Source organism: Streptomyces sp. NPDC051561 (genome assembly GCF_044454195.1).
GTDB lineage: Bacteria > Actinomycetota > Actinomycetes > Streptomycetales > Streptomycetaceae > Streptomyces.
This window is the reverse complement of record NZ_JBITDM010000005.1, coordinates 284,829-515,514: the sequence shown is the minus strand read 5'-3', so window position 1 is coordinate 515,514 and position 230,686 is coordinate 284,829. Positions and strand designations below refer to the sequence as shown.

Here is a 230,686-nt window from a genome sequence, read left to right as displayed (position 1 = left end):
CACCTCCTCGCGTACCGGATGCATCAGGACGGCCGTCGCGTCGTGGCGTTCGGCCTGCTCCACGGCGGCTTCGGTGTCGTGGATGTAGGCGATGTCCTCGGGGGCGTCCGGGATGCGCCAGAGGTGGGCGAGCAGGGTTTCGTGAAGGACGGACGCGTCCAGGGTGCGCCAGGCCGCGGGGCGGTCGGAACGGATCGTGCGGGAGAGCAGGTCCGGGTCCGGGCGGTCGAGCAGGTGGTACGTGCCGTCGCCGGCCAGCAGGAAGGCGTTGCCGTCGGCGGCGGCCTCGGCCAGGGCGGCCATCGCTTCCGTCAGGGGCACGCTCAGTCGGCGTACCCGGAAGGCATCACCCACCGCGGCCAGCGCCTCGGCCACCGGCAGCCGGTGCAGCAGGCGGTGGATGGCCCGGACCTGGAGGGGGTAGCGGGCGGTGTCGACCAGGAGGACGAGGCCGTAGTCCCAGGGTGTGGCGGCCGGGGCGTGCTCCTGCTTGAGGCGCAGATAGGTCGCCCAGCGGTGGTGGCCGTCGGCAATGAGCGCCTGGTGGTGGGAGAGGTCCGTGGTGATCGCGGAGACCTCCGCCGGGTCGGTGATCGACCACAGGCGGTGGTGGAAGCCGTCCTCGGTGGTGGTGGAGAGCAGCGGGGGACGGGTGAGAGTGCGCTCGACGGTGGTGGTGGTGCCGGTGGGACCCGTGGGGCTGCGGTAGGTGAGGAGGAGGGGCTCCAGGTTGGCGGCGGTGGCGCGCATCAGGGCGGCGCGGTCGTCGACGACGTGCGGCATGACGTCCTCGTGGGGGAGGACGATCCCTTCCTCGGGGGTGGAGAGGGCGAGGGCGCCGATGATGCCGCGCTGGAGGAGGCCGTTCCGGGACTGCTCGTAGAGGTAGAGGGCGGGCTCGTCGTCGGGGGCCAGGACGCCCTCGGCCAGCCAGCTGCGCAGAGTCTCCGCAGCCTGCTGGTGGCGGGCTGCGGCGGTGTCGGCCTGCGGGAGGATCAGACGGACGATGTTGTGCGGATCCGCGGATTCCAGGTGGAGCAGGCCGTCCGGGCGGACCACGACGTCGTACGGCGGAGAGGTCACGGCGGCGAGGCTGCCGACCTCTTCCGGGACATAGCGAAGCCCGCGGAGCGGGACCAGTCGCAGGCCGTGGTCCTCGTGCGGCCCAGGTGTGCTCATTGGTGCATCGTAAATGGGGTGGGGAGATGGGTGATGATCGGGGGAGAAGCCGCGAACCGAGGAGAATCGTCAATGAGCCACCAGCAGCAGAGCAGGACCTGTCCGGGCAGCAGCAAGGCGGTGCTGAGGGAGGCCTACGACACTGCGCTGCTGGACCTCGACGGGGTGGTCTACGCGGGCGGCGAGGCCATCGACCACGCGGTGCAGGCGCTCGGTGAGGCGCGGGACGCCGGGATGCACCTCGCGTACGTCACCAACAACGCGCTCCGGACGCCCGACGCGGTCGCCACCCATCTGACCGAGCTGGGGGTCCCCGCGGAGCGGGGCGACGTGATCACGTCGGCGCAGGCGGTGGCCCGTCTGATCGCCGATCAGGTCCCCGAAGGATCAAGGGTGTTGGTGATCGGTGGGGAGGGTCTGCGGGTCGCGCTGCGGGAGCGGGGGCTGGAGCCGGTGGACTCGGCGGAGGACTCGCCGGTCGCGGTGGCGCAGGGGTACGGAGGGCCGGACCTTCCGTGGAGCCGGTTCGCGGAGGCGTCGTACGCGATCAGGGCGGGGGTGCCGTGGTTCGCGTCGAACACGGACCTGACGATTCCGAGCGCGCGGGGGATCGCGCCCGGGAACGGTGCGGCGGTCGAGGTCGTACGGATCGCCACCGGGGCCGAGCCGCAGGTGGCGGGGAAGCCGTTGCCGCCGATGCACCGGGAAACGATTCTGCGCACCGGGGCCGAGCGGGCCCTGGTGGTGGGAGATCGGCTGGATACCGACATCGAAGGAGCGAACGGGGGCGGGGTGGACTCGCTGCTGGTGCTGACCGGCGTGACGGATGCGGCGCAACTGCTGGCGGCGGAGGCGAAGTACCGGCCGACGTATGTGGACGCGGATCTGCGGGGACTGCTGACCGGGCAGCCCGAAGTGGTCCGGATGGACGGGGCGTTCACGTGTGGGGGGTGGACGGCTTCGGTGCGGGGGGATGCGCTGGGGCTGGACGGCGAGGGGGAGCCGATGGACGCGCTGCGGGCGATGTGTGCGGCGGCGTGGACCGAGGCGGGAGACGGGGAGAGTGGGCTGGACGCGGGGGAGGCCTTGAAGAAGGCGGGCCTGGCGTAGCGGACGGGGCCGGTCGCCGCGTGGGCAACCGGCCCCGGTGGTCAAGGGCGCGAGGGGCTCAGAGCCTGTGTCTAAACCCCGGTCGGATCAGCGAACGTCGTCTGGTGCGTGCGATCGCAAGGCGCTGGAAGGTCCTCGCTGGGGTCTCCCCTGCTCGAACGAAGTTGAGAGCTCGGGGAAGGAGCTACTAGGGCATTTCGGCAACGCCGCGAGCGTGCGTGCCAGGCGGCGGGCGCCCGGCCGGGGTTTAGACACAGGCTCTCAGGGCCGTGGGGCGGTCAGGATCCTGCGGTGCCCGGGACAGTGAAGGCTCAGGGGCGGGGGGCTCAGGGGCGTGAGGGGCTCAGGGGCGTGAGGGGCTCAGGCCGCTTCTGCTTGGGCCATGAGCTGGTCCTCGCTGCTGCCCCGCCGCCAGTAGCCGGAGAAACGGATGGCCTTGCGGTCGAAGCCGCGCTCCTGGACCAGGTGGCGGCGCAGGGCGCGGACCACGGCGGATTCGCCCGCGATCCAGAGGTACGGGGCGGTGGCGGGATCCGGCAGCGAGGCCGCGCGGATCGTGTCCAGGAGCGGGGAGGAGCCGTCGCGGACCAGCCAGTTGATCTCCGCGTCCGCCTCGGTCGGGAGGTCCTGGCGGTCGGCCGCGTTCGCGGTCTCGATCCAGACCTCTGCGGTGGCGCCCGGGGGCAGCGCCGCCAGGATGCCGGCCAGCGCGGGAAGCGTGGACTCGTCGCCCGCGAGGACGTACGACATGGTGCCGGGCGGCGGCCGGAAGTCGTAGCCGCCGTTCTCCGGCCCGGTCGGGGCCATGGCGCAGAGCCGGTCGCCGGGGCGGGCCGACTTCGCCCACCGCGAGGCCGGCCCCTGGGCGCCCACGTGCAGCGCGAAGTCGACGATCAGCTCGTCGGGGTCCCGGTGCAGATCACGGGTGGTGTACGTCCGCATGATGCCGCGCACCTCGGGGGCGAGCGCGCACCACTCGGCGTACCAGCTCCCGTCCTCGCTCCTCGGGACGACCGGTGCGTCCTGACCGGGGTGCGGCAGGAACAGCTTGATCCGCTGGTCTCGGCCGGCCGAGCCCATCCGGTGCAGACCCTCGCCGCCGAGAGCGACCCGGAGCATGCTCGGCGAGAGCCGCTCGGTGCGCAGGACCTGGACGTCGAAGCAGTGGTAGGGGGCGTCGGCGGGCGGTGCTGCTTCGGCGACGGATACCGCGGTGACCGGGGCGGTGGCCGCGACGGTGACCGGAGCTGGGACGGGGGTGGTGGCGGTCGGCTGTGGTGTGGTCATCGGCGGCCTCTTCGGCTGATCGCGGGGGCGGCGGGGACCTCGGTGCGACCGGCAGAGCGTGCGTGTGACGGGCAGGCGGTGCGCGGGCGTGGCGAGGAGCGCCGTGGCGGGACGGCGTAGCTCTCCGTACGGGATTAATTGGAGGGTAGGCTAACCTAACCAGGTGTTGGTAGACAGTCCCCCCGAACAGAGCGTGGAGCCCGCCTCCGCTCCGTCCGTCTCCCGGTCCGTGAGACAGCGCAACGCGATGCGTGCCGCCGGACTGCTGGTCTCCCTGGGTGTCCTGGTGCTGGTGGTGCTGTTGAGCATTGCCGTGGGCGCCAAGACGCTGTCGCTGGGCGAGGTGTGGCACGGGCTCGCGCACTACTCGGGCGCGGGCGACGACGTGATCATCCGGGATGTACGGGTGCCCCGCACCCTCCTCGGCGTGCTCGCCGGAGCCGCGCTCGGTACGGCCGGGGCGGTGATGCAGGGCCTGACCCGCAATCCGCTGGCCGAGCCGGGACTCCTCGGGGTGAACGCGGGGGCGTCGGCCGCCGTCGTCTCCGCGATCAGCTTCCTCGGCGTGACCTCGCTCACCGGGTATGTGTGGTTCGCGTTCCTCGGGGCCGCGCTGGTGTCCGCGCTGGTCTATCTGCTGGGCGGCAGCCGGGGGGCGACGCCGGTCAGGCTGGCGCTCGCCGGAACGGCGGCCACCGCCGCGCTCTTCGGATATGTGAACGCCGTGCAGCTGCTCGACTCGGCGGCGCTGGAGCGGCTGCGGTTCTGGACCGTGGGGTCGCTGGCCTCCGCCGACATGGCGGTGGTGTCGAAGGTGTGGCCGTTCATCGTGGCGGGACTGGTGCTCGCGCTGCTGATCGCGCGGCCGCTCAACGCGATGGAGATGGGCGAGGACAGTGCGCGCTCGCTCGGTGTCCATCTGACCCGGACCCGGGTGCTCGCGATGGTCTGCGTGACGCTGCTGTGCGGCGCCGCGACCGCGGCCTGCGGGCCGATCGTCTTCGTCGGGCTGATGGTGCCGCACCTGGTGCGGGCCATCACCGGGCCCGACATGCGGTGGATCGTGCCGTACGCCGCCGTGCTCGCCCCCGTACTGCTGCTGGGCTCCGACGTGGTGGGCCGGGTCGTGTCGCGACCGTCGGAACTGCAGGTCGGGATCGTGACCGCGCTGATCGGCGGCCCGGTCTTCATCCACCTGGTGCGGCGTCGGCGGATGGGGCAGCTGTGAGTGTCGAGGACAAGGTGAAGAGCGAGGAGCGGACGCCGGTGCGGCGCACCGGGACCCGGACGGTACGGGCGGGGGGCGCTCTCTCGCTGCGGTTCGGACTGCGGCCGGTGGTCGCTTCGGTGGTTCTCGCGGTGGTGGCGCTGGCGGTGGCAGTGGTGCTCATCGGCAGTGGTGACTTCCCGATGACACCGGGAGAGGTCGTCTCGACGCTGCTCGGCAACGGGGTGCCCGCCCAGGAGTTCATCGTCTCGGACGTACGGCTGCCCAGGGTGCTGGCCGGGCTGCTGGTCGGGGCCGCGCTCGGGGTGTCCGGAGCGGTCTTCCAGTCGATCTCCCGCAATCCGCTCGGCAGCCCGGACGTGCTGGGCTTCGGGCAGGGGGCGACGGTCGGGGCGCTGCTCATGATCGTGCTGTTCCGGGGAAACAACTGGGCGGTCGCGGCGGGGGCGCTGGCCGGGTGTCTGGTCACCGGTGTGCTGGTCTATCTGCTGGCGTGGCAGCGGGGGGTGCACGGCTACCGGCTGGTGCTGGTGGGGATCGGCGCCGCCGCGATGCTGACCGCCGTGATGCAGTACCTGCTGACCAAGGCGGACCTGGTCGACGCCACGCGGGCGGTGCAGTGGATCACCGGCACGCTGGACGGGCAGGGCTGGGAACAGGTGGTGCCACTCGCGGTCATCTGCGCCGTGCTGATCCCGGTGGTGCTCGGGCACGGGCGGGCGCTGCGGATGATGGAGATGGGCGACGACTCGGCGTACGCGCTGGGGGTGCCGGTCGAGCGGACGCGGGTGGTGCTGATCCTGTGCGCCGTACTCCTCATGGGCGCGGCGACCTCGGCGGCCGGGCCGATCGCCTTCGTAGCTCTGAGCGCGCCCCAGCTCGCACGGCGGCTGACCCGGTCGCCGGGGCCGAACCTGTTCCCGGCGGCGCTGATGGGCGCGGGGCTCCTGGTCAGTGCGGACTGGGTGGCCCAGCAGGCGTTCGGCGAGCGGCAGTTGCCGGTCGGTGTGGTGACCGGAGTGGTCGGTGGCTGCTATCTGCTGTGGCTGCTGGTGACGGAGCGCAAGGCGGGACGGATATGAAGAGCGGCAAGAGCGCGAACGGCAGGAGTACGAACCCGATGTTCCAGCAGGCCAGGGAGTCCCGGCAGTCCGAGGACCAGCCCTCGCAGCCTTCCCGGCAGCGTCTCGTCGCGGAATCGGTGACCCTCGGATACGACGAGCGGGTCATCGCCGAAGACCTTTCGGTCGAGATCCCGGACCATTCCTTCACCGTCATCGTGGGCCCCAACGCCTGCGGAAAGTCGACACTGCTGCGCGCCCTGTCGCGGATGCTGAAGCCGTCGCAGGGGCGGGTGCTGCTCGACGGGAACGCCATCGGGTCGATGCCCGCGAAGAAGGTCGCCAGGACGCTCGGGCTGCTGCCCCAGTCGTCGGTGGCACCCGATGGGATCACCGTCGCGGACCTGGTGGCCCGGGGCCGCTACCCGCACCAGGGACTGCTGCGCCAGTGGTCGCCGCAGGACGAGCGGATCGTCGACGAGTCGATGGCCGCGACCGGTGTGGGCGAGCTCGCGGAACGGTACGTCGACGAGCTGTCCGGCGGTCAGCGCCAGCGCGTGTGGATCGCCATGGCGCTCGCCCAGCAGACCCCGCTGCTGCTCCTGGACGAGCCGACCACCTTCCTCGACATCCAGCACCAGATCGACGTACTGGACCTGTGCGCGGAGCTGCACGAGACGCAGGGGCGCACCCTGGTCGCCGTCCTGCACGACCTGAATCACGCGGCGCGCTACGCCACGCATCTGATCGCGATGCGGGACGGGAAGGTGGTCGCGGAGGGCACGCCCGAAGAGGTCGTCACGGCGGAGCTGGTGGAGCGGGTCTTCGGGCTCAAGTGCCAGGTCATCGCCGATCCGGAGACCGGGACACCGCTGGTGGTGCCGGCCGCGCGGAAGGCGCGGGTTTTGGTGGACTGGGCCGTGCGAGCGGCCGGGGACGCCACCGGGAGTGCTGCCGGGGATGTGGATGAGCGGGTGGCTAAAGCAGCTTCCTGAGGTGCAGGAGGTCGCGGAAACCGGCCTCCAGGCGCACCCGGCCCGACGCCCAGGCCTTCGCGAAGTTCAGCTCGCCGTTGACCATCGCGACCAGGTCGTCGCCGGTCATCGCCAGCCGGATCTGGGCGCGCTCGCGGGGCGGTCCCGGCCTGGTGTCCTCGACGGTGATCCGGCCGTCCGCGAGTCGGCCGGTGAAGGTCGCGTCGAGGTCCGTGATGTGGCAGCTGAGCGAGCGGTCGAACCCGTCGACGCTGCGCACGCCGTCGTGGTCGGAGCCGCTGAGATTGTCCGAAAGCTTGTCGAGTGCACCGCGGCACTCCTCCATGGTCGCCATCACCGCCGACGGTACCCCAGGGCAGGTGTCCGAACCCCGCCAGGTGCCCGCCGCCCGGCCGGGGCCCGGGTACGGGTTCGCGGCCTTCGCGGTAGCGTCATGACCATGGATGTCGAGGAATCAGCGGGCACCGGGACCGGCCCGGCCGGGGGCACGGCGGCGCAGGACATGGTGGCGTACGACCCGGCCGCGCCCGCGCCGCTCGGGGTGGTCCGGAGCACCACCGGGAACGCCGAGGTGGACGCCCGCCTGGAGCGGCTTGCCGACGTCGACCACCTCACGGCGGACGGACACATCGAGGTGTACGAGGATGTACACCGGGGGCTGCGTGAAACGCTCACCGCGCTCGACGCACGCCCGGGACCTCCGGCGCCCTCCGCTTCACCGATGACGACACCGACGGCCCCACCGGCGTCAGCGTCCTCCCCGTACGACCTCAGGAGCTGAACGAGAAGTGGCAGGAGTGGCACGCCGCCGCCTGGACGCCGAGCTGGTCCGCCGGAAGCTCGCACGCTCGCGGGAGCACGCGAGCCAGCTGATCGCCGCCGGCCGGGTCAAGGTCGCCGGGACGGTGGCGACCAAGGCCGCGACCCAGGTCGAGACGGCCGCCGCCCTGGTGGTGCTCAAGGACGACGACGACCCCGACTACGTCTCGCGCGGCGGCCACAAGCTGGCCGGGGCGCTGACCGCCTTCACCCCGCTCGGCCTCAAGGTCGAGGGGCGCCGGGCGCTGGACGCCGGAGCCTCCACCGGCGGCTTCACCGACGTACTGCTGCGGGCCGGGGTCGCGCACGTGGTGGCCGTGGACGTCGGGTACGGGCAGCTGGCGTGGTCGCTGCAGTCCGACGAGCGGGTCACCGTCAAGGACCGCACCAACGTCCGTGAGATGACCCTGGAGATGATCGACGGGGTGCCGGTCGACCTCGTCGTCGGCGATCTCTCGTTCATCCCTCTGGGGCTGGTTCTGCCCGCGCTGGCACGCTGCGCCGCCCCCGACGCCGACCTGGTGCTGATGGTCAAGCCGCAGTTCGAGGTCGGCAAGGAGCGCCTCGGCACCGGGGGAGTGGTGCGCAGCACCGAACTGCGCGCGGACGCGGTACGGAACGTGGCGCGACAGGCGTGGGGCCTCGGCCTGGGGGTGCAGGGTGTGACGGCCAGTCCGCTGCCCGGGCCCTCCGGAAATGTCGAGTACTTTCTGTGGCTCCGGGCGGGGGCACCCGAACTCGACCCGGCGGATGTTGACCGTGCAGTGGCGGAGGGGCCTCGTTGACAACGACAGGGACGACCACAGGAACGACCGCAGGCGGCGCCGTGCCGGGCAGGGAAACGGCACCCGCCGCCTCCCGGTGCCTCGATCCGGCCGCGGAACGCACCGTATTCCTCCTCGCCCACACCGGGCGCCCCGCTGCCATCCGCAGCGCCGAACTCGTCGTCGAGGGCCTCCTCAAGAGCGGCCTCGGCGTACGCCTCCTGGAGTCGGAGGCGGTGGACCTGCCGCTGCCCTTCTCGGTGGAGACGGTCGTGGAGGCGACCCCCGATGTGCTCGACGGCTGCGAGCTGCTGATCGTCCTCGGCGGCGACGGCACCCTTCTGCGCGGCGCCGACATCGCCCGTGCCTCCGGCGTCCCGATGCTGGGCGTCAACCTCGGCCGGGTCGGCTTCCTCGCCGAGGCCGAGCGCGACGACCTCGACAAGGTCGTGGACCGGGTCGTCAGCAGGTCGTACGAGGTCGAGGAGCGGATGACGCTCGACGTCCTGGTGCACGACAACGGTGTTGTGGTGCACCGCGACTGGGCGCTGAACGAGGCCGCGGTGCAGAAGGTCTCCCCGGAACGGATGCTGGAAGTCGTCCTGGAGATCGACGGCCGCCCGGTCACCGGCTTCGGCTGCGACGGCATCGTCTGCGCCACCCCGACCGGCTCCACCGCCTACGCCTTCTCCGCCGGCGGCCCCGTGGTCTGGCCCGAGGTGGAGGCGCTGCTGATGGTGCCGATCAGCGCACACGCCCTGTTCGCCAAACCGCTGGTGACCTCGCCGACCTCGGTGCTGGCCGTCGAGGTCCAGCCGCACACCCCCAACGGCGTCCTGTGGTGCGACGGCCGCCGCACCGTCGAACTCCCTTCCGGGGCAAGGGTGGAGGTCCGCCGGGGCGAGGTCCCCGTCAGGCTCGCCCGCTTGCACCACGCGTCCTTCACCGACCGTCTCGTCGCCAAATTCGCCCTCCCTGTCTCCGGGTGGCGCGGGGCACCGCACTGATCCCACGCCCGCCGAGTCTTCGTACGATCAACCGAACGACTGCCGTGTCACCCACTCTGCCCGTCTCCACCCGGTCGGCGCACTGAGGGCGACCGCAGGATTGGGCTGCGGTTTTCCGCAGGTTTCGGTGGCTTGGGGGTGTACGCCGGACGGGCGACGTCGCACACCTCCCCCGCGACCTCGTATGGTCGTGTCCGTGTTGGAGGAGATGCGGATACGGTCGCTCGGAGTCATCGACGACGCTGTCGTCGAGCTGTCACCCGGCTTCACGGCGGTGACCGGCGAGACCGGAGCGGGCAAGACCATGGTCGTCACCAGTCTCGGGCTGCTGCTCGGAGGCCGGGCCGACGCTGCCCTGGTACGGCTGGGAGCCAAGGCGGCGGTGGTGGAGGGGCGGATCACCGTGCGCCCCGGCGACCCCGCTGCCACGAGGGCGCAAGAGGCGGGTGCCGAACTGGACGACGGTGCGCTGCTCATCAGCAGGACGGTTTCTGCCGAGGGGCGTTCGCGCGCCCATCTCGGCGGGCGGTCCGTGCCGGTGGGGGTGCTCACCGAACTGGCGGACGACCTCGTCGCCGTACACGGGCAGACCGATCAGCAGGGGCTGCTGCGGCCGGCCAGGCAGCGACAGGCCCTCGACCGGTACGCAGGGGACGCGGTCGCCGCGCCGCACGCCAAGTACACGGTCGCGTACCGCCGTCTGAAGGCCGTCTCGGCCGAGCTGGAGACGATCACCACCCGGGCCCGCGAGCGCGCCCAGGAGGCCGACCTGCTGCGTTTCGGGCTGGAGGAGATCGGCGCCGTCGAACCCCTCGCGGGTGAGGACGTCGAGCTCGCCGCCGAGGCCGAGCGGCTCGGTCACGCCGAGGCGCTGGCCTCCGCCGCCGCCCTCGCGCACGCCGCGCTCGCCGGAAACCCCGAGGACCCGGAGGGCATCGACGCCAACACCCTGGTCGCGGGCGCCCAGCGGGCCGTGGACGCCGTCCGCGACCACGACCCCGCCCTCGGCGCCCTCGCCGAACGGATCGGCGAGATCGGCATCCTGCTCGGCGACGTCGCGGGCGAACTCGCCGGCTACGCCGACAACCTCGACGCCGACCCGCTGCGGCTCGCCGCAGTCGAGGAGCGCAGAGCCGCTCTCACCCAGCTCACCCGCAAGTACGGGCGGTACGAAGCGAGCACCGACGCGGTTCTCCTCTGGGCCCAGGAGGGCGTAGCCCGCCTCACCGAGCTGGACGGCGACGACGACCGGATCGGCGAACTGACCTCCGAGCGCGACGTGCTGCGCGAGGAACTGTCCGGACTCGCCCAGGCGCTGACCGACGCCCGCACCGAGGCCGCCGCGAGGTTCGCCGACGCGGTGACCGAGGAGCTGGCCTCGCTCGCCATGCCGCACGCCCGCGTCTCCATCGACATCCGCCAGAGCGAGGATCCCGAGCGGGGCATCGAGGTCGGCGGCAGGCTCGTCTCGTACAGCTCCTCGGGCGCCGACGAGGTTGAGCTGCTGCTCGCCCCGCACCCCGGCGCGCACCCCCGCCCCATCGGCAAGGGCGCGTCCGGCGGTGAGCTCTCCCGGGTGATGCTCGCGGTGGAGGTCGTCTTCGCCGGGTCCGACCCGGTCCCGACATACCTCTTCGACGAGGTCGACGCGGGAGTCGGCGGCAAGGCGGCAGTCGAGGTCGGGCGGCGGCTGGCGAAGCTGGCCAGGTCGGCGCAGGTGGTCGTGGTGACGCACCTGCCGCAGGTGGCTGCGTTCGCGGACCGTCAGCTGCTTGTCGAGAAGACCAACGACGGGTCTGTCACCAGGAGCGGGGTGACCGTGCTGGAGGGCGAGGACCGGGTGCGGGAGCTGTCGCGGATGCTGGCGGGTCAGGAGGACTCCCAGACGGCGCGGGCGCACGCGGAGGAACTGCTGGAGACGGCTCGGGCGGAGGTCTAGGCGGGGGTGGGCGGAGGGGCGGGGCGCCCCCCGCCCTCCCCAGAGACCCCGCACGCCGCCCTGTATAGGGTTCCGGCATGATCATCAAAGGGCGGACCGCCGCATTCCTGGGGGCGGTCGGCGCCACCCTCTGCGTACGGCAGGCGATGCGCCGCCGCCCGCCCGGCCAGGCCGCGCTGTGGGAGCGGAAGAACTTCGAGGGCGGCGTGGTCGATCTCCACGCCGGACCCGCCACCGCGCTGGGCACCGCCGCAGCCGTCGCCGCCTCGCCCGCGCTGCCCGGCCGGACGCGCGCCGCGGCCACCCTCGCCGTGCTCGCCGCCGGAGCCTGTGGGACGTACGACGACATGGCCGGCGAGAACGACCCCCGTCGCGGTTTCCGCGCCCACCTCGGCGCCCTGCGGCACGGCGAGATCACCAGCGGCACCGTCAAACTCCTGGGCATCGGCGCGGCGGGCCTGGCGGCCGGTGCGCTCCTCAAGGAGCGACCTGTCGACAAATTGCTCGCGGGCGTGGTCGTCGCCGGTACCGCGCATCTGGTGAATCTGGTGGATGTACGTCCGGGCAGGGCGGCCGGGACCGTCCTCGCGCTCGGCGCGCCCGGCGTCCTGAGGGGCGGGGCGGCCGGGGTGCTCGCCGCCGCGCCCGTGGGAGCCGTGGCGGCCGTGCTGGAGGAGGACCTCGGGCGGCGCACCATGCTCGGCGACACCGGGGCCCACGCACTCGGCGCCGGGATCGGGGCGGCGATCGCCACGGGGAACGGCCGCACCGGGCTGCTCCTGCACTCCGCCGCGCTGGTCGCCGCAGCGGCCTGCGGCGACCGGATCAGCCGTGTGGCGGGGGCATCCTGACACGGCCTCACTCGTGCGGGTGGTAGCGGGCATGAACTGACCTGACGGGGGCACTTGTGGTGCCGCGACCGGGCCGGAGGCTGGCATCCTGGGCGCCGGAACGGGCGAAGGTGCGGCGCGAGCACGGCAGCAATCGCAACGAAGTGCTCCGGATCGCGCGCCCGGACGCCCGGTCATCTGCTACAAGTGCCCTTTCCCCGTGCCGAGTTCCCCGCGACCGGTCATGCGCCAGTTCGCGTGCCGATACCCACCCAGGAGCACCCACCACCGTGAGCAGCACCCCACCCCCGCCGTACGGACAGTCGCAGCTGAGCGCCGTCCAAGTGCTCGGCGGTGGCAGTGCGGGCAGCAGCGCGCACGTCAGGTCGTTGACCGCAGGGCTCGTCGCGCGGGGGGTGCGGGTCACCGTCTGCGCCCCGGCCGAGCTGGAGAAGGCGTACGGATTCGCCGGGGCGGGCGCCGAGGTGGTGACCGTTCCGCGGCGCAGCGACCCGATGTCGGTGGCGGCGCTGCGCAGTGCGTGCGCGGGGGCGGACATCGTGCACGCGCACGGGCTGCACGCGGCGGTGCGGACGGCGTTCGCGCTCGGCGGGCAGGTGTCCCGGAGCAGGCCGGGAGCCGGCTCCGGCGGGCCCGCGGGAGGCCGGGTTCCGCTGGTCGTCACCTGGCACACGCGGGCGCACGCGGAGGGCGCGCGCAGTCATGTCGTACGGCTGATGGAACGGCGGGCGGCGCGGGCCGCCGCGGTGGTGCTCGGTACGTCTTCGGAGCTGGTCGACCGGGCGCGCAGCAGAGGGGCGCGCGATGCCCGCCTCGCGCCGGTCACGGTGCCCGCGGCCCGGCCGCCGGTGGAGTTCGTGGAGAGCAAGGCGCGGGCCGAACTGGGGGCGGTGGAGCGGCCGTTGGTGATGGCGGTCGGGAGCCTGGTCCCGTTCCGGGGGTACGACGTACTGCTCGACGCCGCACGCGTGTGGCGTGACCATGCCACGGCGCCGCTGCTCACCATCGCCGGTGAGGGGCGGGAGCGGGGTGCGCTGCAGCGGCGCATCGAGGCGGAGGACCTGCCGGTGCGGCTGCTGGGGCGGCGGGAGGACATCGCGGAGTTGCTGGCCGTGGCGGATGTGGCGGTGCTGCCGAGCCGGTGGGAGGCGCGGTCGGTGCTGGCGCAGGAGGCGTTGCGGGCCGGGGTGCCGTTGGTGGCCACGGCGGTGGGCGGGATTCCGGAACTGGTGGGGGATGCGGCGGAGTTCGTGCCGTACGGGGACGGGGAAGGGCTGGCCACGGCGGTGCTGGGGCTGTTGGGGGATGCGGGGCGGCGGGGGGAGCTGGCGGAGGCGGGGGTGCGGCAGGCGGCGACCTGGCCGACGGAGGACGAGACGGTGGCGCAGGTGCTGAGTGTGTACGACGAGTTGACGGGTCAGGGGTAGGGGCGCCGACCGGCGCGGTGGCCGCTGATCCACGCTCTCTTGCCCCGAGGTCGTCAGAGCCTGTGTCTAAACCCCGGCCGGGATGTAGACACAGGCTCTCAGGCGGCGTGGCGCCGGGCGCGCAGGGCAAGACTCAGGGCCAGCACCGTCTGCGGGTCGTCCAGGTCGGTGCCCAGGAGTTCGGAGATGCGGGCCAGACGGTTGTAGAGGGTCTGGCGGTTGAGGTGGAGCTCGCGGGCGGTCTCTGCCTTGCGGCCCGCGTGGGCGAGGTAGGTCTCCAGGGTGGGGAGGAGCGGGGGGCGGGAGGTGCGGTCGTGGTCGCGCAGGGGGCCGATGGCGCGGTCGACGAAGGCGGCCAGGTCGGGGTGGTCGCGCAGGCGCCAGAGGAGGAGGTCGATGTCCAGGCGGCGGGCGTCGTACCAGGGGCGGTCGTGCAGGCCCTGGGCCGCGGTGGCGGTTTCGGCGGCGTGGCGCAGGCTCGCGGAGGCGGCCGCCCAGTTGCCCGCGACGCCGACCACGACGACAGGGGGGTGCGCACCGGCCCGGCCGAGCCCGGCGCGTTCCACGCCCGCGCGCAGGGCCGCCGCGACCCGGTCCGCGACCGCCGTCCGCTCCGACTCCGTACGCAGGCCGAGCAGCAGGGGCACGCGGCCCTCCACGGGACGCACGCCCAACAGGACCGGCACCCCCACGGAGGCCAGCTCCTCCAGGACGGCCCGTGCGAGGACCGACCAGTTGCCCGAGGGGGACAGTTCGGCGGCCAGCCGCATGACGACCGGCAGGAGGGGGCCCTCGCCCGGCTTGAAGCCCAGGACACGGGCCTGGGCGGGGGCGTCCTCGGCCGAGATGCGGCCCTGGGCGAGGTCGGTGAGGAAGTCGCCGCGTCCGCGTGCGGCGAGTTCTTCCTCCTGGCGGGCCTGCATCAGTACGACGGCGAGGAGGCCGGCCGCACGTTCTGCGGCGATCCGGTGGACCGGGAGCAGGGGCGTCTCGACCCCGAGGAGGACGAGGCGGGCCCGGACCGAGCCGGCACCGTGGCCGCCGCCCGGGACGTCGACCACCGTCCCGTTCGCCGGCGGCCCCGACTCGCGCACCTCGCGCTGCCCACGCAGCCCCTCCCAGACCTGGAGCGGATCGGCGCCCGCGCTGTCACCCGCGGAGGGCCCGGCGGCGTAGAGCAGTGAGCCGTCGGCGGTCTCCAGGAAGACCGGGTTGGCCGCGAAGTCCGCCAGGATGCCGAGCACCTGCGGCACCCCGCCCCCGCCGAGCAGCGCCTCCGTGCAGCGACGGTGCACCTCCTCGGCCTGGCGCAGCAGGGTGTAGTGACCGTTGACGATCTCGGTGTGGACCTCTTCGGTGACGGAGACGAAGGGGACCTCGCGGTGCAGTTGCACGAGGGGGAGGCCGGCCGCGCGGGCGGTCTCGACCAGGGTGGAGGGCAGCCGGTTGAAGCGCGGGCCCAGCTCGACGACCAGGGCGGCGATACCCCGGTCCGCGAGCCTGCGGACGAAGGCGCGCTGCTCGGCGGGGCGGGTGCCCAGGCCGAGGCCGGTGGTCAGGAGGAGTTCGCCGCCCTTGAGCAGCGACGCGATGTTGGGGACCTCCCCGGCGTGCACCCAGCGCACCGTCCGGCTGAGCCGGTCGGCGCCCGCCACCACCTCCGGCAGTCCGCTGCGGAGTCCCGGCAGTTCAAGCGCCCTTTGCACGGTGATTCCGCCCTGCGTGTCCATGGATCGGGACGGTACCCGCAGGCATGTTCCCAGAACATCACCCGGCGGTTACGGGGAAGGTTCCCGGGCCCCGCGGCCCGACAACTCGTCGTGTTCGCAGGGGAATTGCACTACCCCCTGTCCGTTGTGGCGTACGTCACGTGCGCAGAGACTGCCCCCGCACCAGCAGAACGTGACAGGTCCACGATGAAAAGTGTCCGCCTGAGCACCTGAGCACAAGAGAAAAGAGCGCGGCATGGCCGACAGCACTGCCAGTGGTCCCTCCCGGGGAACCGCCCCGGAATCCTCCGCTCCTCCCGTGCAACGTCTCAAGGCGAACTCCGTCGGCCTCGTCGGAGTCGTCTTCATGGCGGTCGCCACCGCCGCCCCCATCACCGCGATGACCGGCAACCTCCCCATCGCCGTCGGCTTCGGCAACGGCACCGGAGCCCCGGCCGGCTACCTCTTCGCGACCCTCGTCCTGACCGTCTTCTCGGTCGGTTACGTCGCCATGGCCAAGCGGATCACCGCTGCCGGCGCCTTCTACGGCTACATCTCGCACGGCCTGGGCCGCATCGCCGGCATGGCCTCCGGGATGCTCGCCGTCCTCGCGTACGTCGTCTTCGAGGCGTCCATCGTCGGGATTTTCTCCTACTTCGCGCAGACCACGGTCAAGGACCAGCTCGGTCTCGACCTCCCCTGGATCGTGTACGCGGCACTGATGCTCGCGGTCACCGTGGTCCTCTCGTACTTCGACATCAATCTCACCGCCAGGGCGCTCGGTGTGATGCTGGTCGGCGAGATCGCCGTCCTCTTCGCGGTCGCCACTGCCGTCCTGATCGCGGGCGGCGGCCCCGACGGCATCCCCGTCGAGCCGATCAACCCGCTCAACGCCTTCACCGGTACCTCCGCCGGACTCGGCCTGTTCTTCGCCTTCTGGTCGTGGGTCGGCTTCGAGTCGACCGCGATGTACGGCGAGGAGTCCCGCAACCCCAAGAAGGTCATCCCGCGTGCCACCCTGATCTCGGTGATCGGCGTCGGCCTCTTCTACATCTACGTCTCCTGGATGACCATCGCCGGCAACGGCCTCGACGAGTCCGTCAAGGTCTCCGGCTCCACCAGCCCGCTCGACCTCTTCTTCGACCCGACCCGCCTCTTCATCGGCGGCTGGGCCGTCGACGCCTTCCAGTGGCTGCTGCTGACGGGGTCGTTCGCCTGCGGAATGGCCTTCCACCAGTGCGCCTCGCGCTATCTGTACGCCGTCGGGCGTGAGGGATTCCTGCACCCGGCGCTCGGCCGCACCCACGCCAGGCACGGGTCGCCGTACATCGCCTCGTACGTCCAGTCCGCGATCGCGGTCCTCCTGGTCGGCGCCTTCTGGGCGGCCGGCGAGGACCCGTACATCCACCTCTACACCCTCCTCGCCATCCTCGGCACGATGGCGATCCTGATCGTCCAGACCCTGTGCTCGTTCGCGGTGATCGGCTACTTCCGCAAGAACCACCCCGAGGACCGGCACTGGTTCAGGACCTTCACCGCACCGCTGATCGGCGGGATCGGCATGATCGCGGTGGTCGTGCTGCTGGTCGTGAACATGGAGACGGCCGCGGGGCCGGCGGCCGACTCGCTCTTCTTCAAGCTGATTCCGTGGATCGTCGGGGTGGTCTTCTTCGGCGGTCTCGCTCTCGGCTTCTACCTGCGAGCCAGGCGTCCCGACCGGTACGCGGTGATCGGCCGGATCGTCCTGGAGGACGCCACCGAGCGCGCCGACGACGACCCGGACGCTGCGGACTCCGACAGCCCGGCCTCGCGGACCACCACCGTCTGACCCGCCCCGGCGCGGCACTTGGGAGTGCCGCGCCGGTCTCGTACCGCTCGCTTGTCAGGTTCCCTTCACGCACGAGGAGTCCATGTGTCCCGTACCCATGCCATGCGCGCCCTGAAGCAACTCGCCGCCGAGCACTCCGCCGCCCGCCGGCTGAACCTGCCCCTCGCCGAGGTCCGCGGCGCCACCCGTCGCCAACTCCTCGCCCGCGCCGGTGCGCTGGGTCTCGGCGCCGCCCTCGCCGACCGGGCGCTGCCGGCCGCGGCAGCCACCCATGACGCCGCCGACAAGCCCGTACGCCCGTCGGCCGCCCCCAGGATCGCCGTCGTCGGCGCGGGCATCGCGGGCCTGACCGCCGCCCTCACCCTCAAGGACGCGGGCCTGGCCTGCACCGTCTACGAGGCCGACCCGGACCGGGTCGGCGGCCGGATGTGGACCCAGCGCACCCACTGGGGGACCGGGCAGATCTCCGAGATCGGCGGCGAGCTGATCGACACCAGCCACAAGAAGATCCTGGAGCTGTGCCGCCGCTTCGGCCTGCCGACCGAGGACTTCCTCGGCGGCGGTCCCAACGGCGCCGAGGAAGTCCTCTGGTTCAACGGCGCCTACTACCCGCGCGACCGGGCCGACGAGGACTTCAAGGCCGTCCACCAGGCGCTGCGCCGCGACCTCCAGGAGGCGGGCGAGGTGAAGTGGAACCGGACCACCCCGACCGGCACGGCCCTGGACAACATGTCCCTCCACGACTGGATCGAGTCCCGCGTCCCCGGCGGCCACACCTCCCCGCTCGGACGCTTCTTCGACGTCGCCTACAACGTCGAGTACGGGGCCGAGACCACCGAGCAGTCCGCCCTCGCGCTGGTCCTGCTGATGGGCTACCAGACCAATCCGGGCCACTTCAACATCTGGGGCCTGTCCAACGAGCGCTTCCACATCACCGGCGGCAACGACCAGCTCCCGCGCGCCATCGCCGCTGCCCTGCCCAGCGGCACCGTTCAGCACGGCAAGCAGCTCACCGCCGTACGCGCCAACGCCGACGGCACCCAGACCCTCACCTTCACCGACGCGGGCACCGTCACCACCGTCACCGCCGACCACACCCTGCTCTGCGTCCCGCTCCCGGTCCTCCAGCGCCTCGACCTCACCAGGGCCGGCTTCGACCCGCGCATGACCAACCTCGTCCGGGACGCCCGCATGGGCACCTGCACCAAGCTCAACATGCAGTTCGACGCCCGCCCCTGGCGCGGCACCGGCGCCTGGCCGGGCGTCTCGGCGGGCGACTGCTTCACCGACAGCGAGATACAGCAGACCTGGGACACCACCAAGATCCAGCCGGGCAGCGGCGGCATCCTCATCCAGTTCGGCAGCGGACGGGCGGCCAGGGCGCTGACCCCGGCCACCCCGTTCGCCACCGAATCTGATCCCTACGTACGCGACCTGGCGGCCCGCCGCGCCCGCGAGATCGACGCCTTCTTCCCCGGTACGTCGAAGAGCTGGACCGGCAGGGCCCAGCTCTCCGCCTGGCACCGCAGCCCGTACAGCCTCGGCGCGTACTCCTACTGGCCCGTCGGCTATCTGCACCGGTACGCGGGCTACGAGGGCACCCCGCAGGGAAACATCCACCTCGCCGGCGAGCACACCAGCTACGACTTCCAGGGATTCATGGAAGGCGGCGCGAGCGAAGGTGCCCGCGCCGCCCAGGAGGTGATCGGCAAACTCATCTAGCCGGCCAGGGGAGCCGACGGGCCAGTCAGCCCCCGTACGCCCCGCTCGCGGTCAGCCGCAGTGCCGTGTCGATCAGCGGCACGTGGCTGAAGGCCTGCGGGAAGTTGCCGACCTGGCGCTGCAGCTTGGAGTCCCACTCCTCGGCGAGCAGCCCCAGGTCGTTGCGGAGCGACAGCAGCTTCTCGAAGAGCTTGCGCGCCTCGTCGACCCGGCCGATCATCGCGAGGTCGTCGGCCATCCAGAACGAGCAGGCGAGGAAGGCGCCCTCGTCGCCCTCCAGGCCGTCCACGCCCGCGTTGTCGCCGTCGGTGGGGTAGCGCAGGATGAAGCCGTCAGGGGTGGACAGTTCGCGCTGGATCGCCTCGATGGTGCCGATCACGCGCTTGTCGTCGGGCGGCAGGAAGCCCATCTGCGGGATGAGCAGCAGCGACGCGTCCAGCTCCTGGGAGCCGTAGGACTGGGTGAAGGTGTTGCGCTCCGGGTCGTAGCCGTTCTCGCAGACGTCCCGGTGGATCTCCTCGCGCAGCTCGCGCCAGCGCTCCAGCGGGCCGTCCGCGTCGCCCGACTCGATCAGCTTGATCGTGCGGTCGACGGCCACCCAGGTCATCACCTTGGAGTGCACGAAGTGACGGCGCGGGCCGCGCACCTCCCAAATGCCCTCGTCGGGCTGGTTCCAGGCGCCCTCCAGGTAGCGGATCAGCTTGAGCTGGAGGAGGGAGGCGTAGTCGTTGCGCGCCAGGCCGGTCATGTGGGCCAGGTGGAGGGCCTCGGTGACCTCGCCGTAGACATCCAGCTGGAGCTGGTGGGCGGCGCCGTTGCCGACCCGTACCGGACCCGATTTCTCGTAGCCCGGCAGCCAGTCCAGCTCCGCCTCGCCGAGTTCCCGCTCGCCGGCGATCCCGTACATGATCTGGAGGTTCTCCGGGTCGCCCGCCACCGCCCGCAGCAGCCACTCGCGCCAGGCGCGGGCCTCCTCGCGGTAGCCGGTGCGCAGCAGCGAGGAGAGGGTGATGGCGGCGTCGCGCAGCCAGGTGTAGCGGTAGTCCCAGTTGCGGGAGCCGCCGATGTCCTCCGGGAGGGAGGTGGTCGGCGCGGCGACGATGCCGCCGGTCGGGGCGTACGTCAGCGCCTTGAGCGTGATCAGTGAGCGGACCACCGCCTCGCGGTAGGGGCCGTGGTATGTGCAGTGCTCCACCCACTCCCGCCAGAAGTCGGTGGTGAGGGTCAGCGCGCCCTCCGGGTCCGGCACCGGTGGCGCCTCCTTGTGCGAGGGCTGCCACTGGATGGTGAAGGCGAGCCGCTCACCGGGGGAGACGGTGAAGTCCGAGTGGGTGGTGAGGTCCTGGCCGTGGGTCTCCACGTCCGTGTCCAGCCACACCGAGTCGGGGCCCGCGACGGCTACCGTACGGTCGTCCACGCGGTGCACCCAGGGCACCACCCGGCCGTAACTGAAGCGCATCCGCAACGCCGAGTGCATCGGCACCCGGCCGCTGACGCCCTCCACGATTCTGGTGAGCTGCGGTGCGCCGTCGCGCGGCGGCATGAAGTCCGTCACCCGGACCGTGCCACGCGGGGTGTCCCACTCCTGTTCCAGGACGAGGGAGTCCCCACGGTATCGGCGGCGGGTGGCCGCGGGGGCCGCCTCGCCTTCCGGATAGGAGGGTCCGATCCGCCAGAAGCCGTGCTCCTCGGTACCGAGAAGTCCGGCGAAGACGGCATGGGAGTCGAAGCGGGGCAGGCACAGCCAGTCGACTGAGCCGTCCCGGCAGACCAGCGCCGCTGTCTGCATGTCTCCGATGAGTGCGTAGTCCTCGATGCGCCCGGCCACGTGCAATCTCCAGTCGAACGGCCACGTCCGCCCCCTTTTACGAGAAAAGGGGGCTTCTGGGGTCAGGGGATCTTCGACGACGAGCTTCAGGGACCGGGAGCGGGCGGGGATGATGCCTTCGCCGGCCGGCTCGCAGCGATGTGTCCGTGAAGGATACGTCGGTCGTCGGCGATCCGCGTGAGCTCTTCGCAACGCCGGTGGGCCGAATGGGTGAGGCGCACGTGACGTCTTGGTGAGGGAGCGGTGAAGGGAGCCGAACAGGCGGCCGTAACCCCACCGAAGTGGTGTGCGGGCCCGTGTGAGCGCGGTGACGGCAGATGGCCCGAAAGGTGTTGCGGAGAGTGTCCGAAAGTGGTTGTCAGTGGACGCCGGAAGCAGCCTCCCGCAGTCACTGTTACCCTGGTAGCCCGTGGCCGGGTGGCGCAAATCCCCCCGAACCGCAGCGACGGCACCCCCGGAAATCAGCCCCCGAGGGACGCCGGAAACGCATCCGAACTTCGCGACCACGGGAGCCCCCTCTTGGCCATGCAGCCCAAAGCCTCGACGACCAAGCACATCTTCGTCACCGGGGGTGTCGCCTCTTCCCTCGGCAAGGGTCTGACTGCCTCCAGCCTGGGTGCGCTCCTGAAGGCCCGCGGTCTCCGCGTCACCATGCAGAAGCTCGACCCGTACCTCAACGTCGACCCCGGCACGATGAACCCCTTCCAGCACGGCGAGGTGTTCGTCACCAACGACGGCGCCGAGACCGACCTGGACATCGGCCACTACGAGCGCTTCCTCGACGTCGACCTCGACGGCTCGGCCAACGTCACCACCGGCCAGGTCTACAACACCGTCATCGCCAAGGAGCGCCGCGGCGAGTACCTCGGTGACACCGTGCAGGTCATCCCGCACATCACCAACGAGATCAAGCACCGCATCCGCCGGATGGCCACCGACGACGTCGACGTGGTCATCACCGAGGTCGGCGGCACCGTCGGCGACATCGAGTCGCTGCCCTTCCTGGAGACCGTCCGCCAGGTCCGCCACGAGGTCGGCCGCGACAACGTCTTCGTGGTGCACATCTCGCTGCTCCCGTACATCGGCCCCTCGGGCGAGCTGAAGACCAAGCCGACCCAGCACTCGGTCGCCGCCCTGCGCAACATCGGCATCCAGCCCGACGCGATCGTGCTGCGCGCCGACCGCGAGGTCCCGGAGTCCATCAAGCGCAAGATCTCGCTGATGTGCGACGTCGACGAGGACGCCGTGGTGGCCTGCGTCGACGCCAAGTCGATCTACGACATCCCCAAGGTGCTGCACACCGAGGGCCTGGACGCGTACGTCGTCCGCAAGCTGGACCTGCCGTTCCGCGACGTGGACTGGACCGTCTGGGAGGACCTCCTGGAGCGCGTCCACAACCCCGACCACGAGGTCACAGTCGCGCTGGTCGGCAAGTACATCGACCTGCCCGACGCGTACCTCTCGGTCACCGAGGCCATCCGGGCCGGCGGCTTCGCCAACAAGGCCCGGGTCAAGGTCAAGTGGGTCACCTCCGACGACTGCAAGACCCAGGCCGAGGCGCAGAAGCAGCTCGGCGACGTCGACGCGATCTGCATCCCCGGCGGCTTCGGCGAGCGCGGCGTGACCGGCAAGGTCGGCGCCATCCAGTACGCCCGCGAGAACAAGGTCCCGCTGCTCGGCCTCTGCCTCGGCCTGCAGTGCATCGTCATCGAGGCGGCGCGCAACCTGGCCGGCATCGAGGACGCCAACTCCACCGAGTTCGACGCCGCCACCGCCCACCCGGTGATCTCCACCATGGAGGAGCAGCTGGCGTACGTCGAGGGCGCGGGCGACCTGGGCGGCACCATGCGCCTGGGCCTCTACCCGGCCAAGCTCGCCGAGGGCTCCATCGTGCGCGAGGTCTACGGCGACGAGCAGTACGTCGACGAGCGCCACCGCCACCGCTACGAGGTCAACAACGCCTACCGCAGCGAGCTGGAGCAGAAGGCCGGAATCCTCTTCTCCGGGACCTCCCCCGACAACAAGCTGGTCGAGTACGTCGAGTACCCGCGCGAGGTGCACCCCTACCTGGTCGCCACCCAGGCGCACCCGGAGCTGCGCTCGCGCCCGACCCGCCCGCACCCGCTCTTCGCCGGTCTGGTGAAGGCGGCAGTGGAGCGCCAGAGCAAGTAGGGACCCGGCCGGGCAACCGCCGGCCGCGCGTTACCGTTGCCGGGGTGAGGACCTTTTCAGGGTCCTCACCCCGGTTTCTTTGCGTTCAGGAGGAAGTGCGTGGCGATCAAGGACACCCCTCAGGAGTGGCAGGTCACCGAGTCGGTGACCCCGTTCGAGGGGGCCAAGACCAGCGTCCGGACCGATCGCGTGGTGATGCCTGACGGCTCCGTCGCGGGCCGCGACTACCAGGTGCACCCCGGCTCGGTGGCCGTCCTCGCCCTCGACGAGCAGGGCCGGGTGGCTGTCCTCAGCCAGTACCGGCACCCGGTGCGCCACAAGCTCTGGGAGATCCCGGCCGGACTCCTGGACGTACCCGGCGAGAACCCGCTGCACGCCGCCCAGCGCGAGCTCTACGAGGAGGCGCACATCAAGGCGGGGGACTGGCGGGTGCTCACCGACCTCTACACCTCGCCCGGCGGTTCCGACGAAGCGGTACGGATTTTCCTCGCCCGGGACCTCTCGGAGGCCGACGGCGAGCGCTTCGAGGTGTCCGAGGAGGAGGCCGACATGGAGCACGCCCGGGTGCCGCTCACGGAACTGGTGCGCGGGGTCCTCGCGGGCGAGCTGCACAACAACTGCCTGCTGACCGGGGTGCTGGCGCTGAGCGCGGCGCTGGCCGGTGACGGCCTGGACGTACTGCGGCCCGCGGAGGCGCCGTGGCCCGCGCGGCCGTTCTGAAATCGGCCCGCAGGTGCGCCGCCCCGAGTGGTGTCGGTCGTAAGAACTGCTGATCCGATCGGGGGACGTACCCGCCGCGCTCCACCCGATCCGTCGCAGAGCGTGAACTAGGCTCGAATCCCCGGCCGCAGTCGCGGCCGGGGATCGGTGCGCAGGTGGACGGGAGCGTGGCCCGTGACGGATCAGGCGGTGGGCATCAGCAGCGCGACGGCGGTCACCGCGACCCCCGTTGCGGCGGGCTCGGCAGCGGACTGGGCCACCGGTGAATTCATCGGCAGGAAAAGGGAGTTGAAGGAGCTGCGCGCCGACATCGCGCGCACCGGACTCGACACCCTGACCGGCCGCAAGGTGCCCCGGGCCCGGGTCCTGCTGATCGCGGGCCGCCCCGGCTCGGGACGCAGCACCCTGGCGGAGGAGCTGGCACGCTCCGTGGCCGCCGACTACCCGGCCGGCGCGCTGCGGGCCCGGCTGACCGCGCCGGGCGGCGAGCGGATCCCCACCGAGGAGACTGCCCGCGGCCTCCTCGCCGAACTGGGCATCACGGCTCCGCCCGGTGCCGACGCGGACACTCTCTCCGAGATGGTGCGCGAGGCACTCGCGGTGCGCAAGGTGCTGCTGGTGCTCGATGACGCGGCGGACGCGGAACAGGTCGACCCGCTGCTGCCCGACACCCCGGACTGCCTGGTGGTGGCCGTCGCCCAGGGGCCGCTGACCGGCATCGTCGACGTACGGCCGTGCACGCTCGGCGGTCTGGACACGGCGTCCTCGGTCGCCCTGCTCGCGCGGCTGACCGGGAAGGTGCGCATCACCGTCGACCCGACGGCGGCCGACGCGCTCGCCGAGGAGTGCGGGGGGCAGCCCGCGGCGCTGGTGCTGGTCGGCGGCTGGCTCGCGGCCCGGCCGAAGTCCTCCGTGGCGGATGTCACCAAACATCTGCTGGAGCTGCCGGAGGATCCCGGATCGCTGAGTTCCGGACCGCTGGGCCGGGCGCTGCGACTGGTGTACGGGTCGCTGCCGCAGCCCGCCGCGCGGATACTGCGACTGCTCGCTCTCGCCCCCGCCGGACTCGCCGACGCCCACACCGCCTCCGCGCTCGCCGGGTGCTCGGTCTCGGCCGCGCAGAGAACCCTCGACGACTTCGCGGTGCAGGGCCTGCTGCATCCGGCGGGGGAGCAGTACCAGGTGCCGGGGTGTCTGGCTCCACTGCTGCTGGCCCTGACGGAGGCTCAGGACCGGCCCGCGGAGCGGCAGTTGGCGCGGGCCCGGATGCTGGAGCGGACCGTACGTCAGCTCCAGTCCTGCCGGGCGGTCACCGAACCGGAGGGCTCCTCGGCGCGGAAGAAGCTCGCCGGACTGCCCCGGGCCCTGCGCTTCGCCGATGCGCGGGACGCCTCCGAGTGGCTCCTGGCGCGGCAGAGCGCACTGCTGGCCGCTGCCCGGATGGCGGTCGGGGACGGCGAACTGGACACCCTGGCGAGGCGGCTGGTCGCGGCGCTCGTACGGGCCCTGGTCGCGCACCGCACTGCCGAGGAGGCCGCCCCCGAGCTCTACGCGCTGCACGGACTGGTGCTCGACGTGGCCGAGCGCCGCGATCTGCACCGCGAGAAGGCCGCGGCCCTGCTCAACCTGGCCGATCTGGACGCGGGTACGGGACGTACCCAGGACGCTTTGACCCGGTACCGGGCGGCCCTGGACGCCGCCAGGACCGCCCAGGATCCGTACGCCATCGCCCGCGCGATGGAATCCGTGGGTGGGACGTATCAGGAAATGGGCGACTTCCCCCGCGCCTCCGACTGGTACGGGCGTGCGCTCGCCCAGCGGCTCGCGCGCGGTGAGGACGAGGACGGGGCGCGGCTGTACGGGCGGCTCGGCGCGGTGCACACCTATGCCGGGCGCTACGGCGAGGCGCTGCGCAACTGGCGGGCGGCGGCCTCCGGGCTGCGCCGGCTCGGTGATCTCCCCGGCCACGCAAGGGCGTTGAGCGAAATGGCGCGCGTCCAGGAGTACGCCGGGCGCCCCGAGGAGTCGCTGCGGACCTGTCACGAGGCGATCGAGTGGGCCAGGCAGGCGGACGAGGTGCGGCTGCAGGCCGCGCTGCGGCTGCGGCTGGCCGACACTCTCGACCGGCTCGGTGACCCCACGGCGGCCCGGCTGCAGCGGAGCGCGGCGGAGAGGCTAATGGAAGAAGAGGTTCCAGCCTACGAAATCCGTAGCACATCTGCGTGAGGTTGATGCTTTGTAAGGCTAGACAGCTGGAAATCCTTCATTAGACTGGCTCTGCCGCATCAAGCCGCGGTGCTCCCCAGGCGTGCCTTCCATGCCCGGGTATGTAAGGCATTGCCCCGTTTCATCCCACTGAATTCAAGGACCGTGATCGACGTGAAGGTCGGCATCCCCCGCGAGGTCAAGAACAACGAGTTCCGCGTGGCCATCACCCCGGCCGGCGTGCACGAGCTCGTGCGCCACGGCCACCAGGTCGTCATCGAGAAGGACGCCGGTCTCGGCTCCTCGATCACGGACGGCGAGTACGTCTCGGCCGGTGCGCGCATCCTCGACACCGCCGACGAGGTCTGGGCCACCGCCGACCTGCTGCTGAAGGTCAAGGAGCCGATCGCCGAGGAGTACCACCGCCTCCGCAAGGACCAGACGCTCTTCACCTACCTGCACCTCGCCGCTTCCCGCGAGTGCACGGACGCGCTCCTTGAGTCCGGCACCACCGCCATTGCGTACGAGACGGTGGAGACCGCCAACCGCGCGCTCCCGCTGCTCGCCCCGATGTCCGAGGTCGCGGGTCGCATCGCCCCGCAGGTCGGCGCCTACCACCTGATGCGCCAGGTCGGCGGCCGCGGCGTGCTCCCCGGCGGCGTCCCCGGCACGGCGGCCGGCCGGGCCGTGGTCATCGGCGGCGGTGTCTCCGGCTGGAACGCCACCCAGATCGCGGTGGGCATGGGCTTCCACGTCACCCTGCTCGACCGTGACATCAACAAGCTCCGCGAGGCGGACAAGGTCTTCGGCACCAAGGTGCAGACGATCGTCTCCAACGCCTTCGAACTGGAGAAGGCCGTCGTCGAGGCCGACCTCGTCATCGGCGCCGTGCTGATCCCCGGTGCGAAGGCGCCGAAGCTGGTCACCAACGAGCTCGTCGCCAAGATGAAGCCCGGAAGTGTACTTGTCGACATTGCAATTGATCAGGGCGGTTGCTTCGAGGACTCGCACCCCACCACGCACGCCGAGCCGACGTTCAACGTCCACGACTCGGTCTTCTACTGCGTGGCCAACATGCCGGGTGCCGTCCCCAACACCTCGACCTACGCGCTGACCAACGCCACGCTGCCGTACATCGTCGAGCTCGCGAACCGCGGCTGGGTCGAGGCGCTGCGTCGTGACCCGGCGCTCGCCAAGGGCCTCAACACCCATGACGGCCAGGTCGTTTACCGCGAGGTGGCCGAGGCGCACGACCTTCCGCACCTTGAGCTGAGCACCCTTCTCGGCTGACGCGTCAACAGGCGTCGTCAACATCACGTGCCCGGCCGGACCTTGCTGCGCGAGGTCCGGCCGGAGGCGTATCCGGTACTTTGCGACGCTCGCTCAACTCGTCGCGAACGTAACCCTTTAACCGTTTCGCACACCCGCGAAACGTGTCGGACGGACCCTGCCCAGGTAGCCGCGCACCCTTGACAGAGAGGTGTTCCGTTGCCGACACATCGACCCGGGTCCGGTGGATTGTGTTGCTGCGGAGCGGTGACACGCCATAGAGTCGGCGACCGTCGGCATAGTGCCACGCTGACCTATCGATAAGTTTCCTGGTCACGTCCCAAGGAGGTAAGACGACTTGTGAATGAGTCGACATTTACTCCCGGGGGTGGTCGATCGGGAACGCCTGCGCAGGGCCAGAGCACTACGGGGCTCGAAGCTGTCGGCTCGGTAGCGGTCCGCACCTTCGCCACCCATCAGCACATGACGACATCCCACCAGAGCATGGACGGCCTACACGTGAACGCCATGGCCGGCGACCAGAGTGGCGATAAGTCCACCACCGGCTTCGCCGACTTCGACGAAGTGCCCCAGGGCCACTTCTACGATCCCGACGCCGAGTACGAGCCCGACCCCGAGTACGCGGCCACCCTCGCCCCCGACGCTGCCCGTCAGCGCCGCGAGCGGATCGGCCCGACCGGACGGCCGCTGCCGTACTTCCCGATCCCCGGACCGCTGACCGATCACGGCCCGGCCAAGATCATCGCGATGTGCAACCAGAAGGGCGGGGTCGGCAAGACCACCTCGACCATCAACCTGGGTGCCGCGCTCGCCGAGTACGGACGCCGCGTCCTGCTCGTCGACTTCGACCCGCAGGGAGCACTCTCTGTCGGTCTCGGGGTGAACCCGATGGAGCTCGACCTCACGGTCTACAACCTGCTCATGGAGCGGGGCATGTCGGCCGACGAGGTGCTGCTGAAGACGGCGGTTCCGAACATGGACCTGCTGCCCAGCAACATCGACCTGTCGGCTGCCGAGGTGCAGCTGGTCAGCGAGGTCGCGCGGGAGTCGACGCTGCAACGGGCGCTCAAGCCGCTGATGAACGACTACGACTACATCGTGATCGACTGTCAGCCCTCGCTGGGCCTGCTCACCGTGAACGCCCTGACGGCCGCTCACAAGGTGATCGTGCCGCTGGAGTGCGAGTTCTTCGCACTGCGCGGTGTGGCCCTGCTGACCGAGACCATCGAGAAGGTCCAGGAGCGGCTCAACCCCGACCTGGAGCTCGACGGCATCCTGGCCACCATGTACGACTCGCGCACGGTGCACAGCCGTGAGGTCCTCGCGCGGGTGGTCGAGGCGTTCGACGAGCACGTGTACCACACGGTCATCGGCCGTACGGTGCGCTTCCCGGAGACCACGGTCGCCGGTGAACCCATCACCACGTACGCCTCGAACTCCGTCGGCGCCGCCGCCTACCGTCAGCTCGCCAGGGAGGTGCTCGCCCGGTGTCACGCCGAGTGAGTCTGCCGGGGGCCGACGAGCTGTTCCGTACGACCGGGGGGATGGGCCTTCAGGCCGCCAACCGGAGGTCCGGCACCAACGGCGAGGCGCCGAGGGTGCCGGCACCGGCGGGGGAACCCGCTCCGGACGCCGGCTCCGACGAGAGCGGTGAGGGCGCCGAGCACGGCGCCGCAGCCGACGGAGCCGGGCAGCAGCGGACCCGGGGAGCGGAAGGGGCCGCCCAGGCCGGTTCCGCGACCGCCGCCGCCAAGGCCGCCGCCAATCGGGCCCAGGAGGCCCCTGGGGCGGGCCGTGGCGCCGCGCAGAGCCCTGCCGGGAGTCAGCCCCGGCGCCGGGGCAGCAGGGGCGCCAACCGGCGGCCCAGCGGCCGTGAGCGGCACGACGAGAAGATCACCGTCTATGTCTCCGCCGAGGAGCTCATGGACCTGGAGCACGCGCGTCTCGTCCTGCGGGGCGAGCACGGACTGGCCGTCGACCGCGGGCGGATCGTCCGCGAGGCGGTCGCCGTCGTACTCGCCGATCTGGAGTCGCGGGGCGACGCGAGCATTCTGGTACGGCGGCTGCGGGGGCGTTGAGGATAGCCTCGCGGGGTTTGGTTGTGCCCCTTGTAGCTATGGACCCCCTTGATGCCGCCCACGCCGTCAGACGATTCACCCGGCCGCCCCTCGGGTCGGCGCCCACTGGGGCGCGGACCGGGGGCGGAGGTGTTTCCAGCCCCCGCCGCGCCTCTTCCCGGCCGTGCCCACGGGGCGGACCAGCCCGAGCCTGTTGCTCTTCCCGAGGTTGGTGAGGCTCCTGTCCCCGGTGGGCCTCCCGAGCCCGGTGACGGGCGGTTCACCGTGCGGCTGGCGAATTTCGAGGGGCCGTTCGACCTGCTGCTTCAGCTGATCTCCAAGCACAAGCTGGATGTGACGGAGGTGGCGCTGTCGAAGGTCACCGACGAGTTCATGGGGCACATCCGGGCGATGGGTCCGGACTGGGACCTGGACCAGACGACCGAGTTCCTGGTGGTGGCGGCGACGCTGCTGGACCTGAAGGCGGCCCGGCTGCTGCCCGCCGCCGAGGTGGAGGACGAGGCGGATCTGGCGCTGCTGGAGGCGCGGGACCTGCTCTTCGCGCGGCTGTTGCAGTACCGGGCGTACAAGAGGATCGCGGGGATCTTCGAGGAGCGCTGGGAGGCCGAGGGGCGGCGGTATCCGCGGACGGTGGGGCTGGAGGAGCGGCTGGCGGAGCTGCTGCCCGAGGTGGTGATCAGCATCGGGGCCGAGGGGTTCGCGAAGCTGGCGGTGAAGGCGATGCAGCCCAGGACGAAGCCCGAGGTGTACGTCGATCACATTCACGCGCCGCTGGTGTCCGTGCAGGAGCAGGCGGCGATCGTGGTGGGGCTGCTGCGGGAGCGCGGGGCGGCCGGTTTCCACGAGCTGGTGGGGGACGTCTCGGACACCCTGACGGTGGTGGCGCGCTTCCTGGCCCTGCTGGAGCTGTACCGGGAGAAGGCCGTCGCGCTCGACCAGGAGGAGGCGCTGGGCGAGCTGAGGGTGACCTGGACGGGCGGCGACTGCGGGAATTTCGTGGTGACCGGGGAATTCGATGCTGAGCACTCTGCGGTGGAGGAGAAGGAGTGAGTGAGCGGGAGCTGGACCTCAAGGGGGCGCTGGAGGCCGTGCTGATGGTGGTGGACGAGCCCGCCGGCGCCGTACATCTGGGAAAGGTCCTGGACCGTACGGAGCGGGAGGTGACGGACGCGCTGCGGGAGCTGGCCGACGAGTACACCGTGCAGGGGCGGGGATTCGAGCTGCGGCTGGTGGCGGGCGGCTGGCGGTTCTACTCGCGCTCGCGGTACGCGGAGGCGGTGGAGGCCTTCGTACTGGACGGACAGCAGTCGCGGCTCACCCAGGCGGCCCTGGAGACGCTGGCCGTCGTCGCGTACCGCCAGCCGGTGTCCCGGTCGCGGGTCTCGGCCGTACGGGGAGTGAACTGCGACGGGGTCATGCGGACCCTCCTCCAGCGGGGTCTGGTGGAGGAGGCGGGCACGGAACCCGAAACAGGTGCGATCCTGTACAGGACGACGAACTACTTTCTGGAGCGGATGGGCCTGCGAGGCCTGGACGAGCTCCCGGAGCTCGCTCCCTTCCTCCCAGAGGCGGACGCGATCGAGTCCGAGACGCAAGAGGGTGTGCCGTCGTTCGATCCGGACGCCCCGGACACCGACGCAGACGACGACAAGACGGATTTTTGATGCGAAGCAACGGCAGGAACAGCGGCAGCAGCGGCAACGACCGGAACCAGCGGGGTGGCGCGGGCAACGGACGCGGCCCGGCAGGCGGCGGGCGCGGCGGCGCGGGCGGCTCCGGCGGCGGACGGGGCGCGGGCTCCGGCTCGGGCTCGGCGGGCGGCGGTCGCGGCGGCTCCGGCGGCCGTGGTGCCTCCGGCGGCGGACGTGAGGGCTTCGGCGGCGGTCGCGGCGGTGCGTCCTCCGGTGGCGGCCGCTCCGGCGGCGGCCAGGGCTTCGGCGGCGGCCGGGGCACCTCCGGCGGCGGTCGCGGCGGCTCCGGTGGCGGCCAGGGCTTCGGCGGCGGGCGCGGTACGTCCGGCGGCGGGCGCGAGGGCGGCTACGACGGCGGACGTGACTCCCGCGACGACGAGCGCGACCAGCGCCCGAAGCGTCCCCGTCCCGAGGAGCGGCGTTACGACGTAGGCCCCTCCGCCACCCACGAGGGCCCCCGCAGTGGCCGCGGCGACTCCGCGCGCGGCGGCGCCAAGGGCGGCCCCAAGTCCCCGAAGACCCCGCAGAAGCCGGGCCGTCGCGGCAACTTCAACGCCGGTGCCTCCCGCCCGCGCGAGCTCGACGCCAAGATCGAGCAGCGCAACCGGGACCGCTACGCGGGCAAGCCCGACATCAAGGTCGCGAAGACCTTCCCGGGCGCCGAGGAGGAGGGCGAGCGTCTGCAGAAGATCCTCGCCCGCGCCGGTATGGGCTCGCGCCGTGCGTGCGAGGAGCTCATCGAGCAGTCGCGCGTCGAGGTCAACGGCCAGATCGTGGTCGAGCAGGGCATGCGGGTCGACCCGCACAAGGACGAGATCAAGGTCGACGGTCTGACCGTCGCCGCCCAGTCCCACCTGTTCTTCGCGCTGAACAAGCCGGCCGGTGTCGTCGCCACCATGGGTGACCCGGACGGCCGCCAGAACCTCAACGACTACGTGAACAACCGCGAGACGCGGCTGTTCCACGTCGGCCGTCTCGACACCGAGACCGAGGGCATCATCCTGCTCACCAACCACGGCGAGCTGGCCCACCGTCTCACCCACCCCAAGTACGGCGTGAAGAAGCAGTACCTGGCCGCCATCCAGGGCCCGCTGCCGCGCGACCTGGGCAAGCGTCTCAAGGACGGCATCGAGCTGGAGGACGGGTACGCCCGCGCCGACCACTTCCGCGTCGTCGAGAACACCGGCAAGAACTACCTGGTCGAGGTCACCCTCCACGAGGGCCGCAAGCACATCGTCCGCCGGATGCTGGCCGAGGCCGGCTTCCCGGTCGAGCGCCTGGTCCGCACGTCCTTCGGGCCGATCCCGCTGGGCGACCAGAAGTCCGGCTGGCTGCGCCGCCTCACCAACACCGAGGTCGGCATGCTGATGAAGGAGGTCGGCCTCTAGGCCGGTCCCGTTCGCTGCTCCGGCAGCCGCTCCGCAGCCCGTCGCACGCATGTCGTGCGGCGGGCTGTTCTGCGTGCGCGCGGCGTCGCAGGGACCTCTTGCGGCGATTTCCCACTCGCTTTATAGTCAACCTGACCATTAAGGAGGGCGGGGATGACGGCCATCGAGATCTCCGGCTGTCTCCTCGGCGTACTCAGCGTCTGGCTGCTCGCTCGCCTGAAGGTGGCCAACTGGCCGCTGGGACTGGTCGCCAACCTGCTGTTCGCGGTGGCCTTCTCCCGTGCCGGGCTCTACGCGGACGCGGGGCTCCAGATCGTCTTCACCGCCCTCGCCGGGTACGGCTGGTGGTCCTGGACCCACGGGGGTGGACCAGGACACGCGCTCCCGGTGCGGCACGTACGCCGCACCGAGGGTGTCCGGTCGGCCCTGGCGTGCGCGGTGATGACGGCCCTGCTGACCTGCGTACTGCTGCGCTTCACCGACTCCACGGTGCCGTTCTGGGACGCCGCTCTCACCACGATGTCGCTGCTGGCCCTTTGGGGGCAGGCCGGGAGGGTCCTGGAGTCCTGGTTGCTGTGGCTGGTCGCCGACGTCGTGCACGTACCGCTGTACGCGGCCAAGGGGCTCTGGCCGACGGCTCTGCTGTACGCCGTGCTGGCCGCGCTCTGCGTGGTCGGTCTGCGGGAGTGGCGGCAGGCCGTGCCCGTACCGGCCCGACCGGCCGCACCCGAGGTGCCGGCTGCACCGCCCGCACCGGAGGAGGAGGCACTCAAGTGACCGGTTCTGCGAGGCCCGAGGGGTACGACCCGCACGCCTTCGAGCCGTTCGCGGTCACCGCGGACCTGGCGGTCTTCACCGTCCGGGAGGGGCGGCTGAGGGTGCTGCTGGTACGGCGCGGACAGGAGCCGTACGCCGGGCAGTGGGCGCTGCCCGGCGGGTTCCTGCTCCCCGACGAGTCCGCCGAGCAGGCCGCGCTGCGTGAACTCGCCGAGGAGACGGGGCTGTCGCAGGACGTCGTCACCGGCCTCCACCTGGAGCAGCTGCGGACGTACAGCGACCCCGGCCGGGACCCCCGGATGCGGGTCGTCTCGGTGGCCTTCGCGGCGCTGCTGCCCGATCTGCCGGAGCCGCGTGGGGGCGGGGACGCGGTGGAGGCCCGGTGGGTGCCGGTGGAAGGGGAGCTGGGGCTCGCGTTCGACCACGGGCGGATCCTCGCGGACGCCCGGCGGCGGATCGGCGGCAAGTTGGAGTACACGGCGCTCGCGATGGCCTTCTGCCCGCCGGAGTTCACCCTCGGGGAGCTGCTGCGGGTGTACGAGACGGTGTGGGGCGTGACCCTGGACCGGCCCAACTTCCGGCGCAAGGTGCTGGCCGCGGAGGGGTTCGTGGAGCCGGTGGGAGGGGAGTTGCGGCGGACCGGCGGGCGGGGGAAGCCGGCGGCGCTCTACCGGGCGGGGGCGGCGAGTGTGCTGCATCCCCCGTTGCTGCGGCCGCCGTTGGCGCGGCCGTCCGAACGATCTGTCGAAAAGTCGACGAAGGGATTTTCCTGATGAGTGCGATACGTACGAAGCGGGCGGCCACCGGATCGCTGCTGGGGCTGGCCCTCGGGGATGCGCTCGGCTTTCCCACCGAGTTCAACGACGTGCCGTCGATCCTGGCGAAGTGCGGGCCCTGGCGGGAGATGGAGCTGCCGAAGAAGGCCTTTGTCTCCGACGACACCCAGATGACGCTGGCGCTCGGGCGGGGACTGCGGCGTGCGATGGCGCGGGGGCCGCTGGGCCCGCTGAGGTTCGAGCGGCCGGTGCGGGAGGAGTTCGTGGACTGGTACCACTCGCCGGAGAACAACCGTGCGCCGGGGCGGACCTGCATGGTGGCGTGCCGACTGCTCGACAGCGACCTTCCCTGGCAGCGGGCCTCGCAGATCGGCTCCAAGGGGTGCGGGGCGAACATGCGGGTGGCGCCGGTGGGGCTGGCGCCGGGGCTGGGGGAGAGCGAGCGGGCCGGGATCGCGCAGTTGCAGGCGGCGCTGACGCACGGTCATCCGACGGGGCTGGCGGCGAGTGACCTGACCGCGCGAGCAGTGTTCCTGCTGGCGCAGGGGGCGGAACCGGCGGGGCTGGTCGGCCAGTTGCGGTCGTACGCCCTGGAGAACCGGACGCGGTATCACGAGCGGTGGCTGGGGGACCTGTGGACCTACGCCGACGACGCGCTGCCGGCGGACTTCATCGCGCGGGGGTGGGACGAGTGTCTGGTGGTCCTGGAGGGGCTGGAGGCGGCGCTGCGGGATCCGGCGGTGTCGCCGGAGGTGGATCCGTGTCTGGTGACGGGGGAGGGGTGGGTCGCGGAGGAGGCGTTGGCGACGGCGCTGCTGTGCTTCCTGTGGTTCCCGCAGGAACCGCTGCTGGCGCTGCGCCGGGCGGCGTGCACGAGGGGCGACTCGGATTCGATCGCCTGCCTCGCGGGAGCGTTCGCGGGCGCTCATCTGGGGGCGGGGGCTTGGCCGGGGGAGTGGGTGGAGCGGGTGGAGTACCGGGGGGAGCTGGAGGGGTTGGGGGAGGAGTGGGACGGGGTGGAGCGGACGGGGTTGTAGGGAGGGGTGGTCAGGCGGGCCGGGATGGCGGGCCTGTTGGCGCAGTGGAGCTGGGTGGCCACCGTGCGGGCGAGGGCGGCGGCGACCCGGCTGCGAAGCTCGGGGGTGAAGCCGTCGAGGTTCTTGGCGTTGAGGCGCACCGAGAGTGGGATCTGCTCCTGTTGGGCGGAGTGTGAGCCGGTGACTTTGCAGGGGAAGGCGTAGCGGGAGTCGTCCTCGTGGAGCCACCAACCGGAGAGGACGTCGCCGCCTGCTGGGTGCCAGTCGTTCCGTAGCGTCGACAGCGGTGCTCCGAACCAGCCCACTTTCACTGTGAGGGAGTCCCGGGACGTGGTCGCGCCGAAGACGCAAGGTGTGATGTCGTGGGCGTAGTAGTCGTCTCCCGGACGCCACGAACGTCCTTCGGCCAGTAGAGCAGCGAGTAGCTTCTTCAGCGGAACGCCAGTGTTGGCGTACTCGACATCTCCACGGTGCATTGACCGCGTTACGGACTCCACGTAGCCCGTTCCCATGAGGGAGGCACAGATCCGTTGCCCGACGGGCGGATCGCTGCGAGGAGCGGAGCATGCCGTTGCGACGCATGCGACCACGAGGAGGGTGCCGTTAATTGAACGGATTCTGTTCATCGTTCCTCAACTGACCTGTCGGGCTGACTGCATCTTGGATCTGCCGAGTGCGTGCGACTCTTCGATTTCCCGGTGCAGCTCTCTGCGCTCCTCCTCGGACAGGCCGACTGCGTTTGCGTACCTGGAAACCGGATGCCACGTTCCCGCCGCACAGGAATCCTCGATCTCCTGCATCGACTTGAGGGCCTCGCCGTCGTTCTTGACCTCGTTGTCCTTGAGGTACTGCAACGTGTGGTTCCCGTACGCGGTGCCCACGGCACCCGCCCCGGCGTCCATCGCCAAGGGCACCGCAGTCGCCACGGCCACGCCTGCGGCAGGGCCGAGAATGAGCGTGCTGCCGATGCCCGCGACCGCTGCGGCCGCGCCCTCGACGGCGTACTTGCGCCACTCGCCCTTCTTCTCCTCGCTCAGGTTCGCCTGTTCCTCTGTGTCCTTGAAGTCGAGTTCGACCTGCGAGATCCGCGACTGGTCCAGAATTCCGTGCACCTTGGCGGCGTTGTGCGCGAAGGCCACACCAGAGCCATGGTCGTCCTCGAAGGAGGCCAGCGCGCTGGAGGTGTACACCTGCTGGGCCGCTGAAAGGATCTTGTATCCCTCTTCGCTTCCCGCGACCACGTTCATGAAGTTCCGTGCCTCGAACTCGCCGAAGTCCGTGCGCGGAGTTCCGCCCAGGCGGAAGAGCTCGCCCCTGCCCAGGTCGTCGCCTCCGTCGCCGAAGTTCAGCGTCGAATAGTTCAGGTCGTCGATGTATGCCGCTCCCATCCGCCCCAAGCTGTCCATCAGCGCACCCTGCGGCTCCACGTCCGACGTTGGGCTGTACAGGGTGATGACCTTCCTCATGATCGCGGCGGTCTCCGCGTCCCGGTGCAGTCCCAGGGCGGCGTTGTCCCACGGGTGCCCCGTCGTCGCCGCCTCCAGCGCGTGGCCCAGTGCGTCCGGGCCTCCGTCGTGGGAGTCCGTGTCGTGGTCCAGGGTGTCCGGGGGCCACTTGAAGTCGGGGGAGGTCAGGTCGTCCAGGTGGCGGCCTCCCTTGAAGAACTCCTTTGCGGCTTCGGGGCTGTGGCCCAGGCCCTCCAGGGCGCTGGTGAGGGGGTCGTAGCCGGCGCCGGTTCCGCCGGAGGGGTTGAAGCCGAAGTCGGGGTCGTCGTTGCGGTGGGGCCGGGTGTCCGTGAACATCCCGGGGTCCTCCTTGTGGAGGCGGAGGATGTCCTCGGCGAGGGGGTTCAGGAAGCGGGGGTCGTAGTTGCCGTGGCGGAGGAGGCCGCCCAGGACCTGGTAGCCGTAGGGGTTGTCCCGGGGGAGGTGGTCGAAGGCGAGGCGTTGGGTGCCCAGTTCGCGGAACTCCCCGGCCCAGGTGGCGGGAAGGTGGGCGGGGTTGTCGGGGTCCGTGGCGGAGGCTAGTGCCCGGCCCATGGCGCGTTGGAGTTCCTTGGCGAGTGCGAGGCGGGAGGGCTGGTCGCCCAGTGTGCTGTCGAGGGACATGCGGCCGTAGAAGTCCAGGGTCTGGCGGGGGCCGCCCAGGCCCTTGAAGAAGCTGGTGGAGAAGGCCGAGTCCTGGGCGTTGAACTTCAGGAGGGCGTTGAGCTCGGAGAACTGGGTGTCGGTCATCAGAGTGCCGACCTTGGCCAGTTCGAGGGCGCGTTCGCGCTGGGCGTCGTTGAGGGAGCCGTAGGCGCGGTGACCGAAGTTGGCGGTGTCCTCGCCGTGGGACGTGCGAAGGGCGCGGGCCACCGAGGCGTCGATCTCGGTCGCGTGAGCAGCCAGCAGGGAGAGCTGGTGGAGCAGCTCGCGGTCCGCGGAGGTACGGGGGTTGAGCGAGGGGAGCGGAACTCCGGCCGGGCCCTTCAGCGGAAGGCCCAGCTTCGGGCCCTCCACGTCGCGGAGGTGGCGTACCGACTTCTGGATGCGGGTGAGTTCCCGGTGGGCGTCCGTCAGGATCGCCGCGATGCTCGACGCCTCCGTCTCCGCGTCGTCGAACTCCTTTGTTGTTTTGCGGATGAAGTCACGGGTGACCGCCGCGTTGACGCCCTCCCAGCGGGCCCGCTCCGACTTGGCCAGGAGGCCGGAACGGGCTTGGGCGGCGAGGGACTTCAGGTGGGATGCGGTGCGTTTCCAGTCGGCGGCCGCATGGCCGAGCGGGGCGAGGTCGGCCTCGGCGACGTCCGTGGGCGTGAGGGGGCTCATGTGGGGGCGTCGACCTACTTGAAGTACTCGGAGAGGCGGGACACCGGGACCGGGGGTGCGGGCGCGGAGTCGATTCCGCGCAGGGCCGCCTTGATCTTGGCGTCGTCCTGGGCGTGGGTGGCCCTGGTGTGGTCGAGGTGGTTGGAGACGTGGGCGCAGGCCTGGAGGAGGGCGCTCAGCTGGGAGGTCCAGCGGGTGACGGTGGTCTCCAGGGCGGCGCCCATGGTGAAGTGGTGGCTCTTGAGGGCGGCGGCCGCCTGGGACGACGTACAGGAACCGGATTTTCCGGGGGCGGAGCCCGCGACGTTCGCGCGGTCGGTGAGCGCGCGGTGGAGTACGAACGCCTCGTGGCCGACCGCGCCGAGGTCGTCCTGGCGGGCCACCAGATCGGGGCGGCCGCCGCCGCTCCCGCTGCCGGACTTCAACCGTTCCCACTCGTCCCAGGCCACTGGCCGGTCCCTCCCCAGGTGTTTGCTACACGGGCTCCCCGTACACGAGGGCCGACCTGCGGCGCGTACGGATCAGGAAGTCTTCCACCCGGGCGCGGTCGGGGAGGGCGGGAAGCGGACTGCTGAATTCGGCTTCGGTGGCCTCGTTGACCAGACGGTGGAGACGGGACTCGATCTCCGGCCAGGGGACTTCGCCGCGTTTGACGTCGAGGAGACAGGCGCGGGCGTCGCCCACGTCGAGGGTCAATTCACCCGTACGGAGAAGGTCCCGGCAGGACATCACCAGACGCAGCAGGTGCATGGCGTGCTTCCAGCGGGGGGCGCCGTACCGGCGGACGTCGGCCTCGATCTTGCGGCGCTGGCTGTCGGCGTAGCCGACGAAGGTGGCGCGGGCCTGCCGGGTGAGGAACGCGGCGCGCAGGGAGAGGAGTTCGCGGCCGGTGTCGGTGACGGCGAGGGGGAGCGGGGAGTGCAGGACTTCGAGGATGTTGGGGTTGGCGCGCAGGGCGAGTTCGCAGAAGCGCTCCAGCTCCCAGGAGAACTGTTCGGGGGCGGGGCCGTCCAGGTGGGTGGGGGGCTTGTCGAAGTGCCAGAAGAGGGGAGTGGGGGCGAGGTAGACGCCCCGGATGTCCGTGTCGCTGTCCTCCGTCGCCAGGCCGAAGGCGCGGGAGCCCATGACGCAGGAGTAGAGGGTGTGGTCGCGGACGAGGTCGAGTGAGGAGGGGGGTGCTGAGGAAGGAGGTGCTGAGGGAGGGGGTGTCATACGGGGATTGTGGCTGGTCAGGTCAGGCGAATCGCGTTCTTTTCGACGGTGATGGCGCGCGGGGGCAGGGGCTGCGGGGCGGGCCCGCCCGCCACCGAGCCGTCGGCGGGGCGGAACTTGCTGCCGTGACAGGGGCAGTTGATGGTGCCGCCGGAGACGTCGGCGACCGTGCAGCCCTGGTGGGTGCAGACGGCGGAGAAAGCCTTGAAGCTGCCCGCCTCGGGCTGCGTGACGACCACCTTCTCGTCCTTGAAGACCTTGCCGCCGCCCACCGGGATCTCCGAAGTGGTGGCCAACGGGGCGGGCTTGGGCGGCTGTTGGCCGGAGGCGGCACCGGAGGACGCGGGTGGCGGAGCGGTGGATTCGGCGGGCGGCTCGTTGTCGCCGCCCGCGCCGCCCTCGTCGCCGTACTTGGTGCAGCCGGTGGCCAGGACGGCCGCCGTGCCGGCTGCCGCCGCGAGGACGGTGCGGCGGGTGGTGGGTGGGTGCATAGGGGTTTGGCTCCCTTGGAGAGGACGGAGGAGGTACGAGAGCGGTGAGGCGTCAGGTGGAGACGTCGAAGGTGCGGAAGAACCACAGTGCCGAGGTCAGCCAGACCACGGTGAGCACGGTGAAGAGCAGGCCGCCCACCACCGGCAGCAGCCAGCCGGGCAGCCGTTCCGCACGCAGCAGCAGCATCTTGGCGCTGAACGCCCCGAAGAAGAAGCAGCCCGCCAGAGAGTGCCACATCACCCGGCTGCCGAAGGTCTGGAAGCCGAGACCGTAGAGGCAGTGGACGGCGACCGGTACCGCGAGGAGGAAGGCGATGCGGCCGGACCAGCGGTGTGCGCTGGAGAGGGTGGGAGTGCCGCGGACGCCCGGCAGCTTCCCGTACATGGCCAGCGCCAGCAGGATCTGGGCGAGAGCGAAGACGAACGCCCCTGTCGCCAGCCAGGACTTCACCGCGCCCGTGCTGCTGAACCCGGCCAGGTTGAACGCCGTACCGGCCGGGTCGTGGATCTTGCCGTACGCCCCGAGGCCGACCGCCACCACCGCGGCCACCAGCGCAGGGACGAGCCAGCGGGCCGGGCCCGGGCGGGCGTGATTGCCGACCGGGGAGGGGAACGAGGCGGTGGGTGCGCTGGGATCGACGTTGCTCATCTCGGGGTCACTCCCTGGATGCTGCGCTCGGGTCGGCTGTGGGGCGGTTACGGGGCGACCGGGCGGGCCAGCAGCCGGGCGTCGTCGATGACCACGGCGCCGTTGGCCGGGTCGATGCTAGGAGCGGGGGACGGCTTGCCGGCGCGGTTGACGATGCCTACCTGGCGGCCGTCCTGGAGGACGATCCACCCGCCGTCGATCTGGGCGCCGCGCACTTGGGCGGTGGCGCGGTAGAGGCCGGAGGGTTTGGTGGCCCTGGCCGCGGTGAAGTTCTGCGGGCGGTCCGCGACCTCGACCTGGCCCTGGACCTTCCCGGCGCGGGTAGTGGCCTCCAGCTTGGCGCCGTTCTTCCCGGTCAGGGTCATGCTGCCGTCGTCCTCGACATTGCCCTTCAGCCAGGACTCGCGGGTGCGGCCGTCGCAGTAGTACGCCACCGCCTTGCCGTCCCTTACGGAGAGGGACACGGCGGCCGAGTCGTCGGCGGTACGCCCCGCGTAGACGCTCTCGGGGGCGGTGGCCGACGGCGAGGGAGCCGCGGTGGAAGGAGCGGAGGGTGGGGCGGTAGAGGGGGGTGGGGCGGAGGAGGCGCCAGGGGTAGCAGTGGCGCCCGGGTCCGAGGGGCTCGGGGGTGTGGAGGCGGCGGCGCCCCCTCCGTACCCCGAACTCTTGGTGCCCGTGGTCGCGTTGAGCGACAGCATGAAGACCGCCAGCAGGAGACCTGCGAGCAGTGTGTAGAGGGGACCTGAGCGTTTCATTGGGGGCCTCCCCGCGACACCGGGTAGGCGGTGCCGGACACACCATGCAAGCGGACCCCGGGCCCTGTCGTCCATAGCCAGGACATGCCGAACCGGCGGTCGCGGGGGGCGCGCGGGAGAATCGGACGGATCCCGCTGAGTCATGCCGAGTCCGTCTGAGTGGCAGCATGACCGCATCTGGGCGAGATTGAACGAGTCTGATGAGTCCGAGTCCGGACTCGACCTTCTCGAACGCATCTCGAAAGGCAGGACCATGGCGGGCAACGACCTCGGCAGTCTCCTCGGCGGCCTACTGGGCGGCGGAAACTCCGGTTCCGGCGGCGCCGGGAACATCCTCGGCTCGCTCCTCAGTGCCCTCGGCGGTGGCGGCCAGGCGGCCGGTGGCGGCGCGGCCGGCGGCCAGGGCGGCGGCAGCCCGCTCGACGGCATCATGGACATGCTCAAGAAGTCCGGCCTCGCCGAGCAGGCCGAGTCCTGGGTCGGCACCGGCGAGAACAAGGCGGTCAGCGGCGAGCAGGTCGCCCAGGCCCTCCCGGACGAGGCCCTCGCGCAGGTCGCCCAGGAGACCGGGGTGACCCCGCAGGAGGCCGCCGACCAGGTGGCACAGGCGCTCCCGCAGGCGGTCGACAAGCTGACCCCGGAGGGGTCGATGCCGCAGGCGACCTCGCTGGAGGACCTCATCCGGCAGCAGGGGCTCTGAGGGGCCCCTCCCGCACCCCCACCTCCAGCTCCTCCCCACGGCCCCGGCCGCCCGCGTTCGCGTACGCCCTGTCCTCGTACAGGTACGCGGTGCGGGCGGCCGGGGCCGTCGGCGCTGTGGCCTCCTACTAGGCTGAATCAGCCCCCTTCGAACCCACTCCTGCGCAAGGACCCCGCCCCGTGAGAACCGCACTCGTCATCGGCACCGGTCTGATCGGTACGTCCGCCGCCCTCGCCCTCGCGGCCCGGGGCGTCACCGTCCACCTCGCCGACCACGACCCGGACCGGGCGAGCACCGCCGCGGCGCTCGGCGCGGGGACCGACGCGGTGCCCGAGGACCGGGTCGACCTGGCGATCGTCGCCGTACCGCCTACGCATGTCGCGGCGACCCTGGCGGACGCGATGCGGCGTGGAGTGGCGCGCGGGTACATCGACGTGGCCAGTGTGAAGGGCGGACCGCGGCGCGAGCTGGAGGCGCTGGGCTGCGACCTCACCCCGTACATCGGGACGCATCCGATGGCGGGCAAGGAGAAGTCCGGGCCGCTGGCGGGTTCGGCGGACCTCTTCGAGGGGCGGCCGTGGGTGCTGACGCCGACCAGGGACAGTGACACCGAGGTGCTCAACCTGGCGCTGGAGCTGGTGGCGCTGTGCCGGGCGGTGCCGGTGGTGATGGACGCGGACGCCCACGACCGGGCGGTCGCCCTGGTCTCGCACACCCCGCAGCTGGTGTCGTCGATGGTGGCGGCGCGGCTGGAGGAGGCGGACGAGACGGCGGTACGCCTGTGTGGCCAGGGGATCCGGGACGTGACGCGGATCGCGGCGTCGGATCCGCGGATGTGGGTGGAGATCCTTTCGGCGAACCCGGGGCCGGTGGCGGACGTACTGGCCTCGGTCGCCTCCGACCTGGACGAGACGGTGTCCTCGCTGCGCGCGCTGCAGTCCGACGACGAGGAGAAGCGGCGGGGCGGGGCGGACGGGATCGAGTCCGTGCTGCGCAGGGGGAACGCGGGGCGGGTGCGGGTGCCGGGCAAGCACGGTTCGGCGTCGACGGTGTACGAGACCGTCGCCGTTCTGATCAGTGACCAGCCGGGGCAGCTCGCCAGGATCTTCGCCGACGCGGGGCAGGCGGGGGTCAATATCGAGGATGTGCGGATCGAGCACGCGACGGGGCAGCAGGCGGGGCTGGTGCAGTTGATGGTGGAGCCGGGGGCGGTGGATTCGCTGTCGCGGGCTCTGGTGGAGCGGGGCTGGGGGCTGCGGAAGTAACCGGCCCCTTCCGGGGCGGCCCCGCCGATCGGCCGGGCTGTGGCGGGCCGGAGGAGTCGCGGGACCGGGGGAGCCGCAGGGCCGGAGGAGTCGCGGGGCCGGGGGAGCCGCAGGGCCGGAGGAGCCGCGGGACCGGGGGAGCCGTGGGATCGGGGGCTGGCCGTCAAGGGTGTGGCATTCAGGCGGTACCGTAGATGGTTGGCAGTGATGCAGCCTGTCTCCCTCCGCCCGTGTACCAGGAAGGTGTCCGACACCGTGGAAAACGCCGCCCGGACCGCCCCGGCAGCAGTGATTGTCGCCATCGACGGCCCCTCCGGCACGGGCAAGTCCAGCACGTCCAAGGCCGTCGCCGCCAAGCTCGGCCTGAGCTACCTCGACACCGGCGCCCAGTACCGCGCGATCACCTGGTGGATGCTGACCAACGGGGTGGACGTGACGGACGCGGCAGCTGTGGCCACCGCTTCTGCCAAGCCCGCGATCGTCTCCGGCACCAACCCGTCCGCCCCGACCATCACGGTCGACGGCGTGGACGCCGCCGGACCGATCCGTACCCCCGAGGTCACCTCCAAGGTCAGCGCCGTCAGTGCCGTCCCGGAGGTCCGCACCCGGATCACCGAGCTCCAGCGTGAGATCGCCCGCGGCGCCGACGGCGGCATCGTGGTCGAGGGCCGGGACATCGGGACGACCGTTCTGCCGGACGCCGACCTCAAGGTCTTCCTCACCGCTTCCCCGGAGGCCCGCGCGGCCCGGCGCAGCGGCGAGACCAAGGGCGCCGATGTCGCCGCCACCAAGGAAGCCCTGATCAAGCGGGACGCAGCCGACTCCGGCCGGAAGACCTCCCCGCTGGCCAAGGCCGACGACGCGGTCGAGGTGGACACCACCGAACTGACCCTCGACCAGGTCATCGAGTGCGTCGTCACCCTGGTCGAGGAGAAGCGGGCCGGCAAGTGACCGAGAAGGACTCTCCCGGCGTCGCCACCCGCCGTGGCGCCGCCGTGGGCCGGGGCATCGGCATCGGCCTGATGTACGGCCTGTGGAAGCCCCGTGTGCTGGGCTCCTGGCGGGTGCCGGCCTCCGGGCCTGTCATCCTCGCCGTGAACCACGCGCACAACGTCGACGGTCCGATGGTGATGGGAACCGCACCCCGCCCGGTGCACTTCCTGATCAAGAAGGAGGCCTTCGTCGGCCCCCTCGACCCGTTCCTGCGGGGCATCGGCCAGCTGAAGGTCGACCGCTCCGGCGCCGACCGCGCCGCCGTCACCGACGCGCTGGGCGTGCTGCGCGACGGCGGCGTACTGGGGATCTTCCCCGAGGGCTCGCGGGGCGAGGGTGACTTCGCCTCGCTGCGCGCCGGGCTCGCGTACTTCGCCGTACGGTCGGGGGCGCCCATCGTCCCGGTCGCCGTGCTCGGCAGCACCGGGCGCAGGAGCCGGCTGATACGCGGGGTGCCTCCGCTGCGCGGCCGGGTCGACGTCGTCTTCGGCGACGCGTTCGACGCCGGTGACGGCAGTGGGCGGCGTACCAGAAAGGCCTTGGACGAGGCCACCGTGCGGATCCAGGAGCGGCTGGCCGCACACCTGGCCGGAGCCAGGCGGCTCACCGGCCGTTAGCGCCAGGCCTGCGGGTGGGCGAGACTTGAGTAGTGGGCCGCGGTGATCGCGGCTCATCGATGATGATTGAGGAACGGACTTCATGAACGACCAGATCCACTCCGGCGACGAGCACGGACCCGAGCAGGGCGCCTCGCACGGTGCGCTCGGTGACGCCGAGTACGCGGAGTTCATGGAGCTCGCCGCGCAGGAGGGCTTCGACGCGCAGGAAATCGCGGGAGCCCTCGACGAGGCGAACGCCGGTCCCCTTCCCGTGCTCGCCGTCGTCGGCCGCCCCAATGTGGGCAAGTCGACCCTGGTGAACCGCATCATCGGCCGCCGCGAGGCCGTCGTGCAGGACAAGCCCGGCGTCACCCGCGACCGCGTCTCCTACGAGGCCGAGTGGGCGGGCCGCCGCTTCAAGGTGATGGACACCGGCGGCTGGGAGCAGGACGTGCTGGGGCTCGACGCCTCGGTCGCCGCCCAGGCCGAGTACGCGATCCAGACCGCCGACGCTGTCGTCTTCGTGGTCGACTCGACGGTCGGTGCCACCGACACGGACGAGGCCGTCGTACGGCTGCTCCGCAAGGCCGGCAAGCCGGTCGTGCTGTGCGCCAACAAGGTCGACGGCCTGTCCGGCGAGGCCGACGCCACCGCGCTGTGGTCGCTCGGGCTCGGCGAGCCGCACCCGGTCTCCTCGCTGCACGGCCGCGGCACCGGCGACATGCTGGACGCCGTCCTGGAGGCGCTCCCGGACGCCCCCGAGCAGTCCTTCGCCAACGGCACCCCGCTGGGCGGCCCCCGCCGGATCGCCCTCATCGGCCGTCCGAACGTCGGCAAGTCCTCGCTGCTGAACAAGGTCGCGAAGGAGGACCGGGTCGTCGTCAACGAGCAGGCCGGGACCACCCGCGACCCGGTCGACGAGCTGATCCAGCTCGGTGGCGTCACCTGGAAGTTCATCGACACCGCCGGTATCCGCCGCCGCGTCCACCTCCAGGAGGGGGCCGACTACTACGCCTCGCTCCGCACGGCGGCCGCCGTGGAGAAGGCCGAGGTCGCCGTCGTACTGATCGACTCCAGCGAGTCCATCTCGGTGCAGGACCAGCGCATCATCACCATGGCCGTCGAGGCCGGCCGTGCCATGGTGATCGCCTTCAACAAGTGGGACACCCTCGACGAGGAGCGTCGCTACTACCTGGAGCGCGAGATCGAGACCGAGCTGGCCCAGGTCGCCTGGGCCCCGCGCGTCAACGTCTCCGCCCTCACCGGCCGCCACATGGAGAAGCTGGTTCCGGCGATCGAGACGGCCATCGAGGGCTGGGAGACGCGTGTCCCCACCGGCCGCCTCAACGCCTTCCTCGGCGAGCTGGTCGCCGCCCACCCGCACCCGGTCCGCGGCGGCAAGCAGCCCCGCATCCTGTTCGGGACGCAGGCAGGCGCCAAGCCGCCGCGGTTCGTGCTGTTCGCCTCGGGCTTCCTGGAGGCCGGCTACCGGCGCTTCGTGGAGCGCCGTCTGCGCGAGGAGTTCGGCTTCGAGGGAACACCGATCCACATCTCGGTACGGGTGCGCGAGAAGCGCGGCCGCAACAAGTAGGCAGCGGCCATGAAGAGGCCGCGGCCTCCAGCAGGCAGCGGCCAGTAGGTCAGTAACCCCTTCGGGGGCCGGGCGGCAGTGCGGCGGGAAGATGGTTCCCGGTGTGCTGCCGCCCTTGGCCGTGCTGGGTGTGCAGGTTCTGCCAGGGGCTGCTGTACGGAGCCGTGTGCGACTGCCCGTGGGGCTGGACGCCGTGGTGGTGAGGCATGCCCGGCGTCGTGCCGAAGGCCGTGAACCCGAGGTCCTCCTCGCCGGTCCGGTCGCCCGGCAGGGCCCGGAAGGATCTGCGGTACTCCGAGTAGAGCGCGTCGTAGATCGGCGTGAAGGTGGGGTGCGGGGCTTCCTGGGCCGGCCGCATGGCGGGGATCTGGCTCTGGTACGGGCGAGTGGGGTCGTATGAGTGCACGTACGTGCCAACGACCCCACTGCCCGTCGGATGCGGGTACCCGGAGGGCGGAACCGGCGCATCCGGGTCGATCCCGGGGCCTGTGGGGCCGGCCCCCTCAGGTGCCGGCCAGCGGCATCGTCGCGGCCACCAGCAGGCCGTTCGCCGCGGCCTTGTCGAGGGCGCCGCGCAGCAGGTCCTCGCGCGGCTGCTGGCCGATCACGCCCACCGGGGCGGCGAGCACCAGGATCTTCTGCGACTTGTTGGCGGCGGCCCGCCAGCCGTCGGTGACCTGGAGCGGACGGTGCGCCTGCCACCAGGCGGCCGGCCCCGCGCCCGCCGCGCCCGGCTGCAGTACGGCGTGCAGCTGGCCCGCGGCGAGCAGCACCGACCAGCCGGGCAGTGCGGCGGGCACCGACTTGAGGTCCGCGACCGGCTGGAAGCCCTGCTCGATCAGCAGCGGCAGGAACTCGTCGCCGTTGTCCGCGCCGGGACGGGCGATCGCCGCGGTCGGCTCCACCACGAGCGCGGGCCGCAGCTCGCCCTCGATCAGGACCAGGCCGCTGGTCACTCCGAGCACGGCCTGCTCGGGCGCGCCGGGGCCACCGGAACCGTCCTGACCGGCGGTGATGGAGCGGACCGCGCCCTGGAGCTGTTCCTCGGAGACCGGGACGACCTGGGAGGGGATGCAGGTGGCGTGGGCGAAGGCGAGCACGGCTGTCTCGTCGCCGACGAACAGGACGGTGCTGGTGGCCTCCGACCCCGAGTCGCCGGGGGTGCGGCAGGAGGTGCAGTCGTAACTGCCGGGGGCGTTCTCGCCGGCGAGCAGCCGGTCGGCTTCTACGTCGCCGATCTCGGCGCGGACGTCGTCGCTGACGTCGAGCATGCGCGACACGGGTGGCTCCTCGAACTGGATGCGGGCGCCGGGCGATTCCCGGAGCTTCAAGAAGACAACGGGTGATCTGTGGCCGGGGTCACGCGCGAGGGGGAACGGAATCGACTCATCCGGCGCGGACGGTGAACCGGCGGGCGGAACCGTTCACTCCCTGTCAACGCCTGCTGTGTGCACGGAAGTTGGCGTAGTGAGCTGGGTCACAGATCGCGAGACCGGCTGGTCGAAAAATGCTGATATCGAGCGAACAAAGGGGTGTCCGAAATTGGCTGTTACTTCAGGTAAGAGGTAACTGGCCTGGAATGACGCGGCATTGGTTGAAGCGGGGGCAGTCGGCTCATAGATTCCACCGCCGTGTGCATCGAGCACCGCTCGGACACGCCCACGACGGATTCGAACAGGCGCAGTCAGTGAGCTTCGTGCGCCGGGTCGACGGGCGGGGGCGGGATCGGGCCGGGGACGCCGGACGCGTCAACGGCCCTGCCCGCCCAGGGGGAGTCCGGGTCCTGCGAGAGGGAATCCATGTCCGCATGTTCCAGTGCGATACGCCGCGGCGGTCGTCGTGAGACCGCAGCGTTCGTCGGGGCCGCCCTGGTGGCCCCGCTTGCCCTGATCGCCGCCACCGGCCAGCCGGCCGCAGCGGCGGACCGTGGAGTGTGGGACCGCATCGCGCGCTGCGAGAGCGGTGGCAACTGGCACATCAACACCGGCAACGGCTACTACGGCGGACTCCAGTTCGCCGGCTCCACCTGGCGTGCGTACGGCGGTGGGAAGTACGCCCGCACCGCCGACCGCGCGAGCAAGGCCCAGCAGATCGCCGTCGCCACCAAGGTCCAGCGCGCCCAGGGCTGGGGCGCCTGGCCCAGCTGCTCGCGCCGGGCGGGTGCGGCGGGCGTGGCCCCCGCGATGTCCGCGCCCGCGGCATCGGGCAAGGCCGCCAGGCCCGCCCCCAAGCCGGTCAAGCCGGTCAAGCAGGTCAAGCAGGTCAAGCCGGCCAAGGCGGACCGGGTGATGCCGCGCGCCGACCGGGGTGCGGGCCGTGCACCGGCGGCCGGCGGCAGCTATGTGGTGCGGCGCGGGGACACCCTGGGGGGCATCGCACAGGCCCACCGGGTCGGCTGGCAGAAGCTGTACGCCGCCAACCGGGCCGTCGTGGGCGGCGATCCGGACCTCATCCTTCCGGGGATGCGGCTGAACCTCTGACCGGTCGTACGTGAGCGGTCGTACGTGAGCGGTCGGGCACGAGTAGCGGCGCGCGTGCGCGGGTGGCGTGAGGTGACGTCGCCCGCGTCGCACGCCACGAGGTGCGGCGCGCCAGCACGAGGGTCCCGCCCGGTCGCCCGACCGGGTGGGGCCCGGCCGCGTTCCGCGCGGCACGCGTGCCGGGGGGCCCGGCGGTGGTGGGGTGGGGCAGGTGTTGAAGCCTCGATTCCGTTTCCTGTCCTGTGCCGCACTCGGCGCGCTGCTCGCCCTCTCCCCGCTCTGCGGCGCGACCGCCGCCGCAGCCGCTCCCGTCGTCGAACCACCGCCGTCCGCAAGGGGCTTCGGGCCCCACAAGTGCCCTGCGAGCCAGTGGCCGTGGAGTTGCGTCGCGGAGTGCGAGAGCGACAACAACTGGGCGACCAACACCGGCAACGACTACTACGGCGGGCTCCAGTTCCAGCAGTCCACCTGGGAGGAGCACGGCGGCCTCGCCAAGGCCCCCCGGCCCGACCTGGCCAGCCGCACCGACCAGATCTCGGTTGCCCGGGAGGTGCTGACCACCCAGGGGTGGGGTGCCTGGCCGGACTGCTCCCGCAGGTACCGGCTCGGCGAGAGCCGCGTCCACATCGTGAAGGCGGGCGAGACGCTGGGGTCGATCGCCGCCAAGTACAAGGTCAAGGGCGGCTGGAAGGCCCTCTACGAGGCCAACAAGCACATGATCGGGCCTCGCCCCGACGGCCTCAACGTCGGTACCTGGCTGGTCATCCCGAAGGGCTCGGGGCCGGGCCGGGCGGGTGTGACGCCCCTGGAGGGGGCGGGTGCGGAGCGGTGGGGGCAGGCCGGTGCGGAGCCGTCCGAGCAGGCCGAGGCGGAGTCGTCCGAGCAGGCTGGTGCCGAGTCCGTGAGTGCTCTGTCGCTTCGCCTCTGAAGACGACCGTTCCCCGGCTCAGTTCGTGGACGAACACCGGGCCGGGGGCGGGCAGTGACGGCAGCAGTTGCTCCGCGAGGACGACGGCTGCCGTCGTGCTGAGTGCGGCCAGCAGGGCGTACGTACGGGCCGCGACGGCGGGGGACATGCCCAGGGTGGGCTCGTCGACCAGGATCACCCCGGCGCCCGGGGCCGCCGACAGTGCGCGGGACACGGCGAGCATTCGCTGCTCGCCGCCGGAGAGGGTGCCCGCGAGGCGGGACAGCAGGGGGCGCAGGGCGGGGTACGCGTCCAGTGCGACCGAAGTGCCTTCTGCCGTGGGTGAGTTGAGGGTCAGGTTCTCGGTGACCGTCAGGCCCGGGTACACCGCCTGCTGATCCGGTACGAAGCACAGGCCGCGCCGGGCCCTGGCGTGGGCGGGCAGCCGGGTGACGTCCTCGCCCCGCCACCGGACCCGGCCCGCACCGAGCGGGACCGTACCCGCGAGGGCGCGCAGCACGGACGTACGGCCGGAGCCGTTGCGCCCGAGGAGGACGGTGAGTGCGGCGGCCGGGACGGCGAGGTCGATCCCGTGCAGGGCCTCCAGGGGGCCGTACCGGACGTGGGCGGCGCGCAGTTCGATCTCGACGGTCATCGGCCCGGCCCTCCTGTCGTGAGCTGCCCGGCCACCATGGTGTGCACGGTGTCGGCGATGTCCGCGACGAGATCGAGGTCGTGCTCCACCACGAGTACGGCGGTGCCGTCGGCGGCGAGTGCGCCGAGCACCCGTGCGAGGGCGGCGGTCTCGGCGGCGTCCAGACCGGCGGCCGGCTCGTCCAGGAGCAGGGTGTGCGGTCCGCCCGCGAGGGCCCGGGCCAGCTCGACCCTGCGGAGGGTGCCGGTGGGCAGCCCGGCGGTCGGCCGGTGGCGTACCGCACCGTCCAGCGCGAGCAGCCGCAGTACGGGCTCGACGGCGGCACCGCCGCGCGTGCGCCGGTGCCCCTGCTCGGCCCCCAGCCGGACGTTCTCCTCGACGGTGAGCGACCCGAAGACGGCGAGCTGCTGGAAGGTCCTGGCCACCCCGAGCCGGGTCCGCGCGTGGGGGGAACGACGGGTGAGGTCCGCACCTGCGAGTTCGACCCGCCCCGCACCGGGCCGCAGCGTCCCGCACAGACAGTGGAAGAGGGTGCTCTTTCCGGCACCGTTCGCTCCGACGAGAGCAGTGATGCGGCCGTACGGGACGGTGAGATCGACGCCGTCGAGCACCGTGAAGTTGCCGTAGGCCAGCCGCACTCCGCATGCCCGGAGGGGCTCGGTGGGCCGGCCGGGGGTGCGGCCGGGGGGTGCGGTGGAGGGGCGGGGCGGGTGGAAGGCCGGGCGGGGAGGCAGGGTGCCGTGCACTTCTGCGGGAGTCGGCGTGGACACCCGAACGTCCGCTACCGGCAGCGGAGTTGGCGCCCGGGGCGGAAAGACTGCCTCCCGCAGCCGTCGTACCGCAGGCCGTAACAGGGCCAGCGACCCGATCAGTACCGCCGCCAGGCCCGTGGTCGTCCCCGCGTCCAGGGCCACCAGGAGGGCCGCCGCCACGCACGCGGTCAGCAGGCTGTCCGCGCCCAGGACCAGCACCGCGGCGAACCACAGCAGGCCGCGCACCGGGTCGAACGCCGTGGGGTCGAAGGCCCGCACGGACATCGAGAGGAGCCCACCGCCCAGTGCCGCCAGCGCGGCCCCCGCGACGAAGGCCAGCACCTTGAGCGAGGGCACCCGCACACCCGCCGCCGAGGCCCCCTCCTCGTGGTCGCGCAGGGCGGCCAGCGCCCGGCCGGAGCGTCCTCTGCGAAGCTGTGCGACCAGCAACAGGCAGGCCAGGAGCAGAGTCAACTCCAGTGCGTAGTACGCCCGGTCGGAGGTGAAGCCCGCAGGGCGGGACACGGTGAGACCGGCGGTGGCGTACGGCTGGTCGAGCACGAAGCGGCTCACCGCCACCCCGAAGGCGAGCGTCGTCAGCGCCAGCGCCAGCCCGTGCCGCCGGATCGCGGGCCACCCCGTGAGCAGCCCGAGCGGCGCGGTGAGGGCCACGGCGACGGCCAGGGCGGGGAGCTGCGGCAGCCCCCGGTCCGCGAGGACGGCGGTCAGCAGCGCGCCCAGACCGGCGTACGCCGCCTGCCCCAGCGAAATCTGCCCGCTCCGGCCGCTCACCACGACCAGGGACAGCAGGATCACCGCGAGCGCGGGCACCTGGAGCGCGATCCGCAGGTCGTCCCCGGCCAGGCCGAGCGGCAGGAGGAAGAGGACTGCGGCGATGAGGGGGAGGGGGCGGGGAGCGGCCAGTGCTTCACGGAGCCGTACCGGCAGGGGACGGAGAGCGGGGAGTCCGGCGGCCAGGGCGGCTCGCAGTCGTGCGGACGGCGGGGTCGGACCCGGGCGGCCCCGGTCGTCACCGGCCGGGCGTACCGCAGGAGCGTTCCCCACCGAGCCGGCCGGCCGCCCGGAAGCCGACCGTGAGCGGGGCGGCCCCAGGGGCCGGCGAGCAGCCCGGGTTCGCACCTGGACGGCTGCCGGGGCGACGGGCCGGCTCCACGACGGGGTTCCGGCGCCCTTCTGCGGAGCGGGCTGAGATCCGGCGCCTTCTCGTGGGGCCGGCTGGGCTCCGGTGCCTCCTCGTGGGAGGGGCCGGGTTCCCGCGCCCTCCCGTGCCGCAGCCGGAGCTCCCGCGCCTTCCCGGGCCCCCGGACCTCCGGCCCGCGCCCCCACCGCCCGGGCGGAACGCCCAAGGCCGCCGGGGCTCCGGGTCCGGGGCGGCTCGGCCGGCGCCGAGGGTGCCGCCGGTCCCGGAGCCGGGAAGAGGAGTGCCGCGGCCAGCAGTGCCACCACGAAGAGGTTGGCGCCCAGCGACTGGACGAGGGGGCCGGCCCAGCCCGTCGGGTGCAGGCGGGTCAACTGGGCCTGGGCGACGCCCAGCAGGAGGGCGGCGGCGATGGCGAGGGGGAGGCTGCGCATCCGGGCCAGGGCGGCCACCGCGATGACCTCCACCACCAGCAGCGGCAGACCGTACGGGTCGAGTCGTACGTAAGGGGCGAGCAGTACCCCGGTGAGGCCCGCCGTGAAGGTGCCGAACGCCCAGCCCACCGCCGCCACCCGGTCCGCGTCGATACCGCCCAGGACGGCGAGACGGCGGTTGTCGACCACCGCGCGCAGCTCCCGGCCGAGGCGGGTGCGGCGGGTGACGAGGCCGACGAGCGCGGCGAGCAGCAGGACGGCGGCGAGCGGCGGCCAGGGGGAGTCGCCGAAGAGTTCGGGTGCGTCCGCCCTCGCCCCCTCGCCCCACACCATCGCCGCCCCGCCGACCAGCAGCACGAACACCCCGATCGACGCCACCAGCGTGCGCGCCGGATCCGCGCCGAGCAGCGAGAGCGGGCGGAACACCGCACGGTCCAGGAGCAGCCCGAGCGCGGGCGCCACCAGGAGCAGGGTGACGGCCGCGGCCACCGGCAGCGGCCACCCCCACTCCACCGCCAGCTGCCGCAGCACATACGCGCAGAGCATCGCGACCGCACCGTGCCCGAGGTTCAGCACCCCGGTCGCGCGGTGCGTGACGACCAGCCCGATGCCGGACAGGGCGGCCGCGCTCCCGATCGCGAGACCGGCCAGGGTGAGGTCGTACGTCAGCGAGGACACCGGGTCAGCCCCCGGAGGTGGGGGCGGGGCCGGGGCCGTACCGCGACGGCGGAGCCGGGGGTTCCTCCGGTACGTGGGGTGCTGCCGGTACGCAGGGTTCTTCCGGTACGTGCGGTGCCGCCGGTACGTGCGGTGCTACCGGTACGTCCGTGGGCTCGCACACCGGGCAAGGTGCCAAGTCCCTTACGTCTGGGGCCGGTTCGGCCTCCGCCTTGCCGAGTACCAGCGGGCAGTCCGGGCGATGGGCCAGCGTCCCGCCGGGGAGTCGGAGCAGCGGCCCGTCGGAGGAGGGGAGCCGGTGGCCGGCCTCCTCCGCCTCGGCGAAGGGCGGTTCGGCGTCCAGCCACCCGCGGTCCGTCCATCCGCCGTCCCGCCATCCGCCGTCCCGCCCCCGCCCCGCCAGCAGTACCGCACCCGCCACGATCAGTGCCGCCCCCGGCAGCGTGCAGGACGCCAGGTAGGGGACCTGGCGGGCGGTGAACCGTTCGCCGGAGACCCCGTACCAGCCCAGTACACACAGCACCGCGCCACAGGCGACCGTGGCCAGTGCGATCCACCCGTACGGTGCTCTGCGCATCGCGTCCCCCAGCCCGAGACCTGCCCGCAACCTGCCGACCCCTGTCCAACGCGGACGATTCCTTGCACTATGCCCTGTGTGGGACCGACCCTGAAGGTGGTGGGCAGGATGCTCGTCGGCAGGAATCCCCGGAGTGGTGCGAGGGTTGCGGCGTGGACCTCCGCGGCAGTGCTGGTCCTCGGTGCGGGTGGCACCGCGTGTGGCGGGAGTGACGATCCACCGCCACCCGGGTCAACGCCCACCAGCGCGAGTGCGGCGCCGGGCGGCGGCATCGACCCCCAGCCCTCCGACTCCGCGTCCGCCAGCGGCCCCGCCGACGTGGTGGCGGCCAAGCGTCAGGTCGAGGACAACTGGGCCGCCTTCTTCAACCCCCGGCTCACCCTCGACGAGAAGGCGAACGTCCTGGAGAACGGGGTCACCATGCAGCCCGTACTCAAGGCCTTCAACGGCGACCAGCGCGGCGGCCAGACCTCCGCACGGGTCACCAATGTGCGCTTCAACTCCGCGACGCAGGCGACCGTGACGTACGACCTCCTGCTGAACGAGGTCCCGGTGCTGCCGAATTCCAAGGGCACCGCCGTCCTCCAGGACAGCAGGTGGAAGGTCTCCGTGAAAACCCTGTGCGCCCTGGTCAAGCTGAGTGGCAATGCCGCGGCCCCGGGCTGCTGACCGGCCCGTCCGACTGCTGCTGTACGCGGCCCTGCTGAGCCTCTGCGCCACCGCCTGCGGCAGCCGCGTCCCCGAGAGCGACTTCGAGCAGCCCCCGCCCACCGCCTCCCGCGCCGCCGCACCCCCGCTCCGTATCGGCATCATCGCCAGCGCCACCAGCCCCATCGGCGGCGACGCCTTCACCGGCCCCGGCGAGGGCGCCCGCGCCTACTTCGACGCGCTCAACGCCCGGGGCGGCATCGACGGCCGCCGGATCGAGGTGGAGACCTGCGACGACGGCGGCAGCGGCATCGGGAACAACGAGTGCGTGCACCAACTCATCGACGAGAAGGGGGTGCTGGCCCTGGTCGCCACCACCGCACTCGACTACGCGGGCGCCCCCCTGGTGTCCCGGGCCGGTGTCCCCGACATCGGCGGCCAGCCCATCGGCACCGCGTACGACACCTACCCCCACCTCTACGGCATCTACGGCAGCCTCGCCCCCCGCACCGGCGCCGGCGGAAGGCCCGGCTGGAACGGCACCCTCTACGGCGGCACCGAGGTCTACCGCTACTTCAAGCGCGAGCACGGCGCCCGCACCGCCGCCGTGGTCTCCTACAACCAGTCCTCCTCCGCCTCCTACGCCCGGATCACCGTTCAGGGCCTGCGCGCCGAGGGGTACACCGTGGTCGAGGAACAGGTCGACTTCGCGCTGCCCAACTTCCGCGCGGTGGCCGCCGATCTGAAGGAGCGGGACGCCGACCTGGTCTTCGACGCCCTGGACACGCACGGCAACGCCCAGCTGTGCAAGGCGATGGACGCCGTCGGCGCCGAGGTCACCGCCAAGGTCACCAACGTCCAGAACTGGTCGTCGACCGTCACCGAGGACTACGAAGACTCCCCGCGCTGCCGCAACGCCCTGTGGGTGACCGGCGGCAGCCACAACTTCGACGACAAGGACCATCCGCGGGTGCGGGAGTTCCGCACCGCCGTGCAGGGCAGCCTCCGGCGCGCGGGCGGCAACGAGAACGCGCTCTCCCAGTGGCAGCTCGAAGGGTGGGCGGCCGCGATGTGGTTCGACGACGCCGCACAGTCCTGCACCGGCGAGGGCGTCAGCCGCGAAGGCGTCACCCGCGCATGTGTCGAGCGCTTCCTCAACCGGAAGGAGCCCTACACCGCACGCGGCCTGCTGCTCCCCGTCCAGTACGCCCCGACCGCCGACCCGCCCGGGGAGCGCCGTACCTGCCTCTCGGTGGCCCGCTGGCAGGACGGCACCGGATGGGTGGCCCAGGGTGAGATGGATCGCACCTGCTTCACCGTCCCGCAACTGCCCTACCGGCCGTGACCCCCACGGAGGTGCACCAAAGCCCTGCGCCCCACCCGCACCCCCGAACGGACAAGTAGAGTCATTGTGCGAAGGAACGACGGCGGATGCCCGGATCGGGCCGCCCAGGCCCTGTCTGGACAGGACCTACGACCAGGGGGACTCACCGGCGAATGCACATCTCTTTTCTGCTCCACAACGCGTACGCCGTCGGCGGGACGATCCGCACCACGTTCAACCTCGCCCAGACCCTGGCCGAGCACCACGACGTGGAGATCACCTCCGTCTTCCGGCACAGCGACGAGCCCTCGATGAGCCCTCCGCCCGGTGTCCGCATCAGCCACCTCGTCGACCTCCGCAAGCAGCACGCCGGCTACGACGGCGACCTCCCCGACCACTCCAGGCCCGCCAGGATCTTCCCCGCCGGGGAGAGCCGCCACCACCAGTACAGCCGGCTCACCGACCAGCGGATCGGTGCCCATCTGCGGGACCTCAAGGCCGATGTGGTCGTCGGCACCCGGCCGGGCCTCAATGTGCACATCGCCCGCCAGGCCAGGCCCGACACCGTACGGATCGGCCAGGAGCACCTCACCCTGGACAGCCACCGCTTCCGGCTGCGCCGCGAACTGCGCTATCGGTACGCCCTGCTGGACGCGATCACCACCGTCACCGAGGCCGACGCCCGCGCCTACCGCAGCGGGCTGAAGCTCCCCGGCGTACGCATCGAGGCCATGGCCAACAGCATCCCGGCGGCGAAGCTCCCACCGGCCGACGGGAGCAGCAAGTGGGTCGTCGCCGCGGGCAGGCTCGCCCCCGGCAAGCGCTACGACCTGCTGGTCCGCGCCTTCGCCCAGGTCGTCGCCGCCCGCCCCGACTGGAAGCTGCGGATCTACGGCGGCGGCGAGAGCGCCCCCGCCCTGCGCGCCCTCATCAACGAGCTGCGGCTGCACAACCACGTCCTGCTGATGGGCATCGCCGACCCCCTCGAAGCGGAATGGCCCAAGGGGTCCATCGCCGCCGTCACCTCCGACCTCGAAGCCTTCGGCATGACCATCGTCGAGGCCATGCGCTGCGGGGTGCCCGTCGTCTCCACCGACTGCCCGCACGGACCCCGCGAGATCATCAGCGACGGCGTCGACGGCAGGCTGGTCCCGATGGGCGACGCGGACGCCGTCGCCCGCGCCCTGCTCGACCTCATCAACGACGACGGGCTGCGCGGTCGGATGGGCCGCGCAGCCTTGGCGAACTCCGCGCGCTTCGACCCCGGGGCGATCGCCGACAAGCACGCCGCGCTCTACGCCGACCTGGTCTCCCGCGGCACCAACAGCCGTACCCACAGCCCCCTGCGGGACACTCTCCACCGCGCGCCGCAACTGCTCATCGACGAAGCCTCCACCCTGCGCCGCAAGGTCCTCTCCACGCTCCGGAAAGGGCGTACCGCATGACCACCTCACCCTCCTCCCGGCCCGCCGAGGCCGAGGACGGCGCCCCGGCGGTGCCGCGCGCCGACTGCACCGCGGACTCCGCGGGCGGAGTCACCTTCGACGTGGCGGTGGCGGCGGCACCCGACGCCGCACTGGTGCTGCGCCGCAAGGGCCGGGGTGACGACGTGCGACTGCCGCTCACCCCGGTCTCGCAGGGGCGGCTGCGCGCCGTGCTGCCCAGCACCGTCGACCTGCCGGAGGGACGCTGGGAGGCGCATGTGTACGGGGCGGGGGGCGCCGACCTCACCGTCCGGCCCGGCATCCGTGACCTGCGCGCCCTGGTCGACCGCACCCCCGACCCGCGCACCGAGGCGGTCGCCGTCCGCATCCCGTACGCCACCGCGGACGGCAGCCTCGCCGTCCGCAGCTGGCGGCGCGCCCCGCACGCCGAGGCCGGCGACATCACCTTCGCCGCCGACGGCACCGACATGACCGTTGAGGGACTGCTGTACGGCGTGGAGCTCGACGGTGACGCCTTCATCGAGGCACGCCTGCGTGGTGACGGCGGCCGGATCCACCGCGAACCCGTCACCGGCGAGGAGCACTCCTTCGCCTTCACCCTGCCCTACGCACCGCTCGCCGAGGGCCGGGACGGCGCGGGCCGCGCCTGGGACCTGTGGCTGACGCCCCGCACCGGGGTGCCCGCGATACGGGTGGCCCGGCTGCTCGACGACGTCGCGGACAAACAGCCCGTCTTCAAGTACCCGGTGCTGCCGGTCGGCGAGGACGGCAAGACCGTCGCCTTCCCGTACTACACGCTCGACAACGACCTCACGGTGCAGGTCAGCACCCCCTGAGCGCGCAGGGGCACGTGCGCGCGCGCACTCGCGGACGGTAGCTGTCCGCAAGGGCTGGCAGACTCGCCGCATGTTGGAGACCTCGGCCCGGCTGCTGCGTCTGCTCTCGCTGCTCCAGGCACACCGCGAATGGACCGGACCCGATCTTGCGGGCCGCCTCGGCGTCACCCCGCGCACCGTGCGGCGCGACGTGGACCGGCTGCGTGAGCTGGGCTATCCCGTGCACGCCAGCCCCGGCACGGGTGGCGGCTACCAGTTGGGCGTGGGTGCCCAGTTGCCGCCGCTGCTGCTCGACGACGACGAGGCGGTGGCGGTCGCGGTGGGGCTGCGCAGCGCCGCGGGGCAGGGCATCGAGGGCATCGGCGAGACCTCGGTCCGCGCCCTCACCAAACTGGAACAGGTGCTTCCGGACCGGTTGCGCCGCCGGGTCGGCGCCCTCAACGCGTTCACCGTCCCGATGCTGCACGGCCGCCGGGGCGGCGCCGTCGACCCCGGCGTACTGACCGAACTCGCCACCGCCTGCCGCGACACCGAACGTCTGCGCTTCGAGTACCGCGACCACGCGGGCAACGCCACCCGCCGCACCGTCGAACCGCACCGCCTGGTGTGCACCGAGCGCCGCTGGTACCTGGTCGCCTGGGACCTCGACCGGGCCGGCTGGCGTACGTTCCGGGCCGACCGGATCACCCCCAGGCCCCCGCACGGGCCGCGCTTCACACCCCGTGAGGCGCCGGCCGAGGACCTGGCCGCCTATGTCTCCAAGGGTGTCTCCACGGCGGCGTACGCCTCGACTGCCGTACTGCGCCTGCACGTACCGCTGGAGCGGGCGCGCGAGGTGGTCGGCCCCAGCGACGGCGTACTGGAGGCGGAGAGTGAGCACAGCTGTCTGCTGCGCACCGGGGCGACCAGCCCGGACGTGATGGTCATTCACGTGCTGCTGATGGGCGTGGAGTTCGAGGTGGTGGAGCCGCCGGAGCTGAACGAGCGGATCAGGTCGGCCCGTGATCTCCTCGGACGCGCTCTGGATCGAGCGGAGCCGGCTCGACCTGGGACGCCTGCTGGAGCGCCGCGATCTCCGGGTGGCGCAGATCGAAGGCCGGAGACTCGGAACGGATCTTCGGCAGGGTGACGAAGTTGTGCCGGGGCGGCGGGCAGGAGGTCGCCCACTCCAGCGAACGCCCGTAGCCCCACGGGTCGTCCATGTCGACCTTCCTGCCGTACTTGGCCGTCTTCCAGACGTTGTAGAAGAACGGCAGCATCGACAGGCCCAGCAGGAAGGCGCCGATCGAGGAGAGCATGTTGAGCAGGGTGAACCCGTCGGCCGCCAGATAGTCGGCGACCCGGCGGGGCATCCCCTGCGCACCCAGCCAGTGCTGCACCAGGAACGTCAGGTGGAAGCCCACGAAGAGCGTCCAGAACTGGATCTTCCCCAGCCGCTCGTCCAGCATCTTGCCGGTGAACTTCGGCCACCAGAAGAAGAACCCGGCGAAGGTCGCGAAGACGACCGTCCCGAACACCACGTAGTGGAAGTGCGCGACCACGAAGTACGAGTCGGAGACATGGAAGTCCAGCGGCGGCGAGGCCAGCAGCACCCCGGTCAGCCCGCCGAACAGGAAGCTCACCAGGAACCCCACCGACCACAGCATCGGCGTCTCGAAGGACAGCGAGCCCTTGAGCATGGTGCCGGTCCAGTTGAAGAACTTCACTCCGGTCGGCACCGCGATCAGGAACGACATGAACGAGAAGAACGGCAGCAGCACCGCCCCCGTCGCGAACATGTGGTGCGCCCACACCACCAGCGAGAGCCCGGTGATGGCCATGGTGGCGCCGATCAGCATCACGTACCCGAAGACCGGCTTCCGGGAGAACACCGGGATGATCTCGGTGACGATGCCGAAGAACGGCAGCGCGATGATGTAGACCTCCGGATGCCCGAAGAACCAGAAGAGGTGCTGCCACAGCAGCGCACCTCCCCACTGGGCCTCGAAGACCATCGACCCGAAGCGCCGGTCCGCCTCCAGGACCAGCAGCGCCGCCGCGAGCACCGGGAACGCGACCAGCACCAGAATCGACGTGAACAGCACATTCCACGTGAAGATGGGCATCCGGAACATCGTCATCCCGGGCGCGCGCATCCCGATGATGGTGGTCAGGAAGTTCACCGCGCCGAGGATCGTGCCGAAGCCGGAGAGGGCGAGCCCCATGATCCACAGGTCGGCGCCGATGCCGGGGGAGCGGACCATGCTGTTCAGTGGCGCGTACGCGAACCAGCCGAAGTTCGCCGGGCCGCCCGGCACGATCAGCGAGCCGAGCACGATCAGCCCGCCGAAGAGGAACAGCCAGTACGAGAGCATGTTGAGCCGGGGGAACGCCACATCGGGCGAGCCGATCTGCAACGGCATGATCTCGTTGGCGAAGCCGGCGAAGGTCGGTGTCGCGAACAGCAGCAGCATGATCGTGCCGTGCAGGGTGAACGCCTGGTTGAACTCGTTGTTGGTCATCAGCTGAAGGCCAGGCCTGGCCAGCTCGGCCCGCATCATCAGCGCCATCAGCCCGGCGACCAGGAAGAAGCCGAACGCCGTGATCAGGTAGAGATGCCCGATCTTCTTGTGGTCGGTGGTGGTCAGCCAGTCCACGACCACCCGGCCCGGCCGGCGGTCCGCCGCGGGCTCCGCGGCAGCCGTCTCGACGGTCTGTGTGCCCATCGTGCCCCCTCGCAGTCCGCGCCCCGGGCCAACTGACACATGATGCGCGCGAGGACCCCCGATCCAACAGAGGGCGTACGGAACCGGATGTGCGTGCGAGGGGGCTTTGTCCGCGACGGGAGTGCCGAGTTGTGGCGGAATTGAGAATTCCGAATGAGCCGTACGCATTGTTTGCCGAGCGGTGCCGGACAGGTGTGCGGAGCTTGTGCGGAAAACGGCGAAGTTAATTCGGATCGTCGTGCGAGTTTGATAAATGCCGTACGGGAAACGGCATTTACCGGCAAAGGAAGCGCTCCATCGAGTGAAAGGGAGATCGGCAAACGGTTGTCGTGATCTTGTGACACAAGCGTGACCGGGAAGGTATCTGGCGCCTACGGTGGCTCCTATGGCACCTCTACCGACACCTCCCGCCCAGCCCGCCGACAACCCCGAGCGCTATGTCGGCCTGCCCGCCGCCGAGGCCGAGCGCACGGCCACCGCACACGGCTGGCAGACCGTCAGGACACTCCCGCCCGGCGCCATCATCACCATGGAATTCATGCAGGGCCGGCTCAACTTCGAGGCCAAGGACGACACCGTCACCCGCTGCTGGATCGGCTGAGTCCAGGGGCGCCCGAGGCGCCTTCGCGAGGGCACCGGACGCCTCCGCGAACGCCTTCGCGGTCGCTTGCAGGGATACGACGAGGGCCCGGCCCACTCCTTGAGGAGTGGGCCGGGCCCTCGCTGTGCGTATCGGCGCCCGTGCGCCCCGGGGCAGGGGTCAGCGCGCCGCCTGGGGCGAGTGCGCGCCGCCGCCGCGCGGCTGCGGGGGGCGCCTGCTGCCCGCCGGAGTGGCCGGAGCGCGCTCCGAGCGCACCGCGTGCGGGCGGGCCTGGAGCGGGGACGCGGACTGGAGGGTCGCCTGGTGTGCGGTGCGGGTGCCGGAGTACCGGCCGCCGCCCGTGCTCACGGTGCCGCGCGCCGGAGCGCCCTCGCCCGCGGTCGTACGTATCGAGGGAATGACCGTGGAGGCGCCGGCCGGCACCCCTGCTCCGGACGCGGCGGGGACGTAGGCCCCGCGTGCACGCCACCGCTCGCGGACCGCGAAGACGAAGGCCTCCGCCCGGGCGATCAGCGGCTCGAACCAGGGCAGTGCGAGCAGGATCAGCAGACCCGCGGCCCAGCCGAGCAGCACATCGCTCAGCCAGTGCGTCCCCAGATAGACCGTGGTCGCGCCGACACCCAGCGCGACCACCGCGGAAAGTACCGACAGCCAGCGTCTGGCCCGCGGGGTGGTCGCCAGATAGGCGAGGATGCCCCAGGTCACGACCGCGTTGGCGGTGTGTCCGGAGGGGAATATATCGCCGCCCGCGTAGAGCTCGGCGGAGCCGATCTGGGTCGCGTAGTGCGGGCCGAGACGGCCCAGGCCGATCTTCACCGCGCCCACCGTCAGATTCAGCAGCAGCAGCGCCGCGGCCAGGGCGAGCAGCGGGCGCAGGGTGTGCTGACGCCAGGAGCGCCAGCCCAGCCAGGCCGCGACCATCACCGCGGTCGGTCCGCGCTGGCCGAGCACCACGAAGTAGTCGAGGAAGGCATGCAGCTCGGGCCACTGCTCGTACGCCCGGAAGAGCATCACCTTCCAGTCGAGCAGGACGAGCCAGGACGAGACCAGGACGGCCCAGACGATGGCGAGGTAGAACGCCACCGTCGAGCCGAAGAGAACCTGACGGGTCCGGCTCATGCCGGGGATCTCTATCTTCGGCGGCTCCGGTTCCCGGTCCAGCCGGGCAAAGATTCGGTCGATACGCACCCAATCGACATTACAGCGGGTGAGTGACGGCCCCGACCGGTACGGCCTCTTTGTGATGACCATGTGATGTGGAGTGTGTCTCACCGTAGTGGTTATTCCCGGGCGTTCCGGAAATGCTGGGGACCTTGTGCCCTATTCAATGCGGCCCACTCCCGCGGCGCTTCTCCAATCCGCTGCATTTCAATGAACGGGTCCGTTAATCGGTGTTTGCCTCCCGGCGGCCCGCCGGACCCGGAGCCCGGAGGCGCCCCTGCCGGGAACCGGGCACGCCGCGTCCTGCGTGGTCCCGCGTGGTGCACGCCACACCGGCTCGGGCGATCCGGTGAGAGATGGGGCACGCGCCCTGGGGGTGAACTCGCGTACGCTGACGGCTCACTCGCCCGTCGATGCCGGGCCCACCAGGACGTATGACTCACATACGTGTCCAAGGGCCTACCGAGCGCGAGGATTTCACTGGGAGGTTGTGTACATGGCAGGGACAGCCACGGCCGGCAATGAGTCGACTGCGGGAGGTCCCTGGCGAGGGCTCCTCACAGGTCGCGGGGCGAACCGCTGGGTCGTCCTCGCGCTCCTCTGTGCGAGTCTCACGCTCGTCGCGCTCGACTCGACGATCCTGCACATCGCGGTCCCCTCGGTCACCGAGGACCTGCGCCCCGGCTCGGTGGAACTGCTCTGGATCGTCGACTCCTACCCCCTCATCTGTGCCTCGCTGCTGATCCTCTTCGGCACGCTCGGTGACCGGGTCGGCCGCCGCAGGATCCTGCTGCTCGGTTACGCGCTGTTCGGCATCGCCTCCGCCGCGGCAGCGCTCGCCGACACCCCGCAGGTCCTGATCGCGGCCCGCGCCCTGCTCGGCGTCGGCGGCGCGATGATCATGCCTGCCACGCTCTCCATCCTCCGCGCGGTCTTCCCCGACCGGCGCGAGCGCTCGATGGCCATCGGCATCTGGTCCGCGGTCACCGGAATCGGCGCCGCCGCGGGCCCGGTGGTCGGCGGCTTCCTGGTCGAGCACTACTGGTGGGGCTCCGTCTTCCTGATCAACATCCCGCTGATGATCGTGATCCTCCCGCTCGGCCGGCTGCTGCTGCCCGAATCGCGCGGCAGCGGCCAGGGCCCGTGGGACGTGGTCGGCGCGCTGATGGCCTCCGCCGGCGTGCTCGGTGTGGTGTACGGGGTCAAGCGGGCCGGCAGCGGCGATCCCGCGCTGTCCGCCCTCACGCTGGGCCCGCTGCTGGTCGGCCTGGTGCTGCTGGTGCTCTTCGTGCGCAGGCAGAAGCGCCGCGAGCATCCGCTGATCGACATGAAGCTGTTCTCCCGGGCCGCGTTCACCACCTCGGTGGGCTGCATCGTGCTCGGCATGCTGGCGCTGGTCGGCCTGGAACTGATCGCCGTCCAGTACCTCCAGCTGGTCCTCGACCTCACCCCGCTGGAAACCGGCATGCGACTGCTGCCGCTGACCTTCGCCGCGATGGTGGCGGGCGCGCTCGGCTCGTACGTCCTGCAAAGAGTCGGCCCGCGCGCCATGGTCGCCTTCGGCTTCACGCTCACCGCGGCCTCCGTCACGCTGCTGACGATGATGGGCCAGGAGGACAACCCGGGCCTGCTCGCCTTCGGCTTCGTCCTGCTCGGCTTCGGCCTCCAGGCCACCCTCTTCGGCAGTTACGAATCCATGCTCAGCGAAGCCCCGGCGGACGCGGCGGGCGGCGCCGCGGCCATCGGCGAGACCGCCTACCAGCTCGGCGCCGGCATGGGCATCGCGCTCCTGGGCAGCGTGATGAACGCGGCGTACGGCCCCGGCCTCAAGAACGTCGAAGGCGTCTCCCGGCTGCACAGCGCCGCGGCCTCCAACTCGCTCGGCGAGGCCTACGAGGTCGCCAGGGAACTCGGCGGCCAGGCGGGCGCGGCCCTGCGCGCCGCCGCCCGGGTCGCCTTCGTGCACGGACTGCACGTGACCCTGCTGACCAGTGCCGGCCTGCTGCTCATCGGCGCCGTGGCCGCGCTGAAGCTGCCGCGCCACATGGACACCTCGACGCCCGGGGAGGACTCGCCCGCCGGGGACGCGGCGGGCCCCGAGGACGAGGGGGACTCGGGTCGCAAGGCCCCCGCGCCCCGCAAGCCGGACCAGGAATCCGCGGCGCTCAAGAAGAGCGGCACACAGGCGCACCCGCCCGCACACCGCGAGCGCGCCGAGGCGTCGGCGGGCCTGGACCGCGGCTCCCGGGCCTGAGCCCGCCGGGCCGCCGAGCGCGGGTGGGCCCGGGCGGGGGAACCGGGGCTGCCGAGCGCGGGTGGGCCTGGACGGCGGCACCCAGGGCCCGTAACGTCGGCCGGGAGCTTTAACTACCACTGCTAGTTAATCTTCCGAGAGCCGCCGGAGGGCCCGCATGTCCGCACGTCCCGCGAAGCTTCCGCCGTTCGACCCCGCCGACCCGCTCGGCATCGACGACCTGCTCGGCCCCGAGGACCTGGCGATCCGCTCGACCGTCCGCGACTGGGCGTCGAGCCGGGTCCTGCCGCACATCGCCGACTGGTACGAGCGCGGCGAACTCCCCGGCATCCGCGAACTGGCCCGCGAACTGGGCTCGCTCGGCGCGCTCGGCATGTCCCTGACCGGGTACGGCTGCGCGGGCGCCACCGCCGTCCAGTACGGCCTGGCCTGCCTGGAGCTGGAGGCCGCCGACTCCGGCATCCGCTCCCTGGTCTCCGTACAGGGCTCACTGGCCATGTACGCGATCTGGCGCTTCGGCTCCGAGGGGCAGAAGCAGCGCTGGCTGCCGTCCATGGCGTCCGGCGAGACCATCGGCTGCTTCGGCCTCACCGAACCCGACCACGGCTCCGACCCGGCCGGCATGCGGACGTACGCCAAGAAGGACGGCACCGACTGGGTGCTCACCGGGCGCAAGATGTGGATCACCAACGGCTCGGTGGCCGGGGTCGCCGTCGTCTGGGCGCAGACCGACGAGGGCATCCGGGGCTTCGTCGTCCCGACCGGCAGTCCCGGCTTCTCTGCCCCGGAGATCCATCACAAGTGGTCGCTGCGCGCCTCGGTCACCAGCGAACTGGTGCTGGACGAGGTGCGGCTGCCCGCCGACGCCGTACTTCCGGACGTGGTGGGACTCAAGGGGCCGTTGAGCTGCCTGAGCCACGCGCGGTACGGAATCGTCTGGGGCTCGATGGGAGCGGCCCGCGCCTCCTTCGAGGCGGCGGTCGACTACGCGAAGACGCGCGAACAGTTCGGCAGGCCCATCGGCGGCTTCCAGCTCACCCAGGCCAAGCTCGCCGACATGGCCGTCGAACTCCACAAGGGCATCCTGCTCGCCCACCACCTGGGAACGCGCCTGGACGCCGGGAAGCTCCGTCCGGAGCAGGTCAGCTTCGGCAAGCTCAACAACGTCCGCGAGGCGATCGAGATCTGCCGTACCAGCCGGACGATTCTCGGTGCCAACGGGATCTCGCTGGAGTACCCCGTGATGCGTCACGCCACCAATCTGGAATCGGTGCTCACCTACGAGGGCACCGTGGAAATGCACCAACTGGTGCTGGGCAAGGCGCTCACCGGACTCGACGCGTTCCGGTGAGCGGCACCACACAGCACCCCTCCACTGACACCCTCAGCTCTGGTTGAAGAAGCCGCCGGTCTGACGGCCGGCGGCCTCGCCGCTCACGATGCTCGTGTCGGCGGGGGTCAGCAGGAAGACCCGGGTGGCCACGCGCTCGATGGAGCCGCGCAGACCGAAGGTCAGGCCGGCCGCGAAGTCGACGACGCGCTTGGCGTCCCCGGGTTCCATGGCCGTCAGGTTCACGATCACCGGGACGCCGTCCCGGAACAGTTCGCCGATGCCGCGCGCGTCACGGAAGCCGTCGGGAGAGACGGTCGCGATGCGGCGACCGGTGTCCTCGGCCTTCTCGGAGACGACACGGACCCGGGGGTCCGTGACCCAGGGCTCGGGTGTCTCGTTGTTCCCCTCGGCGTACTCGTCGTCGTAGTAGCGGTCGTCGTCGCTGTCCTCGACGAGTCCGAGCCAGGCACTTGCCTTGCGCACCGATCCCATGAACGCCTCCTCTCACCGCGGTCTGTTTGTGTTCCGCTCCCCCTATGGTCGTCCATCATGCGGATTGCGCGCCAAGTGGATAGTCGGCGCGCAGGGGTTTCGTGACGGTACTGGTGCAGAAGTTGTGGCGATTTCCTTGGGTTCTACCGTGGCGGGGGCCGCCGGGAGAGTGTAAATCGCACCATCGGGCCAGATGGGTGAGCGGGTGGTCGGACGGGTGAACATACGCCGTCTGTACGATGCCTGACGGACTGTTCAGTGGGCGGGTCATCGCAGTACGGGGGCACAGAATGTTCGGCATTGTCAGACCTTGCTCGCACCGGCTCGGGGAGAGCCTCAGGACCGAGTGGATGGCCCATCTCTGCGGGCTCTGCCTGGCACTTCGCAAGGATCACGGGCAGTTCTCACGCATCGTCACCAACTACGACGGCCTGATCGGTTCGGTTCTGACGGAGGCTCAGTCCGTGCGGTCCACCGACTGGCGCCGCACCGCGGGCCCGTGCCCGCTGCGCGCGATGCGCACCGCGCCGGTCGCGCAGGGTGAGGGCGCCAGGCTCGCCGCCGCGGTCTCGCTGGTGCTGGCCTCGGCGAAGATCCGGGACCACGTCGCCGACCGGGACGGCCTGTTGGCCCGTCGGCCGGTCGCCGTCGCCGCCCGCAGGCTCGCCACGAGCTGGGACAGGGCCGGAGCCAGGGCCGGAGCCTCGCTCGGTTTCGATACGGCGGTACTGGTGGACGCCGTCGACCGGCAGGGCGGCATCGAGTCCCTCGCGGGCATCGGCACCTCGCTCCTCTTCGTGACGGAGCCCACCGAGACCGCCACCGCGGCCGCCTTCGCACACACCGCCGTACTCGCGGGCAGGCCCGGCAACGCGGCCCCGCTGGCCGAGGCCGGAAAGCTCTTCGGGCGGCTCGCGCATCTGCTGGACGCCGTCGAGGACCAGGTGGCTGACGATGCGTCAGGGGCCTGGAATCCGCTGACCGCCACCGCGACCCCGCTCGCCGAGGCGCGGCGGCTCTGCGACGACGCGGTGCACGGGGTGCGGCTCGCGCTCAAGGACGTGGAGTTCGTGGACTCGCGGCTGGTGCACCGGCTGCTGGCGCACGAGCTGGAGGAGTCGGTGGACCGGGTGTTCGGCACGGGTGGGTGCGGGCACCGGCACGAGGGGCAGGCGCAGGCCTACGGGCCGCCGGCCGGGGGCGGGCAGCAGCCCGGGTATCCGGGGCAGGGCGGGCAGCAGGGGCAGGGCGGGTATCCGCAGGGCGGGCCGTACGGGGCCGGTGGCCCGTACGCCTCCAACAATCCGTACGGCGGTGGCGCCCCCGGCCCGTACGCCGGAGGGCCGGGGCAGAGTGTGCCGCCCGGCGGTGGCGGCGGCCACGGCGGTGGCGGTTTCGGCGGTGGTGGCGGTGACTTCCTCGGTGGTAAGCCGACGCCGCCGGAGCGGAAGGGGCCGCGCGGATTCTGGGCCGGGTGTGCGGTGGCGATCGGGCTGTGCTGCACCTGCAAGGTGTGCTGCGCGGACGAGTACGAGGGCGCCTGGTCGCGGAAGAAGCGCAAGGGCTGCTGCGACAACTGCGACTGCGGCAACTGTGACTGTGGCGGCTGCGACTGCAGCTGCTAGGGGTCGGCAGCTGCTAGGGGCCGGCGTCCGCACCCCGGCACTCATGACCCCGCGCTCCGGCCCCCGCTCGTGGGCGCCCGCTCTTGAACTTTGCGTGAACGGGGCTTCCGCGGTGCCGGGATTCGGGCGAATGTCCGACCCGTGTGGAAGGCTGGAGCGCATGACCAGCAGCAGCATGAGCAGCGACGCCAACCCGCGGGCCGACTGGGAGCGGTGGCACGCCCGGCGGGAGGAGACGGTGTCCTCGCCGTACGGACCGCTCTCCCTCTCCGGCACCCACTGGCTCGCCGACCACCCCGAGGGCCGTATCGACGGCGTGCCGGGGGAGTGGCGCCAGGACGGTGCGGAAGTGGTGCTGACCGCCGTGGCAGCGGACGGGATCGTCGTCGACGGGCAGCCGCTCGCCGGTGAGGTGCGACTCGGCGCCGACCGCGGGCCGATCCCCGAGTCACGGGTCGGCGCGGGGGAGCGGCGCCTCGTCGTGCTCAGCCGTGAGGGGCAGTGGGCGGTACGCGACTTCGACGCGCAGTCCCCGGCGCGGCGCGCGTTCGCGGGCATCGAGGCGGGGCCCTACGACCCGGACTGGGTGCTGCCGGGCCGCTTCGTGCCGTACGGAGAGAGCCGCACCATCCAGGTGGAGAACGCGGACGGGCGCGAGCGAGGGCTCGGGCTCGGCGGGGAGATCGTCTTCGCGCACGGCGGCGGTGAGCACTCGCTGCACGTCGCGGTCGAGGACGACGGATCGCTGTGGGCGGTCTTCGCCGACGCGGACAGCGGGAAGAGCAGCTACCGGTTCCGCTTCCTGCGGCCCGGCGTGCCGGACGCCGACGGGTCGGTGAGCGTGGACTTCAACCGGACGCTGCTGCCGCCGTGCGCCTTCGCCGACCACTTCATCTGCCCCTTCCCGCCGCCGGGCAACACCCTGCCGTTCGGCATCCCGGCGGGAGAGCTCAACAAGCAGGAGAAGTAAGGGGATCACGCCACCCGGGCCGGCTCGGAGAGGCCGCGTCCCACGCGTCACTGGAGCCCCGGTCGCCGCACAGGCACCGGGGCTTTCGCACGTCCCCTTCGTCTGCCGCCCTCCTCGCGGCCGCTCACGCTCCGGTACGCCCGGGCAAGGCTGAAACACGCCCTTGCGCCGGGGTGTGGGGGCCCGAATACTCCCGAGACAGCGCTTGTCAGGGGCACGCGGGCAGCCGGAAGAACCGGCCGGTACCTCGCGGGACCATGGCTGCGCCTCACGGGCCCCGGGAAAGACCCCACACCGCACCGGGCCCCCGATTCCCCTCGGGAGGAACGACAAGTGAGGAAAGAGCGCACCACCACACCGCGCGGCGGTATGGCGAGACGTGTCCGATTTTTGGCCGTGGCGGCAGGACTCGCCGCCACCGCCGCCCTCGCCGTACCGAACGCCCAGGCCCAACAGGCCGCCGCTTCTTCAGCGTTGAGCGCCAACCAGCTCGTCTCCGCCCAGGCCGCCGTCCTCGGCGCGGACGTGGCAGGCACCGCCTGGCACATCGACCAGGCCACCCGCACCCTCGTCGTCACCGCGGACAGCACCGTCTCCGGCGCCGAGATCGCCAAGATCCGGCAGGCCGCCGGTGACCAGGCGCGCGGGCTGCGCATCGAGCGCACCCCCGGCAAGTTCTCCAAGCTCCTGTCCGGCGGCGACGCCATCTACGCGCCCAGCTGGCGCTGTTCGCTCGGCTTCAACGTCCGCAAGGGCACCACGTACTACGCGCTGACCGCCGGTCACTGCACCGACGGCAACCCGGCCTGGTTCACCAACTCGGCCCGTACGACCCGGATCGGACCCACCACGGGCTCCAGCTTCCCGGTCAACGACTACGGCATCCTGCGCTACGACAACACCGCGATCGCCCACCCGGGCACCGTCGGCAGCGTCGACATCACCAGCGCCGCCAACGCCACCGTCGGTATGAGCGTCACCCGGCGCGGCTCCACCACCGGCATCCACAGCGGCACCGTCAACGGCCTGAACGCGACCGTCAACTACGGCGGCGGCGACGTGGTCTACGGCATGATCCGCACCAATGTGTGCGCCGAACCCGGCGACAGCGGTGGCCCGCTGTACTCCGGCAGCCGCGCGATCGGTCTCACCTCGGGCGGCAGCGGCAACTGCTCGTCCGGCGGTACGACCTTCTTCCAGCCCGTCACCGAGGCGCTGAGCGCGTACGGAGTCAGCATCTACTAGGGATCTGCCGGGGGACACTCGCCACCGGTGCTCCCCCAAGGTTCCACTCACTGCAGCCAGCAGCAGTCAGGCCCCCGTTCCGGACTCCTCCGGACGGGGGCCTGTCGACTGTCGGTCCCCGGGGTTACCTTCTTCTGGAGACATGTCCGGAGATGGTGGGAGTTCTGGGGCTCCAGGGGGCCGTGATGGTCGAGGAGTTGTTGACTGCGGGCGCGGCGGTCGCCGGTGCCGGGGTCGTGTACGTGATGGCGGCGGCCAGGGTGGTCAAGCAGTACGAGCGGGGGGTGGTCTTCCGCCTCGGGAAGCTCAGGGACGCGGTGCGCGGGCCGGGGTTCACCATGGTGGTGCCGTTCATCGACCGGCTCTCCAAGGTGAACATGCAGATCGTGACGCTGCCGGTGCCGGCGCAGGACGGCATCACACGGGACAACGTCACCGTCCGCGTCGACGCCGTCATCTACTTCAAGGTGGTCGACGCGGCGGACGCGCTGGTCCGGGTCGAGGACTACCGGTTCGCGGTGTCGCAGATGGCGCAGACGTCGCTGCGCTCCATCATCGGCAAGAGCAACCTGGACGATCTGCTGTCCAACCGCGAACAGCTCAACCAGGGCCTGGAGGTGATGATCGACAGCCCCGCGGTCGGGTGGGGCGTCCAGATCGACCGGGTCGAGATCAAGGACGTCTCCCTCCCGGAGACCATGAAGCGCTCGATGGCCCGCCAGGCGGAGGCCGACCGTGAACGCCGGGCCCGGATCATCAACGCCGACGCGGAACTCCAGGCGTCCAGGAAGCTGGCGGAGGCGGCCGGGGTGATGTCGGAGCAGCCGGCGGCGTTGCAGCTGAGGCTGTTGCAGACGGTGGTGGCGGTGGCGGCGGAGAAGAACTCGACGTTGGTGCTGCCGTTTCCGGTGGAACTGCTGAGGTTCTTGGAGAGGGCAGCGCCTTTGCCTCCGGCGGGGGGCGGGGACGTGCGGCGGGAGGAGCCTCCTCCTGTCACCTCGGGCGACTGAAGGGGTGGGCCGGGGCGGGGTGGGGTGCCACTCCGTGGGGGGCCGCCCCCTTGCCCGCCCGTTCCGCCGCCGGGGGCGGCCCCGCCGCCCAAGCGGGCAGGGTAGAGCGGGGAGGGGGCGGAATCGGACAGGCGTAGACCTTACGTTGGGGGGTTCGGTGGTTGCGGGGGGTGTTCGCGAATGTGACGCAGTGGGCACAGCGGCGGCACAGGAGCGGCATGTCAAGGGAAAGGGGGCGTGCGGTAGTTGTCGTGTGCGCGTCTGGAAGTCGACCTTGTGTGCCCCCGGTCCGGCTGTGAATAGTGGGGCCTCACCCGGGCCCACCCCCACATTTCCGGGTCCGGACCCCCCACAGGAGGTCACTTGTGAAGCACCGACGCATACCGAAGCGGCGCGCCGCAGCGGCAGGAGCCGCCGCAGTCGCCCTGGTCGCCACGGGCATCACCTTCCAGACTGCGAACGCGAGCGAAGGCAGCGCCCCCACGGTTGCCCTCAAGTCGCTGTCCGCTTCGGGTGCCACCCAGCTCGCCTCGACCCTGACCAAGCAGCTCGGCGGTGAGGCGGCCGGGTCCTACTACGACGCCAAGGCCAAGTCCCTCGTCGTCAACGTCACCGACAAGGCGGCCGCCGACACCGTCCGCGCTGCCGGCGGCCAGGCCAGAATCGTCGAGCACACGCTGGCCGAGCTGAAGTCCGCCCGTACGACCCTCAAGGGCAAGGCCACCATCCCCGGTACCTCCTGGGCGACCGACCCGGTCAGCAACAAGATCGTGGTGACGGCCGACCGCACGGTGAAGGGCGCCAGCCTCGCCAAGCTCACCGAGACCGTCAAGGCGCTCGGCTCCAAGGCTCAACTGAAGCATTCCAAGGGGGAGTTCAAGCCCCTGATCGCGGGCGGTGACGCCATTTACGGAGCCTCCGCACGCTGCTCGCTCGGCTTCAACGTGACCAAGGGCGGCGAACCCCACTTCCTCACCGCCGGTCACTGCACCGCCGACATCCAGAGCTGGTCGGACAAGCAGGGCGGCGCGGAGATCGGCAAGACCGCCGACTCCAACTTCCCCGGCAGCGACTACGGCCTGGTGAAGTACTCGGGCGACACCCCGCACCCCAGCGAGGTGAACCTTTACAACGGCAGCACCCAGGCAATCACCAAGGCGGGCGACGCCACCGTCGGCCAGAAGGTGCAGCGCAGCGGCTCCACCACTCAGGTCCACGACGGCGAGGTCACCGGCCTCGACGCCACCGTGAACTACGGCAACGGCCAGGTCGTCAACGGCCTCATCCAGACCACCGTCTGCGCCGAGCCCGGCGACAGCGGCGGCGCGCTCTTCGCGGGCGACACCGCACTGGGCCTGACCTCCGGCGGCAGCGGCGACTGCTCCGCCGGCGGCGAGACCTTCTTCCAGCCGGTCCCGGCCGCGCTCGCGGCGACGGGCACCGAGATCGGCTGACCCCGGGCCGAGCCCGGAGCCGAGTACGGGTGAAGCCCCGGCCCACCGCTGCGCGCGGTGGGCCGGGGCTTCGTACCGTTTTTGGAGCGGCGCGCGCTCAGCAGCGGCCCGCCGGGCGCTCCCGCGTCACCAGATCGGTGTGACCGGTGGTGCCGTCGATCCACACCACCCGGGTGCCGGTGTCGGCCGCCCCGCCGTACTGCTCGCCCCGGTTGCAGGAGACGCGCTGCGGGTTCTTGCCGTCGACGTCGCTCTGCACCAGCTTGGGCAGGTTGTCGTTGGCCCAGCCGCCGCCCGCCCTGGGCTTCCAGTACGCGTACGAGAGCGCCTGGTCGGTGGCGTCCAGCGTCCAGATGTACGAGTGGTCGGAGTCCTCGGGGACCACATCGGTCATCCCGGTGCCGTCGAGGTTCGCGCGGCGCAGGGTCTGCCGGTTGTCGTCCATGATGTCGTCGACCAGCCAGTACAGGTGCTTGCCGGTGATCACCGGGGACGAGATGCCGAGCATGCCGCCCTTGGCGGGCAGCAGGGTCTGCTTGCCGGTGGACAGGTCCAGGATCTCGGTGGAGATGTCCTGGTAGCCCTCCGCGTTGCGGAACAGCTTGGCGTAGGCGAGCTTGTCGCCGTGCAGCGTGGGCAGCGCGGTGGTGATGTCCGCGTCGCCGTTGTCGGCGAAGCGCGGGACGCGCTCGTTGCCGCGCAGGTACGCCACCCTGGGCTTGCGGTCCGCGTCGGCCTCCTGCCAGGTCACCGTGGTGCCGGAGACATGTACGGCGCCGGCCTGGCTCGCGGTGGTGCGCAGGCTGCGGACCGGCCCGCCCCTGACCGGGCGGGACAGTACCTCGGAGCCCTGCGGGCCGACCGCGACCCACACCACGGTGGTGCCGTCGGTGTCGGGGGAGACGTGGTAGCGCCCGTCGTTGGGGCTGATCCTCGTGCCCGGTCCCTTGCCGTCGGTACGGCCCGCGTACACCGAGTACGCCTCGCTGCCGTCGTCGTTGGACCGGGAGGCGGCCCACCAGCCGCCGCCCGCGCCCGCTTCCACGCCCCTGGTGTTGAGGTCGGTGGCGAGCGGGTCGGAGTCGACGCCGATGGCTTGCTCCCAGCCGGGCACGATGCCGTGCGCGGTGAACGCCCGTTCCACGGACCGCAGTTGACGCCCCTTGACGCCGAGGTCCTTGGCGGCGGCGACGGTCGCGTGCCGGGCGGCGGTGAAGCCGTCCAGCGGGGTGAGGTACTCGCTCAGCGCCTTGTAGACGATGCGGTCGGCGAGCTTGCCGCCCAGCTCCTCGCGGATGTCCCAGAAGGCGCCGCCCACGATGGTCGAGTTGAGGTGCACCCCGCCGTTGTCGTTGCCGTGGGTGACGCCGAGGAAGTCCTTGGACGTCGTACGGCCGTCGTTGAGGTCGCGCATCGCGCACTCGCGGGGCTTCAGCGTGCGGCAGAGGTTCTCGCCGATCAGTCCGGCGTCGCGGGCCGGGGTGCGGGAGTGGTCGACATCGATGGCGTTGCCGAAGTAGTCGGCGACCGCCTCGTTGAGGGCGCCGGACTGGCCGGTGTAGACGAGGTTCGCGGTGTGCTGGACCACACCGTGGGTCATCTCGTGGCCGACCACGTCCAGGTCGGCGGAGAGGGTCTTGAACTCCTCGTTGCCGCCGCCGTAGACCATCTTCTCGCCGTCCCAGAAGGCGTTGACGTACGGGAATCCGTACTCGGTCACGCCGACCAGCGAGTTGATGGCCATGCCGCGCCCGTCCAGGCTGTCGCGGCCGTGCTTCTTCTTGAAGTAGTCGTGGACCTCGCCGGCCGCCCAGTGCGCGTCGACCGCCCCCGAATCGGTGGCCGCCTTCCCGAACTTCTTGCTCTTCGAGGCGACCTCCCTGATCCCGGCGGGCCACTTCTCCGCCGCGTCACCGACGTCGACACCGGTGGCGTCCCAGGTGGTGAGGGCGTTCCTGGTGGTCTTCCAGGCGCGCGAGTAGTCCCTGAGGAGGTAGGCGCCGTCCTCCTCGGTGATCTCCAGCCCGACCTTCTTGCCGTCGAGCCTGACGCCCTTGCCGGTGGTGCCGGGGAACCTGGGCTTCGGCGGCTTCTTGCCGCGGGCCTGCTGGGCAGGGTCCTGCGGGCCGGGGGCGGGGGCCTGCCGGAGGGGCTGGGGGCCCTTCGGCCCGTACGGCGCCTGCGACTCCCCGTTCATCGTCCTGATGCCGGAGTACGACAGCACGGGGTGTCCCGCGCGGGCGTCGACGTACACCTCCTGCTTGACCGGCCGCTGGGCGAGGGGGTCGAAGCCGGTGACGGTGACGTGGTGGGCGAGCACGCCCCTGCCGCGCGGCAGGACGACCGGACCGCGCGCAGTCCCCTTCAGATCGGTGGACCCGGCCTTCGGCCCGCCCTTCGGGTGCTGCGGTACGAGGCGGGGGGCGCCGGGGCCGCCGAGGCTGCCGCGCACCGAGGCGACGGCCCGCTGGACGGCGGTGGCGGCCGGGACCTCGGCCTCGGTCGACACCTGGAGGCCGGTGAAGTACTTGCCCGCGGTGCCGGTGACGACGCGGTCGGCGCCCTGTCCGGTCATCCGGACCAGGTACTGGCCGCCGAAGACCTCGACGCCGCGGTGCTTCTGCTGGAAGCGGACCGTTTCGGCGTCGCCGTCGCGGACGGTGTCCTTCGGGGTGAGGTCGCGGGCCGGGTCGGCGATGGCGTAACGGCTCTTCTTGGCGGCGAGGTGGCCGCGGGCCGCGTCGGCCGGGCTGCCGGTGGCGGCGGCCGGTTCGGTGATGCCGGAGACCAGGGCCGGGGTGGCGGTGCCCTCGCCGGGGACGACGTCCACCGGGGGCTGCCGCGGGGGAGCGGCGGACGCGCTCGCGGGGAGCACCCCGGTCAGCAGGGCCGCCGCACCGATCAGCGCGGCGGCCCCGGATATCCGGGCGGAGGGTCTGTATCTGTTCACGGCGTTCCCAACTTCCCTGGTCGCTTGCCCTGTTCCTCGTTCATGCAAGGCGCTGCCGGGATGTTGATCAAGGAATAGGGCTGCCCAGTAGTGCGCGATGCCCACTAGTGGACAGGGGCTTGTGGCGGCCGCTCCGGTGTCGTACCGGCCGCTCCGCAAGACCTTGGTCGAAAACTTGTGAAAACATTCACAAAGTCTCAAGGGGCTTTGGTCCTGAGGTGTTGTGGCAGGTCAGAGCGGGTTCGGGGGAGGGGCCCATGGAATCGGAGGGACTTTATCCCTGCCTGTTGAGGGCGTTCGCCGATCATCGGGGCGGCCGGAGAGGGGTGGAATGGAGGCATCAGCGAAAAGGCCGCAGCGAAGGAGTACCTGTCATGCAGGCCCAGGAGATGGTTGACGGACTCGTCCAGGGGGCGCTCGACGCGCTCGCCGCGTTCGAGGAGCTCGATCAGGAACAGGTCGACCACATCGTCAAGAAGGCCTCCCTCGCCGCGCTGGCCGCGCACGGAGACCTCGCACAGCAGGCGGTCGACGAGACCGGCCGGGGAGTCTTTGAGGACAAGGCCGTCAAGAACCTCTTCGCCTGCGAGCACGTGACCAACTCGATGGCGGGCCTCAAGACCGTCGGTGTCGTCGGCCGCGACGAACTGAGCGGCATCACCGAGATCGCCGAACCGGTCGGCGTGGTCTGCGCGATGACCCCGGTCACCAACCCGACCTCGACCACCGTGTTCAAGGCGCTGATCGCGCTGAAGACCCGTAACCCCATCGTCTTCGCCTTCCACCCGTCCGCGCAGAACTGCTCGGCCGAGGCCGCCCGGATCGTCCGCGACGCCGCCGTCGCGGCGGGCGCACCGGCCGACTGCGTGCAGTGGATCGACGCACCCTCCATGGAGGCCACGGGACTCCTGATGAACCACGAGGGCGTCTCCACCATCCTGGCCACCGGCGGCAACGCCATGGTCAAGTCGGCCTACTCGTGCGGCAAGCCGGCCCTCGGCGTCGGCGCGGGCAACGTACCGGCGTACATCCCGCGCAGCGGAAAGCTGGAGCGCGCCGTCCACGACATCGTGCTGTCCAAGGCCTTCGACAACGGCATGATCTGCGCCTCCGAGCAGGCCGTCATCCTGGACAAGGAGATCTACGAGGCGGGCATCGCCGAGTTCGAGCGGCTGCACGCCCATGTGGTGAGTGCCGCCGAGAAGACCAAGCTGGAGGAGTTCGTCTTCGGTACGACGGCGTACGGAGCCAACTGCTCCGGGGCGAAGCTGAACGCGGCCGTCGTCGGCAGGTCCCCGCAGTGGATAGCCGAGCAGGCCGGATTCACGGTCCCGGAGAACACCTCGATCCTGATCGCCGAGTGCGCCGAGGTCGGTCCCGGTGAGCCGCTGACCCGCGAGAAGCTCTCCCCGATCCTGGCAGCCCTGAAGGCGGACTCGACCGAGCACGGTCTCCAGCTCTCCGCGCAGATGGTCGAGTTCGACGGTCTGGGCCACAGCGCCGCCATCCACACCGAGAACGAGGAGCTGGCCGAGGAGTTCGGCATGCGGGTCAAGGCGGTCCGGGTGATCGTCAACGCGCCCTCCACCTTCGGCGGCATCGGCGACGTCTACAACGCCTTCCTGCCCTCGCTGACGCTCGGCTGCGGCAGTTACGGCCACAACTCGGTCTCCAACAACGTGACCGCGGTCAACCTCCTCAACATCAAGCGGATCGGACGGCGCAACACCAACATGCAGTGGTTCAAGGTCCCGCCGAAGATCTACTTCGAGCGCAACTCCCTGCGCTACCTCGGCGAGATGGCCGGGCTGAAGCGGGTCACCCTCGTCACCGACAGGACGATGAGCGCGCTGGGCTTCGTGCAGCGGGTCACCGACATCCTCAACGGGCGCGAGGACCGGGTCGTCCTCCAGGTCATCGACACCGTCGAGCCCAACCCCGAGCTGGAGACGGTACGGGCCGGCGCGGCCATGATGCGGGAGTTCGAGCCGGACACGATCATCGCGCTCGGCGGCGGTTCACCGATGGACGCGGCGAAGATCATGTGGCTGATGTACGAGCGTCCCGAGGTGGAGTTCGCGGACACCAAGGAGAAGTTCTTCGACGTCCGCAAGCGCGCCTACAAGTTCCCGGCGCTGGGCGAGAAGGCGCAGCTGGTGGCCATCCCGACCACCTCCGGCACCGGCTCGGAGGTCACCCCGTTCGCGGTGATCTCGGACCCGGCCGCCGCCCAGAAGTACCCGCTCGCCGACTACGCGCTCACCCCGAACGTCGCCATCGTCGACCCGACACTGCCGATGCGGCTGCCCGCCAAGGTCACCGCCGACTCCGGCTTCGACGCCCTGACCCACGCCACCGAGGCGTATGTCTCGGTCTACGCCAACGACTACACCGACGGCCTGTGCCTCCAGGCCATCAAGCTGATCTTCGAGAACCTGGAGCGCTGCGTGGTCGACGGGGCGGGCGACCCCGAGGCCCGCGAGAAGATGCACAACGCGTCCACGGTGGCGGGCATGGCCTTCGCCAACGCCTTCCTCGGCCTGGTCCACGCCATGGCCCACACCCTGGGCAACACCTTCCACGTCGCCCACGGCCGCACCAACGCCCTCCTGCTCCCGCACGTCATCCGGCACAACGGGACCGTCGCCGCCAAGGCCACCCCGTGGCCCAAGGCCGAGACCTACCGCGCCCCGGAGCGCTTCCAGGAGATCGCCCGCGCGCTGGGCCTCCCGGCGGCCACCCCCGAGGAGGGCGTCGAATCCTACGCCCGCGCGGTGGAGGACCTCCGCACCCGCTGCGGAATCCCGGACTCCTTCCAGGCCGAGGGTGTCGACGAGGACGCCTTCCTGGCCGCCCTCCCGCAGCAGGCGCTGAACGCCTACGCCGACCAGTGCGCGCCCGCCAACCCGCGGATGCCGATGATCGACGACATGAAGACGCTGATGACGCGGGCCTACTACGGAAAGTGAGCCAGGAGGAGGCTCGTTGAGCCCCGAGGGGTTCCTCCGGAACCGAATCCCCCTGACGGACCGGCCGGGGCATCCATGCCCCGGCCGGTCCGTCAGCGTTTCGGCCAGTACCAGAGCGGCTCGTCCAGCGGGCCCTCCCGCCCCGCCACCGTCGTCTGCCCGAAGTCCTTGACCAGCTCGATCGTGGTGAGGTCGATCCGGGCCCGCCGGGTGCCCCGTTCCAGTGCGTCGGCGAGCGGGCGTGCGTGGGTGACCACCACCAGCTGGATGTTGCGGCTCGCGGTCAGGATCAGATCGGCGAGCGGGGCGAGGAGGTCCGGGTGGAGGCTGGTCTCCGGTTCATTGAGGACCAGGAGGGTGGGCGGGCGCGGGGTGAGGAGGGCAGCCACCCACAGGAGATAGCGGAGGGTGCCGTCGGAGAGTTCGGCGGCGCCCAGGGGGCGGAGCAGGCCGTGCTGGCGGAGTTCGAGCTGGAAGCGGCCGCCGTGGGAGGCGATGGAGACGCGGCTGCCCGGGAAGGCGGCGTCGATCGCCCGGTCCATCGCCGCGTGGTCGCCGATCTCGCGGATGGTCTGGAGGGCGGCGGCCAGGTCGGAGCCGTCGGCGCTCAGGACCGGGGTGCGGGTGCCGACCTGGGCGGCGCGGGCCGGGGCGTGGGAGTCGGTGCGGACGTGGTCGTAGAAGCGCCAGTCGCGGATGCGCTCGCGCAACAGCAGGAGATCGGGGGCGAGCTGGGGGTCCGCGAGTTCGCTGAGCATGCTGTCGTACGGGCGGACGGCGCCCTGGGAGCGGTGCCAGCCCCCGGACGCCGTACGTACCCTGACCGAGGGGCCGACACGCTCGGAGAGGAGGGCGGCGGGGCGCAGTACCGGGCCGGCCCAGGTGCACTCGCGTTTGATCTCCGGGTCGCCGCCGAACAGGGAGTGCGCGTCCGGGGGCTGCTGGCCGAAGTCGATCGCGTACCCGAACTCGTCGCCCGCGAAGCCCAGCCGGAGGTTCACCGGGTCCTGGCGGACCACCGCCTGCACCGGGTAGCGGCCCTCCCGTACGTCACGGCCGATCTTCTCGGGGCCCGCCCAGAGCGTGGAGTGCAGGCCGCCCTCGCGGGCCAGCGCCGCCACCGCACCGTTGCGCGAGGAGTCGGCCAGCAGGCGCAGCGCGCGGTAGAGGCTGGACTTCCCGGTGCCGTTCGCGCCGGTGACCACATTGACCCGGCCGAGTTCGACGACCAGCTTGCGCAGGGAACGGTAGTTCTCGACCGCGAGGGTGGTGATCATGGGTGCCTCACGCCTCCGGGTGTGCCTCGGGAGTCAGGAAGCGGCCCACCGGCAGCGCCCACCGCAGCAGCACCGGCCTCGCGCACCGGGAGAGAACGAACCCGCCGAACACCGGCATCAGGGGCCCTGCGGGGTCTGCGTCGCGCCGGGGCCCTCCGTGCCCTCCACCGCAGGCCTGCGCAGCGAGGACATGACCATGGTGACGACGGTGCCGATGATCGCCCAGATCGCCAGGACCTGGAGCGAGCCGGAGATCGCGTTGCCCTTGAAGTACGCGATGGAGCGTGCCGCCCAGGTGCCCGCACCCGGCGGCAGCATCGGGCCGATCGTCTGCCAGAACGGCGGCAGCATCGGCGCCGGGAACGCACCGCCCGCACTCGGATTGCCGCCGATCACCACGATCAGCACCGCGAGGCCGATACCGACGATGCCGGTCAGCGACTGGAGTGCCAGCGTCAGCGCACCGACCGCGAACACCACCAGCGCCCCCAGGCCCCACAGCGCCATCACACTGCCGGGCAGCGCCCCCAGGACCGGGCCGACGATGACCGCACCGCCCAGACCGCCCAGGATCGAGTAGAGCGCCATCGCGCCCAGCCGCAGGCCCGCCCGCTGCGGACTGGCCGCCCGTGAACCGGCGCTGATCGCCAGGATCGACGCGCACAGATAGCCGCCCACACACCAGCCGACCACCAGGTAGAAGGCCGACAGACCGTCGAAGTCCTGCGGTGAGGCGGGGGCCACGTCGACCGTCTTCACGGTGCGCTGCTGGCTCGCCTCGAACCTCTCGCTGAGCGTGCCCAGCGCCGTCGACAGCGCCGCACCGCCGCCGGAGGCCACCAGCAGCGTGTCCTGCTTGCCCGCCGGGTTGACCAGCAGTGCCCCGTCGATCTTCCGGTCCATGATCTGCTTTTGGGCCTCGGCCTCGGTCGTCACCTCGCGCGCGTCCAGCGGATCACCGGGCAGCCCGTTCAACTGCTCGACGAGCTGCTTGGACATCTGCGGCGGCGCCTGTCCGGGCACCACCACGCCGAACGCCACGTCCTTCGGCTTCGGATTGTGCAGCGCCCCCACGTACGAGGTGATGAACAGCAGCTGCAGCGCGAGGCAACCGATCACGAGCAGTGCGGCCCGTGGCGTGACGGCTTGCTTCAAATCAGAGGCGAGACTCATGCCCCCACGCTCCCGGTCCTTCCCCGCCGGGGCAGGCGGGGAAGGACCGAACGGGTGAGGAGCGTCGCCCGTCAGGTGCGTCGCGAGGGGGGGTACGTCCGTAACTCCCCTCCTGTGGCCTCCGTCCGCACCCTCCCAAGGGCTACGCCAGCAGTGCCTGCACCAGTGCCGCCTCCGCCACCCGCGTACTGCGCCCGTCCGTGACGACCGCCTCCCCGCCGACCAGCACGGTGTCCACGGTGCGGTTGCTCGCGCAGGTCAGCAGGGTCGCGCCCGGGTCACGTACCGGAAGGCAGGCGAAGTCGCGCTCGAAGCGGTGCAGCACCAGATCCGCGCGCATCCCCACGACGACTCCGGCCGGGACCTCCTCCAGGCCGAGGACGGTGTTGGCGCCGTTCGTCGCGATGTCCAGCATGTCCGGGAAGCCGAGCAGGTCGGCCCGGCGCCGCCCGGCCCGCTGGAGGTACGCGCCGATCCGCATCGCCTCCAGACCGTCCTGGGTGTCGTTGCTGGCCGCCCCGTCCACCCCGAGCCCGACCCGCAGCCCGGCCGCCAGCATGTCCGGGACCGGTGCGATGCCGCTGCCCAGGCGCATATTGCTCAGCGGGTTGTACGAGACGGCCACTCCGCGCCGGGCCAGCTCCGCCTGACCCGCGTCGTCCAGCGCCACGCAGTGCACGGCCAGCAGCCGCTCCCACAGGAAGTCCGCCCGCGCCAGGTACTCCACCGCCCCCACCCCCGCGTGCTCCCGGCACATCTCGTCGTCGGTGGTGGTCTCCAGCAGATGGATCGATACGGGAAGACCGCGCGCGTCCGCGAACTCCCGCACCGCGCGCATCCCTTCGGGGGTGAGGGAGCGGGGGTTGGGCACGGCGAGCCCCAGCGACACCCGGGTCCCGGCGGCGTCCGCGGCCAGCTTGTCGGTGTGGTCGAACACCTCGTCCAGGGGTTGCAGCAACCGGGGGTCGCTGCCCCACTTGCGGGTGCCGTCCGCGCGGTCGGCGACGCCCCGGCAGAGCACGGCGCGGATGCCGGTGTCGGTGAGGGCGCGCAGCACGGCGGCGTACACCTCGGCGTTCCGGTGCGGCCAGGCGTGCTCCACCAGGGTGGTGGTGCCGCTGCGGAGCGCCTCGACGGCCGCGGCGGCAGCGGCGGCGTACGCCTGCGCGGGGGTGAGGGCGACGGTCTCCTCGCCGACCTCCAGCAGCCAGGACAGCAGCGGCCGGCCCTCGCCGATGCCGCGCATCCGGGCCTGGTGGAGGTGGGTGTGGGTGTTCACCAGGCCGGGGATCAGATGGCCGTTGCTCGCGTCGAGGACGGTGTCCCGGCGTGCGGGGGAGGGGAGTTGACCGGTGGGAACGATCGCCGTGACCCGGCCGTTCCCCAGATGTACGTCGCGGGAGGAGAGCCACTCCCCGCCGCTCCACACCGTGACGTTCTCGATCAGCTCGACCAGCTCGTGCGAAAGGGGTGCCGTGCTCATCAGGTGGTGTCCTTGTCCGTGAGGCCCCTCGGTTCCTTGCGGTCCCTACGGCGGTTGAAAAGGAGGTTGAGGGCGAAGGCGAGCAGGCCCGTCGCGGCGATGCCGCTGTCCAGCACGGTGCGCAGATACGTCGGGAGCGGTGCGTAGAACTCCGGTGCGCCGACCGGGATCAGGCCCACCCCGAAAGCCAGCGCGACCGTCAGCAGATTGCGCCCGTCGCTCAGATCGGCGCGGCCCAGAATGCGCAGGCCCACGGCGCCGACCGTGCCGAACATGACGAGGGACACCCCGCCCAGTACCGGTCCCGGGACGGCCGCCACCGCCGCACCCAGCACCGGCACGAACGCTAGCAGCACCATCAACGCCCCCGACAGGGCCACGACATGACGGCTCACCACCCTCGTCACGCTCACCAGCCCCACGCTCTGCCCGAACGTCACGATCGGGAACGACCCCAGCGCCCCGGACACCACGGTCGCCGCCCCGTCCGCCCGCAGCGCCCGGGTCACCGTCGGAGCGTCGTCGCCACGCCCCACGATCTGCCCGACCGCCAGGGTGTCGCCCACCGACTCGACCATGTTCACCAACTGCACCACCAGCATCGCCACGATCGCCGGCACCACGAAGAGCGGCGCCCCGAAAGCGACCGGGTCGGGCAGCGCCGCCAGGTCCGCGTCCGCCACCGCCGACCCGTCGAACAGGCCCAGCGGCAGGGCGAGTACGGTCCCGGCCGCCAGCCCGATCAGTACCGAAAGCCGGGCCACCGCGGGCGGAGCCAGCCGTTCCACCAGCACCACGATCAGCACCGTCGCACCGGCGAGCGCCAGGCCCCCGGCCCCCGTACCGCCGGGCCCGTGACCCGTGATCAGCCCGGCCGCCGACGGCACCAGCGAGAACCCGATCACCGCGATGATGGTGCCGGTGACCAGCGGCGGGAACAGATGCAGGCACCTGCCGAACCACGGCGCGACCGCCAGGGTCACCAGACCGGACACCAGCGTCGCCCCGAACACGGCGGCGAGACCGTGCTCCTTGCCGATCAGTACGGCCGGGGTGATCGCCGTGAAGGTCGACCCCATCACGAGGGGGAGCCGCGCCCCGAACCACTTGAAGCCCAGACACTGGAGAAGCGTGGCGATGCCGCTGACCAGCAGGTTCGCGCTGATCAGCAGGCGTACCCGGTCCTCGGGGAGGTTCAGCGCGGTGCCCACCAGGAGGGGCATGGTGGCCATCCCGCTGTAGGCGATCAGCAGATGCTGGAGGCTCAGCGGGATCATGCGGTGCAGGGGCGGGCGTACGTCGACGGGGTGCGGGCCGGGCGGCGCCCCACCCGCAGGGGCGCCCTGGGGGACGCTCTCGTTCCGGGCCTTCCCTGACGATTCCGCTGGTGCGAGATCAGTGCCGGTCTCTGTGGCCGCAGCCATCGTTCCTCCCGGAAGCAGCACGGTGGAAGACGGCTGGTTAGCGCCGGGAGAGACCGGTCGCCCGTCGGCCGTTAGCAGCCATGACCGACGTGTCAGCGACGGTAGGGAGCCGGTGTTTCGGCCGCGTTGCGTCAGATTGCGTACAGGAAACGACCGTGCGGCGAAATGACGCAGGGGCCTTTCCCTTCCCCCGGAAGGGAAAGGCCCCTGCTACCGCTGGGGTCTAGCGGCCGTGACGCCCGCCCGTGGCGGCCTTGCGGCGGACCGAGCCGAACATCACCGCGGCACCGAGCGCCAGCACCGCGGCGCCGCCGACGGCGATGTACGGAGTGGTGCTGTCGCCACCGGTCTCGGCGAGGTTCTCCCCGGCAGGGGCCTGGGCAGGCGCCTGGCCCGCGCCCTGGGCGGCCGGAGCGTTGGCCTCCGGAGCGGCGGCCGGTGCCGGGGCGTCGGCCTGGGGGACGTCGGCCTTGGGCGCGCCGGCCTTCGGCTCGGCGTTCGTCGTGTGGTCGGCGTCGCCGTGACCCTTGTGCTCGACCGTCGACTTGTCGGTGCCCGCCGCGATGTCCTTCTCGGTGGGGGCGACCGCGGCCGGTGCGGTCGCACCGCCGGAGTCCTTGCCGAACACCACGTCGGAGCAGGTGTAGAACGCCTCCGGGCTGTCCGAGCGCTGCCACACGCTGTAGACGAGGTGGCGGCCGGACTTCTTCGGCAGGGTGCCGTCGAAGACGTAGTCACCGGCCTCCATCTTCGGGTCGGTGACCGAGGCGAAGGGCTTGGCCTCCAGGTCCGACCACTTCAGCGGCTTGGCCGGGTCGTAGGAGTCCTTGGTGATGTACAGGTCGAAGGAGCCCTTGTGCGGGGCGGTGCCCTTGTAGCGGAAGGTGTGCTTGCCCGCGGCGAGCTTGGACGAGGGCCAGTCGGCACGCGGCAGGTCCAGGCCCTTGTACTTGTCGTTGCCGGCGCTGCACAGCTTGCCGTCCGGGATGAGCGCCTTGTGGTTGCCCGCGGCGTTGGCGATGTTGACCGCGTTCCAGTCGTAGAACGCCTGGACGCCGCTGGCGGCCACGGCCGCCTTGCAGGCCGCCGACTTCGGGCTCTCCGGACCCTCCGCGTAGCAGGCCGAGACCCGGCTGACCGGGTCCGTCATGGAACCGTGCGCGGCGGCCGGCGAGGCGGCCAGACCGGTCAGGGCGAGCGGGGCGAGACCCAGGGCGGCGACGGTGGCGGCCTTGCGACGAGCGGTGGACATCGTGGCGAACTCCTTGGCAGGGGACGTTGTTGCGACCGGGGAGGAGGGGGCTACCTCCCTCGTCCGCAACAGCACGCTAGACCCCCGAAACCGCGAAACTCCCTGCTGGAGGCGGGTGATGAGGTTCTTTATGGTGTGCTTAAGGACCCACTCAGTGACGATTAAGAAGGCTGCCGGAGATCGTTTGGGAGGTGACTGCGAGTGACGGGACCGACGAGGAGTGCGGGGCCCGTAGAGCCCGAAGAGGAGGAGTGGCGGGACCGAGGCCTCAGGCCACCCACCGGTAGCGCCGCTCCGGTCGCCCCGTGCCTCCGTACCGCAAGGTCACCTCGGCCCGACCGGTCACCGTGAAGTACTCCAGGTAGCGCCGTGCGCTCACCCGGGACAGTGCCCCGCCCTGGGCGCACTCCGTCGCCGAGAGCCCCTCCGGGTGGGCCCGCAGCGTGCGCTCCACCAGCTCCGCGGTGTGCGCGGCCAGGCCCTTCGGCAGTTCCCGCGAGCCCGGTGGACGCGTCCCGAACAGCTGGTCCACGTCCTCCTGGCGCGCCTGACCGTGCAGGGCGAGGGCGTCGAACCGGGTCCGCAGCGCCGCCACATGCCGCAACTGCTCGCGCAGCGCCGCCTGGTGGAACGGCTTGATCAGATAGTGCAGCGCGCCGGCCCGCAGCGCCGCCCTGACGATCCCCGCATCGCGCGCCGCCGTGATGAACAGGACGTCCGCCGTCGGCCGCCCCGCGTCCAGCGCCTCCGCCACCCGCAGCTCACGCAGCACATCGAGCCCGTCCATGTCGGGCAGATATACGTCCAGCAGCACCAGGTCGGGCCGCAGCCGCTCGGCGGCCCGCAGTGCGTCGGCACCGCTGTGGGCAACCCCGACCACCGCAAATCCATCCATCGCGGACACGCAGCGGCTGTGCACCTTCGCCACCATGAAGTCGTCGTCCACGACCAGCACATTCGTCACCCGCCCACGCTAGGTGCGCGACCACAACGACCACAACGTCCGTTGGTTCCGGAACGGCGACAGCTGGTTAACGCACCGGCAACATGACCCCACCCCCCTTCCTTATCTCCTCAAGACATCACGACATCCGAAAGGCGGCGCCCGTGCGTTTGCGCACCCCCCTCGCCCTGGCCGGGGCAGCACTCCTGGTGTTCGTGGGGCCACCGCTGCTCACCACGGGCAGCGGCTCCGACACCGGCACCCAGATACCCGGCCTGCGCTTCATGGTCCCCAACACTCCGGGCGGCGGTTACGACATCACCGCCCGTACGGCTGCCAAGAACGCCGAAGACGCCTCGCTGACCTCCGGCATCGAGGTGTTCAACCTGCCGGGTGCGGGCGGCACCGTCGGGCTGGCCCGGCTGGCGAGCGACCACGGCAACGGCAAGACGGCCATGTCGATGGGCCTCGGTGTCGTCGGCGCCGTACACACCAACAAGTCGCCCAAGACGCTGGCCGACACCACTCCGATCGCGCGCCTCACCGAGGAGCAGGACATCGTGGTGGTCGCCAAGGACTCCCCGTACACCTCGCTCGAAGACCTGGTGAAGGCCTGGAAGGCCAACCCGGCGAAGGTCCCGGTCGGCGGCGGTTCCTCACCGGGCGGCCCCGACCACCTGGCGCCGATGCTGATGGCGCGGGCGGCCGGGATCAAGCCGAAGGACGTCAACTACATCCCGTTCGACGGCGGCGGCGAACTGCTCGCCTCCATCCTCGGCAACAAGGTGGCCTTCGGCGTCTCGGGCGTCGGCGAGTACCTGGACCAGATCAAGGCCGGTGAGCTGCGGCTGCTCGCGGTCACCGGAGCGAAGCGGGTGCCCGGCCTGGACGCCCCCACCCTGCGCGAGTCCGGCCTCGACACCGACTTCACCAACTGGCGCGGCATCGTCGCACCGCCCGGGCTCACCGACGCCGAACGCACCAAGCTGATCACCCTCTTCGAGAAGCTGCACGGCTCGAAGGAGTGGAAGGACTCGATGAAGAAGAACGGATGGGACGACGCCTTCCTCACGGGGGACCGCTTCGGCGAGTTCCTCGACAAGGAGGACAAGCGCGTGGACTCCGTACTGAAGGAGCTCGGGCTGTGAACTCCACCCCCGCCTCGGTGAACACCCCCGAGGCCTCCGAGTCCCCGGGCGGCGGCCGGGCGGCCTGGCTGCGCGAGCACTCCGAACTCGGCGTCAGCGCCCTCCTGCTGGTGATCGGCGCCCTGGTCCTCACCGACGCCCTGACCATGCACGTCGAGATCGCCCAGCGCGGCCCGGTCGGCCCCACCACCGTCCCGGTCATCGTCGGCGGGGCCCTCCTGCTGGTCGCCGTACTCCTCGCCGTCGACGTCCTGCGCGGCGGACGCGGCGAGGCCGAGGGCGGCGAGGACATCGACCTCTCCGAACCCAGTGACTGGCGTACGGTCCTGCTGCTCGCCGGGGTCTTCCTCGGCAACGCCGTCCTGATCGGCCCGCTCGGCTTCCCGGTCTCCGGCGCCCTGCTCTTCTGGGGCTCCGCGTACGCCCTCGGCAGCCGCCACCACGACCGCGACCCGCTGATCGCGGCCGGTCTCTCCCTCTTCACCTACTTCGTCTTCAACAACCTGCTGGGCGTTCCGCTGCCGGGCGGCCCGCTGATGGGAGTGCTGTAACCACCATGGACTCCCTCAACTCTCTGATGGACGGTTTCGGAACCGCCCTCACCCCGCTCAACCTGCTGTGGGCCGCTCTCGGTGTGCTGCTCGGCACCGCGATCGGCGTGCTGCCCGGCATCGGGCCCGCGATGGCCGTCGCGCTGCTCCTCCCGGTGACGTACGGACTCGAACCCACCGGCGCGTTCATCATGTTCGCGGGCATCTACTACGGCGCGATGTTCGGCGGCTCCACCACCTCCATCCTGCTCAACACCCCGGGTGAGAGCGCCGCGGTGGTCGCCGCGATGGAAGGCCACCCGATGGCCAAGGCGGGACGCGGGGCGCAAGCCCTCGCCGCCGCCGCCATCGGCCACTTCGCGGGCGGCATGATCGGCACCGTCCTGCTGGTCGCCCTCGCACCCGCCGTCGCCGCGCTCGCCGTCGACATCGGCGCACCCGACTACTTCGCGATCATGGTGCTCGCCTTCATCGCGGTCACCTCCGTCCTCGGCTCCTCCCGCATCCGCGGCCTGGCCTCCCTCCTGATCGGTCTCACCATCGGTCTGGTCGGCCTCGACCAGATGACCGGCCAGTCCCGCCTCACCTTCGGCTCGCTCGAACTCGCCGACGGCGTGGACGTGGTGATCGTCGCGGTCGGCCTCTTCGCCATCGGCGAGGCGCTCTGGGTCGCCGCCCACCTGCGCCGCGGCGGCGCGGAAGCCATCCCGGTCGGCCGTCCCTGGCTGGGCAGGTCGGACGTCAAGCGCACCTGGAAGTCCTGGCTGCGCGGTCCGCTGATCGGCTTCCCGTTCGGCGCCATCCCGGCCGGCGGTGCCGAAATCCCCACCTTCCTCTCCTACGTCACCGAGAAGCGGCTCTCCAAGCACAAGGACGAGTTCGGCAAGGGCGCCATCGAGGGCGTCGCGGGCCCGGAGTCGGCAGCCTCGGCCTCCGCCGCCGGAACCCTGGTCTCCATGCTCACCCTCGGCCTGCCCACCACCGCCGTCGCCGCCGTCATGCTGGCCGCCTTCCAGCAGTACGGAATCCAGCCCGGCCCGCTCCTCTTCGAGCGCGAACCCGAGCTGGTCTGGGGCCTGATCGCCTCCCTCTTCGTCGGCATGGTCCTGCTCCTCGCCCTCAACCTCCCGCTCGCCCCGCTCTGGGCGAAGCTGCTGCGCATTCCCCGCCCCTACCTCTACGCGGGCATCCTCTTCTTCGCCTCCGTCGGCGCGTACGCGGTCGGCGGCGAGGCACTGGACCTGGTGGTGCTGCTGATCATCGGCCTGCTCGGCTTCGGCATGCGGAGGTACGGGCTCCCGGTGCTGCCCGCCGTGATCGGAGTCATCCTCGGCCCGGCCGCCGAACAGCAGCTGCGGCGTGCCCTCCAGATCAGTGACGGCAGCGTGTCGGGCCTGGTCAACACGCCCTTCTCGATCGCCGTCTACGTGATCGTCGCGCTCCTCCTCACCTGGCCGCTGCTGAAGAAGCTGCCCCTCCTGCGGCGCGGAGCGGCGTCGTAACGTAGGTCGCACGAACGAGCCGGACATCCGCCCCGCCACCCCCGACGACATCCCCGCTGTGAAAGCCGTGACCGATGCGGCCTACCGGCACTGCATCGCACGACAGGCCGCGAGCCCGTCCCGATGCCGGCCGATCACGGGGAGAACGTCGCGGCGGGGCGGGTGTTCGTCGTCGGCGACCCGGTGCACGGCGTGGCGGGCAGGGGGCCGATTGTCAGTGCCGGATGCCACCATCGGGGCATGAACAGCGAAGACCGTTGGGGCGCGGGCCCCGCGCGGCACACCGAGGTGGTCGACGTCCACCTGATCCTGCGCCGGGGCGAGGAGGTCCTGCTCGCCCGCCGGTCGAACACGGGTTACGCCGACGGCCTGTTGCACGCCCCGTCGGGCCACGTCGAGGACGGCGAGGACGTAAGGCAGGCAGTCATCCGCGAGGCCGCCGAGGAAATCGGCGTCACGCTCAGCCCCGACGACCTCACCGTCGCCCTGGTCATGCAGCACCGAGGCCCCGGCGGCCGCCCTCGCACCGGCTGGTTCTTCGAAGCGGCCCACGACGCCGGAGCACCCCCCTCCAACCGAGAACCCGACAAGTGTTCCGGCCTGAGCTGGCACCCGCTCTCCGCCCTCCCCGACGACATGGTTGCCTACTGCCGCGCCGGCCTCGACGCCTACCGCGCGGGCGAACGCTTCGTCCTGCACTGGCACGAGGACGGCGACCCGATCGCGTACCGGGAGGGGGCGGCCCGGCGGAAGGTGGCGTTGCCGGAGTCTACGCACCCATACCTGGAAGACCGTCACGGATACGAGGTGGAGCTTGTGGCGGAAGGGCCGTGAGCGGGGAACGGGTGTGCGGTTGGATGGGGGGATGAGGCATCCGAGCGGGGAGAGAGTTGTGAGTCGGAGCAGTGGTGTGAGACGTGGGGTGCGGGCGCTGCCTGTGGTGGTGCTGCTTCCGTTGGTGCTGGTGGCCTGTGGCACCGAGAAGGCGGGGAGCCCGGGCAGCGGCGGCGGGGGAGGCAGCAGCAGCGGGGGGAAGGCGGCCGTCGACTCTGCCGAGTTGAAGCAGCGGGCGGGGGAGTCCGCGCTGGAGCATGTGTATGTGACCGAGATACCCGGCTTCACGCTTGCGCGGCAGTCGGTGGGCGTGATCGGGGACGACGGCTTCTCCGGGACGTATGTGTCGCAGACCGGCGGGCAGGTGCAACTCGCCGTGGATCGGGGGAAGTTGCCGGACGGCGGGTGCGACGGCTGTGTGAAGGACGGGGCGCACTGGTACAGCGCCACGGGGGGCGAGAAGCGGTACCAGTGGGCCGAGGGCGGTCATGTGGTGCGGCTCACCGCGACGGGCGAGGTCGACCGGGACACCCTCAGGGCCGCCGCCGGGAAGACCCATCCGGCGAGTGCCGAGGAGATGGACGAGGTGCTGCCCGAGGCGCGGTCGCAGGGTGGGGCGGTCGTCGAGCGGGGAGACCTGCCACCGGTGGGCGACGGGGCTCCCCGCAATGACGTGGGGGCCAGCGGCTGAGCGCCCGTGTCCGGGGTTCAGGCTCGGGCGCCGGCCAGCAGGCTGGTGAAGTCCGGGGTGCGGGCGGCGAGTTCGAGGGCGTCCAGGGTGCGGGAGGCCTCGGCGGCCGCCTCCGGGTCGCGCTCGGCGAGGCCGCTCTCCGCGAACTCGTCCTCGTCCAGGCGCAGCACCGTGGACCCGTCCGCCGAGCGCCACAGGTCGAGGTCCAGGTCCTCGACCTCCACCGTGCCGTCCGCGTGCACCACCGCGGGCCGGGCCACGTCGCAGTACCAGCCCTTGAGGGTGCCGTCCCCGGAGCGGACCTCCTTCACCGCGTACCAGCGGTCGCGCCAGTAGTGCTCGGTGAAGACGTCGCCCGGAGCGAACTGCACGAAGCCGAAGTCCTTGACGGTGTCCCTGGCCCAGTCGGCGCGCACGGTGAGGTGTGTGCCGTCGTCGGAGAGGAGGGTGGCGGGGTAGCGGATCTTGGTGCGGCCGGCCTTGGTGAGGGCTATTTCCACGAGGGTGCTTTCTGCGGGGTGGGTGGAGTGAGCGGGTTGCGTGGGACGGGGGGTCGCCGAGGCCGCGGGGGTGGTGTCAGGTGAGGTCACGGACGTACTCCACATAGGTGCCGCAGGGCTCGTAGCCGAACCAGGTGTTGACCGCGAGCATGGGGCGGTTGATTTCGTCGTTGCTGGTGAAAGCCTCCCGGACGCCCGCCGCCCGGGCGCGTCCCAGCGAGTCCACCTTCGCGATCTTCGCCAGGCCGAGGCCGCGGAACTCCTTGCACACCCCGGTCATGCCCGAGACGTACCGGGTCAGCCCGTCGGTGTGGGCCAGGGTGAACGCGGCGACCCGGCCCTCCTCAGTGAGCACCAGGGTGGTGAGCGCACGGTCGAGGAGGGGGTCGTCCCAGACGGTGTTCAGCCAGTCCTGGTAGTCGTCGAGGACGGTCTGGGTCGACCCGGGCTCGTCCAGGGTGACCTCGGCGTCGGTCTCGAACAGCGGGCGCGGGTCGTTGCCCGGGCCGGCGGCTGTACGCAGGACGAAACCGGCGGGCAGCGCGGGGGGTTCGGGCAGCGGGCCCGCCGTCAGGTCCAGGCGCTGGTAGCGCAGCGAGTGGGCGGAGGTGTAGCCGTACTTCGTGGCGAAGAGGCCGTCGGAGGGCTCGCTCGCCCAGGCGTGCACGGTCTTCGCGCCCTGCGCCGTCAGATACGCCTCGGCCTTGCGCAGCAGCGTCGAACCGATCCCGCGACGCCGGTACTCCGGATGCACCTGCGGCGCACCGAAGGCGTGCCCCGGCTCGGCACTCTCGTACTGGAGCCCCGCGTGGAGGGCGCCGACGACCTGCCCGCCCGCCTCGTCCTCCGCGATCAGCACACGGGACCTTCCGGCCGGGTTGGCGGTGGCGATACCGACGGAGACGGCCTCGGCGGTGATCACCATGAACGGGGTGGTGAGGCCGCGCAGCACGGCGATGGACTCGGCGTCGGAAGAACCGGGACGGTAGTCGCGATAGATCACGGTCATGAGGTGCGACGGTACGCAGTCCCGTGCCGTGGATGCCTCCGATTTTCCGGTGGAGGCCGGCGCGGGCCCCGTGGCGCGGACCGCTGCGCGGCGGCCGGGGCGTGCGCCGCTTCGTTTCCGTCATGCGCGAGACTTGGGAGGTGACCTCGCAGAAGCAGATTCTGAAGATCGTCGTGGACTTCGACGATGCCGTGGCTCCCTACGAGCAGCTTCGGGTGCAGGTGTCGGAACAGGCCCGTTCCGGGAGGCTGCCGGTCGGCTACAAGCTGCCGACGGTACGGGGGCTGGCAGCGGACCTGGAACTGGCCGCCAACACCGTCGCCAAGGCCTACCGGGCGCTGGAGTCGGACGGCGTGATCGAGACCCGCGGGCGGAACGGCACCTTCATCGCGGCCGCCGGAGACGCGGCGGAGCGTGAGGCCGCCGCGGCCGCCCAGGCCTTCGCCGAGCGCACCAAACGCCTGGGGCTCAGCCAGCAAGCTGCCCTGGAAGCAGCCCAGGCGGCCGTCCGTGCCGCATACACACGCTGACCCCACCACGCCCGCCCACCCCGGGGCGCGGAGAACTGCGCGAGCAACCCACCCCCACCCGCAACCCACCCCCACCCGCAGCCAACCCCCAGCCCCGCGCAGCGATTTCGGGAAGGGGCGGGGCGGGGCGGGGAGGAGCAACGCGCCGCAGGCAACGCCGCCCACCCACCGGCCCACCACCCCTGCCCACCCCCCCCCGCACCCGCCTACAGGTACAGCCCCGCATCCGCCGCCTTCCCCCGAGCTTCCGGCACCGAAGCCGGCGACACCCCCCGCCGCAGCGCGAACAGCTCCGCCAGGGTCGCGCCGTCCCGCCCCACCCCCTCCTCCGTGCCCAGCCAGTCCACCGCCTCGCGCCGGGTCAGAGCGCCCACCTCGATCCTGGCCAGGCACCTCCCGGGACGTACCACCGCAGGATGCAGCCGCTCCAGGTCCTCGTTGGTGGTGACGCCCACCAGCACATTGCGCCCCTGGCCCAGCAGCCCGTCCGTCAGATTCAGCAGCCGCGACAGCGCCTGCCCCGCCGTGTGCTTCGCCTCGCCCCGGATCAGCTCGTCGCAGTCCTCCAGCAACAGCAGCCGCCACCGGGCCTTCCCCGCCGGACCCTCGTCCTCGCCGATCGCGATGTCCATCAGGTAGCCGACGTCGTTGAACAGCCGCTCCGGGTCCAGCACGCAGTCCACCTGGCACCAGTCCCGCCACTGCCGCGCCAAGGTGCGCAGCGCCGAGGTCTTCCCCGTTCCCGGCGGCCCGTGCAGCAGCAGCAGCCGTCCCGAGATGTCGTCCGGGGTGACCTTCATCAGCCCGTCCATCGCCCCGGCCACCGGCGCCGTGTAGTTGGCGCGCACCTCCTCCCAGGTACCGGCCGAGATCTGCCGGGTCGTACGGTGCGGACCGCGCCTGGGGGAGACGTACCAGAAGCCCATGGTCACGGCCTCGGGCTGGGGTTCGGGTTCGTCCTGGGCGCCGTCGGTGGCCTCGCCGAGCACCTTCTGGGCCAGCTCGGGGGAGGTCGCGGTGACGGTGACGTCCGCGCCCCGGTTCCAGCGCGAGACCAGCAGCGTCCACCCGTCGCCCTCCGCCAGCATCGCGCTGCGGTCGTCGTCCTTGGCCGCGCGCAGCACGCGCGCCCCGTCGGGCAGCAGCGCGGCCCCCGCCCGCACCCGGTCCACCGACGAACTGTGCGCGTACGGCTGCTCGCCGGTCGCGAACCGGCCCAGGAACAGCGCGTCCACCACGTCCGACGGCGAGTCGGAGTCATCGACGTTCAGTCGCAGCGGAAGCGCCGCCTCAAGGCGTACGGCATCCGCGGACGCCGCCGACCCAGCGCAGGACGCGGGTCGAGCCGAAGACGTGGAAGCCACTGGCTGAGCCGAGGACGCGGACCCACTGTTCGCAGACATGCCGGACATGATCCGGCACCCGGCCGCCCCGCGCACGGTCTTTTCCTCCGCGACCGGCCGCCCCGCGCATGGTCTTTTCCCTCGCGACGCAACCCCTGTCGGCCGGATCCCGGCACGCCCCCTCCCAATCCCAACTCCCGCCAGTACTCTAAAAAGTGATGGGACGTCATGGGTGGGACACGGGGGCCAGGCGATGGCGCTTCGGTGCGCTGATCGGCGTGGGCATGGTCGCGCTGGCGCTCGTGCTGACCATGTGCAGCGCCTGGCCGGGTGCCGACGGCAAGGGTGACAGCGGGGGTACGTCCACGGACGGCGCCCGCGTCCACGGCACCCCGCCGCCCGCCGCCCCCGGTAAGCCGAAACCGGAACTGGGCTGGGGCTTCACCCACACCCAGTTCAGTGCCGACGCGGGTGGTGCGACCGCCCGGGGCAAGGCCGAGAAGCTGCTCTCCGACGCCAAGCTGCCGCAGATCCAGCACCTCATGGGCTGGGGCTCCAACAACCCCGAACCCTCCCCGGGCCGCTACCAGTTCGGCGAGATGGACAGCCGCATCGACCTGATCCGCAAGTCCGGCGGCACCCCGGTCGTCACCCTGTGCTGCGCCCCCGACTGGATGAAGGGCGGCAGGTCCGGCGCCGCCAACACCGACTGGAGCAAGCAGGCCCTGGAGACCGCCCCGAGCCCCGAGCACTACGCTGACTTCGCCAGGCTCGCCGGGGTGGTCGCCAAGCGCTACCCGGACGTCAAGCACTTCATCGTCTGGAACGAGTTCAAGGGCTTCTTCGACGACGGCGCCAAGCGCTGGAACTACGAGGGCTACACCCAGCTCTACAACCTGGTGTACGCCGAGTTGAAGAAGGCGGGCAGGGACATCCTGGTCGGCGGCCCCTATCTCGTCATGGACAGCTACGAGCCCCGCGCCCAGGAGTACGCCTCCGCGGTCAAGGGCCCCTGGGGCAGCATCGACCAGCGCTCTCTCGACGCCTTCACCTACTGGAACGAGAACAAGGCGGGCGCGGACTTCGCCGTCGTCGACGGCTCCAGTTACACCCGCGACGACGAGCTGCTCCCCGACCCGTTCCGGGCCACCGAGAAGCTCACCGCCGTCAGCAAGTGGGTGCGCCGGCAGACCGGCGGCAGACTGCCGCTGTGGTGGGCCGAGTACTACGTCGAACCGGGCGACGACAGGGACGAACGCGACGACTGGAGCGAACCCCGCCGCGCCGCCGTCCAGGCCACCGGAATGATCGCCCTCGTCGAGGGCGGCACCGGCACCGCCTTCTACTGGAACCCGCAGAACGAGGGTGCCAAGTGCGCGGGCTGCCTCTGGACCTCCACCCAACTCGACAACGGTGGAGAAGAGTTGAGCATGATGAAGCTGATCTCCCGGTTCGCGAAGGAGTTCCCGCCCGGCACACGCCACGACGCGACGGTGACCGTCGCCGCTGACGACGTACCCCATGTGCGGATCCTCGCCAGCGAGAAGACCGTCCTCGTGGTGAACACCCTCGACCGTGCGATCCGGGCCAAGGTCGACGGCCAGGACTTCCCGATGAATCCCTACGAGGTGCGCTGGCTCGAACGGCGCTGATCCGGGCCGCCCCCCATGCGTGGCCGTCCCCGGCCGGAGCTTCGTACCCCCGGCCGGAGCCTTCTGCCGCCGACCGGAACTACGTGCCGCCGATCCCCGCCAGCGACACCATCCGGATCACCAGCGCCGCTACCAGCACGGCGAGGAGCGGCAGCGCGAACCAGTAGGTCGACTGCATCCACCGGAGCTTCTTCACCCCCTCCGGCCGCGCCACCCGCACCACCTCCCGTGCCGCCAGCAGCAGGATCAGCGCCACCGCAGCCAGCGCCCCGACCACCGACCACGGCGTCCAGGTCACCTGCGGCCCGATCGGCCCCGGATCCGCCTTGGCGACGGGGCCCTCCGGCTGCTTGCTCAGCGAGTAGAGCGTCACATCGGGGTTGGCCAGCACCTTCCTCAGCTCCGGTCGGGCGTCCAGGTTCTGGAGCAGGCGCTTCTCCCAGGTGGGGGAGTAGCCCGAGTCCATCTGGAGGTAGACCACCTGACTGCGGTTGATCATCAGGTACGAGTTCGGGCCCGCGTCCTTGAGCGACTTGACCAGCGAGGCGACCAGGACCGGGTCGCGCGGTGCCTGGGTCGGCTCGTACTGGACCTTCTCCATGTCCTTGGCGCCCCACGGCATCGCGGGCGTCACGTTCTCGATGACGTCGTTGCTCATCCACAGCAGCCGGGCCGTCGGCTCGTCGTGCGCGTACACGTACTCCATGGCGGCGACCTCGCCCGCCCTGATCCGCTCGAAGGCCTCGTTGCCCCAGCGGGCCACCAGGAACCCGCCCATCAGGACGAGCCCGGCCATCAGCACGGCCAGCGGGGCCAGGCTGGTGCGGTCCGCGTCGCGTTCGGCGGCGGTGGCTCCGGTACGGGGGAAGAAGGCGAGTCCGGCGAGCAGCGCGGCGCCCGGAGCTGCGAACATGAAGACGCGCAGGGCCATTTCCCCGCCGTAGCTCTGCATGCCGAGACCGAGGAACGGGATGAAGGCCAGCACCAGCAGGGAGCGCTCGCTGTAGCCCGCGAAGCGGCGGCGGGAGAAGCCCCAGCAGGCCAGTGCCATCACACCACCGGCCATCGCCACCCGGACGTAGAGGACCAGGGTGTGGGTGGAGCTGCCGCCCTCGATGCGGCCCGCGACGGACGAGGAGACGTTGTCGCTCAACCCGCCGATCCCGCCGAAGAGTTCGTCGAAGTGTCCCGACCAGTACGGCTCGGCGAAGAAGCCGATCCAGACCGCGACCAGCACGGCGAACAGGATCGGCAGTCCGCGCAGCGTGGAGCGCCGGACCACCACCAGTACGCCGACCACACCGAGCATCACGAACGGGGTGAGCTGGTGCGCCGGGACCGTCCCCGCGAACAGGGCGATCAGCACCACCAGCAGCATCGCCTTCTCGCGCCGTCCGGCCGGCCGCACCTCCGCCTCGCCGGGCCGCCGCTTCGTCCAGATGACCCGGGGCTCGCGGAACCACACCAGCAGGATCGCCACGAAGGCGAGGTAGAGGAGATAGGTGTAGCCCTGCGGCGAGAAGTAGTCCTGGCCGACCCAGCCGCTCAGTACGAAGAACCAGGCCCCCGACCACTTCGCCCGCCAGCTCGCCCGCAGTGACTTCATCAGGAGGAACAGCGGTGCCAGGTAGAGGAGTTGCATGGTCAGCGGCCACCAGCGGATGACCTCCGACATGTCGGAGATCCCACAGGCCTCCGCGACGAAGGTGGCCGCCGCGAAGAACCCGGGCCAGCTCCAGCGGGCGTCCAGGTCCGGCACCGAGGAGCCGGTGCGGTCGATGTAGTCCATGAAGCCCAGGTGCTGCCAGGCTGTCGCGAACCGCGGCGCCGCCTCCAGGAGCGCGGGCAGCGCGTGCAGGGAGACGACGGTGGCGAGCAGGGCGACGGCCAGCAGCTTGGTCCTCGGCCGCTCCAGCCACAGCAGCGACGCGAAGGACACGGCGAGCAGCGCCGCTCCCACCAGGGTGGCCAGGGGCAGTACGGAGATCAGTCCGAGCCCGCCCATCCGGTCCAGGTCGGCCTCTTTGAGGCTCTGCACCGGCAGCCAGTAGAGCAGCAGAGCGGCCGGCAGCAGGCCGCCGAGGAGGAGTTCGGGGAGGTGACCGCGGACGAAGGTGCGCAGGCGGTGAAAGGCCGGGGGAGCGGTGCCGGTCCTGGCGGGGTCGGGGCCGGCCGATCCCGCACTGGCCGATCCCGCGTCGGCCGGTTCCGCACCGGCCGGCTTCGGGGCCGCGGGCCCGACGGCCGGGGGCGCGGGCTTCGCGCTCGCCTCGGTCGAGGGCAGCGCCGCCGGTGTCGACGCGGTGGACGCGGTCGGAGCCCCGGAAGTGGGTGGCGCCTGCGAAGTGGCCGGCGTCGCCGAAGTGGAAGGCGTATCCGAAGTGCTCCGTGGCGCAACGGACGTGGCGCAGCGCTCCGAGGCCTGCGCCGGCGGCGGGACACGCAGTGCCCAGGTCGGCCGGTGCTCCCCCTCGCCCTCCTCCTTCTTCATGCCAGGTACGACTCCGGAGGAGCCCCGGGGGATGTACAGACCACCTGCCGGAGATTCCGGACCGATCCGCACGTCCGGCCTGCGCTCCTGATGGTCGAAGTCGGCGGCCGTCCCCAGCGGCAGCGGCGCCCTGCCTCCCGGCGTCGGTCCGCCGCCCCCGGCGGGAGCATCCGGTGCCTCCGCCGGCGCCCTGCGCACCACCCCGTACAGCTTGAAGGCCGCGATCGCGGCGATCACCGCGAGGCTGGAGATCTCCGCGACGCCCGCACCGGTGAGCCCCATCCGAGGCAGCAGCAGCAGCGTCAGCCCGAGCACCAGCACGCACAGCACGCCCTGGAGGTAGGCGAGTCCACCGGTTCGGCTCCGGGCGCGCAGCACCGCGAAGTACACCTCTATCACCACCCGCAGCAGCGCCCCGACGGCGAACCAGCGCAGCAGCGGGGTCGCCGCCTCCGCGTACCCCTCGCCGAAGACACGCAGGATGTACGGAGCCCCGACGAACAGCACCGCCCCCACCGGCAGCATCAGCTTGGCCATCTTCTTCAGCGCGGCCCGGGTGTTGCGGGCCAGCGAGGCCGGGTCGTGCGCCCCCTCGACGGTGAGCGAGGCACCCATGTTGATGGCGAGCAGATTGACCGTGCCGCCGATGGTGGTGGTGATGTAGAAGTACGCGTTGTCGGCCGAGCCGACCTGCGAGGCGACGATCACCGGCACCGCGTAGACCACGGCCAGCGAGAACAGCGAACCGGTGTAGTCACCGGCCAGGAACCGCCCCATCTGCCGCGTCGTCGGCGGCTCCGCCAGACCCTCGGTGGCCAGCACATGCCGGGGCACCAGCTTGCGGAACACCAGGATCCCCAGCGGAATCACCGACACCGCGATCGCCGCCACCCACGAGACGAAGACACCCGCCGTCGGGATCGACGTCGCGATCAGTATCAGGAGCAGCAGCTTCACCCCCGAGAAGACGGTGTTGCCGACCGGTACCCAGAGCGCGCTGCGCAGCCCGGTCAGCACCCCGTCCTGGAGGGTGAGCAGCGACCACATCACCACGGCCAGGACGAAGCCCAGCCCGTTCAGCGGCCCGTGCAGGAACCGGTACGAGGGCCCCCAGAGGTCCAGCGTCAGCAGGAAGATCCCCGCCGCCACCGCCACCACCAGCGAACTTCCCGCATAGGTACGGAACACCAGGCGCCCGGTACGCCGCCCGGAGACCGGGATGAACCGCGCCAGTGCCCCGGTGAGGGTGAGCGCGGTCAGCCCGGCGAGCAGCTTCATCGCGGCGATCGCCGCCGACCCCTGGCCGACCGCCTCCGGTGTGTAGTACCGGGCCGCGACCAGCCAGAAGCTCAGACCGAGAAGGGCGCTGACCCCCGTATTGAGCATCAGCGCGTAGGCGTTGCGGAAGAGCGGGCTGCTGCCCTCCGCGCCGCCCGTCAGCCGGAGGACCGGGAGCCGCAACCTGCGCCCCTGCGGGGGCTTCTCGGTCACTGCCTCCCCGGTCACGGCCCTGTTCTCCCCGGTGTCGTTCCCGGCCTGAGCGGTGGTCGTGTCAGACACGGCTGGCGGCTGCCTCTCGTGCGTGGCGGACGGCCGACCGGGATCTGCGGACCACCGCGTATCCCCGGGTGAGGATGCGCTCCCTGGCGACGTCGCGGTAGGTGGCGGTGCCCGACACCAGGCGGCCGAACTGCTCGATGCCGGTGCCGCGTTGCACGGTGATCCGGCGCAGCGCGAACGGCCCCTGGCGGGGTGCGGCGAGCGCGTTGTTGACCGCGAGGGCCTGGGCGTACCCGGCGGCGTGCACCGCCCGCCTGACCCGGCGGCTGGAGTAGCCGTACGGGTAGGCGAACGAGACCGGGGCGCCCGCGAGCTCGTCGGCGACGATCTCCCGGCAGCGCAGCACCTCGAACCGCAGCCGTTCGTCGTCGAGCTGGTCGAGCTGCGGATGGGTGTGGCTGTGCCCGCCGATCTCCGCCCCCGCGTCGGCCAGTTGGCGCACCTGGTCCCAGTCGAGCATCGTGTCCGGGGCGCCGGGACCCTCGTAACGGCCGCGCAGCCAGCCCGTCGAGACGAACAGGCTGGAGCGGAAGCCGTACTTGACGAGGGAGGGCAGCGCGTGGCGGTGCACGCCCTCGTACCCGTCGTCGAAGGTGATCAGCACCGGCTTCGACGGCAGCACACGGCGGCCGCCGCGCCACGCCGCCCCCAGCTCCCCGGTGGTGACCGGTGTGAAGCCCTCCGCGTCGAGCAGCGCCAGCTGCTCGGCGAAGGCCTCCGGCGATACGGAGAGTCCGTACGCCGCCTTCGCCGGGCGGTGCCCGACGGCGTGGTACATCAGGATCGGCACCGGCGCCCTGCCACCCGGACCGGCCCCGCTCGCCGTCACGCCCGTACCTCTGCCGCTGCTCATGCGTGCGCCCCCTCGCGTCCCTCGCTCTCCCCGGCCGCCCCCGCCGCCGGGCCCTGCGCGACGGGTGTGATCGGCGCGACCGAGAACCTGCCGCCTCCCCTGCGGGCCCGGACGCTGCCCAGTACGTACCCGCCCGCCGCGGCCACCACTCCGGACACGATGGCCCCCGCACGCCCCGCCCCACCGGGCCTGCCCAGCGCCGCGTCCCGTAACCCGCGCAGCACCCCCGCGGGCAGCACCCGGCTCGTGTAACGGCGCTCGGACTCAAGTCCCTTGCCCGCACCGACACTTCGGGCCACCAGCGCCTTGGACAGGCCCTCCGCGTACGTACGGGAGCGGAAATAGCCGTACCTCTCCCTGCCCGGGGGGACCTTGTGGTGGATCACCGCCCGGTCGTCGATCAGCAGCACCGCGCCCGGCAGCGCCTGCCCGAGCCGGATGCACAGCTCGGTCTCCTCGCAGCCCAGCGGGCGTTTGCCGTCGTCCCGGCCGATTCCGGTGGCGAATCCGCCCGCCGCGTCGAAGGCCGTCCTGCGGAAGGACGCGTTGCCGCCGAGCACATTGCGGACCCGCACCAGGCCCGGGGGGATGCCCCGGTAGGTACAGCCGACGACCCAGTCGAACTCGTCGGGGAACCAGTCGGGCCGCCGCCCCGACGACCAGGCGGGCACGGTGCGCCCGCCGACCGCCATCACCCGGGGGTCGCTGTACCCGGCGGCGAAGTGCAGCAGCCAGTCCCGTTCGGCCACCGCGTCGTCGTCGAGGAAGGCGACGATCTCGCCGCGGGCGGCCGCGATGCCGGTGTTGCGGCCCGCGGAGAGACCGCGGGGGCCCGCGTTGGCGAGCACCCGCACCTCGTCCGCGGCCCCGGGCTCCTTGAACTCCCGCTCCAGGCGCTCCAGCAGCCCCGCATTGTGGTCCACGACCAGCAGCGTCTCCGCCGCCGGCCGGGACTGCGCGCGCACCGAGGAGACCGCCGCGAGGATGTCCTCCCAGCGGTCCTCGGTGTACACGCAGATCACCACGGTGATGCCGAGCGGTCCGGACGCATCGGCGTCGAGCGGGGACCGCCCTGTCAAGACACCTCTCCCCGGCCGATGATCCGGCGCGGAGCCACCGCGGGCAGCGGCAGGTTCCTGCGGCCGTGCCGCTTGCCGCGCTCCTTGAGGATCACCCGCAGGACCCGCAGCCCGTCGCGGACGGCACTGAGGTTGCTCATGCCGTGGATGCGTTCGAACTCGTGGCTGGGAATCTCCTGCACTCTGAGGCCCGCCTTGACGACCCGGATGTTCATCAGGGTCTCCACCTCGAAGCCGGTGCAGTCGAGGTCGATCTTGTCCAGGCAGTGCCGCCAGAAGGCGTTGTAGCCGTAGCAGAGGTCGGTGTAGCGGGCGCCGAACTTGGCGTTGACGACCGAGCACAGCACCCAGTTGCCCAGCTTGCGGACCGGGGTCATGTCGTCGGTGCCGCCACCGTTCGCGAACCGGGAGCCCTTCGCGAAGTCGGCGCCGGAGACCAGCGCGGAGACATAGGAGACGATCTCCTGGCCGTCGGCCGAACCGTCCGCGTCGACCATCACGATGATGTCGCCGGTGCAGGCGGCGAAACCGGTGATCAGGGCGTCGCCCTTCCCCTTTCCGGTCTGCCGGACCACTTTCACGTCCGGCCACAGATCACGGGCCACCTGGACCGTGTTGTCGGTGGAATTGCCGTCCACCAGGACGACTTCGTGAATCCAGTCCGGCAACGACTTGAAGACGTACGGAAGGTTCTCCGCCTCATTCATGGCGGGGATCACCACACTCACGGGCACGGTGATCGCGAGATGCGAAGAGATGGGCCGGTACTTCAGGCTCTTCTTGATCGCGCTGCTGCGGCTGTTGCCGTTGGTGGACGGTTCGCTGAGCGGATCCTGGCCGGGTACCGCGGGTCGGAGAAATGAGCTCATGAGTCTTTTCCCTCTCCACCGGTGGACCGCCCGCCCCCGGGCGGTCCGGATGAGTTTCCGGTTCGAAAGGGGGGTTTCACCCGGGCCGTGACGGAATTGCACCCCGCGACGGAAAACACTCCGTGACGGAATAACCCTCCGTACCGCTCGGGTGAGCTGGCTATTGCTCTGCGCGGAACGTGCCGCGGCACATCTCCAACGGACAGATCTGTGGCCGGCGAGCACGGCACCCCCCTACCGCGCTCCCGCTCCGGACACCATCGCGACGCTTGAGCCCTCCCCTAGAGCCGCTTTGCATGATGGGCCATTGCGGGTGGATGTACGACGGTATTGATGATTGGGACCTTATGGCAAGACCTGGAACGAAGCCTCGCGTTTTTGTGACTTTGGCCTTACTTCGCCCCCTGGTCACGGAATCGTCCTGATCGGATTTCCCCGATCCGTTTGAGCAGCTTGTCGGCCGGTTCGAACAATTCCGGCCGTCCGACCACCGCATTCCGTAGCGCCCGCACCGGAGTGCGGTGTGCCCGGTGACCGAATGCCACGGGATGACGTCGCATCACCCACCCCTCGGACACCAGGATTTCCCTGGTCTTGAGGGAGTCCTTGTACTCTTTCTGGCCGCGCCCCAGATCGACGTAGGCGATCCCCTCGGATGCGGCGGATTCTGCGATCTTGAGTTGCATCAGCAACCCCGGTGAATATTTCGCGAACTCCGGGTCGTACGCCGGGAACCAATTCGCGATGATCCGCTCCGAGCGCGGACCGAAGTGCGCCGCGATCGGCCGGCCGTCCGCGTACAGCACCGAGAGCAGCCCCGTGAAGGAGTCGCTGCGGGTGTGGAACAACTGCTCGACCAGGTGGACGATCCAGGCCTGGGCGAAGCGGTCGCTGCGTCCGGTCCTGCGGTACTGCGCGGACTTCCACCGCATCAGCGTCCGCAGCATCCGGGGGTCGCGCTCGTCGTGGACGTAACGCACCTCGCCGACCTGGCGCGCGAGCCGGCGCTCCTTGGCGAGGGTGCTCTTGAGGAACTTCGGCGCGTGCTCCCGCAGATGGGCGAGGTACGCGTCGTGGCCGTCGAGGGTGTCGATCACGGGGGAGGGGAATCGACCGGTCGCGCCCGCCCCGAACGCGTCCTGCCCCTGCGCCAGATGATCGAACTCCCACACCGCGAGCCCGCAGGCCCGCAGTAATTCCTGCGCGTCCCAGGTGAAGCCGGGTCTGTGCACGATGCCCTGGCTGTCCGAGACGCCCAGTCCCAGTGCCCGGCCCACGCCGGTGGTGGATCTCTGGTACGCGAAGAACGCCGCGGCTTCGCCGCCCTCCCGTGCGACCGCGATCCGCACCCCGCGCCGGCACCGGCCGAGCGCCAGCGCGAACTCCGGCGAGAGGAACGGATTCGCCAGCTCCGGCGAACCGTGCAGATGCGCCTTGGACTGCATCGCCGTCCAGGCCGCCCGGTCCGCGGCGCTGAGCTCACCGGGCCGGTACACAGTGATGTCCACGTCAGGGTGCCAGCCTTCTCGCCGTACGGCCGCCCGGACGGCGTACCAGTGTGAGCAGGAAGAGGAGGGCGCTGATCCCGGCGACGGCCGCGATCCCGCCCCTGATCGACCAGAGGTGCAGGGCCAGCATCGACTGCGCCACCAGAAGGTTAGTTGCGAGTGCTGCTGCTGTGGACGCCACCGCCCGGCCCAGCGGTTCCAGGGTGCGCAGCCACCACGCCACGGCCGCGCCGGGGGCCACCACCATGAAGACGACGGTGAAGGGTGCGCGCAGCGGCGACGACGCGTCGGTGAACGCCAGGTACGCGCCCGCCGCGGAGACGACCAGAGCCGCCCCGGCGGTGGAAGGAAGCAGGTCGCGGCCCCGTAAGCGGAATCTGTCGCCCGCCGGTTCGTCTGCTGATGTCTTGTCACTGATGGTCTGCATTGGCGACTTTGCCCCCCGACGCGCCGGATGCCGGGCTTCAATGTCGCGCAGCGCGCGGACCCCCGTCAAGGATGCGAAGAGAGTGTGTGGAAGATCCGGGCCGAATGTCCTTGGCGTGGACACTACCGGCGGGTCACTTGGGCTGGTACCAAATGTGAGGCGGTCCGCTCACCGTGATGCGGCTGCTAAGGGAGGTTCCATGAAACTGACCCGTTTTACGACCTTCTCCTCCGCCTTCCTGCTCGCCGGAGCCCTCGCCCTCACCGGGGCCGGCGCCGCGCAAGCAGCCCAACAGGCCCAGGGCGTCGACTATGTGGCCCTCGGCGACTCGTACTCCTCAGGTGTCGGAGCCGGCAGCTACGACAGCGGCAGCGGAAACTGCAAGCGCAGCACCAAGGCCTACCCCGCCCTGTGGGCCGCCAAGTCGTCACCCACAAGCTTTGCCTTCGCCGCGTGCAGCGGCGCTCGTACGGGTGATGTCATCAGCGGCCAGCTGAGCAGGCTCAGCGCGGCCACCGACCTCGTCAGCATCACTGTCGGTGGCAACGACGCGGGCTTCGCCGACGTCATGACCACCTGCGTCCTCCAGGGCGAGTCCGCCTGCATCACCCGCGTCAACAAGGCCCGGTCGTACGTCGACAGCACCCTGCCCGGGCAGCTCGACTCGGTCTACAACGGCATCAGAGCGAAGTCCCCCTCGGCCCGCGTGGTCGTCCTCGGCTACCCCCGCTTCTACAAGATCGGAGGATCCTGCGCGGTCGGCCTCAGCGACAGGTCCCGCAGCGCCATCAACTCCGCCGCCGACTACCTCAACGCCGCGACCGCCAAGCGCGCCGCCGACCACGGCTACGCCTTCGCCGATGTGGCCGGATCCTTCTCCGGCCACGAGATCTGTACCCCCTCCCCGTGGCTGCACAGCCTCAACTGGGGCAACATCGGCGAGTCCTACCACCCGACCGCTGCCGGGCAGTCGGGCGGCTATCTGCCGGTGATGAGCTCGCAGGCGTAAACCGCTGTTCCCGCAGGTCCGCTACGGCTGGTACGGCGTGGCCGGGGGCGAGGTGACCCCGCCCGTGGTGGTCGGGGTCTCCTTGTCGCAGGTCACTGAGAACGAGGCCGAGTTGGAGGTCACGGAGTGCGGGCTCCGGACCTTCAGCTGGACCGAGTCGTGCCAGGCCGCACCCGCCCGGTACGTCAGCTCGGTGTGGTTCACCTGCTGGTTGGTGGTCCCGTCCGGAAACTCCAGCGTCTTCCACTGGCCGTCCGAGGTCTCCCCGCTCCGCGTCGTCCACTGGTACTCGACCGTCTCCGGAGACCGGTCGATGGTGATCGTCGCGGAGAAGGCGGGCGCCTCCCCCTCGGGTGCGGGACACGGCCCCGAGTAACTGCCGCGCACCACATGGACACTCACCCGTACCTTCTGCTGCGGCGGCGGGGTGGTCTTCCCGCCGTCGCTCCCGGTGGTCCCGCCGGTGCTCGAACCACTACCGCCGGTGGAGCCCGTGGCGCCGGTTGATCCGGTGCCGGTGTCCCCGGTGGTACCGCCCTCGCTGCTGCCGGGGGTGGTCCTGCCGCCGGCGCTGGTGGTGCTGCCGGAGCTGTTGCCGCCGCTGCCGGAGTTGCCCTGGGTGGTGCCGCCGGACGTGTTGTTCCCCTCGTTGTCCCGCTTGTTCAGGACGTAGACCAGGGTGCCGACGCCGAGCAGCAGGGCCACGACCAGGACCGCGAGCAGGGCGTTGGCGCGCTTCGGCCCGGACTGCGGCCGGGTGGTCGTCGTGGACTGCCCGCCGACCGGGCCGAACGTCCCGCTGCCCGTCCCGCCGGCCACCCCGCCGGCCGGCATCGGCACCGGCGCGGGCCGGGGCGTCGGACGCGGGGTGGGCCTCGGCGTCGAGGCGGTGACCGTCGGGCTCGCGTGCGGCCCCGCACCTCCCGCTCCGGGGACCGTCCCGCCCGCCGCCACCACACGCAGCTGCCGCTCCGCCTCCGCCCCCGGCATCCGCTCCGCCGGATCCTTGCGCAGCAGCCCCTCGATCACCGGCCGCAGCGCCCCCGCCCTGGCCGGCGGCGGCAGTTCCTCGTCCACCACCGCCCGCAGCGTGGAGAGCGGGGTGTCCAGCCGGAACGGCGAACTCCCCTCCACCGCCGCGTACAGCAGCACCCCCAGCGACCACAGATCCGACTCCGGGCCCGGGGTGCGCCCCAGCGCCCGCTCCGGCGCGAGGAACTCCGGCGAGCCGATCAGCTCGCCCGTCATCGTCAGCGCGGACGTCCCCTCGACCATCGCGATGCCGAAGTCGGTCAGCACCACCCGCCCGTCGTTCCCGAGCAGTACGTTGCCGGGCTTCACGTCCCGGTGCAGCACCCCCGCCTCGTGCGCGGCCCGCAGCGCGGCGAGTACCTCCGCGCCGACGTGGGCCGCCCGCTGGGGAGTGAGGGTGCCCTCCGCGTCCAGTACGTCGGACAGGCTCAGCCCCCGTACCAGCTCCATGACGATCCACGGGCGGCCGTCCTCGGTCGCCACGTCGTACACCGTGACCACATTGCGGTGCGAGATCCTGGCCGCCGCCCACGCCTCCCGCTCCAGCCGGGCGTAGAGCCGCGACTGATCGGTGCCGCCGAGTCCGGCCGGCGCGCGTACTTCCTTGACGGCGACCTCGCGGCCCAGCACCTCGTCCCGGGCCCGCCAGACGACCCCCATGCCGCCCTGGCCCAACGGGGCCAAAAGGCGGTATCGGCCCGTCACCACCCGTCCCTCACCCGGCACTTCGCTCACAGGCGTCCATCCCCCGATCCGCGGCAGAGCGGCATCATGGTCGAAACCACTCCAAGTTAGCTCAACTCGCGGGTTCTGCCGCCTCCTTGAACGATTACGGTCCGTCAACCTCCGTCCGCCTGTGATGAATCCTGTGGGCGGGATACACGTGTGTCATGCCGGGGAGATAGGGTTAACCTGCCCGGTGACGGGTGCCCTCGTACGGGTGGGGAGTGACATGGAACAGATAACGGTGCGCAGCAGGCCTCGGGTGCCTGCCATCACATGCGGGAGCAGTGCGACCAGCTCGCGGCTCGACCGCCATCTCGCAGTGCTCGGCGGTCCCGCCCTGCCACAGCGTGATACGGCCGAGGCGACGATGCTGATGCGTGAACTGACCTCGCGTGAGGTGCCGCGCACGCGCAACACCAGCAGGAAGACGCGTATCTCGCGGGTCTCCCTGTTCGCACCGCTGAGGCGGTTGCAGCGGTCCCTTTTCGGGAGCCGCGGCTGAGACTGGCCGTCGGCCTTTGTCGTACGACCGCTGTGGTGTGAAGCGCCGCTTCGGCACCTGGTGAACTTCCCCCTGTCCATCCGTCATTCCCTGGACAGGGGCAGGCACCGGTGTGGGGCGGCGCTTCTTCGTGTCCGGGTGTCTTCGTGTCCGGGTGTCGCGTGTGACAGCGGGGTGTGTCAGAGCAGCGCGAACTGGCCGCCGGGGCCTTCCTCGTGGTGGTCGAGCACCGAGGCCGGGCGCCTGACCGCAGCGGGGACGGGCAGGACTCCCGCGGTCAGCAGGTCGTTACGGGTGAGCTGGTCGTACGAGTCCTGGGCCGGGCCGCCGCCGGCGGCCTCCGCGTACAGCGCCAGCACCGTCACCAGCTCCAGCAGCTCCGAGTTCCACTCCTGGGGCCACTCGCGGGGACGGACGCCCTCCAGAGGGCCGGACGGTTCCGCCGTGCGTTCCTCGAACCAGCGCTCCAGTACGCGGACACCCCCCACCTCGAAGTCCCAGGCCGCCGCCGGGACCGGTGAGATGCGGCCCGACGCGCCGAGCAGCAGCGCCGATTCCTCCCGGTCGTACGTCAGGGAGTCCGGCCGGGGCCCGACCGCCGCGCGGACGTAGGGGCGGCGGCCGCCCGGGAGGCGGGGGCGGTCGGCGCCGTGGGCGCCGCGCAGCAGGACGGTGAGGAGCCTGTGGCCCAACTCCACGCCCACCGACCACACCTGAAGGTCCCTGGGGAGCGGCACGAGGGATCCTCGGGGTGAGGGCCGGGCCGAGGCCAGGGCCCAGGCGAGCACGTCCTCGGGGGTGACCTCCCGGCCGTAGTGCTTGCCGAGGAAGCCGGACAGGCCGGGCGTCAGATTGGGTTCCTGGCCGTCCGGCCTGCGGTAGAGGGGGCGGATGCGGCCGGGGCGGCCCGCGGGGGAGCGGCCGTCGGGGAGCAGTGCGGAGGCGAGCAGGGCGGGGCCGGCCGCCCCGGGGACGTAACCCTGCTCGATCGCGAAGATCTGGTGGGCGGGGTCGGTGACCCGCCACAGTTCGGGGCGGGCGGTGTCGATCAGGCGGTGGTCGGGGATCAGCCACTGCTCGTCGAAGGGGCCGTGCAGGACCCGGACCGGGTCCGGGCAGCGGCCTGAGTCGGCGGCGGGCGTGCCCTCGCCCGCTCGCACGCAGCTGAGAGCCAGCGGAAGGGTGCCGGCGGTGCGCTGGCCGGGGAGGGCGGCGACGGAGGTGCGCGGGGTGCGCAGCCGGGTCGGCGAGAAGAGGGCGTCCCGGTCGGCCTCGTCGGCCTGTATCACCCTGTCCCAACGTGCCCGCAGCGAAGCCGGGTCGGGGCCCATGACCCAGCTGCGGCCCAGCCGCAGCGGCGCCACGGACCAGGGCATCAGGTCGTCCAGCAGGAGGGGCTGCGGCGTTTCGGCGACATCGCTCACGCACCGCATCGTAGGCGCTGGAGGTGACGGGGGCCGAGCCCGTCGTCCCCGCCCCGGCCGCCCCGTCGTCAGGTCGCCTCGACGGTCACCGTGAAGGAGAAGCGGTCGCCCCGGTAGCGGATGCGGGCCACGTCGACCACCCGGCCCTCCACGTCGTAGGTCACGCCCGTGTAGTGCAGGATCGGCGAGAGGAGGGGGACGTTGAGCAGCTCGGCCGTCTCCGGGTCGGCCAGGCGGGCCTCGATGGTGTCGGTGATGCGGCTGATGCGTACGCCGACCTCGTCGCGCAGCACCTTGGTCATCGGCCAGCGCTCCAGGTCACCGGCCCTGATCTGCTCGGCGATCTCCGGACGGACCGCGTTCTCCGCCCAGTTGGTGGGCTCGCCGCTCTCCGCGTCATGGCGCAGGCGGCGGTACGTCATGACCTTGGTGAGGTCCGGGAAGTGCTCGGCCAGCTCGCCGGGCACCGGTACCGGGCCGTGACCCAGCAGCGTGGTCGGCTCGCCCGACTGCTGGGCCACGATCGCGTCGATCGAGCCGAGGAGGCGGCGCGGGGCGCCCCGCCTGGCCCCCGGTTCGATGAAGGTGCCGCGCCGCCGGTGCCTGCTGATCAGGCCCTCAGCCTCCAGCTCCTTGAGTGCCTGGCGCATCGTCAGGACACTGACCCCGTAGTGCCCGGCCAGCTGCTCCTCGGTGGGCAGCCGGAGCGAGGCGTCCGGGGTGCGGCCCAGTATCGAGGCGCGCAGCGACTGGGAGACCTGATACCAGAGCGGGAGCTTCCGGTTCAGCACGAGGGAGTCGGGGGCGAAGGCGGTCACCTGGGGGTCTCCGTAAGAGCCGGGGAGTGGGAGCCTGTGACGGACGCAGGCTCCTACGGGCGGAAGTGGCGTTGCAGACCCTGCCACACACCGTCGTAGTCCGACTGAAGATGTCCGGCGGTCGCGGCCTGCTCGGTCGCCGTCACCGGCCAGCGGGTCTCGAACATGAAGGCGAGGCCGTCGTCGATCTTCTGCGGCTTCAGCTCGGCGGCACTCGCCCGGTCGAAGGTCTCCCGGTCGGGGCCGTGCGCCGACATCATGTTGTGCAGCGAGCCACCGCCCGGGACGAAGCCCTCCGCCTTGGCGTCGTACGCGCCCTCGATCAGGCCCATGTACTCGCTCATCACGTTCCGGTGGAAGTACGGCGGCCGGAAGGTGTCCTCGCCGACCAGCCAGCGCGGCGCGAAGACCACGAAGTCGACGCCGGCCAGCCCCGGGGTGTCCGAGGGGGAGGTGAGGACGGTGAAGATCGAGGGGTCCGGGTGGTCGTAGGAGAGCGAGCCGATGACATTGAAGCGGTGCAGGTCGTAGACGTAGGGGACGTGGTTGCCGTGCCAGGCGACGACGTCGAGCGGCGAGTGGTCGTACGTGGCGGACCAGAGGTTGCCGCAGAACTTGTTGACCACCTCGACCGGGCCCTCGACGTCCTCGAACGCGGCGACCGGGGCGCGGAAGTCCCGGGCGTTGGCGAGCCCGTTGGCGCCGATCGGGCCGAGGTCGGGGAGCTGGAAGGGGGCGCCGTAGTTCTCGCAGACGTAACCGCGGGCCGTGCCGTCGAGCAGGTCGACGCGGAAGCGGATGCCGCGGGGGATCAGGGCGACCTCGCCCGGCTCGGCGCGCAGCAGACCGAATTCGGTGCGGATGAGGAGTCCGCCGTGCTCGGGGACGATCAGGAGCTCGCCGTCGGAGTCGCTGAACACCCTCCCCCGGGTGCTCGGCTCCGCCCCCTCGGAGGAAACCCCGGACGACATGGGGGAGTTGGCGTGGTAGAGGTGGATCGCCATGCCGGTGCGCTGGGTGGCGTCGCCGTTGCCGCCGAGGGTCCAGAGGCCGGAGAGGAAGTCGGTGCCGGGGGCGGGCGTGGGCAGCGGGTTCCAGCGGAGGCGGTTGGGGTCGGGGACGGTCTCGGTGAAGGGGGCGCTGCGGAGGCCGCCGTTGTCCGTGCGGGTGAACGGCGGGTGTGCGGCGGAGGGGCGGACGCGGTACAGCCAGGAGCGGTGGTTGTGGGCGCGCGGCTCGGTGAAGGCGCTGCCGCTCAGCTGCTCCGCGTAGAGACCCAGCGGGGCGCGCTGGGGTGAGTTGCGCCCGTGCGGCAGGGCACCCGCAACGGCCTCCGAGCTGTGCTCATTGCCGAAGCCGGAGGAGTACACGAGGGCCTCCGCGGTCTTCCTGGCCTGCTCGATGCTGTGCCCGCTGCCGGTCATCATTCGCTCCCGATGTCACTGACGCAAGGAATCCTATGGACAACCTTAGGAATCAGGCGGCACGGCGTCAACGGGAGGCAGGTGCACGCGGAGACCGGAGGCCCCCCCCGGGGGGTGGCGCGCTTGGCCTCCGGGGCTTCGCGGTGCACGCTCCGGGAAATCACGGTGCGCGGGGGGATCCCAATAGATGAACAATGCTCTACTCTCACGCGCATGTCGTGGACACGCCGTTTTCGCACGTGCCTGGTCGGGCTCCTCGCCCTTGCCGCCGTTCTGCTCGCCGCGCCCGCCGCACAGGCGCACGAGGAGCGGCCCGTCACCTTCCCCGACGGGTCGGGGAGCGTCCCCGCGTACCGGGGTGGAGAACCGGACCTGATCGTCTGCAAGACCGACCGGGCGGACTTCGAACGCCGGATCGCCGGCTTCCCCCAGGCGCTGAAAACCCGTAACCGCGCCCTCTTCGACCGCTGCGCCACATCGGGGTTCCGGCATCTGCAACTGGCCGTCGACGCGGTCAGGAAACCGGGCATGAACATCGCGGTGCTGCCCGGTCTGTACGAGGAGGAGCCCTTCACCGCCGCACCGAGCGGGGCCTGCGCGCGGCTCAAGGCGCCCAAGTCCCAGCTCGGCTACCAGATCCTGTCGTTCGCACAGCAGAAGCAGTGCCCGAACAACCAGAACCTGGTGGCGATCCTCGGCAAGAAGGACCTCCAGATCGAGGGCACCGGCGCCGCCCGCGGCGATGTCGTCTTCGACGCCAAGTACCGCAAGCTCAACGCGATACGGGCGGACGAGAGCGACGGCGTCTACTTCAAGAACTTCACCGCGCAGCGCACCACCTTCAACTCGCTGTACGTCCTTGCGGGCGACGGCTTCGTCATCGACGACGTACTGACCCGCTGGAACGACGAGTACGGCTTCCTGACCTTCGCCAGCGACCACGGCCTCTACAAGAACTGTGAGTCCTACGGCAACGGCGACTCCGGCATCTACCCGGGCAGTGCCTCCGACATCAACAACGGTCGCGGCTACGACGTCCCGCGCTACTCCATCGAGATCACCGGCTGCCGCAGCCACCACAACATGGTCGGCTACTCGGGCACGGCGGGCGATTCCGTCTACGTCCACGACAACGAGTTCGACCACAACATGGGCGGCGCCTCGATGGACAGCGCCTTCCCCGGTCACCCCGGACTCCCGCAGAACCACGCCCGGTTCGAGCGCAACCTGATCCACGACAACAACGAGGACTACTACCCGTACGTCGCCGACGGCACCTGCGCCAAACCGCCCGCCGAGCGCGGCTACGAACGCGGAGTCGTCTGCCCGCAGATCTCCATGCCACCGGGCTCGGGCATCATCACGGCGGGCGGCAACTGGAACCGCTACGAGAACAACTGGGTGTACGGCCAGGAACGCGCCGGCTTCGTCCTCCACGCCGTCCCCGCCTTCATCCGGGGCGAGGACGCCTGGGCGAAGCAGACCGACACCTCGCACCACAACCGGTACGCCGGGAACATCCTCGGCAAGGACAAGGCGGGCAAGTCCCGCCCCAACCGCACCGATGTGTACTGGGACGGGCAGGGCGGCGGCAACTGCTGGGACACCGGCTCCGGTGCCAGCACCCCGCGTGCGCTGCCGGAGTGCGGGGCGAAGCCCGGCGACTTCTCCGGCGGCTCCGACCGGAAGGTCGGCGAACCGGTCAAGCTGGCCCAGCTGCTGGTCTGTGCCGACTACAGCGTGCAGGCGAAGCGGCTGCCGGCCGGGTGCGACTGGTACGGCGCCACCGGAATCGCCAGGGTCGAGACGCAGCTCGCGCTGGGGGTGGCAGCGGTGCTGGCGCTGGTCGGGGGAATGCTGTGGTGGCGCAGGCTGCGCCACCACCGGCTCGCAAGCGTGGCCACCGTGCTGGGCGCGGCCGGACTCGCACTGGATGTCGCGGGGTCCACCACGCCACTGACCTCGACGTACGTCCCCGCTCTGGCACTGCTGCTGATCGGTGTGTGGTGGACGGTCATCGGGCTCGCCCTGCGCGGGGAACGCCCGTGGCTGGGCTGGACCACGGTGGTCCTGGGCGCGCTCACCCTGCTCGACGCCTTCGACAAGGCGGTCGTGATGATCCCCTGGATACCGCTGGGCCCGGCGTGGATCCGCGGACTGCTGGCCGTGGTGTGGGTGCTCTGGGCGGTGGTCGCCGCGGCCAGGCACGACGTACAGCCCGAGCGGTCGGAGCGGGAAGCGGCCACCGAGACCACGGAGGTCCCCGCATGAGGCGCACCGCCACCGCCCTGCTCGCCCCGGCGCTCCTCGCAGCCGTCCTGTTGACCGGATGCGGTGAGGCGGCCACCACCCATCACAAGCCGGGCACCGGCCACGAGGTGGCCACCGGATCGGCCGGGCGCCTGCTGGACGCCAAGGACACCGACGGCCACCGGCTGCGGGAGGTCGCGGCGGCGGGGGCTCCCGAGGTCGGGCTGACCGTACGCCCCGACTCCGAGGACGGCTGGAACGTCCAACTCTCGCTCACACGCTTCCGGTTCACCCCGGACAGCACCGGTGGTGCGGCCCTGCCCGGCAGTGGCCACGCCCACCTCTACGTCGACGGACGCGAACTCGGCCGCCTCTACGGCCCCTGGTTCCACCTGCCGGGCAACGCGACACCCAGGAAGGGCACCGGGACGCTGACCGTGCGTCTGCACGCCGACGACCACACCGTGTGGGCGGTGCGGGGCAAACCGGTGCAGGGCACGGCACCACTCACCACGGCGGGACCCGGCACCCCCGCACCCGGTACCCCCGCACCCCCCGCCGCGTCCCCCAAGGCCGACCGGGCCGTGGACATCGCCATCGCGGACGGCAAGGTCGACCCCGCACCCGGCCGCGTCGAACTCAAGAAGGGGCAGCGCCTCGAACTCTCCGTCGTCAGCGACAAGGCCGACACCCTGCACATCCACGGCTACGACCGGAAGATGGAACTGCCCGCCGGGAAGCGGGTCACCTACTCCTTCGTCGCCGACCGCACCGGCCTCTTCGAGGTCGAGACCCACGGTTCCGACCTGCTGCTGACCCAACTCGCCGTGCGATGAGCGTTCTCGCACACGGCGTGGGCTCCCAGCACGACCTGCCCCTCTCGCCCTTCTACGCCTTCGCGGGCGCCTTCGCCGCGCTGCTGGTCTCCTTCCTCGCGCTCGGCCTGCTCTGGTCCACCTCCCGCTTCCGCGGCGACCGCGCGGGCCGCCCGATCCCCCTCGCACTGCAACGCCTCGCCGACGCCCCCGCCGCCCGCACCGCGCTGCGGGCACTCGGCGCGGCCGCCGCCCTGTTCGTACTCCTCCATCTCCTCCTGGGCCCCGACGACCCGGAGCGCAACCCCGCCCCCGGCGCGGTGCACGTCCTGCTCTGGGTCGGCCTGGTCCCCGCCTCCCTCCTCCTGGGCCCCGTCTGGCGCCTCCTCAACCCGCTGCGTACGGCGCACCTGCTGCTCTGCCGCGCCCTCGGCCGCGATCCCACGGCAGGCCGCCCGCTCCCGCCGCGCCTGGGCCTGTGGCCGGCCGCCGCCGGACTGCTCGCCTACACCTGGCTCGAACTCGCCTCCCCCGACTCCGCCTCGTCCGCCGCCCTGCTGACCTTCCTCGGCTGCTACGCCGTCGTCCACCTGGCCGGCGCCCTCCGGTACGGCACCCACTGGTTCGCCGACGCCGACGCCTTCGAGGCGTACTCCACCCTGCTCGCCCACCTCTCCCCGCTGGGCAGACGCCGCGACGGCCGTCTCGTACTGCGCTCCCCGTTCAACGGGCTCGACGCGATCCGGCAGCGCCCCGGCCTCGTCGCCGTGCTGTGCGTCCTGCTCGGCTCCACCGCCTACGACGGCTTCTCGGACGCCCCCTCCTGGATCACCACCGTCCAGACCTCCTCCCTGGGCCGCACCCCCACGGCCACCCTCGGACTGCTCGGCGCCATCGCCCTGGCCGCCGCGCTCTACTGCCTGTGCGCGGGAGCCACCCGGTGGATCTCGGGACCGGCCGCCGGACCCACCACCACAACCGCCCCCGCCCCCGCACGGCGCATCCCCCACCCCCTCACCGCTTTCGCGCACTCCCTCCTGCCGATCGCGCTCGGCTATCTCACCGCGCACTACTTCACGCTGCTGGTCACCGAAGGACCACGTACCTTCATGCTGGCACTCGGCACTGACAATCCGGTCGCTCCCGAACCGCCGCTGTCCCCGGGCGCCATCGCCGCACTCCAGGTCTCCGCCGTCGTCATCGGCCATGTGCTCGGCGTCGTCGCCGCCCACGACCGGTCCGTCCGGCTCTTCCCGCCCCACCGCGCCGTCGCAGGCCAACTCCCGCTGCTGGTGCTGATGATCGCTTACACCACCGGCGGCCTCAGCCTGCTGCTCGCCTGACTCTTCCCCGTCCGGTGGCGCCCCGCGGCCGATGCCCGCCCGCACGTTCCGCCCCACCGGCTCCCTCCGCGAACGAGCAGGGGGCGGCATCATGGAACCCGTGCCCACTGAGTCCTCCATCAGCCCAGAGCCCCCAGCCAACCCAGAGTCCCCAGCCAACCCAGAGTCCCCAGCCAACTCAGAGCTCCCGGCCGGCCGGACCGGCAGACCCGCGCTGCGCCGCGAGCCGGTGCAGCAGCGCAGCGCCGAGCGGCTCGCCCGGATACTCGACGCCTGCGCCGAACTCCTCGACGAGACCGGTTACGAGCAGCTGTCCACCCGCGCCGTGGCCACCCGCGCGGGCGTCCCCATCGGCTCCGTCTACCGCTTCTTCTCCAACAAGCGCGACCTGGCCGACGCGCTGGCGCAGCGCAATCTCGACACCTTCACCGAAGCCATCACCCGCCGCCTGGAGACGATCCCCGCAGCCGACTGGCGCGGCGCGGTCGACGCCGTACTGGACGAGTACCTGGTCATGAAGCGGACCCTGCCCGGCTTCGCCCTGGTCGAGTTCAGCGCTCCCGCATGGGCCGGTGAGCCCGACACCCGGGTGGCCGACCGCCTCATCGACCTGGTCCCCGCCCACCTCGGACGCACGGCCGACGCACGCCTGCACCGGATCTTCAATGTCGCGGTCGAGGCCGCCGACGCCGTGCTCCGACTCGCCTTCCAGAAGGACCCGTTGGGCGATCCGGAGATCATCATCGAGGCCCGTGCGCTGCTCCGCGCCTACCTCGCGGGCGTTCTGGACTGACTGCCCGCTTCCGGACCTCGCCGAAGTGCGTACCGGTCGGTATGCTCGGCTGCGCCCACGCGCCACCGACGCCGCCACGGGGAGAACCCATGTCCCTCACCTCCCGTACCGCCCTGCGCATCTGCCCGCTCTGCGAAGCCACTTGCGGCCTCACCCTCACTCTGGAGGGCACCCGCGTCACCGGCACCCGCGGTGACGCCGACGACATCTTCAGCCGGGGCTTCATCTGCCCCAAGGGTGCCGCCTTCGGCGAACTGGACGCCGACCCGGACCGCCTGACCGCCCCCCTCGTCCGCACCGACGGCAAACTCGTGGAGGCGACGTGGGGCGAAGCCTTCGACCTGATCGCCGCCCGGATCCGGCCGCTCGTGGAGGAGCACGGCGGCAGCGCGGTCGGGGTCGTCCTCGGCAACCCCAACGTCCACACCATGGCGGGCGCCCTCTACCCGCCCGCGCTGCTCGCCGCCCTCGGCACCCGCAACCTGTTCACCGCCAGCACCGTCGACCAGATGCCCAAGCACGTCTCCAGCGGACTGCTCTTCGGCGACCCCTTCGCGATCCCGGTCCCCGACCTGGACCGCACCGACCACCTGCTGCTGCTCGGCGCCAACCCCCTGGACTCCAACGGGAGTCTGTGCACCGCCCCCGACTTCCCCGGCAAGCTCAAGGCGCTCAAGGCGCGCGGCGGCACCCTCACCGTGGTCGACCCCCGCCGCACCCGTACGGCGAAACTCGCCGACCGGCACCTCGCGATCCGCCCCGGCGCGGACGCGGCCCTGCTCGCCGCCCTGGCCCAGGTCCTCTTCGAGGAGAAGCTGGTAGCACTGGGAGAGCTGGACGCGCAGGTGGAGGGAGTGGCCGAAGTCGCCGCCGCGGTGGCGGAGTTCACCCCCGAGGCGGTGGCCGGGGTCTGCGACGTACCGGCGGAGGAGATCCGTGCGGTGGCGCGCGAGCTGGCGGCCGCGCCGACGGCCGCGGTGTACGGGCGGGTCGGCAACTCCACCGTGGAGTTCGGGACGCTGGCCAACTGGCTCATCGACGTACTGAATGTGCTGACCGGAAACCTGGACCGGCCAGGAGGCGCACTCTTCCCGCTCTCCGCGACCTCCGGCAAGCCGCGAACGCCCGGCCCCGGCAGGGGATTTGACCTCGGCAGGTGGTCCAGCCGGGTCGGCGGTCACCCCGAGGCGAAGGGGGAGCTTCCGCTCGCCGCGCTCGCCGAGGAGATCGCCACCCCGGGCGAGGGACGGATCCGGGCGCTGATCTCCATCGCCGCCAACCCGGTCCTCTCCGCTCCGGACGGCGACCGGCTGGACGCGGCACTCGCCGACGACCTCGACTTCATGATCAGCGTCGACCCCTACCTCAACGAGACCTCCCGGCACGCGGATGTCGTGCTGCCGCCCCCGCCGCCCTCCCGCAGCGCCCACTTCGACTTCGCCTTCAACGGGTTCGCCGTCCGCGACCAGGTCCGCTACACGCCCGCCGCGATCCCGCTCGAAGCGGGCCGGATGGACGAGTGCGAGATCCACGCCAGGCTGGTCCTGGCGGTCGGCGGCATGCACGGCGCCGATCCCTCCGCCGTCGACGAATCGGTCATCGCCCGGACGCTGGCCAAGGCGGGCGCCCCGGCGGAACTGGCCGCTCAACTCACCGGGGAGAGCGGCCCGGAACGCCGCCTCGACCTGATGCTGCGGCTCGGCCCTTACGACGACCTGACCCTGGAGAAGCTGCGCGCCGCCCCGCACGGCATCGACCTCGGCCCTCTGAAGCCCAGGCTCGGCCAGGTCCTCAAGACCCGCAGCGGCCGCGTCGAACTGTTCCCCGCCCCCATCGCCGCCGACCTGCCGCGCCTGCGCCGGGCACTGGGGGAGCGGCGACGGGAGGGTTCGCTGGTGCTGGTGGGGCGCCGCCATCTGCGCTCCAACAACAGCTGGATGCACAACATCCCCGCCCTGAACGGCGGTTCGAACCGCTGCACGCTCCAGATCCACCCCGACGACGCGGCCAGGCTCGGCCTGACGGCGGGTGCCGACGCGCTTGTCACCGGAGACGGAGGGTCGGTGCGGGCACCGGTGGAGATCACCGAGGCGATACGCCGTGGAGTGGTCAGCCTGCCGCACGGGTGGGGCCACGACAGGCCGGGCACCCGGCTGGCGGTCGCGGCGCAGCGGCCGGGCGTCAACGTCAATCAACTCCTGGACGGAACCCGGCTGGATCCGCTGTCGGGGACCGCGGTGCTGAACGGGTTCCCGGTGGGGGTGGAGCGACCGGTTCCGTAGCTGCGGCGGCGGGGCGGAGCGGTCGGGGTGGATACGGCGGCAGGGCGGACCGGTTTCGTGGATACGGCGGCCGGTCAGCCGGCCGAACCACCGGTCAGCCCATCGCCCGGCCGGCCTCCTCGGCCAGACGTACTCCCGCCGGATAGGGGAGCGAGGCGGCCAGCCGGGCCGCCTCGGGAAGGCCCCGGCGCAGGGCGAGTTCGGCGCGGGCGGTGCGGACCTCGTGGCGGGCCTGCCGGTCGTTGCGGTCGGTTGCGGCGCGACGGGCACGTACCAGCAGGTCGGCGGCCTCGGGGATGGCACCCGTGCGCATCCGGACCCGGGCGAGCGCGGCCAGCGCGTACGGCATGCAGTACTCGCCCTCCGACTCGGCGCTGCGCACCGCCGTCTCGGCCAGTTCGCCGGCCTCCGCCAACTCCTCCATCAGGAGGTGGATCTCGGCGAGATTGGCCTGTTCGAAGGTGGCGGCCGTGGGGTCGCCGGACTGTTCCGCCAGGCGCAGGGCGCGGCGGCCGGTCTCGGTGGCCTCGCGCAGGCGGCCGCCCCGGCGGGCGTTCTCGCGCAGTACCGACAGGACGCGGGTGAGGAGGGTCGGGTCGCCGTATGCCTCGGCCGGGGCCAGCGCGCGGTCGGCGGCCTCGCGCGCCTGCGAGAAACGTCCCGCCAGGCCGAGGCAACTGGCCCGGCTGGCCAGGGAACGGACGACGAGGCCCTGCCTGGCCGGTCCTGCGACGCGCTTCGCCGCACTGTGTGCCAGGCGGGCGGCGTCCACACCGGCGTGGTACTCACCCTGGACGAAGAGGACCACCGAGCGGGCGATGTAGTGGGCGGCGGTCGGCTCGGCGGAGGCCCGGCCCGGGCGGTACGTCCGCAGTACGGCGAGGGCCGCCTCCGGGCCGCGGGTCTTGACCATGGTCTCGGCGAGCTGAGCTGCGGCCGGCACCTCGTCGTCGCGCTCACCACGCCGGCCGAACTCCTCGACGGCCGCCCGCAGCACCTCCTCGGCCTCCCAGAAGTGGCCCATCCGGCGCAGCACATGGCTGTGGGCGAGACGGGCCCGGGCGGCGACGAACCCGAGGTGGGCGACCAGATCGCGGTAGTAGCGGTCGGCGGTGTCATTGGCGTAGAGCCCGGCGGCACGTTCGGCGGCGCGTCGCAGATAGGCGGCGGCACGGGGGTCGTCGGCGCGGCCGAAGTGCGAGGCGAGGGCGTCCACGGCGTCGGGGCGGTGACGCAGCACCGCCTCGGCGAAGGCGGCGTGGAGCTGGCGCCGGCGGGTCGCGGTCAGCGCGCCGTAACACGTCAGCCGCACCAGCGGATGCCGGAAGGCGAGCCCCGGGACCGGACGCCCCCGCACCACCACCTGCCGCTCGACCACCAGCGCCGCACCGATCGCCTCCTCCAGAGCGGCGGTCGCCTCGGCTGCCCGTACCGGAGGATGCAGCCCGTTCTCGGCCACATCCAGCACCTCGGCCAGCGAGGCATCCCCACCCGCGGCAGCCAGCGCCTCCACAATCCGCCGGGCCGCCGCCCCCAGCCGGGCCAACCGCTCGGCAACCAACTCCCGCACCCCGGCCGGCGCCTCAACCCCCACCGACCCCACGGGCCCACCCGCCGCCCCCTCAGGCCCCCCAGAGGCACGAGCAAGCTCAATGCCGAACAACGGATTCCCCAACGAAAGCTCCCACACCCGGGCCGGATCGAACGGAAGCCCACCCCCGGACCCGGCGACGGATCCCGGGGAACCGAGGGATCCAGGGGCGCGGGGAACTGCGCGACCAGCCCCACCCGACCCGAGCAGCTCCCCCCGCCCACCACCCCCCACCGCATCCACGGCCACCGCCACACACGCCTCCCGCCCCAACCGCCCCAGCGCAACCTCCACAGCCAACCCCCTCTCGCACCAGGGAACCCAGCCCACTGCGCCGAGGATCCGAAGCCGGCATCCCCTCCCCGCGATACGTCACGAGAAACCGGGCCCCCGGCACACCGGAGCCCCGCACACCGGAGCCCCCAGCCCGAACCTCAGCCCCAACCCCAGCCCCCGCCTCCACCCCCACCCTCCGCGCCAAATGACTCAACAGCTGGAACGACCCCGCATCCGCCGCATGCAGATCATCCTGAACCACCCACACCGCACGCCCCCCGGCCGCCAGCCCACCCAGCAGCGCCCGCGCCGCGCGGAACAGCCGATCCCGCTCCTCCTCCGGACTCCACCCGGCAGCCTCACCCGCGACCCGCCCCAACGAAGGCAGCAACGCCGCCAGTTCCGGATACTCCGCCCCCGCCCTGGCCCTCTCGTCGGCCGGCCGCTCCGCCAGCCACCCGTCCAGCGCCTCGGCGAACGCCCCATACGGCGTGTGGCCCTCCGCATCGTGCCCGGCGCCCCACAGAACAACCGCGCCCTGCGCATACGCCCGACGCACCGCCTCCCCGGCGAGCCGGGTCTTGCCCAGCCCCGCCTCCCCGGCCAGCAACCGGACCGGAGGCCCCGCAGGGTCGAGCAGCCGGGCGACCTCCTCGTCCCGGCCGCGCAGCGGTGTCGGCGCTGGGGCACGGATCGCCGCAGGCAGCACCGGTGGCGGACCGGCGGTGCGCCGTGCCGCCCCGGCGAGCAGGGTGCGCGGGGCGTCCAGCGCGGCCAGGTGCAGCGCCTCTGTGCGGTCCGCCGGGCGCACCCCCAGTTGGGCGTCCAACGCGTCCCGGCACGCGTGGTACTGCCGTACCGCCAGCCGGTGCAGCCCCTGCGCCAGATACGCCTCGATGAGTACCTGGTGGGCCCGTTCGTCGGCGGGCGACGCGGCGAGGGCCAGCGAGGCGGTGTGCGCGGCCTGTTCGGGAGCGCCGTCCGCGAGCTGCGCCCGGGCCAGTGCGTGCCGTACCTCCTGGTGCAGCCCGGTGAGACGGGCGCGGCGCTCGGACGCTCCGCGTACCGGTCCTCGGGCAGCAACTCGCCCCGGAATCCGGCCAGGGCGGCGGTCAGGGCATCCGCCGAACCCTCCCCGAGCGCCGCCTCCGCCACCGCTTCCGTGTGGTCCGCGTCGATCCACACCGCTCGCGGATCGAGCCGCAGCAACCCGCCCTCTCCGCTGGTCAGGTAGGCGGACGCGGCCCTGGGCGCGAGCTCGGGTTCCAGGGCGCGGCGGGCGGCGTGCAGGGCGACCCGCATGCTGCCGAGCGCGGCGTGCGGGTCGGCGTCCGGCCAGCAGATGTCCATGGCCTGCTCGCGGTGCAACTGGTGGCCGGGCGATACCGCGAGGAGTTTCACGAGGGTACGGGCGCTGGGGCGCGGCCACTTCTCGGTCAGCGCGGGACCCCCGTCCCGTACCGCCTGGAACCCGCCGAAAAGGTGCAGACGCAGCAACGGTGGCCGTTGAGGGCCGACGTCGTACATCTGTGCTGTGCTCATGAGGGCAGCCACTGTAGCTTTGCGGCCCGGGTGCGACGGTGGCTTCCCCGGGGGCGCGAAGGGCGGGTCGATCGCGTCGCGTGCGGCGCGCCGGCCGGCCGGACGGAAGCCTTGTGCAGGCCGCCCCTGGCGCCGAAAAACTAACACCGCTAGTTTGGGGTTCGGACGACAACCGGACCGCGCGGGAGGAACACCATGGCGATGCAGGCGCAGAGCGGTATGTACATCGGGGGCGAGTGGCGGGCCCCCGTCGGCCAGGACACGATTCCCGTCGTGAACCCGGCCGACGAGCAGGTCATCGGCCATGTCCCGGCCGGTACGGCGGCGGACGTCGATGCCGCGGTGAGCGCCGCCAGGGACGCGTTCCCGGGCTGGGCGGCCACCCCGCAGGCCGAACGGGCCGCACTGATCGCCGCCCTGCGCGACGGCCTCGCGGCCCGCAAGGACGACATCGCGGCCACCGTCACCGCCGAACTCGGCGCCCCGCCCGCGCTCGCCGAGGCCGTGCACGCCGGACTGCCGATCGTGGTCGCGGGGACGTACGCGGAACTGGCGGCGACGTACCCCTTCGAGGAGCAGGTCGGCAACTCGACCGTCTACGCGGAGCCGGTCGGTGTGGTGGGCGCGATCACGCCCTGGAACTACCCGCTGCACCAGATCGTCGCCAAGGTGGCCCCCGCCCTCGCGGCGGGCTGCACGGTCGTCCTCAAGCCTGCCGAGGACACCCCGCTGACCGCGCAGCTCTTCGCCGAGGTGGTGCACCAAGCAGGCCTGCCTGCCGGGGTGTTCAACCTGGTCACCGGGCTCGGCCCGGTCGCGGGTCAGGCGCTCGCCGGACACGAGGGGGTCGACCTGGTGTCCTTCACCGGATCGACCGCCGTCGGCCGGCAGATCGGCGCGGTCGCGGGTGCGGCGGTCAAGCGGGTCGCGCTGGAGCTGGGCGGCAAGTCCGCCAACGTCATCCTGCCCGGGGCCGACCTGGCCAAGGCGGTCAATGTGGGCGTCGCCAACGTCATGTCCAACTCCGGCCAGACGTGCAGTGCGTGGACCCGGATGCTGGTCCACACCGACAGCTACGACGAGGCGGTGTCGCTCGCCACGGACGCGGTCGCCAAGTACGCGCCGGGGGAGCGGGTCGGGCCGCTGGTCAACGCCAAGCAGCAGGAGCGGGTACGCGGCTTCATCACCAAGGGCATCGAGGAGGGGGCCCGGGTGGTGGCCGGTGGCCCCGAAGCCCCTCTCGACCAGGGCTACTACGTCTCGCCGACCGTGTTCGCCGACGTCACCCCCGAGATGACCATCGCCCAGGAGGAGATCTTCGGGCCGGTCCTCTCGATCCTGCGGTACGAGGACGAGGCGGATGCGCTGCGGATCGCCAACGGGACGGTCTACGGGCTGGCGGGTGCGGTCTGGGCCGCCGACCGCGACACGGCAGCGGCCTTCGCCCGCCGCCTCGACACCGGACAGGTCGACATCAACGGCGGCCGGTTCAACCCGCTTGCCCCCTTCGGGGGTTACAAGCAGTCGGGGGTGGGACGCGAACTGGGCTCCCACGGCCTCTCCGAGTACCTCCAGACCAAATCCCTCCAGTTCTGACCCCACTCCTGGTAGCCCGCTCGGGTGGCGGGGCCGCGCCGCCCGCCCCGCCACACCCCCGAAGGAGCCCCGATGACCCGTGCCGCCATCCTCCGTGCCCCGAACACTCCCCTCGAAGTCACCGACATCGATCTGCCCGCCCCCGCCCTCGGCCAGGTCCGGATCCGGCTCGCCGCCGCCGGGGTCTGTCACTCGGACCTCTCCCTGACGAACGGGACCATGCGCGTCCCCCTCCCGGCCGTCCTCGGGCACGAGGGTGCGGGGACCGTCACCGCGGTCGGGGAAGAGGTCGGCCACCTCGCCGTCGGTGACGAAGTGGTCCTCAACTGGGCGCCGTCCTGCGGAAAGTGCCACGCCTGCGAGCTCGGCGAGGTGTGGCTCTGTGCCGACGCGCTCACCGGCGCCGGCGACGTCTACGCCCGTACCACCGCCGAAGGCACCGACCTGCACCCCGGCCTCAACGTCGCCGCCTTCGCCGAGGAGACCGTCGTCGCCGCCAAGTGCGTCCTGCCCGCCCCGCCCGGCATCCCCCTCACCGACGCCGCCCTCCTTGGCTGTGCCGTCCTCACCGGATACGGCGCGATCCACCACAGCGCCGAGGTCCGCGAGGGCGAGACCGTCGTCGTGTACGGGGTCGGCGGCGTGGGACTGGCCGCGATCCAGTCCGCCCGTATCGCCGGAGCCGGCCAGATCATCGCCGTCGACGTCTCCCCGGCCAAGGAGGAGCTGGCAACCGCCGCCGGTGCCACCGACTACCTGGTGGCCTCCGAAACCACCGCCAGGGAGGTCCGCAAGCTCACCGGCGGCCACGGCGCCGACGTCGCCGTCGAATGCGTGGGGCGCGCCGCCACCATCCGTACCGCCTGGGAATCCACCCGGCGCGGCGGCCGCACCACCGTCGTCGGCATCGGCGGCAAGGACCAGCAGGTCACCTTCAACGCGCTGGAGATCTTCCACTGGGGCCGCACCCTCACCGGCTGCGTCTACGGCAACAGCGACCCGGCCCGCGACCTCCCGGTCCTCGCCGAGCACATCCGCGCGGGCCGCCTCGACCTGGCGTCCATGGTGACCGAACACATCGCGCTGGACGGCATTGCGGCAGCCTTCGACAACATGCTCGCGGGCAAGGGCGGCCGGGCACTGGTGATCTTCCAGTGAGGAGGGGCTAGGCCTTCCCGGGCCGGGAAGCGGCGGGGGCGTCCCCGGCCCCCGCCGCGTCCGGTCCCGCCGCAGCCCCTCCCGCCACCGGCACCGCCGCCCGCCGCGTCCGCGACCGGGAGACCGCCACGCCCGCCAGGCACACCACACCGCCGAGCAGGGTGATCCACCCAGGTACCTCGTCGAGCAGCAGCCACGACATCAGCACCACGATCGCGGGCACCGCGTAGGTGGTCGCGCCCATCTTCCCGGCGGTGGTGCGCTTGAGCGCGTACGCCCAGGTGGTGAAGGCCAACGCGGTCGGGAAGACGCCCAGGTAGACCATGTTGAGCGTGGCCGGGAGCGGGGCGTGCGCCAGATCCTCGACGAGCCGGCCGGAGAACGGCAGGCACGCCAGCGCGCCGATCACACAGCCGTACGTCGTCGCCTGGAGCGGACTGGCGTGCGCCAGCGCGGGCTTCTGCGCGACCACGCCGATCGCGTAGGTCACGGCCGCCACCAGGCAGAGGATCACGCCGAGCAGCGAGGTACCGCCGCCGCCCGACATCGAGACGCCCACGATCGCCGCACCCGCGAAGGACACCGCCATACCGGCCAGCAGCCGGGGCGGCAGTCCTTCGCCCAGGAAGCGGCCGGCCAGCAGCGCCATCAGGATCGGGGCCACGTTCACCACCAGGGACGCCGTCCCCGCGTCGACCAACTGCTCGCCCCAGTTGAGGAGCACCGCGTACGCGCCGAACCACAGCAGGCCGGAAACGACGATGCCGGGCCAGGCGGCGCGCGGCGGCAGACCCTCGCGGCGTACCAGCAGGATCACCACCAGAACCAGCGATCCGGACAGCAGCCGGCCCAGCGCCAGCGCGCCCGGGGCGTACGACGCGCCCGCACTGCGGATCGAGACGAAGGCCGAGGCCCACAGGACGACGGTGACGGCGGCGGCGGTCAGGGCGAGTGGTTGGGAGCGTGACTCGGAAGGGGCCGCAGGCGCGGGGGAGTTGCTCATGCCGCGATGCTAGGGCATGAATACTTCGGCTTTCACCGAAGTGTGTCGGCATCGATGCCGAGCAGCCGGTGCAGCTCCCGCTCTCCCGCCTCGGTGACCTTCACCGCCCGCTCGCTTCCGATCCGTACGCACCACTTCTCCGCCAGTGCGACGCGGCACAGCTCGGCGCCCGCGACGCCCGCCAGATGGCGCTTGCGCTCCGTCCAGTCCAGGCACGAACTGACCATCGGGCGGCGCCCCTTGGCCTTCGGCAGGGGGATGCCGAGCGACCCGAACCAGTCCAGGCCGTCGTCGGTCAGGGTGAACCCGCTGCCCATCAGCAGCAGCCCGCGCCGTTCCATCGCGTCCGTGATCGCGATGCCGAGCCGCCCCGCGAGATGGTCGTAACAGGTACGCCCGCGCGCCATGGCGCTACTGGCGCTGGAGGCGCGCAGGGTGTGCGGGTTGTCGCGGCCGGGGAGGGCGTGGGCGGCGACGGACTCGACGAGCTGCGCGGTGGAACTGTCCGCCAGCCGTACGTACCGGTGGCGGCCCTGGCGCTCCTCGGCGAGCAGCCCCGCGGTGATGAGGCGGCCCAGATGCTCGCTCGCGGTGGATGCGGCGACGCCCGCCTGGCGGGCCAGTTCGCCGGCGGTCCAGGCGCGGCCGTCGAGAAGGGACAGCAGGAACACGGCCCGGGTCTCGTCGGCCATGAGCGCGGCGAAGGCGGCGAGCCGGGCGGCGGGCGGTGCGTGGGCGGTGTCGGGGGCGACGGTGGAGGAGGGCGGCATTCCCCCAGGGTGCCCTATGGACCCTTCGGTGCGGACCGAACTGTGCTGAATGCGCCGTGGTGGGCGGTGTGTTCGGGCCGCGCCTCGCCGTAGCCCGCCTTGCCGTAGCCCCCTGACTCGTACTGGCAGGCCAGCCCGTCCACCAGTGCCCGCAGCCCGGTGGTGAAGGCCCCCTCGTCCACCTTTTCCTGGTGGTCCGCGAGCAGGTGCGCCTGCCCGAGGTGTGGATAGTCGGCCGGGTCGTACGCCGTCTCGTCGTCCACGAAGCCGCGCGCGAACGAACCGAGCGCCGACCCGGTGACGAAGTACCGCATCAGGGCGCCGATGTACGTCGCCTGCGCGGGCGGCCAGCCGGCCCGCACCATCGCCCCGAACACCGCGTCCGCCACCTTCAGCCCGGCCGGCCGGCGGCCGGGGCCGCGCGCCAGGACCGGGACGATGTGCGGATGTTCGGTGAGCGCCGAACGGTAGGAGAGCGCCCAGTCCTGGAGCGCCACCCGCCAGTCGCGGGGGTCGCCCTCCTCGAACATCGACAGATCGACCTTGGCGGAGACCGCGTCCGCGACCGCCTCCAGGATCTCGTCCTTGTTGCGGAAGTGGTTGTAGAGGGAGGGGCCGCTGACCCCGAGCTCGGCCGCGAGCCGCCGGGTGGAGACCGCTTCCAGCCCCTCCGAGTCCACGAGCACGCTCGCCGTCTCGACGATGCGGTCTCTGTTCAGCAGGGGCTTGCGCGGTCGGGCCATGCGGCTCATAGTAGGGCCTGCACAGTAGAAACTAGCAGTGCTAATTTAATACCGAACCGCATGACAGCCGCCGGGCCGGCCGAACTGGCCGGCCGCATTGTCTCGACCTACGGGGTGGACCGCCGTGAACCTGGAACTCAGCGAGGAACAGACCGCCGTCCGGCAGCTCGCCCGCGACTTCGTCGTCCGCGAGATCACCCCGCACGTCATCGAGTGGGACCGCGCGGAGAACGTGGACCGGTCGATAGTGAAGAAGCTCGGCGCGCTCGGCTTCCTCGGCCTCACCATCCCCGAGGAGTACGGCGGCTCGGCCGGCGACCACCTCGCGTACTGCCTGGTCACCGAGGAACTCGGCCGCGGCGACTCCTCGGTGCGCGGCATCGTCTCCGTATCGCTCGGCCTGGTCGCCAAGACGATCGCCGCCTGGGGCGACGAGGAGCAGAAGCAGCGGTGGCTGCCGCGGCTCACCTCCGGCGAGGCGATCGGCTGCTTCGGCCTGACCGAGCCCGGCACCGGTTCGGACGCCGGAAACCTGACCACGCGGGCGGTGCGCGACGGCGCCGACTACGTCATCAACGGCACCAAGATGTTCATCACCAACGGCACGTGGGCCGATGTCGTGCTGCTCTTCGCCCGCTCCACCGACGCCCCCGGCCACAAGGGCGTCTCCGCCTTCCTGGTCCCCACCGACACCCCCGGCCTCACCCGCCGCACCATCCACGGCAAGCTCGGCCTGCGCGGCCAGGCCACCGCCGAACTGGTCCTTGAGGACGTCCGGGTGCCCGCCTCCGCGATGCTGGCCCCCGAGGGCAAGGGCTTCTCGGTCGCCATGTCCGCGCTGGCCAAGGGCCGGATGTCGGTCGCGGCCGGCTGTGTGGGCATCGCCCAGGCGGCACTGGACGCGGCACTCTCGTACGCGGGCGAGCGCGAGCAGTTCGGCAAGAAGATCGCCCAGCACCAGCTCGTCCAGGAGCTGATCACCGACATCGCGGTCGACGTGGACGCCGCACGCCTGCTCACCTGGCGGGTCGCCGACCTGATCGACCGGGGCGAACCCTTCGTCACCGAGGCCTCCAAGGCCAAGCTCTTCGCCTCCGAGGCGGCCGTGCGCGCGGCGAACAACGCCCTCCAGGTGTACGGCGGTTACGGCTACATCGACGAGTACCCGGCGGGCAAGCTGCTGCGCGACGCCCGTGTGATGACCCTCTACGAAGGCACCAGCCAGATCCAGAAGCTGGTCATCGGCCGCGCGCTGACGGGGGTCTCGGCATTCTGAGTGCGTCAGAGTCCGAGTGCGTCCCCCTCGTGCGTGAGCGCGTGAGCATGTGTGTGCGGGGCGGGGCCGACTGAGTACCTGCCTGAGTACGTGTACGGATACCGGCCGGTAGTGTTGTGCGTCACTCTGCCCGTATGAGCGATTCAACGGTCAAGCAGCAGAACACCGGGGCCTTCTACGGCCAGGCCGTGGCGTCCTTCGCCATCGCGCTGAGCGCCATGGTCGGCGGCATCGTCTACCTCGACGTCAGCGGCTGGATCCGGGCCTTCCTCGGCATCGGTCTCCTCTACCTCACCACCTCCGCCTTCACCCTCGCCAAGGTGATCCGCGACAAGCAGGAGGCCGGGCAGATCGTCAGCCGGGTCGACCAGGCCCGGCTGGAGAAGATCCTCGCCGAGCACGACCCCTTCCAGAAGCTGTGATCCCTTCCCCGCCCCGCTGTGCCCGCTGAGTGCCCACGCACGCTAAGCGCTTGCTCAGAGGTGCGGGGTATGGTGTTCGTCCTGCCGGAACCGGCACGGCGACACCGGCGAAGGGACCAGCGATGAGCACGGCGGAGGACACGTCCGAAGGCGCGGACGCCGCGAGCGGTGAGGACCTGGCCTGGAGCGAGGTTTCCCCCGAGGCCGCCAGGCGGCTGCTGGTCGCTGCCGTCGGCGCCTTCGCCGAGCGCGGCTACCACGCCACCACCACCCGCGACATCGCGGGCCGCGCGGGCATGAGCCCGGCCGCGCTCTACATCCACTACAAGACCAAGGAAGAACTGCTCCACCGGATCAGCCGCATCGGCCACGACAAGGCCCTGCGCATCCTGGAGACCGCCGCCGACGGCGACGGCAGCGCCGCCGAACGGCTCGCGGACGCCGTCACCACCTTCGTTCGGTGGCATGCCGCGCACCACACCACGGCGCGGGTCGTGCAGTACGAGCTGGACGCGCTCGGCGACGAGCACCGCGCCGAGATCGTGGAGCTGCGGCGCAGGAGCGACGCGGCGGTACGGCGCATCATCATCGACGGCGTACGGACGCGGGAGTTCGACGTGCCCGACGTCTCCGGCACCACGCTCGCCGTGCTGTCGCTCTGCATCGACGTGGCGCGCTGGTTCAACGTGGAGGGACGCCGGACACCCGACGAGGTCGGCGCGCTCTACGCCGACCTCGTCCTGCGGATGGTCGCGGCCGGCGTCCGGTGAGCCGGGGCGGGCTTGGAGCCCGTGTCTCAGAAGTAGTAGCGCGAGATCGACTCCGCCACGCACACCGGCTTGTCGCCGCCCTCGCGTTCGACCGTCACCTTCGCGGTGACCTGGACCCCACCGCCCGCCTCGGACACGTCCGTCAGCACGGCGGTGGCGCGCAGCCGCGAGCCGACCGGCACCGTGGCGGGGAAACGGACCTTGCCGGTCCCGTAGTTGATGCCCATCTTCATGCCCTCGACCCGCAGGATCTGCGGCACCAACGTGGGCAGCAGCGACAGCGTCAGGTAGCCGTGCGCGATCGTCGTCCCGAACGGCCCCTGGGCCGCCCGCTCCGGGTCCACATGGATCCACTGGTGGTCGCCGGTCGCGTCGGCGAAGAGATCGATCCGCTTCTGGTCGATCTCCAGCCACTCGCTGTACCCCAGCTGCTCGCCCACACCGTCGGTCAGCTCCTGTGCGGAGGTGTAGATCCTCGGCTCGGCCATCGTCCAGCTCCCTCAATCATGTGAATAAGCGTTTGCTCAGCATGGTTGGGGCCGTGTGTTCCTGTCAACGGACCACTACTAGGGTTCACTGAGTGCCGCAGATTCCAGAGAAGATTCACGAGCTCACCGTCGGACAGCTGTCCGCGCGCAGTGGTGCCGCCGTCTCCGCCCTGCACTTCTACGAGGCCAAGGGGCTGATCAGCAGCCGCCGGACCTCGGGCAACCAACGCCGTTACGAACGCGATGCGTTGAGGCGGGTCGCCTTCGTCAGGGCCGCGCAACGCGTCGGCATCCCGCTGGCCACCATCCGTGACGCGCTTGCCGAACTCCCCGAGGAGCGGACGCCCACCCGGGAGGACTGGGCCAGGCTCTCCGAGAACTGGCGGGCCGAACTCGACGCCCGCATCCAGCAGTTGGGCCGTCTGCGTGACCACCTCACCGACTGCATCGGCTGTGGCTGCCTCTCCCTGGACACCTGCGTCCTGTCCAACCCGGACGACCAGATCGGCGACCGAATCAGCGGTTCCCGCCTCATGGCCGAGAAAAAATCCTGACCCCACCACGCCGCCGCCCTCCCACTATGCCCCGCCCCTCGGGCGGCGGGGCCGTCCTCCCTGCATTACCCCCGCCCCCCGCCCCCGTCAGTCCGCTTGGGCGGCGGGGCCGCCCCCGGGGGCGGGCAAGGGGGCGGCCCCCGACGGAGTCGCACTCACCCGGTCCCGGCCCGCCCCGGTCCCGGTCACCCCGACACCCAGGCCGCCCGCACCTCCGTACCTCTACCCCCACCCCTCACTCAAACTCCGTCCCACCCTTCCGCGTCAGATACCCCGCGCTGACCGCCTTCGCCACCGCCCTCCCCCCAGTCACATAACTGTGCCGCTCCACAGCCGGCCGAATCACCACCCCCTCCCGAAGATGCAACCCCCGCCCCGACACCGTCTCCCGCCCCGACGCCAGCTCCAACACCCTCGACACGTCGTAAGGCCCCTCGTAAAGCCGCGGCACCAAAGGCAGTTCACCCCCCACCAGCTCCACGAACTCCGCCGCATCCAGCCACCGGACCCGCCCGTCCACCTCCACCGACACGTCGAAGGCCGCGTACCCCAGCCGCTCGGAGCGCCCGTCCGCGCCGTACGCCAGGTCCTGCACCCCCGCCCCGTACACCTCACCGAAGATCCCGATCCGGCGCGCCCCCAGCTTCTCGGCCAGCCGCGCGGCGACGGCCGGCACCCCGTGCCCGGTGACCGCGCGCCAGTACAGATTGCGCGGATCCTCCTTGAGCGCCAGGTTCTTCGCGCCGAACCCCTTCGAGGAGACGAACACCCGCTCCCCGTCCGGCAGATACGTCAACAGGCAGGCCGTGCCGTGCAGCTTCTCGGTGAGGACGACCTCCTCGCCCGGCTCGAATATCTGCGGATAGCGGTGCAGGTTCTCGATGTCGACCCAGGGCAGCAGCTCCGGCGCAGGCTCCACGTCCCCGCTCATCGTCGGCGGGATCGGCGGCACCCACTTGGTGATGCCGAGCAGCTCCGCGAAGTCGGTGCCCTCGGCGGCGGCAGCGGCCAGATCGGTGCCGGCGAGAGCGGCCGGACGGCACACGATGCCCTGCGACACCTCGCCCCGCAGCCGGACCGCCTTGATCCGGTCCGAGGCCTTGCCGGCCAGGCGCCCGGTGAGCCCCAGCTCCTCGATCAGCGCGGCCGGAAGAACCGCCTGCTCCGGGATGTAGAGGGCGCTCTCCCCGCTGCGGTACGCGCCCTTGGCGACGACGGCGCGGTAGAGCCCCACCTGCGCGAGTTCCAGCGAGTCCGCGTTCGGGTGCTCGTGGATGGTCAGTGTCTCGGCGGTAACACGCAAAGTCGACATGTCGGCGCCCCCCTCCAGCCGTGGCAGGCCGGGCCCCTGGTGCGGACCGGCCGTGGATTCGCCCCCACTGTGCGGTTACGCCACCTCCACCGGCCACCGAATTTCCCGTGCGGCTTCCACCAGTTGGGCGTTCGACGAGGCGCGGGTTCCGTCCGGGAGCAGCAGGGTGTCCTCCAGGCCGATCCGGGTGGCCAGCCCGAGCCGGCGGGCCAGCGCGAGCACCGGCCAGGCCCCGCCGTCCTCCCCGTGCAGCAGCATGGGCGCCCCGCGCACATCGCCCTTGGAGCCCACCGCGCCGTTGCGGGCGAGCTCGGCCAGGAACTGGAGCGCGGAGTCCTCCGCGGTCAGCGGATCGGGATCGGTCACCTCCACCAGCACCCGCAGGGATCTGGAGGCCAGCGGGGAGCCGAGGAACTTTCTCGCCCCGTCCGTGCCCGACCAGAGCCCCGACTCGATCGCGACCCCACGCGCCAGCAACGCCTCCGCGACCTCCTCGGCGCCGGGCTCGTGCCAGTTCACCGAGGCGTGGTCGGGCAGCACCGTCCAGGACGCGATGCGCTCGATGCGCTGCTGGGGATCGGGCTCCGTCCAGGCGCCGGTGGTCACCCCGACGGGAACGTCCACCGCCTGCCGTATCGCGGTGAGCGTCGAGGCGAGGACCCGGGGTGACAGGGTGTCGTCCCCGCACGGCGACTTGGGGTGCACATGCACCTCGCCGGCCCCTGCTGCCACAGCGGCAGCAGCCGACTCCGCCATCGCGTCCGGCGACACCGGAACAGCAGCGCCGTCACCGGGACCGCGCTGACCGTTGACACACACCTGAATCAAGGGCTCGACCATGCATTCGATGGTGACACCCGGCACTGACAATCAGCCATGCACTGAGCATTCGCACGGTTGTCGCGAGGAAACCCGCACAGTCAAGATCCGGTACGGCGAGCGATGAAATCCCCTACGGCGAGCGACAAAATCGCGTACGGCGAGCGATCCGAACACGGGGACGCGGCGCCACAGGTCCGGCCGCCGCCGCGCCCCTCGCGCTCACGCCACGGACGCCAGCTCCCGACGCCGTACCCGCTTGGCCTCCGCCAGCGCCTCGGGCGTCAGCACCGGCTGCGGCACCAGAATCCCGCACCCCGTGCAGACCGGTCCGCACCACGGCTCATGGACCATGTCCTGCTTCCAGACGATCCTGCCGGACGCACAGACCGGGCAGTGCGCGCCCGGTGCCGACTCCAGGGCGGAGATCAGCCCGCGCAGCACATCGGCCAGCGGCGCCGACGGATGAACCGCCGGATCGTCGCACCACGCGACCCCGAAACCGCCCCAGGTCCGCCGGTGCCAGTCGTCGAAGGAGCCCGGTCGCCGCAGCCCGTCGTGCTTCTCGCGCTTGCGCCGCTCGGCGAAGTCCACCTCGTACGCGAGCCAGACGGCCCGCGCCTCCTCCAGTTCCTCCAGTGCGGCCACCAGCCGCACCGGGTCGGGCGCCCTGTCCTGCGGACCGAACCCGTGCCTGCTGCACAGATGGTCCCAGGTCGCCCGGTGCCCGTAAGGGGCGAACCTCTCCAGGCACTTGCGCAGCGAATACCTCCGCAACGCAAGGTCACACCTCGGGTCACGTACCTGTCTCGCGAGACTCCGAAAACCGGCCATCGCACTGCCACCTCCGTCGCTGGTACTTCGGCGTCGATGAATGGACGTACGAGTGCCCGTTTCGGCTCCATCGAAAATCCGATGGGCCCCATCACGGATCAATTGGCCTGGAATCGCACGGTTCCCTAGGGTCCCGTCACAAGCCCCTCACCTCGCCCCCCGATCCTCCGATTCACCCCAACTCACGTTCCTTTTCACCCCAACTCACGTTCCTTCGTCTCCGGCAGCGCCAGCACGCACAGCAGCGACACGATCGCCATCGCGCTCACGTACCAGCCCACCGAAGCCGACCCGAAGCCCGACTGGAGGCGGGTCGCCACCAGCGGCGCCACCGCGCCGCCGAGCACCCCGCCCAGGTTGTACGCCAGCGACGCCCCCGAGTACCGCACCCGTGCCCCGAACAGCTCCGGCAGATACGCGCCCATCGGTCCGTACACCACACCCATGCAGAACAGCGCCCCGCCCAGCGCCAGTGCGATCAGCACGGGCTGCTCGGTGTCCAGCAGCGGGAAGATCACCAGGCCCCACACCACCGCGAGCGCGCAGCCCATCAGGATCAGTTTGCGCCGCCCGCCCGCGTCGGAGCGGGTCGCCGCGATCCAGGTCCCGGCCGCCAGGAACAGGCAGGCCACCATGGACAGTCCGAGCATGGTGCTGCGCGGCACGCCGAGGGTCTTGGTCGCGTACGAGAGGCAGTACGTCGTTGCCGTGTAGAACAGCCCGTACGCCACGATCATCCCGCCGGCCCCGAGCAGCAGCTCGCGCGGGTACTTCCTGAAGACCTCCAGCGTGGGGACCTTGCTGGCCTCCTGCTTCTCCATCACCCGCTGGAAAACCGGGGTCTCACTGATCCTCAGCCGTACGAACAGGCCCACCGCGACCAGCAGGAACGACAGCAGGAACGGAATCCGCCATCCCCAGCTCTTGAACGCCGCGTCGTCGAGCACCGCCGAGAGCAGCCAGAAGATGCCGGTCGCCGCGAAGAAGCCGATGGAGGGGCCGAGTTGCGGGAACGCCGCGTACATACCGCGTTTCCTGGCGGGTGCGTGCTCCACCGCGAGCAGCGCCGCCCCGCCCCACTCGCCGCCGAGCCCGATGCCCTGGAGGAAGCGCAGCGCGACCAGCAGCAACGGCGCCCAGATGCCCCAACTGCCGTACCCGGGAAGCAGTCCGACCAGCGCGGTCGAAAGTCCCATCAGCAGCAGGGACACCACCAGCACCGACTTGCGGCCCACCCGGTCGCCGAAGTGACCGAAGATCACCGAGCCGAGCGGGCGGGCGGCGAAGGCGACGGCGTAGGTCGAGAAGGAGGCGAGCGTCGCGTTCAGCGGGGTGAGGTTCGGGAAGAACGCCTCGTTGAGGACGAGGGCCGCGGCCGTCCCGTAGATGTAGAAGTCGTAGAACTCGATGGCGGTGCCGATGAAACTGGCCACCGCCACCCTGCGCAGACTCTCGGGGCTGTCCCCGGAGGACTGGGTGGCAGCGGCCGGCGCTGTCTTCGTGGTGCTCGGTCCGGTGGGAGGTGCGTCGGTGCGCGGTTCGTCGGTCACGACCGGCACTGTCGCGTTAGGTGTAGGGGCCAGTCAATAGGTGGGACGCGCGGTCTCATTCCTCGGGACGGGATGAGTGTCCCACCAGGTCAGCGGTACAGCAGATGTTCCCGCCTGATCCGCCGGAAGGCCGCCAGGTCCGCCTCCCAGGCGCCCACCACCTCGTCCGTGCCGGCCCCCGCGTCGATCATCGTCCGCACCCGGGTGTTCCCGGTGAGCTTGTCGATCCAGTTGTCCGGCCGCCAGGCGAAGCCGCTCCACGACTTCTTCGCCGTCACCAGCAGGGCGATGCCGGTGCGCACCGGGTCGTACGCCTCGGGGGCGTGCACATGGAGCTGGACGCCGCCCACCGTCCTGCCCTGGAACTTCGAGAACGTCGGTGCGAAGTACGCCTCCCGGAAGTTCACCCCCGCCAGCCCCTCGGCGTTCGCCGCCGCTGCCCACCGACGGTCGATGCCCTCCGCGCCGAGCAGCTCGAACGGGCGGGTGGTGCCGCGCCCCTCCGAGAGATTCGTCCCCTCGAACAGACACGTCCCGGAGTACACCAACGCCGTGTCCGCGGTCGGCATGTTGGGGCTCGGCGGCACCCACGGCAGCCCGGTCGAGCCGAAGAAGTCGTCCCGCCGCCACCCCGACATCCGCACCACCTCCAGCGGCACCGGCTTCGCCAGGAACTCTGCGTTGAACAGCAGCGCCAGCTCCGCCACCGTCATCCCGTGTGCCTGCGCGATCGGCTCCCTCCCCACGAACGTCGCGAACGCCCGGTCCAGCACCGGACCCAGCGCCGCCCGCCCGGTCACCGGATTCGGCCGGTCGAGCACCACGAACCGCTTGCCCGCGAGCGAGGCGGCCACCATGCAGTCGTACAGCGTCCAGATGTACGTGTAGAAGCGGGCACCCGCGTCCTGGATGTCGAAGACCACGGTGTCCACACCGGACGCGGTGAAGATGTCGGCGAGCGGCTGTCCGCTCTTCAGATACGTGTCGTAGACCGAGAGCCCGGTCGCCGGGTCGTCGTAACGGCCCTCGGAACCTCCCGCCTGGGCGGTGCCCCGGAAGCCGTGCTCCGGGCCGAAGACGGCGGTGAGGTTCACCCGCTCGTCGGCGTGCATCACATCGACGATGTGCCGGACGTCGGCGGTGACACCGGTCGGGTTGGTGACGATGCCGGCCTTGCGGCCGCGCAGCAGCCGGTAGCCGTCGGCGGAGAGGCGGTCGAATCCGGTACGGACCCGGGGGCGGACCCCGTGCCCCGGCCCGGCGGCCGGGGCGGATGGGGTGGCGGTGGTTTCGGCGGTGGTGGATCCGGTACCGCCGGTACCAGCGGTGGTTCCGGCAGGGCTGGTACCGGCGGCGGAAGCCGTCCCCGTCACGCCCAGCGCCCCCACGACGCCCCCGCCCGCCGCCAGCAGTCCCCGTCTGGACAAGCTCATCCCGCAACCTCCGTGATCGGCCGGTCTGTCATGTCCGCGCACGCTAACCGCTGACCGCTCCCGGCGGAACGGAACGCGCCACGGATCAAGCCGGCGCCCCCTCTTCCCCACTCCATACCGACTGGTTAGTCTGCCGGGAGAGCCGACAGCGAGAGGTGGCCACCGATGGACGCGGTGCAGGGCGCGGGAGTAGTCGTGACGGGCGCGGGAGGCGGCATCGGAGCCGCGCTGGCCCGCAGGTTCGTGGCCGAGGGGGCCAGGGTCGTGGTCAACGACCTGGACGCCGCGAAGGCCAAGGCGGTCGCCGACGAGATCGGCGCGAGGGCCGTCCCCGGCGATGCCTCGTCCGTGGTCGAGGAGGCCCGTGACGCCCTCGGTGGCGTCGTCGACGTGTACTGCGCCAATGCCGGGATCGGCGGCGGCGCCGACCCGTTCGCCGAGGACGCCTGGGAGAGGGCCTGGGACGTCAACGTGATGGCCCACGTCCGGGCGGCCCGCGCGCTGCTGCCCGACTGGGTGGAGCGGGGGAGCGGCCGGTTCGTGTCCACCGTGTCGGCCGCCGGTCTGCTGACGATGATCGGCGCCGCCCCGTACAGCGTCACCAAGCACGGCGCGCTGGCCTTCGCCGAGTGGCTGTCGCTGACCTACCGGCACCAGGGCGTCAAGGTCCACGCGATCTGCCCGCAGGGCGTACGGACCGACCTGCTGACCGCCTCGGGAACGGCCGGTGAACTCGTCCTCGAACCGACCGCCATCGAGCCCGAGGACGTCGCCGACGCACTCTTCGAGGGCATGGCCGCCGACCGCTTCCTGATCCTGCCCCACCCCGAGGTGGCGGACTACTACAAGGTGCGGGCGGCGGAGCCGGACAAGTGGCTGGCCGGCATGAACCATCTCCAGCAGAAGTGGGAGGGGATGGGCCGATGAGCGCGAACCCGACGGCCGAGCCCGCCTCCCGCTACGCCGCGAAGCCCTGGCTGCACCTCCTCAGCGAGGCCCAGCGGGCGCCCGTGCACCCCGCACCGACCCTGCTGCACGCCTTCCGGGAGAGCGTGGACCGCGCCCCCGACCGCCCGGCGCTCGCCTACTTCGACGGACGGCTGACCTACCGCGAGACGCAGGCGCTGTCGGACTCGGTCGCCGGGCACCTCGCCGCGAAGGGGCTGCGACAGGGCGACCGGGTCGCGATCATGCTGCAGAACTCGCCGCACTTCGTGCTCGCCCTGCTGGGCGCCTGGAAGGCCGGGGCCACGGTCGTCCCGCTCAACCCCATGTACAAGTCGGCCGAGGTCGGCCATGTGCTGAAGGACGCCGAGGTCACCGCGCTGATCTGCTCGGACCGGGCGTGGGAGGCGTACCTCAGGGAGACGGCCGCCGCCGCGCCCTCGGTCACGATCGTGCTGACCGGCTGCGAACTGGACCTGCAGAGCGAGAACGACGAACGGGTGCTGAACTTCGAGCGGCTGCCGCAGGCCGCCGACGCGGACGACCTGGTCACCGTGGCCGGGGCGGGTCTGGATTCACCCTCGGGGCGGGAACTCGGCCCGGGTGACACGGCGTTGATCAGTTACACGTCGGGCACCAGCGGCACCCCGAAGGGGGCGATGAATTCCCACGGAAACATCATGGTCAACGCGGAACGACAGCGCCGAGGCCACCCCATCGCCGAGGGGTCGTCCTACTTCGCCCTCGCCCCGCTCTTCCACATCACCGGCATGGTCTGCCAGCTGGCCGCCTGTCTCACCAACGCGGGCACCCTCGTCCTCGCCTACCGCTTCCACCCGCAGGTCGTCCTGGACGCCTTCGCCCAGCACCGGCCCGCGTACACCGTGGGCCCCTCGACGGCGTTCATGGCACTGGCCGCGACCCCCGGCGTGACCAAGGAGCACTTCGCGTCCTTCGAGGTGCTCTCCTCGGGCGGCGCCCCGCTGCCGCCCGCGCTGGTGGAGAAGTTCCGGGCGGGCCTGGGGCCGTACATCCGCAACGGTTACGGGCTCACCGAATGCACCGCGCCGTGCGCCGCCGTGCCGCCGGAGCGCGAGGCGCCGGTGGACCCGGCGTCCGGGACGCTCTCCGTCGGCGTGCCGGGACCCGACACGGTGGTGCGGATCATCGATGTGGACGGCGAGGAGGTGCCCTTCGGGGAGCAGGGCGAGATCGCGGTGCGCGGCCCGCAGGTCGTCTCCGGCTACTGGCGGCTGCCCGAGGCCAGCGCCGAGGCGTTCCCCGACGGTGAACTGCGCACCGGGGACATCGGGTTCATGGACGCCGAGGGCTGGCTGTATGTCGTCGACCGCAAGAAGGACATGATCAACGCGTCCGGCTTCAAGGTCTGGCCGCGCGAGGTCGAGGACGTCCTGTACACCCACCCGGCGGTCCGCGAGGCGGCCGTGGTCGGCATCCCGGACGAGTACCGGGGCGAGAGCGTCAAGGCGTACGTCGGGCTGCGCCCGGGGGCGGAGGTCAGCCCCGAGGAACTGTCCGCGTACTGCAAGGAACGGCTCGCCGCGTACAAATACCCCCGCGTGGTGGAGATCCTGCCGGAACTTCCCAAGACGGCAAGTGGGAAGATCCTCCGACGGGAACTGCGTTCCCCCAAGGTGCCCGAGGCGTAGCCCCGGCGGGCCTCACAGGCGCGGCGGACACTCCGGCGAGCTTCACCAGGCACAACGGGCACTACAGACAAGCGACAAGGCAAGGCAGGTGGCGGCAATGGCCAGAACGACGGACCCGAGCGGCACCCCCGTTCCGCAGCGGCTGCTGGCCGCCGCCACCCGGCTCTTCGCCGAGCGCGGCTACGACCGCACCTCGGTCCAGGAGATCGTCGAGGCGGCGGGCGTCACCAAGGGCGCGCTCTACCACTACTTCGGTTCCAAGGACGATCTGCTGCACGAGGTGTACGGCCGTGTGCTGCGCCTCCAGCAGGAGCGTCTCGACGACTTCGCCGACGCGGACGCCCCCGTCGAGCAGCGGCTGCGCGACGCGGCGGCGGACGTCGTCGTCACCACCATCGAGAACCTCGACGACGCGTCGATCTTCTTCCGCTCCATGCACCACCTGAGCCCGGAGAAGGACAAGCAGGTGCGTTCCGAGCGGCGCCGCTACCACGAGCGGTTCCGCGCCCTGGTCGAGGAGGGCCAGAAGACGGGCGTCTTCTCCACGGCCACCCCCGCCGACCTGGTCGTCGACTACCACTTCGGCTCCGTGCACCACCTCTCCACCTGGTACCGCCCCGGTGGCCCGCTCACCCCGCAGCAGGTCGCCGACCACCTCGCCGATCTGCTGCTGAGGGCGCTCCGGCCCTGACGCGGGGAGGGCGACCCGGGGGCGCGGGCTCTCAGCCGAGCGGCAGGACCTTCCGCCCCCACGTCTCGTTCGTCACCGTCGCGAAGGAGGTGTACCAGGCGCAGCCCGCGCACAGCAGGCCGAGGAAACCGCCCACGTGCCCCAGTGTCGCGTTCTGCGCCAGGTCACCCAGCGCCAGGAACAGGAACGTCAGCGTCAGCGTGATGAAGATCAGCCGGTGCGCCACATCCAGCTTCAGCGCCGCGACGGTCATGTACAGCGTGAAGACGAACCACGCGATCAAGAAGAGCCCCGTCGCCAGGTGCGCGTCCTCCTTCGGCAGAGCGGGCACCACGAACCTCACGTACCCCGCGAAGGACATCCAGAAGGCGCCGTACGACACGAAGGCCGTCGCCCCGAAGGTGTTGCCGCGCCGGAACTCGAAGAGCCCGGCGGCGAACTGCGCCAGCCCGCCGTAGAACAGCGCGAGCGGCAGCACGACCGCGCTCAGCGCGGCGTTCGGGACCAGCCCCGAGTTGAACATGCTGAGCACGAAGGTGGTCAGCGCGAACGCGGCCAGCCCGAGCGGACCCGGGTTCGCGATGCGGGCAGGCGCGGCGGCGGAACTGTGAGACATGTGGGGGCACTTTCGATCGAGGGACCAATCGAACTTACCCGGCGATACGGACATCCTGTTGCGGACACCGGCCTCTTTCGACGGGACCTTGGTCCCACCGGAAGAGACCCGAAGCCTCCCCACCCGCACGCCACCGCCACCCCCTGCGCGGCCGGCCGCACCACCCCCTGCGCGGCCGGCCGCACGGCCTACAGGTACTTCTTCAGCTCCCGCCGCGCCAGCGACCGCTGGTGCACCTCGTCGGGCCCGTCCGCCAGCCGCAGCGTCCGCGCCGCCGCCCACAGCTCCGCCAGCGGGAAGTCCTGGCTGACCCCGCCCGCCCCGTGCAGCTGCACCGCGTTGTCGATGATGTCCAGTACCGCACGCGGCGTCGCGATCTTGATCGCCTGGATCTCGGTGTGCGCACCCCGGTTGCCGACGTTGTCCATCAGCCAGGCCGTCTTCAGCACGAGCAGCCGCAGCTGCTCCACGGTGACCCGGGCGTCCGCGATCCAGTTCTGCACGACGCCCTGCTGGGCCAGCGTCTTGCCGAAGGCGGTGCGCGAGACCGCCCGGCGGCACATCAGCTCGATCGCCCGCTCGGCCATGCCGATCAGCCGCATGCAGTGGTGGATACGCCCCGGGCCGAGCCGCGCCTGGGCGATGGCGAAGCCGCCGCCCTCCTCGCCGACCAGGTTCGCGGCCGGCACCCGGACGTTGTCGAACGAGACCTCCGCGTGCCCCCCGTGGTAGTGGTCCTCGTACCCGTACACCTGCATCGCGCGCCGCACTTCCACGCCCGGGGTGTCACGCGGCACCAGGATCATCGACTGCTGACGGCGGACGTCCGCGCCGTCCGGGTCGGTCTTGCCCATCACGATGAAGATCTTGCAGTCCGGGTTCATCGCCCCGGAGATGTACCACTTGCGGCCCGTGACGACGTACTCGGAGCCGTCCTGGGAGCGTTCGATCCTGGTCTCGATGTTCGTCGCGTCCGAGGAGGCCGCCTCCGGCTCCGTCATCGCGAACGCCGACCGGATCTCCCCGGCCAGCAGCGGCTCCAGCCACTGCTTCTTCTGCTGCTCACTGGCGAACTCGGTCAGCAGCTCCATGTTCCCGGTGTCCGGCGCCGCACAGTTCAGCGCGGTCGGCGCCAACTGCGGGGAACGGCCGGTGATCTCGGCCAGCGGCGCGTACTGGAGATTGGTCAGCCCGGCGCCGTAGGCGGCGTCCGGCAGGAAGAGGTTCCACAGCCCCTGCCGCCGCGCCTCCTCCTTCAGCTCCTCCACCACCGCCGGGGTGTCCCACGGCGAGTCGAGCAGCAGGCGCTGCTCGTGCGCGGTCTGCTCCGCCGGGTAGACGTGCTCGTCCATGAAGGCGAGCAGCTTGGTGCGCAGCTCTTCGGTCCGTGCGTCGTATGCGAAGTCCATGAGGAATCAGCCCTTCTGAAGGGTCGTCAGGCCATGCTGGATGAACAGGGGAACCAGTTCGCCGATCCGGTCGAAGCCGGGGCCGACGGTCTGCCCGAGCGTGAAGCGGTAGTGGATGCCTTCGAGGATCACGGCGAGCTTGAACCAGGCGAATGCCGTGTACCAGTTGATCGCCGACACATCCCGGCCGGAGGCGGCCGCGTACCGGGCGACGATCTCGCCCTCCGAAGGATGGCCGGCTGCCGAAGCGGTGGTGGAGATCGGGGAGTTGGGCAGATCGAGCTCGGTGCTGTACATCACCAGCAGTCCGAGGTCGGTCAACGGGTCGCCGAGCGTCGACATCTCCCAGTCGAGGATCGCCCGGATGCTGTCGTCCGGGCCGCCGATCAGGACGTTGTCCAGGCGGTAGTCGCCGTGCACCACGGTCGGCGCGGGGGAGGCGGGCAGCTTCTTCCCGAGCGCGGCGTGCAGCTCGTCGATGCCCGGCAGGTCGCGGTTGCGCGAGGCGTCCAACTGCTTTCCCCAGCGCCGTAGTTGGCGTTCCAGGAAGCCTTCGGGCCGCCCGAAGTCACCGAGCCCGACCGCCTCGGGTTCCACGGCGTGCAGCTCCACGAGCGTGTCCACCAGCCCCAGCAGGGCGGCCCGGGTCCGCTCGGCGCCGAGCGGAGCCAGCTCGCCGGCGGTCCGGTACGGCGTGCCGTCCACGAACTCCATCACGTAGAAAGGCGATCCGATCACCGCCTCGTCCTCGCACAGCAGAATCGGCTCCGGCACCGGCACCTTGGTCGGATGCAGCCCGCTGATCACCCGGAACTCGCGCGCCATGTCGTGCGCCGTCGCCAGTACGTGGCCGAGCGGGGGACGACGTACCACCCAACGGCTCTTCCCGTCCGTCACCGCATACGTCAGATTGGACCGGCCGCCCTGGATCAGCCGGGCGGACAACGGGCCCGACACCAGTCCCGGACGCTCCCGGTCAAGATGGGCGCGCAGCCGCTCCGGGTCGAGCCCGGGCGGCGCGTCGGCCGTCGGCCCGGTCGGGGGGACGGTGCTCATGGGGGTACCTCCGGTGCGTGCGAGCGGGCTGCCGCCCCCCATGATGCCGACCAGTCGGTATGTCGTCCAGAGGGGGGTACGGTACGGCCCAGCCGCCACCCGTAGAAAGCCGGCTCACCCGCCCCGGCCCACCCGCCCCGGCCCACCCGCCGTCCCCCCCGCTCACCCCGCCAGCACCGCCACCCCGAACGCGGCCAGCGCCAGCACACACACCACCGCCGCCGACGCCCCACGCGGCGCCAGCACCTCGGGCCGCGCCCGGTCCAGTCCCTGGATGCGCCGGTGCGCCACCACCAGGAACCCCACCCACACCAGCGCACTCAGCGCGGCGGCCACCACCCCGAGCGGAGTGAACCCGTCGTGCAGTGCCTGCTTCCCGGCGAGCACCGCGACCACCGTGCAGGACAGGGTGGTACGCCGCCACGCCAGCCGGGTCCGTTCCGGCTGGAGCCCGGGATCGCGCTCCGGGACCACTGCCTCCGCAGCCGTACTCACCCCGCCCACCCGGACAGCACGACCACCACCATCGCCACCGCGACCACCCCCACCAGCAGCGAGAGCACCGTCGGGAAGCGCGTCACCGGCAGGTCCTCGCCGCGCCGCATCGCCCGCTCGCAGCGCACCCAGTGGTTCACTGCCCGCAGCGCGCACAGCGCCCCCGCCACCAGCAGCGCGACCGCCATCCCCACCCGCACGCCCCACCGCAGGTCCGGCAGGAACTGATCGACCGCGAACCCGGCCCCGACCAGCGCCAGCGCGGTCCGCACCCACGCCAGGAAGGTCCGCTCATTGGCCAGCGAGAACCGGTAGTCCGGTGTGTCACCCTCCTCGCGGATGCGCTCTGGTGCGAACCACAGCCGTAGCCCCCGCACCAGCCCGCTCATCGGCCCAGCTCGCACAGCCGCCGGTACGCCGCGAGCCCGTCCGGCACCCACTCCCACTCCGCCAGCCGCCGCGTCAGCTCCTCCTCGTCGAGGAAGTCGTGCCACGCGACCTCCTCCACCTGCGGATTCACCGGCAGCTCACAGCGCACCTCGTACACCGACGACCACCAGGAGTGCGCGCCGTCCGCGCTCTCGTACAGGAACTTGAACAGCAACGCCGGCTGTGGCAGCCCCCGCACCCCCAACTCCTCCTGCGCCTCGCGCAGCGCCGCCTCGTCGTAGGTCTCGCCCGCGCCCACGACCCCGCCCACGAACATGTCGTACAGCGACGGATAGACCAGTTTGGTCGCGGTCCGCCGGTGCACGAAGGTCCTGCCCCCGGCATCGCGGACGCGGATGAAGGCACAGCGATGGCGAAGGCCCCGCGCGGTCGCCTCGCCGCGCGGGGCCTGTCCCACGACCTCGTCGTTCTCGTCGACGAGGTCGAGGATCTCGTCAGCAGGACTGCTCTGCTCAGCAGCACTTTGTTCTTCGCGGGGATCCACAGCAGGACTCATGGGGCCATCCAACCCCACTCGTCACTACTGGCCCATGACGTACTTCACCGTCGGGCCGGTCGTCCAGCCGCCGTCCACCGCCAACTCGGCGCCGGTCACGTAGGACGCGGAGTCCGACAGCAGGAAGACGACCGCGCCCGCGATCTCCTCGGGCTCACCCACCCGGCCCATCGGGGTGTTGGGGTAGTTGCCCTCGCCCTGCTGGATACCGACGGAGGCGGTCATCGGGGTGTAGGTCATGCCCGGGTGGACGGAGTTGACGCGGATCCGCTCGGTGCCCAGCTCAACGGCGCCGATCTTGGTCAGCCCGCGCACGCCCCACTTGGAGGCGCCGTACCCGGCGGTCAGCGCCAGGCCCATCAGGCCTGCGGCGGAGGAGATGTTGACGATCGAACCGCCGCCGTTCTCCTTCATCGCCGGGATGACGGTCTTCATGCCGATGAAGACACCGGTCAGGTTGATGTCGAGGACCTTGCGGAAGTGCTCGACGGACTCCTCGGCGAGGAACTGGCCGGTGGATATCCCGGCATTGTTCACCAGCCCGTCGAGGGAACCGAACTCGGCGACCGCATAGGCGGCGACGCGCGCCCAGTCCTCCTCGGAGGTCACATCGTGGTGCTGGAAGCGGGCCCGCTCGCCGAGCTCGGCGGCGGTGACGGCACCGTCCTCGTCGAGCACGTCGGTAATCACCACGTTGGCGCCGGCCGCCACCGCCTGCCGGGCTGCCTCCGCGCCCAGACCCCGGGCGCCCCCGGTGACGATGACGGTCCTGCCGGTGAGGTCGTTGTTGCTCATGGTGCGCTCTTCTCTCAGTGGTGCTTGTGGTGTCTGTGGCGTCAGAGGTGCGGTCTGTGGGGCGACGTGGCCGGGGTTACGGGGCCGGGGTTACGTGGCCGGGGCGTGCGGCGCACCGAGCAGTGCTGCGGTGGTCTCCACCAGGTCCGCGAGGAACACGTCCTCGCCGGTCAGCGGGGTGGCACCGGCCAGGTACTGGCGGGCCCGGTCGGACAGGGCGGCGCCGATCAGGGTCAGCGCGAGGTCGAGCCGCTCCAGCCGCAGGGGCTGGGGCAGTGGTCCGGCCGCCAGTGCGGCACCGACGCGCCCGATCAATTGCCAGTACGCCGTCCCGGCCAGCGTCGGGTGCGGAATTCCGGTCCGGACGCCGCTCTGGTGGCTGAGCTGGGCCGAGATCAGCAGACCGCGCCGGCCGCGCTCGGTGGCCAGCTCGGTGGCCTCGGCGGCAACGAGTGCGCCGATCAACTCCCGTACCGAATCCGGGCACTCGGACAGCCGTGGCGCGAGCACCCGCTCGGTGCGCTGCTGGCGCTGGGCCATCACGGCGTCCAGGAGACCGCCGCGCGAGCCGAAGTGGTACTGCACCGCCGACGGATTGCTCTGCCCGGCCAGCCTGACGACGTCCCGCAACTGGGCGCCGTCCACGCCCTGCGCGGCGAAGACCTCCTCGGCCGCGCGGATCAGCTTGTCCCGGGTCTCGGGGCCTGACGTTCTTGGCATGCGACTATTGTAATACTGGCCATTATTAAATGCGAGAGTGCCAGGTCAGGGGGGTTGTGGGGAGAGTGCAGAGGCGGTTCAGCCCCGTACCAGCACCTTCCTGGCGACCGTTGCCCCGGTCGGCATGGCCGGATGCCGGCCCAGCAGCACTATGCCCGCCACGATCGCCACCAGCCCGGCCGCTTCCCCCGCCAGCGCCCCCGGACTCGTCTGCAACCGGTCGCCCAGGAAGCCGACGCCGCACGCCACCCCCGCCAACGGCTGCGCGGCCGTCAGCGCCGGCAGCGACGCCCGCAGCGTCCCCGTCCCGAACGCGCTCTGCACCAGCACCAGACCGGCGATACCGAGCGCCACCACCCCGCACACCTGCCAGCCGCCGGCCAGCGCGGTCCAGCCGCCCTCCGCGAACCGCTGCCCGCTCACCCGCGTCAACGCGTCCTGCAACCCGTACAGCAGCCCGGCCGCCAGGGCGAGCAGCGCGGGCCCCGAGCTCATCCGGGACCGTTTCGCGTGCGCGGTCAGCAGCAGCGCCAGCCCGAGGACGACCCCCACGACCACCCAGTGCCGCAGCGGATCCACCTCAGCCCCGCCGCCGCGCGGCTGCCCCGCCAGCAGGAACGCGGCCACCCCTGAGGCCAGCAGCCACAGCCCGGCCCAGCCCTGCTTCCCCAGCCGGCACCCGCTCCGCCAGCGCGACAGCGCCATCGCGAACAGCAGGTTGGTCGCGAGCAGCGGCTCGACCAGGGAGATCTCCCCGTGCGCCAGCGCCAGCGCGCCCAGCACCATGCCCGCCACCATGCAGCCGATCCCGGCCAGCCAGCGCGGCACCCTCACAAGATCGAGCAGCAGCCGCAGCGAGAGGAAGTCACCGAGCGGTGCCTGTCGGGCGGCGTCCTGCTGAAGGACAAAACCGGAACCGATGCAGCACGCGGCGCCCAGGGCGAGCAGAAGAACAGTCAGTGACACTGTCTGAACCCTCAACAGGTGGCGGAGTGGGGGGACTTGGCCCGACCATAGCGGCACAGGGCCGGTGATCGCTGCGACGGCCGGGGACGGGTCCTGCGCTACGGATGCCCCGCCTCGGGCCCCCGGAAGCGGCTCGGTGACGGCTGACCTGCCGCCCCGGGCCGACGCCCCGGACAGTTGACTAGTTACTGTCGCGTACCGAAGATCGGGCCATGGATGCCAAGGGGTACGACGCGGACGTCATCGTCATCGGAGCCGGCCTGGCGGGCCTCGTCGCCACCGCCGAGCTGGTGGACGCCGGGCGGAAGGTGATCCTCCTCGACCAGGAGCCCGAGCAGTCGATCGGCGGCCAGGCGCACTGGTCCTTCGGCGGCCTCTTCCTCGTCGACTCGCCCGAGCAGCGCCGGATGCGCGTCAAGGACAGCCGCGACCTCGCCCTCCAGGACTGGCTGGGGACGGCCGGCTTCGACCGCGAGGAGGACGCCTGGCCGCGCAAGTGGGCCGAGGCGTACGTCGACTTCGCGGCCGGCGAGAAGCGGTCCTGGCTGCACTCCAGGGGAGTCCGCTTCTTCCCGGTGGTCGGCTGGGCCGAGCGCGGGGGTTACGACGCGAACGGTCACGGCAACTCGGTGCCGCGTTTCCACATCACCTGGGGTACCGGCCCCGGTCTGGTCGCCCCCTTCGAGCAGCGGGTCCGCGAGGGCGTCGCCCGGGGGCTGGTCACCTTCAGGTTCCGGCACCGGGTGACCGGGCTGGAGTCCACCGCCGGCTCCGTGGACACCGTGACCGGTGAGGTTCTGGAGGCGTCGAGTGCCGCGCGCGGCACCGCCAGCTCCCGTACCGTCACCGGGGACTTCACCCTCCGCGCCCAGGCGGTGATCGTCACCTCCGGCGGCATCGGCGGCAACCACGACCTGGTCCGCGCCCAGTGGCCCGAGCGCCTCGGCACCCCGCCCGCCCACATGCTCTCCGGCGTCCCCGCCCATGTCGACGGCCTGATGCTCGGCGTCACCGAGACGGCCGGCGCCAGCCACATCAACCGCGACCGGATGTGGCACTACACCGAGGGCATCCAGAACTGGAACCCCATCTGGGCCAAGCACGGCATCCGCATCCTCCCCGGACCGTCCTCGCTCTGGCTCGACGCGCGCGGCAACCGCCTCCCGGTCCCGCTCTTCCCCGGATTCGACACCCTCGGCACGCTCGACCACATCATGAAGACCGGCTACGACTACACCTGGTTCGTCCTCGACCAGAAGATCATCGGCAAGGAGTTCGCCCTCTCGGGCTCCGAGCAGAACCCCGACCTGACGGGGAAGTCGGTACGCGGCGTCATCGACCGGGCCCGGGCAGCGGTCCCCGCTCCCGTGAAGGCGTTCATGGACAAGGGCGCGGACTTCGTCGTCGAGAAGGACCTGGCTTCGCTGGTACGGGGCATGAACGCCCTCACCAAGGAACCCCTCATCGACGAGGCCGCCCTGCGCCACCAACTCGTCTCCCGCGACCGTGAGATGGCCAACCCGTTCACCAAGGACCTCCAGGTCACGGCCATCCACGGGGCCCGCAAGTACCTCGGGGACAAGCTGATCCGCACCGCGACCCCGCACCGCGTCCTCGACCCGGCGGCGGGCCCGCTGATCGCCGTACGCCTGCACATCCTCACCCGCAAGTCGCTGGGCGGCCTGGAGACGGACCTGTCGTCCCGGGTCCTCACGCCCGCGGGCACACCCCTCCCGGGCGTCTACGCGGCCGGCGAGGCGGCCGGGTTCGGTGGGGGAGGGGTGCACGGATACCGGTCCCTGGAGGGGACGTTCCTGGGCGGCTGCATCTTCTCCGGGCGCGCGGCGGGGCGGGCGGCGGCACGTGCGGTGAAGTAGCACGACGGCGGGGGGGGCGGCCCCCGGCGGAGCCGCCCCGGCCCGCCCGGGCCCGTACCCCCGCCTACCTCACCTCCACCACCCTGAACCTCTCGGCCACCACCTCGGTCGCGTCGTCCACGACGAACTCCGGATCCCCCATCGCCTCCCGCATCTCCTCGCCGTGCCAGAACCTCTCGTGATCGGCCCGCCACCGGGCCACCGAGGTGTGCCCCTCGCCCTCGTCCCGCGCATGCTGGAGGTCCACGTCCCCCAGCCGCAGCACCCGCACCTCCGTCACCTCCAGCACCGCCACCTCCTCGCCCGCCGAGTCGATCAGCGCATACCGCTCGCCCACCGGGGGCAACTCCTCGTCCTCCGCCTGGTATTCGGCGAGCAGGCCCGTGGTCGAGACCTTCTCGCCGGAGAGGACCGCGGCGACCAGCCGGTCGCGCAGCGGGCCGGGGAAGGCGAGCAGATACGGCGGGAGAGGGGTGCGGGCGGGCGGCGCGGCGGGCGGCGCGACGGGCGGCTCGGCGGCAGGCGTGGTGTCGTCACTCATGGGGCAACCCTAGTCCTCGCGCCACGTGTCACCTGGGTGAATGGCCCCCAGAGTATGACCAACTGGGCGCGCGAAAAAGCCAGTTGGGGGCGGTGTGTACTTATCCCCCCTTGACGTGGAGCCACCCGTACCGCTTTGCTGTGCGTGATCAAATGCTGGCTCGCGCGCCGTGGAGGTACCCCGCGGATGGCCCCACCTCCGCCACTTCTCGGCCGCTCCCGCCGCCGCGGCGAACAACCGCCGGACCCGGCCCTCGATGACGCCGAACTCATCGACGTACGCGACCAGTTGGCCCAGGGTCGCTGGACCGCCGTCCGCTCCCTGCTCGCCCGTACCGGCAACGAGTGGGACCGTCGCGGACACCGCCTGCTGGTGCTCGCCGAACCCAGGGGCACCCACGCCTGGGCCGGAGACTGGCTGCTCGCCGAACCCGAGAGCGCCGACGCCGCCGCCCTGCTGGCCTGCGCCGAAGTGCACCGCGCGCTGCTCGGCAAGGGCTGCCCCGACCGGGCCCGGGCCTCCTGCCGCACGGCTGCCGAACGGCGCCCCGAGGACCCCACCCCCTGGCTCGCCCTCCTGCTGCTCGCCCGCCACCTCGGCACCGAGGAGGAGGTCACCCAGCTCTACGACCAGGTCAGGGCCCGCCACCCGGAGCACCACCACGCCCACCACCTGATCATCGCCCGGCTCGCGGAGCGCCGCCCCGACATAGGGCAGGACCCCCTCCACGAGGTGTACGACTTCGCGGCCTGGGCCGCCGAGCAGGCCCCGGCCGACTCGCCGTTGGCGGTCCTGCCGGTCATCGCGCACGCCGAGCGCTACCGCGTGCTGTCCGTCGCCGGACAGCTCCCGCCGGACCCGGCGATGTCCGGCCACTGGTCGGGGCGCCGGGCCCGCCAGGTGATGAAGGCTGCCTTCGACTGGTGGCTGGAGTGGGAGCACGAGGAGCACCCCCGCTCCCGTGTCGACCTCAACTTCCTCGCGCACGCGAAGTACTGCGAGGGCCGCACCGCCGAGGCCGCCGCCCTGTTCCACCGGATCGGCCCGCACCGCACCGCAGCCCCCTGGTCGTTCCCCGACCGGGACCCGCACAAGGCGTTCCGCGCCGCACGCAGCGCCGCCCTGGGTGACGTCTGAACCGGAGCGCCTCGCGCGGCACCTCACATCCCAGGACCCCCAGACCGACCGGCCGCTGCACGACCGGCAGCGCCCCGGACAACCACCGAAGGGACAACCCCGCCATGTCGACGGGCAGTTCGCGTACGAACGGGACCAGAGAGGCCGGCGCCCCAGCCGGCGGATCCGAAGGAATCAGCACCTTCAAGGGGGAGGAGCGCACGCTCCGTGCCGACCGCCTCGGCACCGGCGGCCTGCTGCTCTCGGTCCTCGCCGCCAGCGCCATCCTGATGACGGTCGCCGGTGTCATGCCCACCACCTTCGGTGTGATGGGAGTGGTCGGCCAGCCGCTGATCTACGTCATCCTCGGCGCGATCCTGCTGCTGTTCAGTCTCGGTTACTCCGAGATGAGCAGGCACGTCCACAACGCCGGCGCGTTCTACGCGTACATCGCCCGCGGTCTCGGCCCGACCGCCGGTGCCGGTGCCTCGATGGTCGCCCTGGTCGCGTACAGCGCCATGCAGGTCGGCATCTACGGCATCCTCGGCTTCGAGGTGTCCGGCATCTTCGCCACCTACCTCGATCTCACCGTCCCCTGGTGGGTGTTCGCCCTGCTCTCGGTCGTCGGCATCGGCCTGCTCGGCTGGCTGAAGATCGACCTCAGCGCCAAGGTGCTCGGCGTCCTCCTCGTCATCGAGTGCATCCTCGTGGTGATCTTCGACGTGGCCGCGATAGCCAGCCCCGGCCCCGAGGGCATCTCCTTCCAGGCCTTCAACCCCGAGACCCTCACCGGCGCGGGCCTCGGCACCGCCCTGTGCTTCTGCGTCGCCGCCTTCGTCGGCTTCGAGCAGGCCCCGGTGTACGCCGAGGAGACCGCCCGCCCGCAGGTCGTCGTCCGGCGTGTCATGTTCCTGGCCGTGGGCTGCGGAGTCGTCTTCCTCGCCCTCAGCTCCTGGGCGATGTCGGTCGCCGCGGGCCCCGGCAACATCGTCAAGGCGGCCGCCGACGCGGGCCCCGGACTGCTCTTCGAACTCACCGAGTCCCGGCTCGGGTCGACCTACAACGACATCCTGCACGTCCTGTACGTCACCGGAATGATCGCGGCGCTGCTCAGCTTCCACAACGTGGTCGCCCGCTACGCCTTCGCGATGGGCCGCGAGGGCCTGCTGCCCGCCGCCTTCGGCCGTACCAACAAGACCAGTGGCGCCCCCGCCACCGGCTCCCTCCTGCAGACCGGCATCTCGCTGGTCATCGTCGCGGTCTTCGCGTTCACCGACGACACCAAGAACGGTGACCCCACCGTCCCGGTGCTCCACCTCTTCACCTGGATGGGCAACATCGGCGCGCTCGGTGTGATGGTGCTGATGGCCGTCGCCTCGTTCGCCGTGATCGCCTTCTTCGTACGTCGCGGGGCCGCGGGCGCGCAGGCCGGGCGGCTGATCGCCTCAAGCATCGCCGGTGTCGCCCTGACCGGTATCGCCGTCGTGACCGTCAAGGACTTCGACGTCCTGGTCGGCGCGGGCCCCGGCTCGACGCTGAGCTGGGTGCTGCCCGGCATCATCGCGCTGGCCGCCCTCGGCGGGGTGGTCTTCGGCCTGGTGCTGCGCTCCCGCAAGCCCGAGGTGCACGCCAGGATCGGCCTCGGCAACGAGGCGTTCCAGCTGGACAAGGCGGCCTCCGAAGGGGCGACGGCCCACAGCTGATCCGCCCCGCCCCGGATGCGGCGAACCCCGCCTCGGATATGACGAAACCCTGACGAGCACTCGCGGCCCCTGGCACCCGGCGGCCGCGAGTGCTCGAATCGTCGGTGTGAACCCTCAAGCACCAGCACCGCCACCGGACGGAACGCCGCAGCCCGCCGCGCCTGCCGAACGGGCCGATCCCTCCGAGCGGGCCGAATCCGCGGGCCGGGCCGAGCCCGCCACCCCCGCCCCCGGCACCCCCGTCGGGCGCCGCCTGGTCCTCGGGATGCTCGGCCTCGGCGCCGTGGGCGTCGCCGCCGCCCCGTACCTCCAGAGCGGCATCGACTCCTTCCTCGGCTCGGCCGCCGACAAGGACCCCACCGGACTGACCGGCCTCTTCCCCGGCAGCGGTGGCTTCCGCTACTACTCGGTGGCCTCCTCCGTCCCGAAGAAGACCCCGGAGAACTACCGCCTCACCGTCGACGGGCTGGTCGACCGCCCCGCGACGTACACCCTGGACCAGTTGCGCGCCCTGCCGCAGACCCGGCTGGTGCGCGACGTCCAGTGCGTCACCGGGTGGCGGGTGCCGGACACTCCCTTCGAGGGCGTACAGCTGTCGCATCTGCTGTCCCTGGCGGGGGTACGGTCCACCGCCCGCGCCCTCCGCCTGACCTGCTTCGACGGCACCTACAGCGAGAGCCTCACCCTCCAGCAGGCGGGCCGCAAGGACGTGTTGGTGGCACTGAGGATGCAGGACAAGGACGTCACCCACTCCCACGGCGGGCCGGTGCGGCTGTACGTCGCCCCCATGTACTTCTACAAATCGGCCAAGTGGCTCTCGGGCATCACGGTCACGGACCGGGTGCAGCCCGGCTACTGGGAGGAACTCGGCTATGACATCGACGCCTGGGTCGGCAGGTCCAACGGCCGCACCGACACCCCCACGGTCTGAACTCCCCACCCGGGTGACGCGGTTCACCCGCTCACAGCGACTGGTCCACCGCGCGACCGCGGTGCTCACCCTCACCTGTATCGGCACGGCCGCCTGCCTCTATCTGCCCTTCCTGGCGGAGCTGGTGGGGCGACGGCACCTGGTGGTCACGGTGCACATCTGGAGCGGGGTCCTGATGCCGGTGCCGTACTTCCTGGGCCTGTTCTCGCGGCCCTTCCGGGTCGACCTGAGCGTGCTGGGCCGCTTCACCCCGCACGACAGGCAGTGGCTGCGGGCCGCCCGGCGTCGTCAGCTCGCGCGTCCCGCGGGCAAGTTCAACGCCGGACAGAAGCTGTACGCGGGGTGGGTCGCGGGGGCGGCGCTGGTGATGCTCGGCACCGGGCTGCTGATGTGGTTCACGCATCTTTCGCCACTGACGTGGCGTACCGGTGCGACCTTCGTGCACGACTGGCTCGCGCTGGCGATGGGGGTCGTCATCGCCGGACACCTCTGGATGGCGGCGGGGCGCCCGGAGGCACGGCGAGGGATGCGGACGGGGGAGGTCGACCGGGAGTGGGCGCGGTCGGAGCACCCGCACTGGCATCCCTAGCCACGGAGGTCCGCCGGGGTCGCACCCGTCGGGCCAGGGCCGTCCCGACAGGGCCCGTCCCGACCCGAGCCGACCCGTGCCGGTCCACCCCGACCCCGTCCCCCCACCGCCCCGGGCAGCCCCGCCCCGCCGACTACCCCCGCTCAGCATTCCCGCAACGCCCCCACCGCCCGCTCCACAATCTCTCCCGGCGACCCCTCAACCCCCACCGTCACGCCCGCCTCGTCCTCCCCGAGGCCCTCCAGCAGCGCGAACTGCGAATCGAGCAGGGCCACCGGCATGAAGTGCCCGCCCCGCTCCCGCATCCGCCCCTCGATCAGCGCCCGCTCTCCGGCCAGATGCACGAAGGCCACCCCCGGAGCCGCCTCGCGCAGCCGGTCCCGGTAGACCCGCCGCAGCGCCGAGCAAGTCACCACACCGCCCGAGCCGGCCCGCCCCCGCGCCCATTCCCCGACCAGGTCCAGCCACGGCCACCGGTCCTCGTCGCTCAACGGCACCCCGCTCGCCATCTTGGCGACGTTGGCCGCCGGATGGAGGTCATCACCCTCCGCGTACGGCACCCCGACCTTTTCCGCCAGTAATGCCCCAATTATGGACTTCCCTGTACCCGCAACTCCCATAACAATGACAACGTGTGAGAAATTCATCAGCCCGCCCATTCCCCTCTGTTCACTCTTGACGCACCAGTAACAACGCCCGAGCATTCTGCGCATGGCCTTGTCAGACAGCCGGACAAGTCCCGGAAGCGCCGACGGAACCCCTGGGTCCGCAGATGCTCCCGGCGCCCCCGGCATCCCGAGACGGGTGAGTGCGACCGACGTCGTCCTCACCCATCTTCGCGATGCCATCGAGTCCGGCGAACTGGCCGTGGGCGACAAGCTCCCCACAGAGGCGCAGCTCGGCCGGCACTTCGGTGTCAGCCGGTCCGTCGTCCGTGAGGCCCTGCGTACCCTTCAGGCCCTCGGCCTCACGGTGTCACGCGCCGGCAAGGGCACCTACGTCGAGTCCTCGGGCCCGGACCAGAACCCGGTCTTCGGCTCGTACTCGGCCCGTGACCTGCTGGAATTCCGCCGTCACGTGGAGATCCCCGTGGCGGGGTACGCTGCTGGGCGCCGCACCCAGGACGACATCGATCATCTCCTCACGCTGATCGCGAGCATGGAGAGCGAGACGGATCCCACCGCCTGGGTGGCCCTGGACTCGCTGTTCCACCTCACCGTCGCCCGGGCCTCGGGCAATCCCGTCTTCAGCAAGATCATCGAAGAGATACGGGACGCCCTCGCGCGGCAGTCGAGCTTCCTGAACCAACTCGGTGACCGGCGACGCCAGTCGGACATCGAGCACCGGGCCCTGGTCGAAGCGATCGTCGAAGGGTCCGAGGGGGCAGCCGTGCACGCCATGGCCGCCCACCTCGAACTCGTCGAGACCGCCCTCAACGCCATCGTGCGCCCCGGTACCGCACATCCCCCACACGAAGGCGAAGCGATACATGAGTGACCGCACCCGCACCGCGGCGGTCGATACCGCCCCGCCGTCCCCGCCGTCGACGTCCCCGCACGTCGACCCGGGTGACGAGGGTTACAGCAAGGACCTCAAGTCCCGCCACATCAACATGATCGCGATCGGCGGTGCCATCGGCACCGGCCTGTTCCTCGGAGCGGGTGGCCGGCTGGCCGGCGCGGGACCCTCCCTGGCCCTCGCGTACGCCGTCTGCGGCGTCTTCGCGTTCTTCGTCGTGAGGGCGCTCGGCGAACTGGTCCTGTACCGCCCGTCCTCCGGCGCCTTCGTCAGCTACGCCCGTGAGTTCATGGGCGAGAAGGGCGCCTTCGCGGCGGGCTGGCTGTACTTCCTGAACTGGTCGACCACCGCCGTCGCGGACATCACGGCGGCCGCGACCTACGCCCACTTCTGGGCCATGTTCAGCGACGTACCGCAGTGGATCCTGGCCCTGATAGCCCTGGCCGTGGTCCTCACCGCGAACCTCATCTCGGTGAAGTACTTCGGCGAGATGGAGTTCTGGTTCGCGATCATCAAGGTGGCCGCACTGGTCGTCTTCATGCTGATCGGCATCTACCTGATCGTCACGCAGACCCCGGTCGACGGTCACACCCCGGGCTTCTCCACCATCGGCGACAGCGGCGGCATCTTCCCGATGGGCATGCTGCCGATGCTGATCGTCGTCCAGGGCGTGGTCTTCGCGTACGCCTCGGTGGAGCTGTGCGGCGTCGCCGCGGGCGAGACCGAGGAGCCGCACAAGGTGCTGCCCAAGGCGATCAACTCGATCATGTGGCGGGTCGGCATCTTCTACGTCGGCTCGGTCGTCCTGCTCTCCCTGCTGCTGCCGTACACGGCCTACAGCGGCGAGCAGAGCCCGTTCGTCACCGTCATGGACAAGATCGGCGTGCCGGGCGCGGCAGGCATCATGAATCTCGTGGTGCTCACCGCCGCCCTGTCCAGCCTGAACTCGGGCCTGTACTCCACCGGCCGCATCCTGCGCTCGATGTCGCTGGCCGGTTCCGCCCCGAAGTTCACCGGCCTGATGAACAAGGGCCAGGTCCCCTACGGCGGTATCCTGCTCACCGCGGGCTTCGGTGTCCTGGGCGTCGCGCTGAACTTCTTCGTCCCCAAGAACGCCTTCGAGATCGTGCTCAACTTCGCCTCGATCGGCATCCTCGGCACCTGGGCGATGATCATGGTCTGCTCGCTGCTGTTCTACCGCCGCTCCAAGGAGGGCGTGGTCGAGCGGCCCTCGTACAGGCTGCCCTGGGCCCCGTACACCCAGATCGTCACGCTGGTCTTCCTCGCCACCGTGGTGTTCCTGATGTGGTACGGCGGCGGAGACGGCCGCAAGACCGTCTACTGTCTGCCGCTGATCGCAGCGGCCCTGGTCGGCGGCTGGTTCGTGGTGCGCCGCAGGGTGTCCGCGATCTCGGCCGAGCGCGAGGCGGCGGGCATCCTCCCGCCCAAGAAGCTCTGACCGTGCCCCACTGAACTCTCGCCGCACGCGCGTCGGCCGCCCCTCTGCTGAGGGGCGGCCGACGCGCGTATCGTCGTACGCATTCGTGATCGGGAAGGAAGCAGACGCATGTCGCAGCAGGTTCTCGGGGTCATTGCCCCGGGCAAGAACGAACCGGTACGTGTCGAGACCATCGTCATCCCGGACCCCGGCCCCGGCGAGGCCGTGGTGAAGATCCAGGCCTGTGGCGTCTGCCACACGGACCTGCACTACAAGCAGGGCGGCATCAACGACGACTTCCCCTTCCTCCTCGGCCACGAGGCGGCGGGCATCGTCGAGTCCATCGGCGAGGGCGTCAGGGATGTCGCGGTCGGCGACTTCGTGATCCTCAACTGGCGCGCGGTCTGCGGCCAGTGCCGGGCCTGTCTGCGCGGTCGCCCCCAGTACTGCTTCGACACCCACAACGCCCAGCAGAAGATGACCCTGCTCGACGGCACCGAGCTGTCGCCGGCGCTCGGCATCGGCGCCTTCGCCGAGAAGACCCTGGTCGCCTCGGGGCAGTGCACCAAGGTCGACCCCTCGGTCGCCCCCGAGGTCGCGGGGCTGCTCGGCTGCGGCGTGATGGCGGGCATCGGCGCCGCCCTCAACACCGGCCAGGTCGGCCGCGGCGACTCGGTCGCCGTCATCGGCTGCGGGGGAGTGGGCGACGCGGCGATCGTCGGCGCCCGGCTGGCCGGCGCGGCGAAGATCATCGCTGTCGACATCGACGACCGCAAGCTCGAAACCGCCAAGTCCATGGGCGCCACCCACACGGTCAACTCCCGCTCCGGCGACCCCGTCGAAGCCATCCGCGCCCTCACCGACGGCAACGGCGCCGACGTCGTCATCGAGGCGGTCGGCCGCCCCGAGACGTACAAGCAGGCCTTCTACGCCCGCGACCTGGCCGGCACGGTCGTCCTGGTCGGCGTCCCCACCCCCGAGATGCAGCTGGAGCTCCCGCTCCTCGACGTCTTCGGCCGCGGTGGCTCCCTCAAGTCCTCCTGGTACGGCGACTGCCTGCCGTCCCGGGACTTCCCGATGCTGATCGACCTGCACCAGCAGGGCCGCATCGACCTGGCCGCGTTCGTCACCGAGACCATCGGCCTCGGCGACGTCGAAAAGGCCTTCGCCCGCATGCACGAGGGCGACGTCCTCCGCTCGGTGGTGACCTTCTGATGACCACGCGCATCGACCACCTGGTCACCTCCGGCACCTTCTCCCTCGACGGCGGCACCTGGGACGTCGACAACAACGTCTGGATCGTCGGCGACGACTTTGAGGCGATCGTCATCGACGCCGCCCACGACGCCGACGCCATCCTGGCCGCCCTCGGCGGACGTACCCTCCGCGCCATCGTCTGCACCCACGCCCACAACGACCACATCGACGCCGCCCCCGCCCTCGCCAAGGCCACCGGCGCCCCGATCCTCCTGCACGACGACGACCTCCCCCTCTGGCAGCAGACCCACCCGGACCACGCCCCGGACGGCTCCCTCTCCGACGGCCAGGAAATCTCCGTCGCCGGTACGTCGCTCAGGGTGCTCCACACCCCCGGCCACGCTCCCGGCGCCGTATGCCTGTACTCCGCCGGCCTGGCCACCGTCTTCACCGGCGACACCCTCTTCCAGGGCGGCCCCGGCGCCACGGGCCGCTCCTTCTCGCACTTCCCGACCATCGTCGACTCGATCCGCGACCGCCTCCTGACCCTCCCTGCGGAGACCTCCGTACGCACCGGCCACGGCGATGCGACCGTCATCGGCGACGAGGCACCCCACCTCGACGAGTGGATCACCCGCGGCCACTGACCTCAGTCGGCACACCCCGCCACGCATACCCCGATGGCCCCGCAGTTCTCACTGCGGGGCCATCGTCATTCAACGAAATCCGAAGCACCTTCATATATTGACAACGGATTCCGCAACTCCGAAGAATCGCAGGGTAGTCGGACCACCCCTCCCAGAGAAGGCGCCCCCATGCCCACCGGCACCACCCGCACCGCCCTCCTGCGCATGATCCACACCCAGGCCGACGCCCTCGACCGCATCGCCGGCCAGGACATCTCCGCGGCCGCGGAGCGCCTCGCCACCGCCCGCCGCGTCCTCCTCGTCGGCACCGGAACCAGCCAGCACGCCGCCGAACTCGGAGCCCACCTCCTGGAACAGGCCGGCCTCGACGCCCGCTGGCACTCCGGTGCCCACGCCGCCCGCTGGGCCGCCGCCCCGCGCGAAGGCGACGCCCTCCTGGTCATCACCCACACCGCCGAAACCGCCTACGCGTCCCGCGCCCGCTCCGCCGCCCTGGCCCGGGGCCTCCCGGTGGTCTCGATCACCGGCCAGGACCGGGGCTGGCCCGAGGCGGTGCCGACCGTGGCCCCGGAGGAGTCCGAGACGTACACCGTCAGCTACACCTCGGCCCTGGGCGTCCTCGCTCGCCTCGCCCACCACCTGGGCGGTCCCGAGGGCTCCCCGGACCAGCTGCGCCGCACCGCCGCGGCGGTACGCACGGTCTGCGCCGACCCCGCCCTCGACGCGATCCCCTTCCCCGCCCGCAGCCTCGCCCTCATCGGCTGCGGCCCCTGGGGCGTGACCGCCCGCGAAGGCGCCCTGAAGATCCGTGAAGCCGCCCGGATGCTCGCCGAGGGCTTCGAGTCCGACCGCTTCCTGCACGGCGCCGCGGTACCGCTCACGGCCGCCGACGGCCTCCTCGTCCTGCAACCGGACGCCGACGCCGACGGTCTCACCGAGGCCCTCGCCAGGGCCGCCGCCCACGAGTCCGTCCCCGTCACGACCCTCGACGCCGGTGCCGACGCGGCCGCCCTGCCCCCGGTCCTCGCCCAGATCCCACTGACCGTCCGCCTCCAGCTCCTCGCCGAACGCTTCGCCGTCCAGCGCCACCAGGATCCGGACGTGGCGATCGTGGGGGCGTGGGCGGAATCCGCGCTGTGGGAGAGGGGACGGCCGTAGGCCGTACGGGAAACGCAAGAGGCCCCCAGTTTTCACTGGGGGCCTTCGCTGGTGTCCGAGGGGGGACTTGAACCCCCACGCCCGATAAAGGGCACTAGCACCTCAAGCTAGCGCGTCTGCCATTCCGCCACCCGGACAAGGTGTCTGCCGGTCGGGGCTGTTGTGTGCTGTCCCGTTCCGACGTGGAAAACAATACCAGGGGTTCGGGGTGCTCGATCACCACCCCTGATCCGGCCTCCCACCTGCATGAACGGCGTATTGCGCAGGTGGGCCCCCCTTGGGTGGCGCAGCCTCGGGCGAGAGTATGGGAGGGACCACCAGCAATGCAGTGGGAGGAACCAGCGTGAGCGAGTCGAACACGACCCGGAAGGTGACCGGCGAGGACGAGGTCGTCGACCTCTGCCGGGATCTCATCCGCATCGACACCAGCAACTACGGCGACCACTCCGGGCCCGGCGAGCGCGCGGCCGCCGAATACGTGGCGGAGAAGCTCGCCGAGGTCGGTCTCGAACCGAAGATCTTCGAGTCCCACCCGGGGCGGGCCTCGACCGTCGCCCGGATCGAGGGCGAGGACCGGTCGCGGCCCGCACTCCTCATCCACGGCCACACCGACGTCGTGCCGGCCAACGCGGCGGACTGGACCCACGACCCGTTCTCCGGCGAGATCGCCGACGGCTGTGTGTGGGGCCGCGGCGCGGTCGACATGAAGGACATGGACGCGATGACCCTCGCGGTCGTACGCGACCGGCTGCGGTCGGGGCGCAAGCCCCCGCGCGACATCGTGCTGGCCTTCCTCGCCGACGAGGAGGCCGGTGGTACGTACGGCGCACGGCACCTCGTCGACAAGCACCCGGACCTCTTCGAAGGCGTCAACGAGGCCATCGGCGAGGTCGGCGGCTTCTCCTTCACGGTCAACGAGAACCTGCGCCTCTACCTGGTGGAGACCGCGCAGAAGGGCATGAACTGGATGCGGCTCACGGTGGACGGCACCGCGGGCCACGGTTCCATGACCAACAAGGACAACGCGATCACCGAGCTGTGCGAGGCGGTCGGCCGGCTCGGGCGTTACGAGTGGCCGGTGCGCGTCACCAAGACGGTGCGCTCCTTCCTTGACGAGCTCTCCGACGCGCTCGGCACCGAGCTCGACCCGGAGAACATGGACGAGACCCTCGCCAAGCTCGGCGGCATCGCCAAGATGGTCGGCGCCACCCTGCGCAACTCGGCCGCCCCCACCATGCTGGACGCCGGTTACAAGGTGAACGTCATCCCCGGCCAGGCCAGTGCCCAGGTCGACGGCCGCTTCCTGCCGGGATACGAGGAGGAGTTCCACGCCGACCTCGCGCGCATCCTCGGCCCCCGAGTGAAGATCGACGAGGAGCGCTCACACCGCGACAAGGCGCTGGAGACCGACTTCGACGGCAAGCTGGTGGACGCGATGCAGCTCGCGCTGCGCGCCGAGGACCCGATCGCCAGGGCCATTCCGTACATGCTCTCCGGCGGCACCGACGCCAAGCACTTCGACGACCTCGGCATCCGCTGCTTCGGCTTCGCGCCGCTCCAGCTGCCGCCCGAGCTGGACTTCGCGGGCATGTTCCACGGCGTCGACGAGCGGGTGCCGACCGAGGGGCTCAAGTTCGGCGCACGGGTGCTGGACCGTTTCATCGACCACTGCTGATGCCCAGGGAGGTGGCTGGGGAAACGTATTGCCCAACTATTCGCCCTGACGTGCTATTTGAATGAAAAGAGTGAATGCGGGGCCGAGGTCGTAGCCCCTCCCGTTTCTCTTCGTTACAGGTGGTGCGGTCCGCGGCTGGGATCGCACCTTTCAACTAGGAGGAACAACAATGATCAAGAAGGTCGTCGCTGCTGCGGCTGCTACTGGTGGCCTCGTTCTCGCTGGCGCGGGCATGGCTGTCGCCGACTCGGGTGCCCAGGGTGCTGCGCTGCAGTCCCCCGGTGTCCTCTCGGGCAACGTCGTTCAGGCCCCGATCCACGTGCCGGTGAACGCGTGCGGCAACACGGTCTCCGTGATCGGTCTGCTGAACCCCACCTTCGGTAACACCTGCACCAACGCCTGACGTTGAGTGCATGACCCCTTGAGGGTCTGACTTACCGGGCGGCCCCGGAGTGCGCGCCATGCACTCCGGGGCCGCTCCTGCATTTCTGCCCGCGGTCAAGGACGTCCGCGGGCATTCCGGAAGGTAGAGGCAGGGGAACGATCCAATGCGACAGGTCACCAAAAAGGGTCTGATCACCTTCGCGGCCGCCGGAGGCGTGCTCGCGCTGAGCGGTGGTTCCGCTCACGCCGACTCGGGAGCCAACGGCACCGCCTCGCAGTCGCCGGGCGTGCTGTCCGGCAACAACGTGCAGGTTCCGGTGCACGTCCCGGTGAACGCCTGCGGCAACACCGTCAGTGTCGTCGGGCTGCTCAACCCGGCGATCGGCAACGCCTGCGCCAACAAGTCCGGTTCGGCCACGCCGGGCAAGCCCGGACAGCCCGGCCCCGGCAAGCCCGGCACCGGCACCCACACCGGCGGTGGCACCCACACCGGCGGTGGCACCCACACCGGAGGTGGCTCCTCCGCCCACGGCGACAGCAGCAACTCGCCCGGCGTCGGCTCCGGCAACAACATCAAGGTGCCGATCCAGGTCCCGGTGAACGCCTGCGGCAACAGCGTCAGTGTCATCGGACTGCTCAACCCGGCGACCGGCAACGACTGCTCCAACGAGTCCGTGCCCAGCACCCCGGTCACCCCCAGTGAGCCGCACACCCCGGGCAACCCCGGCACGCCCGGTACCCCGCACACCCCCGGTGACCCGGGTGCGCCGGGCACGCCGACTGATCGGGCGATGCCGAACACCCCGCAGACGCAGACCGTCGCTGAGCCCGACGCGACCGAGTCGCTGGCGCAGACCGGTGCGTCCGGGGCACTCGGCACGGCGATCCCGGCGGGCGCGGGCCTGCTGCTCGCGGGCGCGGTGCTCTACCGCCGGGCACGCTCGGCGGCGTAACGCGACGGCGTCGACAAGCAGGGCAACCACCGAGTGACACTTCACGGAGCGGGTCCCGTGGCCGCGGGGCGCGCTCCGTGGAGGGAGCGGTCCGCCCGCGGGCACCGGGCCCGCGCGATCAGGTCACCAGGTGGCCCGCAACTGCCGGATGATCCGCCTGCGCAGGCGCACCCTCCGGCTGCCGTCGTGGCGCAGGACCAGACGGTCCAGCTCCCAGTGCCCGTACTCGGCGTGGTCGGTCAGCAAACGGGTCGCTTCCTTGCGGGAGACCCCGCGCGGAACGTACACGTCGACAAATTCGTATTCCGGCATCGCATCTATTGTGCGGGCAGAGGTCGTCTACGGATAGCGTCTGCACTATGTCTGATGCCGCTCAGCCCACCGCTGCCGAGGTACGTGCCGCCGCCGAGGCGGTCAAAGCCGCGCTGGACCGCCACCTTGAGGCGGTCGAGCGCCGTTCCGGTGACGACGACCCCGCCGTCTACGACGCCTTCAACGAACTGGCCGCAGCCGCGGAGGACTACGACGAGCTGCTCTACGAGCGCTACGACGAGGTCACCCCCTTCGAGATCCCCAGCCCCGAGGCGCCGGTCGACGCGCACACCGGCCCGGTCGACGCGCTCAGCGTGCTGATCCGCCGCGACTACGCGGTCGCCCATCCGCAGCGGCTGCTCTCCCAGGCGCAGCGCATCGCCGACCTCGACCCGGACGTCGGGACCAACGGACTGCCCGCCGCCGCGGGAATCGTCGGCAGCAGTGTGCAGGCCGCGCTCGGGGTGCTCTTCGGGGAGTACGAACCCGATGAGATCGCCTCCCGGCACAAGGAGTTCGGCCTGGAGGAGGGCGACTCCACGCTGTGGGTGGCGGCGGTGGAGGAACTGCCGGAGCCGGGGGAGTGGCTCAATTCCCCGTTCGACGGCGCCGACCCGCAGGGCATCGTGTGCCGCTTCGACGTCAGCTCGGTCTTCGACGACGAGCTGGACGACCTCGAAGAGGTCTGAGCAGGGAGCAGGGAGTGCGGCGGAGGGGGTGCGGGGCAGTTGCAGCCCCGCACCCCCTCCGCCGCGTCGTCCGCGGAGTTACGCCATCGCCTCGGCCGGGGCCGGGCGCAGCAGCTCCGCCAGCCGGGTCGTGCGTGGCCGGGCGGGGGACTCTGCCACCGCGCGGGGCAGTGCCTGGTCCACCCCGTGCACCACCGAAAGGTGCCGTACGCCACGGCCGAACGCGGTGTACACCCACGGCCGGTCGAGCCCCTGGGCCGCATCCCCGGGAAGCACCACGACCACTGCGGGCCAGCGCATCCCGGCCGCCTGATGCGCGGTCAACGCCCAGGCGTGCCGCAACTGCGCCTCGACCTGCTCCTTCGGTACGACGACGGGGGTCCCGGCACAGTCCAGGCGCAGCCCCTGGGCGTCCGCGCCGACCACCGTGCCCGGCACGGTCCGGCCCGGCACCGGGACGTAAGCGATCCGGTCGCCCGCGTCGAAGCCGCCGAACCGGCCGGGGCCGGGGTTGAGCCGTTGCTTGAGCGCCGCGTTCAGTGCCCGGGTGCCCGCCGAGCCGCCGTGGCCCGGAGTGATCACCTGGGTGTCCTCGGGCGGCACCCCGAACGCGCGCGGCACCGAGTCCGCGACCAGCTGGACCGTACGGTGCACGGCCTCGCCGGCGTCTCGCACCGGCACGATCACGACCTCCTTGCCGGGAGCCTCCACCTGGTTGAGCTCACCGATGCCGATGCCGGACACCAGCTCGCCGATCGGGCCCGGGTCGGGGGTGCGCGAGGCGACCTGAGGGCAGGACCGGGAGCTCAGTACGTCCACGAAGACCTGTCCCGCACCGGCCGAGGCCAGGACGCCGGGGTCTCCGCTGAGCACCAGCCGCGCCCCGTCGGGCAGCGCCTCGACGAGCATCGCGCCGGTCTCGACGTCGAGTTGGGGTGCGTCGAGCACCACCAGCAGATCGAGGGCGAGCGCGCCGTCGGCGTCCCGTCCCGGGCCCTCGGCGCCGGACAGCAGCCCGGCGAGGGTGGCGGCCCAGGGACTGACGGGGCGGGGGGTGACCGCCGTGTCCGCCGAACCGGGGGTGTGCTGCGGGCTGTTGTCACCGTCGGAGGGGCCGGTGTCGCGGTCGGAGGGGCCGGTAGCACCGTCGGACGCGCCGGTCGCCGCGTCGATCGCCGCCGCCACGCGGGCGCGGCCGTCGGCGCTGTGGGTGGTGGCGTAGGCGCGCAGGCCCAGGCGGTGGGCGGCTGCCAGCAGGGCGGCGGGTTCGGCGCGGGCGGCCTCGCCGCCGGTGTGGGCGACCAGGCCGTTGCCCGCCACCGCACGCACCAGTTCACCTGCGGAGCCCGGGAGCCGCTCCCACTCGCCGGCGTCCTCGACCGGGTAGTTCACCAGCCGGGCCAGACCTTCGGCCAGGCTCTCCTCGGCCATTGCGTACCGGTCGAGGCCGAGCAGTGCGGGCGTGGGCTCGGATTCGTCCGGCCCGGCGGCCCCGGCCTTCTCGCCGCCCTCCGCGTCGCCGCCCTCCGCCTCCTCGTACGCCTCGTCCAGCTCCTCCTCGTCCTCCTGGAGTGCCAGCGCGACGCCCTCCGCGACGGCGTGGGCCACCGCCTCGGCCGGGTCGGGCACCCCGTGTCCGGTCAGCGCGGTGCACACCTGCTCGGTGGTGACGGCGGTGTGTCCCTTCAGCGCGGCCCGCTCCAGCAGCCAGCCGACCAGGGCCGCGGTCCGCCGCCCGTCGCCAGGACCGCAACTGTCGCCGAGCAGCGCGCGGGCGAACCCGTCGGCGTGCTCGGGCCGTACGCCCGGCACGGACAGCAGCTGCCAGGGGTCGGCGCGCAGCAGCTCCGCCGCCTGCTCGCCGAGCTTCCCGGCGACCGCGCCCGCGAGTGCCTCCGGGGCGCCGCCCGAGACGAGCACACCCCGTACGTCCGACACCGTCTCCGGCGCGGCGGCGCCCGTCGCGAGCGGCTCGCCCGGCGCGCGCGGAGCGGCCGCGGCAGCCGGTGCCGACACAGCCTGAGACGGTACGGCGGCCTGGGCGGCGACCGGCGCGGCCGGGCCACGCGGGGGCGCGGGCGCCGGAGCGGGCTCCTTGGGAACGAACGCGGCGGCGGGCTTGGCGCCGCTCTCCACGGCCCGGACGGCGGCCATCAGGTCGGCGGCACGCCCACTGAGCTTGGCCCCGGCGGAGATCTCCGCCTTCTCGGCCTTCCGCTTCTCGATCTTCGCCCGGAACTCCCGCTGAGCCGCCAACTCGGCCTCGGCCTCGGAGAGCTGGGGCGCGGCGGGGGCGTCACCCGCGGCGGCGGCGGGAGCGGTGTCCGAGCCGGCGTCGTCGTCGCTGGGGTCCGTGTCGGCGTCGGAGCCGGTCCCGCTCTCGGAGGTGACCGCGTCGGTGTCCGGGTCCGCCGCGACCTCCGTGGAGTCGGCCTCGGTGTCCGGGTCCGCCACGCTCTCGGTGGAGTCCGCGTCGGTCTCCGGGTCCGCCACGACCGCCGTGGGGTCCGCCTCGGCGTCCGCGTCCGGAGCCCCGACGGCCGCGGCGGTGGCGTCCGCCTCCGCACCGGCCGCCTCCGCCAGGTCGCCCGTCTCGTTCCCGGTCGCCCCCTCGGGCGTGTCCGTGTCCGTGGAGTGCTCGTTCGTTTCCGGTGCCGTGTCCATGCTCTTTGCCGTTCCGCTGTCGTTCTGGTGGGCCGCTTCGGCCGGTTCGGGCTGCTGGTCCGGGGTCCCTGGTGACGTGGTGGCCCCGGGGTCGACCGGGGGGACGGGGGTCTCCCCCCGGGGGTGCGCGGTCACAGCGTGCTCCAGTCCTGGTCCGGGTAGCGGTGCACGGGCGCGGACACATCGTCGAGCGCTCGGCGGATCTCTTGGGGAAGACTAAGTGCCTCCACTGACAATGCCGCCGCGAGCTGCTGCGCGTGGCGCGCGCCGACGATCGGGGCGGCCACCCCGGGTCTGTCCCGTACCCAGGCCAGCGCCACCTGGAGGGCGGTGGTCGCCAGCCCGTCGGCGGCGGTGGCGACCGCGTCCACGATGCGCCCCGCCGCATCGTCCAGATACGGGGCGACGAAGGGGGCCAGGTGCTCACAGGCGCCGCGCGAGTCGGGCGGGGTGGAGTGGCGGTACTTGCCGGTGAGGACGCCCCGGCCGAGCGGGGACGACGGGAGCAGGCCCACCCCGAGGTCGAGCGCGGCGGGCAGCACTTCGCGTTCCACGCCCCGCTGGAGCAGGGAGTACTCCATCTGCGTGCTGGCCAGCCGGGTCCGTACGCCCGGAGCCGCCAGCTGCCAGGTGGCTGCCTTCGCGAGCTGCCAGCCGCAGAAGTTGGAGACGCCCGCATAGCGGGCCCGGCCGCTGTTCACCGCGATGTCGAGGGCCTGGAGGGTCTCGTCGAGCGGGGTGTCCGGGTCGAAGGCGTGCACCTGCCAGACGTCCACGTAGTCCGTTTGGAGCCGCTCCAGCGAGGCATCCAGCGCGGCGAGGAGATGACCGCGCGAGCAGTCGAAGCGGCGGTCCGGGTCCGGCACGCTGCCCGCCTTGGTGGCGATGATCAGATCCCGGCGCGGCACGAGGCGCTCCATCAGCTGCCCGAGGACGGACTCCGCGTCGCCGTCCCCGTACACATCGGCCGTGTCGACGAGCGTGCCGCCCGCCTCCCAGAACAGCTTCAACATGTCGGCGGCGTCGTGCTCGCCGGTGTCCCGCCCCCAGGTGAGGGTGCCAAGCCCGATTCTCGATACGCGCAGGCCCGTGCGGCCGAGGTGCCTCTGCTCCATGGGCGCGAGATTACTGGCCATACGTCCGTCCGAAGGGGGCCTGTGGACAACCCGCCGCTGACGCCCGTGCACAACCCACCGCTGACGCGGGGCGGCCGTGCGCGCTAGAGTCCGCCGCACCAGGACGTTACCGATGAGTAGATGAGCAAGGGAGCGCTGCATGAAGCTCGGGATCAACCTCGGCTACTGGGGAGCGGGCATGGACGGCGACAATCTCGCCGTCGCCAAGGAGGCCGACCGCCTCGGCTACTCGGTCTGCTGGGCCGCCGAGGCCTACGGCTCGGACGCCCCCACCGTGCTCTCCTGGGTCGCCGCCCAGACCGAGCGCATCGACATCGGCTCCGCGATCATGCAGATCCCGGCCCGCCAGCCCGCCATGACGGCGATGACCGCCGCCACCCTGGACTCGCTGTCCGGCGGCCGCTTCCGGCTCGGCCTCGGCGTCTCAGGACCGCAGGTCTCCGAGGGCTGGTACGGCGTCAAGTTCGACAAGCCCCTCGCCCGCACCCGCGAGTACGTCGAGATCGTCCGCAAGGCCATGTCCCGCGAGCGCCTCAGCTTCGAGGGGCAGCACTGGACGCTGCCGCTGCCGGACGGCCCGGGCAAGCCCCTCAAGCTGACCGTGCACCCCGAGCGCGAGACCATCCCGCTCTACATCGCCGCCATCGGCCCCAAGAACCTTGAGCAGACCGGCGAGATCGCCGACGGTGCCCTGCTGATCTTCCCCTCCGCCGAGCACCTGGAGGAGACCGCGCTGACCCCGCTGCGGGCCGGTCGCGCCAAGGCCGGCCTGACCATGGACGGCTTCGACGTCTGCCCGACCGTCCCGCTCGCCGTCGGCGACGACGTGAACGCGCTGGCCGACATGTTCCGCCCGTACACCGCCCTGTACGTCGGCGGCATGGGCAGCGCCAAGCAGAACTTCTACAACCAGCTCGCCTGCCGGATGGGCTACGAGAAGGAAGCCGCCGAGGTCCAGGAGAAGTACCTCTCCGGAGACAAGACCGGCGCGGCGGCCGCCGTCCCGCACCAGCTGATCGACCAGACCACGCTGCTCGGTTCGGTGGAGCGCATCGCCGAGCGGATGCAGGCGTACGCCGAGGTCGGGGTCACCACGCTGACGCTGGCCCCCGCGGGGTTCACGCTCGACGAGCGGATCGCGGCACTGCGGGCGGGCACCGAGGCACTGGAGCGCGCCGGACTGGCGTGACAACAGGCGCGTACAGGAGAGAAAGTCCGCGGCCGTGGTGGGGGCTCGGGGGTCTTCCCCGCCACGGCCGTCATGCAGCACAACGCTTCAGCGGCCCGTCGGTTACGCCCTGCGAAGGGATTGCACGCTCCCTCATGCGGGCGACTTGTCCGTCATACCTGTTGCCTCCCGGTCCGTGGCGCACTTCACTCGATGCATCGAGCTCGACGCACAGTGCGCTCGGACCGGCGCATGGAGGTGGCAGTGATGCTCTCTGCTCGGAGTCTCTTCCAGGAAATCCTCGACAACGACGACTCTTTCCAGCTCTTCTGCTCGGTCGCCGCCGGCGGTGAGTCCCAGGGCGGCTGGGAGAACGGCCGGATCGCCGCCCTCGTCCCCGACACCATGCGTGACCTGGCCCCCAAGATCACCCGGCACGGTGCCGACGAGGACAAGCACGGCCGCCTCTTCAGGGCACTGCTGCGCAAACGCGGCCTCGAAGAGATCGACGTACCCCTCGCACTCGACTACACCCTGCTCCTGGAGCACGCCGGAATCGGCCTCCCGCACAGCAGACTGCGCGCCGACACCGCGCTCAGCGAGGAGGACATCCTCATCTACCTCGCCCACAGCCGGGTCACCGAGCAACGCGCCGCCGACCAGATGGACATGCTGGTCACCCACTTCGGCGACCACCCCGAGGCCGGCAAGCCGATCCGCATGATCTGCCAGGACGAGGAGAACCACCTCGCCTACTGCCACGAGGAGTTGCTGCGGCTGGCCGCGCTCGGCCACGGCCGCACCATCCAGCGAGTGCTGCACGAGTGCGCACGGGTGGAGATCGGCGTCTACCGGGACGTCAGCCTCGCCGTGATGGACCGGATGGGGCACCTGCTCGGCTGGTCACGCCCCAAGTCCGTGCTGCTCGCAGGCGGCATCCGGCTGATGTACCTCTACGAACGGCTCGGCGGCTGGCGGAAGATGGTCACGCTCAGCATGCCGGAGCGCAGGGGAGCGCTGAACGGGCCCGCGACGGCGGCCTGAGGCGGGACCGGCCCGGACGGCGGCCCGCGGCGGGTCCCTTCTCCAGGGCTCAGAGCCAGCCGCGCCGCTTGAACAGCCGGTACAGACCGAACTCGCACACCACCATCAACAGCAGCACCGCGTAGTACGCCCACCACCACTTCAGCTCCGGCATGTTCTCGAAGTTCATGCCGTAGACACCCGCGACCATGGTCGGCACCGCGGCCATCGCCGCCCATGCCGAGATCTTCCGCATGTCGTCGTTCTGCCGCACGCCCATCTGCGCCAGATGCGCGGACAGGATGTCGGAGAGCAGCCGGTCGAGGCTGTCCACCTGCTCGTTCGCCCGGGTCAGGTGGTCGCCGACATCGCGGAAGAACGGCTGGGCGTGCTCGTGCACGAACGGCAGCCCGGGGCTGGCCAGCCGCTGCATCGGCTGCGCCAGCGGCCCGGTCGCCCGCCGGAATTCGAGGACCTGCCGCTTGAAGGTGTAGATCCGCCCTGCCGTGCCCTTGGCGTCGCCGCCCTGCGGAGCGAAGACCTCCGCCTCCAGCTCCTCCAGGTCGGTCTGGAGTTCGGCGGCGACCTCCATGTAGTGGTCGACCACCGCGTCGCTCACCGCGTACAGCACCGAGGTCGGGCCGTGCGCCAGCAACTGCGGGTCGGACTCCAGGCGTGCGCGTACGGCGGCCAGTGGCGCACCCTCGCCGTGCCGCACGGTCACCACGAAGGAGTCGCCGACGAAGATCATCAGCTCGCCGGTGGTCACGGTGTCGCTCTTCGGCTCGTAGACGACCGGCTTGAGGACCACGAACAGCGAGTCCTCGTACACCTCCAGCTTCGGCCGCTGATGCGCCGAGAGGGAGTCCTCGACGGCCAGCGGGTGCAGCGAGAACTCACTGGTGACCCGAGCGAACTCCTGCTCCGTCGGCTCGTGCAGCCCGATCCACAGGAACCGGTCCTGCGCGGAACGCGCCTCGGCCAGGGCGTCGGAGAAATCGGGCGGGCCCTCGGTGCGGCGGCCCTCGCGGTAAATGGCACAGTCGACGATCACGGCGTGCATTCTCCCCGCGTGGCGGCCCGCTCGCACCTCAGTACGGGCCTCCGCTCTCGATACGTGGTGGCTGTCGGCCTAGGCTGGGAGGCATGGCCACGCTGATCCTTCTCCGGCACGGACGTTCCACCGCCAACACCGCCGGGCTGCTCGCGGGCCGGACGCCCGGTGTCGCCCTCGACGACCAGGGCGCCGCCCAGGCCGCCGCGCTTCCCGGCAGGCTCGCCCACCTGCCCCTCGCGGCGGCGGTCAGCAGCCCGCTCCAGCGCTGCCGGGAAACCCTCCAGCCGCTGCTCGACGCCCGCCCCGAACTGCCCCTGCACACCGAGCAGCGGATCAACGAGTGCGACTACGGCGAGTGGTCCGGACGCAAGCTCGGTGAACTCACCGACCACCCCCTGATGGACGTCGTGCAACGGCACGCGTCCGCCGCCGCCTTCCCCGGCGGCGAATCCATGCGCTCCATGCAGACCCGTGCCGTGGACGCCGTCCGCGAGTGGAACGCGCGCATCGACGCCGAGCACGGCAGCGACGCGATGTACGTCATGTGCTCGCACGGCGACATCATCAAGTCCCTCGTCGCGGACGCCCTCGGCATGCATCTCGACCTCTTCCAGCGCATTCACGTCGACCCGTGTTCCCTGACGGTGATCCGCTACACCAGGCTGCGGCCCTTTCTCGTACGCCTGGGCGACACGGGGGACCTGGCGGGGCTGGCCCCGCGCCCCGGCGACGACAGCGCGGGTACGAACGAGGGGGACGCGGCAGTGGGCGGCGGCGCCGGAACACCGTGATCGCCGTGCACAGTAGGGTGGTCGCGCCGTCAACCATTTCGCGCCACCGGGCCTCGCGCCATGCGGCGTACACCCTCCCCAGTTCCCGAAAGCGATGGAGATCAGGACGTGTCCCGTCAGGTGTTCCTCTACGACCCACCGGAGCGTTTCGTGGCCGGCACGGTCGGGCTGCCTGGCCGCCGCACCTTCTTCCTCCAGGCGTCGGCGGCCGGTCGCGTCACCAGCGTCTCCCTGGAGAAGACCCAGGTGGAAGCGCTGGCAGAACGCATCGATGAGCTGCTGGACGAGGTGGTACGCCGCACCGGCGGCAACGCCCCGGTCCCGGCCGTCGCCCCCGCCGACGTACACGACAGTGCCCCGCTGGACGCTCCCGTCGAGGAGGAGTTCCGGGTCGGCACCATGGCGCTCGCCTGGGACGGCGAGGAGCAGCGCATGATCGTGGAGGCGCAGGCCCTGGTCGAGCTGGACGTGGACACCGACGAGGACCTCGCCGAGGCCGAGGAACGGCTGCTCCAGGACGAGGAGAACGGCCCGCCGATGCTGCGGGTACGGCTCAGCGGCGCCCAGGCGAGGGCGTTCGCCAAGCGTGCCCTGGACGTCGTCAACGCGGGCCGCCCGCCGTGCCCGCTGTGCAGTCTGCCGCTCGACCCGGAGGGACACGTATGCCCGCGCCAGAACGGATACCGGCGGGGGCTGTGACACCTGTGCCCCCGGCCGACGCGGTGACACCCGTGCCGCCCACGGACTCCCTGACGCTGCTCGCCAAGGGCGAGCTCTCGGTGCTCGGCCAGGTCCGCGAGGCGTCCAACGCGGTGCTCTACTGCGAGGTCTCCCACCAGGGCGAGAGCGCCAAGTGCGTCTACAAGCCGGTCGCCGGTGAGCAGCCGCTGTGGGACTTCCCCGACGGCAATCTCGCCCGGCGCGAGGTCGCCTCGTACGAGATCTCCGAGGCGACGGGCTGGGGCCTGATCCCGCCGACCGTGCTGCGCGACGGCCCGTACGGCGAGGGCATGTGCCAGCTGTGGATCGAGGGCGACGCCGAGGCGGGCGGAAAGCTGCTCGCCCTGATCGACGACGAGGAACCCGGCGACGGCTGGAAACCGGTGGTCCTGGCCGAGGTCGCGGAGGGCCGCACCGCGCTGCTGGTGCACGCCGACGACGTACGCCTGCGCCGGCTGGCGGTACTCGACGCGGTGATCAACAACGGCGACAGGAAGGGCGGCCATCTGCTGCCCGCCGGGGACGGCCGCCTCTACGGCATCGACCACGGCGTCTCCTTCCACGTCGAGGACAAGCTGCGCACCCTGCTGTGGGGGTGGGCCGGTGAACCCCTGTCCGCCGAGGCCGTGGCCGTACTGGAGAAACTGTCGGCCCAGCTCGCCGACGGGGCGCCGACCGCCACCCGACTGGCCGATCTGATCACACCCGCCGAGCTGGACGCGGTGCGCGCCCGGGTGGCCGCGCTGCGGGAATCGGGTGTGCACCCGGAGCCGAGCGGGCAGTGGCCGGCGATCCCGTGGCCGCCGGTGTGAGCACTGCCACGGCCGGAGGGGACCGCGCAAGACGGCGTAATCGGTCAAGATCCCGATCCGGTTCGTAACCGGAACATGCGTCCGGTTACGCTCGCTACATGCATGCCTGGCCCGCTTCAGAGGTCCCCGCCCTGCCCGGTAAGGGCCGCGACCTCCAGATCCACGACACTGCGACCCAGGGGTTGATCACACTCGACCCCGGTCCCGTCGCCCGTATCTACGTGTGCGGCATCACGCCGTACGACGCGACCCACATGGGGCACGCGGCGACCTACAACGCGTTCGACCTGGTTCAGCGCGTGTGGCTCGACACCAAGCGGCAGGTCCACTACGTCCAGAACGTCACCGACGTCGACGACCCGCTCCTGGAACGTGCCCTCCGTGACGGCATCGACTGGACCGGCCTCGCCGAGCGCGAGACCGCCCTCTTCCGCGAGGACATGACCGCCCTGCGGATGCTGCCCCCGCAGAGTTACGTGGGCGCCGTCGAGGCCATCCCCGGCATCGTGCCGCTGGTGGAACGACTCCGTGACGCGGGCGCCGCCTACGAGCTGGACGGCGACATCTACTTCTCCGTCGAGGCCGACCCGCACTTCGGCGAGGTCTCCGGGCTCGACGCGGAGGCGATGCGCCTGCTCTCCGCCGAGCGCGGCGGGGACCCGGAGCGGGTGGGCAAGAAGAACCCGCTCGACCCGATGCTGTGGATGGCCGCCCGCGAGGGCGAGCCGAGCTGGGACGGCGCGTCGCTCGGCGCGGGGCGTCCCGGCTGGCACATCGAGTGTGTGGCCATCGCCCTGGAGCACCTCGGCATGGGCTTCGACGTGCAGGGCGGCGGGTCCGACCTGGCCTTCCCGCACCACGAGATGGGCGCGTCGCACGCGCAGGCGCTGACCGGGGAGCACCCGTTCGCCAAGGCGTATGTGCACGCCGGGATGGTCGGCCTGGACGGCGAGAAGATGTCGAAGTCCAGGGGGAACCTGGTCTTCGTCTCCAAGCTGCGTCACGACGGGGTCGACCCGGCGGCGATCCGGCTGGCCCTCCTCGCCAACCACTACCGCGCGGACTGGGAGTGGACCGATCAGACCCTCGCCGACGCGGTGGCCCGCCTCGACCGGTGGCGTGCGGCGGTCTCCCGCCCCGACGGCCCGTCGGCGGACGCCACGGTGGAAGCGATGCGAGAGGCCCTCGCCAACGACCTCGACGCCCCCGGCGCGCTGGTCGCGGTGGACGAGTGGGCGGCCCGGCAGACGGCCGGCGGCGGCTCGGAAGAGGGCGCTCCGGGCGTGATATCGCGGGCGGTCGACGCGCTGCTGGGTGTGGCGCTGTAGCAAGCGACGGCGGTGGGGGCGGTTCCCTTCGGGGGCCGCCCCCTTTCCGGGCGGCCACCCCGGCCACGTAAGTCCACACCCCCCCCACGCAAGTCCATGGTCGCGTACACGCCAACCGCGCTAGAACAACGCCCCATGAGACCCTCCAACCCCCTCAGAGCCGCCGCCACGGCCGCGCTCCTCGGGCTCACCCTCGCCCTCGCCGGGCCCGGCGCCAGCAGCACCGCCGCGCCCGCACCCGCGGCGGCCCCCACCGACACCACCGTCGGCGCCCTCACCGGCTTCGAAGCCGCCCCCGACGCCCGCACCTTCCTCCTGCACGCCGGCACGGCCGAGGCCCGGGTCACCTTCGTCTCCGAGGAGACCTTCCGGATCGAGCTCGCCCCGGACGGCACCTTCACCGACCCCACCGGCAAGGACATCGTCCTGCCCCAGCCCGGCAAGGCACCGAAGGCCCGCTGGAAGGACCGCGGCGACCGGTACGAGATGAGCACCGGCAAGGTCACCCTCCGCGCCTCCAAGGCACCCCTGCGCTTCGCGCTCCACCGCGCGGACGGCACCGAGCTCTGGTCCGAGTCCAAGGGCATCAGCTGGGGGAAGGGAACGGACGGCAAGGACGCCACCACCCAGACCCTGGCCCCCCGCGCCGACGAACAGTTCTACGGCGCCGGAATGCAGAACGGCCGCGGCAACACCTCCCACCGCGGCAGGACCGTCGAGGTCGGCGTCGACTACAACTGGAACGACGGCGGCCACCCCAACTCCGTGCCGTTCTACCTCTCCACGGCCGGCTACGGCGTCTACCGCAACACGTACGCCCCCAACACGTACGCCTTCGCGGACAAGCAGCCCGACGTCACCACCACCGCCAGGGAACAGCGCTTCGACGCCTACTACTTCGCCGGAAGCACCAGCAAGGACGTCATCGGCAAGTACACCCAGCTGACCGGCAAGCCCTTCCTCCCGCCGATCTACGGCATGGAGATCGGCGACGCCGACTGCTACCTGCACAACGCCAACCGCGGTGAGCGCCGCACCCTCGACTCCCTCAAGGTCGCCGACGGGTACGTCCGGAACGACATGCCCAACGGGTGGATGCTCGTCAACGACGGCTATGGCTGCGGCTACGAGGATCTCGCCGAGACCGCGAAGGGTTTGCAGGACCGCAAGATGCAGCTCGGCCTGTGGACCGAGGACGGCATAGACAAGCTCGGCGAGCAGGTCAAGGCCGGGCAGCGGGTCGCCAAGCTGGATGTGGCGTGGGTCGGCGAGGGCTACAAGTTCGCGCTGGACGGCTGCAAGGACGCGTACAAGGGCATCGAGGACAACAGCGACGCCCGCGGCTACACCTGGGCCCCCGAGTCCTGGGCCGGCGCCCAGCGCTGCGGCGTGCAGTGGTCCGGCGACCAGTCCGGCAGCTGGGAGTACATCCGCTGGCAGATCCCGACCTACGCGGGCTCGACCATGTCCGGCCTCGCCTACACCACCGGTGACGTGGACGGCATCTTCGGCGGCAGCGCCAAGACCTACACCCGCGACCTCCAGTGGAAGATGTTCCTCGGCACCACGATGACCATGGACGGCTGGGCCGCCAACGACAAGCAGCCCTTCCGCTACGGGGAGCCCTACACCTCCGTCAACCGCAGCTACCTCAAGCTCAAGGAATCCCTGCTGCCCTACCAGTACTCGTACGCCCACGAGGCCACCAAGTCCGGTGTGGGCATGGTCCGTCCGCTGTCGCTGGAGTACCCCGACGACCCGAAGGCGGCCACCGACGCGGCCAAGTACGAGTTCATGTCCGGCGAGGACTTCCTGGTCGCGCCCGTCTACCAGGACAGCGCGGAGCGCGACGGGATCTACCTGCCCAGGGGGACGTGGATCGACTACTGGAGCGGCCGTACCTACGAGGGCCCGACCACCCTCGACGACTACAGCGCACCCCTCGACACCCTCCCCCTCTTCGTGAGGGCGGGCGCCAGCGTCCCGATGTGGCCGGGCATCCGCTCGTACACCGACCGCAAGGCCGACTCGGCGCTCGCCTGGGACGTCTACCCGCAGGGGAAGTCGTCGTTCACGATGTACGAGGACGACGGGGTCACCCGGCAGCACCGGGCCGGCAGGTTCGCCACCCAGCAGGCCGAGGTGCGGGCCCCGCACCGGGGCGAGGGCGATGTCTCGATCCGGATCGGGGCGAGCAGGGGAGAGTTCAGCGGCAAGCAGACCGCCCGGCCGTACGCCTTCACCGTGCACACCAACTCCGCGCCCGACGAGGTCGCTCTGAGCGGGCGCGAACTCCCGCGCCTGGCGAGCAGGGCGGCGTACGACAGGGCCACGCAGGGCTGGTGGTACGACCGCGAGGACCGCGGCGGAGTGGTCAAGGTGAAGACCGCGCCGCTGCCGACGAACCGCGCCTTCGAGCTGGAGCTTGAGGACACCAGCGCGGTCGGCGGCAAGCAGCCGGGCGCGACCGCGGCCCTGGCCGTGGCACCCGGGCAGGAGCTGGGCGCCGGGGTGGCCGGAAAGGTCGCCGTGCAGGTGAGCGCGGGCAACCGCGACGCCACCGGAGTCTCCGTGTCGCTGGCCGCACCGGCCGGCTGGCAGGTCACCCCCGCCGCGACCATGGACCGCATCCCGGCGGGCACCAGCAAGCGGGTAGAGGTCACCGTCACCCCGGCGAAGGACGCCGTACCCGGCGACACCGGCCTCACCGCGACCGCCGGCTACCGAGCGGCGGGGGAGTCCCGCACCGCGGTGCAGCGCTTCGGCGCGTCCGTGATGCCCCCGCCGCCGACCGCCGGCACCTGGGCCAGTGACATGGTCTGGCTGAAGTCCACCAACGGGTACGGACCCGCCGAACGCGACCGCAGCAACGGCGAGTCGGGCGCGGCGGACGGCAAGAAGCTCACGCTCGCCGGGAAGACCTACGACAAGGGCATCGGCGTGCACGCCGACTCCGACATCGAGTTCTACACCGGCGGGCGCTGCACCGCCTTCACCGCCGACGCCGGCATCGACGACGAGATCAACGGCTACGGGGAGGTGGCGTTCTCGGTCGAGGCGGACGGCAAGGTGCTGTGGACCTCGCCCAAGGTCACCGGGGCATCGGAGACGGTGCCCGTGGACGTCAGGCTGGACGGTGCGCAGCATGTCCGGCTCAAGGTCACCGACACCGACGCGAAGAAGTCGGGGGACCACGGGGACTGGGCTGCGGCCCGGTTCACCTGCTCCTGACGAATCGCGGGGACCGTTCCCGGGGGCCGTCCACACGGATCGTTCCAAGGAACATGGAGACGGCGCCGGGCGGGGGAGATTCCACCGCCCGGCGCCGCCGGTCTGTGCTGATGACGTTCTGCCGCTGACGTACCGTCAAGAGGAGGCGCGGCGTTACTTGTTGACGACGATCGCCTTCAGGAGGGTCGGGGACTGGTCGTCGTAGAAGCCGATGACCCGGTGCCCGAACGCGAACGCCCGCTGGACCTCGTCGTGCACGATCTGGCTCGGGTTGACCAGCTGACGCCAGGCGTTGTCGACCAGCAGGAACAGGATCGGCGGCTGGCCCGGGAGGGGCTGGACGACGTCCCAGTACTGCGTGGCGGTGTTGCTCCTGATGGCCTGCTGCTCGACGCCCTGCTGCTGTCCCTGCTGTCCCTGCTGGCCCTGCTGGCCCTGGCCGAGCTGCTGGAGAAGCTGCTGGTACGGCTGCTGCTGGCCGAGCTGCTGAAGCTGCTGACCCAGGCCCTGCTGGCCGTAGCCCTGCTGGCCCTGGCCCTGGCTCTGCTGCCCGAACTGGGGCGGCGGCGGGGAGGTGGAGTCCGAACCCTGCTGGCCCAGGCCCTGCTGGCCGTAACCCTGCTGGCCGAAGCCCTGCTGCTGCCCGTAACTCTGGCCCTGCATCTGCGGGGTGGTGCTCATGCTGTGCCACCTTCCGGTCGTTGCGTTGCTCGCGGTCTGTGCTGCCCGTTGTCGAGGCGCGGGGGAGGCCGCTGCCTCAGCCGGTGACGACGAGACCGACGATCTCCTCGTCCGAGAACCACACACGTACGTCCGGCCGGCCCCCCGCGAAGGCGGCGTGCACCGCCTGGCGGATGTCGGGGGCCGGGTCGTTCAGGTTGCGCCAGGCCCCCGCCACGAACAGCCTCAGCCGCGGCGGGAGTTCACGGGGGTACGGGAGCAGTTCGTCCCAGTACCGTTCGGCCTGCCCGGTGCCCACCGCCGAGGGCAGCAGCCGGGTGACCGCGGACTTGATGTCGGGCCGGTTGCCGATCCGCTGCGAGGACGGCCTGTTCGGGGCGTCCTGCTGCGGCGAGCCGGTCGCCCGCAGTACCTCGCGGGCCCGCTCGGGGCTCATCGGTGCCAGGCCGGACGCCTTGAGGATGCCCTGGAGCGAGGCGAGCGCGCCGACCACCACGGGTGACGCCGACGACGTACCGGCGAAGGTGTCGGTGTACCAGGCGATCTCCTCCGCGCCGCCCTGGAGATCACCGGGGCGGTCCCAGGAGCCGCCCGTGGTGGTGACCTCGCGGCCCCAGCCCTGGGCGTCGATCCGGGCGCCGTAGTTGGAGAACGCCAGCCGCGAGCGGTCGGGACCGTGATCGCGGCCGTGCGTCCCGGGCGGGGGAGCGCCCGCACCCACCAGTACCGCACCGGAGGAACCGTGCGACGGGTTGAAGGGATTGCGCCACTGCTCGGGGAACTCGTCGGGCCGGCGCTCGTACAGCGCGTCGTCCAGACTCTCCGCGCCGTTTCCGGCGGGCTCGACCACGAGGATGCCCCGGGACGAGGCCCAGCGGATCGCCGCCAGGTCGTCCGGCCACCATTCGAGGGCGATGTAGCCGCGCTGGTCGTCGCGCTCGGAGAAGTCGAACCGTGGCCCCGGGCGGTGCAGTTCGACGAGGAGGAGGTCGCCGGGGGACAGGCGGGCGGCGGCGGCCTGGATGGTGGCGGCCGTGCCGAGACCGCGGAAGGAGGCGGCGGCGGTCGTCGCCTGCGGGGCGATGCCGGTGATGCCGCGCTCGCCCAGGTCGCCGCCGATGACGCCGAGGACGGCGGTGCCGTGGTTGCGCCAGGCCACGTCCTGGACCGGGGTGCCGATCACCACCCCGGCGAGCTTGTCCGCCAGGTCCTCGTGCCCCAGCTGCCAGGCGCCCTCGATGTCGATGACCGTCACGCCCTCGCCGCAGCCGCCGGGCCGCGACCACGCCCAGTACGCGTCGACGCCCTCGGGGGCGGGCCGCAGATAGCCCTGCCTGCCGGTGAAGTCGGGGGTGGCGGGGGTGCCCTCCTTGAGGCGCTTGTTCTCCTCGTAGCCCGGCTGCTGCGGCTGCTGCGGCTGGTAGGTCTGCTGCGCCTGATGAGTCTGCTGTGCGTGCTGGTACGGGAGTTGGCCTTGTGTGTACGGGGACTGCTGGGCCGGATACGACGCCGGGACCGCGCCCGGCTTGACGTACGCCGTCTCCACTCCGGGCAGTGCCGCGAGCCGTGCGGTCAGCTCCCGCGCCCGGTCCTCACCGCCCCGCACCCGGTAGTAGAGCGCCAGATCCTCGTCCTCGCGGGACGTCTGGGACGCATGGGATGCCTGGGACGACGTACTCGCATGACGATCCTCGTGCCCGAACAGCGGCTCCAGCGCCAGCTGTTCATCGCTGAGGAACATGTTCAGGGCCGATACGTCCGAGCCCGCCGCCGACCTGACGCCCTCCGCACCCGCCCGCAGCCGGGCCTCGCCGCTCGCCACGACGATCAGTTCGGGTTCGGCGCCCCGGTAGGTGAATCCCGCTCCGCCCGGTCCTGGGCCCGTGTTGCCGGGGCCCTCTCCGGGATGTACCTGATCGGTCATCGCTTCCACCGCTCCCCTCGGGTGCCGTGCGCTGCGTGCCTGTCCGGTGTCTTCTCGGAACTCGGTCCGCTGGGGACCTCGGTGGCCCAGACTGCTACCGCTCCGGCGATCCGTCCACCCGAATCACGCCAACTGCGTTTGAACAAAAGCGGAACAGGGAAACCCGGCCAATTCCGCGTGAAACAGATGTCACGCACCATTGAGGCCATTGAGGCCAATGCCTGCGCGGAAGGGGGACATGTGATGAGGTGTCTGCGTTCGTAGGTCCGAAGAACCATTCGTCGGAAGGATGTTCCGTGAGCGGCTCCTTGGCACGTCGAAGACTTCTCACCGCGAGCGCCGCGCTGGGCGGCGCGGCACTCCTGTCTCCCTTGGGTACGGCGCAGGCTGCGGCGGGTGGCGCGCGGTGGCCCACCCAATTCCCCCTCCCCAACGGCTTCCGGCCCGAGGGCATCGCTATCGGCGACAGCCCGCACGCGTACTTCGGCTCGCTCGGCGACGGCTCGGTCTACCGGGCGAGCCTGGCCACCGGCCGGGGCTCGGTCGTGCTGCGCGGGCTCGGCGGCTCGACCGTCGGCCTCAAGACCGACGACCGCGGCCGGCTCTTCCTCGCGGGCGGCCTCTCCCGGCAGATCCGGGTCGCCGACCCCCGCGGCGGGCGCCATCTGGCCGTCTACGACGTGCCCGGCGCGCAGATGGTCAACGATGTGGTGCTGCGCCCCGGCATCGCCTGGTTCACCGACTCCTACCGCGCCGTCCTGTACGGCGTCCCGCTCGGCCGGCACGGAGAACTCCCCGCCGCCCGCGACCTCGTGGTCCGCCCGCTGACCGGCGACTGGGTCCAGGGCGACGACTTCGCCGCCAACGGCATCGAGCGGACGCCGGACGGGCGTGCCCTGATCGTCGCCGACACCGTGGCCGCGGGCGGCTCACTGATGCGCGTCGACCCGCGCACCGGGGTCGCCCGGCGGATCGACGTCGGCGCGCTGAAACTGCCGGACGCGGACGGGCTGTTGCTGCGGGAACGGCTGCTGTACGTCGTCCAGCAACGCCAGAGCGCGATCGACGTGCTCCGTCTGAACGAGTCCGCCACCCATGGCCGCTTCGTCACCCGCCTCACCGACCCCCGCTTCCGCATCCCGACAACGGCGGCAGCCTGGCGCGACCGCATCTACCTCCCCAACGCCCGCTTCGACGTGGAACCGGTCCCGACAACGGAGTACGACGCGGTGGCGGTGCGGGGCGTGGAGGACTGAAGGGGGCTGAGGGGGGGCTTTTGGGGTGGCGGCGCGGTAATGCTGCCGAGTGGCTGTCACGCTGGGCGGCTGTCACGCCGAGTGGCTGTCACGCCGGGCGGCGGGGCCGCCTGCCCCTCCCACCTCTGGTAGCCCGCTTGGGCGGCGGGGCCGCATGCCCCTCCTGCTCCTGGTAGCCCGCTTGGGCGGCGGGGCCGCCCCCGGGGGCGGAACGGGCGGGCAAGGGGGCGGCCCCCGACGGAGTCGCACCCTCGCCGTCCCGGCCCGCCTTCGCCACCGGTCGGCCCCGCCCCCCCCGCGCCCCTGGAGGGGCGGAGTCCCTCGCGCCTCAGTGGCTGGTCCCGGAAGGGGGAGGCGAGTTGCGGGTTACTGGGCCGACGCGTCCGGGGGGTTGTCCGGGGGACCGGATTCGTCACCGGGCTCCGGTGTTTCCTCGTCGGTGCCCGCCGACCGTGGCTTCTTCGGCTGGCGGCCGCCGGACCCCGCACGGCCACCCGACGTGTCACGCAGATACGCCTCGCCGCCGTCGGTGGCCAGTCCGGGCCCACCCTCCCCGGGCCCCGCCGAAGGATCCCTCCGCCGCAGGTACCGCTCGAACTCCCGGGCGATCGCCTCCCCCGACGCCTCGGGAAGGTCCGCCGTGTCGCGCGCCTCCTCCAGGGACTGGACGTACTCGGCGACCTCACTGTCCTCGGCGGCCAGCTGATCCACCCCGACCTGCCACGCCCGCGCGTCCTCCGGCAGTTCGCCGAGCGGGATGCGCAGCCCGAGGAGGTCCTCCAGGCGGTTGAGGAGGGCGAGGGTCGCCTTCGGGTTGGGGGGCTGGGAGACGTAGTGGGGGACGGCCGCCCACAGGCTCACCGCGGGCACGCCCGCATGGGTGCACGCCTCCTGGAGGATGCCGACGATGCCCGTGGGCCCCTCGTAGCGGGTCTCCTCCAGGTCCATGGTGCGGGCCAGGTCCGGGTCGGAGGTGACCCCGCTGACCGGCACGGGGCGGGTGTGCGGGGTGTCGCCGAGCAGGGCGCCCAGGACCACCACCATCTCCACCCCCAGCTCGTGTGCGAAGCCCAGGATCTCGTTGCAGAACGACCGCCACCGCATGGACGGCTCGATGCCCCGCACCAGCACCAGGTCGCGCGGCTTCTCGCCACCGGTGCGGATCACCGAGAGCCGGGTGGTGGGCCAGGTGACCTTCCGTACGCCGTTCTCCAGGAAGACGGTCGGACGGTTGACCTGGAAGTCGTAGTAGTCCTCGGCGTCGAGCGCCGCGAACACCTCGCCCTTCCATTCCCGGTCCAGATGCGCGACCGCGGCCGAGGCGGCGTCACCGGCGTCGTTCCAGCCTTCGAACGCGGCCACCATGACCGGGTCGACCAGCTCGGGTACCCCGTCGAGCTCGATCACCCAGCGCCTCCTTCTTCCGACTTCATCAGGTGTTCCCCCTGTACGGGAGCGTCCAGGAGGCCCACCTTACGCATGCGGGAAGCGTGCCCTCAGGGGACTGAATCAATCGAAATCGGCCGGATCGGAGAGATCCGATCTTCCTCCACGGCCATGGCGCGCTACAGCGTCGACCGCAACCACTGCTCCACACTCGCGATGTGTACCGTCGCCCACGACCTGGCCGCCTCCGCGTCCCGGTCGCGCAGCGCGGCCAGGATCGCCCGGTGCTCGCGCAGGGTGCGGCTGAGCGCGTCCTCCTGGGTCAGTCCGCGCCAGATCCGGGCCCGGGTGGTGGGCCCGGAGAGGCCGTCCAGCAGGGAGCAGAGAACGGAGTTGCCGGAGCCCTGGACGATCGCGCGATGGAATTCGAGGTCGGCCGCGACCAGCTCCTCCACCGAGGGGTCGTCGCCCAGTGCGGTCAACCGGGCCTCCAGCGCGTCGAGTTCGTCGTCGGTCAGCCGGGAGCAGGCCATCGCCGTGGCCGCCGGCTCCAGGATCCGGCGTACCGCCAGGAATTCGAGCACCGTGTCGTCGCGGTGGAAGTCGACGACGAAGCTCATCGCCTCCAGCAGCAACTGCGGGTCCAGACTGGTGACATAGGTGCCGTCGCCCTGGCGGACGTCCAGGATCCGGATCAGCGAGAGCGCCCGTACCGCCTCCCGCAGCGAGTTGCGTGACAGGCCCAGTTCGGCCGCCAGCTCGCTCTCCTTGGGCAGCCGGTCGCCCGGCCGCAGCGCACCCGAGACGATCATGCCCTTGATGCGTTCGATGGCCTCGTCGGTGACGGCCATGGACGACCTCCTGTTCCCGCCCGGCACCGCCGCCAGACCTCCGACGTATCCTCGCACGCCGAAGGGCGGACCCTCAAAGAGGTCCGCCCTTCGGCGCAAGGCCCTGACCTGGGCCGATACAACTGGCTCTCGGGTCAGCGCCGACAGCGGGTCAGCTCTCGCGCGAAAGTACCCGCTCGACCTTGGCCCGTACGTCGTCCGTCGCCAGACCCCGGATCGTCAGGGTCGTACGGCGGCGCAGCACGTCGTCCGCGGTCTCCGCCCACTCGTGGTCCCGGGCGTAGACGACCTGCGCCATGATCTCCGGGGCGTCCGGGTGGATGCGCTCGGCCAGCGCCGGGTCGTCGCTCGCCAGCCGGGCGATGTCGAAGGACAGCGACCCGTAGTGGGTGGCCAGGTGGCGGGCCGTTTCGGGGGACATCCGGGGGCCGGGCGTACCGCCGTCGACGAGCAGCCGGTGGGCGACCGCGTTCGGGTTCGAGATGCCCGGCAGCGGAATCTTCTTGGGCAGGTGCGAGATCGGCTCCATGTCCTCGCCCAGCGGGTGGCCGGGGAGGGCGGCGAGCTTGTTCATCACCGTGCGGCCGATGTGGCGGAAAGTCGTCCACTTGCCGCCGGCCACCGACAGCATGCCGCCGCGGCCCTCGGTGACGACCGTCTCGCGCTTGGCCTTCGAGGTGTCGCCGGGACCGCCCGGCAGGACGCGCAGACCCGCGAAGGAGTACGTGATCAGGTCCCGGGAGAGCTGCTGGTCGCGGATGGAGAACGCGGCCTCGTCCAGGATCTGGGTGATGTCCTTCTCGTTCACCGCGACGTCCGCCGGGTCGCCCTCGTACTCCTCGTCGGTGGTGCCGAGCAGTAGCTGGTCCTCCCAGGGGAGGGCGAAGGTGATGCGGTACTTGTCGATCGGGGTGGCCAGCGCGGCCTTCCACGGCGCGGTGCGCTTCAGGACCAGGTGCGCGCCCTTGGAGAGGCGGATGGACGGCGCCGAGTTGGGGTCCTCCAGCTTGCGCAGGTGGTCCACCCACGGGCCGGTGGCGTTGAGCACCAGGCGGGCGTCGACACCGAACTCGGTGGCGTCCATCCGGTCCTTGAGCTCGGCGCCCGTCACCCGGCCGTGCGTGAAGCGCAGCCCGGTGACCTCGGCGTGGTTGAGCACGGTGGCGCCCGCCTCGACGGCCGCGCGGACCGTCATCAGCGCCATCCGGGAGTCGTTCATCTGGTCGTCGCCGTAGACCGCGACGGCCTTCAGGTTGTCGGTACGCAGTTCGGGGACGTCCCTCGCCGCACGCGACGGCGATATGACGTGCCCGACCCCGTCGCCGAAGGCGGACAGCGCGGAGTAGGCGAAGACGCCCGCACCGAGCTTGGCCGCGCCGTGCGGACCGCCCTTGTAGACGGGGAGGTAGAAGGTCAGCGGATTGGCGAGGTGCGGGGCGACGTCCCGCGAGACCGCCCGCCGCTCGAAGTGGTTCTCCGCGACCAGCTTGACCGCACCGGTCTGGAGGTAGCGGAGGCCGCCGTGGAGAAGCTTCGAGGAGGCGGACGAGGTGGCGCCGGCGAAGTCACCGGCGTCCACCAAGGCCACCCGCAGTCCGGACTGCGCGGCATGCCAGGCGGTGGAGATGCCGAGGATGCCACCGCCGATCACCAGGAGGTCGTACGTCGCCTTGGAAAGCCGCTCCCGGGTCTCGGCGCGGCTCGCGGTCGAACCGTCGGCCGGTCGCGCCCCGGGGGCCGGGACGCTCTGCAGGGTGGTCATGTCGATTACTCCTCGTCCTCGATCCAGCCCATGGTCCGCTCGACGGCCTTGAGCCAGCTCTTGTACTCACGGTCCCGCGTGTCCGCGTCCATGCGGGGGGTCCACTCGGCCGCGCGGCGCCAGTTGGCGCGCAGCTCGTCCGTGCCGGACCAGAAGCCGACCGCGAGGCCGGCCGCGTAGGCAGCACCGAGACAGGTGGTCTCGGCGACCATCGGACGGACGACGGGAGCGTCCAGGAAGTCCGACAGCGTCTGCATCAGCAAGTTGTTGGAGGTCATGCCGCCGTCGACCTTGAGGGCCGTCAGCTCGACGCCGGAGTCCTTGGTCATGGCGTCGGTGATCTCACGGGTCTGCCAGGCGGTCGCCTCCAGCACGGCACGGGCGATGTGCGCCTTGGTGACGTAGCGGGTGAGACCGGCGATCACACCGCGGGCGTCGGAGCGCCAGTACGGGGCGAACAGACCGGAGAAGGCGGGCACGATGTACGCGCCGCCGTTGTCGTCGACGCTGGAGGCCAGCGTCTCGATCTCGGCCGCGGTTTTGATCATGCCCATCTGGTCGCGCATCCACTGGACGAGCGAGCCGGTGACGGCGATCGACCCTTCCAGCGCGTACACCGGCTTCTGGTCGCCGATCTGGTAGCCGACGGTGGTCAGCAGGCCGTTGTACGAGTTGACGGGCTCCTCGCCGGTGTTCATCAGCATGAACGTGCCGGTGCCGTACGTCGACTTGGCCTCGCCCTCGGAGAAGCAGGTCTGGCCGAACAGGGCCGCCTGCTGGTCACCGAGCGCGGAGGCGACCGGAACGCCCGCCAGGACGCCCTCGGCTGCCGTGCCGTACACCTCGGCGGAGGACCTGATCTCCGGCAGCACCGCCGCCGGGATGCCCATGGAGTGCAGGATCTTCTCGTCCCACTCCATCTTGTGCAGGTTCATCAGGAGGGTGCGCGAGGCGTTGGTGACGTCGGTGACGTGCACGCCGCCGTTGACACCGCCGGTGAGGTTCCAGATGACCCAGGAGTCCATGGTGCCGAAGAGGATCTCGCCGGCTTCCGCGCGCTCGCGCAGGCCCTCGACGTTGTCCAGCAGCCAGCGGATCTTGGGGCCGGCGAAGTAGCTGGCCAGCGGGAGGCCGGTCTCGCGGCGGAAACGGTCCTGCCCGACGTTGCGGCCGAGCTCCTTGCAGAGGGCGTCGGTGCGGGTGTCCTGCCAGACGATGGCGTTGTGGACGGGCTCACCGGTCGCCTTGTCCCACATCATCGTGGTCTCGCGCTGGTTGGTGATGCCGATCGCCTTGACGTCGGCGGCGGAGATGCCCGCCTTGACGACCGCCCCGGCCACGACCTCCTGGACGTTCTCCCAGATCTCGGTCGCGTCGTGCTCGACCCAGCCCGGCTTCGGGAAGATCTGCTCGTGCTCCTTCTGGTCGACCGAGACGATCCGGCCGTCCTTGTCGAAGACGATGCAGCGGCTGGAGGTGGTGCCCTGGTCGATGGCCGCGATGAACGGTCCTGTGGTGTGTGCGTCGCTCACGGTGTGCTCCTCGAAGTCTTTTCTCGTACGGCTCTGCGGCGCGGACGGCTCCGCCGCGGACGTCTCTAGGCGAAGGCGAGCTGGTAGATGCCGCCCGCGAGGGCGCCACCGATCAGCGGGCCGACCACCGGGATCCAGGCGTAGCCCCAGTCGGAACCGCCCTTGTTGGGCAGCGGGAGCAGTGCGTGCACGATGCGCGGACCCAGGTCACGGACCGGGTTGATGGCGTACCCGGTCGGACCGCCCAGCGAGAGGCCGAGGCTGACGACGACGAAGGCGGTGATCATCGCGCCCATCACGCCCGGACCCTTGGGGTCGTCGGGGGAGACGCCGCCGATGGTCGACTGGGTGAGGATCGCCAGGACCAGCACCGCGGTGGCGATGATCTCGGTGGTCAGGTTCTGCGCGACGTTGCGGATCTCGGGGCCGGTGGAGAAGACACCGAGGACCGGGCCGGCCTTGGGAGCCGTCTTCTGGTCGACCATGCCGTCCTCGGCCGGCTGTGCCGCGAGGATCTCCGGGTCCGTGAGGTGGGCGCGGAACTGTCCGGCGTACGACGCCCAGACCAGCAGCGCACCGATCATGGCGCCGAGTATCTGACCGGCGAAGTACGTCGGCACCTGACCCCAGGTGATGGTGCCCTTGACGGCCAGACCGACGGTGACCGCCGGGTTCAGGTGGGCGCCGGAGAGCCCGCCGGAGATATACGCACCGGTCAGTACGGCGAAGCCCCACCCGAAGGTGACGGCGAGCCATCCGGCGTTGAACGCCTTCGAGCGCTTGAGCGTGACGGCGGCGCAGACGCCACCGCCCAGCAGTATGAGTACGGCGGTACCGATGGTCTCGCCGGTGAAGATGTCGAGGCTGGACACCCGCGACTCCTTTGTCCTTCGTCCAGGTTCAGAACTCTCGTTGAGAGCCCCAGCCGGTTCCTGGCGTTGTCACACTCTAACTCGTATTGCCGTTAGGTGTTCGACAATGCCGACCGGTGAACGGCAGTTTTCACCTCCGTTACCAGTGAGTCAAGGGTTCTGTGATTCCGGTCCCACCGCCACTCGGGCGGCTTCAGAACCGCCCGGCGCCCAGGTCCCGCGAGACGGCCCGTGCGCAGTCCCGTACCGCGGCGACCAGTTCGGGCTTCAACTCCCCGTCGGGGCAGATCCGTTCGACCGCGCCGGCGATGCCCACCGCGCCCACCGGCATCCGCCGGCGATCGTGGATCGGGGCGGCGATCGAGGCCACGCCCTCCCAGGTCTCCTCCACGTCACTGGCCCAGCCGCGGGCCCGGGTGAGGTCGAGCACCCCCTCGAAGTCCAGCGGGGAGGTCACGGTGCGCGAGGTGAAGGACTCGGGCGCGACGGGGGCGTCCAGCGCCTCGGCCAGCGCCACCGGGTCGTACGCGCACAGCACCTTGCCCAGCGCGGTGCTGTGCAGCGGCTGCATCGCCCCCACCTCAAGCACCTGGCGGCTGTCGTCCGGGCGGAAGACGTGGTGCACGATCAGTACGCCCTGCTGGTGCAGTACGCCCAGATAGGCGCTCTCCCCGCTGGAGCGGGCCAGATCGTCCGTCCAGACCAGGGCGCGGGCCCGCAGCTCGTGCACATCCAGATAGCTGTTGCCCAGGCGCAGCAGCTCGGCGCCCAGCTGGTAGCGGCCCGACGTGGGGTCCTGCTCCACGAAGCCCTCGTGCTGCAGGGTGCGCAGGATGCCGTGCGCGGTGCCCTTGGCCAGGTCCAGCGCGGAGGCCACCTCCGACAGCCCGAGCCGGCGCTCACCGCCCGCGAGCAGCCGCAGCATGGCAGCCGCGCGTTCCAGCGACTGGATGTTGCGAGCCATCGCCCGATCACCTCCACTGGGATTCGACGTTTGTGTGGTTCGTTGGTGCAGACAAACCAACGAGTTCGGCAATGCTGAACAGTATCGGCCGATGTCGACCCCTGTCACCGGAGGTATCCGGCCGTATCCCCTTCCGCGACCCCACCACCGCCCGCGCCGCAGCGCCGTCCGCCCTGCGGGACACCTGCACACATCCCCGACCGGCCCCGTTACCCTGACCGGGTGCACGGGCCACCTGGGCCCGCGCAAAGCCGACAGCCGTCGCAACCCTGGGAGCACTTCCATGGCCTCGTTGCCGAACCCCACGCCCGATGCCCGCACCCGAGCCACCGCCCTCCGCGAGGCGCTCGCCTCCCGCGTAGTGGTCGCCGACGGCGCGATGGGCACCATGCTCCAGGCACAGGACCCCACCCTCGAAGATTTTCAGGACCTCGAAGGCTGCAACGAGATCCTCAACCTGACGCGCCCGGACATCGTCCGCAACGTGCACAAGGAGTACTTCGCGGTCGGCGTCGACTGCGTCGAGACCAACACCTTCGGCGCCAACCACTCCGCCGCCAACGAGTACGACATCGCGGACCGCATCGTCGAGCTCTCCGAGTCCGGCGCCCGCATCGCCCGCGAGGTCGCCGACGAGTTCACCGCCACCGACGGCCGCCAGCGCTGGGTGCTCGGCTCCATCGGTCCCGGCACCAAGCTGCCCTCGCTCGGCCACATCGCGTACGACGTGCTGCGCGACGGCTACCAGCAGAACGCCGAGGGCCTCCTCGCCGGCGGCGCCGACGCCCTGATCGTCGAGACCACTCAGGACCTGCTGCAGACCAAGTCCAGCCTGATCGGCGCCCGCCGCGCCATGGACGCGCTCGGCTTCGAGGTGCCGCTGATCTGTTCGCTGGCCTTCGAGACCACCGGCGTGATGCTGCTCGGCTCCGAGATCGGCGCCGCGCTCACCGCCCTGGAACCCCTCGGCATCGACCTCATCGGCCTCAACTGCTCGACCGGCCCCGCCGAGATGAGCGAGCACCTGCGCTATCTGGCCCGCCACTCCCGCACCCCGCTGATGTGCATGCCGAACGCGGGCCTGCCGGTCCTCACCAAGGACGGCGCCCATTTCCCGCTCGGCCCCGAAGGCCTCGCAGACGCCCAGGAAGCCTTCGTCAACGACTACGGCCTCTCCCTGATCGGCGGGTGCTGCGGCACCACGCCCGAGCACCTGCGCCAGGTCGTCGACCGTGCCCGCGGCCTGACCCCGGCGGTGCGCGAGCCGCGCCCCGAGCCCGGCGCCGCCTCGCTCTACCAGACCATGCCGTTCCGCCAGGACACCTCGTACCTCGCCATCGGTGAGCGGACGAACGCTAACGGCTCGAAGAAGTTCCGCGAGGCCATGCTGGACGGCCGCTGGGACGACTGTGTGGAGATGGCCCGCGACCAGATCCGCGAGGGCGCCCACATGCTCGACCTCTGCGTCGACTACGTGGGCCGCGACGGCGTCGCCGACATGAAGGAACTGGCGGGCCGCTTCGCCACCGCCTCCACCCTCCCCATCGTCCTGGACTCCACCGAACTCCCGGTCCTGAAGGCCGGGTTGGAGAAGCTCGGCGGGCGCGCCGTCATCAACTCGGTCAACTACGAGGACGGCGACGGCCCCGAGTCCCGCTTCCAGCAGGTCACCGCGCTGGCCGCCGAGCACGGCGCGGCCCTGATCGCGCTGACCATCGACGAGGAGGGCCAGGCCCGCACCGTCGAGCACAAGGTCGCCATCGCCGAGCGCCTGATCGCGGACCTCACCGGCAACTGGGGGGTGCAGGAGTCGGACATCCTCATCGACGTCCTCACCTTCACCATCTGCACCGGCCAGGAGGAGTCCCGCAAGGACGGCATCGCCACCATCGGCGCCATCCGCGAACTCAAGAAGCGCCACCCCGACGTCCAGACCACGCTGGGCCTCTCCAACATCTCCTTCGGCCTCAACCCGGCCGCCCGCGTCATCCTCAACTCCGTCTTCCTCGACGAGTGCGTCAAGGCCGGACTCGACTCCGCGATCGTGCACGCCTCCAAGATCCTGCCGATCGCCCGGCTGGAGGAGGAGCAGGTCAAGGTCGCCCTCGACCTCATTCACGACCGCCGCGCCGAGGGCTACGACCCCCTGCAGAAGCTCATGGAGCTCTTCGAGGGCGTCAACATGAAGTCGATGAAGGCCGGCCGCGCCGAGGAACTCCTCGCGCTGCCGCTGGACGAGCGCCTCCAGCGCCGCATCATCGACGGCGAGAAGAACGGCCTGGAGGCAGACCTCGAAGAGGCCCTCGCCGACACCCCCGCCCTCGACATCGTCAACAACACCCTGCTCGAAGGCATGAAGGTGGTCGGCGAGCTGTTCGGTTCCGGCCAGATGCAGCTGCCGTTCGTGCTCCAGTCCGCCGAGGTCATGAAGACCGCGGTGGCCTACCTGGAGCCGCACATGGAGAAGTCGGACGACGACGGCAAGGGCACCATCGTGCTGGCCACCGTCCGCGGCGACGTCCACGACATCGGCAAGAACCTCGTCGACATCATCCTCTCCAACAACGGCTACAACGTGGTCAACCTGGGCATCAAGCAGCCCGTCTCCGCGATCCTGGAAGCCGCCGAGGAGCACCGGGCCGACGTCATCGGCATGTCCGGCCTCCTCGTCAAGTCGACGGTGATCATGAAGGAGAACCTGGAGGAGCTCAACCAGCGCAAGATGGCCGCCGACTTCCCGGTCATCCTGGGTGGCGCCGCGCTCACCCGGGCGTACGTCGAGCAGGACCTGCACGAGATCTACGAGGGCGAAGTACGGTACGCCCGCGACGCGTTCGAGGGGCTGCGCCTGATGGACGCCCTGATCGGCGTCAAGCGCGGAGTGCCCGGTGCCAAGCTCCCCGAGCTCAAGCAGCGCCGCGTCCCCAAGCGGGAGAACGCGGCGGTCCTGGAGGTGCAGGAGCCCGAGGGCTCGGTGCGCTCCGACACCGCCACCGACAACCGGATCCCCGAGCCTCCCTTCTGGGGCACCCGTGTCATCAAGGGCATCGGTCTCAAGGAGTACTCCTCCTGGCTGGACGAGGGCGCACTGTTCAAGGGGCAGTGGGGCCTGAAGGAAGCCCGCAAGGGCGGACCGACCTACGAGGAGCTGGTGGAGACCGAGGGCCGCCCGCACCTGCGCGGCTGGCTCGACAAGCTGCACACCGAGGGTCTCCTCGAAGCGGCCGTCGTGTACGGCTACTTCCCCTGTGTCTCCAAGGGCGACGACCTGATCCTGCTCAACGACGACGGCTCCGAGCGCACCCGCTTCTCCTTCCCGCGCCAGCGCCGCGGCCGCCGTCTGTGCCTGGCCGACTTCTTCCGCCCGGAGGAATCCGGCGAGGTGGACGTGGTCGGCCTCCAGGTCGTCACCGTCGGCTCCAGGATCGGCGAGGAGACCGCCAAGCTCTTCGAGGCCAACTCCTACCGCGACTACCTCGAACTGCACGGCCTCTCCGTCCAGCTGGCGGAAGCCATGGCCGAGTACTGGCACGCCAGGGTCCGCTCCGAGCTCGGCTTCGCGGGCGAGGACCCCAGCGACGTGGCCGACATGTTCGACCTGAAGTACCGCGGCGCCCGCTTCTCGCTCGGTTACGGCGCCTGCCCCAACCTGGAGGACCGGGCGAAGATCGCCGACCTGCTCCGGCCCGAGCGGATCGGCGTGCACCTCTCCGAGGAGTTCCAGCTCCACCCGGAGCAGTCCACCGACGCGATCGTCATCCACCACCCGGAGGCGAAGTACTTCAACGCGCGGTAGCGCGGGGTCGGGGGGCGTCCCGACGCCCTCTTCCGCTCCCGTTCACCCGGACGCGGCAATACAGGAACGCGCGTTCACCGGGCCGGACGTACACTGGTCGGCCCAGTGCAGGCCGGTTGCCCTCTCCACTCCAGGGGGAGCAGCCGGCCTTCTCGTCCCCCAGGAGGAGTGCCGGATGACAAGTACGGTCCCCGCGCCCACGACAATCACCGCCGAAGACTCGGCCCTCCAGGCGGTCTTCCTCGACATGGACGGCACCCTGGTCGACACCGAGGGCTTCTGGTGGGACGCCGAGAAGGAGGTCTTCGCCGGCCTCGGCCACCAACTCGACGAATCCTGGCGGGAGGTGGTCGTCGGCGGCCCGATGACCCGCAGCGCGGGCTTCCTCATCGAGTCCACCGGCGCCGACATCACCCTCCCCGAGCTGACCGTCCTGCTCAACGACAGCTTCGAGGCGCGCATCGGACGGGGGGTGCCGCTGATGCCGGGCGCCGCGCGGCTGCTGGCCGAGTTGCGGACGTACGACATCCCGATGGCACTCGTCTCCGCCTCGCACCGGCGCATCATCGACCGCATCCTCGAATCGTTCGGCACCGGCACCTTCCACTTCACCGTCGCGGGCGACGAGGTCTCCCGCACCAAGCCGCACCCCGACCCCTATCTGCACGCGGCGCGCAGGCTCGGCGCCGATCCGGTGAGATGCGCGGTGATCGAGGACACCGCGACCGGCGTGGCCTCGGCCGAGGCGGCGGGCTGCCGGGTGGTGGCCGTCCCCTCCGTGGCACCGATCGCCGCCGCCGACGGACGCGTGGTCGTCGGCTCACTCGAAGAAGTCGATCTCGCATTTCTCCGGAAGCTCATCACGGGAATGCACTGACGCGTGCACACTGCGTGGCCTCCTGAATAGAAGGAAACACAGGGCAGCGGGTCATGCGGTTTGCGTGAGATTCCCTATTGAGGAATTCACGCCACCGTAAATGTATTCATCGAGTGACCTTCGTCACGGGCGGGCCCGCCGATACCTGGGCAAGAAGGCAAGAAACCAGGTCGGCGGGCAATTTTGTGTGCCCATGTGTCCGGATTGGTGAAGAGGTGTACGAAAGATTCTCGGACCCGGCGCGTCGGCTTGCACCGTGCACGGCTGCCCGATGCCCGGCAATGCGCACTAATCTCAACGCGAGAACTTCGCCGCACCTTCCCGTGGTTCGGTAACCGGCCCGATCTGCACGTCGTCAACCGGCGGATAACGGCGAAGTGTTCGTACGCGACTGCATCGCATCGCCGGTTGAGGGAGAACGTCCAGGATGAACCGCAAGACATGGGTGCTGCCCGCAGCTGTCTGCCTGCTCGCTCCGATACTCGCCGCATGCGGCGGCGAGGCGGACAGTCAGGACGGGGCAGGTAAGGCCATCGTCGTGGGCACCACGGACCAGTTCGTCGCGACCAAGGACGGACCGGCCCCCTTCGACCCGGCGTTCGCCTACGACACCGCGTCCTGGAACGTCATGCGGCAGACCCTGCAGACCCTGCTGCGCGTCCCGCGCGGCGGCGGCGCACCGGTGCCCGAGGCCGCCGAGAGCTGCGGCTTCACCGACACCAGGAACACCAGCTACCGCTGCAAGCTGCGCAGCGGCCTGAAGTTCTCCGACGGCAAGGCGATGAGCGCCGCCGACGTCAAGTTCTCCATCGAGCGCGTCGTGGCGATCAATGACGACAACGGGCCCAAGGGTCTGCTCACCAACATCGACCTCGTCGAGGCCAAGGGCGACAACGAGGTGGTCTTCCACCTCAAGTCCGCCGACGCCACCTTCCCGTACAAACTGGCCACCCCCGCCGCCTCCATCGTGAACGAGGCCAACTACGCCGCCAAGAAGGTGCGGGCGGGCTTCGACGTGACCGGCTCCGGCCCCTACACCGTCGACATCGATGCCAAGGGCGACACCGCCACCAAGGCGGTCTTCACCAAGAACCCGAGCTACAAGGGTGACGTGAAGCTCCAGAACGACAAGGTCGAGATCCGCTCCTTCCCCGACTCGCAGGCCCTGGAGAAGGCCCTGCGCGACGGTGAGATCGACGTGATCTCCCGCACCCTGGCCCCCGAGCAGATCAGCAAGATGTCCACGTCGCAGGACCAGGCCATCAAGCTGGTCGAGCTGCCCGGCCTGGAGATCCGCTACCTCGGCTTCCACACCTCCGACCCCGTGGTCGGAAAGAAGGCCGTGCGCCAGGCGATGGCCACCGTCATCAACCGCGCCGAGCTGGTCAGCCAGGTCTACGGCAGCACCGCCGCGCCGCTGTACTCGCTGATCCCCACGAGCATCACCGGGCACAAGAACTCCTTCTTCAACAAGTACCCCGCACCGGACGTGAAGAAGGCCAAGAACCTGCTGGCCGGCGCCGGTATCCGCCGCCCCGTCAAGCTGACGCTCGACTACACGACCGACCACTACGGCGCGGTCACCAAGAAGGAGTTCGAGGTGCTGCAGAAGCAGCTGAACGCCTCCGGCCTCTTCGACGTCAGCCTCAAGGGCACCAAGTGGAGCGCCTTCACCGGCGAGCAGCGCGACGGCAAGTACGCCGTCTACGGCATGGGCTGGTTCCCCGACTTCGCGGACGGCGACAACTACATCGCGCCGTTCCTGGACGAGGACAACTTCCTGCAGACCCCGTACGTCAACAAGGAAGTCCGCGACACCCTCATCCCCCAGTCGCGCGGCAAGGCCGACCGGGGCGCGGCCATCCCGGCCTTCGAGCAGATGCAGGACATCGTCGCCGAGGACGTACCCGTACTCCCGCTGTGGCAGGGCAAGCAGTACCTCGCCGCCCGCAGTGACATCACCGGCACCGAATGGGCGGTCAACTTCGCCGCCGACCTTCAGCTGTGGGAGCTCGGTCGCGGCGTCGCCTGATCCCCCACCAGGCCCCCCACGACGCACGACGTTCAACCCGGAAAGTGTGAAGCACCCCGTGCAGATACGTAAGTCTTGGCTGACCACCCCCCTCGCAGCCGGACTCTCCGCCGGTCTCCTCGTCGGCTGCGGCACCTCCGCAGGCGGCGGGGCAGAACCGACCGCCGGAACCGGACAGCCCGTCACCATGGGCATGTCCGACGAAATCAAGGCGACCGACCCGGCCTCCGGCTACGACCCCGGCTCCTGGCTGCTGTTCAACAACGTCTTCCAGTCGTTGATGGCCTTCCCCAAGGGCGGCTCCCAGCCGGAACCGGACGCCGCCCAGAGCTGCGCCTTCGACGACGGCAGCACCGTCTACCGGTGCACCTTGCGCGACGGCCTCGCCTTCAGCAACGGTCACGCGCTCACCTCGCAGGACGTCAAGTACTCCTTCGAGCGCACCATGCGGATCAACGACAAGGCCGGCCCGTCCGTCATGCTGTCGTCGATCCGGAGCATCGAGACCCCGGACGACAGGAACGTCGTCTTCCGCCTCAAGGTCCCGGACTCCACCTTCCCCAGCAAGATCGCCTCCGGCGCCGGTGCGATCGTCGACCGCACCGCCTACCCGGCGGACAAGCTGCGCACCGACAACAAGGCCGTCGGCTCGGGCCCCTACCGGCTCGAATCCTTCGACCAGGAGAAGGCCGTCTTCGCCGTCAACGACGGTTACCGGGGCGACGCCAAGATCAAGAACACCGGTATGACCCTCAGGCTCTTCCACAACGACCAGAAGGCACTGGCCCAGTCCCTGAAGAACGGCAGCATCGACCTCGCCTACCGAGGACTCGCCGCCAAGGACATCGCCGACACCGAAGCCGCCTCCCTCAGCGGCGACAAGCCCGTCGCCCCCGTCGAGGGCAGCAGCGCCGAGGTCCACCACCTGGTCTTCAACATGAAGGACCCGGTGGCAGGCAAGCTCGGCGTGCGCCGGGCCATCGCCTACCTCGTCGACCGCGGCGCCCTGGTCCGCGACGTCTACCGGTCCACCGCCACCCCGCTCTACTCGATCGTCCCCGCGGGCATCACCGGCCACAACACCGCCTTCTTCAACAAGTACGGCGGCAGCCCCCAGCCCGCGAAGGCCCGTCAGGCACTGCGCGCGGACGGCATCAAGGGCAAGGTCAAGCTCACCCTGTGGGCCACCCCCGCCCGCTACGGACCCGCCACCGTCGAGGAGTTCAAGGCCCTCGCCCAGCAGCTCAACCGCAGCGGACTCTTCCAGGCCGACGTGAAGTCCGTCGACCAGGAGCAGTACGAGAAGGACATCGCCGCCGGCAAGTACGGGGTCTACGTCAAGGGCTGGGTCCCCGACTACCCGGACGCCGACAACTTCACCCAGCCGTTCTTCGGCAAGGGCAACGTGCTGTCCAACGGGTACGAGAACAGCGAGATCACCGACCGGATCATCCCCGGGACCGCGGCATCCGCCGACCGCAGCGCCACCGCCGAGGACTTCGGCCGGCTCCAGGACCTGGTCGCCGACGACGTCCCGATCCTCCCGCTGTGGCAGGGCAAGCAGTACGCCGTCGCCCACAACAACATCTCGGGCCTGGAATGGACCCTGGACACCTCGACGGTCTTCCGCTTCTGGGAGATCAGCAAGAGCTGACCGAAACCACCGCGACATGAGTGTGGGGCCCCGCCGACAACCCGGCGGGGCCCCACACTCATGTCCGTCCGGTGCGCCTACTGGGCGCCCGGCCGCACCAGACCGCTCTCGTACGCGTAGACCGCGGCCTGCACCCGGTCGCGCAGCCCCAGCTTCGTCAGCACATGACCCACATGCGTCTTCACCGTGGTCTCGCTCACGAACAGGTCCGCGGCGATCTCCGCGTTCGACAGCCCGCGCGCGACCAGCTTCAGCACCTCCACCTCACGCTCGGTCAGCGTGTGCAGGGTGTCCGGCACCTCGTCCTCGCCGGACGGCAGATGGTCCGCGTACTTGTCCAGCAACCGGCGCGTAATGCTCGGCGCGAGCATCGCCTCACCCGCCGCCACCACCCGGATCGCCTGCACCAGCTCATGCGCCGGCGCATCCTTCAGCAGGAACCCACTGGCCCCCGCCCGCAGGGCCTCGACCACGTACTCATCCAGGTCGAACGTGGTCAGCACCAGCACCTTCGCCGGACCGTCCCGACCCGGGCCGGTGATCTGACGGGTCGCCTCGACCCCGTCCATCCGCGGCATCCGGATGTCCATCAACACCACATCGGGCTGCAACGCCCGCACCTGATCGAGCGCCTGCAGACCGTCCCCGGCCTCACCGACGACCGCAAGGTCCTGCTCGGCCTCCAGAATCATCCGGAACCCGGTACGCAGCAGCGGCTGGTCGTCCACCAGCAGGACGCGGATAGCCACGTGATCTCCTCTTCCCTAGACCGGCCCCATTCTGCCCTGCCGCTACTGCGACGCCCCGCGAGGCCGTACCTCCAGCGGATAGACCGGCGGCGTCCCGCCGAACTCGGGACACACCGCACGATGGTCGCACCAGCCGCACAGCTTGGTGGGCCGGGGCCGCCAGTCACCCGTCTCGGTGGCTTCCTTGATCGCCTCCCACAGCGAATGCAGCTTCCGCTCCATCCGCTCCAGGTCCGCCTCGTTCGGGTCGTAGGTCATCACATCGCCGCTGCCCAGATACACCAGCTGAAGCCTGCGCGGCACGATCCGCTTCCACCGCCAGATCACCAGCGCGTAGAACTTCATCTGGAACAGCGCGCCCTCCGCGTACTCAGGACGCGGCGCCTTACCCGTCTTGTAGTCGACGATCCGCACCTCGCCCGTCGGCGCCACATCGACCCGGTCGATCACCCCGCGCAGCCGAAGCCCGGACTCCAGCTCCGTCTCCACGAACAGCTCCCGGTCGGCCGGCTCCAGCCGCGTCGGATCCTCCAGCGAGAACCACTTCTCGACCAGATCCTCCGCCTGCCCCAGCCACCGCGTCAGCCGCTCGCCCTCGGCATCGTCCTCGAACAGCGCCGAGAGCTCCGGCTTCGACTCCAGCAGCCGGCCCCACTGCCCCGGAACCAGCGCCCGCGCCTTCGGCACCGTCCGCTCCACCGCCGGATCGTCGAACAGCCGCTCCAGCACGGCATGCACCAACGTCCCCCGGGTAGCAGCCTCACTCGGCTTCTCCGGAAGCTTGTCGATGACCCGGAACCGGTACAGCAGCGGACACTGCATGAAATCGCTCGCCCTGGAGGGCGACAGCCCCGTGGGCGGCCTCGCCACCCCCGCCGTACCGGTACTCGTATCCATGACTCAGACCCTACGGGCAGCCACTGACAAAGCCCCCCTACCATCGACGTCAGACCCTCCCGCACTGCATGATCAGGGCATTGCCCCGCACAACGGCACCAGGCGACACCGGTGTGACGAAAACGAAGGGACCCCGTGGACGAGAGCGACGAGCGCCGCGCCGACGACAAGAACGGCGAGAGCGCACGCCCCAAGCCCGGCACGGAAGAGACCACCTCACCCCCGGCCGGCGAGCGCACCCCGGACAACTCCGGCAAGGACCGCCACCGGGACGGGTCCGGCGGCGGCCTCCTGATGGGCCGCCCCTTCGGCGTCCCCGTCTACGTCGCCCCCAGCTGGTTCCTCGTCGCCGCCCTCATCACCTGGGTCTTCGGCGGCCAGCTCGACCTCGTGCTGCCCGAGCTCGGCGCCGCCCGCTACCTCGTCTCGCTCTTCTTCGCCGTCGCCTTCTACGCCTCCGTGCTCGTCCACGAACTCGCGCACACGGTGGCCGCCCTCCGCTTCAAGCTCCCCGTCCGGCGCATCCAGCTCCAGTTCTTCGGCGGCGTCTCCGAGATCGAGAAGGAGACCGAGACCCCGGGCCGCGAATTCGTCCTCGCCTTCGTCGGCCCCCTCCTCTCCCTCGCCCTGGCCGGGATCTTCTACGTCGCCATGGACCTGGTCACCGCAGGCACCGTCCCCGGCGTCCTGCTGGCCGGCCTGATGATCTCCAACCTCATCGTCGCCGCCTTCAACCTGCTCCCCGGCCTGCCCCTGGACGGCGGCCGGATGCTCCGCGCCGTGATCTGGAAGATCACCGGCAACCCGATGACCGGCACCGTCGCCGCCGCCTGGGTCGGCCGCGGCCTCGCCGTCGCCGTCCTCATCGGACTGCCCCTGCTCACCCACACCGGCGCCCTCGGCAACAAGACCGAGGACATCACCGGCATGGACACGGTCCTGGACGCGCTCCTCGCCGCCATCCTCGCCGCCATCATCTGGACCGGCGCAGGAAACAGCCTCCGGATGGCCCGGCTGCGCCAGCACCTCCCCGACCTGCGCGCCCGCTCCCTCACCCGACGCGCCGTCCCCGTCGAGTCCGCCACCCCGCTCTCCGAAGCGCTCCGCCGCGCCAACGAGGCGGGCGCCCGCGCCCTGGTCGTGGTCGACGGCCACGGCAACCCCACCGCCGTCGTCCGCGAGACCGCCATCGTCGGCGTGCCCGAACACCGCCGCCCCTGGGTCGCCGTCAGCGGCCTGGCCGCCGACCTCACCGACGACATGCGCATCCCCGCCGAACTCGCCGGCGAAGCCCTCCTCGACCGCCTCCGCGCGGCCCCCGCCACCGAGTACCTCGTCATCGAGGAGAGCGGCGAGATCTACGGAGTCCTGTCCACCGCCGACGTCGAGCGCGCCTTCGTCAAGGCGATGGCCCGCCCGCAGTAGGCCCCCCGCACCCGGGCCAGCGGCGAGAAGGCCCTCAAACAGCCGGTAGGCTGGTCACATGTCCGAACCGACCGGTGCCGCCCGCCGACGCGGGCCCTTCAAGGTCGGGGACCAGGTCCAGCTGACTGACCCCAAGGGCCGCCACTACACGTTCACGCTCGAAGCCGGGAAGCAGTTCCACACCCACAAGGGTGCCTTCTCGCACGACGAGCTGATCGGGGCGTCCGAGGGCAGTGTTGTCCGTACCACGGGGAACGTCGCCTACCTGGCGCTCCGCCCCCTGCTCCCCGACTACGTCCTGTCCATGCCCCGCGGCGCAGCCGTGGTCTACCCCAAGGACGCGGGGCAGATCCTGGCCTTCGCCGACATCTTCGCCGGCGCCCGCGTCGTCGAAGCCGGAGTGGGCTCCGGCGCCCTGAGCGCCTTCCTCCTGCGCGCCATCGGCGACCACGGAATGCTGCACTCCTACGAGCGCAGGCAGGACTTCGGGGACATCGCGCAGGGCAACGTCGAGCGCTACTTCGGCGGCCCGCACCCCGCGTGGACCCTCACTGTCGGCGACCTCCAGGACAACCTGTCCGACACCGAGGTCGACCGCGTCGTGCTCGACATGCTCGCCCCCTGGGAAACCCTGGACGCCGTCTCCAAGGCGCTCGTCCCCGGCGGAATCCTCTGCGCGTACGTCGCCACCACCACGCAGCTCGCCAGGACCGTCGAGTCCATCCGCGAGATCGGCTGCTTCGCCGAACCCCAGCCGTGGGAGTCGATGGTCCGCAACTGGCACGTCGAGGGCCTGGCCGTCCGCCCGGACCACCGCATGATCGGCCACACCGGCTTCCTCGTCACCGCCCGCCGTCTCGCCGACGGCGTGGAGCCCCCGATGCGCCGCCGCCGCCCCTCCAAGGGCTCGTACGGCGAGGACTACGAGGGCCCCAACAAGGAGCGCGGCAGCCAGGGCTGAGCCCGCGGCACGCCTCCCCAACAGACCGGCGCCGCCGTCCAGTTCCCGGACCGACACGAGAACTGGACGGCGGCGCCTTCACTTTCCCCCGCGCCTGTACGAAGCCTTTGCCCGCGGACCCGCACCCCGGCATTCCGCCCCGCCACCCCCTGTGGCACCATGCTGGACACCCTCCCGTCGCCGGCGCCCCACCCGGCACAGCCTCACAGGAGACCTCCGCGTGCAGACCTCCGCGCCCACGGCCCCCGCACACACCCGGCCCCGCGCGGTGCACTGGCTGGCCACGGCCGCCGCCACGGCCGCCGTCATAGCGGGCGCCGCCCTCCTCCAGCCCGCGGCAGCCCTCGCCTCCCAGACCGCCCCCGGCCCCGCGCGGGCGCTCCCGGCCCCGGACGCGAAGACGGCGACGTACCCCCTGAAATGCCGCGCCGGCCAGCCCGTTGTGCTGAAGCAGGCCACCGGCGACCTCGACGGCGACCGGAACCCGGAAACCGTCGCCGCCGTCCGCTGCGAGACCGGAATAGGCACCCCGCCGAGCGCGATCTACGTCCTCACCGGAGGCAACCGCGTGGTGGCCACCCTCCTCGAACCCGGCGAGGGACTGAACGTCACCGAGCTCGCCGTCGCCGGGGGCGCGATCACCGCGACCCTGCTCGGCTACTCCTCCGACGCGGTCGCCCGCTGCTGCCCCGACAAGACCGAGAAGCCCAAATGGCAGTGGCGGAACGGGAAGTTCACCCGCTCCGCCACCACCGAAGCCCGCAGCGTCTGAGACCGCGGTCACACCCAGCAGCCGGACCTACTCGGCGTCCGGCCCGAACACCTCGACCCTGTCCGAAACGCGACGTACATGAATACAGTCGCCCGGGCATTCCTTCGCCGAGTCCACCACGTCCTGAAGCAGCGGCAGCGGAACCGGAGTGGTCGCTCCCGGGGCCTGAAGCAACTCGTCGTCACCACTCTTCACATAGGCGAGACCGTCGATGTCGAGTTCGAAGACCTCCGGCGCGTACTGCGCGCAGATCCCGTCGCCGGTGCAGAGGTCCTGGTCGATCCACACCTCAAGAGGGTCCCCGACCTGGGCGCCGTCTGCGGTGGGAGCCTTCTCCTGCACGGTCATATCTCCTGCCGTTCCCTGCGTGGTATGCACCAATTGAAGCCAGCCCTGACGGGTGTTGAACACTTCGACGATACAACCGCCCGCTTTCCGATGTTGCTGGGTGGGTATCCCCCCTCTGTGAGGGAGTACGCAAGGGTGAAGATCAGACACTCCGCGATCGTCTTTTGATCTAGGGGTTTCAACCAACACCTACCCAGGTAGGGTCAGGAAGCGTCCAGCTCCCCTTGGAGGAGGTGAGGACCGTGGCAGCCCACGACGACGACATCAACCGCGGCATCCGGCCCGCGCGAGGGTCCGAGGACCCCGCCGGACAGGTTGCCTATCTAGAGCAGGAAATCGCCGTCCTGCGACGCAAGCTCGCCGACTCTCCGCGTCACACGAGGATTCTCGAAGAGCGGATCGTCGAGCTGCAGACCAACCTGGCAGGCGTGTCCGCCCAGAACGAGCGGCTCGCCAACACACTCCGCGAGGCCCGCGACCAGATCGTGGCCCTCAAGGAAGAAGTGGACCGGCTCGCACAGCCGCCGGCCGGCTTCGGTGTGTTCCTGGAGGCCAACGAGGACGGCACGGCCGACATCTTCACCGGAGGCCGCAAACTCCGGGTCAACGTCAGCCCCAGCGTCGAGCTCGAAGAGCTCCGGCGCGGCCAGGAACTCATGCTCAACGAAGCGCTCAATGTGGTCGAGGCCATGGAGTACGAGCGCGCAGGCGACATCGTCACCCTCAAGGAAATCCTTGAGGACGGCGAACGGGCCCTGGTGGTCGGGCACACCGACGAGGAACGGGTGGTCAGGCTCGCCGAGCCGTTGCTGGACATCACCATCCGCCCCGGCGACGCCCTGCTGCTGGAGCCCCGATCCGGTTACGTCTACGAAGTCATCCCGAAGAGCGAGGTCGAGGAGCTCGTCCTCGAAGAGGTCCCGGACGTCGACTACGAGAAGATCGGCGGCCTGGGCAACCAGATCGAACTGATCCGAGACGCGGTCGAGCTGCCCTACCTCTACCCCGACCTCTTCAAGGAGCACGAACTGCGGCCCCCGAAGGGCATCCTGCTCTACGGCCCGCCGGGCTGCGGCAAGACGCTCATCGCCAAGGCCGTCGCCAACTCCCTTGCCAAGAAGGTCGCAGAGGTCACCGGTCAGCCCGCCGGCAAGTCCTACTTCCTCAACATCAAGGGACCCGAGCTCCTCAACAAGTACGTCGGCGAGACCGAGCGCCACATCCGCCTGGTCTTCCAGCGTGCCCGGGAGAAGGCGAGCGAGGGCACCCCCGTCATCGTCTTCTTCGACGAAATGGAATCGCTCTTCCGCACCCGTGGATCAGGTGTCAGCTCGGACGTGGAGAACACCATCGTCCCGCAGCTGCTCGCCGAGATCGACGGCGTGGAGGGCCTGGAGAACGTCATCGTCATCGGCGCCTCCAACCGCGAGGACATGATCGACCCCGCGATCCTGCGACCGGGCCGACTCGACGTGAAGATCAAGATCGAGCGTCCGGACGCCGAAGCGGCCAAGGACATCTTCGCCAAGTACCTCAAGTCGAGCCTGCCCCTGCACTCCGACGACCTCACCGAGCACACCGGCTCGAAGGACGCCGCGGTGCACGGCATGATCCAGTCGGTCGTCGAGCAGATGTACGCGGAATCCGAGGAGAACCGCTTCCTGGAGGTCACGTACGCCAACGGCGACAAGGAAGTCCTGTACTTCAAGGACTTCAACTCCGGCGCGATGATCCAGAACATCGTCGACCGGGCCAAGAAGATGGCCATCAAGCAGTTCCTCGACCACAACCAGAAGGGCATCCGCGTCTCCCACCTCCTCCAGGCCTGCGTGGACGAGTTCAAGGAGAACGAGGACCTGCCCAACACCACCAACCCGGACGACTGGGCCCGCATCTCCGGCAAGAAGGGTGAGCGGATCGTCTTCATCCGCACGCTCGTCACCGGCAAGCAGGGTGCCGACACCGGACGCTCCATCGACACGGTCGCCAACACCGGCCAGTACCTGTAAGGCGCAGACCGGCTGCGGATACCCCGCGGGGTATCCGCAGCCGGTCCGTTTCCCCTCGTTTTCCACGCGATCTTCCGGCCAATTCGGCGGGACTTCAGCACACAACAGAGCAATGACGGATTTGATCTCCCCACCAGCGCAAAGGCGTTCTAGGCTCTTCCGTACCGCCACCGCCGGGTCGCACAGTGCGGGGACGGCACCGCACACGCACCCCAGAACCAGCGGTACTTGAGCGCCGCCCCAGGACGGGGGCGCCGCCGGGCAAGGAGGGCCGCATGACCGTACGGCGAGTAATGGGCATCGAGACGGAATACGGAATCTCCGTCCCCGGCCACCCCAACGCCAATGCCATGCTCACCTCGTCCCAGATCGTCAACGCCTACGCGGCGGCGATGCACAGGGCGCGACGCGCCCGCTGGGACTTCGAGGAGGAGAACCCGCTGCGGGACGCCCGAGGCTTCGACCTCGCCCGCGAAGCCGCCGACTCCAGTCAGCTCACCGACGAGGACATCGGCCTGGCCAATGTCATCCTCACCAACGGTGCACGGCTGTACGTCGACCACGCACACCCCGAGTACAGCTCGCCCGAGATCACCAACCCGATGGACGCCGTGCTCTGGGACAAGGCCGGCGAACGCATCATGGCCGAGGCCGCCGAGCGGGCCGCCCAACTCCCCGGCGCCCAGCCGATCCTGCTCTACAAGAACAACACCGACAACAAGGGCGCCTCCTACGGCACGCACGAGAACTACCTGATGAAGCGGGAGACCCCCTTCTCGGACATCGTGCGCCACCTCACCCCGTTCTTCGTGTCCCGCCAGGTCGTCACCGGCGCGGGACGCGTCGGCATCGGCCAGGACGGCCACGAGCACGGCTTCCAGATCAGCCAGCGCGCCGACTACTTCGAGGTCGAGGTCGGCCTGGAGACCACCCTCAAGCGGCCCATCATCAACACCCGGGACGAACCGCACTCCGACGCGGAGAAGTACCGCAGGCTGCACGTGATCATCGGCGACGCGAACCTCTCCGAGATCTCGACCTATCTGAAGCTGGGCACCACCGCCCTCGTCCTCTCCATGATCGAGGACGGCTTCATCAACGTCGACCTGGCCGTGGACCAACCGGTCCGCACCCTCCACCAGGTCTCCCACGACCCGACCCTCCAGCACCTCGTCACCCTCCGCAGCGGGCGCTCACTGACCGCCGTACAGCTTCAGATGGAGTACTTCGAGCTGGCCAGGAAGTACGTCGAGGAGCGGTACGGGGCGGACGCCGACGACCAGACCAAGGACGTACTGACCCGCTGGGAGGACGTACTCAACCGGCTGGAGAACGACCCCATGAGCCTGTCCGGGGAACTGGACTGGATCGCCAAGCGGGAGCTCCTGGAGGGCTACCGGCGGCGTGACGGGCTCGACTGGGACGCGGCCAGGCTCCACCTGGTCGACCTCCAGTACGCGGACGTACGACCCGACAAGGGGCTCTACAACCGCCTCGCGGCCCGCGGCAAGATGAAGCGGCTGCTGGGCGAGGGCGCCGTGGAAAGGGCCGAGACCAAGCCCCCCGAGGACACCAGGGCGTACTTCCGCGGCCGCTGCCTGGAGCAGTACGCGGACGACGTCGCGGCGGCCTCCTGGGACTCCGTGATCTTCGACCTGCCCGGCCGGGATTCGCTCCAGCGGGTGCCGACCCTGGAACCGCTGCGGGGCACCAGGAACCACGTCAAGGAGCTGCTCGACCGCTGTCGTACGGCGGACGAGCTGGTCCGGGTGCTCTCGGGCGGCTGATCGCGGCTGAAATGTGCCCCCGGTGGGAATCATCCAGATGGTTCCCACGGCTTCGTTAAGCAAGGGGCGAATGTCAGACCTCACTTATAGGGTCTGATCAAGGACCAAGGACATCGAACCGAGCGGGGTGAGGTAGATGGCGACCAAGGACACCGGCGGCGGACAGCAGAAGGCGACGCGTTCCACCGAGGAGGCCGAGGAGCAGACGCAGGACGCACAGGCTTCGGAGGACCTCAAGGAACGACAGGAGAAGCTGTCGGACGACGTGGATTCGGTATTGGACGAAATCGACGACGTACTTGAGGAAAACGCGGAGGAATTCGTGCGCTCATTCGTTCAAAAAGGCGGACAATAGAGGATATGTCGGTTTCGTCGGAGGGGAAAGTCTGCTCCGGGTGTGAGAGGGAATTACCTCTGAGTTCCTTTGCATCCGATCGAAATCGAGCAGACGGCCTTCAGGTGCGGTGCCGGGAGTGTGTGGCGGAATACGGGGCCATGCACTATCGGCGCCGCCGGGAGGCGATGGGCAAGCCGGTTCGGGAGAAGGTTGAGGTGCCCTCCGGGCACAAACTCTGCCGGAGCTGCGGGGAAGTCAAGCCGCACAGCGAGTGGCACCGAAACTCAAGTGCGTCCGACGGCCTGTCCACGCGCTGCAAGGCGTGCCGGGCAATCGAAGGCCGGGCGGGCCACCTGAAGCGCCAATACGGCATCACCGAAGCCGAACGCGACGACATGGTCGCGTCCCAGGCCGGCGTCTGCACGATCTGCTTGAAGGCACCAGCTGTACACGTGGATCACTGCCACGAGACGGGTAGGGTCCGAGGCGTACTGTGCTTCAACTGCAATGCGGCCCTCGGGCTGTTGGGAGATGACCCCGACACCTTGCGTCGGGCCATCGCATACCTGGAGGGAAACGCGTGGAAGCCAACACTCGTAGCACCGGGCGTCTACCAGCTGCCTTCCTGACGCCGGGCTCCTCGTCGTTCATGGACTTTCTCGGCGAGCACTCGCCCGAACTGCTGCCGGGCAAGCGGGTGCTGCCGCCGGTGCAGGGCGTCATCGAGGCACCGCACGGGACGACCATCGTGGCCGCCTCGTTCCCCGGCGGGGTCGTGCTCGCCGGTGACCGGCGGGCGACCATGGGGAACATGATCGCGCAGCGCGACATCGAGAAGGTGTTCCCGGCCGATGAGTACTCGGCGGTGGGCATCGCCGGCACGGCCGGTCTGGCCGTGGAGATGGTGAAGCTCTTCCAGTTGGAGCTGGAGCACTTCGAGAAGGTGGAAGGTGCGCAGCTGTCGCTGGAGGGCAAGGCGAACCGGTTGTCGACCATGATCCGGTCGAATCTGGCAATGGCCATGCAGGGCCTGGCAGTTGTACCGCTGTTCGCGGGGTACGACATCGACCGCGAGAAGGGCCGGATCTTCTCGTACGACGTCACGGGCGGCCGTTCCGAGGAGCTCGGGTACGCGGCGACCGGGTCGGGTTCGGTGTTCGCGCGCGGTTCGATGAAGAAGCTGTACCGGACGGATCTGTCCGAGCAGGAGACCACGACGCTGGTCATCCAGGCGCTGTACGACGCCGCTGACGACGACTCGGCGACCGGTGGTCCTGACATGGCGCGGCGCATCTTCCCGATCGTCACGGTCATCACGGAGGACGGTTTCCGGCGTTTGACGGACGACGAGTCCGCCGAGCTTGCGCGGACTGTTCTGGCGAAGCGGATGGAACAGCCCGACGGGCCGCGTGCCGCGCTGCTGTAGCCGTCGTTCGGCTGTAGCCGTCGTTCAGCGACTTCTGTGACCGTCCTTCGGTCTCTTCGATGTTTTTGCCTCTGACAGAAAGGGACGGATAGCCGGTGTCTACGCCGTTCTATGTCTCACCCCAGCAGGCCATGGCCGACCGGGCGGAATACGCGCGGAAGGGCATTGCCCGTGGACGCAGCCTGGTTGTGCTGCAGTTCGCCGACGGCATTGTCTTCGTCGGCGAGAATCCGTCCCGTGCGCTGCACAAGTTCAGCGAGATCTACGACCGGATCGGTTTCGCCGCCGCCGGTAAGTACAACGAGTACGAGAACCTGCGGATCGGCGGCGTGCGTTATGCCGATCTGCGGGGGTACACCTACGACCGCGACGACGTGACGGCGCGCGGTCTGGCGAATGTGTACGCGCAGACGCTCGGCAACATCTTCTCCAGCAACGCGGAGAAGCCGTACGAGGTGGAGTTGGTGGTCGCCGAGGTCGGCACCGAGCGGACCGGCGACCAGATCTACCGGCTGCCGCACGACGGTTCGATCGTGGACGAGCACGGTTCGGTCGCGGTCGGTGGCAACGCCGAGCAGATCAGCAGCTTCCTCGACCAGCGGCACCGTGACGACATGAGTCTGGCGGAGGCGCTGAAGCTGGCCGTGCAGGCGCTGTCGCGGGACACCAACGGCACGGAGCGGGAGATTCCGGCAGAGCGGCTGGAAGTGGCCGTGCTGGACCGTACGCGGCCGCAGCAGCGGAAGTTCAAGCGGATCGTGGGGCGGCAGCTGTCGCGTCTGCTGGAGGCCGACGGAGACGCGTCGGCGCCGACCGAGGTGCCTTCGGACACCGAGGAGGAGTAGGGCGCGCATGGCGTTCGAGGTGTGGCCCCGGACCGCAGGGAGCGGTCCGGGGCCACACCTGTGTCAGGGCGCGAGTGCCGTGGAGCCCCGGACGACCAGGTCGACCGGGAGGCCGGTGGTGTCCGGCGTGCGGCCGTCGAGGACGGCGAGGAGGGCGGCCATTCCGCGTCGGCCGACCTGTTCGGCGGGGAGGCGGACGGTGGTGAGTTCGGGTTCGACGGCGGTGGCCAGCGAGAGGTCGTCGAAGCCGGTGACGGAGATGTCCTCGGGGACGCGCAGTCCCAGCCGGCGCAGGGCCTTGCAGGCGCCGGCGGCAAGGATGTCGTCGTCGCAGATCAGAGCGGTGGGCCGGTCCTCACCCGAGGTGAGGGCGGCCTCGGTGGCGGCGCGGGCGCTGTGCACGTCGAGGCGGCTGCGTACGGTGCGCAGGGTGGTGCCCGGGGTGGCGTGCAGGACGGTGGCGAGGGTGCGGGCGCGGACGTCGAAGGTCCAGGAGTCGACGGCCGAGGCGAGGTGGACGAAGCGGCGGTGGCCCAGGCCCAGGAGGTGGGCGGCGACCTGCTGCATGCCGTCGCCGATGTCCAGGTTGACGTGGGCGGCCGCGGCGCCGGCGGTGTCGTCGCCGTCGCGGTCGGTGGGGTCGCTGTCGAGCATCACGAGCGGGAGGCCGGCGCTGCGCAGGGCGCCGAGGGCGCCGGTGGCCATGGAGGAGGCGATGACGCCGTCGAGGGCGGTGCGGGCGGAGGCGAAGGGGTCACGGGCGGGGCCGATGCCGTCGGGGGAGGGGTAGAGGACCACGCCGAAGCCGTGCTCGGCGGCGGCTTCGGCGGCGCCGGTGTAGACCCGGGCGAAGAACTCGTTGGTGAGGGCGGGGACGACCAGGAGTGCGGTGCGGGTGCGGCCGAGGCGGAGGCTGCGGGCGGCGAGGTTGGGGCGGTAGCCGAGGTCGCGGGCGGTGTCCCGGACGAGCCCCGCGGTGCGCTCGGAGACCCGGCCCCGCCATTTGTCACCGAGGACCAGCGAGACGGTGGCCTGGGACACCCCGGCCGCCCGTGCGACGTCCCTGCTGGTGGGGGCGGGGTGGGCGGAGGTGGTCACCGGGTGCTCCGTGGGTGCGTGGTGGGGGCGGGGTGGGGCCGTGAGGTGGACCTCGGGTTTGCCGTCATGGTACGTATGACGGCGGAAGTTATACGTAAAACCTCGGTCCGCGCGGGAGCTGCGCCGGGGGAGAAGGGCGGGACAGATGGCCGCGGGATACGCCGAACTGCTGGGGACGCGGCATGCCGCGCGCCTGCTGGCCGGGACGCTGGTGGGGCGGCTGCCCAACGCGACGGCGCCGATCGCGATCATGCTCTTCACCCGCGCCGAGGGCGGCAGCTACACCCTGGGCGGTGCGCTGGCCGCGGTGTACGGGGTGGCCAACGCCATCGGCCAGCCGCTGCTCGGCCGGGCGGTCGACCTGCACGGCCAGCCCAGGGTGCAGCTCCCGTCCGCGCTGGTGTCCGCGCTCGGCATGCTCGTGCTGTGTCTGACCGGTATCGATCCGCTGGTGCTGACGTATGCCGCGGTGGCCGTCGCCGGTCTGTTCACGCCGCCGCTGGAGGGCGGTCTGCGGGCGTTGTGGCCGAGCGTGCTGGGCGAGGAGGACAAGGTGCACCGGGCGTACGCGATGGACGCGGTCGCCCAGGAGATCATGTTCACCGTCGGCCCGCTGCTGGTGACGGTCCTCGTCTCGCTGTGGTCGCCGGCGGCGGCGCTGCTGATCATCAACGCGATCGGTGTGCTGGGTGCGCTGTCGGTCGTCGTCTCGAAGCCTTCGCGGGCCTGGCGCTCGGCCGCGCGTGAGGCGCACTGGCTGGGGGCGCTGCGCTCCAAGGGGCTGCTGGCGCTGCTCGGGGCGTTCTTCTTCGTCGGTACGGCGCTGGGTTCGATCACCGTCGCGGGAGTGGCGTACGGCGACGACCACCAGAAGACCTGGGTGTACGGGGTGCTGATGGCGGCGCTCGGGCTCGGGGCGCTGGTGGGCGGTCTGGTGTACGGGGCGCGGCAGTGGGCCGGTGCTCCGGAGCCCCGGCTGCTGGTGATCGTCGCGCTGCTCGCGGCCGGGTACCTGCCGTTGATGCTGACGCCGGGGATCGTCGCGATGACGGTGCTGGCGGCGGTGGCGGGGGTGTTCCTGGCGCCGGCACTGGCGTGCGCGTTCATCGTGGTGGACCGGCACGCCCCGCGCGGCACGGTCACCGAGGCGTTCTCCTGGCTGGTGACGACCTTCGGTGTGGGTTCCGCCGTGGGTACGGGGGTCGCGGGTCCCGCGGTCGAACTCGGGGGTACGTCGGCGAGTTTCGCGGTGGCGGCGGTCGCCGGCGTACTGGCGCTGCTCGTTCTCCTGGCGACGCGCCGGGTGCTGACGGTTCCTCCGGTCGACGGCCAGGTTGCCGAGCGCGCCGTAAACATCGCCGGGCCTTTTGAAAATGATCGAATCGGTGAGGTCGAACCCGGTTTCAGCTCAGGCCATCAGGCGTAATGTTCAGTCATGGACCGCCGCATTTTCGGGCTGGAGAACGAGTACGGCGTCACGTGCACGTTCAGGGGACAGCGCCGACTGTCTCCTGATGAAGTGGCGCGCTACCTCTTCCGCCGTGTTGTGTCATGGGGCCGCAGCAGCAATGTCTTCCTGCGGAACGGCGCCCGCCTGTACCTCGACGTGGGATCGCATCCGGAATACGCAACTCCCGAGTGCGACAACCTGACCGAGCTGGTCACCCACGACAAGGCCGGTGAGCGCATTCTCGAAGGCCTGCTCGTCGACGCCGAACGCCGCCTGCACGAGGAGGGAATCGCAGGCGACGTATACCTCTTCAAGAACAACACCGATTCCGCCGGGAACTCCTACGGCTGCCACGAGAATTACCTGGTGGCCCGGCACGGAGAGTTCTCCCGGCTCGCGGACATCCTCATTCCGTTCCTGGTCACGCGTCAGCTGATCTGTGGCGCGGGCAAGGTGCTGCAGACGCCGCGCGGTGCGGTGTACTGCGTGAGCCAGCGTGCCGAGCACATCTGGGAGGGCGTCAGTTCCGCGACGACCCGCTCCCGGCCGATCATCAACACCCGCGACGAACCGCACGCGGACGCCGAGCGCTACCGCCGGCTGCACGTCATCGTCGGCGACTCCAACATGTCGGAGACGACCATGCTGCTCAAGGTCGGTGCCACCGACCTGGTGCTGCGCATGATCGAAGCGGGCACGGTGATGCGCGACCTCACGCTGGAGAACCCGATCCGGGCGATCCGTGAGGTCAGTCACGACATCACCGGCCAGCGCAAGGTGCGTCTCGCCAGCGGGCGGGAGGCGTCCGCGCTGGAGGTGCAGCGCGAGTACTACGAGAAGGCCGTGGACTTCGTCGACCGTCGCGGGATCCGCGAGGGCAATGTGGCGAAGGTGCTGGAGCTGTGGGGCCGGACCCTCGACGCCATCGAGGCCGAGGACCTGGACCGGATCGGCACCGAGATCGACTGGGTCATGAAGTACAAGCTCATCGAGCGGTACCGGGAAAAGCACAACATGACGATGTCGCATCCGCGGGTCGCGCAGATCGACCTCGCGTACCACGACATCCACCGTCGCCGGGGCCTGTACTACCTGCTGGAGAAGCGGGGCCAGGCCGCCCGGATCTGCAACGACCTGAAGATCTTCGAGGGCAAGTCGGTGCCCCCGCAGACCACCAGGGCGCGGCTGCGCGGCGATTTCATCCGGCGGGCGCAGGAGCAGCGCCGGGACTTCACCGTCGACTGGGTGCATCTGAAGCTGAACGACCAGGCGCAGCGCACGGTGCTGTGCAAGGACCCGTTCCGGTCGGTCGACGACCGGGTGGAGAAGCTGATCGCCGGTATGTAGTACGGGGTGTGAGGCATCCGGGTTGAGGTGGTGCGCCGGGGCGGATTCGTCCCGGCGCACTGCCGTGTCGGTGCTCGTGGTGCCGCTGGGGCCAGGTCGTAGAGTGGCTGGACTGCCCAGGACCCCTACCGCGAGTTGGACTGATGATCCCCACGAAGACTGCCCGCCGTGCCGCTGCCGCACTGGTGGTGCCCGCTCTGTTCCTGACCGCCGCCTGTGGGTCCGATTCCAAGGCGAAGGACGACGGGTCGAAGACCGCGTCGGCCGCAGCCGTCGCCAAGGTTTCCGGGAAGTTCGGCGAGGAGCCGAAGATCGAGGTCCCCAAGGGCGCGAAGGCGGCCGACCAGGTGTCCGTGAAGACGGTCTCGGCCGGTACGGGTGCCGAGGTGAAGAAGACCGATTTCGTACGTCTGGACTTCGCCGGCAAGACGATGAAGGACGGCCAGAGCCTCGGTTCCACCTGGACGAAGCAGCCGGGTGCGGACCCCAAGGCTCCGCGTATGCAGGTGGTGCAGGACATCTCGCAGCCCGGGCAGATGCTGCCGGGCAAGGTGATGGAGGCGGTGGCCGGTCAGAAGGTCGGCAGCCGTATCGAGATCGAGGGCACCGCGAAGGCGCTCATCGGTGAGCAGTTGAACCCGCAGTCCGGGATCAAGCCGGAGGACGGCCTGGTCTGGGTCGTCGACGTCGTCGGCGCCAAGGCGTTCGACAAGAAGACCGAGTCGAAGGGCGAGCAGGCGGCCGTGTCCGAGGGCATGCCCGAGGTGAAGGCGGAGGGCCCCAAGGCCGCCACGATCACCATCCCCAAGGGCGAGAAGGCCCCCAAGGACCTCAAGGAGCAGGTCCTGATCAAGGGCAAGGGCGCCGAGGTGAAGGCCGGTGAGGGCCTGGTCGCCCAGTACACCGGTGTGAAGTGGGAGGACGGCAAGAAGTTCGACTCCTCCTGGGACCACGGTGGCGCCACCGCCTTCCAGATCGGCACCGGATCGGTCATCAAGGGCTGGGACAAGGGTCTGGTCGGCAAGCACATCGGTGACCGCGTACTGCTGACCATCCCGGCGGCGCAGGCCTACGGCAGCAACCCGCAGAGCGAGCTGGCGAAGAACAACCTGGTCTTCGTCGTCGACATCGTCGGCACGGTCTGAGGCCCGTTCTGACCGTGCGCGGACGGCACACACCCGTTTACCGGCCGTGCGAGACTGTTCCGGTTGTCCGAAAGATTCTTGTCGTAGGAGCGTTCAGTGAGCATCGAGAAGCCCGAGATCGACTTCCCCGAGGGTGAAGCCCCGAAGGACCTTGAGATCAAGGACATCTGGGAGGGCGACGGCGCCGCGGCCAAGGCCGGCGACTACGTCAAGGTCCACTACGTGGGTGTGGCCTTCTCCACCGGCGAGGAGTTCGACGCCTCCTGGAACCGCGGCAACCCGCTGGAGTTCCAGCTCGGTGCCGGCCAGGTCATCCAGGGCTGGGACCAGGGCGTGCAGGGCATGAAGGTCGGCGGCCGTCGCCGGCTGACCATCCCTGCGCACCTCGCGTACGGCGAGCGTGGCGCCGGCGGTGGCGTCATCGCCCCGGGCGAGACGCTGATCTTCGTCTGCGACCTGGTGTCCGTCTGATCGCGGACCTGGTGTCCGTGCGATCGGACGCACCTTCCGAGGGCCCCTGCCGGTAACCGGCAGGGGCCCTCGGCTTTTGCCGCGACACCCCGGGGCGGTACGGTCGACGGTCGTAGCGCCGGACGGTTTGGGGCGCACTTGACTTCAGAGAGGGCGTCCATGGCGATTGCCAAGGCCGAGCGTTTGATGAACCTGGCGCTGTGCCTGCTGGGGACCCGGCGCCCGCTCAGCAAGCGTGAGCTGAAGGAGTCGATCGAGGCCTACCTGGAGGCGGGCAACGAGGAGTCCTTCAACCGGATGTTCGAGCGCGACAAGGACGATCTGCGCGAACTCGGCCTGATCATCGAGACCGTGGAGAACCTCGACGGTGACGCCGGTTACCTTGCCCGCCGCGACAGCAACCGGCTGCCCGCCATCACCCTGGACGCCGAGGAGGCCGCAGCCCTCGGCCTCGCCGCGAAGGTCTGGCAGCAGGCCCGGCTCGCGGGAGCGGCCAGCGGCGCACTCCAGAAACTGCGCGCCGCCGGGATGCCGGAGGCGGAGGACCCGTACGACGGACCGCAGCACAGCGCGCTGGAGCCGCGCATTCCGGTGCACGAGGCGGCCTTCGAGCCGCTGATGCTGGCCTGCCGCGACCGCCGTCCGGTGGTCTTCGACTACCGCAAGGCCACCGCCGCCCGCCCCGAGACCCGGCAGGTCGAGCCGTGGACGCTGGAGTGCTGGCGCGGTCACTGGTACCTGGCGGGCTGGGACCGGGACCGGGAGGCGGAGCGGGTGTTCCGGCTGTCGCGGATCACCGGGAAGGTGCGCTCGCGGGCCGGGGCGTTCCGGGCCGAGGTGCCGGACGTGGTGACCGTACGGGAGACCGTGGAGAGCTGGGCGGGTGAGACCGCCACCCGCAGTGCGCTGATCAAGCTGCGGCACGACGCCGGGTATCCGCTGCGTTCGCGGGCGACCGCGGTGCGTGAACTGGGTGACGGCTGGGACGAGTTGGTGATTCCCTACGGGCACGGGCTGGACGCCTGGCTGGTGGAGTTCGGCCCGGACGTGGTGGTGCTGGAGCCCGCGGACCTGCGGGCGGACGTCGTGGACCGGCTGCGCGCCGTGGCTAAGGGCTGAGGGGCGTAGGGCAGACATGGCGACGAACGCGATTGACCAGACCCGGCGGATGCTGTCCCTGGTGACGTATCTGCGGGAGCGGCCCGGGGCGCACATCGAGGATGTGGCGCGGGCCTTCGGCATTACTCAGGACGAGCTGATCTCGGACCTGGACGTGCTGCCGATGTGCGGGACCAGCTTCCGGGGCGGTGACCTGCTCGACATCGACACCGACGGCGAGCGGATCTGGTGGCACAACCCCGACGACGTGGCCGCGCCGCTCAGGTTGGCCGCCGACGAGGCGACCGCGCTGCTGGTGGCCGCGCGGGCGGTGTCCACGCTTCCCGGGCTGCGCGAGGGCGACCGGCAGGCGCTGCTGCGGGCCACCGCGAAGCTGGAGGCGGCGGCCGGCGAGGTGGCCGGTGCCAGCTCGCGTCTCTCGGTGACCTTCGAGTCCGAGGGCGGCGTCTTCGCCGACGTCGACCGGGCGATCTCGGAGCGGCGGCGGCTGTGGCTGCGGTACTACTCGCCCGCGCGGGACGAGCTGACCGAGCGCGAGGTGGACCCGATCCGGCTGTTCGCGGTCGGACACACCTATATGGAGGCGTGGTGCCGGCTCTCCGAGGCCCGGCGCACCTTCCGGCTGGACCGGGTCGCCGAGATCAAGCTGCTCGACGAGCCGTCCGCACCGCCGCAGATCGAGCTGAGGGACCTCTCCGAGGGGCTGGTACAGCCCGCCGCCGAGGACCCGGAGGTGGTGGTCGAGGTAGGGCCCGGAGGCCGCTGGGTCGCCGAGTACTACCCGCACGACAGCGCCGAGGAGCTGCCCGACGGCGGACTGCGGGTGACCTTGCGGACCCCGGACCCGGCCTCACTGCGGCGGCTGGCGCTGCGGCTGGGCAGGGAGGGGCGGATCGTCTCGCCCGTCGGGCTCGCGGTGAGTGCGCGGGAGGCGGCGCGCGATGCGCTCTCGGCGTACGAGACGGTGGACGAGCGGGGCCCCGGCGGGCTCGCGTAAGCAGGAGGCGCCCGGGGTGCCGACGTCGAGGAACCCCGGGCGCGGCACGGAAGTACGGCCGGAACAGAGCAAGGTACGAGGAGAGCTGGGGACATGACCGTGATGTCTGGTGTGGCCGCTCCGGTGGCGGAGTCGGTCCTCTTCAAGGCCGGCTGCCCCGACTGCCGGGCACGCTTCGAGCTGGGTGCGCAGGAGCTGCGGCTGGCGATCGGCGGCAGCCGCCGTACGACTTTCTACTCCTTCACCTGCCCCGCGTGCGGGGTCGCGGTCCGCAAGCCCGCGGGGGAGCGGATCGTGGAATTGCTCACGGGCGGCGGCGTACGGACCCTGCGGCTGCACACCGCGCTCTGAGCGCCCGCGTCCCGGACGCAGGCCGCTGCGAACCCCTTCCATCCCCTCTAGCGTCTAGGCTCTGTCCATGTTCTGGCCCATGCTCGCCATCGCTCTCGGATTCCTCGGACTCGCCGTGCTCGGCGTCCTGGCGATCAAGGTCTTCGTGGAAGTACGGCGGCTCGGCCGTCAGGTCGCGGACAGCTCGCAGCGGATCAACCGGGCCGCGCAGGAACTGGAGCGCTCCACCGAGAGCCTGGCGCGCACCGGCGAAGCCTTGCGGTAGTCAGGCGGTCCGCGCAGTGGTCTCCACCACTGGGCGAGGGGGCGGTACGCTCGGTCCCTGCGGTGCGAGAGCGAGGCACCGACCGCAATCGGGAGTACGCACGGGCATTGCCTCACGTTTACCCCCGGGGGTTACGATCGCTTCACAGGAAGCCGGACACCAGTCCGACCAGCACGACCCGCCCCCCAAGCCAACGTTCCGGCCCAGCCGCCTCGGTGAGAAGGAAGTCGCACATGATCGGCAATCTGAAGCCCCTAGAGATCGTTCTGATCATCGCCGTCGTCGTGCTCCTCTTCGGTGCCAAGAAGCTGCCCGACATGGCGCGCTCGCTGGGCAAGTCGGCCCGCATCCTCAAGAGCGAGGCCAAGGCGATGAAGAAGGACGACGAGCCCGCGACCCCGGCTCCCACCACGGAGGCCCACGCGGACGCGCCCGTCACCCCGCGCACCATCAAGGCCGCGCCCGGCGATGTCACCCCCGGCCGTCCGGTCAACGACCCCACCCGTTCCACCCAGAGCTGAGCTGACGGCTACACCGGCTGCCGGCCGCCCCCGCGCACAACGGGAGGTCGGCCCTCGCACGAGACAAGGGACGTGGGTTGCTCAAGTCTGCCCGCAAGCAGAAGGCCGACGACGAGGGGCGGATGCCGCTCCTCGATCATCTGCGTGAGCTGCGAAACCGGCTGCTGAAGGCCGTTCTGGCGATCCTCGTCGTGACGATAGTCGCGGCGTTCTACCAGAAGGAGATCTTCTCCTTCCTGATGCGCCCCATCCTCGACTCGGTGGGCTGCACGGACGGCCGGATCACCGCGGTCAACGGCCAGAACTGCGCGATCATGAAGACCGACAACCTCCTGTCGCCCTTCACCATCGCGCTCAAGGTCGCGCTCATGACCGGTGTCCTGGTCGCCACCCCGGTCTGGCTCTACCAGCTCTGGGCCTTCGTCGCCCCGGGCCTGCACAAGAGCGAGAAGCGGTACGCGTACAGCTTCGCCGTGGCCGGAGCACCGCTCTTCGCCGCCGGCGCCTACCTCGCGTACACGATCCTGCCGCAGACGGCCGAGATCATGCTCAGCTTCACCCCGGCCGACGTCCAGAACCAGATCAACCTGGACGACTACCTCGACCTCATCACCCGCATGGTGATCGTCTTCGGCCTGGCCTTCGAGCTGCCGCTGCTGCTGATCCTGCTGAACCTGACGAAGGTGCTCACCGGCGCGCGGATGCTGCGCTGGTGGCGAGGGATGATCATCGGCCTCACGGGGTTCGCCGCGATCGCCACCCCCGGTGGTGAGCCGCTGTCGATGCTGCTGCTCGCCGGACCGCTGGCGATCCTGTACTTCCTGGCCGTCGGCTTCTCGCTCCTCAACGACAAGCGCAGGCGCCGCAAGGACCCCGACGCCGAACTCGACGACGACGAGGCCTCGCAGCTGGACCTCACCCCCGAGCCGTTCGAGCACGAGATCGAGCCGGTCTCCGCCTCGCGGATGCTGCCCGAGCAGGCACAGGGCAAGGAGCCCAAGCAGCTCAACGGGTACGACGACATCACCTGACGCCCGTGCGGGGGCCGGGCCGCCGCGGGGCCGGTTCCAAGGGGCAATAAAGATCGGGCTGAGTGTCAGAGGTGACGGGTAGGCTCGAAGCAAGATGACAGAGGACCTCTCACCAGCCGAGCGATACGCCGCCTCCCGGATCCGCGCCGCCGAGGAGGCCACCGCGCTCCACCCCTTCCGCGCCATGTACGACTTCGAACTGGACCCGTTCCAGATCGAGGCCTGCAAGGCACTGGAAGCGGGCAAGGGCGTGCTGGTCGCGGCGCCCACCGGCTCGGGCAAGACGATCGTCGGCGAATTCGCCGTGCACCTCGCCCTCGCCCAGGGCGGCAAGTGCTTCTACACCACGCCCATCAAGGCGCTGTCCAACCAGAAGTACCAGGACCTCGCGAGACGCTACGGCGCCGACAAGGTCGGGCTGCTGACGGGTGACAACAGCGTCAACTCGGACGCGCCCGTGGTCGTGATGACCACCGAGGTGCTGCGCAACATGCTCTACGCGGGCTCGCAGTCCCTGCTCGGGCTCGCCTATGTGGTCATGGACGAGGTGCACTACCTCTCCGACCGCTTCCGCGGCGCCGTCTGGGAAGAAGTGATCATTCACCTTCCCGAGTCGGTGACCCTGGTCTCGCTGTCGGCCACCGTCTCCAACGCGGAGGAGTTCGGCGACTGGCTGGACACCGTCCGCGGCGACACCGAAGTGATCGTCTCCGAGCACCGGCCCGTGCCGCTCTGGCAGCACGTGCTGGCCGGCCGGAAGATGTACGACCTCTTCGAGGAGTCCGACGACGGCCGGGGCGGCCGCCGCGAGGTCAATCCGGACCTGCTGAAGATGGCCCGGATGGAGAACCAGACGACGTACAACCCCCGGGACCGGCGGCGCGGCAAGATGGTCCGCGAGGCCGACCGGGAGCGGGAGCGCAGGTCGCGCACCCGGATCTGGACACCCAGCCGGGCCGAGGTGATCGAACGCCTCGACTCCGAAGGGCTGTTGCCCGCGATCACCTTCATCTTCAGCCGGGCCGGCTGCGAGGCCGCCGTGCAGCAGTGCCTGTACGCCGGGCTGCGGCTCAACGACGACGACGCGCGCCAGCAGGTCCGGGAGATCGTGGAGGAGCGGACCGCTTCCATCCCCGGCGAGGACCTGCACGTCCTGGGGTACTACGAGTGGCTGGAGGGCCTGGAGCGGGGCATCGCCGCGCACCACGCCGGGATGCTGCCGACCTTCAAGGAGGTCGTGGAGGAACTGTTCGTACGCGGCCTGGTGAAGGCGGTCTTCGCGACGGAGACGCTCGCGCTCGGCATCAACATGCCCGCGCGGTCGGTGGTGCTGGAGAAGCTCGTCAAGTGGAACGGGGAGCAGCACGCCGACATCACCCCCGGTGAGTACACCCAGCTGACCGGGCGGGCCGGGCGGCGCGGCATCGACGTCGAGGGCCATGCGGCGGTGCTCTGGCAGCGCGGAATGGACCCGAGCGCGCTCGCCGGTCTTGCCGGTACGCGGACGTATCCGCTGAGGTCCAGCTTCAAGCCGTCGTACAACATGGCGGTCAACCTGGTCCAGCAGTTCGGGCGGCACCGCTCACGGGAGCTCCTCGAAACCTCCTTCGCGCAGTTCCAGGCGGACAAGTCGGTCGTCGGGATCTCCAAGCAGGTCCAGAAGAACGAGGAGGGGCTGGAGGGCTACCAGCAGGGCATGACCTGCCACCTCGGGAACTTCGAGGAGTACGCGGCGTTGCGCCGTGACCTCAAGGACCGCGAGACGGACCTCGCCAAGCAGGGTGCGAACCAGCGGAGGGTGGCCGCGGCCGACTCGCTGGAGAAGCTCAGGATCGGCGACGTGATTCATGTGCCGACGGGCAAGTTCGCGGGACTCGCCCTGGTCCTGGACCCGGGCGTACCGGCCGGGCGGACCAACGGCCACCGCGGGTTCGAGCACCACGACGGGCCGCGCCCGCTCGTGCTGACCGCCGAGCGGCAGGTCAAGCGGCTGGCGCAGATCGACTTCCCGGTGCCGGTGGAGGCGCTGGACCGGATGCGGATTCCGAAGTCGTTCAACCCGCGTTCGCCGCAGTCGCGCCGCGACCTGGCCTCCCAGCTCCGTTCCAAGGCCGGGCACATCGTGCCCGACCGGCAGCGGAAGGGGCGGGCGGCAGCGGCCGACGACCGGGAGATCGCCCGGCTGCGTACGGAGATTCGCGCGCATCCCTGCCACGGCTGCGACGAGCGCGAGGACCATGCGCGGTGGGCGGAGCGGTATTACCGGCTCAAGCGCGACACCCGGCAGCTGGAGAACCGCATCGAGGGGCGGACGAACACGATCGCCCGCACTTTCGACCGGATCTACGCGCTGCTCACCGAACTGGACTATCTGCGCGGTGACGCAGCGACGGAGCACGGGAAGCGGCTGGCGCGGCTCTACGGCGAGCTCGACCTGCTGGCGTCCGAGTGTCTGCGCGACGGCGTCTGGGAAGGCCTGAGCCCGGCCGAACTCGCCGCGTGCGTCTCGGCGTTGGTGTACGAGGCCCGGCAGTCCGACGACGCGGTGGCGCCCAAGGTGCCCGGGGGTGCGGCGAAGGCAGCACTCGGGGAGATGGTCCGGATCTGGGGCCGGCTCGACGCGCTGGAGGAGGACCACAAGATCAACCAGGCGGAGGGGGTCGGGCAGCGTGAGCCCGATCTCGGTTTCGCCTGGGCGGTGTTCATGTGGGCCTCGGGCAAGGGCCTGGACGAGGTGCTGCGGGAGGCGGAGATGCCGGCCGGGGACTTCGTCCGGTGGTGCAAGCAGGTGATCGATGTGCTGGGGCAGGTGGCGGCGGCGGCTCCTCGGGAGGGGAGCACGGTGGCGAAGAACGCCCGCAGGGCCGTGGACGCGGTGCTGCGCGGAGTGGTGGCCTACAGCTCGGTGGGCTGAGCCGCACGCGACGCTCCCGCGTACGGGCCCCCGTCGGACTGCGGTCCGGTGGGGGCCTTCGCTATGCGGACGGGCCGGTCGCCCAGGCGTCGGGGTCGGTCCAGGCCTCCAGTGTGCGGCGGGACTCGAAGTGATGGTCGGCGCCGGTGACGGGGTCGGTGAACTCCAGTACACGGGACAGGAGTTGCAGCGGCCGGCTGAAGTCGGCGGGGGCCGGGTCGGTGAGACGGGGGAAGTAGGGGTCGCCGAGGAGGGGGAGGCCGAGGGCGTTCATGTGGACGCGGAGCTGGTGCGTGCGGCCGGTGTGGGGGGTGAGGCGGTAGCGGCCCAGGTCGCCGCGGTGGGCGAGGAGTTCGACGTGGCTCTCGCTGTTGGGTTCGCCGGGGGTCTCGTACGCGGCGATGATGCCGGGGACCTTCTCGATGCGGCTGCGGACGGTGCGCGGCAGGTCGAGTGAGGGGGCGTACGCGGCCAACGCCTCGTACTCCTTGCGCACGTGACGGTCGCGGAAGAGGGTCTGGTAGGCGCCGCGTGCCTGGGGGCGGACCACGAAGAGGACCAGCCCCGCGGTCAGGCGGTCCAGGCGGTGTGCCGGGCTGAGTTCGGGGAGGCCGTGCTCGCGGCGGAGGCGGGCGAGGGCGGTCTCGGTGATGTGGCTGCCGCGCGGGGTGGTGGCGAGGAAGTGCGGCTTGTCGGCGACCAGGATGTTCTCGTCGCGGTACAGCACCGGGACGGGGAAGGGAACGTGCGGTTCCGGTGGGAGGTCGCGGTGGAACCAGATACCGAGGCCGGGCGTGCAGGGGGCGTCGGGAGCGAGCGGGCTGCCGTCGGCGATGACGAAGGCGGCTTCGCGGAACATCCGGTCGATGGTGTCCGGGCCTGCCGCGGCGAGACGTTCGACGAGGTACGCGCGGACCGTGGGCCGGTCGCCGTGCCCGGCGGGCGGCAGCTTGAGGTGGACGGGATCGATGCCGAGGCGCTGGGCGAGAGGCGCGGGGGTGGTGGCGCGGCGGCGGGGTCTGCGGGTCATGGTGGATCAAGGGTACGGAGGCGGGGCGGGCGGGGGGTGTCGGCGGGCGGCGCCATCAGGCGGGAGAGGTTCAGGGCCAGGGCGCGGAGGTCCTCGAAGTGGAGTACGCGGTGAGCGAAGCCCGGCAGGGGGACGTGGAGGGGGTCCGTCCAGCGGGTGGGGATGGCCTGGGCGCCGTACGCCGCGCCCGCCAGTGCGCCCGTGACCGCGGCGACCGTGTCGGTGTCGCCGCCCAGGTCGATGGCGGCTGCCAGGGAATCCTCGAAGGAGGCCGTGGTGCGCAGGGCCCAGAGGGCGGAACCGAGGCAGGGCCAGACGGCGCCGTTGAACTCGGTGGCGTCGTCCGGGTGCCAGTCGGGGGCCAGGACGGTGGCCCAGCGGTCGCGGTGGTCGGGGTGGACTTCGGCGAGGGCGCGCGGGACGGCGGCGAGGATGGTGGCGGTACGCGGGCGCGGCGCTGGGGGTACGTCGTCGGGGTGGGCCGGGGCGGGGTGGGTGCGACTGCGTGGGGGGCCGCCCCCTTGCCCGCCCGTTCCGCCCCCGGGGGGCGGCCCCGCCGCCCGAGCGGGCTGGGTAATGGGGTCGGTGGGCGGGGGTTGCGTTGGCCGAGGGGGCCGGCGGGGGTGGGAGGGGCTCGGCGGGTCCGCCGCCCGTGCGGGTCGGGGCAACGGGAGGGAGGGGCCGGGGTGCAGGGGGGTGTCGTCCGGGTTCGAGGTCAGTGCCGCACGGATCAGCTCGTGCAGGATGGCTGTGCCCTCCCAGGCTGCGCGGTCGCCGTGGGTCAGGGCGGCCAGGCGGCGGGCTGCGGCCATCGTCGTGGCGCGGCCGGAGGGGGCGAAGGCCACGGCGGAGGTGGCGGCGCGCATCAGGGAGCCGTTGCCGGCCGCGTAGATGTTGACCTGGAAGTGGAGGGCGGCGGCGAGGTCCCAGGGCTCACCGTTGGTGAGGACGTCCTCGGTCTGCAGACCGATGTCCTTGGGCTCGGAGGCGGCCCAGCGCTGGAAGCGGGCGAACACGTCCGGCAGGTCGAGGCCGCCTCGTTCGAGGAGCGATTCGGCGACCAGGACGGCCATTTGCGTGTCGTCCGTGGCTTCGCCGGGGTCCCAGCCGCCGCCCCCGCACATCTCGCCCGTGCCGTTCTTGAAGCGTGCGCGGAACGCGCCCCCGAGCTGGAACTCGAAGGGCGCGCCCAGTGCGTCACCGACGGCGGAACCGACGACCGTACCTATCGCGCGGCTCGACCAATCCGTCAGGTCCGGTCCGCCCGCTCCACAACCCGTTGCCCCGTACTGGTTCATGGAGCGAGCGTACGGGCCGGCGGTCAGGCCTTCGGCATCAGGACGGTGTCGACGATGTAGACCGTCGCGTTGGCCGTCGGGACGTTGCCGCAGACCACCTTGGACGTGTCGTTGACCGTGTACGCCTCGCCGGAACCGGCCGTCGTCAGGGTCGACTTCTGGAGGGTCGGGTAGCTGGCGCTCTCCAGCTGCTTGGGCGTCAGCTTCTGGCCGACCACGTGGTAGGTGAGGATGCTGGTCAGCTTCTCCTTGTCGGCCAGCACGGCGTCCAGGTCGGCCTTCGGGAGCTTGGCGAAGGCGTCGTTGGTCGGGGCGAACACCGTGATGTTCTGCGCGTTGTTCAGGGTGTCGACCAGGCCCGCCTTCTTGACGGCGGTGACCAGGGTGGACAGGGCCGGGTTGTTCGACGCGGCGGTGGCCACCGGGTCCTTGGCCATGCCGTCGAAGCTGCCCTTGCCCTCCTTCGGAACGCCGGCACAGCCCGGTCCGAAGGGGCCGCTCATCGGGTCCATGGAGCTCGGAGTGGAGCCCATGTCGGCTTCCTTGCTGGGCGTGGAGTCCGCGTTCGCGGTGGACTCCTTGTCCTTGCCGCCGTCCGAGCAGGCGGTCAGGGTGAGCGGCAGCAGTGCCACCGCGGACAGGGCGAGGGCGGCACGGCGGGCGAGGGGCAGCGTGCGGGTGGTGCTCATGACGTTCTCCTTGGTGGATGGGTTGTGCGCTACGGAGGAAAGTGGTCCGGGAGCGGGCGTGCGGCCCGGGGCTCAGTTCACCGAGACCACCACCGAATGCAGTCCCGTCGCGCCGTCCGGAACGGTCCCGACGCGGCGTTCGGTCTGGGTGTCGCCCGCGCGGTCCGTCGCGCGGACTTCGAGGGTGTGGCTCCCGGGGACGGCGGCCCACGGCCACGACCACTGCCGCCAGATGTCGCGGCCCGCGTCGGCGGCGAGCCGGGCGTCCTGCCACGGGCCGCCGTCGACCCGTACCTCCACCCGGGCGATGCCCCGGTGCTGCGCCCAGGCGACCCCGGCGACCTGCACCGTGCCCGCTTTCGGCGAGGCGAACGGGCGCGGGGTGTCGATCCGCGACTGCGTCTTGACGGGCGCCTCGCGGGCCCAGTCGCGGCGCACCCAGTACGCGTCGAAGGCGTCGAACGTGGTCAGTTCGAGGTCCTGGAGCCACTTGCAGGCCGACACATAGCCGTACAGGCCGGGCACCAGCATCCGCACCGGGAAGCCGTGGTCGAAGGGCAACGGCTCACCGTTCATGCCGACCGCCAGCAGGGCGTCACGGCCGTCCATGACGGTCTCCACGGGGGAGCCGAGGGTCATGCCGTCGACCGAGCGGGCCACCAACTGGTCGGCGGGGCCGCCGGCCGAGGGCGGACGCACACCGGCCTCGCGCAGCAGGTCGGCCAGACGGACGCCGATCCAGCGGGCGTTGCCGACGTACGGGCCGCCGACCTGGTTGGAGACGCAGGTCAGGGTGATGTCCCGCTCGACCAGGGGGCGTTCGAGGAGGTCGTCGTACGAGAGGGTCAGCGGGCGCCGTACGCCCTGGCCGTGCAGCCGCAGCCGCCAGCGGGTGGCGTCCACCCGGGGGACCACCAGGGCGGTGTCGACGCGGTAGAAGTCGCGGTTGGGGGTGGTGAGGGGGGCCACGCCGGGGACGCCGAGTTCGGCGGCGCGGGGCATGGGGCGGCCGGGGTCGGCCGGGGCGGGAAAGGTGATCGCCGCCCGGGCGGCCGCAGCGTCGGCCTGCCGGCCGGAGTTGAGGTGACGGCCGAGGAGGCCCACTCCGGCGGAGGCGGTGGCGGCGGCGGACGCGGTGATCAGGAAGGCGCGGCGGTCGAAGCCGCCCCGGCCCGCCTCCGGGCGAGCCACCGAGGGGGGTGCCGGGCGGGCGGTGGCCGGCCCCGCAGTGTCCGGCCGCTGCCCGCCCGGTCCGGCCGGGGACGCTTCCTCCGACGGGCCCCCGGCCTGGTCGGGCCCGGCCGGGCCGGACGGGGAGCCCACATTCCCCGTACCCGCGTCCGGCCCGGCCCCGGGCGCCTCGGCCGTCTCCTCGGGTACCGGAGACGTGCGGGGGCCCAGCTTCGAGGTGAGCAGATACAGCACGGCGCCACCCGCCACCCCGCCCACCACCGAAGGCACCGCGTCCAGCGGTCGCGCGTCCGGGCGGGTCAGTGCGGCCAAGGTGCCGAGTGCGCCGAAGGCGAGCACCAGGAGGGCGGCGGTGCGCCGCCGCCGCAGCGCGAACAGACCCACCGCCAGGGCGAAGAGGGCCAGCAGCGTCAGGATGCCCAGTTGCAGGACCAGCTTGTCGGCGGTGCCGAAGGTGCGGACCGCGAAGTCCTTGACGGCCGCGGGCGTACGGTCCACGACCGCGCCGCCCACCACGGCCACCGGCCCCGCCTCGGGGCGTACCGCCGCGGCCGCCAGCTCCGCCGCGCACAGCGCCGCGAAACCGGCGATCAGACCGCTGACCGCTCCCGCAGCCAGGGTCGCCGCGTTCCTGCGTCGACTTCCCGATTTTCCGCTCACGCACTGCATTCGGTGCCCGGGACGGTTCCGGATTGGTCCCACATCTGGGTTCATCCGATCGGGGCGGCGACCAATCCGGCGGGCCGACGGCTCCGAAGCACTACTGGGGGCAGTCGACAAAAGGAGGACTTATGTCAGGCGTCGGGGAAAAGACGCAGCTGGGGGAGGGGCGGCCGACGACGGCCGTCATCGGGGGCGGAGTGGCCGGGCTGACGGCCGCGTACGTCCTGTCCCGCGCCCATCAGGTGACGCTGTACGACACCGAGCCCCGGCTCGGCGGGCATGCGCACACCCATGACGTGCCGTCCGCCGACGGGCGGATCCACCGCGTCGACTCCGGGTTCATCGTGCACAACCGGCGCACCTACCCGCAGCTGCTGCGGCTCTTCGGGGAACTCGGGGTGGCGACCCAGCAGTCGGAGATGACCATGTCCGTACGGTGCGAGGGATGCGGCCTGGAGTACGCGGGCGCGCGCGGCCCCGGCGGGCTGTTCGCGCAGCCGCGCAACGCGGCCAGGCCCGCCTATCTGCGGATGCTCGTGGAAGTCCCGGTGTTCCACCGCGGCGCACGCAGGTTGCTCGCCCACGGAGGCCAACAGAACCTGACGCTCGGCGAGTTCGTGCGGCAGGGACGGTTCTCGCCCTACTTCGTGGCACACTTCCTGACCCCGCTGGTCTCCGCCGTCTGGTCCTGCGACCCGGCAACAGCCCTGCGCTACCCGGCCCACTACCTCTTCCGCTTCCTCTCCCACCACGGGCTGCTCGGCATCAGCGGGTCTCCCGCGTGGCGCACCGTGACCGGCGGATCGCGGGAGTACGTCGACCGGATAGCCAAGCAGCTCGGCGCCGTGCACACCGCGACCCCCGTGCGGTCGGTGCGGCGCGGCACGGGCCGGGTGGAGGTGACGGGCGAGGACGGGGCCACCGCGGAGTACGACCGGGTGGTCGTGGCCGTCCACCCCGACCAGGCGCTACGGCTGCTCGCCGATGCGACCGAGGCCGAACGGCAGGTGCTCGGCGCGTTCCGCTACTCCCGCAACCCGACCCTGCTGCACACCGACACCGCCGTGCTGCCGCGCAGCCCCCGCGCCCGTGCCGCCTGGAACTACCTGATGCCGTCCTGCACGTCGGGTGCCGACCGGGTCAGGGTCAGCTACGACATGAACCGCCTCCAGCGCCTCGACGCCCCCGAAACATATGTCGTCACCCTGAACGGCGATCAACTCGTCGACCCGCAGAGGGTAGTGGCACGCATGGTGTACGAACACCCCGTCTACACGGCCGAGTCGGTGGCCGCACAGGGCTCGCTGCCCGCGCTCAACACCGCGACGACCGCCTACGCGGGGGCCTATCACGGCTGGGGATTCCACGAGGACGGCTGCCGCTCCGGCGTCGAGGCGGCCGCCGCGCTGGGGGTGACCTGGTGACCGCCCCCGCGACCCGTGCCGATGCCCCCGCGACCGCCACCACGGTCCCGGCGCTCTACCTGTGCGACGTCGCGCACGTCCGCACCTCCCCCCGCCGGCACACCGTCCGCCACCGCACGTACATGTGGTGCACGGACCCCGACCGGCCGCCCCGGCTGCCGTACGCACTGCGCGCCCTGGCCCGCTTCGACCCCCGCGACCACTTCGGCGGGACCGCCCCGACCATCCGGGCCGCTCTGGACACCTACCTCGCCGCACAGGGCATCGACCTGCACGGTGGACCCGTCACGATGCTCACGCACGCCCGCGTCCTCGGTTACGTCTTCAACCCGCTCACCCTCTACTGGTGCCACGACCCCGCGGGAGTACTGCGCTGTGTCGTGGCCGAGGTCCACAACACCTACGGCGAACGCCATTGCTACCTGTTGCGAACCGACTCCGAGCGGGGTCGACCGGCGGGCGTGACAGAGGAGTTCGACGTGGACAAGGAGTTCTACGTCTCCCCGTTCTTCCCCGTCGACGGCCGCTACCGGATGCGGCTGCCCGAACCCGGCGACCGGCTGCGCCTGAGTATCCGGCTCGCCCGCGACGGCTCCCACCCCTTCACCGCGACCGTGCGCGGCACCCGCAGGCCCGCCACCACGGCCAGGCTGCTGCGCACCGCGGTGCGCCACCCCCTGTCCACCCTCGCGGTCTCGGCCGCGATCCGGCTGCACGGCATCCGGCTGTTCCTGCGCGGACTGCCGGTTCTGCCACGCCCCCGTCATCAGCCCCAGGAGGGTGTCGAATGAGCATGTCCCTGTCCACCGTGACCGCCCCCGTCGACACCGCCCGCTGGCCCGACGTGGCCCGGCTGCCCCGCGCCTCGCCGCTGCGCACCGCCGTGGCCCGCGCCGTCGTCCGCAACGCGCTGCGCCGGCTGCCGCTCACCGTGAAGCTCCGCGACGGCGACCGGCTGGGCACCGGCGGCCCGGTGATGCGGGTGTACGACCCGGCCGCGTTCCACCGGCGGGTCGGCGCGAGCGGCCTGATCGGCTTCGGCGAGTCCTACATGGCGGGGGAGTGGGCCGCCGAGGACCTCGTCGGCGTGCTCACCGTACTCGCCGAGAACGCCGCCACCCTTGTCCCGCCGAGCCTGCAACGCCTGCGCGGCGTATGGGCGTTGAAGCAGCCCGCCGCCCGTCGTAACACCCCCGAGGGCTCCCGCGACAACATCAGCCACCACTACGACCTGTCCAACGACCTCTTCTCCCTCTTCCTCGACGACACCCTCTCCTACTCCTCCGCCGTCTTCCGCGCCTTCCCCGCCACCCGCGAACTGCTCCCCGCCGCCCAGCACCGCAAGATCGACCGGCTGCTCGACCTCGCCGGGGTGGGCGACGGCAGCGAGGTGCTCGAAATCGGCACCGGCTGGGGCGAGCTGGCGATCCGGGCGGCCGCGCGCGGCGCCCGCGTCACCACCGTCACCCTCTCCGTCGAACAGCGCGCCCTGGCACTGCGCCGGATCGCCGAGGCCGGACAGGCGGACCGGGTCACCGTGCTGCTGCGCGACTACCGCGCCATCAGCGGCAGATACGACGCCGTGGTCAGCGTCGAAATGATCGAGGCGGTCGGCGAGGAGTTCTGGCCGGAGTACTTCGCCACGCTGGAACGCCTCCTCGCCCCCGGCGGCAGGATCGCGCTTCAGGCCATCACGATGCCCGACGACCGGCTGCTCGTCAGCAGCAAGACGTACACCTGGATCCAGAAGTACGTCTTCCCCGGCGGTCAGATCCCCTCGGCCGAGGCCATCGAGCGGACCGCCCTCGCCACGACCGGGCTGCGGGTCGCCCGCTCGGACGGCTTCGGCGCGCACTACGCGGAGACGCTGCGGCTGTGGCGGGCCCACTTCGAGGCGCGGGCGGCGGAGGTGGACGCGCTCGGCTTCGACGCGACGTTCCGGCGGATGTGGTCGTTCTACCTCGCCTACTCGGAGGCCGGATTCCGGTCCGGCTATCTGGACGTACGGCAGCTGCTGCTCACCCCCGGAGGTGCTCGATGAACCACGATGCGGGATTCGCGTGGGCGGACTGGGCCGTCGCGACCGGCTGGGCGGCGCTCGCGGGGCTCGCCGTCATGCTGGTCACCTTCGCCGTCGGCGTACGGCTTGGCATGCACCGGGTGGTGGACGTGGCCTGGGGGATCGGCTTCGCCGCGGTCGCCGTCACGTCCTACCTGGTCTCGGGCGCGCAGTCCGACGGGGACGGGGGGCGGCGGCTGCTCGTGCTGGTGCTGACCGGAGTGTGGGGGATGCGGCTCGCG

General features: G+C 71.1%; 196 protein-coding genes, 1 tRNA gene and 4 pseudogenes (2 of these 201 only partly in view). 118 read left to right on the top strand and 83 right to left on the bottom strand.

Going from position 1 to position 230,686, the window contains the following annotated elements:
* Window positions 1–1,179 carry the 5' portion of a DUF1015 family protein gene (locus tag ACIA73_RS15780; RefSeq protein WP_399439024.1) on the bottom strand. 105 nt of this gene lie to the left of the window's left edge, so the window shows 1,179 of its 1,284 coding nt (coding positions 1–1,179); the start codon lies at window positions 1,177–1,179; the stop codon falls past the left edge of the window.
* A gap of 72 nt (window positions 1,180–1,251) precedes the next feature.
* Here ACIA73_RS15780 and ACIA73_RS15775 point away from each other — a divergent pair, with 72 nt between their 5' ends.
* Window positions 1,252–2,289, top strand: coding sequence for an HAD-IIA family hydrolase (locus ACIA73_RS15775; RefSeq protein ID WP_399439023.1), 1,038 nt, complete (start codon window positions 1,252–1,254; stop codon window positions 2,287–2,289).
* A gap of 360 nt (window positions 2,290–2,649) precedes the next feature.
* Here the strand turns inward: ACIA73_RS15775 and ACIA73_RS15770 are convergent, their stop codons facing one another.
* Complete coding sequence (locus ACIA73_RS15770) at window positions 2,650–3,576, bottom strand: siderophore-interacting protein (RefSeq protein ID WP_399439022.1); 927 nt, start codon at window positions 3,574–3,576, stop codon at window positions 2,650–2,652.
* A 166-nt stretch (window positions 3,577–3,742) separates the two neighbouring features.
* Here ACIA73_RS15770 and ACIA73_RS15765 point away from each other — a divergent pair, with 166 nt between their 5' ends.
* Genes ACIA73_RS15765 through ACIA73_RS15755 form a run of 3 tightly spaced genes read left to right on the top strand, consistent with a single transcriptional unit; the run spans window position 3,743 to window position 6,860 of the window.
* Window positions 3,743–4,804, top strand: a complete 1,062-nt coding sequence (locus ACIA73_RS15765; RefSeq protein ID WP_399439061.1) for a FecCD family ABC transporter permease — start codon at window positions 3,743–3,745, stop codon at window positions 4,802–4,804.
* Between the two features lie 14 nt (window positions 4,805–4,818).
* Entirely contained in the window at window positions 4,819–5,886 is a 1,068-nt protein-coding gene (locus ACIA73_RS15760; RefSeq protein WP_399439060.1) for a FecCD family ABC transporter permease, read from the top strand.
* 38 nt (window positions 5,887–5,924) lie between these two features.
* Complete coding sequence (locus ACIA73_RS15755) at window positions 5,925–6,860, top strand: ABC transporter ATP-binding protein (RefSeq protein WP_399439059.1); 936 nt, start codon at window positions 5,925–5,927, stop codon at window positions 6,858–6,860.
* Here the strand turns inward: ACIA73_RS15755 and ACIA73_RS15750 are convergent.
* Window positions 6,844–7,194 carry an SCP2 sterol-binding domain-containing protein gene (locus tag ACIA73_RS15750; protein ID WP_399439021.1) on the bottom strand — a complete coding sequence of 117 codons (351 nt, stop codon included), beginning with the start codon at window positions 7,192–7,194 and terminating at the stop codon, window positions 6,844–6,846. The genes ACIA73_RS15755 and ACIA73_RS15750 overlap by 17 nt on opposite strands.
* 168 nt (window positions 7,195–7,362) lie before the next feature.
* On the opposite strand from ACIA73_RS15750, the gene ACIA73_RS15745 reads away from it, so the two are divergent.
* The 6 genes from ACIA73_RS15745 (at window position 7,363) to ACIA73_RS15720 (ending at window position 13,667) form a co-directional block, all read left to right on the top strand.
* Entirely contained in the window at window positions 7,363–7,641 is a 279-nt protein-coding gene (locus tag ACIA73_RS15745) for a hypothetical protein (protein ID WP_399439058.1), read from the top strand.
* 7 nt (window positions 7,642–7,648) lie between these two features.
* Window positions 7,649–8,464: a TlyA family RNA methyltransferase gene (locus tag ACIA73_RS15740; RefSeq protein ID WP_399439020.1), complete on the top strand. Its 816-nt coding sequence runs from the start codon at window positions 7,649–7,651 to the stop codon at window positions 8,462–8,464.
* Window positions 8,465–8,505: 41 nt separating this feature from the next.
* Window positions 8,506–9,450, top strand: coding sequence for an NAD kinase (locus ACIA73_RS15735; RefSeq protein WP_399439057.1), 945 nt, complete (start codon window positions 8,506–8,508; stop codon window positions 9,448–9,450).
* Between the two features lie 184 nt (window positions 9,451–9,634).
* On the top strand, window positions 9,635–11,389 hold the full coding sequence (recN, locus tag ACIA73_RS15730; RefSeq protein WP_399439019.1) for a DNA repair protein RecN: 1,755 nt from the start codon (window positions 9,635–9,637) through the stop codon (window positions 11,387–11,389).
* 77 nt (window positions 11,390–11,466) lie between these two features.
* Entirely contained in the window at window positions 11,467–12,240 is a 774-nt protein-coding gene (locus ACIA73_RS15725; RefSeq protein ID WP_399439018.1) for a hypothetical protein, read from the top strand.
* 269 nt (window positions 12,241–12,509) lie between these two features.
* The gene (locus ACIA73_RS15720) at window positions 12,510–13,667 is read left to right on the top strand and encodes a glycosyltransferase family 4 protein (protein ID WP_399439017.1); all 1,158 of its coding nucleotides are present in this window, start codon (window positions 12,510–12,512) and stop codon (window positions 13,665–13,667) included.
* Window positions 13,668–13,765: 98 nt separating this feature from the next.
* Here the strand turns inward: ACIA73_RS15720 and ACIA73_RS15715 are convergent, their stop codons facing one another.
* Window positions 13,766–15,397 (bottom strand): PucR family transcriptional regulator, encoded by a 1,632-nt coding sequence (locus ACIA73_RS15715; protein WP_399439016.1) that lies wholly within the window; start codon window positions 15,395–15,397, stop codon window positions 13,766–13,768.
* Window positions 15,398–15,632: 235 nt separating this feature from the next.
* On the opposite strand from ACIA73_RS15715, the gene ACIA73_RS15710 reads away from it, so the two are divergent.
* Window positions 15,633–17,204 carry an APC family permease gene (locus ACIA73_RS15710; protein WP_399439015.1) on the top strand — a complete coding sequence of 524 codons (1,572 nt, stop codon included), beginning with the start codon at window positions 15,633–15,635 and terminating at the stop codon, window positions 17,202–17,204.
* 84 nt (window positions 17,205–17,288) lie between these two features.
* The gene (locus ACIA73_RS15705; RefSeq protein ID WP_399439014.1) at window positions 17,289–18,926 is read left to right on the top strand and encodes a flavin monoamine oxidase family protein; all 1,638 of its coding nucleotides are present in this window, start codon (window positions 17,289–17,291) and stop codon (window positions 18,924–18,926) included.
* A 25-nt stretch (window positions 18,927–18,951) separates the two neighbouring features.
* Here the strand turns inward: ACIA73_RS15705 and ACIA73_RS15700 are convergent, their stop codons facing one another.
* Window positions 18,952–20,754: a glycoside hydrolase family 15 protein gene (locus tag ACIA73_RS15700; RefSeq protein WP_399439013.1), complete on the bottom strand. Its 1,803-nt coding sequence runs from the start codon at window positions 20,752–20,754 to the stop codon at window positions 18,952–18,954.
* A gap of 525 nt (window positions 20,755–21,279) precedes the next feature.
* Here ACIA73_RS15700 and ACIA73_RS15695 point away from each other — a divergent pair.
* The 12 genes from ACIA73_RS15695 (at window position 21,280) to ACIA73_RS15640 (ending at window position 34,888) form a co-directional block, all read left to right on the top strand.
* The gene (locus ACIA73_RS15695) at window positions 21,280–22,926 is read left to right on the top strand and encodes a CTP synthase (protein WP_399439012.1); all 1,647 of its coding nucleotides are present in this window, start codon (window positions 21,280–21,282) and stop codon (window positions 22,924–22,926) included.
* Window positions 22,927–23,025: 99 nt separating this feature from the next.
* Window positions 23,026–23,646, top strand: coding sequence for an NUDIX domain-containing protein (locus ACIA73_RS15690; RefSeq protein WP_399439011.1), 621 nt, complete (start codon window positions 23,026–23,028; stop codon window positions 23,644–23,646).
* Window positions 23,647–23,916: 270 nt separating this feature from the next.
* A complete protein-coding gene (locus ACIA73_RS15685; protein WP_399439055.1) occupies window positions 23,917–25,872 on the top strand; it encodes a tetratricopeptide repeat protein in 1,956 nt (651 codons plus the stop codon).
* Between the two features lie 153 nt (window positions 25,873–26,025).
* Window positions 26,026–27,141, top strand: a complete 1,116-nt coding sequence (gene ald / locus ACIA73_RS15680) for an alanine dehydrogenase (RefSeq protein ID WP_399439054.1) — start codon at window positions 26,026–26,028, stop codon at window positions 27,139–27,141.
* Between the two features lie 339 nt (window positions 27,142–27,480).
* Entirely contained in the window at window positions 27,481–28,644 is a 1,164-nt protein-coding gene (locus tag ACIA73_RS15675; protein WP_399439010.1) for a ParA family protein, read from the top strand.
* The gene (locus ACIA73_RS15670; protein WP_399439053.1) at window positions 28,641–29,219 is read left to right on the top strand and encodes a hypothetical protein; all 579 of its coding nucleotides are present in this window, start codon (window positions 28,641–28,643) and stop codon (window positions 29,217–29,219) included. The genes ACIA73_RS15675 and ACIA73_RS15670 overlap by 4 nt, the downstream gene beginning before the upstream one ends.
* A 51-nt stretch (window positions 29,220–29,270) precedes the next feature.
* A complete protein-coding gene (locus ACIA73_RS15665; RefSeq protein WP_399439009.1) occupies window positions 29,271–30,269 on the top strand; it encodes a segregation and condensation protein A in 999 nt (332 codons plus the stop codon).
* Window positions 30,266–30,883, top strand: a complete 618-nt coding sequence (gene scpB, locus ACIA73_RS15660) for an SMC-Scp complex subunit ScpB (protein ID WP_399439008.1) — start codon at window positions 30,266–30,268, stop codon at window positions 30,881–30,883. The genes ACIA73_RS15665 and scpB overlap by 4 nt, the downstream gene beginning before the upstream one ends.
* The gene (locus tag ACIA73_RS15655) at window positions 30,883–32,298 is read left to right on the top strand and encodes a pseudouridine synthase (RefSeq protein ID WP_399439007.1); all 1,416 of its coding nucleotides are present in this window, start codon (window positions 30,883–30,885) and stop codon (window positions 32,296–32,298) included. The genes scpB and ACIA73_RS15655 overlap by 1 nt, the downstream gene beginning before the upstream one ends.
* Window positions 32,299–32,451: 153 nt before the next feature.
* The gene (pnuC, locus tag ACIA73_RS15650; protein ID WP_399439006.1) at window positions 32,452–33,075 is read left to right on the top strand and encodes a nicotinamide riboside transporter PnuC; all 624 of its coding nucleotides are present in this window, start codon (window positions 32,452–32,454) and stop codon (window positions 33,073–33,075) included.
* The gene (locus tag ACIA73_RS15645; RefSeq protein ID WP_399439005.1) at window positions 33,072–33,848 is read left to right on the top strand and encodes an NUDIX hydrolase; all 777 of its coding nucleotides are present in this window, start codon (window positions 33,072–33,074) and stop codon (window positions 33,846–33,848) included. The genes pnuC and ACIA73_RS15645 overlap by 4 nt, the downstream gene beginning before the upstream one ends.
* Window positions 33,848–34,888, top strand: a complete 1,041-nt coding sequence (locus ACIA73_RS15640; protein WP_399439004.1) for an ADP-ribosylglycohydrolase family protein — start codon at window positions 33,848–33,850, stop codon at window positions 34,886–34,888. Before ACIA73_RS15645 ends, ACIA73_RS15640 begins: the two co-directional genes overlap by 1 nt.
* Here the strand turns inward: ACIA73_RS15640 and ACIA73_RS15635 are convergent.
* From ACIA73_RS15635 to ACIA73_RS15605, 7 genes are all read right to left on the bottom strand, one after another.
* The gene (locus tag ACIA73_RS15635) at window positions 34,777–35,364 is read right to left on the bottom strand and encodes a hypothetical protein (protein ID WP_399439002.1); all 588 of its coding nucleotides are present in this window, start codon (window positions 35,362–35,364) and stop codon (window positions 34,777–34,779) included. The genes ACIA73_RS15640 and ACIA73_RS15635 overlap by 112 nt on opposite strands.
* A gap of 156 nt (window positions 35,365–35,520) precedes the next feature.
* Window positions 35,521–37,698 (bottom strand): hypothetical protein, encoded by a 2,178-nt coding sequence (locus ACIA73_RS15630; protein WP_399439001.1) that lies wholly within the window; start codon window positions 37,696–37,698, stop codon window positions 35,521–35,523.
* A 14-nt stretch (window positions 37,699–37,712) separates the two neighbouring features.
* Complete coding sequence (locus tag ACIA73_RS15625; protein ID WP_399439000.1) at window positions 37,713–38,147, bottom strand: hypothetical protein; 435 nt, start codon at window positions 38,145–38,147, stop codon at window positions 37,713–37,715.
* Window positions 38,148–38,172: 25 nt separating this feature from the next.
* Window positions 38,173–38,910: a DNA polymerase beta superfamily protein gene (locus ACIA73_RS15620; RefSeq protein ID WP_399438999.1), complete on the bottom strand. Its 738-nt coding sequence runs from the start codon at window positions 38,908–38,910 to the stop codon at window positions 38,173–38,175.
* 17 nt (window positions 38,911–38,927) lie between these two features.
* Complete coding sequence (locus ACIA73_RS15615; protein WP_399438998.1) at window positions 38,928–39,401, bottom strand: Rieske (2Fe-2S) protein; 474 nt, start codon at window positions 39,399–39,401, stop codon at window positions 38,928–38,930.
* A 52-nt stretch (window positions 39,402–39,453) separates the two neighbouring features.
* Window positions 39,454–40,050: a DUF6529 family protein gene (locus ACIA73_RS15610; protein WP_399438997.1), complete on the bottom strand. Its 597-nt coding sequence runs from the start codon at window positions 40,048–40,050 to the stop codon at window positions 39,454–39,456.
* A 47-nt stretch (window positions 40,051–40,097) separates the two neighbouring features.
* On the bottom strand, window positions 40,098–40,805 hold the full coding sequence (locus ACIA73_RS15605; RefSeq protein WP_399438996.1) for a hypothetical protein: 708 nt from the start codon (window positions 40,803–40,805) through the stop codon (window positions 40,098–40,100).
* A 187-nt stretch (window positions 40,806–40,992) separates the two neighbouring features.
* Between ACIA73_RS15605 and ACIA73_RS15600 the strand changes: the two genes are divergently transcribed.
* The 5 genes from ACIA73_RS15600 (at window position 40,993) to der (ending at window position 45,953) form a co-directional block, all read left to right on the top strand.
* Window positions 40,993–41,505 carry a YidB family protein gene (locus ACIA73_RS15600; protein ID WP_399438995.1) on the top strand — a complete coding sequence of 171 codons (513 nt, stop codon included), beginning with the start codon at window positions 40,993–40,995 and terminating at the stop codon, window positions 41,503–41,505.
* A 179-nt stretch (window positions 41,506–41,684) separates the two neighbouring features.
* Window positions 41,685–42,770 carry a prephenate dehydrogenase gene (locus ACIA73_RS15595; RefSeq protein WP_399438994.1) on the top strand — a complete coding sequence of 362 codons (1,086 nt, stop codon included), beginning with the start codon at window positions 41,685–41,687 and terminating at the stop codon, window positions 42,768–42,770.
* Between the two features lie 207 nt (window positions 42,771–42,977).
* Window positions 42,978–43,721, top strand: a complete 744-nt coding sequence (gene cmk / locus ACIA73_RS15590) for a (d)CMP kinase (RefSeq protein WP_399439052.1) — start codon at window positions 42,978–42,980, stop codon at window positions 43,719–43,721.
* Window positions 43,679–44,380 (top strand): lysophospholipid acyltransferase family protein, encoded by a 702-nt coding sequence (locus ACIA73_RS15585; protein ID WP_399438993.1) that lies wholly within the window; start codon window positions 43,679–43,681, stop codon window positions 44,378–44,380. Before cmk ends, ACIA73_RS15585 begins: the two co-directional genes overlap by 43 nt.
* 82 nt (window positions 44,381–44,462) lie before the next feature.
* Window positions 44,463–45,953, top strand: coding sequence for a ribosome biogenesis GTPase Der (gene der / locus ACIA73_RS15580; protein ID WP_399438992.1), 1,491 nt, complete (start codon window positions 44,463–44,465; stop codon window positions 45,951–45,953).
* A gap of 49 nt (window positions 45,954–46,002) precedes the next feature.
* Here the strand turns inward: der and ACIA73_RS15575 are convergent, their stop codons facing one another.
* Window positions 46,003–46,359 (bottom strand): hypothetical protein, encoded by a 357-nt coding sequence (locus tag ACIA73_RS15575; RefSeq protein WP_399438990.1) that lies wholly within the window; start codon window positions 46,357–46,359, stop codon window positions 46,003–46,005.
* A 97-nt stretch (window positions 46,360–46,456) separates the two neighbouring features.
* On the bottom strand, window positions 46,457–47,233 hold the full coding sequence (locus ACIA73_RS15570) for a hypothetical protein (protein WP_399438989.1): 777 nt from the start codon (window positions 47,231–47,233) through the stop codon (window positions 46,457–46,459).
* A 519-nt stretch (window positions 47,234–47,752) separates the two neighbouring features.
* Between ACIA73_RS15570 and ACIA73_RS15565 the strand changes: the two genes are divergently transcribed.
* Window positions 47,753–48,433 carry a transglycosylase family protein gene (locus tag ACIA73_RS15565; RefSeq protein WP_399438988.1) on the top strand — a complete coding sequence of 227 codons (681 nt, stop codon included), beginning with the start codon at window positions 47,753–47,755 and terminating at the stop codon, window positions 48,431–48,433.
* A 145-nt stretch (window positions 48,434–48,578) separates the two neighbouring features.
* Window positions 48,579–49,142: pseudogene (locus tag ACIA73_RS15560) on the top strand (transglycosylase family protein); the annotation flags it as partial.
* A 52-nt stretch (window positions 49,143–49,194) separates the two neighbouring features.
* On the opposite strand, the gene ACIA73_RS15555 reads toward ACIA73_RS15560, so the two are convergent.
* The 3 genes and pseudogenes from ACIA73_RS15555 to ACIA73_RS15545 all read right to left on the bottom strand — a co-directional run.
* Entirely contained in the window at window positions 49,195–49,995 is an 801-nt protein-coding gene (locus ACIA73_RS15555) for an ATP-binding cassette domain-containing protein (protein WP_399438987.1), read from the bottom strand.
* Window positions 49,992–53,018 carry an ATP-binding cassette domain-containing protein gene (locus ACIA73_RS15550; protein ID WP_399438986.1) on the bottom strand — a complete coding sequence of 1,009 codons (3,027 nt, stop codon included), beginning with the start codon at window positions 53,016–53,018 and terminating at the stop codon, window positions 49,992–49,994. The genes ACIA73_RS15555 and ACIA73_RS15550 overlap by 4 nt, the downstream gene beginning before the upstream one ends.
* 145 nt (window positions 53,019–53,163) lie before the next feature.
* Window positions 53,164–53,595 (bottom strand): annotated as a pseudogene (locus ACIA73_RS15545) (hypothetical protein); the annotation flags it as partial.
* 78 nt (window positions 53,596–53,673) lie between these two features.
* On the opposite strand from ACIA73_RS15545, the gene ACIA73_RS15540 reads away from it, so the two are divergent.
* The 5 genes from ACIA73_RS15540 to ACIA73_RS15520 all read left to right on the top strand — a co-directional run bounded on the left by ACIA73_RS15540 (window position 53,674) and on the right by ACIA73_RS15520 (window position 58,977).
* Complete coding sequence (locus ACIA73_RS15540) at window positions 53,674–54,264, top strand: hypothetical protein (RefSeq protein WP_399438985.1); 591 nt, start codon at window positions 53,674–53,676, stop codon at window positions 54,262–54,264.
* A complete protein-coding gene (locus ACIA73_RS15535; RefSeq protein ID WP_399438984.1) occupies window positions 54,242–55,588 on the top strand; it encodes an ABC transporter substrate-binding protein in 1,347 nt (448 codons plus the stop codon). The genes ACIA73_RS15540 and ACIA73_RS15535 overlap by 23 nt, the downstream gene beginning before the upstream one ends.
* 152 nt (window positions 55,589–55,740) lie before the next feature.
* Complete coding sequence (locus ACIA73_RS15530) at window positions 55,741–57,012, top strand: glycosyltransferase family 4 protein (RefSeq protein WP_399438983.1); 1,272 nt, start codon at window positions 55,741–55,743, stop codon at window positions 57,010–57,012.
* Entirely contained in the window at window positions 57,009–57,848 is an 840-nt protein-coding gene (locus tag ACIA73_RS15525) for a transferase (RefSeq protein WP_399438981.1), read from the top strand. Before ACIA73_RS15530 ends, ACIA73_RS15525 begins: the two co-directional genes overlap by 4 nt.
* Window positions 57,849–57,918: 70 nt before the next feature.
* Window positions 57,919–58,977 carry a helix-turn-helix transcriptional regulator gene (locus tag ACIA73_RS15520; RefSeq protein WP_399438980.1) on the top strand — a complete coding sequence of 353 codons (1,059 nt, stop codon included), beginning with the start codon at window positions 57,919–57,921 and terminating at the stop codon, window positions 58,975–58,977.
* On the opposite strand, the pseudogene ctaD reads toward ACIA73_RS15520, so the two are convergent.
* A pseudogene (gene ctaD / locus ACIA73_RS15515) lies at window positions 58,886–60,553 on the bottom strand (cytochrome c oxidase subunit I); the annotation flags it as partial. The gene ACIA73_RS15520 and the pseudogene ctaD overlap by 92 nt on opposite strands.
* 385 nt (window positions 60,554–60,938) lie before the next feature.
* Between ctaD and ACIA73_RS15510 the strand changes: the two are divergent.
* The gene (locus tag ACIA73_RS15510) at window positions 60,939–61,154 is read left to right on the top strand and encodes an I78 family peptidase inhibitor (RefSeq protein ID WP_399438979.1); all 216 of its coding nucleotides are present in this window, start codon (window positions 60,939–60,941) and stop codon (window positions 61,152–61,154) included.
* 159 nt (window positions 61,155–61,313) lie between these two features.
* Here the strand turns inward: ACIA73_RS15510 and ACIA73_RS15505 are convergent, their stop codons facing one another.
* Window positions 61,314–62,342, bottom strand: a complete 1,029-nt coding sequence (locus ACIA73_RS15505) for a phosphatase PAP2 family protein (RefSeq protein WP_399438978.1) — start codon at window positions 62,340–62,342, stop codon at window positions 61,314–61,316.
* Between the two features lie 469 nt (window positions 62,343–62,811).
* On the opposite strand from ACIA73_RS15505, the gene ACIA73_RS15500 reads away from it, so the two are divergent.
* A complete protein-coding gene (locus ACIA73_RS15500; RefSeq protein WP_399438977.1) occupies window positions 62,812–64,569 on the top strand; it encodes an MFS transporter in 1,758 nt (585 codons plus the stop codon).
* A gap of 157 nt (window positions 64,570–64,726) precedes the next feature.
* Window positions 64,727–65,920 (top strand): acyl-CoA dehydrogenase family protein, encoded by a 1,194-nt coding sequence (locus ACIA73_RS15495; RefSeq protein WP_399438976.1) that lies wholly within the window; start codon window positions 64,727–64,729, stop codon window positions 65,918–65,920.
* 33 nt (window positions 65,921–65,953) lie between these two features.
* On the opposite strand, the gene ACIA73_RS15490 is transcribed toward ACIA73_RS15495, so the two are convergent.
* Window positions 65,954–66,394, bottom strand: a complete 441-nt coding sequence (locus ACIA73_RS15490) for a cell division protein SepF (RefSeq protein WP_399438975.1) — start codon at window positions 66,392–66,394, stop codon at window positions 65,954–65,956.
* 290 nt (window positions 66,395–66,684) lie between these two features.
* On the opposite strand from ACIA73_RS15490, the gene ACIA73_RS15485 reads away from it, so the two are divergent.
* The 5 genes from ACIA73_RS15485 to ACIA73_RS15465 all read left to right on the top strand — a co-directional run bounded on the left by ACIA73_RS15485 (window position 66,685) and on the right by ACIA73_RS15465 (window position 72,698).
* On the top strand, window positions 66,685–68,019 hold the full coding sequence (locus tag ACIA73_RS15485; protein ID WP_399438974.1) for a DUF5685 family protein: 1,335 nt from the start codon (window positions 66,685–66,687) through the stop codon (window positions 68,017–68,019).
* Window positions 68,020–68,194: 175 nt separating this feature from the next.
* Window positions 68,195–68,989: a DUF1684 domain-containing protein gene (locus tag ACIA73_RS15480; protein WP_399439051.1), complete on the top strand. Its 795-nt coding sequence runs from the start codon at window positions 68,195–68,197 to the stop codon at window positions 68,987–68,989.
* Between the two features lie 369 nt (window positions 68,990–69,358).
* Window positions 69,359–70,234, top strand: a complete 876-nt coding sequence (locus ACIA73_RS15475; RefSeq protein WP_399439050.1) for a S1 family peptidase — start codon at window positions 69,359–69,361, stop codon at window positions 70,232–70,234.
* Between the two features lie 185 nt (window positions 70,235–70,419).
* A complete protein-coding gene (locus tag ACIA73_RS15470) occupies window positions 70,420–71,244 on the top strand; it encodes an SPFH domain-containing protein (protein WP_399439049.1) in 825 nt (274 codons plus the stop codon).
* A 365-nt stretch (window positions 71,245–71,609) separates the two neighbouring features.
* A complete protein-coding gene (locus ACIA73_RS15465) occupies window positions 71,610–72,698 on the top strand; it encodes a S1 family peptidase (protein ID WP_399438973.1) in 1,089 nt (362 codons plus the stop codon).
* 97 nt (window positions 72,699–72,795) lie between these two features.
* Here ACIA73_RS15465 and ACIA73_RS15460 read toward each other — a convergent pair whose 3' ends face one another.
* A complete protein-coding gene (locus tag ACIA73_RS15460; protein ID WP_399438971.1) occupies window positions 72,796–75,648 on the bottom strand; it encodes a M4 family metallopeptidase in 2,853 nt (950 codons plus the stop codon).
* A 374-nt stretch (window positions 75,649–76,022) separates the two neighbouring features.
* On the opposite strand from ACIA73_RS15460, the gene adhE reads away from it, so the two are divergent.
* Complete coding sequence (gene adhE, locus ACIA73_RS15455) at window positions 76,023–78,617, top strand: bifunctional acetaldehyde-CoA/alcohol dehydrogenase (RefSeq protein WP_399438969.1); 2,595 nt, start codon at window positions 76,023–76,025, stop codon at window positions 78,615–78,617.
* A 92-nt stretch (window positions 78,618–78,709) separates the two neighbouring features.
* On the opposite strand, the gene ACIA73_RS15450 is transcribed toward adhE, so the two are convergent.
* The 6 genes from ACIA73_RS15450 to ACIA73_RS15425 form a co-directional block, all read right to left on the bottom strand.
* A complete protein-coding gene (locus tag ACIA73_RS15450) occupies window positions 78,710–79,894 on the bottom strand; it encodes an AAA family ATPase (protein ID WP_399438968.1) in 1,185 nt (394 codons plus the stop codon).
* A gap of 117 nt (window positions 79,895–80,011) precedes the next feature.
* A complete protein-coding gene (locus tag ACIA73_RS15445; protein WP_399438966.1) occupies window positions 80,012–81,067 on the bottom strand; it encodes an ABC transporter permease in 1,056 nt (351 codons plus the stop codon).
* 142 nt (window positions 81,068–81,209) lie between these two features.
* A complete protein-coding gene (locus ACIA73_RS15440; protein WP_399438965.1) occupies window positions 81,210–82,550 on the bottom strand; it encodes an amidohydrolase family protein in 1,341 nt (446 codons plus the stop codon).
* Window positions 82,550–83,974 carry a uracil-xanthine permease family protein gene (locus ACIA73_RS15435; RefSeq protein ID WP_399438963.1) on the bottom strand — a complete coding sequence of 475 codons (1,425 nt, stop codon included), beginning with the start codon at window positions 83,972–83,974 and terminating at the stop codon, window positions 82,550–82,552. Before ACIA73_RS15435 ends, ACIA73_RS15440 begins: the two co-directional genes overlap by 1 nt.
* 223 nt (window positions 83,975–84,197) lie before the next feature.
* Window positions 84,198–85,226, bottom strand: coding sequence for a lytic polysaccharide monooxygenase (locus ACIA73_RS15430; protein ID WP_399438962.1), 1,029 nt, complete (start codon window positions 85,224–85,226; stop codon window positions 84,198–84,200).
* A 268-nt stretch (window positions 85,227–85,494) separates the two neighbouring features.
* A complete protein-coding gene (locus tag ACIA73_RS15425; protein WP_399438961.1) occupies window positions 85,495–86,190 on the bottom strand; it encodes a response regulator in 696 nt (231 codons plus the stop codon).
* 143 nt (window positions 86,191–86,333) lie between these two features.
* On the opposite strand from ACIA73_RS15425, the gene ACIA73_RS15420 reads away from it, so the two are divergent.
* The 5 genes and pseudogenes from ACIA73_RS15420 (at window position 86,334) to ACIA73_RS15400 (ending at window position 90,895) form a co-directional block, all read left to right on the top strand.
* Window positions 86,334–87,317, top strand: a complete 984-nt coding sequence (locus tag ACIA73_RS15420) for a Bug family tripartite tricarboxylate transporter substrate binding protein (protein ID WP_399438960.1) — start codon at window positions 86,334–86,336, stop codon at window positions 87,315–87,317.
* Window positions 87,314–87,868: a tripartite tricarboxylate transporter TctB family protein gene (locus tag ACIA73_RS15415; protein ID WP_399438959.1), complete on the top strand. Its 555-nt coding sequence runs from the start codon at window positions 87,314–87,316 to the stop codon at window positions 87,866–87,868. Before ACIA73_RS15420 ends, ACIA73_RS15415 begins: the two co-directional genes overlap by 4 nt.
* 5 nt (window positions 87,869–87,873) lie before the next feature.
* A complete protein-coding gene (locus ACIA73_RS15410) occupies window positions 87,874–89,370 on the top strand; it encodes a tripartite tricarboxylate transporter permease (RefSeq protein WP_399438958.1) in 1,497 nt (498 codons plus the stop codon).
* A gap of 270 nt (window positions 89,371–89,640) precedes the next feature.
* A pseudogene (locus ACIA73_RS15405) lies at window positions 89,641–90,204 on the top strand (NUDIX domain-containing protein); the annotation flags it as partial.
* Between the two features lie 76 nt (window positions 90,205–90,280).
* Window positions 90,281–90,895 carry a hypothetical protein gene (locus tag ACIA73_RS15400; protein ID WP_399438957.1) on the top strand — a complete coding sequence of 205 codons (615 nt, stop codon included), beginning with the start codon at window positions 90,281–90,283 and terminating at the stop codon, window positions 90,893–90,895.
* Window positions 90,896–90,912: 17 nt separating this feature from the next.
* Here ACIA73_RS15400 and ACIA73_RS15395 read toward each other — a convergent pair whose 3' ends face one another.
* Together ACIA73_RS15395 and ACIA73_RS15390 are read right to left on the bottom strand one after the other, a co-directional pair.
* Complete coding sequence (locus ACIA73_RS15395) at window positions 90,913–91,485, bottom strand: DUF402 domain-containing protein (protein ID WP_399438956.1); 573 nt, start codon at window positions 91,483–91,485, stop codon at window positions 90,913–90,915.
* Complete coding sequence (locus ACIA73_RS15390; RefSeq protein ID WP_399438955.1) at window positions 91,472–92,404, bottom strand: GNAT family N-acetyltransferase; 933 nt, start codon at window positions 92,402–92,404, stop codon at window positions 91,472–91,474. The genes ACIA73_RS15395 and ACIA73_RS15390 overlap by 14 nt, the downstream gene beginning before the upstream one ends.
* Window positions 92,405–92,526: 122 nt before the next feature.
* Here ACIA73_RS15390 and ACIA73_RS15385 point away from each other — a divergent pair, with 122 nt between their 5' ends.
* Window positions 92,527–92,934 (top strand): GntR family transcriptional regulator, encoded by a 408-nt coding sequence (locus ACIA73_RS15385; protein WP_399438954.1) that lies wholly within the window; start codon window positions 92,527–92,529, stop codon window positions 92,932–92,934.
* A 206-nt stretch (window positions 92,935–93,140) separates the two neighbouring features.
* On the opposite strand, the gene ACIA73_RS15380 is transcribed toward ACIA73_RS15385, so the two are convergent.
* Window positions 93,141–94,346: a DUF5925 domain-containing protein gene (locus ACIA73_RS15380; protein WP_399438953.1), complete on the bottom strand. Its 1,206-nt coding sequence runs from the start codon at window positions 94,344–94,346 to the stop codon at window positions 93,141–93,143.
* Window positions 94,347–94,495: 149 nt separating this feature from the next.
* Here ACIA73_RS15380 and ACIA73_RS15375 point away from each other — a divergent pair, with 149 nt between their 5' ends.
* On the top strand, window positions 94,496–95,929 hold the full coding sequence (locus ACIA73_RS15375) for a xylan 1,4-beta-xylosidase (RefSeq protein ID WP_399438952.1): 1,434 nt from the start codon (window positions 94,496–94,498) through the stop codon (window positions 95,927–95,929).
* A 79-nt stretch (window positions 95,930–96,008) separates the two neighbouring features.
* Here ACIA73_RS15375 and ACIA73_RS15370 read toward each other — a convergent pair whose 3' ends face one another.
* From ACIA73_RS15370 to ACIA73_RS15345, 6 genes are all read right to left on the bottom strand, one after another.
* Window positions 96,009–99,980: a polysaccharide biosynthesis C-terminal domain-containing protein gene (locus ACIA73_RS15370; protein ID WP_399438951.1), complete on the bottom strand. Its 3,972-nt coding sequence runs from the start codon at window positions 99,978–99,980 to the stop codon at window positions 96,009–96,011.
* Window positions 99,973–100,758: a polysaccharide deacetylase family protein gene (locus tag ACIA73_RS15365; RefSeq protein ID WP_399439048.1), complete on the bottom strand. Its 786-nt coding sequence runs from the start codon at window positions 100,756–100,758 to the stop codon at window positions 99,973–99,975. Before ACIA73_RS15365 ends, ACIA73_RS15370 begins: the two co-directional genes overlap by 8 nt.
* Before the next feature lie 71 nt (window positions 100,759–100,829).
* Window positions 100,830–101,912 (bottom strand): glycosyltransferase family 2 protein, encoded by a 1,083-nt coding sequence (locus ACIA73_RS15360; RefSeq protein WP_399438950.1) that lies wholly within the window; start codon window positions 101,910–101,912, stop codon window positions 100,830–100,832.
* A complete protein-coding gene (locus ACIA73_RS15355) occupies window positions 101,909–102,781 on the bottom strand; it encodes a glycosyltransferase family 2 protein (protein ID WP_399438949.1) in 873 nt (290 codons plus the stop codon). Before ACIA73_RS15355 ends, ACIA73_RS15360 begins: the two co-directional genes overlap by 4 nt.
* A 392-nt stretch (window positions 102,782–103,173) precedes the next feature.
* Window positions 103,174–104,289: a GNAT family N-acetyltransferase gene (locus tag ACIA73_RS15350; RefSeq protein WP_399438948.1), complete on the bottom strand. Its 1,116-nt coding sequence runs from the start codon at window positions 104,287–104,289 to the stop codon at window positions 103,174–103,176.
* 1 nt (window position 104,290) lies between these two features.
* Window positions 104,291–104,716: a hypothetical protein gene (locus tag ACIA73_RS15345; protein ID WP_399438947.1), complete on the bottom strand. Its 426-nt coding sequence runs from the start codon at window positions 104,714–104,716 to the stop codon at window positions 104,291–104,293.
* A gap of 199 nt (window positions 104,717–104,915) precedes the next feature.
* Between ACIA73_RS15345 and ACIA73_RS15340 the strand changes: the two genes are divergently transcribed.
* Window positions 104,916–105,725 carry an SGNH/GDSL hydrolase family protein gene (locus ACIA73_RS15340; RefSeq protein WP_399438946.1) on the top strand — a complete coding sequence of 270 codons (810 nt, stop codon included), beginning with the start codon at window positions 104,916–104,918 and terminating at the stop codon, window positions 105,723–105,725.
* A 21-nt stretch (window positions 105,726–105,746) separates the two neighbouring features.
* On the opposite strand, the gene ACIA73_RS15335 is transcribed toward ACIA73_RS15340, so the two are convergent.
* Window positions 105,747–107,492 (bottom strand): serine/threonine-protein kinase, encoded by a 1,746-nt coding sequence (locus tag ACIA73_RS15335; protein ID WP_399438945.1) that lies wholly within the window; start codon window positions 107,490–107,492, stop codon window positions 105,747–105,749.
* A gap of 217 nt (window positions 107,493–107,709) precedes the next feature.
* On the opposite strand from ACIA73_RS15335, the gene ACIA73_RS15330 reads away from it, so the two are divergent.
* Window positions 107,710–107,985, top strand: a complete 276-nt coding sequence (locus tag ACIA73_RS15330) for a hypothetical protein (RefSeq protein WP_399438943.1) — start codon at window positions 107,710–107,712, stop codon at window positions 107,983–107,985.
* Between the two features lie 179 nt (window positions 107,986–108,164).
* Here the strand turns inward: ACIA73_RS15330 and ACIA73_RS15325 are convergent, their stop codons facing one another.
* The 3 genes from ACIA73_RS15325 to hmgA are packed head-to-tail and all read right to left on the bottom strand — an operon-like array spanning window position 108,165 to window position 111,651.
* Entirely contained in the window at window positions 108,165–109,418 is a 1,254-nt protein-coding gene (locus ACIA73_RS15325) for a type ISP restriction/modification enzyme (RefSeq protein WP_399438942.1), read from the bottom strand.
* Between the two features lie 59 nt (window positions 109,419–109,477).
* A complete protein-coding gene (locus ACIA73_RS15320) occupies window positions 109,478–110,227 on the bottom strand; it encodes a GntR family transcriptional regulator (RefSeq protein ID WP_399438941.1) in 750 nt (249 codons plus the stop codon).
* A gap of 53 nt (window positions 110,228–110,280) precedes the next feature.
* Window positions 110,281–111,651 carry a homogentisate 1,2-dioxygenase gene (gene hmgA / locus ACIA73_RS15315; protein WP_399438939.1) on the bottom strand — a complete coding sequence of 457 codons (1,371 nt, stop codon included), beginning with the start codon at window positions 111,649–111,651 and terminating at the stop codon, window positions 110,281–110,283.
* A 213-nt stretch (window positions 111,652–111,864) separates the two neighbouring features.
* On the opposite strand from hmgA, the gene ACIA73_RS15310 reads away from it, so the two are divergent.
* The 5 genes from ACIA73_RS15310 (at window position 111,865) to ACIA73_RS15290 (ending at window position 119,134) form a co-directional block, all read left to right on the top strand.
* Window positions 111,865–113,922: a right-handed parallel beta-helix repeat-containing protein gene (locus tag ACIA73_RS15310; RefSeq protein WP_399438938.1), complete on the top strand. Its 2,058-nt coding sequence runs from the start codon at window positions 111,865–111,867 to the stop codon at window positions 113,920–113,922.
* Window positions 113,919–114,737, top strand: coding sequence for a hypothetical protein (locus ACIA73_RS15305; protein WP_399438937.1), 819 nt, complete (start codon window positions 113,919–113,921; stop codon window positions 114,735–114,737). Before ACIA73_RS15310 ends, ACIA73_RS15305 begins: the two co-directional genes overlap by 4 nt.
* On the top strand, window positions 114,734–116,059 hold the full coding sequence (locus ACIA73_RS15300) for a hypothetical protein (protein WP_399438936.1): 1,326 nt from the start codon (window positions 114,734–114,736) through the stop codon (window positions 116,057–116,059). The genes ACIA73_RS15305 and ACIA73_RS15300 overlap by 4 nt, the downstream gene beginning before the upstream one ends.
* A 229-nt stretch (window positions 116,060–116,288) precedes the next feature.
* Window positions 116,289–116,852: a TetR/AcrR family transcriptional regulator gene (locus ACIA73_RS15295; RefSeq protein ID WP_399438935.1), complete on the top strand. Its 564-nt coding sequence runs from the start codon at window positions 116,289–116,291 to the stop codon at window positions 116,850–116,852.
* A gap of 89 nt (window positions 116,853–116,941) precedes the next feature.
* The gene (locus ACIA73_RS15290) at window positions 116,942–119,134 is read left to right on the top strand and encodes a molybdopterin oxidoreductase family protein (protein ID WP_399438934.1); all 2,193 of its coding nucleotides are present in this window, start codon (window positions 116,942–116,944) and stop codon (window positions 119,132–119,134) included.
* A gap of 94 nt (window positions 119,135–119,228) precedes the next feature.
* Here the strand turns inward: ACIA73_RS15290 and ACIA73_RS15285 are convergent, their stop codons facing one another.
* Window positions 119,229–120,728 (bottom strand): hypothetical protein, encoded by a 1,500-nt coding sequence (locus ACIA73_RS15285; protein ID WP_399438933.1) that lies wholly within the window; start codon window positions 120,726–120,728, stop codon window positions 119,229–119,231.
* 55 nt (window positions 120,729–120,783) lie between these two features.
* Window positions 120,784–122,184, bottom strand: coding sequence for an AAA family ATPase (locus tag ACIA73_RS15280; protein ID WP_399438932.1), 1,401 nt, complete (start codon window positions 122,182–122,184; stop codon window positions 120,784–120,786).
* Between the two features lie 560 nt (window positions 122,185–122,744).
* On the opposite strand from ACIA73_RS15280, the gene ACIA73_RS15275 reads away from it, so the two are divergent.
* Together ACIA73_RS15275 and ACIA73_RS15270 are read left to right on the top strand one after the other, a co-directional pair.
* Window positions 122,745–124,139: an aldehyde dehydrogenase family protein gene (locus ACIA73_RS15275; protein WP_399439047.1), complete on the top strand. Its 1,395-nt coding sequence runs from the start codon at window positions 122,745–122,747 to the stop codon at window positions 124,137–124,139.
* A 72-nt stretch (window positions 124,140–124,211) separates the two neighbouring features.
* On the top strand, window positions 124,212–125,297 hold the full coding sequence (locus tag ACIA73_RS15270; protein ID WP_399438931.1) for a zinc-binding dehydrogenase: 1,086 nt from the start codon (window positions 124,212–124,214) through the stop codon (window positions 125,295–125,297).
* Window positions 125,298–125,304: 7 nt separating this feature from the next.
* Here ACIA73_RS15270 and ACIA73_RS15265 read toward each other — a convergent pair whose 3' ends face one another.
* The 3 genes from ACIA73_RS15265 to ACIA73_RS15255 are packed head-to-tail and all read right to left on the bottom strand — an operon-like array spanning window position 125,305 to window position 127,813.
* Complete coding sequence (locus tag ACIA73_RS15265; RefSeq protein WP_399438930.1) at window positions 125,305–126,300, bottom strand: DMT family transporter; 996 nt, start codon at window positions 126,298–126,300, stop codon at window positions 125,305–125,307.
* A 32-nt stretch (window positions 126,301–126,332) separates the two neighbouring features.
* Complete coding sequence (locus ACIA73_RS15260) at window positions 126,333–127,070, bottom strand: ArsR/SmtB family transcription factor (protein WP_399438929.1); 738 nt, start codon at window positions 127,068–127,070, stop codon at window positions 126,333–126,335.
* A 14-nt stretch (window positions 127,071–127,084) separates the two neighbouring features.
* Complete coding sequence (locus tag ACIA73_RS15255) at window positions 127,085–127,813, bottom strand: TetR/AcrR family transcriptional regulator (protein ID WP_399438928.1); 729 nt, start codon at window positions 127,811–127,813, stop codon at window positions 127,085–127,087.
* Window positions 127,814–127,937: 124 nt separating this feature from the next.
* On the opposite strand from ACIA73_RS15255, the gene ACIA73_RS15250 reads away from it, so the two are divergent.
* The 3 genes from ACIA73_RS15250 to ACIA73_RS15240 all read left to right on the top strand — a co-directional run bounded on the left by ACIA73_RS15250 (window position 127,938) and on the right by ACIA73_RS15240 (window position 130,281).
* A complete protein-coding gene (locus ACIA73_RS15250) occupies window positions 127,938–129,089 on the top strand; it encodes an acyl-CoA dehydrogenase family protein (RefSeq protein WP_399438927.1) in 1,152 nt (383 codons plus the stop codon).
* 134 nt (window positions 129,090–129,223) lie between these two features.
* Window positions 129,224–129,511, top strand: coding sequence for a YiaA/YiaB family inner membrane protein (locus ACIA73_RS15245; RefSeq protein ID WP_399438926.1), 288 nt, complete (start codon window positions 129,224–129,226; stop codon window positions 129,509–129,511).
* 122 nt (window positions 129,512–129,633) lie between these two features.
* On the top strand, window positions 129,634–130,281 hold the full coding sequence (locus tag ACIA73_RS15240) for a TetR/AcrR family transcriptional regulator (protein WP_399438925.1): 648 nt from the start codon (window positions 129,634–129,636) through the stop codon (window positions 130,279–130,281).
* A gap of 26 nt (window positions 130,282–130,307) precedes the next feature.
* Here the strand turns inward: ACIA73_RS15240 and ACIA73_RS15235 are convergent, their stop codons facing one another.
* The gene (locus ACIA73_RS15235; RefSeq protein ID WP_399438924.1) at window positions 130,308–130,769 is read right to left on the bottom strand and encodes a MaoC family dehydratase; all 462 of its coding nucleotides are present in this window, start codon (window positions 130,767–130,769) and stop codon (window positions 130,308–130,310) included.
* Between the two features lie 92 nt (window positions 130,770–130,861).
* Between ACIA73_RS15235 and soxR the strand changes: the two genes are divergently transcribed.
* Entirely contained in the window at window positions 130,862–131,323 is a 462-nt protein-coding gene (gene soxR / locus ACIA73_RS15230; protein WP_399438923.1) for a redox-sensitive transcriptional activator SoxR, read from the top strand.
* Window positions 131,324–131,558: 235 nt separating this feature from the next.
* Here the strand turns inward: soxR and ACIA73_RS15225 are convergent, their stop codons facing one another.
* From ACIA73_RS15225 to ACIA73_RS15205, 5 genes are all read right to left on the bottom strand, one after another.
* Window positions 131,559–132,635, bottom strand: coding sequence for an RNA ligase (ATP) (locus ACIA73_RS15225; RefSeq protein WP_399438922.1), 1,077 nt, complete (start codon window positions 132,633–132,635; stop codon window positions 131,559–131,561).
* A 75-nt stretch (window positions 132,636–132,710) separates the two neighbouring features.
* Window positions 132,711–133,463 (bottom strand): 3-keto-5-aminohexanoate cleavage protein, encoded by a 753-nt coding sequence (locus tag ACIA73_RS15220; RefSeq protein ID WP_399439046.1) that lies wholly within the window; start codon window positions 133,461–133,463, stop codon window positions 132,711–132,713.
* A 213-nt stretch (window positions 133,464–133,676) separates the two neighbouring features.
* Complete coding sequence (locus ACIA73_RS15215; RefSeq protein ID WP_399438921.1) at window positions 133,677–134,288, bottom strand: hypothetical protein; 612 nt, start codon at window positions 134,286–134,288, stop codon at window positions 133,677–133,679.
* Window positions 134,289–134,482: 194 nt separating this feature from the next.
* The gene (locus ACIA73_RS15210; RefSeq protein ID WP_399439045.1) at window positions 134,483–135,736 is read right to left on the bottom strand and encodes an MFS transporter; all 1,254 of its coding nucleotides are present in this window, start codon (window positions 135,734–135,736) and stop codon (window positions 134,483–134,485) included.
* 191 nt (window positions 135,737–135,927) lie between these two features.
* Window positions 135,928–137,271, bottom strand: coding sequence for an exo-beta-N-acetylmuramidase NamZ domain-containing protein (locus tag ACIA73_RS15205; RefSeq protein WP_399438920.1), 1,344 nt, complete (start codon window positions 137,269–137,271; stop codon window positions 135,928–135,930).
* 165 nt (window positions 137,272–137,436) lie between these two features.
* Between ACIA73_RS15205 and ACIA73_RS15200 the strand changes: the two genes are divergently transcribed.
* The 3 genes from ACIA73_RS15200 to ACIA73_RS15190 all read left to right on the top strand — a co-directional run bounded on the left by ACIA73_RS15200 (window position 137,437) and on the right by ACIA73_RS15190 (window position 140,577).
* Window positions 137,437–138,198 carry an SDR family oxidoreductase gene (locus ACIA73_RS15200; protein WP_399438919.1) on the top strand — a complete coding sequence of 254 codons (762 nt, stop codon included), beginning with the start codon at window positions 137,437–137,439 and terminating at the stop codon, window positions 138,196–138,198.
* Window positions 138,195–139,886, top strand: coding sequence for a class I adenylate-forming enzyme family protein (locus ACIA73_RS15195; RefSeq protein WP_399438918.1), 1,692 nt, complete (start codon window positions 138,195–138,197; stop codon window positions 139,884–139,886). The genes ACIA73_RS15200 and ACIA73_RS15195 overlap by 4 nt, the downstream gene beginning before the upstream one ends.
* A 97-nt stretch (window positions 139,887–139,983) precedes the next feature.
* Entirely contained in the window at window positions 139,984–140,577 is a 594-nt protein-coding gene (locus ACIA73_RS15190) for a TetR/AcrR family transcriptional regulator (protein ID WP_399438917.1), read from the top strand.
* 31 nt (window positions 140,578–140,608) lie between these two features.
* Here the strand turns inward: ACIA73_RS15190 and ACIA73_RS15185 are convergent, their stop codons facing one another.
* From ACIA73_RS15185 to ACIA73_RS15145, 9 genes are all read right to left on the bottom strand, one after another.
* Entirely contained in the window at window positions 140,609–141,193 is a 585-nt protein-coding gene (locus ACIA73_RS15185; RefSeq protein WP_399438916.1) for an acetate uptake transporter, read from the bottom strand.
* Window positions 141,194–141,381: 188 nt separating this feature from the next.
* Window positions 141,382–142,602, bottom strand: a complete 1,221-nt coding sequence (locus ACIA73_RS15180) for an acyl-CoA dehydrogenase family protein (RefSeq protein ID WP_399438915.1) — start codon at window positions 142,600–142,602, stop codon at window positions 141,382–141,384.
* Window positions 142,603–142,608: 6 nt separating this feature from the next.
* On the bottom strand, window positions 142,609–143,658 hold the full coding sequence (locus ACIA73_RS15175; RefSeq protein ID WP_399438914.1) for a phosphotransferase family protein: 1,050 nt from the start codon (window positions 143,656–143,658) through the stop codon (window positions 142,609–142,611).
* Window positions 143,659–143,820: 162 nt separating this feature from the next.
* On the bottom strand, window positions 143,821–144,153 hold the full coding sequence (locus tag ACIA73_RS15170; protein ID WP_399438913.1) for a DUF202 domain-containing protein: 333 nt from the start codon (window positions 144,151–144,153) through the stop codon (window positions 143,821–143,823).
* Window positions 144,150–144,542 carry a YidH family protein gene (locus tag ACIA73_RS15165; protein WP_399438912.1) on the bottom strand — a complete coding sequence of 131 codons (393 nt, stop codon included), beginning with the start codon at window positions 144,540–144,542 and terminating at the stop codon, window positions 144,150–144,152. The genes ACIA73_RS15170 and ACIA73_RS15165 overlap by 4 nt, the downstream gene beginning before the upstream one ends.
* On the bottom strand, window positions 144,539–145,099 hold the full coding sequence (locus ACIA73_RS15160) for an NUDIX hydrolase (protein ID WP_399438911.1): 561 nt from the start codon (window positions 145,097–145,099) through the stop codon (window positions 144,539–144,541). The genes ACIA73_RS15165 and ACIA73_RS15160 overlap by 4 nt, the downstream gene beginning before the upstream one ends.
* A 24-nt stretch (window positions 145,100–145,123) precedes the next feature.
* A complete protein-coding gene (locus tag ACIA73_RS15155; RefSeq protein WP_399438910.1) occupies window positions 145,124–145,894 on the bottom strand; it encodes a glucose 1-dehydrogenase in 771 nt (256 codons plus the stop codon).
* 90 nt (window positions 145,895–145,984) lie between these two features.
* Complete coding sequence (locus tag ACIA73_RS15150) at window positions 145,985–146,614, bottom strand: TetR/AcrR family transcriptional regulator (protein ID WP_399438909.1); 630 nt, start codon at window positions 146,612–146,614, stop codon at window positions 145,985–145,987.
* Between the two features lie 78 nt (window positions 146,615–146,692).
* On the bottom strand, window positions 146,693–147,580 hold the full coding sequence (locus tag ACIA73_RS15145; RefSeq protein WP_399438908.1) for a DMT family transporter: 888 nt from the start codon (window positions 147,578–147,580) through the stop codon (window positions 146,693–146,695).
* A 212-nt stretch (window positions 147,581–147,792) separates the two neighbouring features.
* Between ACIA73_RS15145 and ACIA73_RS15140 the strand changes: the two genes are divergently transcribed.
* A complete protein-coding gene (locus ACIA73_RS15140; protein WP_399438907.1) occupies window positions 147,793–149,457 on the top strand; it encodes an FAD-binding dehydrogenase in 1,665 nt (554 codons plus the stop codon).
* Between the two features lie 64 nt (window positions 149,458–149,521).
* Here ACIA73_RS15140 and ACIA73_RS15135 read toward each other — a convergent pair whose 3' ends face one another.
* A complete protein-coding gene (locus tag ACIA73_RS15135) occupies window positions 149,522–149,998 on the bottom strand; it encodes an ASCH domain-containing protein (RefSeq protein WP_399438906.1) in 477 nt (158 codons plus the stop codon).
* A gap of 186 nt (window positions 149,999–150,184) precedes the next feature.
* Here ACIA73_RS15135 and ACIA73_RS15130 point away from each other — a divergent pair, with 186 nt between their 5' ends.
* The 4 genes from ACIA73_RS15130 (at window position 150,185) to ACIA73_RS15115 (ending at window position 154,337) form a co-directional block, all read left to right on the top strand.
* Entirely contained in the window at window positions 150,185–151,135 is a 951-nt protein-coding gene (locus ACIA73_RS15130) for a hypothetical protein (protein WP_399438905.1), read from the top strand.
* Between the two features lie 104 nt (window positions 151,136–151,239).
* Entirely contained in the window at window positions 151,240–152,817 is a 1,578-nt protein-coding gene (locus ACIA73_RS15125; RefSeq protein ID WP_399438904.1) for an APC family permease, read from the top strand.
* A gap of 265 nt (window positions 152,818–153,082) precedes the next feature.
* The gene (locus ACIA73_RS15120) at window positions 153,083–153,748 is read left to right on the top strand and encodes a molybdopterin-dependent oxidoreductase (protein WP_399439044.1); all 666 of its coding nucleotides are present in this window, start codon (window positions 153,083–153,085) and stop codon (window positions 153,746–153,748) included.
* Window positions 153,690–154,337 carry a cytochrome b/b6 domain-containing protein gene (locus ACIA73_RS15115; protein WP_399438903.1) on the top strand — a complete coding sequence of 216 codons (648 nt, stop codon included), beginning with the start codon at window positions 153,690–153,692 and terminating at the stop codon, window positions 154,335–154,337. The genes ACIA73_RS15120 and ACIA73_RS15115 overlap by 59 nt, the downstream gene beginning before the upstream one ends.
* 143 nt (window positions 154,338–154,480) lie before the next feature.
* Here the strand turns inward: ACIA73_RS15115 and ACIA73_RS15110 are convergent, their stop codons facing one another.
* Complete coding sequence (locus ACIA73_RS15110) at window positions 154,481–154,984, bottom strand: gluconokinase (protein WP_399438902.1); 504 nt, start codon at window positions 154,982–154,984, stop codon at window positions 154,481–154,483.
* A gap of 64 nt (window positions 154,985–155,048) precedes the next feature.
* On the opposite strand from ACIA73_RS15110, the gene ACIA73_RS15105 reads away from it, so the two are divergent.
* The 5 genes from ACIA73_RS15105 to ACIA73_RS15085 all read left to right on the top strand — a co-directional run bounded on the left by ACIA73_RS15105 (window position 155,049) and on the right by ACIA73_RS15085 (window position 160,295).
* Entirely contained in the window at window positions 155,049–155,834 is a 786-nt protein-coding gene (locus ACIA73_RS15105) for a FadR/GntR family transcriptional regulator (protein ID WP_399438901.1), read from the top strand.
* Window positions 155,827–157,314 (top strand): amino acid permease, encoded by a 1,488-nt coding sequence (locus ACIA73_RS15100; RefSeq protein ID WP_399438900.1) that lies wholly within the window; start codon window positions 155,827–155,829, stop codon window positions 157,312–157,314. Before ACIA73_RS15105 ends, ACIA73_RS15100 begins: the two co-directional genes overlap by 8 nt.
* A 108-nt stretch (window positions 157,315–157,422) precedes the next feature.
* Window positions 157,423–158,508 (top strand): S-(hydroxymethyl)mycothiol dehydrogenase, encoded by a 1,086-nt coding sequence (locus ACIA73_RS15095; protein WP_399438899.1) that lies wholly within the window; start codon window positions 157,423–157,425, stop codon window positions 158,506–158,508.
* Window positions 158,508–159,137, top strand: a complete 630-nt coding sequence (locus ACIA73_RS15090) for an MBL fold metallo-hydrolase (RefSeq protein ID WP_399438898.1) — start codon at window positions 158,508–158,510, stop codon at window positions 159,135–159,137. The genes ACIA73_RS15095 and ACIA73_RS15090 overlap by 1 nt, the downstream gene beginning before the upstream one ends.
* Window positions 159,138–159,305: 168 nt before the next feature.
* A complete protein-coding gene (locus tag ACIA73_RS15085) occupies window positions 159,306–160,295 on the top strand; it encodes an SIS domain-containing protein (RefSeq protein WP_399438897.1) in 990 nt (329 codons plus the stop codon).
* A 49-nt stretch (window positions 160,296–160,344) separates the two neighbouring features.
* On the opposite strand, the gene ACIA73_RS15080 is transcribed toward ACIA73_RS15085, so the two are convergent.
* A tRNA-Leu gene (locus ACIA73_RS15080) sits at window positions 160,345–160,432 on the bottom strand.
* A 206-nt stretch (window positions 160,433–160,638) separates the two neighbouring features.
* Here ACIA73_RS15080 and ACIA73_RS15075 point away from each other — a divergent pair.
* The 3 genes from ACIA73_RS15075 (at window position 160,639) to ACIA73_RS15065 (ending at window position 163,307) form a co-directional block, all read left to right on the top strand.
* A complete protein-coding gene (locus tag ACIA73_RS15075) occupies window positions 160,639–161,970 on the top strand; it encodes a M20/M25/M40 family metallo-hydrolase (RefSeq protein WP_399438896.1) in 1,332 nt (443 codons plus the stop codon).
* A 169-nt stretch (window positions 161,971–162,139) separates the two neighbouring features.
* Window positions 162,140–162,373: a chaplin ChpH gene (chpH, locus tag ACIA73_RS15070; RefSeq protein WP_399438895.1), complete on the top strand. Its 234-nt coding sequence runs from the start codon at window positions 162,140–162,142 to the stop codon at window positions 162,371–162,373.
* A 145-nt stretch (window positions 162,374–162,518) separates the two neighbouring features.
* Window positions 162,519–163,307 carry a chaplin family protein gene (locus ACIA73_RS15065; RefSeq protein WP_399438894.1) on the top strand — a complete coding sequence of 263 codons (789 nt, stop codon included), beginning with the start codon at window positions 162,519–162,521 and terminating at the stop codon, window positions 163,305–163,307.
* 123 nt (window positions 163,308–163,430) lie between these two features.
* On the opposite strand, the gene ACIA73_RS15060 is transcribed toward ACIA73_RS15065, so the two are convergent.
* Complete coding sequence (locus ACIA73_RS15060; protein ID WP_399438893.1) at window positions 163,431–163,619, bottom strand: DUF5703 family protein; 189 nt, start codon at window positions 163,617–163,619, stop codon at window positions 163,431–163,433.
* Between the two features lie 47 nt (window positions 163,620–163,666).
* On the opposite strand from ACIA73_RS15060, the gene ACIA73_RS15055 reads away from it, so the two are divergent.
* A complete protein-coding gene (locus ACIA73_RS15055; protein ID WP_399438891.1) occupies window positions 163,667–164,308 on the top strand; it encodes a hypothetical protein in 642 nt (213 codons plus the stop codon).
* 78 nt (window positions 164,309–164,386) lie between these two features.
* Here the strand turns inward: ACIA73_RS15055 and ACIA73_RS15050 are convergent, their stop codons facing one another.
* Both ACIA73_RS15050 and ACIA73_RS15045 read right to left on the bottom strand, forming a co-directional pair.
* Entirely contained in the window at window positions 164,387–166,972 is a 2,586-nt protein-coding gene (locus ACIA73_RS15050) for a helix-hairpin-helix domain-containing protein (protein ID WP_399439043.1), read from the bottom strand.
* Between the two features lie 131 nt (window positions 166,973–167,103).
* Window positions 167,104–168,087: an aldo/keto reductase gene (locus ACIA73_RS15045; RefSeq protein ID WP_399438890.1), complete on the bottom strand. Its 984-nt coding sequence runs from the start codon at window positions 168,085–168,087 to the stop codon at window positions 167,104–167,106.
* A 160-nt stretch (window positions 168,088–168,247) separates the two neighbouring features.
* Here ACIA73_RS15045 and ACIA73_RS15040 point away from each other — a divergent pair, with 160 nt between their 5' ends.
* Both ACIA73_RS15040 and ACIA73_RS15035 read left to right on the top strand, forming a co-directional pair.
* The gene (locus ACIA73_RS15040) at window positions 168,248–169,297 is read left to right on the top strand and encodes an LLM class F420-dependent oxidoreductase (protein ID WP_399438889.1); all 1,050 of its coding nucleotides are present in this window, start codon (window positions 168,248–168,250) and stop codon (window positions 169,295–169,297) included.
* A gap of 246 nt (window positions 169,298–169,543) precedes the next feature.
* On the top strand, window positions 169,544–170,320 hold the full coding sequence (locus ACIA73_RS15035; RefSeq protein ID WP_399438888.1) for a ferritin-like domain-containing protein: 777 nt from the start codon (window positions 169,544–169,546) through the stop codon (window positions 170,318–170,320).
* 49 nt (window positions 170,321–170,369) lie between these two features.
* On the opposite strand, the gene corA is transcribed toward ACIA73_RS15035, so the two are convergent.
* The gene (gene corA, locus ACIA73_RS15030; protein WP_399438887.1) at window positions 170,370–171,362 is read right to left on the bottom strand and encodes a magnesium/cobalt transporter CorA; all 993 of its coding nucleotides are present in this window, start codon (window positions 171,360–171,362) and stop codon (window positions 170,370–170,372) included.
* 83 nt (window positions 171,363–171,445) lie between these two features.
* Here corA and ACIA73_RS15025 point away from each other — a divergent pair, with 83 nt between their 5' ends.
* The 5 genes from ACIA73_RS15025 (at window position 171,446) to ACIA73_RS15005 (ending at window position 178,238) form a co-directional block, all read left to right on the top strand.
* On the top strand, window positions 171,446–172,147 hold the full coding sequence (locus tag ACIA73_RS15025) for a histidine phosphatase family protein (protein ID WP_399438886.1): 702 nt from the start codon (window positions 171,446–171,448) through the stop codon (window positions 172,145–172,147).
* A 108-nt stretch (window positions 172,148–172,255) separates the two neighbouring features.
* On the top strand, window positions 172,256–172,846 hold the full coding sequence (locus tag ACIA73_RS15020; RefSeq protein ID WP_399438885.1) for a DUF3090 domain-containing protein: 591 nt from the start codon (window positions 172,256–172,258) through the stop codon (window positions 172,844–172,846).
* Window positions 172,810–173,679, top strand: a complete 870-nt coding sequence (locus ACIA73_RS15015; protein WP_399438884.1) for an SCO1664 family protein — start codon at window positions 172,810–172,812, stop codon at window positions 173,677–173,679. Before ACIA73_RS15020 ends, ACIA73_RS15015 begins: the two co-directional genes overlap by 37 nt.
* Before the next feature lie 98 nt (window positions 173,680–173,777).
* Window positions 173,778–175,007 (top strand): cysteine--1-D-myo-inosityl 2-amino-2-deoxy-alpha-D-glucopyranoside ligase, encoded by a 1,230-nt coding sequence (mshC, locus tag ACIA73_RS15010; protein WP_399438883.1) that lies wholly within the window; start codon window positions 173,778–173,780, stop codon window positions 175,005–175,007.
* A gap of 135 nt (window positions 175,008–175,142) precedes the next feature.
* A complete protein-coding gene (locus tag ACIA73_RS15005) occupies window positions 175,143–178,238 on the top strand; it encodes an NPCBM/NEW2 domain-containing protein (protein WP_399438882.1) in 3,096 nt (1,031 codons plus the stop codon).
* A gap of 153 nt (window positions 178,239–178,391) precedes the next feature.
* Here the strand turns inward: ACIA73_RS15005 and ACIA73_RS15000 are convergent, their stop codons facing one another.
* Together ACIA73_RS15000 and ACIA73_RS14995 are read right to left on the bottom strand one after the other, a co-directional pair.
* Entirely contained in the window at window positions 178,392–178,919 is a 528-nt protein-coding gene (locus ACIA73_RS15000) for a hypothetical protein (protein ID WP_399438881.1), read from the bottom strand.
* A gap of 76 nt (window positions 178,920–178,995) precedes the next feature.
* Window positions 178,996–180,843 (bottom strand): S8 family peptidase, encoded by a 1,848-nt coding sequence (locus tag ACIA73_RS14995; RefSeq protein WP_399438880.1) that lies wholly within the window; start codon window positions 180,841–180,843, stop codon window positions 178,996–178,998.
* Between the two features lie 296 nt (window positions 180,844–181,139).
* Here ACIA73_RS14995 and ACIA73_RS14990 point away from each other — a divergent pair, with 296 nt between their 5' ends.
* The gene (locus tag ACIA73_RS14990) at window positions 181,140–182,099 is read left to right on the top strand and encodes a superoxide dismutase (protein WP_399438879.1); all 960 of its coding nucleotides are present in this window, start codon (window positions 181,140–181,142) and stop codon (window positions 182,097–182,099) included.
* Between the two features lie 366 nt (window positions 182,100–182,465).
* Here ACIA73_RS14990 and ACIA73_RS14985 read toward each other — a convergent pair whose 3' ends face one another.
* From ACIA73_RS14985 to ACIA73_RS14960, 6 genes are all read right to left on the bottom strand, one after another.
* The gene (locus ACIA73_RS14985) at window positions 182,466–183,506 is read right to left on the bottom strand and encodes a PAC2 family protein (RefSeq protein ID WP_399438878.1); all 1,041 of its coding nucleotides are present in this window, start codon (window positions 183,504–183,506) and stop codon (window positions 182,466–182,468) included.
* A 158-nt stretch (window positions 183,507–183,664) separates the two neighbouring features.
* The gene (locus ACIA73_RS14980; protein WP_399438877.1) at window positions 183,665–184,336 is read right to left on the bottom strand and encodes a FadR/GntR family transcriptional regulator; all 672 of its coding nucleotides are present in this window, start codon (window positions 184,334–184,336) and stop codon (window positions 183,665–183,667) included.
* A gap of 151 nt (window positions 184,337–184,487) precedes the next feature.
* Window positions 184,488–186,098 (bottom strand): FAD-dependent oxidoreductase, encoded by a 1,611-nt coding sequence (locus ACIA73_RS14975; protein WP_399438876.1) that lies wholly within the window; start codon window positions 186,096–186,098, stop codon window positions 184,488–184,490.
* Between the two features lie 5 nt (window positions 186,099–186,103).
* Window positions 186,104–187,630 carry a glycerol kinase GlpK gene (gene glpK / locus ACIA73_RS14970; RefSeq protein WP_399438875.1) on the bottom strand — a complete coding sequence of 509 codons (1,527 nt, stop codon included), beginning with the start codon at window positions 187,628–187,630 and terminating at the stop codon, window positions 186,104–186,106.
* A gap of 65 nt (window positions 187,631–187,695) precedes the next feature.
* Complete coding sequence (locus tag ACIA73_RS14965; RefSeq protein WP_399438874.1) at window positions 187,696–188,502, bottom strand: MIP/aquaporin family protein; 807 nt, start codon at window positions 188,500–188,502, stop codon at window positions 187,696–187,698.
* A 193-nt stretch (window positions 188,503–188,695) separates the two neighbouring features.
* Complete coding sequence (locus ACIA73_RS14960) at window positions 188,696–189,466, bottom strand: IclR family transcriptional regulator (RefSeq protein ID WP_399438873.1); 771 nt, start codon at window positions 189,464–189,466, stop codon at window positions 188,696–188,698.
* A 283-nt stretch (window positions 189,467–189,749) separates the two neighbouring features.
* On the opposite strand from ACIA73_RS14960, the gene metH reads away from it, so the two are divergent.
* From metH to ACIA73_RS14940, 4 genes are all read left to right on the top strand, one after another.
* Window positions 189,750–193,262, top strand: a complete 3,513-nt coding sequence (gene metH / locus ACIA73_RS14955; RefSeq protein ID WP_399438872.1) for a methionine synthase — start codon at window positions 189,750–189,752, stop codon at window positions 193,260–193,262.
* A gap of 175 nt (window positions 193,263–193,437) precedes the next feature.
* Entirely contained in the window at window positions 193,438–194,139 is a 702-nt protein-coding gene (locus tag ACIA73_RS14950) for an HAD family hydrolase (RefSeq protein WP_399438871.1), read from the top strand.
* Between the two features lie 427 nt (window positions 194,140–194,566).
* Complete coding sequence (locus tag ACIA73_RS14945) at window positions 194,567–196,171, top strand: ABC transporter substrate-binding protein (protein WP_399438870.1); 1,605 nt, start codon at window positions 194,567–194,569, stop codon at window positions 196,169–196,171.
* Between the two features lie 58 nt (window positions 196,172–196,229).
* The gene (locus tag ACIA73_RS14940; RefSeq protein WP_399438869.1) at window positions 196,230–197,825 is read left to right on the top strand and encodes an ABC transporter substrate-binding protein; all 1,596 of its coding nucleotides are present in this window, start codon (window positions 196,230–196,232) and stop codon (window positions 197,823–197,825) included.
* Between the two features lie 77 nt (window positions 197,826–197,902).
* Here the strand turns inward: ACIA73_RS14940 and ACIA73_RS14935 are convergent, their stop codons facing one another.
* Window positions 197,903–198,574: a response regulator gene (locus ACIA73_RS14935; protein ID WP_384358208.1), complete on the bottom strand. Its 672-nt coding sequence runs from the start codon at window positions 198,572–198,574 to the stop codon at window positions 197,903–197,905.
* A gap of 42 nt (window positions 198,575–198,616) precedes the next feature.
* Window positions 198,617–199,471, bottom strand: a complete 855-nt coding sequence (locus ACIA73_RS14930) for a RecB family exonuclease (RefSeq protein WP_399438868.1) — start codon at window positions 199,469–199,471, stop codon at window positions 198,617–198,619.
* A 135-nt stretch (window positions 199,472–199,606) separates the two neighbouring features.
* Here ACIA73_RS14930 and ACIA73_RS14925 point away from each other — a divergent pair, with 135 nt between their 5' ends.
* The 3 genes from ACIA73_RS14925 (at window position 199,607) to ACIA73_RS14915 (ending at window position 202,629) form a co-directional block, all read left to right on the top strand.
* Window positions 199,607–200,896 carry a site-2 protease family protein gene (locus ACIA73_RS14925; protein WP_399438867.1) on the top strand — a complete coding sequence of 430 codons (1,290 nt, stop codon included), beginning with the start codon at window positions 199,607–199,609 and terminating at the stop codon, window positions 200,894–200,896.
* 58 nt (window positions 200,897–200,954) lie between these two features.
* The gene (locus ACIA73_RS14920; RefSeq protein ID WP_399438866.1) at window positions 200,955–201,857 is read left to right on the top strand and encodes a tRNA (adenine-N1)-methyltransferase; all 903 of its coding nucleotides are present in this window, start codon (window positions 200,955–200,957) and stop codon (window positions 201,855–201,857) included.
* Window positions 201,858–202,077: 220 nt separating this feature from the next.
* The gene (locus ACIA73_RS14915; protein ID WP_399438865.1) at window positions 202,078–202,629 is read left to right on the top strand and encodes a hypothetical protein; all 552 of its coding nucleotides are present in this window, start codon (window positions 202,078–202,080) and stop codon (window positions 202,627–202,629) included.
* Between the two features lie 27 nt (window positions 202,630–202,656).
* On the opposite strand, the gene ACIA73_RS14910 is transcribed toward ACIA73_RS14915, so the two are convergent.
* Window positions 202,657–202,977: a ferredoxin gene (locus tag ACIA73_RS14910; protein WP_399438864.1), complete on the bottom strand. Its 321-nt coding sequence runs from the start codon at window positions 202,975–202,977 to the stop codon at window positions 202,657–202,659.
* Window positions 202,978–203,219: 242 nt separating this feature from the next.
* On the opposite strand from ACIA73_RS14910, the gene arc reads away from it, so the two are divergent.
* The 6 genes from arc (at window position 203,220) to prcA (ending at window position 209,381) form a co-directional block, all read left to right on the top strand.
* Window positions 203,220–204,986 (top strand): proteasome ATPase, encoded by a 1,767-nt coding sequence (gene arc / locus ACIA73_RS14905; RefSeq protein ID WP_399438863.1) that lies wholly within the window; start codon window positions 203,220–203,222, stop codon window positions 204,984–204,986.
* 275 nt (window positions 204,987–205,261) lie between these two features.
* A complete protein-coding gene (gene dop, locus ACIA73_RS14900; RefSeq protein WP_399438862.1) occupies window positions 205,262–206,773 on the top strand; it encodes a depupylase/deamidase Dop in 1,512 nt (503 codons plus the stop codon).
* 136 nt (window positions 206,774–206,909) lie between these two features.
* Complete coding sequence (locus ACIA73_RS14895; protein WP_399438861.1) at window positions 206,910–207,128, top strand: ubiquitin-like protein Pup; 219 nt, start codon at window positions 206,910–206,912, stop codon at window positions 207,126–207,128.
* 5 nt (window positions 207,129–207,133) lie between these two features.
* Complete coding sequence (locus ACIA73_RS14890; protein ID WP_399438860.1) at window positions 207,134–207,739, top strand: endonuclease VII domain-containing protein; 606 nt, start codon at window positions 207,134–207,136, stop codon at window positions 207,737–207,739.
* A complete protein-coding gene (prcB, locus tag ACIA73_RS14885) occupies window positions 207,691–208,536 on the top strand; it encodes a proteasome subunit beta (protein WP_399438859.1) in 846 nt (281 codons plus the stop codon). The genes ACIA73_RS14890 and prcB overlap by 49 nt, the downstream gene beginning before the upstream one ends.
* A gap of 95 nt (window positions 208,537–208,631) precedes the next feature.
* Window positions 208,632–209,381 carry a proteasome subunit alpha gene (gene prcA / locus ACIA73_RS14880; RefSeq protein ID WP_399438858.1) on the top strand — a complete coding sequence of 250 codons (750 nt, stop codon included), beginning with the start codon at window positions 208,632–208,634 and terminating at the stop codon, window positions 209,379–209,381.
* A gap of 63 nt (window positions 209,382–209,444) precedes the next feature.
* Here the strand turns inward: prcA and ACIA73_RS14875 are convergent, their stop codons facing one another.
* Window positions 209,445–210,479 carry a LacI family DNA-binding transcriptional regulator gene (locus tag ACIA73_RS14875; protein WP_399438857.1) on the bottom strand — a complete coding sequence of 345 codons (1,035 nt, stop codon included), beginning with the start codon at window positions 210,477–210,479 and terminating at the stop codon, window positions 209,445–209,447.
* Between the two features lie 145 nt (window positions 210,480–210,624).
* Between ACIA73_RS14875 and ACIA73_RS14870 the strand changes: the two genes are divergently transcribed.
* From ACIA73_RS14870 to ACIA73_RS14820, 11 genes are all read left to right on the top strand, one after another.
* The gene (locus ACIA73_RS14870) at window positions 210,625–211,905 is read left to right on the top strand and encodes an MFS transporter (RefSeq protein WP_399438856.1); all 1,281 of its coding nucleotides are present in this window, start codon (window positions 210,625–210,627) and stop codon (window positions 211,903–211,905) included.
* Window positions 211,906–211,914: 9 nt separating this feature from the next.
* Window positions 211,915–213,276, top strand: a complete 1,362-nt coding sequence (gene pafA / locus ACIA73_RS14865; protein ID WP_399438855.1) for a Pup--protein ligase — start codon at window positions 211,915–211,917, stop codon at window positions 213,274–213,276.
* A 143-nt stretch (window positions 213,277–213,419) separates the two neighbouring features.
* On the top strand, window positions 213,420–214,421 hold the full coding sequence (locus ACIA73_RS14860) for an FKBP-type peptidyl-prolyl cis-trans isomerase (RefSeq protein ID WP_399438854.1): 1,002 nt from the start codon (window positions 213,420–213,422) through the stop codon (window positions 214,419–214,421).
* 96 nt (window positions 214,422–214,517) lie between these two features.
* A complete protein-coding gene (locus tag ACIA73_RS14855) occupies window positions 214,518–214,892 on the top strand; it encodes an FKBP-type peptidyl-prolyl cis-trans isomerase (RefSeq protein WP_399438853.1) in 375 nt (124 codons plus the stop codon).
* A gap of 159 nt (window positions 214,893–215,051) precedes the next feature.
* Window positions 215,052–216,011, top strand: coding sequence for a helix-turn-helix transcriptional regulator (locus ACIA73_RS14850; protein WP_399438852.1), 960 nt, complete (start codon window positions 215,052–215,054; stop codon window positions 216,009–216,011).
* A gap of 16 nt (window positions 216,012–216,027) precedes the next feature.
* Window positions 216,028–217,008, top strand: coding sequence for a helix-turn-helix transcriptional regulator (locus tag ACIA73_RS14845; protein ID WP_399438851.1), 981 nt, complete (start codon window positions 216,028–216,030; stop codon window positions 217,006–217,008).
* 93 nt (window positions 217,009–217,101) lie between these two features.
* Complete coding sequence (locus ACIA73_RS14840) at window positions 217,102–217,359, top strand: hypothetical protein (protein WP_399438850.1); 258 nt, start codon at window positions 217,102–217,104, stop codon at window positions 217,357–217,359.
* Between the two features lie 67 nt (window positions 217,360–217,426).
* On the top strand, window positions 217,427–217,624 hold the full coding sequence (locus tag ACIA73_RS14835; protein ID WP_399438849.1) for a hypothetical protein: 198 nt from the start codon (window positions 217,427–217,429) through the stop codon (window positions 217,622–217,624).
* A gap of 233 nt (window positions 217,625–217,857) precedes the next feature.
* Window positions 217,858–218,145: a Sec-independent protein translocase subunit TatA gene (gene tatA / locus ACIA73_RS14830; protein WP_399438848.1), complete on the top strand. Its 288-nt coding sequence runs from the start codon at window positions 217,858–217,860 to the stop codon at window positions 218,143–218,145.
* A 77-nt stretch (window positions 218,146–218,222) separates the two neighbouring features.
* Complete coding sequence (gene tatC / locus ACIA73_RS14825; RefSeq protein WP_399438847.1) at window positions 218,223–219,176, top strand: twin-arginine translocase subunit TatC; 954 nt, start codon at window positions 218,223–218,225, stop codon at window positions 219,174–219,176.
* A 94-nt stretch (window positions 219,177–219,270) separates the two neighbouring features.
* Complete coding sequence (locus ACIA73_RS14820) at window positions 219,271–222,090, top strand: DEAD/DEAH box helicase (RefSeq protein WP_399438846.1); 2,820 nt, start codon at window positions 219,271–219,273, stop codon at window positions 222,088–222,090.
* A 61-nt stretch (window positions 222,091–222,151) separates the two neighbouring features.
* On the opposite strand, the gene ACIA73_RS14815 is transcribed toward ACIA73_RS14820, so the two are convergent.
* From ACIA73_RS14815 to ACIA73_RS14800, 4 genes are all read right to left on the bottom strand, one after another.
* Window positions 222,152–223,120 carry a pseudouridine synthase gene (locus ACIA73_RS14815; protein ID WP_399438845.1) on the bottom strand — a complete coding sequence of 323 codons (969 nt, stop codon included), beginning with the start codon at window positions 223,118–223,120 and terminating at the stop codon, window positions 222,152–222,154.
* Window positions 223,117–224,418: an ADP-ribosylglycohydrolase family protein gene (locus tag ACIA73_RS14810; protein ID WP_399438844.1), complete on the bottom strand. Its 1,302-nt coding sequence runs from the start codon at window positions 224,416–224,418 to the stop codon at window positions 223,117–223,119. The genes ACIA73_RS14815 and ACIA73_RS14810 overlap by 4 nt, the downstream gene beginning before the upstream one ends.
* A 23-nt stretch (window positions 224,419–224,441) precedes the next feature.
* Window positions 224,442–225,107, bottom strand: coding sequence for a fasciclin domain-containing protein (locus tag ACIA73_RS14805; protein ID WP_399438843.1), 666 nt, complete (start codon window positions 225,105–225,107; stop codon window positions 224,442–224,444).
* Between the two features lie 72 nt (window positions 225,108–225,179).
* Complete coding sequence (locus tag ACIA73_RS14800) at window positions 225,180–226,967, bottom strand: molybdopterin-dependent oxidoreductase (protein ID WP_399438842.1); 1,788 nt, start codon at window positions 226,965–226,967, stop codon at window positions 225,180–225,182.
* Window positions 226,968–227,089: 122 nt separating this feature from the next.
* On the opposite strand from ACIA73_RS14800, the gene ACIA73_RS14795 reads away from it, so the two are divergent.
* The 4 genes in view from ACIA73_RS14795 to ACIA73_RS14780 are tightly spaced (each overlapping or abutting the next) and all read left to right on the top strand, a layout consistent with a single transcriptional unit that may run on beyond the window.
* Window positions 227,090–228,385 (top strand): NAD(P)/FAD-dependent oxidoreductase, encoded by a 1,296-nt coding sequence (locus ACIA73_RS14795; RefSeq protein ID WP_399438841.1) that lies wholly within the window; start codon window positions 227,090–227,092, stop codon window positions 228,383–228,385.
* On the top strand, window positions 228,382–229,176 hold the full coding sequence (locus ACIA73_RS14790; RefSeq protein ID WP_399438840.1) for a DUF1365 domain-containing protein: 795 nt from the start codon (window positions 228,382–228,384) through the stop codon (window positions 229,174–229,176). Before ACIA73_RS14795 ends, ACIA73_RS14790 begins: the two co-directional genes overlap by 4 nt.
* On the top strand, window positions 229,173–230,426 hold the full coding sequence (locus ACIA73_RS14785; protein WP_399438839.1) for a class I SAM-dependent methyltransferase: 1,254 nt from the start codon (window positions 229,173–229,175) through the stop codon (window positions 230,424–230,426). Before ACIA73_RS14790 ends, ACIA73_RS14785 begins: the two co-directional genes overlap by 4 nt.
* Window positions 230,423–230,686 carry the beginning of a DUF1295 domain-containing protein gene (locus ACIA73_RS14780; protein WP_399438838.1) on the top strand. The gene runs 555 nt beyond the window's last position, so only the first 264 of its 819 coding nucleotides appear in the window; the start codon lies at window positions 230,423–230,425; its stop codon lies beyond the right edge, outside the window. The genes ACIA73_RS14785 and ACIA73_RS14780 overlap by 4 nt, the downstream gene beginning before the upstream one ends.

Bases quoted from the DNA above. Each gene is read 5' to 3' on its own strand.
- ACIA73_RS15775 (WP_399439023.1), top strand. From the start codon at position 1,252: ATGAGCCACCAGCAGCAGAGCAGGACCTGTCCGGGCAGCAGCAAGGCG.
- ACIA73_RS15770 (WP_399439022.1), bottom strand. From the start codon at position 3,576: ATGACCACACCACAGCCGACCGCCACCACCCCCGTCCCAGCTCCGGTC.
- ACIA73_RS15755 (WP_399439059.1), top strand. From the start codon at position 5,925: ATGTTCCAGCAGGCCAGGGAGTCCCGGCAGTCCGAGGACCAGCCCTCG.
- ACIA73_RS15750 (WP_399439021.1), bottom strand. From the start codon at position 7,194: ATGGCGACCATGGAGGAGTGCCGCGGTGCACTCGACAAGCTTTCGGAC.
- ACIA73_RS15745 (WP_399439058.1), top strand. From the start codon at position 7,363: ATGGTGGCGTACGACCCGGCCGCGCCCGCGCCGCTCGGGGTGGTCCGG.
- recN (WP_399439019.1), top strand. From the start codon at position 9,635: ATGGTCGTGTCCGTGTTGGAGGAGATGCGGATACGGTCGCTCGGAGTC.
- ACIA73_RS15725 (WP_399439018.1), top strand. From the start codon at position 11,467: ATGATCATCAAAGGGCGGACCGCCGCATTCCTGGGGGCGGTCGGCGCC.
- ACIA73_RS15715 (WP_399439016.1), bottom strand. From the start codon at position 15,397: ATGGACACGCAGGGCGGAATCACCGTGCAAAGGGCGCTTGAACTGCCG.
- ACIA73_RS15710 (WP_399439015.1), top strand. From the start codon at position 15,633: ATGGCCGACAGCACTGCCAGTGGTCCCTCCCGGGGAACCGCCCCGGAA.
- ACIA73_RS15695 (WP_399439012.1), top strand. From the start codon at position 21,280: ATGCAGCCCAAAGCCTCGACGACCAAGCACATCTTCGTCACCGGGGGT.
- ACIA73_RS15665 (WP_399439009.1), top strand. From the start codon at position 29,271: ATGCCGCCCACGCCGTCAGACGATTCACCCGGCCGCCCCTCGGGTCGG.
- ACIA73_RS15655 (WP_399439007.1), top strand. From the start codon at position 30,883: ATGCGAAGCAACGGCAGGAACAGCGGCAGCAGCGGCAACGACCGGAAC.
- pnuC (WP_399439006.1), top strand. From the start codon at position 32,452: ATGACGGCCATCGAGATCTCCGGCTGTCTCCTCGGCGTACTCAGCGTC.
- ACIA73_RS15640 (WP_399439004.1), top strand. From the start codon at position 33,848: ATGAGTGCGATACGTACGAAGCGGGCGGCCACCGGATCGCTGCTGGGG.
- ACIA73_RS15635 (WP_399439002.1), bottom strand. From the start codon at position 35,364: ATGCACCGTGGAGATGTCGAGTACGCCAACACTGGCGTTCCGCTGAAG.
- ACIA73_RS15630 (WP_399439001.1), bottom strand. From the start codon at position 37,698: ATGAGCCCCCTCACGCCCACGGACGTCGCCGAGGCCGACCTCGCCCCG.
- ACIA73_RS15620 (WP_399438999.1), bottom strand. From the start codon at position 38,910: ATGACACCCCCTCCCTCAGCACCTCCTTCCTCAGCACCCCCCTCCTCA.
- ACIA73_RS15615 (WP_399438998.1), bottom strand. From the start codon at position 39,401: ATGCACCCACCCACCACCCGCCGCACCGTCCTCGCGGCGGCAGCCGGC.
- ACIA73_RS15610 (WP_399438997.1), bottom strand. From the start codon at position 40,050: ATGAGCAACGTCGATCCCAGCGCACCCACCGCCTCGTTCCCCTCCCCG.
- ACIA73_RS15605 (WP_399438996.1), bottom strand. From the start codon at position 40,805: ATGAAACGCTCAGGTCCCCTCTACACACTGCTCGCAGGTCTCCTGCTG.
- cmk (WP_399439052.1), top strand. From the start codon at position 42,978: ATGCAGCCTGTCTCCCTCCGCCCGTGTACCAGGAAGGTGTCCGACACC.
- der (WP_399438992.1), top strand. From the start codon at position 44,463: ATGAACGACCAGATCCACTCCGGCGACGAGCACGGACCCGAGCAGGGC.
- ACIA73_RS15565 (WP_399438988.1), top strand. From the start codon at position 47,753: ATGTCCGCATGTTCCAGTGCGATACGCCGCGGCGGTCGTCGTGAGACC.
- ACIA73_RS15555 (WP_399438987.1), bottom strand. From the start codon at position 49,995: ATGACCGTCGAGATCGAACTGCGCGCCGCCCACGTCCGGTACGGCCCC.
- ACIA73_RS15535 (WP_399438984.1), top strand. From the start codon at position 54,242: ATGCCGCGGCCCCGGGCTGCTGACCGGCCCGTCCGACTGCTGCTGTAC.
- ACIA73_RS15530 (WP_399438983.1), top strand. From the start codon at position 55,741: ATGCACATCTCTTTTCTGCTCCACAACGCGTACGCCGTCGGCGGGACG.
- ACIA73_RS15525 (WP_399438981.1), top strand. From the start codon at position 57,009: ATGACCACCTCACCCTCCTCCCGGCCCGCCGAGGCCGAGGACGGCGCC.
- ACIA73_RS15520 (WP_399438980.1), top strand. From the start codon at position 57,919: ATGTTGGAGACCTCGGCCCGGCTGCTGCGTCTGCTCTCGCTGCTCCAG.
- ACIA73_RS15510 (WP_399438979.1), top strand. From the start codon at position 60,939: ATGGCACCTCTACCGACACCTCCCGCCCAGCCCGCCGACAACCCCGAG.
- ACIA73_RS15500 (WP_399438977.1), top strand. From the start codon at position 62,812: ATGGCAGGGACAGCCACGGCCGGCAATGAGTCGACTGCGGGAGGTCCC.
- ACIA73_RS15495 (WP_399438976.1), top strand. From the start codon at position 64,727: ATGTCCGCACGTCCCGCGAAGCTTCCGCCGTTCGACCCCGCCGACCCG.
- ACIA73_RS15490 (WP_399438975.1), bottom strand. From the start codon at position 66,394: ATGGGATCGGTGCGCAAGGCAAGTGCCTGGCTCGGACTCGTCGAGGAC.
- ACIA73_RS15485 (WP_399438974.1), top strand. From the start codon at position 66,685: ATGTTCGGCATTGTCAGACCTTGCTCGCACCGGCTCGGGGAGAGCCTC.
- ACIA73_RS15480 (WP_399439051.1), top strand. From the start codon at position 68,195: ATGAGCAGCGACGCCAACCCGCGGGCCGACTGGGAGCGGTGGCACGCC.
- ACIA73_RS15475 (WP_399439050.1), top strand. From the start codon at position 69,359: ATGGCGAGACGTGTCCGATTTTTGGCCGTGGCGGCAGGACTCGCCGCC.
- ACIA73_RS15470 (WP_399439049.1), top strand. From the start codon at position 70,420: ATGGTCGAGGAGTTGTTGACTGCGGGCGCGGCGGTCGCCGGTGCCGGG.
- adhE (WP_399438969.1), top strand. From the start codon at position 76,023: ATGCAGGCCCAGGAGATGGTTGACGGACTCGTCCAGGGGGCGCTCGAC.
- ACIA73_RS15450 (WP_399438968.1), bottom strand. From the start codon at position 79,894: ATGATCACCACCCTCGCGGTCGAGAACTACCGTTCCCTGCGCAAGCTG.
- ACIA73_RS15445 (WP_399438966.1), bottom strand. From the start codon at position 81,067: ATGAGTCTCGCCTCTGATTTGAAGCAAGCCGTCACGCCACGGGCCGCA.
- ACIA73_RS15440 (WP_399438965.1), bottom strand. From the start codon at position 82,550: ATGAGCACGGCACCCCTTTCGCACGAGCTGGTCGAGCTGATCGAGAAC.
- ACIA73_RS15435 (WP_399438963.1), bottom strand. From the start codon at position 83,974: ATGGCTGCGGCCACAGAGACCGGCACTGATCTCGCACCAGCGGAATCG.
- ACIA73_RS15430 (WP_399438962.1), bottom strand. From the start codon at position 85,226: ATGTCCACCGCTCGTCGCAAGGCCGCCACCGTCGCCGCCCTGGGTCTC.
- ACIA73_RS15410 (WP_399438958.1), top strand. From the start codon at position 87,874: ATGGACTCCCTCAACTCTCTGATGGACGGTTTCGGAACCGCCCTCACC.
- ACIA73_RS15390 (WP_399438955.1), bottom strand. From the start codon at position 92,404: ATGACCGTGATCTATCGCGACTACCGTCCCGGTTCTTCCGACGCCGAG.
- ACIA73_RS15385 (WP_399438954.1), top strand. From the start codon at position 92,527: ATGCGCGAGACTTGGGAGGTGACCTCGCAGAAGCAGATTCTGAAGATC.
- ACIA73_RS15380 (WP_399438953.1), bottom strand. From the start codon at position 94,346: ATGTCCGGCATGTCTGCGAACAGTGGGTCCGCGTCCTCGGCTCAGCCA.
- ACIA73_RS15375 (WP_399438952.1), top strand. From the start codon at position 94,496: ATGGGACGTCATGGGTGGGACACGGGGGCCAGGCGATGGCGCTTCGGT.
- ACIA73_RS15365 (WP_399439048.1), bottom strand. From the start codon at position 100,758: ATGTACCACGCCGTCGGGCACCGCCCGGCGAAGGCGGCGTACGGACTC.
- ACIA73_RS15355 (WP_399438949.1), bottom strand. From the start codon at position 102,781: ATGAGCTCATTTCTCCGACCCGCGGTACCCGGCCAGGATCCGCTCAGC.
- ACIA73_RS15345 (WP_399438947.1), bottom strand. From the start codon at position 104,716: ATGCAGACCATCAGTGACAAGACATCAGCAGACGAACCGGCGGGCGAC.
- ACIA73_RS15340 (WP_399438946.1), top strand. From the start codon at position 104,916: ATGAAACTGACCCGTTTTACGACCTTCTCCTCCGCCTTCCTGCTCGCC.
- ACIA73_RS15330 (WP_399438943.1), top strand. From the start codon at position 107,710: ATGGAACAGATAACGGTGCGCAGCAGGCCTCGGGTGCCTGCCATCACA.
- ACIA73_RS15325 (WP_399438942.1), bottom strand. From the start codon at position 109,418: ATGCGGTGCGTGAGCGATGTCGCCGAAACGCCGCAGCCCCTCCTGCTG.
- hmgA (WP_399438939.1), bottom strand. From the start codon at position 111,651: ATGACCGGCAGCGGGCACAGCATCGAGCAGGCCAGGAAGACCGCGGAG.
- ACIA73_RS15310 (WP_399438938.1), top strand. From the start codon at position 111,865: ATGTCGTGGACACGCCGTTTTCGCACGTGCCTGGTCGGGCTCCTCGCC.
- ACIA73_RS15305 (WP_399438937.1), top strand. From the start codon at position 113,919: ATGAGGCGCACCGCCACCGCCCTGCTCGCCCCGGCGCTCCTCGCAGCC.
- ACIA73_RS15300 (WP_399438936.1), top strand. From the start codon at position 114,734: ATGAGCGTTCTCGCACACGGCGTGGGCTCCCAGCACGACCTGCCCCTC.
- ACIA73_RS15290 (WP_399438934.1), top strand. From the start codon at position 116,942: ATGTCCCTCACCTCCCGTACCGCCCTGCGCATCTGCCCGCTCTGCGAA.
- ACIA73_RS15275 (WP_399439047.1), top strand. From the start codon at position 122,745: ATGCAGGCGCAGAGCGGTATGTACATCGGGGGCGAGTGGCGGGCCCCC.
- ACIA73_RS15270 (WP_399438931.1), top strand. From the start codon at position 124,212: ATGACCCGTGCCGCCATCCTCCGTGCCCCGAACACTCCCCTCGAAGTC.
- ACIA73_RS15265 (WP_399438930.1), bottom strand. From the start codon at position 126,300: ATGAGCAACTCCCCCGCGCCTGCGGCCCCTTCCGAGTCACGCTCCCAA.
- ACIA73_RS15260 (WP_399438929.1), bottom strand. From the start codon at position 127,070: ATGCCGCCCTCCTCCACCGTCGCCCCCGACACCGCCCACGCACCGCCC.
- ACIA73_RS15255 (WP_399438928.1), bottom strand. From the start codon at position 127,813: ATGGCCCGACCGCGCAAGCCCCTGCTGAACAGAGACCGCATCGTCGAG.
- ACIA73_RS15245 (WP_399438926.1), top strand. From the start codon at position 129,224: ATGAGCGATTCAACGGTCAAGCAGCAGAACACCGGGGCCTTCTACGGC.
- ACIA73_RS15240 (WP_399438925.1), top strand. From the start codon at position 129,634: ATGAGCACGGCGGAGGACACGTCCGAAGGCGCGGACGCCGCGAGCGGT.
- ACIA73_RS15235 (WP_399438924.1), bottom strand. From the start codon at position 130,769: ATGGCCGAGCCGAGGATCTACACCTCCGCACAGGAGCTGACCGACGGT.
- ACIA73_RS15225 (WP_399438922.1), bottom strand. From the start codon at position 132,635: ATGTCGACTTTGCGTGTTACCGCCGAGACACTGACCATCCACGAGCAC.
- ACIA73_RS15215 (WP_399438921.1), bottom strand. From the start codon at position 134,288: ATGGCCGGTTTTCGGAGTCTCGCGAGACAGGTACGTGACCCGAGGTGT.
- ACIA73_RS15205 (WP_399438920.1), bottom strand. From the start codon at position 137,271: ATGAGCTTGTCCAGACGGGGACTGCTGGCGGCGGGCGGGGGCGTCGTG.
- ACIA73_RS15200 (WP_399438919.1), top strand. From the start codon at position 137,437: ATGGACGCGGTGCAGGGCGCGGGAGTAGTCGTGACGGGCGCGGGAGGC.
- ACIA73_RS15195 (WP_399438918.1), top strand. From the start codon at position 138,195: ATGAGCGCGAACCCGACGGCCGAGCCCGCCTCCCGCTACGCCGCGAAG.
- ACIA73_RS15190 (WP_399438917.1), top strand. From the start codon at position 139,984: ATGGCCAGAACGACGGACCCGAGCGGCACCCCCGTTCCGCAGCGGCTG.
- ACIA73_RS15185 (WP_399438916.1), bottom strand. From the start codon at position 141,193: ATGTCTCACAGTTCCGCCGCCGCGCCTGCCCGCATCGCGAACCCGGGT.
- ACIA73_RS15180 (WP_399438915.1), bottom strand. From the start codon at position 142,602: ATGGACTTCGCATACGACGCACGGACCGAAGAGCTGCGCACCAAGCTG.
- ACIA73_RS15175 (WP_399438914.1), bottom strand. From the start codon at position 143,658: ATGAGCACCGTCCCCCCGACCGGGCCGACGGCCGACGCGCCGCCCGGG.
- ACIA73_RS15165 (WP_399438912.1), bottom strand. From the start codon at position 144,542: ATGAGCGGGCTGGTGCGGGGGCTACGGCTGTGGTTCGCACCAGAGCGC.
- ACIA73_RS15160 (WP_399438911.1), bottom strand. From the start codon at position 145,099: ATGAGTCCTGCTGTGGATCCCCGCGAAGAACAAAGTGCTGCTGAGCAG.
- ACIA73_RS15155 (WP_399438910.1), bottom strand. From the start codon at position 145,894: ATGAGCAACAACGACCTCACCGGCAGGACCGTCATCGTCACCGGGGGC.
- ACIA73_RS15150 (WP_399438909.1), bottom strand. From the start codon at position 146,614: ATGCCAAGAACGTCAGGCCCCGAGACCCGGGACAAGCTGATCCGCGCG.
- ACIA73_RS15140 (WP_399438907.1), top strand. From the start codon at position 147,793: ATGGATGCCAAGGGGTACGACGCGGACGTCATCGTCATCGGAGCCGGC.
- ACIA73_RS15135 (WP_399438906.1), bottom strand. From the start codon at position 149,998: ATGAGTGACGACACCACGCCTGCCGCCGAGCCGCCCGTCGCGCCGCCC.
- ACIA73_RS15130 (WP_399438905.1), top strand. From the start codon at position 150,185: ATGGCCCCACCTCCGCCACTTCTCGGCCGCTCCCGCCGCCGCGGCGAA.
- ACIA73_RS15125 (WP_399438904.1), top strand. From the start codon at position 151,240: ATGTCGACGGGCAGTTCGCGTACGAACGGGACCAGAGAGGCCGGCGCC.
- ACIA73_RS15120 (WP_399439044.1), top strand. From the start codon at position 153,083: ATGCTCGGCCTCGGCGCCGTGGGCGTCGCCGCCGCCCCGTACCTCCAG.
- ACIA73_RS15115 (WP_399438903.1), top strand. From the start codon at position 153,690: ATGACATCGACGCCTGGGTCGGCAGGTCCAACGGCCGCACCGACACCC.
- ACIA73_RS15110 (WP_399438902.1), bottom strand. From the start codon at position 154,984: ATGAATTTCTCACACGTTGTCATTGTTATGGGAGTTGCGGGTACAGGG.
- ACIA73_RS15105 (WP_399438901.1), top strand. From the start codon at position 155,049: ATGGCCTTGTCAGACAGCCGGACAAGTCCCGGAAGCGCCGACGGAACC.
- ACIA73_RS15100 (WP_399438900.1), top strand. From the start codon at position 155,827: ATGAGTGACCGCACCCGCACCGCGGCGGTCGATACCGCCCCGCCGTCC.
- ACIA73_RS15095 (WP_399438899.1), top strand. From the start codon at position 157,423: ATGTCGCAGCAGGTTCTCGGGGTCATTGCCCCGGGCAAGAACGAACCG.
- ACIA73_RS15090 (WP_399438898.1), top strand. From the start codon at position 158,508: ATGACCACGCGCATCGACCACCTGGTCACCTCCGGCACCTTCTCCCTC.
- ACIA73_RS15085 (WP_399438897.1), top strand. From the start codon at position 159,306: ATGCCCACCGGCACCACCCGCACCGCCCTCCTGCGCATGATCCACACC.
- chpH (WP_399438895.1), top strand. From the start codon at position 162,140: ATGATCAAGAAGGTCGTCGCTGCTGCGGCTGCTACTGGTGGCCTCGTT.
- ACIA73_RS15065 (WP_399438894.1), top strand. From the start codon at position 162,519: ATGCGACAGGTCACCAAAAAGGGTCTGATCACCTTCGCGGCCGCCGGA.
- ACIA73_RS15060 (WP_399438893.1), bottom strand. From the start codon at position 163,619: ATGCCGGAATACGAATTTGTCGACGTGTACGTTCCGCGCGGGGTCTCC.
- ACIA73_RS15055 (WP_399438891.1), top strand. From the start codon at position 163,667: ATGTCTGATGCCGCTCAGCCCACCGCTGCCGAGGTACGTGCCGCCGCC.
- ACIA73_RS15050 (WP_399439043.1), bottom strand. From the start codon at position 166,972: ATGGACACGGCACCGGAAACGAACGAGCACTCCACGGACACGGACACG.
- ACIA73_RS15045 (WP_399438890.1), bottom strand. From the start codon at position 168,087: ATGGAGCAGAGGCACCTCGGCCGCACGGGCCTGCGCGTATCGAGAATC.
- ACIA73_RS15040 (WP_399438889.1), top strand. From the start codon at position 168,248: ATGAAGCTCGGGATCAACCTCGGCTACTGGGGAGCGGGCATGGACGGC.
- ACIA73_RS15035 (WP_399438888.1), top strand. From the start codon at position 169,544: ATGCTCTCTGCTCGGAGTCTCTTCCAGGAAATCCTCGACAACGACGAC.
- corA (WP_399438887.1), bottom strand. From the start codon at position 171,362: ATGCACGCCGTGATCGTCGACTGTGCCATTTACCGCGAGGGCCGCCGC.
- ACIA73_RS15025 (WP_399438886.1), top strand. From the start codon at position 171,446: ATGGCCACGCTGATCCTTCTCCGGCACGGACGTTCCACCGCCAACACC.
- ACIA73_RS15015 (WP_399438884.1), top strand. From the start codon at position 172,810: ATGCCCGCGCCAGAACGGATACCGGCGGGGGCTGTGACACCTGTGCCC.
- mshC (WP_399438883.1), top strand. From the start codon at position 173,778: ATGCATGCCTGGCCCGCTTCAGAGGTCCCCGCCCTGCCCGGTAAGGGC.
- ACIA73_RS15005 (WP_399438882.1), top strand. From the start codon at position 175,143: ATGAGACCCTCCAACCCCCTCAGAGCCGCCGCCACGGCCGCGCTCCTC.
- ACIA73_RS15000 (WP_399438881.1), bottom strand. From the start codon at position 178,919: ATGAGCACCACCCCGCAGATGCAGGGCCAGAGTTACGGGCAGCAGCAG.
- ACIA73_RS14995 (WP_399438880.1), bottom strand. From the start codon at position 180,843: ATGACCGATCAGGTACATCCCGGAGAGGGCCCCGGCAACACGGGCCCA.
- ACIA73_RS14980 (WP_399438877.1), bottom strand. From the start codon at position 184,336: ATGGCCGTCACCGACGAGGCCATCGAACGCATCAAGGGCATGATCGTC.
- ACIA73_RS14975 (WP_399438876.1), bottom strand. From the start codon at position 186,098: ATGACCACCCTGCAGAGCGTCCCGGCCCCCGGGGCGCGACCGGCCGAC.
- ACIA73_RS14960 (WP_399438873.1), bottom strand. From the start codon at position 189,466: ATGGCTCGCAACATCCAGTCGCTGGAACGCGCGGCTGCCATGCTGCGG.
- metH (WP_399438872.1), top strand. From the start codon at position 189,750: ATGGCCTCGTTGCCGAACCCCACGCCCGATGCCCGCACCCGAGCCACC.
- ACIA73_RS14950 (WP_399438871.1), top strand. From the start codon at position 193,438: ATGACAAGTACGGTCCCCGCGCCCACGACAATCACCGCCGAAGACTCG.
- ACIA73_RS14945 (WP_399438870.1), top strand. From the start codon at position 194,567: ATGAACCGCAAGACATGGGTGCTGCCCGCAGCTGTCTGCCTGCTCGCT.
- ACIA73_RS14930 (WP_399438868.1), bottom strand. From the start codon at position 199,471: ATGGATACGAGTACCGGTACGGCGGGGGTGGCGAGGCCGCCCACGGGG.
- ACIA73_RS14920 (WP_399438866.1), top strand. From the start codon at position 200,955: ATGTCCGAACCGACCGGTGCCGCCCGCCGACGCGGGCCCTTCAAGGTC.
- ACIA73_RS14910 (WP_399438864.1), bottom strand. From the start codon at position 202,977: ATGACCGTGCAGGAGAAGGCTCCCACCGCAGACGGCGCCCAGGTCGGG.
- dop (WP_399438862.1), top strand. From the start codon at position 205,262: ATGACCGTACGGCGAGTAATGGGCATCGAGACGGAATACGGAATCTCC.
- ACIA73_RS14895 (WP_399438861.1), top strand. From the start codon at position 206,910: ATGGCGACCAAGGACACCGGCGGCGGACAGCAGAAGGCGACGCGTTCC.
- ACIA73_RS14890 (WP_399438860.1), top strand. From the start codon at position 207,134: ATGTCGGTTTCGTCGGAGGGGAAAGTCTGCTCCGGGTGTGAGAGGGAA.
- ACIA73_RS14870 (WP_399438856.1), top strand. From the start codon at position 210,625: ATGGCCGCGGGATACGCCGAACTGCTGGGGACGCGGCATGCCGCGCGC.
- pafA (WP_399438855.1), top strand. From the start codon at position 211,915: ATGGACCGCCGCATTTTCGGGCTGGAGAACGAGTACGGCGTCACGTGC.
- ACIA73_RS14860 (WP_399438854.1), top strand. From the start codon at position 213,420: ATGATCCCCACGAAGACTGCCCGCCGTGCCGCTGCCGCACTGGTGGTG.
- ACIA73_RS14850 (WP_399438852.1), top strand. From the start codon at position 215,052: ATGGCGATTGCCAAGGCCGAGCGTTTGATGAACCTGGCGCTGTGCCTG.
- ACIA73_RS14845 (WP_399438851.1), top strand. From the start codon at position 216,028: ATGGCGACGAACGCGATTGACCAGACCCGGCGGATGCTGTCCCTGGTG.
- ACIA73_RS14840 (WP_399438850.1), top strand. From the start codon at position 217,102: ATGACCGTGATGTCTGGTGTGGCCGCTCCGGTGGCGGAGTCGGTCCTC.
- ACIA73_RS14835 (WP_399438849.1), top strand. From the start codon at position 217,427: ATGTTCTGGCCCATGCTCGCCATCGCTCTCGGATTCCTCGGACTCGCC.
- tatA (WP_399438848.1), top strand. From the start codon at position 217,858: ATGATCGGCAATCTGAAGCCCCTAGAGATCGTTCTGATCATCGCCGTC.
- ACIA73_RS14820 (WP_399438846.1), top strand. From the start codon at position 219,271: ATGACAGAGGACCTCTCACCAGCCGAGCGATACGCCGCCTCCCGGATC.
- ACIA73_RS14815 (WP_399438845.1), bottom strand. From the start codon at position 223,120: ATGACCCGCAGACCCCGCCGCCGCGCCACCACCCCCGCGCCTCTCGCC.
- ACIA73_RS14810 (WP_399438844.1), bottom strand. From the start codon at position 224,418: ATGAACCAGTACGGGGCAACGGGTTGTGGAGCGGGCGGACCGGACCTG.
- ACIA73_RS14805 (WP_399438843.1), bottom strand. From the start codon at position 225,107: ATGAGCACCACCCGCACGCTGCCCCTCGCCCGCCGTGCCGCCCTCGCC.
- ACIA73_RS14800 (WP_399438842.1), bottom strand. From the start codon at position 226,967: ATGCAGTGCGTGAGCGGAAAATCGGGAAGTCGACGCAGGAACGCGGCG.
- ACIA73_RS14795 (WP_399438841.1), top strand. From the start codon at position 227,090: ATGTCAGGCGTCGGGGAAAAGACGCAGCTGGGGGAGGGGCGGCCGACG.
- ACIA73_RS14785 (WP_399438839.1), top strand. From the start codon at position 229,173: ATGAGCATGTCCCTGTCCACCGTGACCGCCCCCGTCGACACCGCCCGC.